At 29.4% G+C, this 205,306-nt stretch carries 170 protein-coding genes, 3 pseudogenes and 2 riboswitches; of the genes and pseudogenes, 54 read left to right on the top strand and 119 right to left on the bottom strand.

Translation table 11 applies throughout. The features are described from left to right. Positions 1–175: 175 nt before the first annotated feature. Complete coding sequence (locus tag EG57_RS0215600; RefSeq protein WP_032078099.1) at positions 176–1,888, top strand: methyl-accepting chemotaxis protein; 1,713 nt, start codon at positions 176–178, stop codon at positions 1,886–1,888. Positions 1,889–2,022: 134 nt separating this feature from the next. On the opposite strand, the gene EG57_RS0215595 is transcribed toward EG57_RS0215600, so the two are convergent. The 3 genes from EG57_RS0215595 to EG57_RS0215585 form a co-directional block, all read right to left on the bottom strand. After that, the gene (locus EG57_RS0215595; protein WP_032078098.1) at positions 2,023–2,355 is read right to left on the bottom strand and encodes a hypothetical protein; all 333 of its coding nucleotides are present in this window, start codon (positions 2,353–2,355) and stop codon (positions 2,023–2,025) included. A 341-nt stretch (positions 2,356–2,696) separates the two neighbouring features. Continuing rightward, positions 2,697–3,686: a serine hydrolase domain-containing protein gene (locus EG57_RS0215590; RefSeq protein ID WP_032078097.1), complete on the bottom strand. Its 990-nt coding sequence runs from the start codon at positions 3,684–3,686 to the stop codon at positions 2,697–2,699. A gap of 30 nt (positions 3,687–3,716) precedes the next feature. Next, positions 3,717–4,646, bottom strand: coding sequence for an AraC family transcriptional regulator (locus EG57_RS0215585; RefSeq protein ID WP_032078096.1), 930 nt, complete (start codon positions 4,644–4,646; stop codon positions 3,717–3,719). A gap of 230 nt (positions 4,647–4,876) precedes the next feature. Between EG57_RS0215585 and EG57_RS0215580 the strand changes: the two genes are divergently transcribed. Continuing rightward, entirely contained in the window at positions 4,877–5,662 is a 786-nt protein-coding gene (locus EG57_RS0215580) for a ribonuclease H family protein (RefSeq protein ID WP_032078095.1), read from the top strand. Positions 5,663–5,777: 115 nt separating this feature from the next. Here EG57_RS0215580 and EG57_RS0215575 read toward each other — a convergent pair whose 3' ends face one another. Continuing rightward, on the bottom strand, positions 5,778–7,328 hold the full coding sequence (locus tag EG57_RS0215575; protein WP_032078094.1) for a cell wall-binding repeat-containing protein: 1,551 nt from the start codon (positions 7,326–7,328) through the stop codon (positions 5,778–5,780). Between the two features lie 328 nt (positions 7,329–7,656). Here EG57_RS0215575 and EG57_RS0215570 point away from each other — a divergent pair, with 328 nt between their 5' ends. Further along, complete coding sequence (locus EG57_RS0215570; protein WP_084572253.1) at positions 7,657–8,727, top strand: AI-2E family transporter; 1,071 nt, start codon at positions 7,657–7,659, stop codon at positions 8,725–8,727. Positions 8,728–8,829: 102 nt separating this feature from the next. On the opposite strand, the gene EG57_RS0215565 is transcribed toward EG57_RS0215570, so the two are convergent. The 5 genes from EG57_RS0215565 to EG57_RS0215545 form a co-directional block, all read right to left on the bottom strand. Continuing rightward, positions 8,830–9,309 (bottom strand): cyanase, encoded by a 480-nt coding sequence (locus EG57_RS0215565; RefSeq protein ID WP_032078092.1) that lies wholly within the window; start codon positions 9,307–9,309, stop codon positions 8,830–8,832. 252 nt (positions 9,310–9,561) lie between these two features. Beyond that, positions 9,562–10,503 carry a thiamine pyrophosphate-dependent enzyme gene (locus EG57_RS0215560; RefSeq protein ID WP_032078091.1) on the bottom strand — a complete coding sequence of 314 codons (942 nt, stop codon included), beginning with the start codon at positions 10,501–10,503 and terminating at the stop codon, positions 9,562–9,564. 15 nt (positions 10,504–10,518) lie between these two features. Then, positions 10,519–11,700 (bottom strand): pyruvate ferredoxin oxidoreductase, encoded by a 1,182-nt coding sequence (gene porA, locus EG57_RS0215555; RefSeq protein WP_032078090.1) that lies wholly within the window; start codon positions 11,698–11,700, stop codon positions 10,519–10,521. Between the two features lie 12 nt (positions 11,701–11,712). Further along, positions 11,713–12,021 (bottom strand): 4Fe-4S dicluster domain-containing protein, encoded by a 309-nt coding sequence (locus tag EG57_RS0215550; RefSeq protein ID WP_032078089.1) that lies wholly within the window; start codon positions 12,019–12,021, stop codon positions 11,713–11,715. Beyond that, complete coding sequence (locus EG57_RS0215545) at positions 12,018–12,596, bottom strand: 2-oxoacid:acceptor oxidoreductase family protein (RefSeq protein WP_032078088.1); 579 nt, start codon at positions 12,594–12,596, stop codon at positions 12,018–12,020. Before EG57_RS0215545 ends, EG57_RS0215550 begins: the two co-directional genes overlap by 4 nt. 137 nt (positions 12,597–12,733) lie before the next feature. Between EG57_RS0215545 and EG57_RS0215540 the strand changes: the two genes are divergently transcribed. Then, the gene (locus tag EG57_RS0215540) at positions 12,734–14,182 is read left to right on the top strand and encodes a sigma 54-interacting transcriptional regulator (RefSeq protein ID WP_200880567.1); all 1,449 of its coding nucleotides are present in this window, start codon (positions 12,734–12,736) and stop codon (positions 14,180–14,182) included. 41 nt (positions 14,183–14,223) lie between these two features. Here EG57_RS0215540 and EG57_RS0215535 read toward each other — a convergent pair whose 3' ends face one another. The 4 genes from EG57_RS0215535 to EG57_RS0215520 form a co-directional block, all read right to left on the bottom strand. Next, positions 14,224–14,946: a polymer-forming cytoskeletal protein gene (locus EG57_RS0215535; protein ID WP_032078131.1), complete on the bottom strand. Its 723-nt coding sequence runs from the start codon at positions 14,944–14,946 to the stop codon at positions 14,224–14,226. A 17-nt stretch (positions 14,947–14,963) separates the two neighbouring features. After that, entirely contained in the window at positions 14,964–15,593 is a 630-nt protein-coding gene (locus tag EG57_RS0215530) for a transcriptional regulator Cap37 (RefSeq protein ID WP_032078086.1), read from the bottom strand. Positions 15,594–15,756: 163 nt separating this feature from the next. Beyond that, positions 15,757–16,743 (bottom strand): alpha/beta fold hydrolase, encoded by a 987-nt coding sequence (locus tag EG57_RS0215525; protein WP_032078085.1) that lies wholly within the window; start codon positions 16,741–16,743, stop codon positions 15,757–15,759. Further along, on the bottom strand, positions 16,733–17,305 hold the full coding sequence (locus EG57_RS0215520; RefSeq protein ID WP_032078084.1) for a MarR family winged helix-turn-helix transcriptional regulator: 573 nt from the start codon (positions 17,303–17,305) through the stop codon (positions 16,733–16,735). Before EG57_RS0215520 ends, EG57_RS0215525 begins: the two co-directional genes overlap by 11 nt. A gap of 161 nt (positions 17,306–17,466) precedes the next feature. Here EG57_RS0215520 and EG57_RS0215515 point away from each other — a divergent pair, with 161 nt between their 5' ends. Beyond that, positions 17,467–17,721 (top strand): cupin domain-containing protein, encoded by a 255-nt coding sequence (locus tag EG57_RS0215515; RefSeq protein WP_084572251.1) that lies wholly within the window; start codon positions 17,467–17,469, stop codon positions 17,719–17,721. A gap of 95 nt (positions 17,722–17,816) precedes the next feature. Here the strand turns inward: EG57_RS0215515 and EG57_RS0215510 are convergent, their stop codons facing one another. The 5 genes from EG57_RS0215510 to EG57_RS0215490 form a co-directional block, all read right to left on the bottom strand. Next, on the bottom strand, positions 17,817–18,557 hold the full coding sequence (locus EG57_RS0215510; RefSeq protein ID WP_032078083.1) for an NADPH-dependent oxidoreductase: 741 nt from the start codon (positions 18,555–18,557) through the stop codon (positions 17,817–17,819). A gap of 245 nt (positions 18,558–18,802) precedes the next feature. Further along, positions 18,803–21,775 carry a DEAD/DEAH box helicase gene (locus EG57_RS0215505; protein ID WP_242859862.1) on the bottom strand — a complete coding sequence of 991 codons (2,973 nt, stop codon included), beginning with the start codon at positions 21,773–21,775 and terminating at the stop codon, positions 18,803–18,805. A gap of 409 nt (positions 21,776–22,184) precedes the next feature. Continuing rightward, positions 22,185–23,291 carry an acyltransferase family protein gene (locus EG57_RS0215500; protein ID WP_032078082.1) on the bottom strand — a complete coding sequence of 369 codons (1,107 nt, stop codon included), beginning with the start codon at positions 23,289–23,291 and terminating at the stop codon, positions 22,185–22,187. A 227-nt stretch (positions 23,292–23,518) separates the two neighbouring features. Further along, positions 23,519–25,528 carry a molybdopterin-dependent oxidoreductase gene (locus EG57_RS0215495; RefSeq protein WP_032078081.1) on the bottom strand — a complete coding sequence of 670 codons (2,010 nt, stop codon included), beginning with the start codon at positions 25,526–25,528 and terminating at the stop codon, positions 23,519–23,521. A gap of 159 nt (positions 25,529–25,687) precedes the next feature. Continuing rightward, a complete protein-coding gene (locus EG57_RS0215490) occupies positions 25,688–26,377 on the bottom strand; it encodes a Crp/Fnr family transcriptional regulator (RefSeq protein ID WP_032078080.1) in 690 nt (229 codons plus the stop codon). A 272-nt stretch (positions 26,378–26,649) separates the two neighbouring features. On the opposite strand from EG57_RS0215490, the gene EG57_RS0215485 reads away from it, so the two are divergent. After that, positions 26,650–27,336, top strand: coding sequence for a YjjG family noncanonical pyrimidine nucleotidase (locus tag EG57_RS0215485; protein WP_032078079.1), 687 nt, complete (start codon positions 26,650–26,652; stop codon positions 27,334–27,336). A 59-nt stretch (positions 27,337–27,395) separates the two neighbouring features. Here EG57_RS0215485 and EG57_RS0215480 read toward each other — a convergent pair whose 3' ends face one another. From EG57_RS0215480 to EG57_RS0215455, 6 genes are all read right to left on the bottom strand, one after another. Beyond that, positions 27,396–27,626 (bottom strand): hypothetical protein, encoded by a 231-nt coding sequence (locus tag EG57_RS0215480; RefSeq protein ID WP_032078078.1) that lies wholly within the window; start codon positions 27,624–27,626, stop codon positions 27,396–27,398. 133 nt (positions 27,627–27,759) lie between these two features. Next, positions 27,760–28,515 carry a hypothetical protein gene (locus tag EG57_RS0215475; protein WP_032078077.1) on the bottom strand — a complete coding sequence of 252 codons (756 nt, stop codon included), beginning with the start codon at positions 28,513–28,515 and terminating at the stop codon, positions 27,760–27,762. 45 nt (positions 28,516–28,560) lie between these two features. Continuing rightward, a complete protein-coding gene (locus tag EG57_RS0215470; RefSeq protein ID WP_032078076.1) occupies positions 28,561–29,280 on the bottom strand; it encodes a hypothetical protein in 720 nt (239 codons plus the stop codon). 21 nt (positions 29,281–29,301) lie between these two features. Continuing rightward, a complete protein-coding gene (locus EG57_RS0215465) occupies positions 29,302–30,147 on the bottom strand; it encodes an ATP-binding cassette domain-containing protein (protein WP_161782717.1) in 846 nt (281 codons plus the stop codon). 337 nt (positions 30,148–30,484) lie between these two features. After that, entirely contained in the window at positions 30,485–31,669 is a 1,185-nt protein-coding gene (locus tag EG57_RS0215460) for an MFS transporter (protein ID WP_032078075.1), read from the bottom strand. 39 nt (positions 31,670–31,708) lie between these two features. Further along, positions 31,709–32,818 (bottom strand): uroporphyrinogen decarboxylase family protein, encoded by a 1,110-nt coding sequence (locus tag EG57_RS0215455; RefSeq protein ID WP_032078074.1) that lies wholly within the window; start codon positions 32,816–32,818, stop codon positions 31,709–31,711. Between the two features lie 329 nt (positions 32,819–33,147). Here EG57_RS0215455 and EG57_RS0215450 point away from each other — a divergent pair, with 329 nt between their 5' ends. After that, a complete protein-coding gene (locus EG57_RS0215450) occupies positions 33,148–34,704 on the top strand; it encodes a PucR family transcriptional regulator (RefSeq protein ID WP_032078073.1) in 1,557 nt (518 codons plus the stop codon). A 162-nt stretch (positions 34,705–34,866) separates the two neighbouring features. Next, entirely contained in the window at positions 34,867–35,988 is a 1,122-nt protein-coding gene (locus tag EG57_RS0215445) for an HD-GYP domain-containing protein (RefSeq protein ID WP_032078072.1), read from the top strand. Positions 35,989–36,076: 88 nt separating this feature from the next. Here EG57_RS0215445 and EG57_RS0215440 read toward each other — a convergent pair whose 3' ends face one another. Genes EG57_RS0215440 through EG57_RS0215425 form a run of 4 tightly spaced genes read right to left on the bottom strand, consistent with a single transcriptional unit; the run spans position 36,077 to position 39,653 of the window. After that, complete coding sequence (locus tag EG57_RS0215440; RefSeq protein ID WP_032078071.1) at positions 36,077–37,477, bottom strand: PTS fructose transporter subunit IIC; 1,401 nt, start codon at positions 37,475–37,477, stop codon at positions 36,077–36,079. Positions 37,478–37,497: 20 nt separating this feature from the next. Next, positions 37,498–37,941 carry a PTS sugar transporter subunit IIA gene (locus EG57_RS0215435; RefSeq protein ID WP_032078070.1) on the bottom strand — a complete coding sequence of 148 codons (444 nt, stop codon included), beginning with the start codon at positions 37,939–37,941 and terminating at the stop codon, positions 37,498–37,500. After that, positions 37,942–38,880, bottom strand: a complete 939-nt coding sequence (gene pfkB / locus EG57_RS0215430) for a 1-phosphofructokinase (RefSeq protein WP_032078069.1) — start codon at positions 38,878–38,880, stop codon at positions 37,942–37,944. Positions 38,881–38,882: 2 nt separating this feature from the next. Continuing rightward, complete coding sequence (locus tag EG57_RS0215425; protein ID WP_032078068.1) at positions 38,883–39,653, bottom strand: DeoR/GlpR family DNA-binding transcription regulator; 771 nt, start codon at positions 39,651–39,653, stop codon at positions 38,883–38,885. 732 nt (positions 39,654–40,385) lie between these two features. Here EG57_RS0215425 and EG57_RS27480 point away from each other — a divergent pair. Both EG57_RS27480 and EG57_RS0215415 read left to right on the top strand, forming a co-directional pair. Beyond that, positions 40,386–40,631 (top strand): annotated as a pseudogene (locus tag EG57_RS27480) (CatB-related O-acetyltransferase); the annotation flags it as partial. Positions 40,632–41,459: 828 nt separating this feature from the next. Then, positions 41,460–42,050: an SPOCS domain-containing protein gene (locus EG57_RS0215415; protein ID WP_032078067.1), complete on the top strand. Its 591-nt coding sequence runs from the start codon at positions 41,460–41,462 to the stop codon at positions 42,048–42,050. A 134-nt stretch (positions 42,051–42,184) separates the two neighbouring features. On the opposite strand, the gene EG57_RS0215410 is transcribed toward EG57_RS0215415, so the two are convergent. Then, positions 42,185–43,474, bottom strand: a complete 1,290-nt coding sequence (locus tag EG57_RS0215410; RefSeq protein ID WP_032078066.1) for an L-cysteine desulfidase family protein — start codon at positions 43,472–43,474, stop codon at positions 42,185–42,187. A gap of 678 nt (positions 43,475–44,152) precedes the next feature. Here EG57_RS0215410 and helD point away from each other — a divergent pair. Then, complete coding sequence (gene helD / locus EG57_RS0215405; protein WP_032078065.1) at positions 44,153–46,399, top strand: RNA polymerase recycling motor HelD; 2,247 nt, start codon at positions 44,153–44,155, stop codon at positions 46,397–46,399. A 206-nt stretch (positions 46,400–46,605) separates the two neighbouring features. Here the strand turns inward: helD and EG57_RS0215400 are convergent, their stop codons facing one another. The 7 genes from EG57_RS0215400 to EG57_RS0215365 form a co-directional block, all read right to left on the bottom strand. Continuing rightward, positions 46,606–47,196, bottom strand: a complete 591-nt coding sequence (locus EG57_RS0215400) for a 4Fe-4S single cluster domain-containing protein (RefSeq protein WP_032078064.1) — start codon at positions 47,194–47,196, stop codon at positions 46,606–46,608. Positions 47,197–47,211: 15 nt separating this feature from the next. Beyond that, positions 47,212–47,931 (bottom strand): hypothetical protein, encoded by a 720-nt coding sequence (locus EG57_RS0215395; protein WP_032078063.1) that lies wholly within the window; start codon positions 47,929–47,931, stop codon positions 47,212–47,214. A 38-nt stretch (positions 47,932–47,969) separates the two neighbouring features. Further along, positions 47,970–49,643, bottom strand: coding sequence for an AAA family ATPase (locus EG57_RS0215390; RefSeq protein WP_341350120.1), 1,674 nt, complete (start codon positions 49,641–49,643; stop codon positions 47,970–47,972). 99 nt (positions 49,644–49,742) lie between these two features. After that, a complete protein-coding gene (locus EG57_RS25530) occupies positions 49,743–50,501 on the bottom strand; it encodes a ComEA family DNA-binding protein (RefSeq protein ID WP_052037952.1) in 759 nt (252 codons plus the stop codon). A gap of 24 nt (positions 50,502–50,525) precedes the next feature. Beyond that, positions 50,526–51,266, bottom strand: coding sequence for a ComEA family DNA-binding protein (locus EG57_RS25525; protein ID WP_052037950.1), 741 nt, complete (start codon positions 51,264–51,266; stop codon positions 50,526–50,528). 50 nt (positions 51,267–51,316) lie between these two features. Further along, a complete protein-coding gene (locus tag EG57_RS0215370; RefSeq protein ID WP_032078061.1) occupies positions 51,317–51,820 on the bottom strand; it encodes a hypothetical protein in 504 nt (167 codons plus the stop codon). Position 51,821: 1 nt separating this feature from the next. Next, on the bottom strand, positions 51,822–52,037 hold the full coding sequence (locus EG57_RS0215365) for a DUF2997 domain-containing protein (RefSeq protein ID WP_032078060.1): 216 nt from the start codon (positions 52,035–52,037) through the stop codon (positions 51,822–51,824). Between the two features lie 208 nt (positions 52,038–52,245). Between EG57_RS0215365 and EG57_RS27390 the strand changes: the two are divergent. After that, positions 52,246–52,357, top strand: a pseudogene (locus tag EG57_RS27390) (ABC transporter ATP-binding protein); the annotation flags it as partial. A 43-nt stretch (positions 52,358–52,400) separates the two neighbouring features. Here EG57_RS27390 and EG57_RS0215360 read toward each other — a convergent pair. The 5 genes and pseudogenes from EG57_RS0215360 to EG57_RS0215340 all read right to left on the bottom strand — a co-directional run bounded on the left by EG57_RS0215360 (position 52,401) and on the right by EG57_RS0215340 (position 56,920). Next, positions 52,401–53,132: a DUF429 domain-containing protein gene (locus tag EG57_RS0215360; RefSeq protein ID WP_032078123.1), complete on the bottom strand. Its 732-nt coding sequence runs from the start codon at positions 53,130–53,132 to the stop codon at positions 52,401–52,403. A 91-nt stretch (positions 53,133–53,223) separates the two neighbouring features. Beyond that, positions 53,224–53,994, bottom strand: a complete 771-nt coding sequence (locus EG57_RS0215355; RefSeq protein WP_032078059.1) for an alpha/beta fold hydrolase — start codon at positions 53,992–53,994, stop codon at positions 53,224–53,226. A 248-nt stretch (positions 53,995–54,242) separates the two neighbouring features. After that, entirely contained in the window at positions 54,243–54,878 is a 636-nt protein-coding gene (locus tag EG57_RS0215350) for a hypothetical protein (RefSeq protein ID WP_032078058.1), read from the bottom strand. Positions 54,879–55,000: 122 nt separating this feature from the next. Next, a pseudogene (locus EG57_RS0215345) lies at positions 55,001–55,324 on the bottom strand (DUF1848 family protein); the annotation flags it as partial. Between the two features lie 735 nt (positions 55,325–56,059). Then, complete coding sequence (locus EG57_RS0215340; RefSeq protein ID WP_032078056.1) at positions 56,060–56,920, bottom strand: GNAT family N-acetyltransferase; 861 nt, start codon at positions 56,918–56,920, stop codon at positions 56,060–56,062. Between the two features lie 366 nt (positions 56,921–57,286). On the opposite strand from EG57_RS0215340, the gene EG57_RS0215335 reads away from it, so the two are divergent. From EG57_RS0215335 to EG57_RS0215325, 3 genes are all read left to right on the top strand, one after another. Further along, entirely contained in the window at positions 57,287–57,964 is a 678-nt protein-coding gene (locus EG57_RS0215335; protein WP_032078055.1) for a hypothetical protein, read from the top strand. A 337-nt stretch (positions 57,965–58,301) separates the two neighbouring features. Then, entirely contained in the window at positions 58,302–59,534 is a 1,233-nt protein-coding gene (locus tag EG57_RS0215330; protein ID WP_161782716.1) for a sensor histidine kinase, read from the top strand. Further along, complete coding sequence (locus EG57_RS0215325) at positions 59,531–60,262, top strand: LytR/AlgR family response regulator transcription factor (protein ID WP_032078053.1); 732 nt, start codon at positions 59,531–59,533, stop codon at positions 60,260–60,262. Before EG57_RS0215330 ends, EG57_RS0215325 begins: the two co-directional genes overlap by 4 nt. A gap of 68 nt (positions 60,263–60,330) precedes the next feature. Here the strand turns inward: EG57_RS0215325 and EG57_RS0215320 are convergent, their stop codons facing one another. The 5 genes from EG57_RS0215320 to EG57_RS0215300 all read right to left on the bottom strand — a co-directional run bounded on the left by EG57_RS0215320 (position 60,331) and on the right by EG57_RS0215300 (position 63,977). Further along, entirely contained in the window at positions 60,331–60,966 is a 636-nt protein-coding gene (locus EG57_RS0215320) for a Vat family streptogramin A O-acetyltransferase (protein ID WP_032078052.1), read from the bottom strand. 457 nt (positions 60,967–61,423) lie between these two features. After that, on the bottom strand, positions 61,424–61,627 hold the full coding sequence (locus tag EG57_RS27045; protein ID WP_052037948.1) for a substrate-binding domain-containing protein: 204 nt from the start codon (positions 61,625–61,627) through the stop codon (positions 61,424–61,426). A gap of 241 nt (positions 61,628–61,868) precedes the next feature. Then, the gene (locus EG57_RS0215310) at positions 61,869–62,696 is read right to left on the bottom strand and encodes an SDR family oxidoreductase (protein ID WP_032078051.1); all 828 of its coding nucleotides are present in this window, start codon (positions 62,694–62,696) and stop codon (positions 61,869–61,871) included. A gap of 2 nt (positions 62,697–62,698) precedes the next feature. Next, on the bottom strand, positions 62,699–63,322 hold the full coding sequence (locus EG57_RS0215305; RefSeq protein ID WP_032078050.1) for an L-2-amino-thiazoline-4-carboxylic acid hydrolase: 624 nt from the start codon (positions 63,320–63,322) through the stop codon (positions 62,699–62,701). Between the two features lie 214 nt (positions 63,323–63,536). Beyond that, positions 63,537–63,977: a MarR family transcriptional regulator gene (locus EG57_RS0215300; RefSeq protein ID WP_032078049.1), complete on the bottom strand. Its 441-nt coding sequence runs from the start codon at positions 63,975–63,977 to the stop codon at positions 63,537–63,539. A 218-nt stretch (positions 63,978–64,195) separates the two neighbouring features. On the opposite strand from EG57_RS0215300, the gene EG57_RS0215295 reads away from it, so the two are divergent. Beyond that, positions 64,196–64,735 (top strand): MORN repeat-containing protein, encoded by a 540-nt coding sequence (locus EG57_RS0215295; protein WP_032078048.1) that lies wholly within the window; start codon positions 64,196–64,198, stop codon positions 64,733–64,735. Positions 64,736–64,910: 175 nt separating this feature from the next. Here the strand turns inward: EG57_RS0215295 and EG57_RS0215290 are convergent, their stop codons facing one another. The 7 genes from EG57_RS0215290 to EG57_RS0215260 form a co-directional block, all read right to left on the bottom strand. Further along, positions 64,911–65,816, bottom strand: coding sequence for an EamA family transporter (locus tag EG57_RS0215290; protein ID WP_032078122.1), 906 nt, complete (start codon positions 65,814–65,816; stop codon positions 64,911–64,913). A gap of 178 nt (positions 65,817–65,994) precedes the next feature. Further along, positions 65,995–66,249, bottom strand: coding sequence for a DUF4351 domain-containing protein (locus tag EG57_RS0215285; RefSeq protein WP_032078047.1), 255 nt, complete (start codon positions 66,247–66,249; stop codon positions 65,995–65,997). 271 nt (positions 66,250–66,520) lie between these two features. Further along, on the bottom strand, positions 66,521–67,360 hold the full coding sequence (locus EG57_RS27310; protein WP_032078046.1) for a methyl-accepting chemotaxis protein: 840 nt from the start codon (positions 67,358–67,360) through the stop codon (positions 66,521–66,523). A 339-nt stretch (positions 67,361–67,699) separates the two neighbouring features. After that, complete coding sequence (locus tag EG57_RS0215275; RefSeq protein ID WP_032078045.1) at positions 67,700–68,062, bottom strand: VOC family protein; 363 nt, start codon at positions 68,060–68,062, stop codon at positions 67,700–67,702. Positions 68,063–68,413: 351 nt separating this feature from the next. Continuing rightward, positions 68,414–69,964 carry a DHA2 family efflux MFS transporter permease subunit gene (locus EG57_RS0215270; RefSeq protein ID WP_032078044.1) on the bottom strand — a complete coding sequence of 517 codons (1,551 nt, stop codon included), beginning with the start codon at positions 69,962–69,964 and terminating at the stop codon, positions 68,414–68,416. A 10-nt stretch (positions 69,965–69,974) separates the two neighbouring features. Next, positions 69,975–70,634 carry an HlyD family secretion protein gene (locus tag EG57_RS0215265; RefSeq protein WP_032078043.1) on the bottom strand — a complete coding sequence of 220 codons (660 nt, stop codon included), beginning with the start codon at positions 70,632–70,634 and terminating at the stop codon, positions 69,975–69,977. 14 nt (positions 70,635–70,648) lie between these two features. Next, the gene (locus EG57_RS0215260; RefSeq protein ID WP_032078042.1) at positions 70,649–71,638 is read right to left on the bottom strand and encodes an HlyD family secretion protein; all 990 of its coding nucleotides are present in this window, start codon (positions 71,636–71,638) and stop codon (positions 70,649–70,651) included. 184 nt (positions 71,639–71,822) lie between these two features. Between EG57_RS0215260 and EG57_RS0215255 the strand changes: the two genes are divergently transcribed. Next, positions 71,823–72,467, top strand: coding sequence for a TetR/AcrR family transcriptional regulator (locus tag EG57_RS0215255; protein ID WP_032078041.1), 645 nt, complete (start codon positions 71,823–71,825; stop codon positions 72,465–72,467). A 140-nt stretch (positions 72,468–72,607) separates the two neighbouring features. Here EG57_RS0215255 and EG57_RS0215250 read toward each other — a convergent pair whose 3' ends face one another. From EG57_RS0215250 to EG57_RS0215240, 3 genes are all read right to left on the bottom strand, one after another. After that, a complete protein-coding gene (locus EG57_RS0215250) occupies positions 72,608–74,134 on the bottom strand; it encodes an FGGY-family carbohydrate kinase (RefSeq protein WP_032078040.1) in 1,527 nt (508 codons plus the stop codon). Positions 74,135–74,514: 380 nt separating this feature from the next. After that, positions 74,515–74,628: riboswitch (FMN riboswitch) on the bottom strand. A gap of 754 nt (positions 74,629–75,382) precedes the next feature. Further along, on the bottom strand, positions 75,383–76,471 hold the full coding sequence (locus tag EG57_RS0215245; RefSeq protein ID WP_032078039.1) for an AAA family ATPase: 1,089 nt from the start codon (positions 76,469–76,471) through the stop codon (positions 75,383–75,385). Between the two features lie 2 nt (positions 76,472–76,473). Beyond that, positions 76,474–77,271: an RNA ligase family protein gene (locus EG57_RS0215240; protein ID WP_032078038.1), complete on the bottom strand. Its 798-nt coding sequence runs from the start codon at positions 77,269–77,271 to the stop codon at positions 76,474–76,476. A gap of 512 nt (positions 77,272–77,783) precedes the next feature. Here EG57_RS0215240 and EG57_RS0215235 point away from each other — a divergent pair. From EG57_RS0215235 to EG57_RS0215215, 6 genes are all read left to right on the top strand, one after another. Then, the gene (locus EG57_RS0215235; protein WP_032078037.1) at positions 77,784–78,251 is read left to right on the top strand and encodes a hypothetical protein; all 468 of its coding nucleotides are present in this window, start codon (positions 77,784–77,786) and stop codon (positions 78,249–78,251) included. A 126-nt stretch (positions 78,252–78,377) separates the two neighbouring features. Then, positions 78,378–78,839, top strand: coding sequence for a hypothetical protein (locus tag EG57_RS0215230; protein WP_032078036.1), 462 nt, complete (start codon positions 78,378–78,380; stop codon positions 78,837–78,839). 146 nt (positions 78,840–78,985) lie between these two features. After that, complete coding sequence (locus EG57_RS0215225; protein WP_032078035.1) at positions 78,986–79,453, top strand: hypothetical protein; 468 nt, start codon at positions 78,986–78,988, stop codon at positions 79,451–79,453. Next, complete coding sequence (locus EG57_RS0215220; protein WP_032078034.1) at positions 79,440–80,105, top strand: accessory gene regulator ArgB-like protein; 666 nt, start codon at positions 79,440–79,442, stop codon at positions 80,103–80,105. Before EG57_RS0215225 ends, EG57_RS0215220 begins: the two co-directional genes overlap by 14 nt. Continuing rightward, on the top strand, positions 80,102–80,236 hold the full coding sequence (locus tag EG57_RS25905) for a cyclic lactone autoinducer peptide (protein WP_084572248.1): 135 nt from the start codon (positions 80,102–80,104) through the stop codon (positions 80,234–80,236). Before EG57_RS0215220 ends, EG57_RS25905 begins: the two co-directional genes overlap by 4 nt. Positions 80,237–80,326: 90 nt before the next feature. Next, positions 80,327–82,189, top strand: a complete 1,863-nt coding sequence (locus EG57_RS0215215) for a sensor histidine kinase (protein WP_032078033.1) — start codon at positions 80,327–80,329, stop codon at positions 82,187–82,189. 68 nt (positions 82,190–82,257) lie between these two features. On the opposite strand, the gene EG57_RS0215210 is transcribed toward EG57_RS0215215, so the two are convergent. From EG57_RS0215210 to EG57_RS25515, 4 genes are all read right to left on the bottom strand, one after another. Then, positions 82,258–82,449 carry an RNA 2'-phosphotransferase gene (locus EG57_RS0215210; RefSeq protein WP_032078032.1) on the bottom strand — a complete coding sequence of 64 codons (192 nt, stop codon included), beginning with the start codon at positions 82,447–82,449 and terminating at the stop codon, positions 82,258–82,260. Positions 82,450–83,029: 580 nt separating this feature from the next. After that, positions 83,030–83,755 (bottom strand): hypothetical protein, encoded by a 726-nt coding sequence (locus tag EG57_RS0215205; protein ID WP_032078031.1) that lies wholly within the window; start codon positions 83,753–83,755, stop codon positions 83,030–83,032. Positions 83,756–83,868: 113 nt separating this feature from the next. Further along, positions 83,869–84,309 carry an SMI1/KNR4 family protein gene (locus tag EG57_RS0215200; RefSeq protein WP_032078030.1) on the bottom strand — a complete coding sequence of 147 codons (441 nt, stop codon included), beginning with the start codon at positions 84,307–84,309 and terminating at the stop codon, positions 83,869–83,871. 27 nt (positions 84,310–84,336) lie between these two features. Next, positions 84,337–85,986: an HNH/ENDO VII family nuclease gene (locus EG57_RS25515; protein WP_052037946.1), complete on the bottom strand. Its 1,650-nt coding sequence runs from the start codon at positions 85,984–85,986 to the stop codon at positions 84,337–84,339. Positions 85,987–86,240: 254 nt separating this feature from the next. On the opposite strand from EG57_RS25515, the gene EG57_RS0215190 reads away from it, so the two are divergent. The 7 genes from EG57_RS0215190 to EG57_RS0215165 all read left to right on the top strand — a co-directional run bounded on the left by EG57_RS0215190 (position 86,241) and on the right by EG57_RS0215165 (position 90,504). Continuing rightward, positions 86,241–86,465, top strand: a complete 225-nt coding sequence (locus EG57_RS0215190) for a DUF1659 domain-containing protein (protein WP_032078029.1) — start codon at positions 86,241–86,243, stop codon at positions 86,463–86,465. Positions 86,466–86,522: 57 nt separating this feature from the next. After that, positions 86,523–86,741: a DUF2922 domain-containing protein gene (locus EG57_RS0215185; RefSeq protein ID WP_032078028.1), complete on the top strand. Its 219-nt coding sequence runs from the start codon at positions 86,523–86,525 to the stop codon at positions 86,739–86,741. Between the two features lie 98 nt (positions 86,742–86,839). Continuing rightward, entirely contained in the window at positions 86,840–87,013 is a 174-nt protein-coding gene (locus EG57_RS25900) for a YvrJ family protein (protein ID WP_082085072.1), read from the top strand. Positions 87,014–87,424: 411 nt separating this feature from the next. Continuing rightward, entirely contained in the window at positions 87,425–88,069 is a 645-nt protein-coding gene (locus tag EG57_RS0215180) for a sigma-70 RNA polymerase sigma factor region 4 domain-containing protein (protein WP_032078027.1), read from the top strand. After that, on the top strand, positions 88,060–88,653 hold the full coding sequence (locus tag EG57_RS0215175) for a sigma-70 family RNA polymerase sigma factor (RefSeq protein WP_032078026.1): 594 nt from the start codon (positions 88,060–88,062) through the stop codon (positions 88,651–88,653). Before EG57_RS0215180 ends, EG57_RS0215175 begins: the two co-directional genes overlap by 10 nt. Before the next feature lie 53 nt (positions 88,654–88,706). After that, positions 88,707–89,813: a DnaD domain-containing protein gene (locus EG57_RS0215170; protein ID WP_032078025.1), complete on the top strand. Its 1,107-nt coding sequence runs from the start codon at positions 88,707–88,709 to the stop codon at positions 89,811–89,813. Continuing rightward, positions 89,755–90,504: an ATP-binding protein gene (locus EG57_RS0215165; protein ID WP_084572255.1), complete on the top strand. Its 750-nt coding sequence runs from the start codon at positions 89,755–89,757 to the stop codon at positions 90,502–90,504. The genes EG57_RS0215170 and EG57_RS0215165 overlap by 59 nt, the downstream gene beginning before the upstream one ends. Positions 90,505–90,858: 354 nt before the next feature. On the opposite strand, the gene EG57_RS0215160 is transcribed toward EG57_RS0215165, so the two are convergent. The 13 genes from EG57_RS0215160 to EG57_RS25510 all read right to left on the bottom strand — a co-directional run bounded on the left by EG57_RS0215160 (position 90,859) and on the right by EG57_RS25510 (position 114,624). After that, positions 90,859–92,343, bottom strand: a complete 1,485-nt coding sequence (locus EG57_RS0215160) for a phosphatidylinositol-specific phospholipase C domain-containing protein (RefSeq protein ID WP_032078024.1) — start codon at positions 92,341–92,343, stop codon at positions 90,859–90,861. A gap of 212 nt (positions 92,344–92,555) precedes the next feature. Then, positions 92,556–93,590, bottom strand: a complete 1,035-nt coding sequence (locus EG57_RS0215155; protein ID WP_032078023.1) for an RNA ligase RtcB family protein — start codon at positions 93,588–93,590, stop codon at positions 92,556–92,558. Between the two features lie 394 nt (positions 93,591–93,984). Next, complete coding sequence (locus EG57_RS0215150; RefSeq protein WP_032078022.1) at positions 93,985–95,007, bottom strand: Rpn family recombination-promoting nuclease/putative transposase; 1,023 nt, start codon at positions 95,005–95,007, stop codon at positions 93,985–93,987. A 225-nt stretch (positions 95,008–95,232) separates the two neighbouring features. Further along, a complete protein-coding gene (locus tag EG57_RS27305) occupies positions 95,233–95,364 on the bottom strand; it encodes a hypothetical protein (RefSeq protein WP_278246481.1) in 132 nt (43 codons plus the stop codon). A gap of 42 nt (positions 95,365–95,406) precedes the next feature. Beyond that, positions 95,407–96,756: a restriction endonuclease subunit S gene (locus EG57_RS0215145; protein WP_032078021.1), complete on the bottom strand. Its 1,350-nt coding sequence runs from the start codon at positions 96,754–96,756 to the stop codon at positions 95,407–95,409. A 72-nt stretch (positions 96,757–96,828) separates the two neighbouring features. Then, a complete protein-coding gene (locus tag EG57_RS0215140) occupies positions 96,829–98,253 on the bottom strand; it encodes a class I SAM-dependent DNA methyltransferase (RefSeq protein WP_032078020.1) in 1,425 nt (474 codons plus the stop codon). A gap of 2 nt (positions 98,254–98,255) precedes the next feature. Continuing rightward, positions 98,256–101,528 carry a type I restriction-modification system endonuclease gene (gene hsdR, locus EG57_RS0215135; protein ID WP_032078019.1) on the bottom strand — a complete coding sequence of 1,091 codons (3,273 nt, stop codon included), beginning with the start codon at positions 101,526–101,528 and terminating at the stop codon, positions 98,256–98,258. 1,081 nt (positions 101,529–102,609) lie between these two features. Continuing rightward, on the bottom strand, positions 102,610–103,521 hold the full coding sequence (locus EG57_RS0215130; protein WP_032078018.1) for a hypothetical protein: 912 nt from the start codon (positions 103,519–103,521) through the stop codon (positions 102,610–102,612). Positions 103,522–103,830: 309 nt separating this feature from the next. Then, complete coding sequence (locus EG57_RS0215125) at positions 103,831–104,937, bottom strand: DUF262 domain-containing protein (protein WP_032078017.1); 1,107 nt, start codon at positions 104,935–104,937, stop codon at positions 103,831–103,833. 11 nt (positions 104,938–104,948) lie between these two features. Beyond that, complete coding sequence (locus EG57_RS0215120; RefSeq protein ID WP_032078016.1) at positions 104,949–105,743, bottom strand: FRG domain-containing protein; 795 nt, start codon at positions 105,741–105,743, stop codon at positions 104,949–104,951. A gap of 170 nt (positions 105,744–105,913) precedes the next feature. Next, positions 105,914–110,011 carry an NACHT domain-containing protein gene (locus EG57_RS0215115; protein ID WP_032078015.1) on the bottom strand — a complete coding sequence of 1,366 codons (4,098 nt, stop codon included), beginning with the start codon at positions 110,009–110,011 and terminating at the stop codon, positions 105,914–105,916. A gap of 226 nt (positions 110,012–110,237) precedes the next feature. Continuing rightward, the gene (locus EG57_RS0215110; protein WP_052037945.1) at positions 110,238–111,932 is read right to left on the bottom strand and encodes a restriction endonuclease-like protein; all 1,695 of its coding nucleotides are present in this window, start codon (positions 111,930–111,932) and stop codon (positions 110,238–110,240) included. Further along, positions 111,910–114,624, bottom strand: a complete 2,715-nt coding sequence (locus tag EG57_RS25510; protein WP_052037943.1) for an AAA family ATPase — start codon at positions 114,622–114,624, stop codon at positions 111,910–111,912. The genes EG57_RS0215110 and EG57_RS25510 overlap by 23 nt, the downstream gene beginning before the upstream one ends. A gap of 190 nt (positions 114,625–114,814) precedes the next feature. Here EG57_RS25510 and EG57_RS0215100 point away from each other — a divergent pair, with 190 nt between their 5' ends. Beyond that, complete coding sequence (locus tag EG57_RS0215100; protein ID WP_032078014.1) at positions 114,815–115,213, top strand: (deoxy)nucleoside triphosphate pyrophosphohydrolase; 399 nt, start codon at positions 114,815–114,817, stop codon at positions 115,211–115,213. A 27-nt stretch (positions 115,214–115,240) separates the two neighbouring features. Here the strand turns inward: EG57_RS0215100 and EG57_RS27035 are convergent, their stop codons facing one another. Further along, positions 115,241–115,438: a hypothetical protein gene (locus EG57_RS27035; RefSeq protein ID WP_029163078.1), complete on the bottom strand. Its 198-nt coding sequence runs from the start codon at positions 115,436–115,438 to the stop codon at positions 115,241–115,243. Positions 115,439–115,704: 266 nt separating this feature from the next. Beyond that, the gene (locus EG57_RS0215090; RefSeq protein WP_032078013.1) at positions 115,705–117,381 is read right to left on the bottom strand and encodes an AAA family ATPase; all 1,677 of its coding nucleotides are present in this window, start codon (positions 117,379–117,381) and stop codon (positions 115,705–115,707) included. A gap of 228 nt (positions 117,382–117,609) precedes the next feature. Here EG57_RS0215090 and EG57_RS0215085 point away from each other — a divergent pair, with 228 nt between their 5' ends. Both EG57_RS0215085 and EG57_RS0215080 read left to right on the top strand, forming a co-directional pair. Next, on the top strand, positions 117,610–118,029 hold the full coding sequence (locus EG57_RS0215085; RefSeq protein ID WP_032078012.1) for a hypothetical protein: 420 nt from the start codon (positions 117,610–117,612) through the stop codon (positions 118,027–118,029). 451 nt (positions 118,030–118,480) lie between these two features. Beyond that, positions 118,481–119,380, top strand: a complete 900-nt coding sequence (locus EG57_RS0215080) for a TSUP family transporter (RefSeq protein ID WP_032078011.1) — start codon at positions 118,481–118,483, stop codon at positions 119,378–119,380. A 129-nt stretch (positions 119,381–119,509) separates the two neighbouring features. Here the strand turns inward: EG57_RS0215080 and EG57_RS0215075 are convergent, their stop codons facing one another. The 19 genes from EG57_RS0215075 to EG57_RS0214985 all read right to left on the bottom strand — a co-directional run bounded on the left by EG57_RS0215075 (position 119,510) and on the right by EG57_RS0214985 (position 138,378). Further along, entirely contained in the window at positions 119,510–121,408 is a 1,899-nt protein-coding gene (locus tag EG57_RS0215075; protein WP_032078010.1) for an FtsX-like permease family protein, read from the bottom strand. Continuing rightward, on the bottom strand, positions 121,395–122,159 hold the full coding sequence (locus EG57_RS0215070; protein ID WP_032078009.1) for an ABC transporter ATP-binding protein: 765 nt from the start codon (positions 122,157–122,159) through the stop codon (positions 121,395–121,397). The genes EG57_RS0215075 and EG57_RS0215070 overlap by 14 nt, the downstream gene beginning before the upstream one ends. Before the next feature lie 28 nt (positions 122,160–122,187). Continuing rightward, the gene (locus EG57_RS0215065; RefSeq protein WP_032078008.1) at positions 122,188–123,465 is read right to left on the bottom strand and encodes a S41 family peptidase; all 1,278 of its coding nucleotides are present in this window, start codon (positions 123,463–123,465) and stop codon (positions 122,188–122,190) included. 171 nt (positions 123,466–123,636) lie between these two features. Beyond that, the gene (locus EG57_RS0215060; RefSeq protein WP_032078007.1) at positions 123,637–124,665 is read right to left on the bottom strand and encodes a sensor histidine kinase; all 1,029 of its coding nucleotides are present in this window, start codon (positions 124,663–124,665) and stop codon (positions 123,637–123,639) included. Further along, the gene (locus EG57_RS0215055; protein WP_032078006.1) at positions 124,662–125,336 is read right to left on the bottom strand and encodes a response regulator transcription factor; all 675 of its coding nucleotides are present in this window, start codon (positions 125,334–125,336) and stop codon (positions 124,662–124,664) included. Before EG57_RS0215055 ends, EG57_RS0215060 begins: the two co-directional genes overlap by 4 nt. Positions 125,337–125,369: 33 nt before the next feature. Continuing rightward, a complete protein-coding gene (hepT, locus tag EG57_RS0215050; protein WP_032078005.1) occupies positions 125,370–125,783 on the bottom strand; it encodes a type VII toxin-antitoxin system HepT family RNase toxin in 414 nt (137 codons plus the stop codon). A 3-nt stretch (positions 125,784–125,786) separates the two neighbouring features. Then, positions 125,787–126,212, bottom strand: coding sequence for a type VII toxin-antitoxin system MntA family adenylyltransferase antitoxin (mntA, locus tag EG57_RS0215045; protein WP_032078004.1), 426 nt, complete (start codon positions 126,210–126,212; stop codon positions 125,787–125,789). Between the two features lie 82 nt (positions 126,213–126,294). After that, positions 126,295–126,672 carry an HIT family protein gene (locus EG57_RS0215040; protein ID WP_032078003.1) on the bottom strand — a complete coding sequence of 126 codons (378 nt, stop codon included), beginning with the start codon at positions 126,670–126,672 and terminating at the stop codon, positions 126,295–126,297. Positions 126,673–126,776: 104 nt separating this feature from the next. Continuing rightward, a complete protein-coding gene (locus tag EG57_RS0215035) occupies positions 126,777–128,318 on the bottom strand; it encodes an AAA-like domain-containing protein (protein ID WP_032078002.1) in 1,542 nt (513 codons plus the stop codon). Between the two features lie 819 nt (positions 128,319–129,137). Further along, positions 129,138–129,689: a Uma2 family endonuclease gene (locus EG57_RS0215030; RefSeq protein ID WP_032078001.1), complete on the bottom strand. Its 552-nt coding sequence runs from the start codon at positions 129,687–129,689 to the stop codon at positions 129,138–129,140. A gap of 154 nt (positions 129,690–129,843) precedes the next feature. Next, positions 129,844–130,290 carry a MarR family winged helix-turn-helix transcriptional regulator gene (locus tag EG57_RS0215025; protein WP_032078000.1) on the bottom strand — a complete coding sequence of 149 codons (447 nt, stop codon included), beginning with the start codon at positions 130,288–130,290 and terminating at the stop codon, positions 129,844–129,846. 56 nt (positions 130,291–130,346) lie between these two features. Then, on the bottom strand, positions 130,347–130,670 hold the full coding sequence (locus EG57_RS0215020; protein WP_029163093.1) for a DMT family transporter: 324 nt from the start codon (positions 130,668–130,670) through the stop codon (positions 130,347–130,349). A gap of 202 nt (positions 130,671–130,872) precedes the next feature. Then, positions 130,873–131,412, bottom strand: coding sequence for a methylated-DNA--[protein]-cysteine S-methyltransferase (locus EG57_RS0215015; RefSeq protein WP_032077999.1), 540 nt, complete (start codon positions 131,410–131,412; stop codon positions 130,873–130,875). 336 nt (positions 131,413–131,748) lie between these two features. Next, positions 131,749–131,946 (bottom strand): cold-shock protein, encoded by a 198-nt coding sequence (locus EG57_RS0215010; RefSeq protein ID WP_029163094.1) that lies wholly within the window; start codon positions 131,944–131,946, stop codon positions 131,749–131,751. A 219-nt stretch (positions 131,947–132,165) separates the two neighbouring features. Further along, positions 132,166–132,852 carry a response regulator transcription factor gene (locus EG57_RS0215005; protein WP_032077998.1) on the bottom strand — a complete coding sequence of 229 codons (687 nt, stop codon included), beginning with the start codon at positions 132,850–132,852 and terminating at the stop codon, positions 132,166–132,168. 30 nt (positions 132,853–132,882) lie between these two features. After that, entirely contained in the window at positions 132,883–134,052 is a 1,170-nt protein-coding gene (locus EG57_RS0215000) for a sensor histidine kinase (RefSeq protein WP_032077997.1), read from the bottom strand. 101 nt (positions 134,053–134,153) lie between these two features. Continuing rightward, positions 134,154–134,813, bottom strand: coding sequence for a hypothetical protein (locus tag EG57_RS0214995; protein WP_032077996.1), 660 nt, complete (start codon positions 134,811–134,813; stop codon positions 134,154–134,156). Positions 134,814–135,042: 229 nt separating this feature from the next. Further along, positions 135,043–137,712: a PEP/pyruvate-binding domain-containing protein gene (locus EG57_RS0214990; RefSeq protein ID WP_032077995.1), complete on the bottom strand. Its 2,670-nt coding sequence runs from the start codon at positions 137,710–137,712 to the stop codon at positions 135,043–135,045. 15 nt (positions 137,713–137,727) lie between these two features. Further along, positions 137,728–138,378, bottom strand: a complete 651-nt coding sequence (locus EG57_RS0214985; RefSeq protein ID WP_029163099.1) for a TetR/AcrR family transcriptional regulator — start codon at positions 138,376–138,378, stop codon at positions 137,728–137,730. Between the two features lie 304 nt (positions 138,379–138,682). On the opposite strand from EG57_RS0214985, the gene EG57_RS0214980 reads away from it, so the two are divergent. The 5 genes from EG57_RS0214980 (at position 138,683) to EG57_RS0214965 (ending at position 144,353) form a co-directional block, all read left to right on the top strand. Further along, positions 138,683–139,006 (top strand): PadR family transcriptional regulator, encoded by a 324-nt coding sequence (locus tag EG57_RS0214980; RefSeq protein ID WP_032077994.1) that lies wholly within the window; start codon positions 138,683–138,685, stop codon positions 139,004–139,006. A gap of 173 nt (positions 139,007–139,179) precedes the next feature. Then, positions 139,180–142,056: a GGDEF domain-containing phosphodiesterase gene (locus tag EG57_RS25505; RefSeq protein ID WP_052037941.1), complete on the top strand. Its 2,877-nt coding sequence runs from the start codon at positions 139,180–139,182 to the stop codon at positions 142,054–142,056. 152 nt (positions 142,057–142,208) lie between these two features. Next, positions 142,209–142,352, top strand: coding sequence for an AgrD family cyclic lactone autoinducer peptide (locus tag EG57_RS26300; protein ID WP_108849453.1), 144 nt, complete (start codon positions 142,209–142,211; stop codon positions 142,350–142,352). A 92-nt stretch (positions 142,353–142,444) separates the two neighbouring features. Then, entirely contained in the window at positions 142,445–143,776 is a 1,332-nt protein-coding gene (locus tag EG57_RS0214970; protein WP_032077993.1) for a sensor histidine kinase, read from the top strand. After that, a complete protein-coding gene (locus EG57_RS0214965) occupies positions 143,769–144,353 on the top strand; it encodes an accessory gene regulator B family protein (RefSeq protein WP_032077992.1) in 585 nt (194 codons plus the stop codon). The genes EG57_RS0214970 and EG57_RS0214965 overlap by 8 nt, the downstream gene beginning before the upstream one ends. 112 nt (positions 144,354–144,465) lie before the next feature. Here the strand turns inward: EG57_RS0214965 and EG57_RS0214960 are convergent, their stop codons facing one another. The 5 genes from EG57_RS0214960 to EG57_RS0214940 form a co-directional block, all read right to left on the bottom strand. Then, a complete protein-coding gene (locus EG57_RS0214960; protein WP_032077991.1) occupies positions 144,466–144,837 on the bottom strand; it encodes a DUF3783 domain-containing protein in 372 nt (123 codons plus the stop codon). Positions 144,838–144,906: 69 nt separating this feature from the next. Further along, positions 144,907–149,349, bottom strand: a complete 4,443-nt coding sequence (locus EG57_RS25500) for a coiled-coil domain-containing protein (protein ID WP_052037940.1) — start codon at positions 149,347–149,349, stop codon at positions 144,907–144,909. Beyond that, the gene (locus tag EG57_RS0214950; protein WP_032077990.1) at positions 149,349–150,086 is read right to left on the bottom strand and encodes a DUF6063 family protein; all 738 of its coding nucleotides are present in this window, start codon (positions 150,084–150,086) and stop codon (positions 149,349–149,351) included. The genes EG57_RS25500 and EG57_RS0214950 overlap by 1 nt, the downstream gene beginning before the upstream one ends. Beyond that, positions 150,073–151,584 (bottom strand): hypothetical protein, encoded by a 1,512-nt coding sequence (locus EG57_RS0214945; protein ID WP_032077989.1) that lies wholly within the window; start codon positions 151,582–151,584, stop codon positions 150,073–150,075. Before EG57_RS0214945 ends, EG57_RS0214950 begins: the two co-directional genes overlap by 14 nt. After that, the gene (locus EG57_RS0214940) at positions 151,575–152,588 is read right to left on the bottom strand and encodes a Wadjet anti-phage system protein JetD domain-containing protein (protein ID WP_032077988.1); all 1,014 of its coding nucleotides are present in this window, start codon (positions 152,586–152,588) and stop codon (positions 151,575–151,577) included. Before EG57_RS0214940 ends, EG57_RS0214945 begins: the two co-directional genes overlap by 10 nt. A gap of 171 nt (positions 152,589–152,759) precedes the next feature. Here EG57_RS0214940 and EG57_RS0214935 point away from each other — a divergent pair, with 171 nt between their 5' ends. Together EG57_RS0214935 and EG57_RS0214930 are read left to right on the top strand one after the other, a co-directional pair. Continuing rightward, positions 152,760–153,458: an ABC transporter ATP-binding protein gene (locus EG57_RS0214935; protein WP_032077987.1), complete on the top strand. Its 699-nt coding sequence runs from the start codon at positions 152,760–152,762 to the stop codon at positions 153,456–153,458. Continuing rightward, the gene (locus tag EG57_RS0214930; protein WP_032077986.1) at positions 153,458–155,701 is read left to right on the top strand and encodes an ABC transporter permease; all 2,244 of its coding nucleotides are present in this window, start codon (positions 153,458–153,460) and stop codon (positions 155,699–155,701) included. Before EG57_RS0214935 ends, EG57_RS0214930 begins: the two co-directional genes overlap by 1 nt. 135 nt (positions 155,702–155,836) lie before the next feature. Here the strand turns inward: EG57_RS0214930 and EG57_RS25495 are convergent, their stop codons facing one another. The 3 genes from EG57_RS25495 to EG57_RS25490 form a co-directional block, all read right to left on the bottom strand. Then, on the bottom strand, positions 155,837–157,438 hold the full coding sequence (locus EG57_RS25495) for a cell wall-binding repeat-containing protein (protein WP_052037938.1): 1,602 nt from the start codon (positions 157,436–157,438) through the stop codon (positions 155,837–155,839). A 26-nt stretch (positions 157,439–157,464) separates the two neighbouring features. Next, positions 157,465–160,350 (bottom strand): glycoside hydrolase family 127 protein, encoded by a 2,886-nt coding sequence (locus tag EG57_RS0214920; protein ID WP_032077985.1) that lies wholly within the window; start codon positions 160,348–160,350, stop codon positions 157,465–157,467. Positions 160,351–160,466: 116 nt separating this feature from the next. Continuing rightward, positions 160,467–164,114, bottom strand: coding sequence for a beta-L-arabinofuranosidase domain-containing protein (locus EG57_RS25490; protein ID WP_052037936.1), 3,648 nt, complete (start codon positions 164,112–164,114; stop codon positions 160,467–160,469). Between the two features lie 341 nt (positions 164,115–164,455). Here EG57_RS25490 and rd point away from each other — a divergent pair, with 341 nt between their 5' ends. Together rd and EG57_RS0214910 are read left to right on the top strand one after the other, a co-directional pair. Continuing rightward, a complete protein-coding gene (gene rd, locus EG57_RS25895) occupies positions 164,456–164,617 on the top strand; it encodes a rubredoxin (protein WP_084572246.1) in 162 nt (53 codons plus the stop codon). A 60-nt stretch (positions 164,618–164,677) separates the two neighbouring features. Next, positions 164,678–164,776, top strand: a riboswitch (glycine riboswitch). 324 nt (positions 164,777–165,100) lie between these two features. After that, positions 165,101–166,438 carry an APC family permease gene (locus EG57_RS0214910; protein WP_032077984.1) on the top strand — a complete coding sequence of 446 codons (1,338 nt, stop codon included), beginning with the start codon at positions 165,101–165,103 and terminating at the stop codon, positions 166,436–166,438. A gap of 71 nt (positions 166,439–166,509) precedes the next feature. On the opposite strand, the gene EG57_RS0214905 is transcribed toward EG57_RS0214910, so the two are convergent. After that, positions 166,510–169,098, bottom strand: coding sequence for a 3'-5' exonuclease (locus EG57_RS0214905; RefSeq protein WP_032077983.1), 2,589 nt, complete (start codon positions 169,096–169,098; stop codon positions 166,510–166,512). 212 nt (positions 169,099–169,310) lie between these two features. Between EG57_RS0214905 and EG57_RS0214900 the strand changes: the two genes are divergently transcribed. Beyond that, positions 169,311–170,822 carry a transglutaminase domain-containing protein gene (locus EG57_RS0214900; RefSeq protein ID WP_032077982.1) on the top strand — a complete coding sequence of 504 codons (1,512 nt, stop codon included), beginning with the start codon at positions 169,311–169,313 and terminating at the stop codon, positions 170,820–170,822. 84 nt (positions 170,823–170,906) lie between these two features. Here EG57_RS0214900 and EG57_RS25485 read toward each other — a convergent pair whose 3' ends face one another. Together EG57_RS25485 and EG57_RS0214890 are read right to left on the bottom strand one after the other, a co-directional pair. Further along, positions 170,907–171,950, bottom strand: a complete 1,044-nt coding sequence (locus EG57_RS25485; protein ID WP_052037935.1) for a leucine-rich repeat domain-containing protein — start codon at positions 171,948–171,950, stop codon at positions 170,907–170,909. Positions 171,951–172,269: 319 nt separating this feature from the next. Continuing rightward, positions 172,270–173,556, bottom strand: coding sequence for a PucR family transcriptional regulator (locus EG57_RS0214890; protein ID WP_032077981.1), 1,287 nt, complete (start codon positions 173,554–173,556; stop codon positions 172,270–172,272). A gap of 209 nt (positions 173,557–173,765) precedes the next feature. On the opposite strand from EG57_RS0214890, the gene EG57_RS0214885 reads away from it, so the two are divergent. The 3 genes from EG57_RS0214885 to EG57_RS0214875 all read left to right on the top strand — a co-directional run bounded on the left by EG57_RS0214885 (position 173,766) and on the right by EG57_RS0214875 (position 177,398). Next, complete coding sequence (locus EG57_RS0214885; protein WP_032077980.1) at positions 173,766–174,890, top strand: uroporphyrinogen decarboxylase family protein; 1,125 nt, start codon at positions 173,766–173,768, stop codon at positions 174,888–174,890. Positions 174,891–174,929: 39 nt separating this feature from the next. Beyond that, complete coding sequence (locus tag EG57_RS0214880) at positions 174,930–176,105, top strand: MFS transporter (protein ID WP_052037933.1); 1,176 nt, start codon at positions 174,930–174,932, stop codon at positions 176,103–176,105. 177 nt (positions 176,106–176,282) lie between these two features. After that, positions 176,283–177,398, top strand: coding sequence for a uroporphyrinogen decarboxylase family protein (locus EG57_RS0214875; RefSeq protein WP_032077979.1), 1,116 nt, complete (start codon positions 176,283–176,285; stop codon positions 177,396–177,398). A gap of 69 nt (positions 177,399–177,467) precedes the next feature. On the opposite strand, the gene EG57_RS0214870 is transcribed toward EG57_RS0214875, so the two are convergent. The 4 genes from EG57_RS0214870 to EG57_RS25195 all read right to left on the bottom strand — a co-directional run bounded on the left by EG57_RS0214870 (position 177,468) and on the right by EG57_RS25195 (position 182,015). Then, a complete protein-coding gene (locus EG57_RS0214870) occupies positions 177,468–177,893 on the bottom strand; it encodes an EamA family transporter (RefSeq protein ID WP_032077978.1) in 426 nt (141 codons plus the stop codon). 169 nt (positions 177,894–178,062) lie between these two features. Beyond that, positions 178,063–179,232, bottom strand: a complete 1,170-nt coding sequence (locus EG57_RS0214865; RefSeq protein ID WP_032077977.1) for a class I SAM-dependent methyltransferase — start codon at positions 179,230–179,232, stop codon at positions 178,063–178,065. 56 nt (positions 179,233–179,288) lie between these two features. Continuing rightward, a complete protein-coding gene (locus tag EG57_RS0214860) occupies positions 179,289–180,503 on the bottom strand; it encodes an LL-diaminopimelate aminotransferase (RefSeq protein ID WP_032077976.1) in 1,215 nt (404 codons plus the stop codon). A 246-nt stretch (positions 180,504–180,749) separates the two neighbouring features. Further along, entirely contained in the window at positions 180,750–182,015 is a 1,266-nt protein-coding gene (locus EG57_RS25195; RefSeq protein WP_052037931.1) for a leucine-rich repeat domain-containing protein, read from the bottom strand. A gap of 857 nt (positions 182,016–182,872) precedes the next feature. On the opposite strand from EG57_RS25195, the gene EG57_RS0214850 reads away from it, so the two are divergent. Further along, entirely contained in the window at positions 182,873–184,075 is a 1,203-nt protein-coding gene (locus EG57_RS0214850; protein WP_032077975.1) for an MFS transporter, read from the top strand. A gap of 242 nt (positions 184,076–184,317) precedes the next feature. Beyond that, positions 184,318–185,520: an MFS transporter gene (locus EG57_RS0214845; RefSeq protein WP_032077974.1), complete on the top strand. Its 1,203-nt coding sequence runs from the start codon at positions 184,318–184,320 to the stop codon at positions 185,518–185,520. Between the two features lie 141 nt (positions 185,521–185,661). Here the strand turns inward: EG57_RS0214845 and EG57_RS0214840 are convergent, their stop codons facing one another. Genes EG57_RS0214840 through EG57_RS0214830 form a run of 3 tightly spaced genes read right to left on the bottom strand, consistent with a single transcriptional unit; the run spans position 185,662 to position 188,184 of the window. Then, a complete protein-coding gene (locus tag EG57_RS0214840) occupies positions 185,662–186,765 on the bottom strand; it encodes a sensor histidine kinase (protein ID WP_032077973.1) in 1,104 nt (367 codons plus the stop codon). Continuing rightward, positions 186,755–187,447, bottom strand: coding sequence for a response regulator transcription factor (locus EG57_RS0214835; RefSeq protein ID WP_032077972.1), 693 nt, complete (start codon positions 187,445–187,447; stop codon positions 186,755–186,757). Before EG57_RS0214835 ends, EG57_RS0214840 begins: the two co-directional genes overlap by 11 nt. Before the next feature lie 20 nt (positions 187,448–187,467). Next, positions 187,468–188,184, bottom strand: a complete 717-nt coding sequence (locus tag EG57_RS0214830; RefSeq protein ID WP_032077971.1) for a M15 family metallopeptidase — start codon at positions 188,182–188,184, stop codon at positions 187,468–187,470. 861 nt (positions 188,185–189,045) lie between these two features. Between EG57_RS0214830 and EG57_RS0214825 the strand changes: the two genes are divergently transcribed. Beyond that, complete coding sequence (locus EG57_RS0214825) at positions 189,046–190,440, top strand: amino acid permease (RefSeq protein ID WP_032077970.1); 1,395 nt, start codon at positions 189,046–189,048, stop codon at positions 190,438–190,440. Between the two features lie 153 nt (positions 190,441–190,593). Here EG57_RS0214825 and EG57_RS0214820 read toward each other — a convergent pair whose 3' ends face one another. From EG57_RS0214820 to EG57_RS0214795, 6 genes are all read right to left on the bottom strand, one after another. Then, positions 190,594–192,537, bottom strand: coding sequence for an ABC transporter permease (locus tag EG57_RS0214820; protein ID WP_032077969.1), 1,944 nt, complete (start codon positions 192,535–192,537; stop codon positions 190,594–190,596). Beyond that, a complete protein-coding gene (locus EG57_RS0214815; RefSeq protein ID WP_032077968.1) occupies positions 192,530–193,297 on the bottom strand; it encodes an ABC transporter ATP-binding protein in 768 nt (255 codons plus the stop codon). Before EG57_RS0214815 ends, EG57_RS0214820 begins: the two co-directional genes overlap by 8 nt. 115 nt (positions 193,298–193,412) lie before the next feature. After that, positions 193,413–194,426 carry a sensor histidine kinase gene (locus tag EG57_RS0214810; protein WP_032077967.1) on the bottom strand — a complete coding sequence of 338 codons (1,014 nt, stop codon included), beginning with the start codon at positions 194,424–194,426 and terminating at the stop codon, positions 193,413–193,415. A 1-nt stretch (position 194,427) separates the two neighbouring features. Beyond that, positions 194,428–195,099: a response regulator transcription factor gene (locus EG57_RS0214805; protein WP_032077966.1), complete on the bottom strand. Its 672-nt coding sequence runs from the start codon at positions 195,097–195,099 to the stop codon at positions 194,428–194,430. A 71-nt stretch (positions 195,100–195,170) separates the two neighbouring features. After that, on the bottom strand, positions 195,171–196,127 hold the full coding sequence (locus EG57_RS0214800) for an NAD(P)-dependent oxidoreductase (protein ID WP_032077965.1): 957 nt from the start codon (positions 196,125–196,127) through the stop codon (positions 195,171–195,173). Positions 196,128–196,264: 137 nt separating this feature from the next. Then, a complete protein-coding gene (locus EG57_RS0214795) occupies positions 196,265–196,936 on the bottom strand; it encodes a DUF4097 family beta strand repeat-containing protein (protein ID WP_032077964.1) in 672 nt (223 codons plus the stop codon). Between the two features lie 427 nt (positions 196,937–197,363). Between EG57_RS0214795 and EG57_RS0214790 the strand changes: the two genes are divergently transcribed. From EG57_RS0214790 to EG57_RS0214770, 5 genes are all read left to right on the top strand, one after another. After that, a complete protein-coding gene (locus EG57_RS0214790) occupies positions 197,364–198,056 on the top strand; it encodes a response regulator transcription factor (RefSeq protein ID WP_032077963.1) in 693 nt (230 codons plus the stop codon). Positions 198,057–198,059: 3 nt separating this feature from the next. Next, a complete protein-coding gene (locus tag EG57_RS0214785) occupies positions 198,060–199,496 on the top strand; it encodes a HAMP domain-containing sensor histidine kinase (protein ID WP_032077962.1) in 1,437 nt (478 codons plus the stop codon). A 198-nt stretch (positions 199,497–199,694) separates the two neighbouring features. After that, positions 199,695–200,576, top strand: coding sequence for an ABC transporter ATP-binding protein (locus EG57_RS0214780; protein ID WP_032077961.1), 882 nt, complete (start codon positions 199,695–199,697; stop codon positions 200,574–200,576). Beyond that, positions 200,569–202,161 (top strand): hypothetical protein, encoded by a 1,593-nt coding sequence (locus EG57_RS0214775; protein ID WP_032077960.1) that lies wholly within the window; start codon positions 200,569–200,571, stop codon positions 202,159–202,161. The genes EG57_RS0214780 and EG57_RS0214775 overlap by 8 nt, the downstream gene beginning before the upstream one ends. A 137-nt stretch (positions 202,162–202,298) precedes the next feature. After that, positions 202,299–203,627 carry an FAD-dependent oxidoreductase gene (locus EG57_RS0214770; RefSeq protein WP_032077959.1) on the top strand — a complete coding sequence of 443 codons (1,329 nt, stop codon included), beginning with the start codon at positions 202,299–202,301 and terminating at the stop codon, positions 203,625–203,627. A 422-nt stretch (positions 203,628–204,049) separates the two neighbouring features. On the opposite strand, the gene EG57_RS0214765 is transcribed toward EG57_RS0214770, so the two are convergent. After that, positions 204,050–204,787 (bottom strand): TipAS antibiotic-recognition domain-containing protein, encoded by a 738-nt coding sequence (locus tag EG57_RS0214765; protein WP_108849452.1) that lies wholly within the window; start codon positions 204,785–204,787, stop codon positions 204,050–204,052. Positions 204,788–205,306: the final 519 nt, after the last annotated feature.

Here is a 205,306-nt window from a genome sequence, read left to right as displayed (position 1 = left end):
AATATTTATTTTGTTTAGTAATCCACATGAAAACAATATAAAAATTTAAATGTGTATAAAAATCTTTAAATATTATACATTCCCTGTGATATATTCTCAAATAGAAAGGAATGATGTTTAAAAAAATTATGAGAAATATTACAAATAATAAATTGTTAAAGAAAGAAGGTTAAAAATGAATTTATTTAAAAATCTAAAAGTAAAAACGAAGCTACTCGCGGCATTTTTAATTGTTGCATGCTTAATTGGCATTGTGGGAACCGTTGGAACCAGATCATTGAAAAAAGTAGGTGAAAATGCAGAAAAGATTTATAATCAAAATCTTAGAGTTGTCTATATATTAACAGATATGAAAGAAAATTTAGCTGAAATAAAAGGTGATATGCTTCAACTTGTGTATGTAAGGGACTCTTCTAAAAAAGCTGAACTAGAGAAAGATATTCAAGATCAAAAAAAAGAAAATACTGATTACATAAGTGAATTTGAAAAAATCACTATAGATGATAGTGAAAAGAAAGTATATGCTGAATTTAATAGTAATGTAAATCAATATACAACTTCAAGAGAAAATATTATAAATCTCGTCGATAAGGGAAATTTTGATGAAGCAGAAAAACAATATCAGCAAGCATCAAAAATTGGAAATGAAATGTTTAAAAGTTTGGATAAATTAATAGAAATTAATTTAAATCAAGCTAAAGCAGCAAATAATAATATTAATTTAATATATACAGCATCAAAAACAGCTATGATACTAATAAGCATTATTGGATTTATATTAGCAGCTTTAATAGGTTTACTTATAGCAAAAGATATAAATAAACAACTTCAATTGATAAAGTTAATTGGTGAAAAACTTGCAAACTATGATTTATCCTATGAATTTAATAGTTCAAGAAAAGATGAATTTGGACAAACAGCATCAGCCTTAATTAAATCACAAAATAATATTAAAGATCTTGTTAAAACAATTATTGAAAACTCTCAAAATATGAGTGCATCTTCAGAAGAACTATCAGCAACTGCAGAAGAATTATCATCAAAAGTTATCAGTATAAATGAGGCTGTAAATAGTATTACTGGCAATATGGAAGATTCAAGTTCTGGAACAGAGGAAATAAGCGCATCAATTCAAGAAGTAAATTCAAGTATAAATGAACTTTCACAAAAAGCTATGGATGGAAGCAATAGTTCAAGTTCGTCTAAAGAAAGAGCTACTGAAGTCAAGAGCAGTAGTCAGAAAGCTATCGAAGTAACTCATTCAGTATTTACAGAAAAACAAGAAAAAATGGTAAAGGTCATTGAAAATGGTAAAGTGGTAGATAATATAAAATTAATGGCAGATACAATAGCAGATATAGCAGAACAAACTAATTTACTTGCACTTAATGCAGCAATAGAAGCAGCAAGAGCAGGAGAACATGGAAAAGGTTTTGCAGTTGTATCTGAGGAAGTTAGAAAGCTTGCAGAACAATCAGCAGATGCAGTACAAAATATTAAGGAAACTATAGTAGATGTACAATCAGCATTTAAAAACAGTATTGATACAGGAAATGATATATTAGAGTTCATTAACAAAGATGTACATACACAATTTGTTAAATATGAACAAACAGGAAATCAATATTATGATGACGCTGATTTTGTAAGTAAGATATCAGAAGAAATTGCAGCTATGTCAGAGGAAGTTACAGCCACAGTAGGTCAGGTAAGTGAGGCAGTACAGAACTTGGCAGTAACATCACAAAAATCCAGTGAACATGCAGAAGTAATAAAAGAAAGTATAAATGAAACTACTCAAGCCGTAGAACAAGTAGCAGTAACAGCTCAAAGCCAAGCAGAACTTGCCCAAAAATTAAATGAAATAATTCAAAGATTTAAAATTTAAAGATACTTTCCATAATAGTTTTAATGGAAAGTAAAAAATTTCAAGGGTCTGTTGCATTAAGGAATTTACATACAATATTGTAGTATTTATCCTCAACATAACAGACCCTCTTTTTATCTACTAAAAATTTTATTTTATATACCACGGCCTTTTTCATTCTTTATAACACTAATATTTATTATTTCTGATTGAAATGCCTTTAGCAAAGCTTTTTCCAAAACTTTTTGTTGATCAAAATTTTCTATATCATTGCAAACTGCAAAAACTTTATTAGTAATTCCACTTGGGTTTTTATAAGTTAAAGTAACATTGGGCTTATCATAATGTACATCAAGTATTTTTAATCCCCAAGAAATTTGTGCAAAATCCTCTTTAACATTCAAGCTCGTTAATTGTCTTAAATTTTTTTCATCTTCTAATTGATTTTGTATTATTATTAATTCATCTCCAACTTTGTATTTACTCATTGTTACCCTCTCCTTTGTGCATTGTTAATTTTTTATCAATCTTATTTATGAGTTAATTATATACCTCTGAATTTCTCTAATCAAATATCATTTATGGTGTTTTCAATAGATTAGCCCATTAGTATGCTTAATATCTCTTATTTGTTATTTTTTTCACATTTTTCCTTATTATACTGAAATTATTTATATTAGTTTTTATATGCAATTTTTTCACAATTTATCATCTAAATTACATATTGTTTGATATCAATTAGTATTTTTCAAATGTTTCTTAAAGTTCCATAGTAAAACAATCAAAAACGTATTAGAAAACTCCAATACGTTTTTGATGTTTAAATACACTATTCTAATGTTACACATTTATCAAGCATTGGTTCAATATACTCTTTAATAAATTCTATTCTGTCCTTAGCACCTGGCATAAAAGTAGCAGCAATAGAAACTACTATTTTTTCCTTGGTGTTGACATATATAACATTTCCTCCATCTCCTAAAGCTGCATATATATGTTCTTTATCATCAATGATCCACCATAGATATCCATATGAAAGCTTATCCCATCTGCTATGTTCTTTTGTACTTTCATTTATCCACCATGCCGGTATAATTTGTTTGTTATCCCATATTCCTTTATTTAAATACAACTGACCTATTTTTGCCATATCCATAGTGTTCAAGGTAAGCCCCCATCCTGCTGTATTTATTCCCTGTGGATCAGCAACCCAGCCGCTAACATTCTTATCATTATACCATGCAAGTTGTTCCTCCTTATTATGAAAAACCACATTATGTTTAGCTTTAATACCAAGTGGTGAGAATAAATATTCTGTTGCAAAATCAAGCACGGATTGTCCAGTCGTTTTTACAAGAATACCAGAGAAAATATCTGGTCCTATAACAGGAGTATATCTAAATTCTCCTATCTTCCCATTTCCTCCTAATAAATCAAGTGCACTATTTACCCAGTTATTACTTGTAAAATATTCTATATAGGGTTCTGACTTATATTTATATGGAGCTGTCATAGTCAGCATATCCTTAAGTGTAACATTCTGTATCGTTTTTTCTCCTTTTTTAACTGCATAATCAGGAAAAAAATCCAATACTTTCTGATCTATACTTTTAATATAACCCTTATCTATTGCAATTCCAAGCAATATGGAAATAATACTTTTAGTTACTGAAAAAACATTAAGGGTGCTATCAGCTGTATATCCATTAAAATAGTTTTCATATAGTGTTTTACCATTTTTCAGTACAACTATGCCTGCAGTATTGCTATAGCTGCTGTTTATTATTTTTTCTAAGCACATATCTTTTCTTTGATTCATATAATCACCTCTAAATAAATTTGCAGCATTTTATAAAAGAATGGGCTCAATAGGAACGTATATGTCTACCTCATGGATATGACTCTCACTTGCATGCGGATCGTTGCAGTACACTTCAAATGGATAAGAGTTTCTTGGAACATAACCACTGCCTGTAAGCCACTCCTGATACATATAATTCCATGCATCACTATATTGTTCCCGCTGAATTTGAAAGTGTCCAACCACATACAAGCCACCTTCTAATTTCATCCTTCCAAGAATTCCGTCTTCCTGAACCTGGATATTCTCTGGCACCGTTAAACACAAACTAGTGCGAAACTGACTTTTCTCTCCAAATTCCGGATTATCATGATACATGGCAAGCAGTAAGTTTTGATCCTCCACAAGAAGCTGCTGCTTCTTTGCATAAGCAAATAACATCTGCAGAAGATTGACATATTCTTTTGCCAATGTCTCATAGGTACCTGTATGTCTCACATAAGCAACCTGTTTTTCTTCCAAATTTACTATAGTAATCTTACCTTTCACAGGAAATAGGTCATCTGTCCATTCTTTCTTTGCTGTGTTCTTATTATACTCAGACAATAAAAAAGATTCTTTGCAATTCTTGCTATATTCCTTTCGATACTCTCTTGGACTTACACCATAATAATTCTTAAATGCTCGCGAGAATACAGCTGAATCCGTATAACCCAGTTCATAGGCAATATCTGTCATATTTTTATCTGCCCTATGCGCCAGCAAAAAAAGTGCATTCTCCATACGAATACGATTTACATAATGGGCTAATGGTTCATGTAACATTCCCTGAAAGATCCTGCTGAAATGATATTTTGAAAAACCGGCAGTGCTAGCAAGCTCTTCAATGGACAAGGATCGTCCTAAATGATGCTGTATGTAATCTTGTACTTTATGAATTCTTCGTATATACTCTTCCTGACACTTTTGTTCTGACATATGATTTCCTCCTGCTTTTATTAACTCAAGTATAGCAGAAATGTTATTTATTGACGAATTGATCTTAAAAGACTAAATCAAAGAAATTATCAATATAATTTCACATTGATTTATTCTCAATAGGAAAGGATATTTTATATTAAGGTATTTTTCTGATAAAATAAAAGTATAACAATATAAGAAATCAACCAATTTAAAATAAAGCTTTGAAAGGTGTGAAATACATCCCTATGAAAATGCTGCTATTTAAAATGGAAATAATAGATGTTTACAATAATAGTTATAAAATTAAGATAAGTGACAATATAGAAGATGCTTTAATAGAATTTGACCCTTTAAAAAAAGAACTAAATTTTATTCTCAATAACAATTTAACTAATTGTCTTAAAGCTAACGAATATCAACTTAGAAAAATGCTTCACAATAAGCGTATAGATACTTATTATGTAGGCTTTAAAGTGAAGCTTGTTTTAAGATCAAATAAGGACGTAGCAGCTTTTAATGATAGAAGTAAAATAGTAGTTTTAGATAAGAGAACTACTAATAATTATAGCTACGTTATTGATGAAAACAAATGTGAAGAAAAAATTTATAAAATCTTCTCAGATGCCTGTTATTTTGAAAATAAAAAATATGGTGGTTTTGCTTTTATAATAGAAGACTTGGAAGGAAACTATAAATTACATACAGAAAAGGTTCAAGCAATAGGCAGCAGCCAAGCTGAACTTACAGCAGTTATAAAAGCTATTGAATTATTAAAAAATATAGAAAAAATAAGAATAGTGACTGACAGCCAGTATGTAAGAAAAGGTCTGACTGAGTGGATTCCCTGCTGGAAACTAAATGATTTTAAAACCATCAATGGAGAACCTGTAAAAAACATTGAGAATTGGATTCTCTTTGACAACATCTGCAATGGAAAATATATTGAATTTCAATGGGTAAAAGGCCATTCCAATCACTTTGAAAACTCTCTTTGTGACATGTATGCAAGAGATGCAGCCACAAATGTTTAAAATTAAATTACTTCGCTTATGTTTCAATATTTTTTAGAAATTTCAAGCCAATGCTTAGTTATTAAGCATTGGCTTTTTACTTGAGCTTTTATCTTATCATTTAAACTTAATAAAATTAAAAGTTCATAATACCTTTAATAGTAATTATCTTTTTACTTAACTTATTCATATTTGAAATTGCATCATGAGTATTGAATTTAGATAACTGGTTATTAGCTTCTTTTATTTGATCAACTATAGCGTACATTTTTTCATAGTCTCTTGCCTTTACAGCATTATTAAGAGAGCTAACTATACTTGAATAATTATTGATAAGTCCAGTAAACTTATCAACATCTCCAATTTGTGAATTAATGTTTTTAATCAAATCAGTTTTTAAAGAATTTAAACTTTCTGGAGCATTCATACTTGAAATTTCATCCTTCATACTAATTAAAGTATGTTTATAATTATTTAAACTTAAAGTCATATTATTAAAAATACCTAAAATTTGATTTAAGGAATTTTCTGTATCCTCTATACTGCTTGAATTTGAGTTAGTTGAAATTTTTTTAATATCTTCTGCATATTTACTACACTTAGTTCCAAAGCTTTGAGTAATGTCATAAAAATTACCACAATAGCTTAAAAGATTTACTGTAAAATCCTTTTCTTGTTGTGAAATATCACTTGCTCTTTTTAATCTATATTCTGCAACAACATCTATTGATCCAGTGCCACCAAGTAAAATTATATTTTTAAAATTTTTAGTACTCATATAAGATTTTTGTGATGATATATCTTGTCCATCAGTAAGTATTACAGGCGCCTTAGATTTTATTGCTAGTGCACTGCCGGATAAAGCATCTGGAAAATTTTCGCCACTAGCTAATACTGCAGTATCAGAATCCAAATTAAAATATTTACATATATTCATAGAAGTATCATATCTATTATTACCAGCTATTCTAAATACATTATCGCTGGATAATGATTTAGCTGTATCTTTAGCTTGTGTTACAACATCATCAGAAATAACACCATTACCACCTATTACATACAATTGGCTAGGTTGTATATCATTTATTAAATCTTTAGTTTCAGCAGACAAAATCTTCGAATCAGTCATCAATATTGGATATCCCTTAATTGCAGCTATACTTGATGCACTTAAAGCATCTGCAAAACCAAAGCCATTGGCAAGTATAACTGGAGTTCCCTTTTGAACTTTTATATCATTTAATATTACCTTGCTTGTGTCAAATCTATTTTTACCACCTAATCTTACTACATTATTATATCCCAGTTGCTTTATATAATTTATTGAATCATCACTTATTGAGGAAGCACCTCCTAAAACATACACAATTCCACTTTTGCTTAAATGATTTTTTATGTATTCTAAAGCGTCTGAACTTGTACTAGGAGTTGAGCCTGCTAATAAAATAGGTGCATTATATTTTTTTGATAGCAATCCACCAGACAATGTATCTGGAAAGTTTTCACCATTAGCTAATATTACCGTTTGTATATTTCCATTATTAAAGCTTTCTGAAATGTTAACAGAAGTTTTGTATCTGTCCCTTCCAGATAATCTGGAAACGTTGTAACCATTATCTGCATAAGCTGATGCAGAGCTACTTAACGCAATTAATGCTGTTAAACCTAAAATTAATGTTTTTTTCATATTTATAAAGTCCCCCTTAACACATAGTGATTAAATTATGGATTACTATACACAATAATGCAATAACTGTAACTAATGCTAATAATTTAGAATATGTAATTATCCTACGCATTATCCTTATTATTTCCTTTTTCTCTTTATTTTCAAATTGCTACACAACATTTTTTATAATTTATTCCCAATTTTTCTACTAATTTGTTTTTAAGTAAGAGTTTTATACAAAGAAAGTTGGGATATTCTCAATGGTAGCTATGGGATAAATATCATAAATTATACCCATAATATATTTACAGCAAACTATTATTTCATAATTTTAAGGGGATGATTTATTATATTAAACAATAAGTTAATCAAGATTTTAATAATTATAAATCTGCTTTTTTTATCCATAATACTTTTTAGCAAAATACATTTTATTTTTAAAATAATAAGAACCTTATATAAATGCATTTTAGTTCCTATAATTATTTCAGTATTCCTATACTATATATTAAAGCCCTTGAACAATATATTTAATAAAAAAGGTATTAATAAGAGTATTTCCTCTTTGCTAACTCTAATTATTAGTTTAATTGCTGCTTTATTAATTTTATATTTCTTTATTAGATATGCCATATTAGAATTTAATGAATTATCTAAAAATATACACAACCTTAGTCCTAATACTAACACTATTGCTAGCCAAAACCCTATAAATTCAATTGTTAATGAAATTTATAAGTCTATTAATATTAATGAATTGATTAAAATAACTAATAATATGATGATCAATTATACACAAAAGTTTCAAAGCAGCATATATAAAAATATAAATGATATTGTTGATGCATTTTCTAAAATATTATTGGTACTTTTAATTTTGTTTTTTCTTTTAAAGGATGGTTTTAAATTTAGAGACAAATTTATAGATTTGTTTCCTGAAAAATATAAAGATTTTTTATCCGAAACACTTTGTAATGTGGATAAAGCATTAAACGCCTATGTGACAGGTCAGCTAATGGTAGCCCTCTCTCTATCTATTATGATATATATAGGCTATAAAATAATAGGTATGCCAAATGCATTAATATGGTCTTTCTTTACTTTTATTTTAGGTTTTATACCTTTTATAGGATTTTTTATATCTATGATAATTCCTTCAATTATAGCTATAAGTAAAGGTATATATATGATAATAAAGCTTAGTATAGTATTCATTACTGTTCAGACCTTAAAAGGAAGAGTAGTAGTTCCCCTAATTATGTCGTCTACATTAAAAATACATCCTCTTACAGATATATTTTTAGTTGTAACAGCTGTTTCCTATGGAGGTCCTATGGCAGCTTTTATTATTGTTCCATTGTATGCTATGTTAAAAGTTATTGTCTTAAAATTATATAAATATAGAATAATCAAGTGATTCTTAGACCCAGGTGGAGTTTGCCTTTGAGGAATACCTCTTACCCGAGTCTTAGAAGAACTCATACAAGCATACAGCAGTACTTATGCCCTAGATAAGTAATTACCATGGATATTTGCCTTTTTTTGCATAAGGTAGTAATTTTCCATCAAACTTTATAATTACTCTGTGATTACCTTCTGCATCTTCAATAACATCAACATCAAGGCCAAAATCAATGGCACTCATAATAGCATTTCCACCTTGTTCATGTATAATATCTTTAATAGCAGGACCATAGGTATCAAGTACCTCATGAAGTCTATATAATATTGGATCAGTGTTCCCTTTGTATGGATGATTATTTAAAAAAATGGTTTTTTCAGAACTAATACCAAGGGTCTTTGCAATTTTTACGCAATATTCTTCAGGAACCCACTGCTGACCCTTAAATGTAGATGCAAGCCACACCTTGTTTACTCCAACTTTTTCAGCAAGTTGCTCAAAATTTAAACCAGATGCCTTTTTTGCAACTTCTAATTCTTTTAATTCATCAGAAAACTGTAATTTTAATAGATACTCTTTATTATTCATTGGCGTCATGTTTTTACCCCCTCATAATTATGTTGTTGAATATTTTGAATTTTTGTATTATTTTAACATTATATTCAATAATTATCAACAACTAAAATCATTTCAGATGTCTAACGTAACATGAAGCCTTCATCTCAAGTATTAAACAAATATTTTAACTGCTGATAAAAATTTTATCAGCAGTTTTTTATAAATAAAGGAAATTTTTTGAAGACTTAGGGGTTTAATAAAATATTTTTGTCAAATCTTTTTTAAATTAATTTATTCTACTTTTTCTCCACATCTAATCAATAATTCATTCCACTTTTTATCAACATTTGCTTGTATCTCAGCAATCATATGCTCATTGCCTGTTTTAAATAAATGTTTAAATCTTCCCTGTGGTTTTAAGAATTCTTCAATTGGAAGCTTCTTCTTTGGCTTATAAGAAAGCTTCCACTCTCCATTAATAACCTCAAATAAAGGCCAATAGCAAGTTTCAACAGCTAATTTACAGATTTCCATAATATCTTCTGTTTTATATCTCCATCCACGTGGACATGGAGCCATTACATTAAGAAATGCTGGACCTTTTGTATAAATAGCTTTCTCAGCTTTTTCATGAAGATCTTTTAAGTTACCTATAAAAGTTGTTTGAGCCACATAAGGAATCTCGTGGGCTGCCATAACTTGTGTTAAGTCTTTTCTAAACTGATTCTTTCCTGAGCTTTCTTTACCTAATGGTGTCGTTGTAGTATCAGCATATTTTGGTGTAGCAGAGGATCTCTGAATACCAGTATTCATATATGCTCCGTTGTCATAACAAACATAAACCATGTCATGACCTCTTTCCATAGCTCCAGAAAGAGATTGAAAACCTATATCATAAGTACCACCATCTCCACCAAAAGCGATAAATTTATGTTCTTCTTTAAGTTTTCCTTTTCTTTTTAATGCATTATATGCTGCCTCTACACCACCTATAGTTGCACCTGCATTTTCAAAGGCACTATGTATAAAGGAATCCTTCCATGCTGTATAAGGGTATAAATTAGTTGAAACCTCAAGGCAACCTGTTGCACTTCCAATAATTGCATGATCTTCTGGTTTAAGTGCTCTAAGTACTCCTCTTACAGCAATAGGAGCACCGCATCCAGCGCACATTCTATGACCACCAGTTAGTCTTTCTGGTTTATTCATTTCTTCTTTAAAATTATAACTCATTATCGTATGCACCTCCTATTCTCTAACTCCTAGATATTTATATACTTCATTAACTTGTCCATCTTTCAATATCTTGAATAAATCGTTATAAACAGTTGCAATATCACTTGTTCTTACATCTCTTCCACCAAGACCATAAACATAGTTTATCATCATAGGTCTTTCTTTAGCATCGTAAAGAGCAGATCTTACTTCTGCAAATAGTGGTCCACCTGCTGCTGAGAAACCTTCTGCTTTATCCATTACAGCAATTACTTTAACATGTTTTAGTGCATCTGCAATTTCTTCCATAGGGAATGGTCTGAAAACTCTTATTTTTAACATTCCTACTTTTTTGCCTTCAGCTCTCATTGCATCTATAGTAGCTCTCGCAGTTCCTGCTGTAGAGTTTACAACTACAATTGCATACTCTGCATCTTCTAATTGGTAAGTATCAAATAATCCATATTTTCTACCTGTTACCTTTTCAAATTCTTCTGCTACTTGAAGAATAACTTTTTTTGCATTCTTCATACCTTCTGCTTGATTTCTCTTATGTTCTATATAATAAGCAGCTGTATCATATGGTCCAATAGAAATTGGTCTTTTAGTATTCAACATATAATCTTCTGGCTCATATTTGCCTACAAAAGCTTTAACTTTTTCATCCTCAATAAGCTCTATGTTTTCAACTGCATGACTTGTTATAAAACCATCTTGACATACCATTACTGGTAATAAAACATCTTTATGCTCACCAATTCTAACAGCTTGTATAAAGTTATCATAAGCTTCTTGATTAGTTTCGCTGTAGATTTGAATCCAACCAGTATCTCTAGCTCCCATAGAATCACTATGGTCGTTGTTTATGTTTATTGGTCCTGTAAGAGCACGGTTAACACATGCCAAAGTAATTGGTAATCTAGATGATGCTGCCACATATAACATTTCCCACATTAATGCAAGACCACAAGAAGATGTTGCAGTCATAGTTCTTGCACCTGCAGCTTGTGAACCAATACAGGCAGACATTGCACTATGCTCTGATTCAACAGGTACAAATTCAGTTTCTACTTGTCCATTAGCAACATACTGTGAAAAATATTGTGGTACTTCTGTTGAAGGCGTTATAGGGAAAGCAGCCACAACATCTGGGTTAATTTGCTTCATAGCTATAGCAACGGCTTCATTACCGGATAATCTTTCTCGAATAGCCATTATATCACTCCTCTACTTTTCATCCTTAATAAAATCAATTGCATCAAAAGGACATGCTTTTACACATATTCCGCAGCCTTTACAATGCTGAAAATCAAACTCTGCGCGTTTACCGTCTTTAACTGGAATTGAGCTGTCTGGGCATACTGGTACACAAAGCAAGCATTGTTTGCAGTTTTCTGCTTTAAAAACAGGCTTCATCGTTCTCCAATCGCCAGTATTAAAGTTTTCTGCACTTCCTTTTTCATATATTACACCACCTGGAGTTATCTCTTTCCATGTTATATTTTCATCAATTATTTTTCCTTCCTTTGTTCTCATATCCCCTTCACCTCCTCCATAGATCTTTTTAAAGCTTCCATATTTCCTTTAAGCACTTCTGGCTTTGTTGCAAATTTATGAACAAAAGATGCCTCCATATCTTTAACAAAAGCTTCTTCATCCATAATTCCACTTACTTTTACAATTGCACCTAGCATTGGTGTATTAGGAAAGTTTTTTCCTAAAGCCTCTTCAGAAATCTTTCCAGCGGCTATTGTACAAACCTTTCCCTTATAATCTCTTAGGTGATTCTTTATCTCTTCTGGTGATTTTTCAGTGTTGATAACAATTGCACCTTCTTCTTTGAGTCCAGCTGTAACATCAATGGACTCTAGTAATGATTCATCAACTACAACTACATAATCTGGTTCATAGATATTAGAATGTACTGTTATTTTTTCAGTACTTATTCTGTTATAAGCAGTAATTGGTGCACCCATTCTTTCAGGACCATATTCAGGAAACCCCTGAACATAACAACCTGTATTAAAAGCAGCATCTGCCATCAACAATGATGCAGTTTTAGCTCCTTGACCACCACGGCCATGCCAACGAATTTCAATTAATTTAGACATTTTAAATCCTCCTTTGCTATTTTCTTAAGAATATTGTAGCAATTACCATGCCAAATAAATAATCTTTCATTTTTCTAATATTTCCTTTAATTTTTATATGAATTTGTTATAATAAATGTTATAATCAATGTTACAATATGAAGAAATGTTATAAAGGTGATACAATGAACTATAAAGATTTGGTAAATAATGATGTTATAAAAGATGTATTAGATAACTGCAATGATGGGATTAATATTGTAGATGTTGATGGAAAGCTTATTTTTGCTAATAATATATCTGCTTCTTATGTTAATACACAACCAGAGCATATGATTGGTAAAATGATAACTGATTTTTATCCTAAAGCTGTATTGCTTTCTGTTCTAAAAAATAAACATTCCATCCATGATAAGAAGATTCATCAAGTTGGTAATAAAAAATATATGGTTAACTCTTTTCCTATATTCATCAATAATAAATTTTCTGGTGCTTATTCGGTTTTTAAAAGTGTTAATGACATTGATGCTCTTAATAAAAAAATTAAATCACTGGAGTTACAGCTTGCATTAAGTTCTGTGGAATTTGATCCTATGTCTATTATTGGTAAAGACGATTCTCTAGAAAAAGTATTAAAATCTGCAAAAAGAACAGTTGGTTCTCTTGCAGGTCCAAGACATTCTATTATAATTGGCGAGTCTGGAACAGGAAAAACCATGCTAGCAAAGATGATTCACAGCTATGCTATTAAACTAGGCATTTTAGATAAAAATGCTCCATTTGTGGAAATTAACTGTGCTCAATACACCAATTCAGATATTGCAGCAGTTGAAATTTTCGGATCTGAACAAGGCGCTTATACTGGATCTAAGCAGAAAAAGGGACTTTTTGAACAAGCAAGTGGAGGCATATTATTTTTGGATGAAGCACATGCATTAGACCATTATCAAAACCTTTTATTAAAAGCAATAGAATCTGGTAAAATAAGACGAGTTGGTGGCTCTAAAGAAATCAGCGTTGATGTAATCATTATTGCTGCATCAACTAAAAACCTTAAAGATGAATTATTACCAGAGTTATACCAGAGACTTGCACAATATGAGTTAACTTTGCCTTCCCTGGCAGATCGCAGCTTAGATGAAAAACTAGACTTAATTAACCACTTTGTAAAAAAATATGAAGATGCTGTAATGCTTCATAACAACATTAAATATAAAGTTATTTTAAATCCATCATGCCAGAAGGTATTACTTAAAGCACATTATCCCAGAAATATAAGACAACTGAGAGATGTTATAAACTTAAGTATTGATGCAGCTTCTCCTCTTATTTCGGAAATTCACGATGGCGAAGAAATAATAACACAAGTAGAATTAGACCATTTACCATTTGAACTTTTTGATGAAAGTACCTTCAATAAACATAATTCTATAGAAGCTAATATAATTAATAATCATATTTCTAGCCTAATTGATGAACTTAATCGTCAAGGTTTAGGACCCAGAAAAATTTCAAAAAAGCTTAAAGAAAAAGGATATAACATTGAATACTATAAAGTTGCTTACTATTTAAAAAAAATAGGTTGTAGCACTAAAAAATTAGTGTAACAGCCCATTTTCATTGTGTACATTTCCAAATGTTCTATAATTTAATCTATTTTTTTACAAACTGTCTTAGAAGTACTATCAATATTTATTTCATTCCTATATTCTACAGTTTCAATATTACAGTTATCTCCTATTGTAACATTATTTCCTCTTACTATCTTTGCTGTAGTATTTTCAAGAAAAATATCATCACCTTCAATTGTACTTGCTTCAAGTCCTTTATTATTCATAAAAAGATTTAGCATTTTAACAAAAAAATGACCTCTTCCCAATCTTACTTTTATATTTTCTCCTCCTATATCTTTTACTTTACAGCTTCCATACATCTCTATATCAATATTTCCTGCATTTAGCAGTCCTCCTATCTTAAACCCGCCTCTTGCATGAAAGTTCTCTGCCTCACAATCACCATCTATAGAAACTGATCCTGATATTTGTATATCTTCTGTATGCAAACTGCCTCCTATATCTGTAGACCCGCTTATTTTCACTTTTCTTGCATCAACATTACCTAGTATACTAGAAGATCCACTTACACTTATTTCGTCGGTGTCAAGATCTCCCATTATTTTAGTACTACCGCTAATCCCCACTGTTTCAGCCTTTACATTTCCACTAGCAATGGAAGATCCTGAGCATTTATAATTGTAACATTCTATATCTCCTTCAACTTTAGCTGAACCACTAATTTTCACTTCATTATATCTTCCACCACTGATTTTTCCTGATCCAGAAATTTTCATATCTATTAATTTTTCTTCCATTTTAAAACTTCCCTTCATTATAAATTTATTTTTGATTTTAACTCTTCTACACATTCTCCAGCATTTACCTTTAATACAAGTACAGCTTCACTTTCAATATATATTTCATTAGGTATTAGCATCAAAAAACATAATCCTACTCCAAATTTTCTTATAAGCACTACATCACAATATCTACCGTCAAAATTTTTATAGTTTTTTTCTAAAGTATCCAACACCAATTTTCCTTCTTCTAAGCTTGCCTTACCAGACTTAATAAACCTATCCACAATACTCATAAATAATAATTCATTAAAATAAAATCCAGTACTTTCTTTATGGGCAGTCTTATATAGATTTATCACAGCTTGAGAAACAATGTTTTGTTTTAGTGTATCTTTTTCTTCTAAATATAATGTTGAAAGCTTTGGAGAAAATATACTTGCTAATTCATCTAAGGATATATCTTCTTTAAAATTTTTAATTTTTTCTACTCTATCTAATATTTCTTTTCTTGGAAAAAATGTTTCTTGACCTGTAAAGCTTGACTTTTTTATAAACCACTCTTCAGGTATAAGATTTTTCCTTTTCCATCTGTATAATTGCCCATAGGATATATCAGTTATTTTAAGCAATTCTTTTTTAGAAATTAGATTTTCTTCTTCCATATGTTCATTCCCCTCTTCAACTGTTTTATAAAAAAAGTATAACATAACATTGTTACGTTAGCAATAGTTAGTTGAAAATAAAAAAATTAGGAACTATACATGTAAGCTGCAAAGTTCCCATACTCAAATAAGTTTTCTATTTCGAATTCTCAATAGTTTAGCCTTATATAACCGATGCCTGCTGATCAAGTGATTCTTTTTTATTTATTGCTGACAATGCATCAAAGACAAGATCAGTCTGATCCATCATTAAAAAATGTCCTGCATCAGGAATGACGAATATCTCTTTATTTGGCGCCTTTATATGTTTAAAATAATCTTCAGCTATAACACATGGAGCTTGCCAATCCCTTTCTCCTAAAATATAATATATTGGCACCTTATATTCTTCGGATTCTGTACGAAGATTGAAATCTCCAAGAAAACTATGAACTTTTGAATTTGCCTTAAAGATTTTCATAAATGCTATAATATCAGAAAACTTAAAAATAGGGCTTTTAAACATAGCTATCCATATATCAATGCCTATTTCCATACCTAATTTATATTTACCAAGAAGCTTATGAACTATATTACATTTCTTCAAAAACTCTTTGTCAAAGACAATTTTGTTACCAGGATATTCACCTACACTCTCAAGCTTTTTCAATGATTTTTTATCACCTGCCTGCTCAATAGTTTCTTTAAGTTTGTTATAGGCTACCTGCTCATTTTCCACCATACTAACAACCTGTCCAGCACCAATATAATATTCTACTTCTTCTGGATGTTTTTTAATAAATATTGACCCTAAAACGCTTCCCCAAGAATGTCCAAATATAACTATCTTTTTCTTGTTATATTTTTTCTTAAGATACTGGATGACTTCAAACAAATCCTGAAGCATTAACTCTATTGTAGGAAGTTTATCTGGATTCCTAGTTAGAGTCTTTCCAGCACCTCTCTGATCCCAATGAACCACAGTATATATTTCTTCCCATCTATCTTGAAATATCCCCGTAAATAAGGATTCTGCTGAACCTGGCCCTCCATGCAAAAACAGCATTACAGGATTATCAAAGCTTCTTCCTAGATGAAATAGAAATTGATCTATTCCATTAATCCTTACATATTCAGAAGTACATATTGGTCTGCTATTTTTATTTTTCATAGCTTTCTCTCTCCATTTTCTGATTTTTTCTTATTCTTTCAAACTCCTTTAATATCCTTGTTACATCCTCCTTCTTACTTTCACCTACTTTTAAGTTACTATCTTCTTCAAAACCATCTTGTTCCTCACCATCAAATCGATAAAGCTTCTTGAGCATTCTCCAAATAGTTTCCAGCTCTTCAGTTGAAAAATCCTTAAAAAGTTCTGCCATAAAAAATATTCCCTTTTCGGAAACTTGATACACTACCTGCTTTCCAGCTTCCGTAATTATTACATTAACTGCACGCCTATCTTCAGGATTAGGTATAACATCAATATATCCTTTCTTTTCCATAGCGTTAACAATTTGTTTTACATTTTGTTTAGTTGTCCCAAGCTTTCTTGCAATATTATTAAAGGTAGCTTTGCCTTCAGGTAAATGAGCAATTGCAACCATAGTCATATATTGCCTTGAAGTCAAACTTCCCAAATATTCATCTCCCCTTACCTGAAGCTTATTTGCCAATGAAAATAGTGTTGCATAAGTTTGTTCCATTAAAAATATCTCTCTGTATATATCCATAAAATTTTCCCTCCATTAGTCAACATATTGTCTAATTGTAGTTTAATAGCATTCCATAAATTTGTCAATATATTGTCTATTATTTTATTACATGGCTATATTTTAAATTAGTATTGAAATTTAATACAGATAAAGAGATACTAAATAATGCTAAGAACTTTATGTTTCAAAGCAATGTAACACATTCAAAACAAGAAGAGTTCTATTTTATAATGAGTGGAAAAGGTATATTAAGAATAAACGGTGAAGAAATATTAATAAAAACAGGTGATGTTATTTCAGCACCTGCTGGTAAAGACAAGGGACATCAGTTTATCAATAATAGTTCAGAAATATTAAAAATACTTGATATAGGCACTCGTGAAAAAGGTGATATTATTACATACCCTGATGGAAATGTGCTTCTAATTAAATAAACATACTTCCCAATAAAGCATTAAAATGTTTTATTGGGAAGTACATCTACACTCTCAGGGATTATTTTAAATGCTTGCTTTAAAATAACCTGCCTTTATTTGCAATTTTCGAATCCTTGATCTTTTAAAACAGGATAAACCTTTGGATAATAAACATTCTGATAAACATTCATTGTCTGGCTACTCCAGTTTACCTCTTGAGTTCTTCCAATCTCCTCAAGGTAAGAGGCCATTTCTTTATCATATTCAAGTATACCCTCTTTAATATTTTCACTGTTATATTTTTCATCATGTCTGTATACAGTCTTTGGCATTCTAGGCTTTATTTTTGAATTACCTGAAGGATATCCAACACCAACACCCAAAATTGGAAATGTGTATTTAGGTAGTCCAAGAAGTTTTATAACTTCGTCTGGATTTTTCCTAACTCCACCAATTGGAACAATTCCAATTCCAAGTGATTCAGCTGCTGTCATAAGATTTTGTGCAGACAATCCTGCATCAACTGAAGCTACCATTATTGATTCAACGCTTTCAGTTATATTCATTGGCAGACCAGTTATTTCTGAAGCAATTTTTATTTTATAGAAATCAGCTATAAATATAAAAAATACAGGAGCTGCAGCAACCCATGATTGTCCTCCAGTAAGCTCTGCAAGTTTTTCTTTTGTAGCCTTATCTTTAATAACTATTAAACTTGTTTGCTGCCCATTAATTGAATTTGGTGCTGACTGAGCTGCATTAACAAGCTCATTTATTATTTCTTCAGATATCTCCTTGTCTGTATAATTCCTTATAGATCTATGTTCTTTCATTGTCTCAATTACTTTATTCATATATTATCACTCCATACAATATTATTTTTAATTACTAAAACTTTGCTGCAATTTTAATCAATAATAATTATTTATTGATTATTATTATTGTAACATAAAAGCAATCTAAATTCAACTCATTAAATCGATAACTTTTAATACTAATTTTAATATTAAGTATCCATTTTTTTTCTTTAAATTATACATTCATATGGTTTTAAATATAAATTTATATATATATATCAATAAAGTAATAATCATTTGATTTAACCGAAAAGTTCCTCTATATCTTTTTCTTCCATACTAGAAATCAAAATTTCCTCTCCAGCATTTTCTTCTATAACATTGTCTATTATTTCTTTCTTTTTTTCCTGTATTTTGTGTATTTTCTCTTCTATGGTTCCTTTAGCAATAAGTCTAATAACTTCTACAGTTTTCTTTTGTCCAATTCTATGAGCTCTGTCTGAAGCCTGATTTTCTACTGCTGGATTCCACCATGGGTCATAATGAATCACTATATCTGCAGAAGTTAGATTTAGTCCCGTTCCGCCAGCTTTAAGAGATATTAAAAATATAGGAATTTCCCCTTCATTAAAATCTCTAACTATTTTCCCTCTATCCTCTGCTTTTACACTTCCATCAAGATACATATACTTTATTTTTTCACTTTTGAACATCTCGCCAATATTTTTAAGCACAGAGGTAAATTGAGAAAATAATAATATTTTATGACCATCATTTACATTATCCTGTACTATATCCTTAAGAGCCTCCATTTTCCCATTATCACCTTCATAGTTTTCTATAAAGGTAGAAGGATCACAGCATATTTGCCTAAGTCTTGTTATTATAGAAAGTATCTTTATTTTGCTTTTATTAATGCCTCTATCTCTTATTTCATTATTTACTTCCTCCTTAGCTTGCTGAAGGTAAGCTGCATATACCTTCTTTTGATCCTCTGTCATATCCACCACCATATTATGTTCAATTTTAGGTGGAAGTTCTCTTATAACATCTTTCTTAAGCCTTCTAAGAATAAAAGGTTTAGTATGTTTATTTAATTCACCTAAAGCTTTTTTATCACCATTTTTTATAATAGGTGTTTCATATTTTTGACTAAACTTTCCATGGCTTAGCAAATATCCTGGCATGATAAAATCAAAAATTGACCATAATTCTGTAATAGAATTTTCAATAGGGGTTCCTGTTAGTGCAAAATAGCTGCCAGCTTTAATGGATTTTACACTTTGAGCATTTAAAGATTTAGGATTTTTTATATTTTGAGCTTCATCTAAAAAGCAGTATCTAAATTTTATAGTTTTATATTCTTCTATATCTCTTTTAATAAGTGCATAGGAGGTTATAACTATATCCGCATCCTCCATGTCCTTTAACTGACTTTCTCTTACATCTCTGCTGCCTGATACAATTAAACATTTTAAATCCGGCTGAAATTTATTTATTTCACTTTCCCAATTGTATACTAAGGATGTAGGGCACACCACCAAAGAAGGCTGCTTTTTCTCATTTTCATCTACCTCTGATTTTATAAATGCTATAGTCTGAAGGGTTTTTCCAAGTCCCATTTCATCTGCTAAAATACCTCCAAAGCCGCAACTTGAAAGAGTTTTAAACCACTTAAATCCAAACTTTTGATAACCTCTCATAATATTATCCAGTTTTTCTGGAATTGTATAATCAATGTCACCAATATCCTTTATATTATTTATCAGCTCTCTAAACTTCTTATTCCTTTGCACAAAAGTTATGTTATTTTCCTTAAGACTTGTATCTATATAAACAGAATTATATTTAGAAAGAACTATTTGATCCTTTGTAAGATCTGAAGTCCTTATATTTAAATACTCTATCATATCTGATATATTTTGAAGTTCACCAGTTTGCAGCGGAATAAAACCTCCATTTTTAAGTCTGTAATATTTTTTCTTTTGCTTTAATGCTTCAAATATATGCTTTAATTCTTCTCTACTTACCCCATCAATATTAAAAGTAAATTCCAAAAGATCCTCATCATTTAATCTTATGTTGGATTTATAGCTTTGAGAGGTATAAATTCTTATATCTTTAAAGGCTCCAGAATAATAAATTTCTGCAAATTCCTGAAGTTTTTCCAGACCTTCTCCAACAAAATCTAAAATTTTATCTTCATCCTCTAAAATAAAATTAAATTCTCTCTTTTCAAATTGAAAGGCAATCAAGGTATCTACTATACCTGCTTCTTCCTCAATATCTCTAACCAATACCTTCCCATCTTCTCTTGCCTCATTATCTCTTAAGGGATTTATATATATATTTCCATATTTAAATATTACATCACAAACTACAGCATCCCTATCCTTATCAAAATAAAGACAAGGCTTTAAAGGTTCTTCATAAAATTTATCTTTAATACTGTTATTTACTGTTACCTTTGTGCCTATCTTTTTTAAAGCTGGAATTATATAAGAAGCTATTTCTTCACTTTCATTTTGATGAAAAGTAATTTTGGAACTTCTTTGCTCAGTAAAAGTATTGTAAAGTGCCTTATAAACCCTTACCTGTTCATCCGTTGGTATATATATTTTGTTATCATAATAAAAATAATTTCCACTTTTCACTAAAGCTTTAGGTAGTTTTGAAGTTTGAGATAAAATTATATTATCTTCCTTACTATCTAATTTAAATTCTAAAGGAAAATTTCCTCTTACTACTTTAACTTCACTGTAATTATCATCATTTATGACTAAATCTATAGCTTTTTCTCTTATATTATCAAGAAATTTTTTCAAGTTATTTTCCGTAAGCCTTGCCTTTTTTCCACTTAAAAATCTTGGTGCTTTGCTGTAACGATAACCATACATTACCATTCCCTCTGCAGCCCTATCTATTTCATATAGATCTTTAAGCATACTCACAATAAATTTGTCTTCATCCTTAAATCTATGTAAATATGAGCTGTATGTGAAATTTTTACCAAATTCCAAATCATTTTGTTCTATAACTGCTTCTAAAAAACTCTTCATATTCTTTACTACATAAAGCTTTTCTTCTCCCACCTTTAATTCTAAAAAAGCTTCACTTACCCTGCGGGCAATATTAAATTGGAGCTTATATTGTAGATTTAAAGTCTTAGTCTCCATGCTTGCCTTAGAAGATATTAGACTTTCCTTTAACTGTTCAATTAATCTACTATTTTTCTTTATTACTGATCTTCTCTCTTCTTCATTTATTTCAAACAAATTTACTCACTCCTGTTTAGGCATCTGAAAGAAAATAATTAATCCAAATACGATTAGTATTTTTCATCAGGCAAGAAAGCAGTTTACACATATAGTGAATTCTACCGACACTGCATGACATAAAATAAACTATCAGGTGGACTTATTACTTTTTTAAGATAACTTGTATTCCTGTTAAACATTCTATCATATAATAATATTTTTAAACATATTGATAAATCATTTTCAAAGCAGTTAAAGGAACATATTAAAATTAATTATGCTAATATTTATATGTTTTTATAAATATATAGGAATAATGATATGATTTATTATATATCAACTACTTCACAGTTGTAATATTTTACGACTAAAAAGCCTGAGAACTAAACTCAGACTTTTTATTTATTATACGAATATAAGCTAATTTTTAAAGTTTTATAAATTTACCTTTTTCATAAAATTTGCTCATTATACACATCCAGAATATAACATATAGAATAGAGAAGTAAAATGAATCTAAAACTGTACCAGACCAAGGAGTTATAAATTTAAATGTAAACCACTTACAGAATATTAAGGGTTCTGTAAACTGTTTATCATAAATTGGTACTTTCCAAAGAGTTCTTATTAGTAGTTCAGAAATCATATAAACAAAAATTGGACTACTTCCTAATACTATAAAAGGTTTAAATAATCTGTCTTTATTAAATGTATCACAGATTATATATAATACTGCTATAATCAAAGCTGTTACTGACATAGTCATTAACACATAGGAGCTTGACCAAAGCATCTTATTATATGGCATATAATTATTAAACACTTTAGCGCCTATATATCCAACTGCAGATAAACCTGTTATACTTAATGCTCTATAATAGTTATTTGTTTTAAAGTTTAGTAATCCACCAATTACAACACCAAACATTCCAGTAGCTATTGAAGGGATTGTACTCATAATTCCCTCTGGGTCCCAAGTGCTATAAGCTAAGTGACCTGCTAAATATTTCATATCTACTATTCTTTCTAAATTTCTATCAATAATTAACCCATAAGGTTTCATTTTAAAGTAATAACCCAAAATTATTATAATACCAAGTGATAAAAATAGACTAAGGATATATTCGTCTTTCTTAAGAAATTTTTTAGCCAGTATGTAAGTTAGTGATACAACTAAATAAACAATTCCCATCCTTACTAAAGTTTGTGGTATTCTCATTGTATGAAAGTCAAACTTAGGAAATGCATTTAAAAATAATCCTAGTAAAACCAACATTATACTTCTTGTAATAGATTTTATAATCATTGGAATTGTTTTTTCTCCAGAATCTAACTTCCTCCCCATAACGATTGGAATCATCATTGTCATTGTTATTAGAAAGAATGGGAAACCATAATCAGAAAAATTAATTCCATCCCAAGGTTCATGTCTCATCTGAGGGTAAAATCTATCAGTATTTCCTGGACTATCACAAGCCAACATTGCAGCTACCGAAAATCCTCTAAGTATATCTATACATTTTATTCTTTTCATTTTTCCATCCTCCGAAAATTAAGTCACATTAATATATATAATTCAAAATCTACAGCTATATTTGATTTCATATTTTTCTTATATTTATAAAACAAAAGTTATTATTAAAACTACTAACAAGCTATCTTCAATAACTATAATTAAGGGATATATTACACATGCATAACATATCCCTTTACTTATTTTTCTGTATTTATATGAAATAGGTATTAATAACTATTGGTAAATCATAGATTTTGTTTTGAAGCTTTAATATTTACCTTAACATCATAAAAAGTACTTCCTTTTCCCTGATCAGTAAGCCTTTGGGAAGTAAGTGTATTAACTGAACGATTTCCTTGTGTATTTTTTAGCCACCAAACTCCCTCAGTAACAACAACTCCCTTTGGAACTTTAGTTGTGATACTTAACTTAAAGTCAACTTCTCCTCTTTCATTATAAGCAGTAACAAGTTCACCATTTTCTAATCCTATTTTAGAAGCATCTTCTGGATTTACCTGTAAGATCATTTTATTTGTCTTCACTAGCTCTTCTCTTTCATTAAAAGAAGAATTTAATAGTCGTGGATCTGGAGCATTTATTAACCAAAATTCTGCATCATCTTCATGAGGTTTAAAATATACTGGTAAAGGTTCATCCTCATTTTGATTTAAAATTTCAATTTTTCCTGAAGAAGTTTTAAATTGAGTCTTATATCCCTCAGGCAGTGGTAACTCTAATGGTTTTCCTTCAATTAATGTTTGAATTTTAGTACTTGCAAGCCATGAAGTTGGTTTTTTAAGTATAGTATTTATTAAATCATCAGCTGACTGCTTAAAGAAAGGTTTGTTTATTCCCATCGCATCTGCTAGTAAGCTAAACACTTCAAAATTGGATTTTGCTTCACCTACTGGGGATACTACTGGATAAGCCCTCTGTACAGCATAATAACCATAAGCACTATATAAATCGCTATGTTCAAGAGAAGTTGTTGCTGGCAAAATAATATCAGCATATTTTGCTGTATCAGTCATAAAACGCTCATGAACTACTGTAAATAAGTCTTCTCTAGCTAATCCTTGCAGTACCTTGTTTTGATCAGGAGCTACTGCTGCTGGATTTGAATGATATACATATAAACTCATTATAGGTGGATCATTCAATTCATTTAAAGCATTACCCAATTCAACCATATTTATAATTCTTGTTGTTTTTTGTTGAAATTCTTCATTAGTTACAAGTTTTTTATTAAAAGCATGAGATGCAGATACAGATGTTAGCAAACCACCTCCAGCTTTTCCCCATGCACCAACAAGCGCTGGCAAACAAGTAATTGTCCTTACAGTCATTGCTCCATTACCATAACGTGACAAACCACTACCTAGTCTAATAAATGGTGCTTTAGACTTACCATACTGTACTGCCATATCTTCAATTACTGAAGCATCAATTCCAGTTATTTTACTTACTTTATCCAGTGAGTAATCTGGTAAAACAATATCTTTAAGCTCCTCATATCCCTGTACATGCTTATTTACAAAATCTTTATCAATTAAATTTTTTTCTGCCATTACATGCATCATTCCAAGTGCTAAAGCACCATCAGTACCAGGCTTAACTACAATAACTCTATCAGCAATTTTAGCTGTACTAGTTTCATATGTATCAATTAGCCATACTTTTGCTCCCTTTTTCTTAGCTATGTTTATATCATGTATAATATGAATATCAGTTGCTATTGCATGGATTCCCCATAAAATAATTAAATCACTTTCCTGTATCTCACTCGTATGAGGTCCCATAGTTTCTCCCATAACTGCATTCCATCCATATTCTTTAGCTGGTGCACAAATAGTTCTATCAAGTCTTGAAGCACCTAAACTATAAAAAAATGGATGACCTGAATTACGTTGAACTAATCCCATAGTTCCTGCATATGAATATGGAAGTATTGCCTCTGCTCCATACTTATCAATAATTTCTTTCCAATTTGTTTTAATATGTTCAATAGCCTCATCCCAGGATATAGGCACAAAATCACCACTGCCCTTAGCACCCTTTCTCAAAAGTGGTGTTAAAATACGTCCTTCAGAATGAACTGTTTTTTCATAATGAGCCATCTTTGGACAAAGTGTTCCCCTTGTAAAAGGATGTTCAGGATCTCCCTGTACCTTTACAGCTTTTCCATCTTCAACATGAACAATAAGACCACAGGTATCAGGGCAGTCATAGGGACAAACTGATCTAAAAACTTCCACAACTATTCCTCCTTATATTTTCGCAAATTTTTCATATCTGTATTTTAAAAATGATGCTCAAAGAATTAGTGTATAAAAAACTTTAAATTTTATATTTAATAGATTATACCACATGAATAATTGTCATCTCAATATTGATTTTATATTTACCATAACTAATCATATAGATGTCATATACAAATTTTTAGAAAGTTCTCGAAGTCTGTCTTTATCTAAAATATGTATTGTTGTATTCTCACATTTTATAATTTTTTCATCCTCGAGTTCTTTAAAAGTTCTATTTAAATGTCTATAGGTTGTTCCTAGAAATTGGGCTATTTCTTTAAAGGATGAACTTAAAACTATAGTGCTTTTATCTGTTATATGCTCAACTAAATAGCTAGCCAATCTATTGGTAAGTGGATATATAAAGTTGTATGATGTATTATTAATAGTTGCCTCAAGCTTTTCACTTAAAGAATCTACTAAATGATGTAAAAAATTAACATTATTCATATACTTTTTTCTGAGTATATTTGAAGGTATAGCAATCAAATAGGTATCTTCTGTTGCTTCAACATTGCAGCGTATAGGCTTATCTTTTAGAAGTTCTAAGTCTCCTATTATGTTAAATTCTTTATAAAACTTTAAAAGCATTGACTTTCCATTTTCAAAAAGATAGGATATTTTAATTTTTCCCTTAACAAGCAAATAGTAATATTCAAGTTCATTTTCTACTTTTAATATAAGCTCATCCTTATGATAAAAATGAAGCTGTGCATAATTTATTATATTATCATCAAATATATTTTCTATATCATACTTAACAAAATAGTACTTCAAAAGTTCACTGTTCGAAATTCTATCCATAAACCCTCCTTAACAGGACATATGTCACATCATAAACAGGACATATGTCACATCATAATTTATATCAATATGGTATCTTATCCATAAAGTAATGTAAAGCAAAGTCATAATAATTTTCTTTAACAGAATGTTCCTTATATGAGTACTTTAATATATGTTACAATTATAAAGTAATTCTTAGACTCAGGTGAAGTTTACTTGTAAGGAGTATCTCTTATCTGAGCAATGGTAGTAATCATATAAAAACTAAGTAATTGGAGGATTAATAAATAATGAAATACGAAATAATAATATTTGATGCAGATGAAACTTTATTTGATTTTAAAAAATCTGAAAGAGATGCTTTTAAAAATGCCATACTGGAATTTAATATTGAATATGATGAAAATTATCATTTAAAAATATACAGTGATATAAATAAAGCTATTTGGAAGGAATTTGAGAAAAGATTAATTACTCAAGAAAAATTAAAGGTAGAAAGATTTAAGAGGTTATCTGATAAATTGAATCTTGAATTTGATGAAGTTAAATTTGCCAGATCATATATGAAGCATTTAGCTAATGCATCTTTTTTATATGATGACAGCATACCTCTTATAGAAAGTTTGCATAAAAGCTATAAGCTTAGTATAGTAACTAATGGTCTTACAGATGTGCAAAACAAAAGAATAAGAAAATCCATTATAGCAAAATATTTTCAGGATATAGTTATATCTGAAGAAGTAGGGGTGTCCAAGCCAGATTCTAAAATATTTGAACTTGCTTTAAATAACCTAAAGCATACTGACAAAAGCAAGGTATTAATGGTAGGTGATAGCTTAACTTCTGATATACAGGGTGGTATAAATTCAGGTATTGACACCTGCTGGCTTAACTCAAATAAAATTGCAAATACAACAAAATTTAAACCTACTTATGAAATTTATAATTTAATGGAACTTAAGGATATACTTAAATAATATCAATGTACAAAAAACAAATTAATTCATGCTAAATATAACATGAATTAATTTGTTTCCTACTTTTCTATAAGAGTTATTTTTAGCTTATATGGCTCTGTAAACATATCATATGTAGAATTTTCAACTATACAATGTTTAACAGTAAACAAAAATCCATTATTAACTGGATAATCTACTTCCTTACTATTTAATATTACAAGTATTTCATCATTAGTTAATTCCTTTTCCATTGAGTTATCTGTGAGTGTTTTTCCAGTTGTATCTTTAAATTCAAATATAACTTTCATAGCTTTTTCTCCTCATATAAAAATCATTATTTCATTATATCACATCGTTTATATCTCTTGAATTGAACTTTTCATTATTAAAATTTAGCAATACAGCATTACTATGAATCATTTGAGTTTAGTATTTATTTGTCTATTTTCCTGCTTCAATGTTGTTATAAGACTTGTAAAAATCACAGCCATTATTAACATCTTCTATTAATTTTGATAAGCCTTTTTGTCCTACAGCAGATAACCATCTATGTACCTCATGTTTTGCTAATGTATAATTTAACACTCTTATATTTAAATCACTTGCATAAAATTGTGCATATGAATCTAAATTTTTCATATTAGTTACCTTCGCACCATTTGAAGTTTTCTTTACCCATTGTTCTTCAGAATATTGAGTCCTATTGTCTACTTGCATTGCCATTCCTTCATCAAACCACACAGGAACTTTTGTGATTTTGCTTTTATTAATTCTGTATGCTAATTCACTATGAGTAAGTTCGTGAGAAATTACATTAGTATTTAAACCATTTGGTCCTAAAACTATATAACTACCAAATATAGTTTTTTGTGTGGCCCCTGTTTTATTTTCAACTCCATATTTTTTTAGCGTTGATTGATCTTTGCTAATTATAAAAACAGGTTTAGCATTAAAATTTCCATACAACTGAGCCACAGTATCTTTAGATTTAGAAATAGTATTCAATATATTGCTTGTTTCTCCATCAGAAGTATCAGGTTCTACATAAACATTTTTAGATATCTCTTTAAAATCTGAAAAACTTATTGTGTAGCAATTAAATGCGTAGACGATTGACCTATTGGATGATATAAAAAATAAAGATAAAGTAATTATAAATATTGTAAAACACCTAATAATAATCTTACTTTTTTTCATAATAAGTACCTCCATAAAAAAATTTTTTAATTGGTTAATGATAAACTAAAACAATTTTTTCTTCATGCATTTTATAAATAGTATTATCAAAATCATCGCATAAATTAACGCTATTGCAAGAGCAACTATTATATTAAATATATTTCCTATATTTATATAATCTATTGAACCAATTTTATCTATGATCAGATATGTAGGTGGCAATATCACACCTATCCATTTTAAGAATGGAAATGATTGAACAATAGGTTTTTCCATAGTTGAAACAATAATAAGTAGATTTAAAAATAATATTGCCATTTTTCTATCTTTAACTAACCTAGAACTAAATAAACTTCCAACAGTAACTCCAAGGAATCCAACAATTGCATGACTAATTAATGCAATTATAATATCTGATATAACAACTTTTCTAATAAAAGCACCATTTAAAATTGGATAATAAACTGCAAATACGTCTAAAATTATAATAAAGATCCACATGAATAATATTTTACATAAATAATAAATATTTTCACTTTTAACATGTAAAATAGTTAATTGCTGCTGTACAAGATATTCGTTATCAATAAATCCAAAGGATAGCCATGCAGAAATTGCATATATAAATATGCATGTAACTGCATACGAACTCATTACATAGGCAGGCTTATTAGAGTACATGGCTGAAATTACAACAACGTACACCAATAAAGGAGCAATATATTTGTAAGATCTTTTGTAATCTTTAAAAAAGTACACCATTAAATATTTAAAAGCATTCATAATTAACTTATCCCTTCTAACCTATAGATTATCTTCATTCACTGAAGCAATACTACAGCCCATTTGCAATAATTTAGATATAGCAATATCACTATAGTGCTTATTTATTAAAACACTGACTAATTGTCCATTTTCTACTATATTTAATAACCCATTAAACTTTTTTATCATACTGGCATCAAATCCTTCGCATACTTTAAAACGTATCAACATATTCCCATAATCATTATCTTTATTATGTATATTACTTATAATTTTACCATCTTCAATCGTTATAACTTCATCTGTGAGCTTATCAACCAAATTCATTTCATGGCATGCTAATACAATACAGCTTTCCTCTGTTTTAAATTTTTGTAATATATCAATAAACTTTTTTTGTGACTTATTGTCCTGTCCTGAAAGGGGCTCATCTAATAGTAATATGTCAGGTTTAGACATAAAGGCTTGTATAACAGCAACTTTTTGAATTGTACCTTTGGATAGGTATTTTATCCAAGTATCCTTCATTAAATTAATATTAAAGGTTTGAAACAATTCACTTGAGCATTTATCTATATAGGTTTGAGAAAATCCTTCTATCTTTGCCATATAGTAAATATATTCATATGGAGTAAAATTAAGTTTAGGAAAACGATCTGGAACATACCCAATTTTAAGTTTATCGCCATTAGTGCACAAAATTCTTTTACCACTAGATAAACTGCTTAAACCTGCTATTATTCTTAGTAATGTACTTTTTCCTGTACCATTATCCCCTATGATAGCTAAATTTTGACCTCTTACAATTTTTAAATTTATATTATCCAGTACACATTTATTCCCATAAGTTTTACTAACATTTTCAAGAGTAATTAAATTTTCCATAATTATGTACTTTCCTTTCTGTTTATTAAAATGTAATCCATCAAAAGATATTACAAATTTAGTAAAATAATAATTTGCAACCATAAAATTCCTATGTAGTTTTATTATATATTTTCTGTATAAAAAGTTCAAATTTTATAATGTACAACCAAATAAATATAAAACCTATACTAAAACTCTTGTTAAAGTATAGGTTTTTATTGCCAAAATCATAGCAAAAGATATCACTTTTAATTGACTTTGTACATCAAAATATATAGATGTTTCATGCTTAATTATTCCTTACAGAAATCAATACTCTGCTGTGCTTTGTTGCAAACTATGATGATCTTATTCATTATTTTGCTTCAGTAAATGGCGGTTTCTCTGATTTTCTAAAAGCCAATACTAAGCATAGAATTATAGCAGCACCTAAAACACATACTGCTGAAACATTCCATGCTGCCTTTATACTGCTAATTCTAAGCAATTTAGTAATAGCTGTTAAAACAAATGGTGATAAAAATTGTCCCAACCCTTGTAGTGCAAAAAGAATACCCGTTGAAATTGCTGCAGGTGCTGATGAGCTTTTAATTACCTTAATAACAATTTCTGGATTAAAAGTTCCAAACCCAAGCCCATAAATAATACCAGCTACACAAAACATTGAATATGTGTTTACACTTACTAGCAAAAGAAATGATAATCCATACAATCCAACTGCAAGAACAATAGTAAACTTTTTAAATATTTTTGATATAATTCTGCCATACATCATAGATGCAATAAAAGAACCAACAGTAAATAATGTAAGTACAAAACCAGCTTGAGCAGCATTTCCTACCTTACCTGATACCATTACTATAGATACATTGGTCATAAAGGAAAATGTCAGAACATTTAACAGCATATTTAATACAGCAATTATATAAGTATTCATAGATACTTTTTCTTTTGAGACTATTTTTTCAGCTGCATTTGATTTTTTTTCTGGTTCAGGTAGCATAAACATTATCATTAAACATGATGGTATTATAAGCAGAAATCCAAGAAAAGCATATCTCCAACTGTACATAGCCAAAATACCGCCAAGCATCTGGAATACTATACCAGAAACTGCTCCTACAGAAGTCTTATATCCCATTAATGCATTTCTTTCTTCGCCTTCAAATAAATAAGCTATCATAGATGCAGCATAAGGAAATAACATTCCATGACCAGCACCAAATAAAATTCTACTGACCAATATTAAAGTCATACCTCCAAAGAAAGCAGGTAAGATTCCCATAAATGATAGTATAAGTGCTAAATATATTACCGACTTCTTGGATATAAAACGTTCCAACTGTCCCGGCACCAAAGAAAATATAATCATCATTAAAGATGGTATAGTTGAAATCTGCTTAACCACAGTTGGACTTACATTAGGAAATGCTCTTGCTATTTCGCCAAGTGCTGGTGTAGTCATACTTGTTGTATATAACATAGCAGCTAAAGTTAATACAGCAATTTTTACTGTCAAGCCATATTTCTTTTCACCCATATTCTCTTCATCTCCTTTTATATAGATTCCCTTTCATTATTATTTGCCCATTGCAGCTGCAATCATGGCTTTAACATTTTCAGGTTTTGAATTAGGAGGAACACAACAGCCTGCAGCCATAAAGAATCCCTGTGGTGAGAATTCATCTACAAGTTTTTTACTGTAATCGTATACTTCTTCTGGTGTTCCCAATGATAGAAGCGATGGTGAAACATCTCCCATAAAAGCCATACGCCCACCAAGGACTTCCTTAGCTTTAAATATATCAGTTGAACTGTCAGGATGGAAAATTGCTCTTCCCTTAGGAACACAAAGGAAGTAATCCAAGAAACGACTCCAATCCAAATCCATATGAAAATAAATGTTTGATCCTTCCTCAAGAATTACATCTATATTCTGCTTCATGTACTTCCACATATAGCAATCAAAATCTTTCATAGATAAAAAGTCTCCTGCTCCACGGCCTCCACCTAAAAATACAGCAAGTGGTTTTTTCTCACGTATTTGTTTTCTTAAATCATTTAACTTATCCACCATAAATACATCAAATGCCGCTTTAACCTTGTCAGGCATTCTATGCATATCCCTCATCAATTTAGGTATAGTACGCGCTCCACTAAATACAGTAAATGGTCCTCCTGTCGCTGCAGTTGTCAGCATAACACAACCTGCCTCTGTATATTTTTTTGCAATTTTATCAGCAATAGTTCCATAATATTTCATATCATCATATGCACTTTTCAGATTTTTTTCACAAAAGTCTTTATAAAAGTAATTCCAGCCTTTATCAATGATGGTGTCATAATCTTCTTCAGTCATCTTACCAATTTCATCTATCTGCCACTGTACATCATCTTTAAGTTCACGCCCAGGCACTCTTGCAGCTGAAAGATAACCCAACCCACTTGTTGTTGGTAATCGAACTGGAGTAATTACACAATCTATATCACCTATAGATTTTAATGAATGCACTACTTTATCTTCTGCCGCCTCATTATCTGTTACAAATTCACATAGCTTTCCCCCAGCATACCTTAGTAAAAATGCCCCTGCATGAAGCATAATAGGAGTCCTGTCCGTTTTTTGCATTGCAATATTCTTTTTAATTCTTTCCAGATGCTCATTATACAATTTCTCATTACTTTTCATGATAATAACCCCCTTATAAATTAATCAAGTGATTCTTAGACTCAGGTGGAATTTACTGTGATGAATACCTTTCCACATCTAAGTCTTAGAATTACTTGATTATAAAATTTTAAGATACCCTATACCTTTTCATAAACTCCTTTGATAAAAAGTCTATGGTATTTTATTTTTCTTCAGTATTAATGCTATCAAAGTTTAAACATTTGTTCAATGTTACATTTTTAGAAAACATTAACAAGTTTTTGCAAAATTTCACAATCAATCTGTTGCTAGAAACATATCAATGAATTATAATTAAATTGAATTCTTTACAATGAGAGGGATAAATTATGTCAGTTCTAATGAGTGAAATTGCTAATGATTTGGTAAGGTATAACGCTGATTTTAGAATTAAACGTGATTCCTATGTAAGATGTTGTAAGTTTCTTAACAACAGTATTTTATCATTAAATTCAAAAGATATATATTTAGTAAACATTTCGAAAATATCTCCAAATATTTCTTTTAATAAAATTGTAAATTTTTTATTTTTTACTAATTCACATGTACCTAAGTATTTGAAGAATAATCCAATGGTAAATTATATTTCAATTAATCAAAGTATAAGCAAGACAAAAATCTTTAATGAACTTCAAGATTTATTTTTCCACAGCGAATATGAAACAAATTGTACTCAAAAACTGTTTCATGCTTTAAACAATGGGAAAAATGTGAAACAAATTCTAGACATTTGTGAAGAACTTCTTGGAAATCCACTGCTTCTAGCAGATTCATTTTTATATTTGATAAATTATTCAGGTTTTGACGATAGTATAGATGAGCCTGTATGGAAAGATTATATTACAACTGGACATATACCTTTAAAATACATAAATCAACGAAATTTAAACTTGACAGTACAAAACACCATAACTTCAGACATTATGTGGAATACCAGCACTTTAAAACACAAACAAATTATTTCAAGAATACGTTTAAATAACACTGTAATTGCTTATCTTAAAATATTAGAATATAACAAAAAAATCACTAAGAATGATATAATGCTCCTTCCTACAATTTGTAACACTCTAGCACTAGCAGTAGAAAAAAGCAAATACAGTTTTTTTATACCGGAATCTCCTATTGAAACGTTAATGATAAGTCTACTAAAAGGAGATATGATTTCACAAATTTCCATTGAAGAAATAGATATTCAATTTAAGTGTCACTTATATACTAATTATTACATTTTAAATTTTTATATAAAAAGTCATGTTCCCGATTTAACAATTAAACTGTACCACATGAAAGGATTAATTAACAGCATTTTTAATCATTACCATACAGTTTTATATGATGATCATATAGTTACACTAGTTAATAAAAAAAATACCAATGAACCAATAATCGATAGCGATTTACATAATTCTTTTATGCAATTGTTATCAGATAATCAACTTATTGTCGGGGTCAGCCGATGTTTTCACAATATAGTCGAAATTCCTAAATTTCATATGCAGTCAATTAAGGCTGCTAAACTAGGGTACAAGCTAAATAGAAAGGAAAGTCTTTATTTTTATAATGACTATGCTATCTATCATTTGTTTGAAGCCTGCTCTTTTAAAGAAAAAATAGAAGAATTCTGTGATCCTTCTATTTTGAAATTGATTGATGATGATAAGGAAAACGGAACCTTCTATGCCCTCAGCCTTTATACTTATATTCAAAATAATTATGATATACAAAAAACATCAGCTATTATGAATGTACACTATAATACCATAAAATACCGTCTTCAAAAGATCCAGGATACTCTACAAATTAACTTAAAAGACAGTAATGTTATATTTCATATTAATCTTTCTTTTCGTATTTTAAGCTTCTTGGGATATGTTAAATTTTAAATCATATTTTTTATAAAAAATTATAACAATGTCCTTCAGTATATTAGCAAAAATGACGAAAGTTAGTATAATAATAATTTTTATACTATACATTTTAGTAATCAATTTACTTATAAGAATAACATTTTAATATATTGTAATGTATAGAAGGAGATGAGAAAATTGGATTTGGATAAAATACCTGGTAAAATAGCTGTACCTATAGATAAATTAGAGCCTGGCATGGTGGTTGCAGAAGAGATTAAATTGAATGATAAGGTTTTCATAGCTTCAGATGTAAAGCTTACGGATAGGCTTATAGAAAAATTAAAGAAATTATTGGAGGATTTTTCTATAAAAGACGATGTAAAAATATTTAATCCAGAAAGATATAAAAACATTGATATTATGCTTCCTGTACATAATAAATCTAAAAATGTCAATATACGATCAAATCAAAATGTTTTAGGAGTTGAAATGTATTTTCAAGCATATACAAGAGTGCTTGGAGAATTATTTACAAATATAAATTATAAAGCTGATGACATTATAAAGGAAATAAAGAAACTTTCAATGGATATACAGATGGATCTTCATTATCCAGCACCAGTTGTGAAAAATATAGTTCTTTATGGCAGTGGAGGAGATTATTTATACAGGCATTCTGTTAATGTGTCCATACTATCTTTTATGCTTGGTAAGTGGTTAGGATTAAGTGGATCAGAACTAGAATTACTAACTTATTCAGCTTTATTACATGATTTTGGAAAAACCAAATTGGATTGCTCAACCTTAAATAAAAGTACAAAATTATCTCCATCAGAATTCAAACACATAATGCTGCATCCAATACTTGGATATGAATTTATGAAAAAAATACCTTCTGTTCCTGAAGATGTTCTTCAGGGGATACTAATGCATCATGAAAGATTGGATGGTTCAGGTTATCCACTAAAACTCAAGGAAGAAAGAATACATAATTTTGCCAAAATTATTGCAATTGCAGATATATTTGAAGCCATAAACTCCAACAGAATATATAAAAAAAGAAGATCTCCTTTTGAAGCTCTTGAAACAATAAAAAGTGAAAGTTTAGGAAAATTGGATTACAACTTTTGTAAAGTATTCATTGAAAATATTAGCAGTTTTTATGTTGGTGAGAAAGTTTTATTGAATACCAAAAAGGTAGGCACAATTTTAAAAATTGACTATAACAATTTAACATGTCCGTTAATTTCTGTTGGATCTGAGTTTATAAATTTAGCAGAAACAAAGGATGTACATGTGAAAAAACTTATATTATAACCAAGCTAAGTCAATTTAAACTCACAATAAGTAAATATAGCTGCCTTACTTTCTATTGTAAGGCAGCTCTTAAAACTAATATTTATATCTATTCAATGTTTTTCTTAATTACTGAAAGTATCACAGCTGTTACCACAGTACCTGCTATTAAAGCAATTAAGTATCCACCAAGATTTGTTACAACATTTGGAATTGCTAAAACCCATGCTCCACCATGAGGAACTGCAAGTTTACAACCCAGTATCATTGATATTGCACCTGCAACTGCAGAGCCTGCCATGTTTGCAGGTATTACTCTTAATGGATCTGCTGCTGCAAATGGTATAGCACCTTCTGTTATAAAGGATAATCCAAGTGCCCAAGCTGCTTTTCCTGCTTCTCTTTCTGCATCTGTAAATTTCTTTTTAGCTAGTACTGTTGAAGCTAAAGCTATTCCAAGTGGAGGAGTCATTCCAGCTACCATAACTGCTGCCATTATTGGAGAACCACCTGCTACTATTGTACCTGTACCAAAAACATAAGCTGCTTTATTAACTGGACCACCCATGTCAAATGCCATCATACATCCAAGAATTAAACCAAGAACTGCTGCATTTGCACCTGCCAAGCCTTTTAACCAAGCTAGTAAAGCCGTATTTATAGCTATAAGAGGACCGCCTAAAATAAATAAGTATATTAAACCAATTAGTGCTACTGAAAATAATGGTAATATTAAAACTGGCATTAAACCTTCTAATGTTTTTGGAAGTTTAATAATCTTCTTTAAGCCTAAAACTATATAACCTGCTAAGAAACCTGTGATTAAAGCACCTAAAAATCCACTGCTGCCAGCTGCTGGCGGATTAGCTAAGAATTGTCCACTATAAATTGCTCCACTTGCAAGAGAACCACCTACAAAACCAGCTGCAATACCTGGTCTATCAGCTATTGAATAAGCAATATATCCTGATAGAACTGGAAGCATAAGAGCAAATACTCCCTTACCTGTGTTAAATAACGCTTCTGCAAGAGTTCCTGGACAGTCAAAAACATAAATTCCACCAAGAGCAAAACCTAAAGCTATTAAAAGACCACCAGCTGCAACAAATGGTATCATGAAGGATACACCTGTCATTAAGTGCTTGTACACACCTGTTTTCTCTTTCTTTTCAACTACTGGCATTTTTGTATCAGCTTTTCTTTCTGCTGGTTTAGCAGCCAAAGCACTATTTATAAGACCTTTTGCATCTTTAATTGCATCTTTAACTGAAACTTTTACCATTGCTTTGCCTTCAAATCTTGACATATCAACATTCGTATCTGCTGCAATTATAACTGCATCTGCTTCTTTTAACTCCTGCCCTGTAATTACATTTTCAGCACCTACAGAACCTTGAGTTTCAACCTTTATTTCATGTCCCATTTCCTTTGCTGCCATTTGAAGAGCTTCCGCTGCCATATAAGTATGAGCTATACCAGTTGGACAAGATGTTACTGCTACTAACTTCATAATTTTTCCTCCTCTATTATTTATTCAAAAACTTTTATGAATTCTTCAAAACTCTCAGCTTTAAATAACTTTTCTCTTATTTCAGTGTGCATAAGCTTTCTGGAAATTTCGCTTAATGCTCTTAAGTGAATGTCACTTGATTCTTCTGGAACAGAAATAAGAAAATATAGGTAGGCTGGCTTATCATCCATAGATTCATAATCTATCCCCTTATTACTTCTTCCAAAAGTTATGGAAGCTTCCTTTACAGTATCACTTTTCCCATGTGGTATTGCAATTCCCATACCTATACCAGTTGAGAATTCTTCTTCTCTTTTTAGAACAGCTTGTCTAAATTTTTCCTTGTCAGTTATTTTTTCATCCTCATATAAAATTTCTATTAATTCCTTTATGACTTCACCTTTATTAGTTGCTTTTAAATCAAAACACATTCTATTTTTTGAAAACATATCCTTTGTTGCCATTTAAAATTCCTCCTTAATTTCACATTTAACATCTATTAATAATTCCTTTACCTGTTCTAAAGTACAAGCCTGAGTGCCATCAAGTGCTACAGAAGCTGCACCACAGGCTGTTGCAAATTTTAAAGTTTCTTCATCACTATAATTGTTTAATAAGCTGTAAACTATAGCTGCTACCATTGAATCTCCAGCACCTACAGTACTTTTTACTGGAACCTTAAGTCCATGGCATTTATATACCCCATTTTTTGTTACGAACAATCCGCCTTTTTCTCCAAGTGAAATCATAATTTTTAATATTCCCTGGCTGCTTAATTGTTTAGCTGCATTTATAATGCTTTCATCAGAGTCATCATTTAATTTTAATAATTTTTGTAGTTCATCATCATTAGGCTTAATAATATCAGGGCAAGCCTTTATACCTTGTTCCAAAAGATTTCCGCTTGCATCTAAAATCACTAGTGCTTCTTTTGCTTTTGCTATTTTTGTTAATTGTAGATAGATATCATCTGGCAAGGATGGACTTACTCCACCTGATAAAACTATAATATCTCCTTTATTACATATGGATTTAAATTTATTTATAAATGTTTCAAGTTCATATTCACTAACATTTGGACCTGGCTCATTTATATCTGTATTTGTATTACTTAAACTATCCACTATTTTAATATTTGTCCTTGTTTCATTTTTAATATGGATAAATTCATTACTTAATTCCCTTTTTTTTAAATCTTGGATAAACACACTCTCAAGGTTACCACCTAAAAAACCTGTGCATAAAGAATCTACATGAAAGTTTTTTAAAACTTTCGAAACATTTATACCTTTTCCGCCAATGTCTTGTCTTGTGTTAATTGCTCTATTTACATTTCCAACACTTAATCCATTTAATGTAATAGTTTTATCTAGAGCAGGATTCAAAGTTACTGTTATTATCACATTTATTCCTCCTGTTCAGTACAAATTATTTCAACTCCAGCATCTTCAAAATTTTTTAAAGTTTCTTTGTTTAAATTTCCACTTGTTATAATGGAAGATACAGCTCTTATAGGGCTTATAACGGAAAAACATACTTTATTAAATTTAGAACTATCAGCTAAAACAATAACTTTGTTTGATACATTCATCATAACTTTTTTAGTTTGAGCTTCTATAAAATTAGGAGTTGTGACACCTTCTTCTATTGATATACCATTAGTTCCAATGAAGGCTTTGTCAACTCTAAAATTTTTTAATACATTTTCAGTTATAGAGCCAACCATAGCTCTTGTAGTAAATCTCAAGCTTCCACCAGTAACAATAAGGTCTATATTTTCATTATTCGCCAGAACAGCTGATATATCTATGGAATTCGTTATAACCGTAACTCCATGCGCAGTTATGTGTTTTGCTACTTCTAAAGTTGTAGTTCCTGAATCCAGTAAAATTGTATCCCCATCTTTTATCATAGAAGCTGCAATTTTTCCTATAATAACTTTTTCATCGTGACCTTCTATTTCTTTTTCTTTAAAAGAAGGTTCAAAACTAGTACTTTGTAAGCTAACTGCTCCTCCATGAGTTCTAGTCAAAAGACCCTTTTCATCCATCTCTTGTAAATCTCTTCTTATAGTAGATTCAGAAACATTAAATATTTCTGTTAATGCATTTACTTTTAAACTACTTTGTTCTTTTAACAATTCTGATATTTTTTTTTGGCGTTCTTCTGCAAACATATAATCATCACTCTCATTCAATTATTTTTAATATATCTTTCAAAATCAATCATTTTGTAAACGTTTTTGATTGATTTATTTAATTTTAACCGATTTAATTCATAATGTCAATAAAATTTTGAATGTTTTTAATTGATTATAAACGAATATGAACAATATTAATAGATAACGCTTGTACTCGGTCATATCAAAAGAAATTTCCTTCGCAAAAGAGCAATTATTTGATAAAATATGCATGATCGAATTTGATACTGCAATCAAGTAATTCGTAAACTCAGGTGGAGTTTACCCGTGAAAAGAACATCCCTTACCTGAGTAGGCGTGTAATTATATGATGAACTTTATCATAATTAACAACATACATTATTACTATAGATGCAAAAATTAACTTTAAGGAGAATTAAGAGTATGATTGTTAAATTGGCAGTACCTGCTTGGACAAATAGAGAAACTAAGATGTTCTACTTTAACGTTGAAAATAAAGATAGTTTTCCACTGATATGTGTTGGGAGGGATTCCTATCTTGCTGACGGACTAATTACCACTGGAGCAAACTTTACCTTTTCTGAAGGATATGCAGTTCATAATTTACATGTAGGTCAATTCTCTTCAATTGGACATTGTTCAAATTTTACTGTAGGGTTGGGGCATAATTATTTCAATTTAACCACAGGGGTATCAGAGTTATTTAAAGAAAATATCGAACCTGACTATGAAGGTAATTATAAAGAAAAGGGACAAATATTGATTCAAAACGATGTATGGTTAGGACATAATGTAACTATAATGCCAGGGGTAATAATTCATAATGGAGCAGTTGTAGCTGCTAACTCCCATGTTGTTAAAGATGTACCCCCATATGCACTGGTAGGAGGAAATCCTGCAAAGATAATAAAATATAGATTCAGCAAAGAAATAATAGATAAGCTTCTTACTATTCAATGGTGGAATTGGAGTGACGATAAAATCAAAGAAAATAATGAATTCTTTAAAAGTCAGGATATTACTGCTTTTTGCAATAAATTTTATGATGAAGCGGTAGATAACAATAAAAAAATTAAAGATATTCAAATATCAAGATTAGATAACACATATCTATTCTTCATGGATTTTACAGATCCATATGGCATTTGGAAAAGAGTAATAAAAGAATTTGTAACAAAATTCAAATCAAAAGAAGATTGCCTATTAATTCTATATATTGATAAAGAATCTTCAAATAACAATGTTGAATTAACTAATTCACTCCATCAGTTTATACATGAATTATCAACATCCGAGAACTTTAAATGCAGTATTAATGCTTATATAAGCGCTAAAGAAAATGAAAGATCACTATTTAAAAATGTAGATTATTTTATAACTAATAGAAGCAAGTATACAATTCTTTATTCAGAATATGCATATGAAAATAATGTTAAAATAATCTCCGGTGTTGATATTCCTATATTTTAAATAAATACTATAATACTTTTTATATTAAATTCTTGATTTACTAAAGATACTACCTGCATAATAAATTTAACTAAAAGTTACAGATTAACAATGGAAATCACTAAGTTTTCAACAAGGCTGCTGCTGTATACCGCTTGTACCAGAACCCTTCATGTTTTACGCATATATTATTCAGGCATATGCACTCCATTATTGCATGATTAATGAATATAGAATATCGTTCATTATAAGTAGCAAAAAACATCCTACAGAATATAATGTATTGACAAACAAAAGAAAGATGGAAGATGATTTTTAGAATTATTTTCATACTATTAAAAATACAAGAATTATGAAGGAGTGATAGACATTATGGTATATAATAGATATCCAATCGTATCTAAAAATAACCCTTTTGTAGCAAAACCTGCACCTGATCCAAAAAGACTAATTCAAGTTCCAAGGATCCTTGGATTTGGAGAAAAACAAGAATTCGTAGTTCGAGAACTAACAATTTCTCCACCAAGCCCTGCACTTTTCCGTATTATAGCTACTGACAAAATGGTTGTAATTACAGATTTCAAACTAGTACCACTACACGGAAAAAAAGATTGTGATAAATTCTATGCAAAAGTAATTATTGATGGCTATATTGATAAAAATATAAACTATAAAACAATAACAGATTTTACAACAACTGACGTAAACGGACCAGTATATCAATTTACAACAAGAGTACCATTTGCTACCTATGTTGAAGTAACTGCAACAGAACCTGTAAGAGAAACTGATAATGTAGAAATATTAGATGCTTTTGTAGAAGGCGAAAAAGATGAACTTTTAAATCCAAATCCTGTAGCAGTAGGAGCTCCAAGTTGGGCAATAACCTATAATTCAGTTCTTGAAAAAATGCTTATATGCATTAAACTTAAAATTACAAGAAGTGATCATATTTTTTGCTAACAAGTATTCTAAATAAATAAAAAGCACTAACTTTCTAATACAAATTGTCATCAGACTGCAGACAAACACATTTTGTCTGCAGTTTTATTAAACAATATTTATTAATTTAATTTTACTTAAGGAGCAATTTATTACTAAACTTTCCTTTTATTTTGAAAAATCTCTACAATAGTTTTTTCGGTACCAATCATTCCTGGAGATGCAATTTGTCCCATATTTTTCATGGTTTCTTCAGGAGTTTTACCATTAATGCCGTGTACATCATCAATATATACGCCATTCATTGCAAAATCTACAGCTTTATAGGCAGCATCTACAGCAACAATTCCTTTCATGGTACAGCCTTGATTTCCACCATCACATATCATACCAGTAATACTACTAGCCATATTGTTAAGCACATGGGTCATCATATCTATAGTTCCACCACGTAAATATACCAATGCACATGCCATTCCAGAGCCTGCTGCTATTGCGCAGCCACAAAAGGCTGAAAGTTTTCCAGAATACTCCTTAATATACATGCAAACTAAATAGCTTAACGCAGTAGCACGAAGCAATTGCTCTTCAGTATAACCATTTACCTTATAAGCCGCATACAAAGGCATGGTAGCTATAATTCCATGAGCACCAGAGCCTGTAATACTCATTGCTGGCTTGTTTAAGCCAATTACACGAGCCTCAATTGCCGCATTGCACAGTAAAGATGCAGTAGACTGTTCATCTTTAGAGATTTCCTTTCCTCCATTGTTTTTCAGAAGATGTCTGGCAAATGTTGTTCTAGGATTTTTTAACCCTTCATTATATAATTCCAGATTGACCTTATAAGCTTCTTTTATAAAACTTATTTCTTCAATATCAACAGTTGTAATATAATCGTATAATTGCTGAAGAGTATATTTATGTATATCAAATACTTCATTCAACAACTCATCATCATCATTTCCTTTTTGACATTTTTGTTCCATTTTTACTTTTCCATTTACAGTAATCTTTGTGATATTTGTATGTGAATCCTCTATGGTAACAACAGCTGTATCAATTTCGGTAATAACTTCAGCTTCTATAAATATTTTGCTTGTAATTCCCTTAAGTTCAACTGTGACAACACCAGCCTTTACCAGTTTATCAGCTTCTATGTTATCCTTCTTTGTTACATTTTCCAATGCTTCAAGGCCTTTTTCAGCATTTCCTGCTACATACCCCAGCGCTGCAGCAAAGACATTGCCAACCTGGCTGCTATTTGGTATTCCGCAGGTAAAGGCATTCTTATACATGCCACTGTTCATTGCTACATTTATTTTTACCACATTTCCTTTTGTATAACTTCTTGCTTTTGCTACTGCAAAGGCAATTGCACCTGGTTCTGTCACTCCCAGTGCAGGCTTCATATCATCTTTAATTAATTGTGTTAATTCATGCATAGACAACTCCCCCTAAAATTTATATTACTATTTAAATTATATACCATTAATATTGTTGTTTTACAACAAAACACTTTGTTACCCCGGCAAAAAATCTTAAATAAAGTTGTTTTAAAATAAAAATGTGATGAACTTCACCACATTTTACTGAACTTTTTCATTTTCTATTCTCTTCATTAATTCTAAAATTTTATCCATTTTAGAATTATCAGCATCTAATTTTGTAAAGGTATTGTATATTTTCTCATCTTCATTAATATTTACCAACCTTTAGCAACAAAAAATTGTTCTAAGCTTTGTAGAATTCTGATGTTCTACAAAAACCGGAACAATTTTTGTTAATAACAATTTCTATACTAGTTTATTAAGCATTTTTAAAGAGCATATAAAACAAATGCCCAATAATTTACATTGTAGCTACTGTATTGGAAATATGGAATCTATGGCTAGAAGCTCACATTATAATGAGCAAGATTTTTTGATAATTAAAGTTAACGAAAAGAGGTGTATAATTATTGACATACCAAAACAAAAATGATATTATAATTCTACTGGCCTTGTATTTTTATATATAATATATCTTCTCAATTATATTATACTATTTGTTTAAAGCAATGTCAATGTTTTTTTATGGTAACCTTACTAAATCATTTGCTATTAAGGAAAGGATGGGATTAATTGAACAACTTTGAATGGAAACTGGAAAATGAATGGCTGCAAGAAGTGCTCAAGGAAGCTCAAAAACAATTTAATGAAAAACATGATTTTAAAGAAAAATTTAGAAAGGATTCTATTGAAACACAAAAGCAGCTTTGGCAGGATGTAGGCTCTTTATCCATAACTAATGGATTGGATCAGGTTGTAGAATTTATGGAATTCATCACAACTATGAAAATACAGAAAAAAAGGCATGAATTTGTGAGAAAACTTGAAGAAAAATATAAAAAAATACTTTTATCTCCCTATTTTGGGAGGATGGATTTTCTTGAAAGAGGAGATGAGAAAACTCAAAAGTGTTATATTGGAAGCTTCAATCTTATCAATGACAATTTTGATTTCCTAGTATATGATTGGAGAGCACCCATTTCCAGCATGTACTATGATTATGAAATTGGAAAAGCTAATTATACATGTCCTGAAGGAAAAATTCATGGTGAAATTACTTTAAAAAGACAGTATAAAATCAATAATGGTAAAATTGAATATATGTTTGACAGTAATCTAAATATTGATGATGAAATACTTCAAGGTATGTTGAGTAAAAGTACTGATAGTAAAATGAAGAACATAGTGACAACTATTCAAAGAGAGCAAAATAAAGTAATTCGTAATGAAGATTATAAAAATTTGATCGTTCAAGGACCTGCTGGAAGTGGGAAAACTTCCATTGCTCTTCATAGAATTGCATACATCTTATACAAGCATAGAGATAAAATAGCATCAAAAAATATAATAATATTTTCTCCAAATGAAATTTTTAATGAGTACATTTCCAATGTATTGCCTCAGCTTGGAGAAGACAATATGTGTCAAACTACATTTAAAGAATATATGCAAAAAGTCTTAGAATCTGCTTTTAAAAAGGAAGATTACAGTGAAATGATGGAAAATATTCTTGCAGCTAAGGAAGATCCAATGTATGAAAAAAGAATAATGAGTATAAAATATAAATCTTCCATGCAATTTATAGATATATTAAAAAAATATGTAGACTATACTGAAAAAGAAGATAGAAATTTTAAAGATATTATTATAAGAGGTAAGTTAATAATCTCCTCTAAGGATTTGCAAGAACTGTTTTTTAAAGATTATATACAGCTTCCACTAAAAAGGAGACTTCAAAAGATAAGAGAAAGAATATTATTTCTTATGGAGCCTTATGAAAAAGATTTGGTTGAAGAGGTAACCAGTAAACTTAAGGAATCAGATTCTTATATAGATAAAACAGAAGCTAGGAATCGTAGTATATCTATTGTAAAAAATGAAATGAAGGATATATATTCTGAAATCAATAAAATGACAGAGTTTGATTTAATGGATATTTATAAAAAGCTTTTTATGAAATTGGAATATCTTTCTGTAAGTTTTAATACTGGATACAGCGAAAAGGAAATTGGTGAAATAAAAAGCTATACTTTGGAGAATTTGAGGGCTGGAAAGCTTAATTATGAGGATCAACCTCCTCTTCTATATCTCAAAGGAGCACTAGAAGGAATTCCCAAAACCTCAGAAATCAAGTATGTTATTATTGACGAAGCACAAGATTATACACCATTGCAATATGAAATCTTTTATCAGCTTTTTAAGCATGCTAATATGACCATACTAGGTGACCTTAATCAATCCATCAATCCATTTATGAATGTAGGAGATTATAGCAATATATCTCATATATTTCCTAAAGCTAATACCTGCATAATAAATTTAAGTAAAAGTTACAGATCAACCATAGAAATTACTAAGTTCTCCAGAAAGCTGCTTGGCAAGGAGATTACTGATGGATGTGTAGAAAGAAGTGGAGCTGAACCTTTAATCCTTGGTTTTTCAGATGAAAAAGCCATAAAAGAAAAATTTATCGAAGATATAAAAGTGTATAAGGAGAAGGGTTATAAATCCATTGGTATTATAACAAGAACTGTAAAAGAAGCAAATGAAGTATATAATTTTTTAAAAGAAAGAATTCATGTTAAAGCCATATTGAAGGATGATGATGAATATGTAAGTGATACCTTGGTAATCCCAGCATATCTTGCTAAAGGATTAGAATTTGATGTAGTTCTTATATATAATGCAGGAGATGAAAATTATTGCTGTGAGGAAGAAAGGCTGCTGTTATATACTGCTTGTACCAGAGCTCTTCATATTTTGCACATATATTATTCAGGCAACTGTACTCCATTATTGAAAGAAAACCATGAAATTTAATCCTATAAAATATAATTGTTTAAGTAGGAATGCACCTATGATTCCTACTTAAACAAACCACTATAAAAAATCAAAGCTTATTATTAGCTATATATACTATTAAGTATTTTGTCAATAACTCTACCTTCCCCATTATTATCAACATAGTAATCTAAACACTCTATCTCTAACTGACCTAGCCTAAATAAAGCCTGAAGACACCATCTTTATACTTCAAATAACCCTTTAATAGCATTAAAGTCACCCATCCCATTTATTAATATTTTCCCCATAGAGTCCATTCGTATTTCAATTTGATTCTTTGTTTCACATATATTGTCTTTAATGTGCTTATACCTATCCGTTAAAAAATGATACCTCTGATTAGAAGAACCTACCCAAGGTCTACTTAGATCTTTTCTTTCTTGCAAATATGGGCCATCTATTAAAATATCTGTTAAACTAATTAAATCTTTAATACCATCATTTGTAGATTCTTGTAATTCCTCTAATGAATATCCTGTAAAGGTGACAATTGATAGATTCTTTCTCTTTAAAAGTAATGCAAGCTCACTTAGAGCTTCTGCTTGTTCAAAGGGTTCTCCACCTACAAATGTAATACCTTCAACTTCGGGACCATTTAGTATTTTTTGAGCAAGCTCCCTTACATCTATTTCAATTCCTTTATCCTTATTCCATGTAGGTTGTGCTGCACAGCCAGGACAATGTCTAGAACACCCCTGTACCCAAACACAAGCTCTTTTTCCTGGACCTTCCACATTAGTTACAGGTAAAAACCTGTGAATTCTAAGCTTCATACTAATAACCTTCTCCTAAATATTAATTGTTATAACAATAGAGTTATCTTCCATGATCTCTTCACTTTCAATTTTATACCCTTTTTCTTCCACCTTAGATTTTAAATTTTCGTAAGTGTTATTTTGTACATTACGTCTATAATCTTCATCTAAGTTATTCAAATTCATAAAAATATCTTTTAAATCATCTTTATTTTCTATTTGTATCATATAAAATGAATCTTTATTAGGTATAAGTTTAAAAGAGTGACTGCCAAGGCTGCAATTTATAATTCCATAATTTTGTTTTGAATAATTAACTCCATAATCATACAAAGTTTTCATTAATAAATTTTCATCTTTAAAGCTTGTTGGATATGATTTAAGTTCAAGTGAATCTGTATTTACATTGGAATTTGTAACCAATATCTTTCTACCTGCTGTTTTTTCTATTTTTTTAATTAACTCAGCTACACTCTCTTTTGAATTGTACTTTCCAAATGATGCAGTCCATTTTCCATCTATAAACTCCCAAAAGAAAAATTCTTTTTCATCATTAATATCAGTTTTTATAATATCTCCCCACTTAACTGCATCAAAACCAGCTTTTCTTAAAACACTAACCAATTCCTCCTCATCTTTAAAATTTGTTTTGACTTTAACCTGTGAAGCTTCAGCCATTTCCTCAAATCGCTCTTTTCCCATAATACCACGAACAGCTAATGCCAAAGGGATTAATGCTAATGATATTGACATTTAAAATTCCTCCTAATGCTATCATTTTAATAAAATTTTTAAAAATCTATGGCTCTTCCACCTCTACTAGATTTAATATCTTCTGGATTATTATAATTTCCTTCTGAGTTATTTTCTTTACTGGTTTCTTTTAATTCATAATTGAAAAGATCTTCCTTAGGTGTTGCTGCTACTGCACGTACATTGGCCCATTCACGTATAGCTCTGATTTGTTCTGCCTGTGTTACAACAAGAGGTACTATGTTTTTTATGGTTTTTTCAAAGTCCTCAAAAGTTATGCTTCTATCTTCAGAATAAGCTTCAAATAAAGCAGCTATTACTACTTGTTCAATTTCTGAACCAACAAAGCCTTCCGTTATTTTAGAAAGCTCACTTAGAACCTCATCAGTTAAAGAAAAATCTCCCTTTACAAAATCATCTTTTATTCTCTTCTTTATGTGAACTTTGAATATATCTTTTCTTTCATTAAACGTAGGCAGATCTACAAAAAATATTTCATCAAAACGTCCTTTACGCAGCAATTCAGCTGGTAACTTACTTATATTATTTGCAGTTGCTACTACAAATACTGGCTCTGTTTTTTCCTGCATCCAAGTTAAAAAAGTTCCAAATATTCTTGTTGATGTACCACTGTCCCCAGAATCCTGACCACTAAGTCCTTTTTCAATTTCATCAATCCAAAGTACAGAAGGTGAAACTGCTTCTGCAGTTTTTATAGCTTTTCTCATGTTTTCTTCACTACTTCCAACAATGCCACTAAAGATTCTGCCCATATCAAGGCGCAAAAGAGGAAGCTGCCACATAGCACTTATAGATTTTGCAATTAAACTTTTACCACAGCCAGGTACACCAGTTATCAAAACTCCTTTTGGTGCAGGTAATCCATACTTTTGTGCAGAATCGAGCCAGGATTTATTACGTTTCATAAGCCATCTCTTTAGATTTTCTAATCCTCCTACATCTTCAATTTTTAAATTACTTTTTATAAATTCTAAAATGCCTGTCTTCTTAATAACCTGACATTTTTCATCTAAAATTAATTCTATATCACTAGCATCTAATCTTCCATCCTGAGCCATTGCGCGAGCAAAAGAATTTTCTGCTTCTTGAAAAGTTAATCCTAATGCGGCTTTTGCTAATTTTTCTTTCTCATCTTCATTTAGATCTATACTAATTCTTCCTGTACTACTGTTTACCTGTATCATTTCATTTAGTAAAGTTTTTATCTCCTCAGCAGTAGGCAGATTAAACTCTAATATACTTATATCTTTTTGCAAATCTATAGGCAATACTAAACTTGGTGAAACAAATATTACGTTTTTAGGTTTATTGCTTTGCTTTATACTTGATGCTATGTCTCTTATCTTTCTAACTATTTCATTATCCTGCCCTCTTCCATTAACTCCAAAAAATACGTGAAAATCCTTTAATACAAATACTGATGCTTCTGAACATTTTTCTATAAACTCCAAAGCTTTAATTGGTGATTTTGTTTCCTGTGAAACGTTTTCTGATTGTCCTACTATTCCAGACGTTAAACTCCATGTAAATACCTGTCTAGGCGTTCTTATTGTGTCTTTATCACATGCTACACCCTTTATTACCGATAGAACTCTGTCTTCTTCCCAGGTAGGAATATATATATATGGAAATCTAGCCTTTAATAAACTAGTTAAATCCTTTTTAAATTTATATGTAGTATTTTTCTCCATTCTTATCGCTCCTCGTATGTTAAGTTATTAAAATCAGCCTAATGCCAAACTTATAAATGAGATATACGTAATCATAAAAACTATCTATACCTAAAATTATTAAAAATCAATTATCCTTCCACTTTTATTAGAAGATTTATCAGTTTTATTCTCAACTTTACTCACTACAATCAAAGGCTTAACCCTTTCTAATATATGAGGTTTTAAAGATAGTATTTCTGCAAATTCATCCACTGAATTAAAATATCCTTTAGCTTCCCTATGATTCACTGCTTTTTTCGCAAGTATTATACCTATCCCTGGTAATGTAGATAATTCATTTTCAGAAGCTGTATTAATATCTATAGGCTCACTTCTTAAATTTTCATTAGTAAATTGTTTTGCTTCTGTATGGCTCTCTCCTCTATCTTTAGACTTTGTATCTTCTTCAAAGCTAAAACTAAGTTTTACAGCAATATTTTCATTAGTGGATTGAAAAACATTATTATCTTCTAAGTTTACTTTTGATAGTTTATCCTTAACTATAATCTCCTTTACTTGTGAATCAGATAAAATTTTACCACCATATATGCTTTCAAGTCTTATAAGATATTCTGTTCTTATTGTAAAGGCATGAGCTATACCCACTATACCTAAAATAAGAGTTAAAACTGCAATAAAAGTTGTTGCTTTCCCAAATGTCATGACTGTAATAAAAGGTATTGAATAAATTAATCCACAAAATATCCATTTTTTACATTTTACTTTATATCCAATATAGAAAAAGCTTATCCAATTAAAAAAACCTAAAGTAAAAGTAGGGAGAATCCATAAAGAATTAATAATTTCCCATTTTTTTCTTTGAGATATACTACTCATTTTTGCACCACCTTTCTAATAATGTTAAAAATCAACTATTCTTCCGCTTTTATTAGAAGATTCATCTGTTTTATTCTCAATTTTACTCACTGTAATTAAAGGCTTAACTCTTTGTAATACATGAGGTTTTAAAGATAGTATTTCTGCAAATTCATCTACTGAATTAAAATATCCCTTAGTTTCTCTATGATTCACTGCTTTTTTAGCAAGTATTAGACCTATACCTGGTAAGGCAGCTAATTCGTTTTCAGAAGCTGTATTAATATCTATAGAGCTCATTGTCTCATTTTTATTTTCAGATTGTGGTTTATTTACATCATTATTAAAAACAACATTTTTATTTACTACAGCTTGTTCTTTATTTTCTGATGTATACTCAATTTTTGATGGATTTACTAATTTATTTTTTTTCATAATTATTTTTACTTCATCTTTAGTTAATCTTTTTCCTTCTCGAGTTGCTTCTAATCTAATTAAATATTCCTTTCTTATCAAAAACGCATGAACTATAGTCATGATTTGAATTAAATTACAATATCTATCTAAAAATAGAGAATTATTCAAAAAGTTTGACGAAAAAATAATAACATAAATTAGCATAATTAATGGAGTTGAATAAAATATACTCCAATAAATCCACCGTTTAGTGTTACTTGTTAAACCAACATACGAAAAAGCTATCCAGTTAATTAGAGGGATAAATGCAATTATTATATAACTTGATTCGCTTCTTTCCCATTTAGAACCTTTCGATGTAATTGCCATATTAATCATCTACCTTTACAATAATAATTATAATAATTTCAATAAAATAATTAAAAATCGATTATTCTTCCTTTATTTTCTTTTTCATCTTCTTTAATATGGTTTTCTTCATTGGAAATCATACTTTTAGATTGTTGTGTTAAAGTTGTATTTTCTTTTTCTGGATGAAGGTATTGCTTCTTATTAGAAACATTCTCAGAATTTGTTCTAGTTTCATTTATAAGCTTGTTTATATCAGCATTATCCAAGTATTTGCTTTTTAACAATCTATCATATCTAATAAGAACTTCTTCTCTGATTTTAAATATATGAACTATGCTTATTATCCCTGAAATTATTATTCCCCAAAAAGTAAGAGTTGTAAATTTACCAATTATTACAGTTATAATCAAAGGCAGTGCATAAAGCAGCGCATAATACGCCCACTTCTTACACTTTACTAATAAAGCACAATATAAAAAAGACGTCCAATTTGCAAATCCTAAAAAAAAGGTAAGCACTACAAAAATAGAATTAGTAATTTCCCAAGTCTTACCTCTATCTGTAACATTCAATTTATTCACCTACCTTTAATTCTTGATGATCAACTTCATCTAAAATCACTTTTTCTGTTTCATAATATTCCTTTGTATAATCTGAATCTACTGTTTCAGCTGCTAAAATATCTTCTAATATTTTAATATAATTAGTGCACTTTTTGCCTTTTACTCCTGCAACTTCTGCTTGGACAGTTCCATCTTCAAAAATCTGAACCTTAATCCGTTTTGTCAATTTTATTCCCCCTTTATTAAGTATAATTTTCACCTAATTGCAATATTATATTATCTTTACTGTTTACAGACTAATTATATAATTTAAATACATTATTTTCAACTTATGGTAACTGTACCTTTCCTGTGTAACTCTTTAATTTAATTTATTAATAAATGTAAAATGAAACTCCTTCCTATGCTTAAACTAGTAACAATAAAAATAATAAATTCAATTTACTAAACTAAATGATAATGAACTTACGGATTACAGAAAAAAATATAGGTTTTATATTTCAATTTTACAACTTGATACCTAATCTGACTGCAGGAGAAAATATTCTTTATTAGATCTATTTTTTTCATAAAACATAATACAATTATTCTAAAATATTTTCCCATAAGTCATTTGCATTTTTATGCCTCTTCTATCCTTCATAGGTTCTTTAGGCATTGTTTCAAATTTATTTTCTAGACCTATAACTCCAGAAACAGCCAGCACTAATGCATCTATCACATCATCTATTTTCTTTCTTGTTGGCACATCTTTTAAGTATTTATCTATTACCAAATCACTTTCATTATAATATCTCTTTAATATTTCTAATCTTCTTTGCTGTCCTTCTGGTTTTGTTTTATTTTCCAAAACTGCTTGTCCATTATTTAGTTTAGAAAAACATATTTCTGGATGTCCTTCTAATAACTTATTTTTCCACTTTGGTACCTTATTTAAAAATTCATCTACTTCCCTTATCTTTTTACATATTGCATAAGATAAGGGACTTAAACTTACTTTAAAATTTGCTTTATTTTCTTCAATTGCTTTTGTATAATTTTCTGAATAAACTGCTTGCCTACATGGAACATTAAATATACTTGACGCCTTCCCTTTTAAATACTTTCTCGCTTCAACTTCTGGACGTATATGATCGATATTTTCCGGAAGACCAATAGGAATATCTATAATTATACTATCTGCATTTTCATATTTATCGCATATTTCTTCAATGCTATTAAATTTATTAACTTCAAAACTTTTCTCCATTAAAGCTACTGCTACCCATTTACCTTTGCACACATCAATTCCAACACACTTATAGTTCTTACTTTTTATCATTCCTAATTCCCCCACACAAATAAATCCCTTTTAAAATCATTCTACATTATCATGAATAAAACTTTATTTATGTAATTTAACTAGTAGTTACCTAGTTTTCTACAAACAAACTTGTAGTATTTTCAAATAATTGTTGTAATAATTCAATGTATCTATCTGTATGAATTAAACTAATCTCTCCATGACCGCTTTTTTCAATGACTTTTAAAGAACTATATTTTATAGTATCATGAAGTAATTTTGCAGAATTTTTCATAACTTGCAATTCTTTCTCTCCAACCAATATTAATGTTTTTGCTTTCGTATTCCATAATGTTTGTGGCATTGAATATTCGCCATTACTTTTCGTAATATTGATTAAAGATTCTTTTGTCATCCGCGAACTGTCCTTATAGTAGTCTTCAAATAATTCTTCAGGTACATTTAATACTTTAGCCTGTAATTTTGCATACCACCTCTTTTTAATTAACCCATAACACAGATTGTACATTGGTATAGTTAATTTGGTTATCATCTTTATAGGATAAACTAAAGCACTTTCTATAACTGCATTCTCTGTAATATCACATTCTTTCGATATTATTTCTACAACAATTTGAGCACCAATGGAAAAACCACAAATTGCAAAAACTTTTCCATTACAATTATCTTCTATATAATCAATAACTAGTTCTGCTGATTTTCTTATGCTTATAAAAGTATTATTCCAATCATCACCATGTCCATCAATAATCGGTGTAACAACAAAATAATCCTTTTTTAGTACTTCAATTTGTGATTTTAACGACCACCATGATAGTCCGCCACCATGAAGAAAAATGATAACTGGCTTATTCTTATTTCCAAACTCTTTAAATATCATATATCCTCCGTATATGTAAAATTATATGAGTAATGCTATTTAACTTTATATATACTAATTATAACATTAATAGTATTTTAGTATATGATTGGAGAGCATCCATTTCCAGCATGTCCTATGATTATGAAATTACTTTAAAAATTCATAAAAAATAAGACAGCCTAATTGCTGTCTTAAATATCTTTATTAGAAGCAGGTTCACCATTAATGCCAGGTAAAGCTTTTGAAATTCCTCTTTTGCTTATATATTATTTATTTGCTACCTCTCCATAATGTTTTATATCAGATGCTGAAGTTTTTACATATCTTAAAACAGTTTCATGTTTTTTATTATCATATTCTTCAACATAATGATAGTAAACTATCTTACTTACTAAATGAGGGGCAGTGCTGAAACTTAAAAAAGTATTAAAATCACTGCTGGTTACAGATTTCTTAATTGTAGGATCTTTATAGGTAAAAGAATGAAATATGCCATTATGAGTATAAAGATTTTTAGCATCCTTTTCCTTTCCATAATAACAAAATACATGTTTATTATTTCTTATGCCAATATCAATGAAAGCATGTGCATGAGAATGATTAATAGTATGGGTACGAAAATACTTTTCATTATAAAAATAAAATTTATCATATTTAAAAGGACTTCCCTTACTTGCATCTGAGCAATGTCTTACTATATAACCTTCACTATCACAACCTATTATTCTTCCATTGTGTATCTTTACAGCACCTTGTTGCTGATACATTACGCCTACACCTTTTCCATTATCTGATGATTTGCATGCGCTATTATACGCTCCTGCTCCTACTGAAATATTTTCTGTTTTCAAAGAAGTATCTTCTGCTTCATCAATTCTAATATCATCTTTATGATGTGACATAACTTTTTCCTCCTATTCATTGTTTTTTAGCTTCTTACAGAGCTTTACAAAGAACTAAAATTTGTTTCCTTATAGTAAATAATATTTACATACTATTTAGTTTGTTACAAAACTCATAAAAATTATATAAGAAACAAGTCACTTAAATATTGTCTTGCATAGTGATACTCCAATCTAGAATTTTTGCAAAGGATCTGGTTCCCTATAAAAACTAGAACAATTTTTGTTACTACTATAAAAAACAAATTTGACCTCCCCCTATATGATTTCATCTTTCTATCTGTAATCTTTTCATCTCCATTTGATTCACCAAATAATAACGGTGATTTTTTATTATGTTTTAATAAATTTTTTTCTACAACATCTCTATTAAAATTAGCATAACAATACAAACAATTGAGATTACATGTATTATAAGCTCCTATATCAATACTTTTTACACATCCACATACTTCTCGGCAAAATCAAACATATCATCTTTACTTAGTGGAAAAACATTCAAGTTCTCCTCTTTCTATTATTTTAAAAAAATAAAGGCCAATAGTCAGTTTTTAAACTAATTATTGGCCGGTTGCACTATTAACTCATCTATAGATAATTGTATTTCTCCTTCAATATTTCCTTGAATAATCTGGATTTCACAACCTATTATTCCAGCTGCATATATATATAATTTACACTCATCATATTTAATATTACATCGATCATATAATTTTTTTATAACATCAAATGTTTTTTATTTTATATTGAACAAGTTTTCTATTATTTAATAAATCTATATATATATTAATTAAGTACTCTTCCGAAAAAATAATTTTATAATATAATCTATAATATGTGGGACCTATCATATTTAGATGTTCGTTTTCATTTAGTTTCTCAGAACAAAATTTAAAAACTTGATCAATAAAATCGCTATACATGAAAAATAATATATCTTCTTTCTTTTTATAATAATAATAAAGCAATCCTCGCTTCATATTTGAAACTTAATGAAATATGGTTTGTTTTTATTTAGAATAAAGTTATAAAGTTTATTCTAAAAATGGAGATTAATAAGGAAATATCAATTTTACAAATTCTAAAAGAGTCACTTAGAAGTCTCAAAAATAAAGAAATTTTAGTGCTTTAACTCTATATGCAACAATTATAATATAATAACTGAATATTAATAACCATATTTATAATTTTAAAACCATTTCATATTGGCTAACATTTTGTTCAAATCTTAAATTCAATAAAAAATCTTTCATAGAATCACAGTGATTATCTACATTTAAAACCTTAATATTATCTGATTCCGTATTCTTCAATAAATCTGTAAATATACTTCTCCCAATACCTTTACCTCTATGATTTTTATCTACTGCTATCTGTGGGATATCTCCTGTATATTTATCAATAATTCCATAACCAACTATAGTGTTATCTATCACTATAATAGAATATACAAATGTGTCTGACGCATCATTAACTGAATCAATAGAGTTTTGCCATGATGGTTTAAAATCCCAAAATTTTGAAAATTCTTTCCAATCATTTTTAGTAATACTATTTATATGTTGAACCTCATATTCTGCTGTAGGAGTATGTTTATATTTATTTTTATCTAAATTGAAGCATTCAAATTCTCTTAATGTTTCAAAGCCTTGTTTTTTATATAGACGAACTGCAGAAATATTTGATTGAATTACTTCAAGTAAATATTGTTCCACGCCCATTTCTTGGAGCAGCTGTTTTGTATTAAAAAACATATTACTTGTTATTCCATGTTTTCTATAAGTTTTTATAACACCTGTTCCTGTGTCATATGCAGTTAATTTTCCATCCCAATACCTAATTCCATTCAAAAGAAACCCAATTAATGCATTATTTTCAAATGCTCCTATTGAAGCTTTTGAAACATACCCTCGTCTTTGAAGCATTTGTTGAAACTTCAAAATAGGCAAATCAAATTTTACTTGATAATCAGAAAACGCTTCTATAAAAGTTTTATGTAATTTCTCCATACCTATACTTTCCAAAGTACTGTAATTAAACATTTTTTCTCCCCCTAGCTAAATTTTTTATTCCATGGATACCATGGCTAATATCTCCAACTTAACTTTTTTGATGCTCCATAATTAATCTCCTCTAAATTATACCAAATTTTACTTAACTATAATATGATTTTCAAAAATCTATAGCTGTTTGATTCTTGCTAGAATTATGGTTTAATTCATGGCATAACAAAATATCATATACAATTTTATACATTACATTTATTAATATTTGATCATCATAAATTTAACATTTCACTACAAATAATTCATATTTCATTACTTTTTTAATGAAATATATATTGTTTCTATTTAGAATAAAGTTATAAAATTTATTGAATATGTATTCTAAATATGGAGGATTACAAAATGGAGATTAATAAAGAAATATCAATTTTACAAATTCTAAAAGAGTCACTTAGAAGTCTCAAAAACAAAGAAATTTTAATTGTAACTATGACTGTTGTATTATTAGGCACAGTCATATCCAAACTTTATGATCCCTTTGATAATTTTACAATTAAAAAACTTATTTTTTATGTTCTTAGTCAGTTTGTACTTTTTATTGGAGAGATGATAATAATTAAAATAGTGGACAAAAAATATAAAAATGAAGAAGTTAATATAAAAAATATTATTAAAGAATTAATGCCAAGAAGTTTTAGTGCTTTAGTTCTATATTCAATAGTGAGTATTTTAACCATTCTTGGAACTCTAGCATTAGTTATACCAGGAATATTATTCTGTGTATATTCAGCATTTTACCTTCAAATCTTTACTCTTGAGAATAATGGAATACAAGATTCTATAAACAACAGTATAAGTTTTAGTAAGGGTTTTAGAAATTCTATTTTGGGCATGGTTATAATTTCCATAGCTATGACTTTAATTAATGATCAAGTATTATTAAGGCTATTAAAACCTTTCTTTAATTCATCCATATCATCAGGAGTGAATATAATTATAGAATCTGCTATTGGCTCATTTACCACAATAAGTTTTACTAAACTATATCTAAAGATAAAAAGAATTAAGACCATAGAATAAGTATCTAATAATACTAAAATTAAAGTTAACTAAATTTATTTATATAGAGAACCAAACACTTAACTTATATTTGAAAATATTTTGATGATATCTTAAAGTATAAGTAAGAGGTAAAAGAGAAAATGTAAGAGTTATGGATTACTTCTTAGTTCTTGACTAAAATTGCCAATAATCTTTTTTATAATTTAAAGTTATTTTATATGGAGTTGACGCTGGAATGATTTATATATTGAATATATTCACTTGCCTTGTGAGTATATATTTTATTTACTTCCTGGAATTATTCAAATTTGAAATAAAAAAATGTTTAACCATAGGCATAAGTGTTCTTAGTCTTATGATGTTATTTTTAATATTTGAGGATAAATTAAATTATACTAACTGTATTTTAGACACAAGGTTTATTTTAAGTATAGGTTTAATTACAGCTTTTTCTTTAGCCTATCATAAAGAAAAATTTAACTATCTAGAAAAAGCACTATTTTCAGTATTTATACTATTTATAGTTAACAGCTTTGCAGTAAATTTAGTTAGAATAATTTTTATCAGTGCTTTCAATTATGATAAGCTAATTTATGATATCTATTTTATGCCCATATCAACCCTTGTAAGTTATATATACACAATAGTTATGATATTCTTAATAAAAAAATATAGTAAACTCAATAATTATAATATTAAAGATATATTTAAAAATAGTTTTTTGTATTACAGCATAATCTCTTTATTTTCTTTTGGTTTAATCATTGATAGATTTACAGCATATGCTATTTCAATTATAGCTTTTAACAAAATTATCTTTAATGCATTATTGATTTTAAATGAAGTGACTATTGTTATCTTCTTTGGAATAACTTTAGCATTCATATATTTAAGCAAAAGACATGAGGAAATATTATTTAGACAATTAGAGCTGGAAAAACTTACAGAATACACAAATAATATAGAAGTCTTAAATGAAGATATTAGAAATTTCAAACATGACTTTGTAAATATACTATCTTGTATAAGAGGATATTTAGATACAGATAATTTTAGTGGATTAAAAAGTTTTTTTCTTAATAAAATATTACCGCTTAATGATAATTTAAACAAGCACTCTTTAAGACTAAACTTGCTTTCAAATATAAAAACCCCAGAGATAAAAGGACTTATTTCTTCAAAGATTTTAAAAGCAAAATCAGAAGGAGTAGATATATTTATAGATATTACGGACCCTATTGAAGATATAGAGATAGACACTGTTGATTTGTGCAGGATTTTAGGCATTTTACTAGATAATGCTATTGAAGCAGCGGTTTTATGCACTAATCCAATTTTAAAACTAGGAATTATTAAAAAGCAAAGATCCATTAGCTTTATAGTGATTAATTCATTTGAAGGACAAACGCCTAAAATACACGAAATATATATAAGAGGATTTTCAACTAAAGGAACTGGGCGAGGAATAGGACTTGCTAATTTAAAAAGCATACTTAGCAATTACTACAATACTATTCTTGATACCAGTATAGAAGATAATTTATTTATCCAAAACATTGAAATTATAAATAGGAGAATAAGTTTATGATAAAAATATATATTTGTGAAGATATTGAAGAGCAGCGAAATAGGATAAGAGGGATAGTTAAAGATATTATATTAGAAGAAGAATTAGATATGACAATTGAAATAGCATCTCCAAATCCTATGGAGGTATTAAACAAAGCAAAAGAAAATAATAAAGATACCTCTTTGTACTTTTTAGATGTAGGCTTAAATTCTAATATTAACGGTATAACCTTAGCCAGTAAAATTCGAGAATTTGACGAAAAGGGGTTCATAGTATTTGTAACTACTCATGGTGAAATGAGTTATTTGACTTTTACCTACAAGGTTGAGGCTATGGATTATATAATTAAAGATGATTATTCAAATATGGCTGAAAGAATAAAACAATGCATTTTAGAAACTAAAAAGAGATATTTAAAGAGTGATGAAGATGATTGTGAAATTTTCACAATAAGGAAAGAAGATAAAGTTATAAATATAAAGTATAAGGATATTCTTTTCTTCGAAACCTCTGATACAATTCATAAAATATTATTACACGCAGTTAATAGACAAGTTGAATTTTACGGTAAAATGAAAAATATAGAAGAAACTTTAGATGAGCGTTTTGTAAGATTTCATAGAGCCTATCTAGTTAATAAAGATAATATTTCAGAAATAGATAAGAAAAATCGTATAATTCATATGATAAATGGAGAGATATGTTACAGTTCAGCTAAAAACTTAGAGAATTTTTGCACTAAATAGCAATACGTCTTCGATAGTTCTTTAACTTCTCCTAAGGATTGTTAACAATTTCTTTGTTGAAGCAGCCCTTAAAGCTGCCTCAACAAATCCAGCCCAGTTTCCGATGTTAGTTTTTCAAGGTTATCAAATATCTTCTCTTCGTCCCAGCTCCACCATTGAAGCTTTAGAAGAAATTCTATCTTTTCCTCACTAAAACGTTTTTTAATAAATTGGGCTGGATTGCCACCGTAAATTGTATAAGGTTCAATATTTTTTACTACAGTGGAGTTAGCAGCAATAATTGCACCATCACCAACTTTAACCCCAGGCATAATAGTTACATTTTGTCCAATCCACACATCGTTACCGATTACTGTATCTCCCTTAAAAGGTAATTGCTCTACTGTTGGAGTGACCTTTTCCCAGCCACCTCCAAAGATATTAAATGGATAGGTTGTAGCCCCATCCATTCTGTGGTTTGCACCATTCATGATGAACTTAACACCTTCAGCTATTGCACAAAACTTACCTATTATGAGCTTATCCCCTAGAAATTCATAGTGGTGTTCTATGTTATCATAAAATTTCTCAGGAGATTTGTTGTTATCACTATAATATGTATATTCTCCTATCTCAACATTAGGTCTTTTAGGTAAATTACTTATATAGCAAACTGTTTTTATATTTTCATTTGGATAAAGTTTTTTCTTATCTGGTCCAATCATAGTATTTATCACCCTTTCATGAATATCTCGTATTCATCTATTCCCCATCAGCAATCAATTTATTTTCTTTATTAAATGACTTTGCAGTTAGAAGCATTCCTAAAAAGAACAGAGCGCCAGAAATCATTGAAACAGCAAAAGCATCATTGTGGGTTTTTTCCTCCTAATCTATTCTTTTCATAGTCATATTAATATTATTAATTACTATTGTCAATCAGCTTTTATTTAAATCGATACTAAAATAATCACTTTAAATTTATAAAATAAGGTTACATTAATCCTAGGATAAGAATTAATGTAACCTTCTTAAAAATGCATATGGATTTTTTATTACTTTTTTATAATGGGTATTCAAATTTCACTTTTAAAATCTGTTGAAGTTATATCCTTATTCTCATTCCGTAAAATTTCATTCATGTACCAAAATTTCATACATGTATAATTTTCTCAAACTTAATTAAAACCTATACTCTACGGGATAATTAATTTTCTTAAGTTCCTCCATTGCTGCTTTGATATTTCTATCTGGATTTAATTTTTTTATCATTTCTTCTGTAATTGGATGATGATCAAATATCTTTTCTACATCTTCAATGGATAATTCTTCTTCTCGTCCCCAATAATCTTTTGACCAATCTACATAATCCTCTGCCAAATACAAAATGTAACATCATCTTGTTCAATGGCTTCATCATCAAGCAAATTTAATAATACATCCATCCTTAGAAAATAGTATATGCATTGTATCCCCCCCACCGTTGTCAACTACAGCTAAAGAACTTTTTTCATCCAAATAATTTAAACTGTACTTTCCCTTATAATCCATATTTAGTCTTAATTATATTTGTAATCATTATCATAAGTTCCTTTCTTAAATATCTAGTGCATACTTGTACAACGATTTATTTTATCTTAAAAAGAGATTTAACAACATAATCTTTCACTCCATCTCCAAAATGAGTCATCATGCGGTTAAAAGCTGGGACGCCAGCCATATATCTTTTTTTGGGTCTTGATGCTTCTATAGCCTTTTGTACAACTAAAGAAACAACTTCTGGCCCTGGTTCATTAGTACGTGCATTATCGTTAAAAGTTTTATAATTTTTATATAGTTCATTATACGGAGAACTAGAGTCTGATATGATTGTATCTGAATTATTTTGAACTGTTTTCATAAAGTTTGTTCGAATATTTCCAGGCTCTACAACTACAACAGAAATGCCGAAAGCTGATAGCTCCAAGCGAAGTGCATCACTTAATGCTTCTGTGGCAAATTTTGAAGCACAATAAGCACCACTGACTGGAAGAACCATTTTACCCGCAATTGAACTAATATTTATTATCCTACCTGACCTTTTCTTTCTCATATAGGGAACAACTGCTCGAATCATTCGTATAATACCATAAACATTAACATTAAACATTTGTTCAATATTGTTATCTGATATTTCTTCTACAGTACTTCTGAAAGCATAACCAGCATTGTTAATCAAAACATCTATCTTTCCAAAATGTTGCATTACTTTATTAACTGCATCTGATATAGATTCATTGTTAGTAATATCTAAAGAAAGTTTTAAATTCACATTTAAATTCACATTTAAATTTTCCATGTCATCTAAATTTCTTGCCGTAGCAACTACTGTGTAACCATTTTTAGATAATCTCTCAGCCATTTCTCTACCTATTCCTGAAGAACAACCTGTAATAAGAATTACTTTTGACATCATATTTAATTTCTCTCCTTACATTTTTTACATTCCCAAACAAAATGACATTCATTACATCCATCTGCAATACGTTGATTTAGACCATTGCGATGAAATATAACCTCTTCAGGTAAGTAAGAATTGAATACTGCATTATCCACTTGGCAAATTAATTTTGTTGCTTCAGGAATTCCTAGAGAAGTTGTTAATTCATGATAAAGGCATTTAGTTATTTTTATCTCAAATTTATTTTTATCTTTAGAAATTATTTCTAGATTATTCCACTTAGTTGTTCCTGTTTTATTAATTTGCAATTCCTGTTCAATAAAATTTTCAAAAGTTCTTGGTTTATTAATGGAATCAAACAGAATACTTTGCATTGCTACTCCTCCTGTAAGCAATACTATTCTCATTATTTCAAATGCTTTTTCATTGCCTAATTTATTTTTTAAATTTATGTATACCCATAATGGCATTGAAATAAAATTTATCAAATCAGGCGGAAATTTTTTATCAATAGTACTCTGAAAACTTTGAAGAGATGATTTACACTCTTCCAAAAAACATTCTGGCGAAATAATTTCGTCCTTTAAAAGTGTCAATAACATTGGTGTAGTAATTTTTGTTAAATTAAATTCTTTTTTCAATTTTAATACCCCCATAAAAATATTTTTTAGTTGCTAAAACATTATATTTATATATAGCCCCATTTAATTATGAGGCCAAAAATTAATTAATCTATTTAAAAATCACAACATTATTTAGTAACCTTTTTAGATCAAATTCTTTTTCAATTTTAACATCTCCTTATAGCAAAATATTTTTTAGTTACTAAAACATTATGCCTGTATAAAGCCTTCTTTATTTAGAAGGCCAAGATTTAATTAATTCATCAAAAAACTTATTTATGATATTAATTTCCTCTGGAACAAGTTCATCTATATATTCTTCCATATGACTATATTGTTCTTTATGATAATTACTATGCTCAACATTAGCAATTTCTCCTTGAGGTGTCAATTGATAAAATACATCCTTTTTATTATCTTTCATTCGATATTGTTCAACTAGTCCTTTTTTAATAAGTTTATTCGCTACCTGATTAACAGCTCCATTTGTAATTCCCATAATAATAGAAAGTTCACTAGCATTAGCATTTTTATGGTTGCCTATAGCTTCTATCATATGAATTTCAGCTGGATAAAGCATGTGATTAGTTCCATAATTATTAGGTTTTTTATTATTTTGATTAACTTTATTAGAAAAACAAATTATTTTTTCTAGAATTTCATTTTGTTTCATTATTCATCACCAAATATATTTTATAGCAACTAAAGAATATTGTCAATATTTTTTAGTTACTATAAAATATTTAAAAAATTTAATAAATAATATACACTATAGGCTTTTATATGATATAATCAACTTAGATCTTTAATCGATAATGATTTTCATTTTCTTCCTATTAAAACTTATCTTAAGAAAAAATAATTATATATTATATACAAGGAGAATTACAAATGAAAAAGGTTCAAATATCTGAATTAGCTCTAAATAGCATAAAGCTAAATATCAAACAAAATAGTAATGTACATGTCCATGGTGGGCATTATGCAGGTGAACGTAAAGATGGTAAAATGCATGGTAAAGGCATATATTTCTATAATGATGGTAGTAAGTATACAGGCGACTGGGAAAATGATGAAATGAACGGTCAAGGTACTTTTACCTGGGCTTGTGGTGAAAAATACATAGGTCAATGGAAAAATGATATGCAGCATGGTTATGGTATTTATACTTGGCCAGATGGTGACAAATATGAAGGTCAATGGGAAATGGGTGAAAAAAGCGGCTTTGGTATATTCACATGGTCAGATGGTGAAATTTATATAGGTCAATGGAAAAATGATATGCGTCATGGCAAAGGTACTCATACCTGGTCAGATGGCGATAAGTATATAGGTGACTGGAAGAATGATATAAGGGATTGTAATGGTATATATCTTCACTCAAATTCTGAAGTTTCTATAGGGAATTTTGAAAACAATAGGTTTTTTTAATTTTTATCAATTACCATTTAGTTTTTTCAAATATAATAATATGTAATCTATTCTTTACTTTTAACCGTACACTCAAATTATATAGAAGTGTACGGTCATTTAGCATTCAATCATTTACCTATTAATGAATACACATTAATTTTTAACACTTTCTCAGTAGAATGTATTCATTGCATTAAGCAATTTTTTTAAGATTAACATAATCTATCTTACCTTTTTTTAGCTTTATATTACTACCTATAATTCCTACTAATATAAGTGACACTCCCATCCATTGAACCCAGTTAACATGTTCAGATAAAAATATTAAGGACATAGTAACGGCTACTGGAAGCTCCGAAGCAGATAGTATAGTCCCAAGTCCTGGTCCAATATGTGGCATTCCAATTGAAAATAAAAGTGGCGGAAGAACTACTCCAAATACACCAAGAATTAATCCATATGGAGTCAATCTCTTTAAGGTAGATAAATTCAATAAAAATGTTGGCGGAAACAATGCAAATACAACTATTAAAGCACCAATGGAAAAAAGAGCACTTTTTAACACTGGAGAAGTATCTTTCTCAACTGAACTACTGAGAAAAATAGAAGTTGTATACGTTAAAGCAGCAAGTAGTCCCCATATTGTTCCTTGTAAAGAAATAACGGCACTCTGTTGTGTAATAATATTTGCAGCCAAAACTGAACCAACTATTAGAACAAGTATAGAAATAATCTTTTCTTTTGTAGGCCTTTTCTTATTAAATATCCAGTCAAAAAGTGTACCAATCCAAACAAATTGAAATAAAAAGATTATTGCTAATGAGGCATTAAGAGTCTTCAGTGATTGATAATAAAATAAACCTGTTAAACCAAATGGAATTCCAGATAATATTAATTTAAAAATTTGATTAAAAGTTAACTTTTCCTTTTTTGTGAATATAACTACAGTACAAATGAGCACTGTTCCAAAAAAATATTCACCTCCTGTTACTTCTGGTGATGAAAAGCCTGCTGAATAAGCAAGTTTAACAAATGTTGATAATACTCCATAACAGCATCCACCTAAAAAAACAGCTAATGCATAATACCAATTTTTCAAAATCTTACCCCTTTCTTTTAACATAAAAAAGCCACACAATTATCATGTTAATAATTGTGTGGCGAAAATAGAATTTCTCTAAAAAAGTCCACGTCCTAAAAGGTTTTGTTATTTAATTTTCGTTTATAGTATAAAATTAATAATTTAAATTGTCAAGGATGATTCTTCTCTTATATTTTTAGAAATATTTTTCAAGCTCTTTAATATCTTTCATATCAAATATTTCTAGTCCTATTATTTCCAGTGTTTCATCTGATAATTCTTTTATCTTTTTTTTATATTCTTCTGGCATTTTTATAAATTTCTTAGTTAATAATTTAAGTAAAAGTTCAGCTTTACCTTCAAGTTTTCCTTGAACTCTCCCTTTTTCCATACCTTTTTCCATACCCTTTGCCATTCCATCTTCTAATATCATTTTCCCTATCTCAGTCATATTGAAAACCTCCTTAAACCTTTTTTTACTTTCTTCATCTCCAAACTTTTCTAAAAGTGCATACAACATTGTATTTTAGAAGAATTTTTTCGTTTTAGTTCGCTTATATAGTTACTTTCATCTATTTTCATCATATACCTCCTGAAGAGCTCTTCATAAACATAATACGATTGTTAATGCATATTTCTATCATACACAAATAAAAAAAGAAGAGGCTTCTGCTACCTCTCCCTTGATTCTATTTACTTTGTTCTAATACAAAAACTAAACTTTAGTTATAAATATCTTCAGATAGTTTTAAAAGTTTAGTAGATAATTCACTTAATTTTTGACTTCCAGCAGCTATCTGCTGAGCTTGTGCAGCCTGCGTTTCACTTGTAATAGAAAACCCATTCAAAACATTTATAATACTATTTATATCTTCCTTAATTTTAGATAAAGTTTCATTGATTTGTGTTGTTGAATCTTTGCTATTTGCAGCAAGTTTTCTTATTTCTCCCGCTACTACTGAAAAACCTTTTCCTTGCTCTCCAGCCCTTGCTGCTTCAATTGCTGCATTAAGTCCTAACAAGTTTGTAGTATCTGCAATACCTTTTATATATTTAATTATATCATCCATACTTGTAATACCTATTTGGGTCTCATTTACTAAATGATTAACATTTTGGCTATTACTAGATAACTCTTCCGTAGAACTTGCTAACTCTTGAGAAGATGCTGCTAATTCTTCTGAAAATTTCAGTAATTCATTTGCCATTTCAATTGTTAAATTTTCTTTTTCTAAAGAAATAGCATATGTTACAGTTCCCACTAAATTACCAGTATCAGGATTAATAACAGGTACTCCATAAGCTACTATTGGAAAACCAAATGTTTCTTTCTGATGACGCAGTGAATGGACTTGTTTAGTTTTTATTGCTTTATCTGAAACTCCTCCCTGCGGTATTGTCATTCCTTCATAAACACTTAATTGAAAAGTTTTTGCTTGTCTAAATAAAATGTACTCCTCTTTATTAGTAAGTGCCATGGATACATCAGAAGAGAATAATTGTGGTAATACCATAAATACTGTCTTTAATGAATTAAAAAATTCTTCATCTCCTATATTCATATTAAATTTCCTCCTTATGCTTTCTATTTTAATACGATTTAATTGGTAATAAAAATAATATACTTAAATATATAATTTCATTGTATATATTACATATATCGGCTATTTTTTCTATAAATTGATTATAAAATGATTTATTTAGTTATATGTGAGTAAAAAATAAATCTCTATATAACAACTTTTTTCAGCATAAAAATAACCCCTAGGTTTTCCTAGGAGTTTGTAAACACAATAAACATATTGTTAAATTTAACAATTTCACCCAATCCTGAAGGATACTTTATATAACTTTAGCATTAATATATAATTGTCGTTTTTTTATGTCAATAATAACCTATACTAAATATTCTCCACAAATTGAATTTTTAATCCATTTGGGTCTAACACAAAAAAGAATTTAACATGTGGATTAGGCTGAAATGGTCCGCTATGTACAGCTATCCCTTTTGACTTTACAAGCTCCATAATTTGATCTACTGAATTCACTTCAAAACCAAGAGAAATATCAGCACCGTAATTTACTTCTTTCACATTTGAGTTATATATAAGTTCTATCTTTGTCTCTCCTTCTCCTAAAAAAGCAATTTCCATTCCTGGTCCACCTTTAAATCTTTGCTGAACCTTAAGTCCAACAATATCTTCATAAAACTTTAAAGATTCCTCTAGATCTTTAACTGTTAATGTACTCCAACAGAATTTCATATTCTAATTCCTCCCTTAAATATCTCTACTTTAATTATATAAAATATTATTGCAATTTAAAATATTTATATGTGACTAAAACTCCATATTTACAAGTTATTATTATTTCTCCTGTCTACTTAAAAGCAAACATATCATATTTAGTGCTAAATCCCTTTTTTATGTGACAAAGCATATTATCTGGCCGCTTCTTATATGTATACTTAAGCAGACTTTCTATAAGATGAAGGAGATTGTACCATGTATTTCTTAAAAATTCGGCAGAAATAGATTTACATAGTCAGTAAAACTTTTTCTCTTACAGCAACAATGCCGATAGGTTTTGCTCTTGGTCCTTCAATAGGCGGTTTATTAATCAGCACCTTTGGTTAGCAATCTATCTTCTAATTGCTTACCTTCTTTTAATAAAAATGTGGGAATAACAATAATTGCTGTGATGACTGAAATGGCTAACATAGTATCATTCAGTGCTTGAAGTTGAGCTTGTTTTGCAACTATTCCAAAAAGCTGACTTAATGCTCCAGCTTGAGCATCGCTTGGAGATACTCCAGATTGTACCATAACTCCCTGCAGTATTTTAAACAGGTTCATGCTATTGGGATTAAAATAATTTACCTGCTGAGATAAATTTGAATAATTGATTGTGGTTCTACTCTGCATGATACTTGTAATCAAAGTAATTCCGATAGATGTACCTACTTGCTTTACTGTATTTAAAAGTGCTGAAGCATTTGACATTACAGACTTTGGCAATGCACTAAACCCCATTGTTTGAACTGGCGCTATAAGAAACCCTACTCCAAAACCTCTTATCATTAACAGAACAGTTATAACTGTATTAGAAGTTTCCAATGTAATTTTGGACATACTGTAGCTATTAAAACCAATTAATACCAAAGCAGATATAGCAAATATCCTTGTATCCAGTTTATTCCCTATTTTTCCGTAAACCGTCATAGAAATTGCAGTTGCTATTGCTTCAGGAAAGAGTATTAAGCCTGCTTGCATAGAATCTAATCCTTTAATCTGCTGAAGAAATATAGGCATAAGAAACACACCTCCATAGAGAGCTAATAAAGCAACGTTCATAATAATGTTACTCATGCAAAAAGTGTAATTCTTTAAAAGTCTCAAATTAAGCATAGGTTCAGGGATTAGCAGTTCATTAACAACAAACATGAACATACTATAACATCCTACTATCATTATAATTATATTTTTAATATCGCTCCAATCCACATTACTTTTTCCCAGCACATAAAGAATAGATGACATTCCAACAGCTGAAGTCACAAGACCTATGATATCAAAGTGTTTCGAAGCTTTGTGCTGTGATTCTCTAAGTATGATCATAGCTAATATTGTACTGAATATCCCTATTGGAATATTAATGAAGAAAATAAACCTCCAATCAAGATTCTGAATGATATACCCTCCAAGAGTGGGGCCTAAAGCAGGAGCAGCCATAATACAGATGCCCATAATACCCACAACCATACTCATTTCACTTTTATCAAAAGTAGTCATTAATATTGTCATACCAAGTGATATAATGAAGGCTCCTCCTACTCCTTGAGTAATTCGTGCTACTATAATAGACATTAAGTTCCATGAAATACCACACATTAATGAACCAGATGTAAATAAGATCAAAGCAATAACAAACACTTTTTTTAATCCAAATCTATCACTTAAATATCCTGTTGATGGTATAGTAACCCCCAGGGTCAATGTATAAACACTTATTACCCACTGTATTTGATCAAGGGATACACTAAAGGTTTGCATCATTTTTGAGGTAGAAAGATTGACAACGCTGGTATCTAAGTTTGCCATAAAAAGTGCTGATATAACTACACTCATTGTAAGCCATTTATATGAAATATTCTTTTTATTTTCCATTACTACCCACCTACTTTATATGGATTTTTATGACTGCATTGGTTCCTGGTAAAAGATTACCATCTGTTTTATCCAACTTAATTTTTACAGGTACTTTCTGAACTACTTTTGTAAAAGTGCCACTTGAAGAAGATGGAAGCATAGAAAATGCTGAATTTGATGCTTTACCTATAGAATCCACCTTTCCTTTAAAATCTTTTTCTTTAAACTCATCAAAATTTATATCTACCTGCTGTCCCAATTTTATATTTTCAACCTTACCCTCTTCGATATTTGCAGTTACATATAGCTGGCTTGGATCTACCACCATGGCAAGAGTAGGAGCTGAAGTACTTGATTCATACTCCCCAACATTTGCCTGCTTTTTAATAATTACTCCATTCATAGGTGCCCTCAAAAGGGATTCATCTATACTGGAATCATCTAATCCAACAGCATCAATACGACCAATGATTTGATTTTTCACTACCTTATCCCCCTCTTTAACATTGAATTCAAGAAGTTTTCCTGACACCTCAGGTACTATCTTCACAAAATCCCCAGACACCTTTGCATCTTCAGAAGAAATATAATATGTATTGTTATGCCAGTAGTAATATCCTACGCTTCCAAGGGTTATTAACATTGCAACAAATATACCTAAAATTATTAACTTTCGTTTTTCCTTCATTTTTTTCATCCTCCCTAATTTTTTACGCCAACTTCGGCAAACATACCTGGCTTCAATTCTACATCCTGATTTTTAAACTTCACCTTAACAAGAATATTTTTATTTTTTAAATTAACTACAGAATCAATTACATATATTTCACCGTTAAATTCCTTGTCTGGGACTTCTAATGCTTTAATAACCACTTCTTGTCCAACTTTTATTTTATTTATATATTCTGCAGGCAAATAAGCATCCACCATCATTGCATCAGAATTTACGATATTCATCAGATTAACTCCTGCTGTTGCTAATTCTCCAGTTCTAATATCCTTTGCTGTCACAACTCCAGATATAGGTGAAACAATAACGGAATTGTCCATTTGAATTTTTGAAACATCTAATGCTGCTTGAGCTTCTTTTACTTGTGACTCTGCAACATTAATAGTTTCCTGTGTTTCTCCTTTATTCAAAATATCCAAGTCTGCTTTTGATGATTCATAAGATGCCTCTGCTTCACCTAGTGCTGTCTGAAATTGCTCCAATTGGGACTTTGAAATGGCTCCAGTATCAAAAAGTTTCTGATTTCTTTCATAATTCTTCTTGGCATTTTCATAACTGACATTTGCACTATCCACTAAAGCCTGAGCTTTATATATTTGTTCTGGTCTGGACCCGATTTGGGTTTTGGCTAAATTTGCCTGAGCCGTTCCCACACTGGCCTCTTCCTTAGCTACCTGTGCTTCAAGGTCTTTTGAATCCAGCTTCATGAGTGGGTCGCCTTTTTTCACCGTTGAACCAATATCAACATATGTTTCAGCAACTTTAGCAGTAATTTTTGAGGATATGTTTACATTTTCATTGGTATTAATCTTACCTGCCATTAAATATACTGTTCCACGTTTATCACTATGTTCTAAATTTACAGTGCTTTTAGCATTACTTTTATCTGGACTACTGCACCCTGTTAATATGGAAATTCCTAAAAATGTGGATAATATGAACATTAAACCTAGTTTTTTCATTAATCATTACTCCCTTCAATATATTGGTTACTTTTTCAAAATTAATTCCTATTAACTTTTTAATTTTTATGTATTTTTTCTTTTCAAAATAAGAAACGTACAGTTCCTTATTTGTATGATATAATAAGTTTACGATAAATGCAATAGAAAAAATAAAACTTTTCAAAAGGATGGTGTTAGCAATATGGATGAGCAAAAAAATAACTTTTCTACCGAGCCTACTAAATCTTGCAGCGATGAAAACAAAAATACGGTAACTAGACGACGTGGAAAGATCCTTGAAGCTGCAATACTTCAAGCTGCTTGGGATGAACTCAATAATTTAGGTTATTCTCATCTAACTATGGAGGGAGTTGCTGCACGAGCAAAGACAAACAAGGCAGTTTTATATCGTCGTTGGCCAAATAAACCAACACTTGTAATTTCAACAATACAAAAACATATACGTAAACCTATTACTGATGCTCCTGATACAGGTAACCTTCGAAATGATGTAATTACTCTGCTTGAAGAAATATCAAAACCTCTTCAAGCCATTAGTGCCGAAACCATACATGGCCTCATGGTAGACTCTAGTAGTCATATAATATCTTCAATACCACTAATAGTAAGTAAAAATAACGAAGATACATTGTCAAAATTCATGATGACGATTTTAAAAAATGCTGAACTTAGAGGAGAGGTAAATCTTGAAAAGGTTAGTCCTAGAATTATTTCACTACCTATGGATTTATTGCGATATGAAATTCTCACAACTCATGAACCTATATCTAATAAAACAGTAAGTGAAATCGTTGACGATATTTTTATACCACTTATTCATTCATGAACTTTTGTTCCTTTAGAAATGCAAATTGTACCCTATAAAGACAAGTTACAACAAAGAGGTCATAGATTGTAACAGTTCTGACCTCTTTATTTTTTTATAGCTTACTTTGGGTCAGGCCCATATAATCCCGGCTGCTGCGCCTAAAATTTCATCCACTTATAATTCAAATTATTTAATACATTTTTTCTAAATTTGTAATGGTCTTTATAAATTTCCGAATTATTAATATCTGGAGTATATTTATTTATGATTTTTAAGTTACCTGCAAGTGCTTTCTTTAAATCCTGTGTATCACCCACTGCGTAGGAAGCAACAATGCAATTTGTAAGTACAGCACCACCCGAAACTTCTAATGTAATTGCCTCACTTTCCATAATATCTGCTTTAATTTGATTCCAAAGATGATCTCTACTTCCACCTTCAGTTATTGTAATTCTATTTATTTCAATTCCAGCATTTCTATAATCATTGGTAATTTCCATATAATCATATGCAATAGCCTCCAGAACAGATTTCCATAAGACAAATTGGTTAGAATCTAAGGTCATATTCAAAAAACAACCATTAACATTTGAAAATTCACCATATCCTCCAGTTAAATATGGTAAAAAAATCACACCATTGCATCCAGGCTTAACCTTTTCTGCTCCTTCACTAAGTATTTTATAATAACTATCATCATCAGATTTTTGGCAAATACTATCCTTAAACCACCTAAGTGCCAAACCTCCAGTTCTAACAAATCCCCAATAAAAATATGTATTCTCCAAAGTACCACTGTTAAAAATCAGTTCACTTCCCTTCTTACTTAGTTCTGGAATAATTCCATTTGTTGAAACGCAAAACATAGCACAAGTTCCAGCAACGTCCACAGCTTTATTTGCTTCAAGTATTCCACTTCCAAGCATAGACTGCATGGTGTCACCCGCTCCAGCACAAATTGGTATGCCATAAGGGCATCCAGTTTCCTCTGCAACACTCTCTGACAAAGTACCAATAACATCCCAAGGCTTTACAATCTTAGGCATATAGCTTTTGTCTATTCCCAATATGTTAAGCTGCTCATCAGACCATTCCTTTTCATATACACGGTATCCAAGTCCCCAACCTGACATGGTTCCCCAATCAATAAAGGCATCACTGCTCTTTAAACCTGCAAGATTCATTAAGATATAAGGAGCATTATGAACAAACTTCTTTCCTCTTTCCTGAAATTCTTTAATATTTTCTAAAATCCATCGTACATGTAATGCAGGAAACATACAGCTTGGATCAGCATTCCCCGTTTCCCTTCCCCAAATATCAAGATCTAATTTTTTAAGTTTTTCAACATCACCTTGCGTTCTTGAATCCAGATAATTTATATAAGGTGTAATTGCCTTTCCATTATCATCTATACCAACAACTCCACAGATAATTCCATCACCCATGATTGCTTTGATTTGTTTAGGATCAACTTTTTTATCTTTCAATTGTTTTATACACTGCTTAATTCCTAGTTTCGTAAGTAAAAAATATTCATCTGCATCCATTTCAACCCATCCTGGATGTGGATATTTTAAAGTTGTCTTATTTGATGATTTTACTATACATTTCATATTTTCATCATATACAGCTACTTTTACACTTTGAGTACCTGCATCAAAACCAATATAATAATGTCCCATTTTTAATTTTTAGCAGAAGATATTTAAACACATAAGTCTCCCACTAAAATTCACCTCTTTTCCTTATATAAAGTATTGTCTAGATTGATATAAAGCTATATAAAGTGATTCTTAGACTCAGATGGAGTTTGCCTGTGAGGAATGCTTCTCTTCATCTGAGTCTTAGAAGAACTTATCCAGGCGCGTAGCAGTGCTTATACTCCCTACTTTGAATAGGATGGGTGTGTTAGCAATGCTAGCGATCGGATAAAACATCTATAGAGTAAAAATAAATTTCTATATACCAACTTTTTTTAACATGAAAATAACCCCTAGGTTTTCCTAGGGGTTTGTAAACACAATAAACATATTGTTAAATTTAACAATATACAATATTATTCATTCACCTTCTTTCATCCAGACTATACTGTCGGCTTCGGAATTTAACCGAATCTGCCAAATGGCTTGCGGGCTGTACCGCCGATAGGGAATTTCACCCAACCCCGAAGGATACTTTATATAACTTTACCATTAATATATCATTGTTATTTTTTCATGTCAATTATAACTTATTCTCTACAAATGGAACTTTTATCTCTTTTCTTTCCCCATCAATCGGTTATATCTACTTTTATTGTCATCCCACAATAAAAAATAATTCATTAAAGCTACAATAAGAATAGCCATCAAATACGGAGATAGCATCAGTTGTACTTCACTTTTCAATTCACATAATATAGCGACCCTATTAATTATAACCTGTATTATAGCTATAATAATAACCTTATAACTAGCATCTTGAATACTATACTTTAATCTTCCTTTTTCTTGTGCTTTTTCCAGTAATTAACGAATTTTTCATCATCTTGATAAAAAATCCTGGAAATCTTACTTGGTTTTACTATATTTTCCCTAATAAGGTATTCAAATATTAAGGTTGCAAATATTAATGCAAAAAAAACAACAAATCCTATATTCCCCATTATTTCTATATTAATCCCTCCCCTTTATAATCCTTAAAGGACATACCTAAATCCATTTTAATCACTAATATGTAAACATAATCTTGACATTATGTATATTTATTCTACACTTTTCCATTATTTCCTTTTAATTTTTAACAAATTAAAGCATCAGCTAATGAAACCAATGCTTTAATTTAATATTAAAATATTTTTTTAACTATATATTTACCACTTCTTCTACTATTCTATTAGACATTTATTGCCGAAGCAGAGCTCGTAAACAATCTTGCAAAGGCTTACCTAACTAACAAATTTCTTCTGCTTCAAGCATATCCATATTTTTTATCATGTTATCTATTACTTTAATAGGTACATATCTTTCTCTTTTATTATTCCTTAAAATCAACTCTCTATAAGGTACCTCTAAATAAACAAACTTTACTTTTGCTCCGTAAGATGTACATAGTCTAATTAATTTTTGCCTATTCTCTCTTCTTAAATTCGTAGCATTCCAGACAAAGCTTTCTTTTTTTCTTAAATATTCCTTTGCTTTAGAAAACGCCACCGCTCCAACTTTTCCAAAATCCTTAGAAGGTGAAATATTAAGTTCTTCTCTAATATCATCTAAGGATATTACTTTTACCCCCTTAAGATTACACTTTATATAAGTATCCTTTCCAGCTAAAGGAAGTCCCATCATAATCACTACTTCAAAGCTTCTATTATCAAAAATCTCTGCTCCAGGATAAACCTTATTTCCTGTAAGATACAAAAACCTTGTATAGTCATTGTTAAATTTCTTAGGTCCATAAAAACAAGCTAATTCTTCTGCATAGGTTTTAAAATAAAAAACCCTTTCAAGCAAGGCTAACTTATCTTCACAGTACCTTCCAAGTAAATCACATTTTCCTAATAAATAAAGCAGTTTCATATTAGTGCTCTCAGCTGCCTTTATAAGCTGGTAATCTATATCTTCTTTTTCAATAAAGTACAGAGGCAGTCCATGGTATCTAATGAGTGCAGCTATTTCTTCTCTTATAGACTTATCAAATTCATACTCTCTATAGGCTAAATATCTAAACATCTTTGCACCTTTTACAGCATGCTTAGGTGAGATTATCTGCCCATCTTCTTCCCTTGTAGTAATAACCTTACCTATGTCATGAAATAATGCTGCTGTATACAAAATTACCTTTTCTCTATTTTCTAAGCCTTCCCATTCTTCAAGCTTTAAAACTTCGCTGCATACTAACCTAGTATGCTCATAAACATTTCCTTCACCATGAAATTTAGGATTTTGCTTAACTTCCTTAAACTTATCTATAACTTTAAATTCCTCCACTATATCTTTAAAGTTGTAGTTCTTTTCCCTCAAAAATTTTTCTATATTCACAACTACGCCTCCTCAGAAAAAATATCTATTCCTGATTTTAATTTGTTAGGAATAATAGGTCTATTAACCCAATGAGTTTCAGAATCCATAATTGTATTTAAAAATGAAGCTCTTACATATTTCATTCTGCTAAGTACATAGTTTTCATCTTCTATTTTTATATATATACCTTCCATTAAATCAGTTGTATCTGTTTGTTTTTTAGCAATTTCATAGGACAAATCTAACTCTCTGCAGCTTTTTTCTAAACTTCTCTGCCAGTTAGATGATTTAAAATTTGATTTACCCAAAAGTGTTGTAATTTCATCTTTAGACTTTAGCATTCCTTCTTTTAAAACCAGTACAGACTTTATAAAAGGATAGTTTTTAAGCATTTCTTTTCTTCTTCTGGTGCTTAAGAATTTTTCTTCCTGCTTATCAAATATATCAAACTCCATAAAATAGTGATTAAGTTCATCATAATACACAGTATGCTTTGCATAAAGCCATTCTCCATACATAATGTATCTATGTCCTAAAATTTCTCTAAGCTTATAAATAAAAGTATTTGCCCAGGTTTTAAACATGTCAAATTGTGCTTCTCCATATCCACCATTTAAAAAATGCCCTCTGCTTTGTAAATACATTCTTCCTTGCTTATCAAAGCTAATACCACAGTTAGCCCCATCTACCTTTTCTTCAAGTACACAAAAGCTATTTTTAATTTTTTCAAACTTTATACTATTCAAATCCTCGTCTCCCTGTTGAAATCTTGATCCTTCAATGTGAGGAGTTCTTGGATATTTATAAATTCTTTCCATACAATCATCTCCTTTAAATTTACGCAGCAAAAAAGCGCTGCGAAGTTTAACTTTTCACAACACCAATAAACCTAAAAGAGATATTCTTTTTAAGGCAATTATTATGGTTATAAAAAGTAAATTATCTTTAAAATAAATTAGAGTACATAAATAAACTCATTAAATTATTTTTTAATGAATACAAATACCCTTTTTAATTTTCCTTAGATAAATCTACTTAATTACATAATAATTTTCCTCTTTTTCTATATTTTTAACAATTCATATTATAACATTACAATTTATCCCTAGTCAACATTTAGTGGCAACTAATTAATGAAAATTAAATCACATTATATAGTTTATTTAGTAAAAAAATCAAAAAGAAGGAATTATACTTTTAATGACGAACAATACATTATATAGTAACAAAGTCAAAAGATATAATAATATGTATATATTTGTTAATATTATTTTTAAACTTTTAATCGTTAAATTTGTACACTAAATATTACAGAAAGGACATAAAAAGTATGTTGAAACTTACATGGATAGAATTCTTTCTTAGAACTATTCCAGAAATATTTATTTTGATATGGGGAATACATGTAATTTCTAGAAAGTCTTTTAATATACCAAAATATGTACTTTCCAGTATAATAATATCTATACTAACTTTTTTTGTAAGATGGCTTCCTATATATTTTGGAGTTCATATGATACTTAATATAATTTTAACTATAAGTATTATGATTATTATTGGTATACCATTAATAAAAGCCATATATAGCACTTTAATAATGTTTTTTGTGCTTTGTTTAAGTGAATGTTTAAATTTGATAATACTAAATCTACTAAATATTGATACAAATCTTCAACTTTTAGAACCTGTTGAAAAGTGTGTATTAGCACTTCCATCGTTAATTATTACCTCAGTTTTTATTATAATAATGCATCATTTATTTTCAAAAAAAGATCAGTTGGTAATAGTCAATAGTTGAGGAAAAAAACTTTAAAAAGAAGGATTTATATTTTTAATGTCGAACGATACACTATATGTAATTTAAGTAAATATATGTTATTTTAAAAATTTATACATTGAATACTATAGAAAGGACATAAAAAGTATGTTGAAACTTACATGGATAGAATTTTTTTTAAGGAATATTCCAGAAATATCTATTTTAATATGGGGAATATATGTAATTTCTAGAAAGTCTTTTAATATACTACAATATGTACTTTCTAGTATAATAATAGCTGCAATAAGCTTTTTTGTAAGATGGCTTCCTATATATTTTGGAGTACATATGATACTTAATATAATTTTAACTATAAGTATTATGATTATTATTGGTATACCAATAATAAAAGCCATATATAGCACTTTAATAATGTTTTTTGTACTCTGTTTAAGTGAATGTTTAAATTTGATAATACTAAATCTACTAAATATTGATCTTCAACTTTTAGAACCTGTTGAAAAGTGTGTATTAGAAATTCCATCACTAATTATTACCTCAGTTTTTATTATAATAATGCATCATTTATTTTCAAAAAAAGATCAGTTAGTCATAGTCGATAGTTGAAAAAAAAGTTAAAAAAGAAGGAATTATGCTTTTAATATCGAATAATACATTATATGTAATTTAGTTTAAAATATATACAAACATATTAATATATGTTATTTTTTCAAGATTCATATACTGAATATTATAGAAAGGACATAAAAAATATGTTGAAACTTACATGGATAGAATTTTTTTTAAGGATTATTCCAGAAATGTTTATTTTAATATGGGGAATACATGTAATCTCTAGAAAATCTTTTGATATTCCACAATATATACTTTCCAGTATATTAGTAGCTATCCTAAGTTTTTTTGTAAGGTGGCTTCCTATATATTTGGGAGTACATATGATAATTAATATAACTTTGATTATAAGTGCTATGGTTATTATTTCTATACCAATAATGAAAGCCATATACAGTACTTTGCTTATGATTTTTATACTTTCTTTAAGTGAATTTTTAAATATATTAATATTAAATTTACTAAAAATCGATACAAGTCTTCAACTTTTAGGACCTGTTAAAAAATGTGTATTAGAAATTCCATCATTAATTATTACATCAGTTTTTATTATAATAATACACTATTTATTAAAAACAAAAGAAGGAATGAAATATGTCTCTAATTGAAAGAATATCAGTTAAAATAGGAAAAAATGCTAAAGTATTTTTAAATGTTGATGAAGATAAAGAACAAATTATTGTATATGGTGCAATAAATTTACTTCAGACTATATTTGCTATTTCATGGGTAATCATCGCTGGTTTGTTTTTCGGTGTACTTTGTGAAGCATTATTATTTTCCATTACTGTTAGCATTCTAAGGAAATATTCAGGAGGGGCACACGCTTCTTCACCTAGTCACTGCATTATAATAGGTACAATTTTAGCAGTAGCATCAGGAATATTTATTGATAAGATACTTTTCAAAATTAATATGCTTACTGCAATATTAATAAGCACAGCTTGTATAGTATTTGCTTTTATAATAGTTGCAAAAAATGCACCAGTAGACAGTATCAAAAAACCTATTACCAATATTGAACTTAAAAAGCAATTTAAAAAAAAATCTATTATTGTACTATTTATTTTTTCATTGATAATTACAATTTTATCTGTGCTTAGTACAAAATATTTGAAATTGTATTACATAAAATTTATAGAAAGTATTATTCTTGGAGTTCTATGGCAAACTATTACACTTACTAAAAATGGAACAATTTTTCTAAGCAAAGTCGACTTTTTTTTAGAACATATATATCGAAAGGAGCAAATATTATGAAAAAGGAAATTAAGAAGTTCTTTGTTACAATTACATCATATTTTTGCACAAAAATGGCCTTTTCAGTTTCAGCATCAGCATGTTACTTTGCTACATTTCAGCCTGAAGAGCCTAAATGCTTGAGGAAATAGAAAATAAAAATAAAAGTTATTAATTTGCAATTAATAATTTTTATTTTTATTTTAAGCAACTTTATTTATAAAAGAAGGAGGTTTCTCTTTATGAATGCTGTTACACATAAAATTGAAAATAACTTATCTGTCATGCTATCTATTGTGAAAATTTCAATAATAGTATTTATTAGTATAATTATATATATTAACTTACCTAAATATTGGTTTGATTTAAATATAAAAAATAATGGTCAATTTAATTTATATACTGCAGCATTTTTTTTGATTATTACTGGAATATGTTACTTAACCTGCTTAATAACTAATCATAAAGTATCTCAATCATCAAATGTATTTAGGATTTCCTGGCTTTTAGAAAATATTTTTTTTATGCTTATTATTGCATTACCAATATATTTATCTACAGCTTATGAGAGTGAATATAAATATTTATTTCTACTATTAATAATAGCCTCAGTTATTGAATATGGTTCTCGTTATGGAATTATAACTTCACTTTTTTCTTCATGTTTTGTACTTGGAGCAGATTTGCTATATGCCCCATTAAAAAATGGAATTAATTTATATTTTCAAAAGGATTTAATAATGGTAGGAATATTTATTTTTGTTGCATGGATTCTTGGATACTATGTTGATATGGAAGGTGAGAATAATAAAAAAAAGGATGAAACACTTAACATACTAAATACTGAATTGGAAAATCAGAATAAACAGAGACAGAATATGGAATCATTATTATTAAAAAATAAAATTTGTTATGATATGTTATTTGAAAATTCAGTAAATGCTATTATTGTACATAGAAAAGGAATAATCATATATGCCAATGAGAGTGCAGCTAAATTACTGGGATATGACAATCCAATAGAACTAAGTGGTAAGAGCTTTTATAATCACTATTCAAGAAATACTAAATTAAATATTATAAAAAAGTATTCAAACATTATTATTAATAAATTTTCAAAGATTGCAGAAGAAGAAAACATATTGAACTGCAATGGCGACTTTATTCCAGTACGCAATACATCATCTTTTTTTACTTACAAGGATAACCCTACTGTATTAACATTTTTGCTTGATATAACTTCAGAGAAAAATGTGGAAACCTTAAAGCAAGATGCAGAAAAAAATTTAAAATTGCTTAATGAAACTAGAGAATTTAATGTCCTTATAACTGAATTTTTTACTAATATGTCCCATGAACTTAAAACACCTGTTAATGTTATTTACGCCGCTATTCAAACTATAAATATGTTTTTAGATAATTACAAAATAGATAATATAAACAAATTTAAATCCTACTTAAAAACAATGAAACAAAATTGCTTGAGAATGATTAGATTAATAAATAATCTTCTAGATATAACTAAGTTGGATTCTGGATTTATTAAACTTAATAAAAAAAATGGTAATATCATAAATGTTATAGAGGATATTGTTCAATCAGTAGCATCCTATGTAAAAAGTAGGGATATAGAGCTTATATTTGATACAAATGTTGAAGAAAAAACTATGGCTTTTGATTATGACAAGATAGAACGTATAATATTAAATTTAATATCCAATGCCTTTAAATATAGTCATTCTAAAGGACGAATATATGTTAATTTAATAGATGAAGGATCAAATCTTGTTATTAAAGTAAAAGATGAGGGAGACGGTATTCCGAAAGATAAACTTAATGTTATATTTGAACGTTTTGGACAAGCAAATCGTTCACTTTCCAGGCAATGCGAAGGAACTGGAATAGGTTTATATCTTGTAAAATCATTTACTGAAATGCATGGTGGTAAAATAAGTGTTACAAGTATTGAAGGAAAAGGGAGTGAATTTTCAATATTACTACCTGCTGTATTGGTTAAAGATCAACCTTTTATGGATGATAAATCTATTCTTCAATCTAATGTGGAGAGGATTAGCATAGAATTTTCAGATATATATTCACAGTAATTCTAAAATTAATTATAGTAAAACAGTTTGTTAATGATATCTAGGAGGAATCTTGTGAAGCCTCCTATTCATCTATCTTTTTGCTTAGGCAAATTAGAAATCTTATTATGAAGTGACTTTTTATTTTCCTTTAAAGCAATCAATAATTGTTCTACACTAACCCATCCTTCCTCATCTAGTTCCAATTCGTACTCCCAAGGAGCATGCCTAAGAGCATATGATATTTCCTTACTTAATTGCGTATAGTTAATAATACTCATCTCCTTTTTTATTCTCTATTGAATTCAATCATTTCTTTAACAGCATCTCTAAACAATCCTAGAAATTTTATCATTTAGCTTTTTAACAAAGTCATTCTAATTCCCCTTCTATACAAAATAGAATTTTCCCATATCCGATAACGCTATTATACAGGAAATCATTCCTAATATGAAGACTGTTTGTCAAATTATTCAATTTCTTTTGTATAATTTTCTGCATAAATTGCTTGCCTACATAAAACATTAAATATAGTTCATGCCTTGCCTTTTAAATATTTATATCCTAAATTACTGGGCATATTTGAAACATTAAAAATACCAGGATCAAACTCATCTGAAACTAAAAATGTGGCCAAATTAGCCACATTTTACTGAACTTTTTCATTTTCAATTTTCTTTATCAATTCTAAAATTTTATTTTTATTCTGACTTCCTTTATACTGCTGTAATCCGCAATCTTTACTGCTCTCTCAAAACCGTATCTAAACATTCTTATTGCCATACTATCTTCATAGATTGTTTGAAATTCTATTTCATATTCATGTAATTACATTATTTTGCTTTAAACAGTTAAAATAACTTAAACTATATTGTTATCATAACAGAAAGCACTCTCAAACTTTTTACATCTTATTTCTAGCAATGGACTTTCATTAGTTAGATAAAAACCTAATTCTCTGTTTTGCTCCATGTAACTATTTAAATAAATATCACCTTCTTTATACTTATGTGCTATTCTTATTAAACTTGTTCCTAAACCTAGAAAAGCACCCTTACTTAGTCTAAATATTACATCACATTTAGAGGTAAGTTCATTTTCGTCTTCGTATACTCTTACTCTTGCTACATTATTAAAACCAATATGATATATCTCATAGTTATCATCATTACATTCCATATCCACTAAAATATTCATTCTTTTTTTACTTATATTTTTATTATTATGTATATTGCTATTCGTAATATTTATTGAATTTTCTTTCAAAGTTCCATATTCTTTACCATAAACAAACAACTCTGAACTATCTGGAGTTAAAAAGAATCCCATAGGTTGATTTGCACAAGGTGAACCTAACGGTTCTGTTCTAATATCATAGTTTTCTGGTAGTCCTTCTTCTAATCTTATTGCAGATATCCCAAATCCAATCATTGCCTCTTTGCTCAATTCCAAAACAACTCTGTAGCATTTACTAATATCTCTTTTTATATTCAGTATTTGAATTTCTCCAATATTATCATTGTTTAATTCATATTCTTCAGTCTCTAATTGATTTAATGATATTGTTTTATATTCTTTTTCGATCACATTATCTATAGTACTACACCTCTACCTTACTTATTAATAGCAAAACAATTTATTAACAATGCTTGCCTGAGTTCGCTACATACATCTAATTTTCCCATTATTTTTAATAAGATTTAATCCCAATTCTCACAAGCATCTTTAAGTCTTTCATAAAAGAACTCATAAAAATTTTTATATTCTTGTGAGCCAACTCCTTCTCTTCTATCCCAATCTACTATTGTACATTCTCCATCTTTAATGTTAGATGTATCCAAACAATATATCCATTCATCACTACTCTCAATTACAACAAATCGCGGTGGTAATCCAAACTTTCTGTATCTTTCAGTAGCTTTTACACAAGATGGAATTTCACCTTTCGATACTCCATAAATTTCAATACCCATAATTAATATATGACCATAATTTTCAAGAAACCATTTGTAACTTTCTGGAAGATCAACCTTTAAAATGGTTTCAATTTGTAATACTCTACTATTGTCAACTCCACCTGTATAATTACAATATTGATTTTTTTCTCCAATAATTCTAGCTATTTCATTTTTCTTTTCCATGTTAAACCTCCATAATAATATTATGCATTACTTATCTAAAGTACTCTCTATCAGATTTGCTCTGCATTTCCAATAAGCTGACCTGAAATTATTGTATTGCTTATTTAAAACCTCATCACTTCTAAAACTTACTCTTTTTAAATTACTTCTTATTTTTCTTATTTTTTCAATTTCTTCTAAAGATTTATTTCTCAAAGGACTCAAATCTTTTAATTTTGTTAACTTTGGATACTTTGGATTTTCTAATAATCCATGTAGAATATCATAGTATTCTTCTTGATGCTTACTATATGATAATTCTACCATTGGCCCTGATTCAATTTGTGCTAAGTGGTGTAATTCAAATGGATTTCCATCCGCATCAATTGGTGAACCTCCTAATTTAGCACGTTCCAAATTAGTTAACCCATCATCTCCTTTAAGAGACCAATCAATTTCGTTGCCATGATATACTCTTCTACTTATATTTTTTACTTCTCCACCAACTTTTACTGTTCCTTTAAATTCAGTAAAAGTATAATTTTTACCTTTTTCTACAACTTGTCCTCCCCTCTCTGTAGGTGAAATAAAAACAATTCCTGTTGATATCTTTGGTTCATTAGTATAAACAAGTTTATAACCATATAATTTATTGCTAATTACTTGACCATCTTTTGTTATTATATCATCATTGGGAAGTTCTACTCCATTAAATGTAGGTGGAGAATTTTCTGTTAAAACATAAGTATAAATATATCCACCTTTTTCATAAGTTATTTGCTTAGGCAAATTAAATATCTCATTTGGCGAATATGTCTTAAGTCCCACATTAAGTCCTAAAATATCACACTTAATATATTTTTCTGCTTCTTTATATGTAAATACAGTTTCTTTTATTTTCTTATATTCATCTTCTCCCAAAACAATCTTTGCATATTCTAGCATTTCCTTTTCTTCTTTCGTTAAGTACGCTGGATTCTTTAGCATTAACTGTATTACTTTATTTTTATCTACTCGTCCATTTTCTGAAATAATGAACATATCTCTGATTTGTGATATTCCTGCAGTTATTCCTGATATTTTTGAAAATACTGAGCATATATTTTCTTCCATATCTCGTACACCATTACAATATGCATTAAATGAATTATCAAACTCTGTCAAACTTGTTGTTTGATTTCTTAGTGAACTTTGTAAATTGATAACATCACCTGTAATCGGAAATATTGTAAAACTTAAGCTATTTGCTAAATTTAATATTTCTATAAATTTAGAATTCATTTGTCTATAATAATTATCTGTACATTCACTAATGCTGTTATTTATTGGGAACCGCCCTCCATATTGAAGTGAAATAATTCCTGTATCATCATTTGTAAGCGCTACTCCACCTGCACTTCTTTTTATACAATTTTCAAAATCCTCACTTTGCTTTTTTAATCTAATTGCCCTTGGCTTTTCTTCATTTTCTAAAGCATTTTTGGTATATTTTATTTCTTCTATTAAATTTGTGTAAAATTCCTGCTTTTTAATATGATTTTCCATAAATTTATCTTTTGCTTCACCTGACCATCCTAAGTCAGTAAGTTCTTTAATTGTTTTGTTTATATTTTCTTTTTGTTCTTCTAAATCTTTTATTACATTTCCATATTCATTTATTGTATTAGTTAACTCTACAATATCTAATTCAAAGTCCATTTACTTCCCCCATGCGCTAACTCTTCATTGTACTTTTATATAAGCATGATTAGTAATATATATAGTTTTTGTATTAATATTACATACTTGTCTTATTTTAATGGTTTTACACATGTGTGTCAATATGTTATCATTTTCAACTTGAGCCTTGCAATAATTTACTTAAAATTATAAATTTTTTAATCATCATATAAAGAAGATTGTCTCCTTTTAAAAAACTACACCTATATATTAAGTGAAAGGAGATGATAAGCATGGCTGCAAAAGCAACAAAGCTTGAAACTGCAATGATTCTTAAGTACAAGGATGGAGTGGATAAAAACGGAAAGGATGTAATCAAAAAACAAAGTTTTTCAAAAGTGAAAACTTCAGCAGCAGATCAGGACATTTTTGATGTAGCAAAGCAATTTGAAACACTGCTTGGAAAAACTTTAAATGAACTTGTAAGAGAAGACCAAAGTGGAATAACTAACGCCTAAACTACAAAAATCAGACACTTAGCTATTTCCAAATAGTAAAAATAAGGAGGCATTAATATGGCAAAATCACTATCTATGACTTTTTTAAATGAGGAAGGCAAAAAATCTTCTATAACCTTAAAAAATATTAAAGAAGATGTTACTGAAGCTGAAGTTAAAGCAGCTATGGATGTAATATTAGCAAAAAACATATTTACATCAGGTGGTTTAGATCTAAAAGCAAAAGACTCTGCTCACATAGTAGAAAGAAACAGCTCCAGCTTAACAGTAAAATAATGAAACTTTCAAACCCATAACTTACAAATGGACAGTTAAATCAAGTTTAATTGTCCATTTATCACATTATTTTCAAAATTGACTTGGAGGTTTAGAACATGGAAACAAATCTTGTGAACTTAATAGGCAATCTAGGTTTTCCCATTGCAGTATCTGCTTATCTATTAGTAAGAATTGAAAGCAAAATGGAAAACTTAACTTGCAGCATAAATAATTTATCCAATGCTATAAACCAAATGATAAGAGATGAAAAGAAATCAAATGATCCCTGATACAATATAGTCAACTTTAAAAAGTTCTGATTGAAACTCTCCAATCAGAACTTTTTTATACTCTTTAATCATTGTAATAATTGATCAAATTTTCATAAAATGCTAAAAATAAGTTTCAAAAATAAAAAATCAAAATCAAAATTAAAAATTTTGATTAAAAAAAATTCTATCATGTGTTCTTTTGCATGATTTTTTTCATTATAAATCTACTATATTAGAGGATTTTCCTCACTAAAAATCTAAATTATTCTATAACAAATATAAAAACTCGTCACATATCACTAAATTAATTTAAATTACGTAAAAATTTTGTACAAATGAGTAAAATATCTTTTTTATAATTATGCAACATTTTCTTCAAAAAATGGAACTTTATTATTAAAGAGAAAAAAATAAGAAAGAAGTGATAATATGAATTTTTACAATAGTGATTTAAAAAATTTCATAGAAAAAATAAGAAACGAAGATGAACAAGCTTTAACACAGCTACATAAAAATTTTGAAGGCTTTATTGTAGAAACTTATAATTGCAAAATAGGAATTTTTTACGGGAACAAATATTATCAAGACTATTTAAGTGATTTAAACATATCAATGTTCAATACAGTTTTGAATTTTAATGGTACTACTAAAAGCAGCTTTAGAAATTACATGTTTCAAACCATATCAAATTGTTTAAAAAAAATTTTTAGAGATGACTGTAAACCTCAATTTAATTACAAATATCTAGATAATGAAGACGATTTAAAGTATATAGAAAAAACATTAGCTTCCAGTGAAATTTCCATTTTTAATCAGATTTTTTTCAAGGAAGATCTGATGCGCTATCTAAAGCATAAGTTAAAACCTTTAGAAATTGAGTTGTTTGAATGTTTTTTTTATAAAAAGGAAACACTAAAATATTTTGCTGAAACTCACAATCTAAATTATTCCTCTGTAAGATCCACCTTTAGCAGAATGTTAAAAAAAATAGAGTACAAAGAAATTAAATCCTTATTAGAATTGAAACACAGTTTGTTCTTATTTATCGCTTGTATAATTGGGGGGTGCTTATAATATTACAGCTTCTAGATTTAGTGAAAAAGGCTCAGGATAGAGATGAAGCATCTCTTCAAGCTATAATTAAAAACTTTGAAGGCTTTATGTACAAAACCGCTAGTTCCATTTACATAAATGGATATGAAGTTGAAGATCTACTACAAATAGAAGCTACAGCCTTAATTAATGCTATATTTAAATACAACTGTGAATACACGAATGCTTTTACAACCTATGCCACTACTGCCATTAAAAATGCCTTAAACAATGAACTTAGAAGTTATTTAAATAAGAGAAATGGAGAAAAATTTGAATTCAGCTTAAATAATACTATGGATGAAGACACTGAATTTATGGACATGCTTCTTAGTGATGATAATGTGGAAGAGGATATTTTGCTAAAAGAAGATATAAGAACTTTAAGAAAAGCTTTGAAAAGTCTGCCTGACAACTTTAGAGAAATTATCTGCTGGCACTATTTTAAGGAAAAATCTTTAAAGGAATATGCAGAGTTTAAAAATATAAAATATTCAACCGCAAAGAAAAGACATGCAAGAGCACTGAAAAAGCTGAAGGAAATAATTATAACAATAAGCAAATAAAACTTTTTTTAAAATACAAAATCATACAAATAAAAGATTGGTTGGTGTTAATTATGAATAATAAAGTACTTTTAGAAAATGAAATAACTATGGTTTTTCAGCCTAAGCTTGCAGAAATTTTTGGAATTACAGAAAGTATAATACTTCAGCAAATCCACTACTGGCTTTTAAAAAGCAATCACATAATAAATGGCACACCTTGGATTTATAACAGCTATGAAGCTTGGCACAATCAAATAAGTTTTTTATGCAAAAGGACCATAATAAGAGCTATAAAAAAGCTTGAAACTTCAGGAGTTGTCTTAAGCTCTAATTTCAATAAATCAAAAATGGACAAGACTAAATGGTACACCATAGATTATAAAAAACTTGAGAGCCTATGTGATTCTTTTGAAGATAGTACTAATTCAACAATTAACACTGAAGCAAAGCTAGATGACAATTCATCTCACATTTCTGAAGATGATAAAAAACTAGAAGCTCCTAATAACTTAGAAGCAAATGAAATTTCTATGGATCAAAATATTTATTACAACAATGATGAAACTTATGAAAATTTAGATGATGTAAATAAGTCCAGTAATAAGTATCTTTCTGTCTATTCCATTGAGTCAAAAAGTCAAATGGATAATGCCTATTTTAATAAAGCAATACCAGAGATTACTACAGAGACTTACTTAAAAAAAGAAGAAAAAGGGTTCACCGATGTTGTAACTTTTTACAGTGACAATATAAGCTGTGCCAGTCCTTATGAAATTGACCAGCTAAAAAATTTTATGGATGACTTTAATTCCAAGGACCTAATTATTCTTGGAATGAAGCAGGCACTAAAAAGCAATGCCAAGAATTTGAGATATATTGAAAAAGTGCTTTACAGCTGGAAAAATAAAGGTTTAAAGGACGAAAATGAGGTCATAAATTATTTAAATAATTATAAAAAACATAAGAGTTATTACGGTTTTCATAACTTTAAAACTAAAAGTGATTTTCTTGATGATTATAAAAAACTGCAAGGAGGGAAAAGCTTTGGAAGAACATGGGGAAACTATGAAAAGAGTTGGGGATATAATTCAGAGACTCAGGAAAAAGAATTTGGAAAATATGAAGGAAAGGAAGCAAAAACAGAGTGGTATCAAGGAGACATGGAAGGACTCATCTGAAGCTAACGCTTTAGAAAACTGCCCTATTTGTGGTGGAAAAGGATATATTATAAAACATTCTCCTGATGCTCAAGACACCATTGCCTTTTGCAAGTGCAGAGAAATGGATAAACTTAAGAGAATGTGGAGTTTTTCAGGCATAGAAACACAAAAAAATAAACTTATATTTAAAAACTACAAGGTTTATAATACAGCTACTGAAGAGGCAAAGAATACCGCCCTCAAATACTTTAAAAGCTTTAAACAAATAAGAAATACCAGAAAAAACAGTATAGCTTTTTTAGGACAAGTTGGTAGCGGCAAGTCCCATTTGAGCATTGCTATAGGTTTAAACCTTCTATCAAAGGGCATTCCCGTAATTTATATGTCCTATAGAGAACAAATAATAAAATTAAAACAAAACATTTTAGATGAAGAATATTATGAAGCCTGCACACGAAAGTTTAAAACAGCACAGGTTTTAATAATAGATGATCTCTATAAAGGCAAGCTTACTGATTCAGATATAAATATAACCTTTGAAATAATAAATTACAGATACATGAAGAATTTGCCTATAATAATATCTTCAGAATTTACTGTAGAAAAACTCTTGTACTTCGATGAAAGCATAGGCAGTAGAATTTTAGAAATGTGCAAAAATTTCATTGTAGAAATACACGGTAAGGAGAATAATTATAGGTTGAGGTAGAAGTAAATAAATTAAACTGATAATAAAATGAAATATTCATAGATTGGTATATCAAAGCAATGAAGCTCACGTGTTCTTTAGAATCTATTGAAATTAATGTACTTTCAAGAAATAATAATTCCGACATTAATTCATAGAATAAGAAGCTGTGGCATTAAGAATAAATACTACAATATATTGTATATAAATTTCTTAGTTCAACAGCTTCCTACAAACTTTTATTAGTATAATTTCTATTTGTACTTCTAAATATAGTTATTTAAGTAAGATCATCATTTCCACTAAATTACACTGTATTTTTATAATTTTAGGTAGTGTCTGATATTCTAGCGATGATGTGCTTATTGTCTTAACTTACTTCATTAATGCAAAACAGACGTCATTATGATATTTCTTACTTACTGATTTAATAAGACATTCTGATATTGCCTGCTGTACAATATTAGTTTTTTCAACAAAATCTACTGCAATAATATTAGCATTCTTTGCCCATTCTCCACCTGCTTGAAACCATTTGGTTAATTCTGGAATAGATTGAATTGGAGTTATATTTGAAATACTTGGTGTGATAATTGCACAAATTGACCACAAACCTTTATTATCATGACTATTTTTCATCTCGTCTTGTATAGCAGAATAAAGATCTCCTAAATTATCTTTATCAAACCATTTTTGGTCAATTACCGGGAAGAATTCAGTTGGTTTATTATTACTGCTCCAAGAAACAATAACACGTGATTGAGTACTCCATATTTCACTGAGAGTAGGAACATGTCCATTATAATGATAAATAAGATTTCCTAAGGAGGTAGTAACTAGATTATAAAGTTTATTTTCATCAAATTGACCATTAAGTGCTGTAAAACTATGAAAATCTAGAATAATAACTTCTTTTGGATTCCCTGCAATAAATCCCTGTACTTGTTTTAATGTATCTTCTAATGAAATTTCACTTCTCCATTTATCATGAACAAGTATAAAGTTTCCATTATCTTCTCCAACTCTTAAATCTAATACTCTCACACCTTTATTTAATTGATCACTGATACTTAAGTTTTGACATTTTGTCCAAAGCGATCCAAATGGAGAAACCATTTTGTATGTTCCTGAATTATGTGTACAAGCTAATGTAAGGTCATCAAGAGGCGTATTTTCAATTACTGGCCCATATGTTTCCATCCAATTTTTTAAATAAGCTGAATCACCATTAGAATAAGATTCCTCCAAAATCTGCTCTGGGTTTTCAATAGTCTGTTTTAATAAACCGACTAAATTGGATTCTAGCTTAGTTCCTCCCTTTTCTTCAGCCATGGCTAAAAGATTACTAAATGGTTGTCCTTTATCTTGTATGCTAACATATTTAACAAGTTCTTTTTCTATTTTCGTATTATCTACATTTTTAAAATCCTTTTTTACACTATATTCTATTATAGGCAAATGTGAAATATTAACTAAATTATTATCATTCACTGCACAAAAAGTTAATGTCACTATTCCATCATGTACCCATCCTAAATTTGCTATTTGTGTATTGGGTTGCACACAAAATTTGGGATCTTGAATTGTATTTTGCCAATCAACTTGTAAGTATCTCCATCTTGCTTGAATTTCAAAATGCCTATCTGTACCAACAATTGAATAACCAACATTACCAGAATCATCAGTAATAGTGTTAAAAATGTATTCATCCCACTCAATATATACATCTTTAATCTCACCTTGATTAATTACGCTAGGAAATTTTCCATCCCAAGAATTCATTTGATAGCTATGACAGTAACTGAGTTTTAATACATAATTAGAAGCATTAATAATTCTTAAAGTTCCACCTTGACCCATTATATCCACCTCATTTTTGCATTTTTATGCATAATTATAATTTAGTGGAATTAACACTGCAGACATTACCTATAAAAATATTTTGCACAAATAAATCAACTTTTATGTATAATAAATAATTTATCTTTAATATTATTCATAATCTAAAGATGTCTCCTTTGATGCTTATATAACACTTTTCTATGCTTTATTTATCCGATTAAAACATTTCATTAATCTTTATATGTTATAATAGGCTTTAATTTTGCTATTACTTTAATCAAATCAAATTCAATAAGATCCTGAATTACCCTATCAATGTTTTTATAAGCTTCTGGGGCTTCTTCATAAATTAAACTTTTATCTTTACATACAAGGTTATAACTAAAGTTGCCATTTTTAACATCTTTCTTAGAAAACTTACCTAAAAGTCTTTCCTTACAACCATTTCTCTGCCACTTACGTCCAGCTCCATGAGCAATTGAAAAACCTGTATACAAGCTTTCATTTATAGGCTTAACAATATATGAGTTAGTCCCCTTAGAGCCTGCTATAACAACATAGCCATTATCAGACGGTGCTGCACCTTTTCTATGAACATAATAATTATCTTTAAATTCAATACCATTATGCACAGCTTCAATTACAAGACTTTCTAAAGATCCATTAATAGCATCACATAACCTCTCAGCAATTAATTTTCTACTTTTCTTAGCAAAAAGTATTGCCTTTTCATAATCTTTTAAGTAGCTTTCAAAACCTTCACTACCCTCTACCAAACCATTCTGACAGCTGTACTTCTCAATATGCTTTCTTAAAATATGTTCGCCTAAACCTCTACTGCCACTATGAATTAGTAAATGTACTTTATTTTTATCTAGATTCAGATTATTAAATTCTTCTTTATCCAATATTTCATCAATAGCAGTGAATTCTGCAAAGTGGTTACCCTTACCTATAGTACCAATATTAAATTCATCTTTTTCAAACTCTAAGTTATTCAAACTTTTCATTGCCTTATCTACTTTAAATTTCTTTTCAAAGATAGAAGTTTGAAATAAACTTACAGAACATCCTATGTCATTTCCAATTAAATGAGGATAAATTATTCCTTCTGTTAAAAAAGCTGCTCCAACTGGTGTTTTTCCAGGATGCAAATCTGGGTAACCAACAGCTAAAATTACTCCTTTTAAATTTGACAGTTTTTTTACCTGCTCTACGCCTTCACTTTCCATCCATGATTTTTCTGTGTATATAATTTTATACATATTCAAATATTCTCCCCTTAATAAATAAAATAGTGTTATATTGAGAGAATAACTAATTTTAAGCCATCACTATAATTATGATTTAGTAAGCTCTTATTTAATCTTCTCTCACCATCATATTTTTTATCATATTCATCACAACCTTTACATATCTAACTCTATTTTTATCACTCCATCTGTAAATATAATCTTGACATTATGTATATTTTTTCTATTATTTCCTTTTAATTTTGAACAAATTAAAACACCAGCTAATAAAACCGATGCCTTAATTTCATATTAAAATATTTTTTTGTTGTCCTATCAACAAAGTTTGCTTCACTTTCAAGTTTTACATACCTAAAGTATTTGACAAAACTTGCCTAAGCTTGCTAAAATATCAATATAGAACACATTATATGATTTTAATAACTTCTTGTAAACTTTCTATATCTAAAATATTTTCAATAATGGAACTTAATTTATCACTATCTAATTTTTCTATTTTTTCCTTAAATACATCATCTAAACTTCCGAATTTTTTTGTAAGCAGCTTTAAGACTATTTCCGCATCTTTTTGCCTAGCTTTTTCTATTCCTTCTTCGATTCCTTTTTCCATTCCTTCTTCTCTAGTTTTTTGAAAAGTTTCCTTTATCGTTTTTGAAATATTAGAAGTCATACGATTAACCTCCTCTTTTTTTGCTATCAAAATATCTTCTATTTTTTCTCCTAATTTACCTTTCAGCTCATCACTTAAAGTTACTCTTAACCAATGTCTTAGCATCATTTTTTGTTCTTCTGTTAAGTTGTTGAAACCTATGGCTATATCCTTTACTCTACTTATAAACTCTTCAATATCAACCTTTTGATCTAATAAAAATACTGCTGATACTAAGTTTTTCAGTTCCATCAGCTCTTCTTTTTCATATTTATTTATGTCTATAAGTATATATTCAAAATCGATTATGTTATTTCCAAATAATTCGCTTTTATTCATAATGTTTTTAAATTTTTTCTCTACAGTCCACTTATACTCTCCATTATACAAAACCAATGGTACTATTGCTGGTAATCTAAAATCTTTACTTTTTACTTCTGCTTGTTTTGTATTTTTTAAAACTTCTCTCCATATTTCTGACATATACAAAAATAGTCTTATAGGCATACTATAATCAACATAGGACTGAAATTCCAGCAATATATAGAATATAACTTCTCTATCATCTATTGTTGCTTTATATACTATATCTGATTCTAACTCTTCATAATCTGAAAGTATATATGATTTGTTTACCAGTTCAATATTATCCTTTGTTATTTCTTTTATCCATGAACTTTCAACAAAGTTTTGTAGCATATCTATCAATAGCTCTTTATTTGAAAATAAGTCCTTATAACTCTTATCATGTATGTGATGTATTTCTTTCTTTATTCGCATTTTTATTCACCTATCATTTTTATAATGTAATAACTATTACTTATATTATAATCGAAATTCTCAAAGGCTGCACTAAGTTTCTCTTTTATTAATATCAAACCTTTTTTAATTTGTACTATGTCAAGAAAAGTACAAATTAAAATTAGAAAACTCCAAATATTTTCCATGCTTTAACTTGCAATTGACGAACTAAGTTTTTGAACAACAATAAAAATGTGGTAAATCTCACCACATTTTACTGAACTTTTTCATTATATTTTCTATTTTAGATGTCATTTCATCATAATCTTCTAATGTTATCTTATTATTGTACAATAAATCTATAGCTCTTAAAGTATCTTTTATAGCTATTTTCAACTCATTATATGCATGTTCAAATACGTTATATAAAAATATCTTCTATATATCTTTGCTTAATATTTCCTTCAACAACTCCAAAGCACTTTCATCCTCTTCTGAATTTGTTCCAAGCTCTCCTCTAAAAGCTTTTGCCAAAATTGATTTTTTTATTAATTCGATTTGATCTTCTAATTGAGTAAGTTCTTTGATTTTAGATTCTTCTTCTAAAAGCTTATCTAAAATTCTAACTATTTTTTTTTGTTCTTCTAATGTTGGAAGTGGAATCTCCAAGTTTCCAAGTATCTTTAGATTTATATTCTTTTGAGCTGTTGATGGAGCAAAATGTTCTAAATCTCTTTTAACTAAAGTTATAAAATAATATATGTATTTTGAATCAACATTTTCATTTGGCGTAAATCCAACTACACTATCAGGAAAACAGCAATCATAAGTTAATATTGCAACATCTCCTATGTTAGCTGCTATGGTAATACATAACGTATCTTTAGAAAATAACTTACTTTGATTTAGCCCGAATTCACTTAGTGTTTGCTTATGTTCAACAATATATCCATTTGAATTAGCTATATCACCTGTTTGAATAAATGGATATTTTCCATTAAATAAACGTTCATCATTTCTTGGTCTGTGCTTTGAACGCCCTCTTTCAAGTCTACCTAAATCATTAAACTTAATCCATTTCCAGTGAATTGGAATCATTACACTATTATGCGCTATCATCTTTTTTTTGTTTCCTGTTAAATCGCCAGATATGCCTTTATATATTATTGAGAATTTCCTCTTTTCAAATCCATCTCTAGCCTCTTCTATTAATTCCTTAGACTTATCTAATTTTTCAAAAATACTTTCTATTTTATCAACAATTCTTTGTTGTTCTTTTAATGGTGGAACTGGTATATTCAAGCTTTCAAATTCTTCTTTTCTTATAGATGGTGAATTGTCACCTTTCATCATTGATGTGAAATAGTTTATTGATTTTTCACTACATAACAAATAATACAAGTACTTACTGATTAACACTCCATTGCTTCTGCAAATATAAAATCCTGTTGATGCAATGCAATCTTTATATTCATCTGTTATTAATGCAATATTTCGTAAATATGGTCTTACTGTAGAGAATATAACATCGCCTTCTAATACTTCCCTACTCGCTCTACTTGGAGCTTCTTTTACTTTTATAATTTTAGGCTCTGCAACTCTTTGATTTTTATTATCAATTGCGTCAATATCTATATATTGAAAAAATTCATTTTTATTGCTTGGTTTTTTTGTAGTCATTGTTTTTAATAAACTCCCTAGTTTACTCCATATCCAATTCTCTGGCACTTCATAAGGCTCATCCTTAACAATAGCCTCTTCCAACGTTAATTGCTTCTTCTTAGCCATCCTCATGCCCTCCTTACTTTAAAATGAAACACCTCTTCTCTTCTTTCAGAGGTGTAAGTTCCCTTTACTAAATCAAAGATTTAGAGGATCACTTAAGCTTCTCAACTCTTTAATAACGCTCATAAGTAAGTCAGTTGCTTCTTCCAATTTTGCTACTGCTTCCTCCGCACTTTCTATTGGATCTGGCAGGTCTTCGTAATCTAAGATCGAATCATCTTTTATAAGTCCTAAATCTAAATTATTATTCTTTTCTATAATTTCTTCTCTAGTGAACTTATTCCATCTTTCATCTTTAACTTCTTCTCTATTTTCAGCTTTATATGCTTTTACAAAATCATCAAAATGTGATTTCTTTAAGGGGTTTGTCTTACCAAAGTTTTGCATGTTTGTCCTTAAGTCATAAAACCATACTTCTTTTGTATTATTCTTATCTGTAGTCCCTCTTGTAAAGAACAATACATTAGTTTTGACTCCTTGAGCATAGAAAATACCTGTTGGAAGTCTTAATATTGTGTGAAGATTACATTTATCCATTAAATCTTCTCTTATCTTTGTTCCATCACCTTCCTGGAATAAAACATTATCAGGTAATACTACTGCTGCTCTTGCTTTTCCATTTGGTTTTAAACTTCTATATATATGCTGCAGAAAATTTAATTGCTTATTTGAGGTCATGAAAGTCAAGTCATCTCTTGTAGCTCTTTCACCACCTTTTTTAGTTCCAAAGGGAGGGTTAGAAAGCACTACATCTAGACCTTTCATCTTCTTACCTTCATTAGTTAGTGTGTCTCCAAGTATGATATTTCCTTCAATATCATGAAGCATAGCATTCATAAGCGCCAATCTATGAGTTTCATGAACTAATTCACAGCCTGAAAATGCTTTAGTTCTTTGGAATTCCTGCAGGTCTGTATCTAAATCAAAATAATTATCATATTTTTGTTTTAAGTAGTGATCTGCTCCAATCATAAATCCAAAAGTTCCTGCTGCTGGGTCATTACATTTTTCACCTGGTTTTGGATCTATTAATTTAACCATTACATCTATTAATACTCTTGGCGTAAAATATTGTCCTGCACCTGATTTTTTTTCTGATGCATTTTTTTCTAAAAGTCCTTCATAAAGATTACCAAGTCCTTCTTCTTTAGCAGAATACCAGTCTAATCCATCTATAGTTGTAATTATTTTCTCTAAGTTCTTTGGTTCATCTATATTAGTAGCAGAACCTTGGTATATTTGCTGTACTGTACCTGTACTTTTTTCTCCTAAATGATTTAATAATTCTTTATAAAATTTCTTAAGTTCTATTCCACTCTTGGATTTTAAATCATCCCATCTATATTCGTCAGGAATTTTTCCTTCAGCTCCTGTTTCTTTTGCCATTTTTAAGAAAAGTATATAAGTTAATTCTGTTACATATTGGTGATAAGTTATTCCATCATCTCTTAGTACATTGCAAAGGTTCCAAAGTTTGCTTACTATCTCTTGTGTATTCATATCTAGCTAATCTCCTTATCTTCAAACATATATGTTTTTAATTTGTTTATTATATCTTCCAAGTTACCATTAAACATCTTTTCATTCAATCTGTCAAACCCACCGCTTTGAGCTTTAAAGCTTCCTGTATTTAATGTTTCTTTATCTATAACTACTTCCTTTAACATTACTTTTTCTATTCTAATTAGCCAATTTTCTTGAGGTTTTGTAAAATAATATTCTTTCTTTATTTTAGAAATTGCTCTTTTTACTCTTTCTTCATTGGATTCTAAAGGACTTCCCAGTGCCTGCTGCCTTATAAAAGCAATTATATCTGCTACTATTTCTTCATTATTTAAGTCTTTCCATGCAGTATTTAAGTATTCCTCATTAAAGCCTTTGTCATCTAATCTGGCTCTTAACTGTTTTAAAGATTGCTTTGTTAAATCTTGTGGTCTTGTGCAGACTACTTCTAAAGCTTGAATAGTGTTTTTATTTTCTTCAATATATTTTTTAAACTCACCTATATAATCTTCTGGCTTTTTACCTTTACCATATCCTCTTGTATGTGATATTACCCTATCTTTTTTATCAGAAACTATTATTATTTCTTCATTAGTATATTTTTCATCTAAATATTCTACCAAAGAATTATGGCTAATTATTTCTTTTGAAGCTTTTTCAGCATCAACACCTCTTAATTCCTTAATAAATTCTTCTGGTGTTTTATCATTACAAAGGCTTTTAAAAATCAATCTCTCATTTTCATCTATTAGTTTCTTTTTTCTTTGTAATTTTGCTATTACCTTATTAACTACAGCTTCTTTTTCTTCAATGCTTTCTGCTCTTTCTAAAGTTTCCTTTAATATTTTAAAGCTTGCTATTCCATTTGCAGCCACTGGCTTCATATTTGTCATATCTTTAAGAGCCTCATAAAGTCTAACACAGTCAAATATTTCAAAGTGTGTTTTTTGTATATCATCACATAATCTTGTAGCCCTGCCTAACATTTGTTCATAAAGTATTCTTGACTTTACTCTTCTTAAAAATACTATCTTATCAATTCTTGGAACATCAATTCCTGTAGATAATAAATCCACTGTAACTGCTACATTAGGATAATTTTCATTTTTGAATTTCTTAATAGCAAGATCTGGATCTTTTATGCTGCCTGTTATCTTTAAAATTGAATTATCATCAACTCCACCTATAGTTTCTTTGTAGATATCTTTTAATAATCTAACTATCATATCAGCATGAGCATCACTAGCTGCAAAAATTAAGGTTTTTCCTTTATCATTTTCAGGATCTATGTACTTTGCAACTTCTTCAAGAGCTGCCCTTGTATGAGCTTCTACAATTACTTTTTTATTAAACTGATCTATTTCAAAATCCATATTATCTTCCAGTTCTGCTCCATTAATAAGCTCGCCAGTAAATTTATTATATTTAGCAACTTTGTCACCCTTATTATAATGAACTCCATCTCTAGTAAGTTCAGTTTCTATAAGGTGAGGTGGTTCATGATCTACAAGATATCCATCAATAACTGCAGCTCTATAACTATAGTTATATACAGGATCTCCAAATATCATTGTTGTATGAAGGGCTGGTGTAGCTGTAAGTGCAACTTTAAAGGCATCAAAATACTCTATTACCTTTTTATATTTACTTAAGAAATCTCTATCATCTCTCCATTCAACTTCCACTTCCGTCATTTCTTTATCTAAGGTATATCCTCTGTGTGCTTCATCAATTATTATACAATCATAATCACCAACTGATGGAACATTTGTTTCATCTTCATTGTACATAATTCTTTTAACCATAGCTTGTACCGTTGCTACATGAATTTTAGTTTCTTTATCAATAAGCTTGTCGTCAAGACCATTAATATTGTAAATTTGATTTAAAGTCTTTAAATCTTCTATTTTTACTTCTGTAAATGTATCAAAAGCTTGATTTCCCAGTGACGTTCTGTCAACTAAAAATAGGATTCTTTTACATCTATTAGTTTTAATCAACCTATATATAAGACCTAATACTGTTCTCGTTTTTCCTGTGCCTGTAGCCATAGTTATTAAAGCTGATTTTTCCTTTCCTTCTGTAATAACCTTCTCTACAGCTTTTATTGCTTCAACTTGATAATCTCTAAGACCTATGCTGTTTTCTGATTTCAAAAATTCAAAGCTCAATTCATCTAAGCTCTTATTTGCTTCTTCAATATTCTCCTCAAGCATAGCTTCAAGCTTTTCTGGAGAATACCATCCTTGAAGAACTTTATCATTGTTTCTTGCATTTCTGCAATCTAAGAAATGAACACCACTTTTATCTTCAATTTCTTTTATATATTTTCTGCCATTAGCTGCAAATAAAAATGGTACTTTATAATCATTCCATTTAGAAATAACATAAGCCTCATGTTCTTCTTTTACTCCTACAGCATAATTTTTAGCTTCAATCATAGTTCCAGCTACATCTTTAGAATATTTTTTAGCTTCTATAAATCCAACTAATTTTTCTCCAATAAATAATGCATAATCAACTTTACCATTACCTTTTTCCTCTGAATAAGTAGGCCATTCAGCTATAGCTAAATTTTTACCTTTTTGAGGTCTTATCCCTTTTGAATATCTTATATTATTAGTATCAGCTTCCCATCCTGCTGATTTTAATTGATCATCAATAATTCTTCTCGTTTCAGCTTCACTAAGTTCAATTCTTCTACTAGCTCTTTTACCTTGTTCTCTGCGCTTTTCTAACTCTTCCTTATCTTTTTCCTGATCCTTTAAAGCATTGAGTTCATCTTCTAAAGCTTTATACTTTTCTTCATATTCTTTGGCTACGTCATTAACATTATCTTCATGCTCATTTTCATTTCCATCAGGCATAACAAATGCTTTAGGTTCAAAACTCCACTCTCCATAAGTCTGCATAAACCAAACAGCTAATTTAAATGTTAACTCCAATTGAACCTTTGCTTTTTCAACATTCTCAAATCCATTATGAGCTGCATCATTTCTTTTTATTCTAAGCATATGAAGTATATTATCAATATCTTCTGGAATCAAATCCTCCCTTTTTAATAGCTTTATTCTATTATTATGACTATTATCATGAGCTATTAAAGTAGTATCAATATCTTCCATTGAAAACATATATTGAACTACAATTTCACCAAACATACCACATTTTATAAATGTAGTATTTGAATCTATGTAAAGATTTCTTTCTGCTAATCTTCCTAGATTTTCTAGTATAGGCCATTTTTCTTTTAAGAATGTAAAGTTACTCATTTTACCACCCTTTTAAACCTTTTATATTTATTTATAATTTTTACTACTCTAATATCAACCCTAAATAGTAATATCTGATGCTTCTTTCAAGCATTCATTTTTCTTCACTTTAGTATGTCATACCCATTTCTAATAAATTTCTACATAATTTTCCATGATATTATTTTATTCCCTAATGGAAAAGAATTCAAGAGGATTTAGCAAATAGAAAAGGTTTTAATTAGTTCATTAATATTTCTACCTTAACTCTCCACTTTAAAATAGTAACATAATAAGTAGAAAGTGCATTCCCTTGTAATTAACTTTGCTCTATTCAATTAATACGAAACAAAAAAATTGATCCATTAGCAATCAAATTGTTAGCAACCACCAAGATCTCTTGCAAAATCTTATCTGAGCTTGCTAATCCATAATTAATCTCCTCTAAACTATAGCAAATTTTGCTTAACTACAATATTGGTATAATTTTGAGACTTTACACAAATATCTGTTCCTATTTTAAATTTTCCATCCCCTAAAAATATCTAAAAATATTAGTTTTTAAACATACTCTATTTACTTTTAAGTTAATTATTAAGATACAGCTTATTGGTGTACATGGTGACATGAAATTTGTAGTAAAGTTCCAACATCAAAATGTAGTTAAATTCCAATGTGACATATTCATGCATTTTGTTATCAAGCTTTTTAAAACTAAAGATTTATGCATTTTGAGATTGGAATTTACAATTGGTATTCGCATAGAAATTAATGATAAAGAAAAAAAGCAACTATCCCTCACAAGATTAATATGCTTTTCTTCTAATTAAATTTCTATTTAATTCATTGAGTAGCTCTAACTAAAACAAAATAAGTACTCTGTGAAAGTTACTGGTATCAAACATGAAATTTGAATTATCCACTTTTGTTCCAAAGATGATTAGTTTTGCCAATACTAATTTCTTATTTATATAATATCGAACTTTTCTCTATATATTTTTACTCAACTTTCCAAATTTACATTCCAGGCATATTTGTGAAAGCTTTCTGAAGTAGTTTCTTAAAAATTTTTGAGTTTGCTATACTAATGTCCATTCTTATATTAAACAAGAATGTCTTCTCTAATAAATTTTTCAATATAATCTATTTTATATTGAACTTTTTCCAAGTTTTGTGTGTACCTGTCATCAAAATTATAACTTTTATAATTTCCATTTTCTATCTCATACTTAACTCTTTCCCATTCTGTTTTTAGATACACTTCTGCATAAATTATAATAAGTTGTGATTTTAAATCAAAAAATTCATTAAATTTTAAAATCTCTTGCAAGTAAATTTCTTTAATTTCCAATCTACTATCTCCATGATTTTCAATTAACTGCTTCCACATATCATCATTAGCCCGAAACGCATGACCATCTGTTAAAATATAATAGTTTTCTAATTTTCTAAGTGACATTATCGTTTCTTGTATTTCTTCCTCAGTAACTGTTATTTTTGTGCTATATGGGCATATATTTTTAATCTCATCTTCCATATGCTTCAATTCTAAAATTCTATTAAGAGCAGAGATTTCATTTAAAATATTTTTATCTGCATTACCTAAATAATTTAGGTGAAGTTTAATCTGAGCTGTTTTTAATTTTATTTTTTGAAAACATTCATCGAACGATTCCTTTTCATTAGAATCGTATTTGTATACTTCATCAAGATATTCAGTAATATATTTTTTCATGGATTGCATCCACTCAACTCGATTATCTGAAATATATGTGTTAATCCTTGACTTTTGATTATCTAAACTTTCTAACTTTGAATTTGCCTCTTGAATATCATTACTTGCTTTGCTTATTTCTACTGATAACTCATGGTTCCTACTCTGCATTTCAATATTTTTATATGCAACTTTTCTGTTTGAAAAAAATAATATTATATTACCTATTGAACTAACAATTAATGTAGCTATAGCAACTATAGCAGCAATAATTGCGCTAATTTCTTGTGAATCAATCATTAAATTTCCTCCAAAATAGTATTTATATTTTTTCATTTTTAGCCAACATAATATATAAATACCTTAAAATCTTTATTTTAGGCATTATTTTATTACTAAAATAAATCATTATCATATAATAATGTCATATCCTATAGTATCAGAAAAATGATATTCCAGTTTATGTAACGCCCCCTAAGCGTGTTATTCATTTCACTTCTAAGCTTTGTAATGAGTCTGATTCCTTACAAAAAATAATTGAATATAATTACTTCTTTTTCAATCTATATTATTTTTTATTGCTTTTTCAAGTTATAATAATAATTTAAATCATACTTTTTCTTTAATCTCTAGAAAGTTTCTAACCATTTCATCAAGTGTTTCTTTTAATGCACTAGGTCGTGTATTCGAACCTTTAAAATCATTTTCTAAATATGAATTAGCTAAAGTATTTTTAATAGACTTAAAAATAAGTTCAAATTCACTATCTTTAATTATGTCAATTTCATTTTCAAGTAAATAATGTATAAAAGCTGATATAATCATTAATATGGGAATTTGTAGTTTGTAATTCTTACTTTCAACACCATATATTTCTTTTGAATAAGGATATTTTATGTTATATTTATCATATAGTCGCATTAAAAAGCCATTAATTTTATCGAATAATTTTTCAGTTTTTTCTATCAATTCTCCTTGATTTTCATACTTAGATGCAAAATCCATAAATGCATCTGCGTATTCAGGTGATGTTGAATAATTCTTGTTTAATCCAAAATATAGTATTGAAATCATAATGCATATTGATTCGTGGGCACTTTTATCTGCATACCTTTTCTTGCTAATATTATAGAATTCTCTATAATATTCATCATTAAAGAATAACTTTATTTTACTATTTAACCAAAGGTTAAATCTGCTAATATAAATAGTATGCCTTAATTCTTGTCTGCTTAATGGATGAGTACCTTTATTGTATCTTTTAAAAATTTCTATTTCCAAATCAGGATTATCTTGAACATGAATATTTTCAAACGTTAACTTAGATTGATATAATAATTTATTTTTCATTTCTATTGGAAGATCTTTAAATTTTTTATCATTTAATTCATTATATATTTCAAGTCCCTTAAGTGCAAATTGATTTTTTAAGAACCTATATACTGCTCTTAATCTATGTTGTCCATCGATAACATTTGCAACATATGGTATCTTCCTAGTATCAGACGAAAGATAAATAATAGGAATTGGAATATTCATAATAATAGATTCTATTAAAAGGCTTTCGTCCTGTTGAGTAAATTTATATTCTCTTTGATATTCAGGATCTAAATTTATCCCCCCCTCATCTTTTAAAGCACTATCTATCTCATCACATACTGTCTTCAATGCTTTAGTATCAGGTGTTGAATCAACTTTCCAATCTTTAAAATTCATATTAACCTCCATTAATTATTCTTGGCATATTCAAATTTTATATCTTTACATATGTAATCTAATTCTGGATATATATTTGAATACGTAATTCCTATTTCAAATAATTGTTTTTTTATTTCTCTTTTATTATTTTTATCTATGACTATTTTACATAAAATATTATCTGTACACTCCATTTCTTCTAATGGTTTAGCATTCAAGGGAAATAGAGTAAACGTTCCCTTTTGCGCATTTATTCTATCATTACTAGTTGGACAAATTAATGCAACTGGATATACAGGCTCTTCCAAATGTTTTCCTATTCCATACTTGTCTAACAACCCCATTTGAAAACTTTCATTTTGTTCTATTATATTTGGAATAACATTAAAGTCATCTATAAATCTAACTTTCTCATTTAATATAATTGGGTTAAGACACCAAACTACAGGATTATCTTCTTCTTCTTTATATCCAAATTCTTCATTTTCAACTGCAAAAAAAAGGGCTGATAAAGAACTTCGTGACCAATCTAATAATCTAGTTGGCAATCCATAATGTTGTGCTGTAGCCATCCATTCCCAATCATTTTGAGGTACAAAATTAAGACATGCTATTGCCCTAGATTTGAAAGTATTAATAAAAGATTTATCACATCTATTACTATAAATTCGATTCTTTGTATTGTAATCTTCTCTCAATAATGATGGTAGAAGTTTATGACGTATAAATGAATCCTGCCCTCTATAAAATATATATCCCTCATCTCTAATCTCTTTAATAAAATCTATGTACTCAGCTATTGAGCTTATATTTTCTATTCTCATAATTCCCCCTATAAAATATATTTACTAAGTAATTATTTTTACTTTTTTGTAAAAATAAAACCTATTATGTAATATAATACACCCTTATTTTATTTTCTTCAAATTTTTAAATCTAAGTTGTTGAATAATTATTTTCAAATAAAATATATTTTTGTTAACATTATTGATTTCTATTTTAGCGAAAAATCTAAAACAACTGTCTTAACCTGAACTTTATACTTTTTAGATAATTTCATAGCTTGTTCATTAAATTTTTTTTGTGCTTCTTCTAAAGAATACTTAGGTGCCCGTCTAGTATCTTTACCCAAGGACCATTGTGGGCAATTAAACCATCCAACAATATATAATCCGTAGTAACATTTTCTACCCAACATATATCTTTCAACTAACTGATTCTCCATTGAAGTATCTATTCCAGGATTCCAGCATCCTTTAACTTCAATATAAACTCTTAACGATTCATTATTTTTCACACCATTTTGTACGTCTACTTTTATATCTATTCTTTCACCTGGAATTCCTCCTTGATTATGAAAAACTTCCACTTCTCGATTAATAATTACTCCCCTATGTTGAAGATCATTACTTAAATATTTTTTTAATACATTACTTAAGGTTTCTTCATCTTTCGGTATTTTAATATCTTTATATATATTCCATAGTAATTCAACAAGTGGATTTTCTGATTGATTCATCTCTTTTTGAAATCTATTAAGTGAATCTTGTAAAGCAGATACTAACTGGTTTTCATTAGAAATAGGTTTAAAATTTACATTATCCATCATACTAAATATTACATCAGCACTTGGTGGCATCCATATTTCCCTAAAATAAGTCATACGTACTCTTTCCCATGAATCTTGGACATAGACACAATCCGGAATTTTTTTAATCAATCTAAATAAGTAAATACCACCTGATGTTCCTTTTTTATCCTCAAACACTCTCAGAATCATCCTTTTCCAATCATCTACAATAAATTTTCTGCATTTACCTAATTTCTTTTGATTCAAGTGAATAAAAACATACAATTGAAATAGTTCTTCAATATCCCACGTTTTTAAAAAATTAAATTCGTTACGATCTTGAGAATACCATCTTATGCAAACAATCATAAATTGTTTATCCACCCTATTTTTTGAAACTAAAATTGGAATAATCTTTTTTCTACCTCCATCTGATGATTTTTCTAAAACTGAGCAAACTACTATAACTGCTATTTTACATTTATAAATACTATCATATCTACAATCTATTAAGTTATTAAGATAGCCCTCAAATTTTATTTCATCGATTTCAACAAGTAATTTAAGCAAATCCATTCTTGATGTTGGAGTCATTTTTGTGCATTCTAATGTTTCAATTATAGAATTAAATAATAACTGATCTGCACATAACTTAATTCTTTCCTCTACTATAGCTCTACTTCCATACCATGCACCAAGCCTTCTATTTGAAACCATTTCTTTAAGCAATTGACTAATAACCTTCTTTGGTTCATATGCATATGCTAATTTAAAATAATCACTTCCATTTTTATAACTATCTGCATAAGAATCTATAATATAATTCATCATTTTTTTCCACATATTTTTATCCCAATTTTTTATAAAATCCTTATCATTTTCCCAAATTAATTGAATGGCATAAAATATTGGCTCCAAATTAGATTTTAGCGAATCAATTTTATAATCATTTGGATTAAATTCATATAAAAAATTTTTAGCTGAATTTATAGCTATTTTTCGGCCATCTTCATCTAATGATTTCCATCCAATACTATTGGATAAACTATACTCAAAAATTTCAATATAAACATTAATGTCCTGCAATAACTCATCTACAAAACTTAGCCAACATCTAGAAGCATTATCTTTCATATTAATAATAATTTCATCTAAATTCTCTTTAGATGACCTCTTATTGAACATGGATTCTTGAGATATCAACTTGTCATATTCTTTTTTTAATCTACATAGTTCAGGTATTAAAATTGGGATATCATTAATAGGATCTTTTATCAATAAAAGTTTTTCATATATAAATCTACAATACTGTGAATTAAACGATAATGTAGGATCAAATAAATAGACTACTAAATCTAATAACCACTTTCTGTAGACTTCATCTTCCTCGCACAGTATAAATGAAATTATGCTGTTTAAATCATTTTTGTTAACTAAACTTAATTTAGAATTTACTACATCCAATAAATTTACACTTTTTTTATAGTTCCATATACATTTAATTATTTTCATTCTTCTAATGAAAGCTAATTTAAAAGTACTTTCAAAATTATTATCAAAACTATTAGTAAATGAAGTTTTTTCTATTGGTGTACCGAATTTTTCAAATCTTTCGACAGCTAACTTTAACCATACCTTATTGATTTCTTCATAATCAATATGTTTCCAAGCATAAATCATAATAATATCCATAATGTTATTATGATTACTTTCCTTTTCACTCATAGTAAATTTGTGAAATTCATTCATTAGAACAATCAGATCATTTAAAGAAAGAATCTCTAATATTGAGGTTATCAAACCATACTCCTTTTCATCTGAGAAAGAACTTTTCTTAAAAAATTTTAATATACCATAAATATCAATATAATCATTATATAATTCTTTTAAAATGAAAATAGCCATTTCATCAGAGACATTATATAAAATTTTTAAACTTAGCTTTTTTTGGTTATCACTAGCTAACTTAAAAAATACATCTAAAGCCTCTCTCTCTAATCCATGAAAATCAAGTCCTCTTGCAAGATTTAAAATATCTTCTAACATTTCATAAAGTCTGCATTCATAAGCTATCCGTACAGCAATTTTTTTTGAAAAATCTGTTTTAAAATTATCTTTAATAAAATCAGTAAGCTGTTTAGCCAATCCCTCATAATTCAAATTTTTATAACATACCGAGTTACCATGCCTATAATAAGAACTACACGAATTATATTTATTTAATAATTTCTCAACCAAAAATTCTTTTCTTTCACTATCGACTTGTGAAATATCAGCCAAGCATAAGACATCTGGATCTCTTTCTGAAATTATATTAAATATATCTGGTAAAAAACTAGCTATCCAAGCAGTTGTATAATGCAATTGAGGAATTACCCTCTGGTTGTCATCTTCTGGTTGTAAAATTAAATTAATAATCTGTTCTGTTGAAAAATTATTCTCCTTTACAAACTTTGCCGCTAAATATTCAGCATATGATAAATGTGACCATGAATAAATATCTTGTTGTTTCTCTGTAAATAAAGCTGACCCTAAGACTTCTTCAATATCACTAATTGTATAAGCAAACCTATTAAAAGTCATACTAAGGAATTCATCAATTGATAACAATCCTTCTTCACTACAGTCTCCTCTTACAATAACGCTTTTATTACAAAACATTGTTATAGCTCCAAGCATCATAGCAATCTGCATGCGCTTATCAGTAGATACTTTTCCGCGTGTTACATCATTGCATTGTCGTTTAATATTTGTTTCGCTACATAGCTTTCTACAACCAACTTCATACAACTTAATCTTTGATGATGGCAAACTTTTTTTATTACTATCATACATTTTCAATAACATGTCTAAAGTAACAGGAGTGCTAGCTAATGCTTGAATTTGATTGTCAAAAACACTCTTTAAAAAATTTTCACCATCAAAGTTCCAACTTTTACACGCTATCACTATATCATTTGAACTTAATGGAGCTAGTTGAAAAACATCAAAATTTTCTTCACCAAACATTTCCTTCAATTCGGTTTCAAATACACTTGGAAATACACCTGTACGACATGCAATTCTAAGCTTTAACCGTGATAAATCAATTTTTTTAAAGTGTTCTATAAGAAGATCTACTAAAAGTCCCATATGAAGAAGTCCTTCATCTAAACTATCTAAAAATAGATATAATTGCTGTTCCCCATTAATCCAACTAATAAATTCAGAAGTTCGAAAAATTAACGAATTAAGCATACTATCATTTCCAGCAAGCCTAAGGTCAATATGTAAAATTTTATCATTACTTTCTAAAGTATTTTGAAATTCTTGAACAATTTCATTCATAACTGTTGATTTTCCTAGTCCAGCATCTCCTAATAGTACTACGCACTGCTTATCGCTAATTGAATTGTAGGTAACTACTCTATTTTTCTCAGAATTATATACTGTATTTATAACATTTAAGAATCCTTCTTTTAGAGGTACTTTTTCTCCTCTTTTATACCAATACCTTTTCCATTTATAATTATACTTTTTCATGGATTTATTAACCTCCATTTTCAATACTTTACTTAAATTTCAATAACATAGTAGTATAAAATTAATTATTTAACAGCCTTTGTAACTTACTCTATCTAAATTTTCTATTTAATATTTGAATAAATTAACAATGTCCTCTTAAATCACGTCTACTCTTATAGTTTTTCTTTATATTGTATGTAACATTAGAAACATATCCGATACTATTAACTTTTACTACATCTGCTTATCCAACAATCTCCCTCAAAAACTCTTCCATCAACTCCGTCCCCCTCGGCAAAAAAAGAATCCCCCCTATGCCCACAGTTTTTATACTCTTATATAATGGATGCTCTGAATACTCCACCTCATCCCCATAAGGAAACAGCACAAAAGCTCCAGCTACAACTTTTTCATATATTCCTGTTTCTTCATTTTTACGTACTATAGCATCTCTATACTTGTGCATGATATTAATATCTTCCTCTTTAGGTCCTGGAGTTTTATTGTGTTTTTCATAGCTGCTGCCTTTTACAGCTCTATCTAGCTTATATTTAGCATCAAATATGTAATTATATGTTGCTTTTTCACCTATTTTATCTATACATAAAACGTTATCAGGTTTTTGTCCTACAGTTTCTGCTGGCATTTTTGAATTATAAGAAAGGACAAATCTTTCACCATTTTCAGAATTTTCGTAAACCACCTTAGATTCCTTGCCTTTTTTCAGAGATACAAAAATTCCATTGTTATTTACTTTTACTGTTTCATTGGATATTAAATTATAGTGTTTTCTAAGTAATGCATTTATCTTTATAAAGCACCAGTACTCATAAAGCAGTGGAAGATCCTTTATATTAAGCTTAAATAATTGTCCCTTTAAGGTCAGCCCTTTTTGAAGCATCAAATAATATTTATAAACTTCCTTGTAACCTACCGCCATTTTAAAAACCATAGATGAATTTTCTCTAAATTCATATTCACCTACATTCTTTAAAAATGTGGAAGTCAAATAATTATTCATGATTCTTGTAAAGCCTTCCAGCTTTGAAATAAAGGAGTTATCTGGTGTTCTTCCAAGCTTCAAATAACTTTTTTTAAGTTCCTTAAGTTTAAATAAAATACTTTTAATTATAAACTTCAAAAATCTATTTTCATTAGTATCCAAAGTTATTTTCTTGCTTATCTGCAGAGCTTCTACAGGAAGAAACCTGTCCTTCTTTTTCACAAGTTTTTCTGGTCTCTTTTCCAGCCATTTTATGGTTTCACTAGTTACCTTCTTTAATTTATGATAAGGAACAATCTGTCCTTCATTAATCAGTGAATGATGTGGCATAGTTGTAATAACCTTTAATGCTTTTCTTAGCTTTTCAAAAATATAGTTTAAAATACTATAGTATTCACTTAAAGAATCTCCTTTGTGTTTAGTTAGTCCACTTAGAGAATAAGTTCTTTTAAGAAAATCAAAGGCTAAATTATAAATTTCTTCATTTACATCATTTCGAATAGCTGTGTAATCTTTTCTATAATCTATTTTTGTAGGAAATACTTCTACTGTTACAATAAGATAATCTCTTCCATTAATTCTTATTACTAAATCAGAATAACCTATTTCCCCTTTAAAAGTTATAATGCCGCTTAAGCTGCCACTTCTATTTTTAGTTATTTTGTTTCTTATATCTTTGTTTTCATGATGAAAGCTTAAATCTATATCTCTATCCTTCTTTTCTATTATCAATTCATAATTTTCATATTCAAAGAAATATGCTTTTTCCATACCAGTAATTTCTTCTTCTGAATAGCTTATTGAATATCCCCTGCTGTTTGTATCCTTTTCATCTATTTCATAGTTTCTATTTTTTCCTTTTATAGTGAAGTATATTTTATCAGTTTCAAAGCACAATAATTCTTCTTTTGATCTACCAGAAGGTTGTGAATCCATCTTTGTTAAACCTCCACAGCATCTTTAATATTTTCTCAGAAGATATAGGATATTTACATATACTCTTTTCTCTGCTACCATCTTTAAGCTCTTTTTTATCATCTCTTATATAATTCTTCATTTTCTTTAACGCTTCTTCATCTATATAATCAGTATTAAAGCTGCTTGTGTTCATATTGGAAAAACGTGTAAACAGTGTAAATAAGCATTGTTCTACTTCACTACTGCTGCCACTTATTCTAGGCAGTATCTTTTGCTTTATGGAGTAATCTAAAGCTTCATGGAAATCCATTATTCCTTCACTGACTGCATAAATTACATAAAAAACTATTTCATCCCTGACTCTATAGGCAAACTGCATTTCACATTGTTCTAAAATGCTATTTATTTCTATAAGTTCTCCTATAACCTTTTTAGCTGTATCCTTCTTTTCCCTACACTGTGATATCTTTATATATTCTGAAAGAATAAGCTTATTAGGATAAAGCTTAGATTGTATTTTAACTTTTTCTCTATCAAAATCATAATCTAAATTAACTTCATTAAATTCTATAGTATTTGCTCTATCCAGCACTTTTTTACTGAAAGGAAAGGTTGTTTCATCCATATTTACCGTACCAATTATATATAAATTTTCTGGTATATATAAATCTTCAAAGCTTTTTACTGCCTCTGTATCTCCAGCAAATAGCTCTCTTCTTATAAGCTTGTCTGTTTTTATTTCCCCATTTTCCTTATTTCTTGTTTCCATTATGGACAATATGTCACTGAAGTAATATTCAACTCTAGCTAAATTCATTTCATCCAAACATACAAAGTAAGCTATTTCCTTATGAGCTGCAGCTTTCTTGATTATATTTGTAAGTATTCCAGGCTGAAACTTTCCTTCTATATTTCTATACCCTATTAATTCCGATGCATCAGACCAATCTGGTCTTACTGGTATTAAATTATAAGTTTCATCCTCTCTTGAAGCTCCTAAAGCCTTAGCAAATAACTCCACCAATCTACTTTTGCCTGTTCCAGAAATTCCATATAAAATAACAAAAGGTTTAGTTTTTAATGACAGGTACAAATTTTTTATAATATCCTTGCTGTATTCATAACCTTCTGCTGTTATGTAATTATAAATGTATTCCACTACGTCCTTATTCTCAAAATTTGCTTTTTCCAAGCTGGAAAGTTTTTTTAATATTGCTTCTTCAATTTCATCAACTTCTTCAGCCTTTGTAGCTGCAGCTTCTTCCACATTATCTAAAAATTTTGAAGTACTGCTCCATAAAATATCGTTAATAAGCTTCTCCGCATTATTAAAACCACTTTCTGTTAACTCGCTAAATGCATTGCCACCTTTTGCATAACTGTTCTTTTCTTTTATATTTAAGTTAAATTGTTCTATATATAATGGATGGCTTAAAACACTAATCCATTTAACTCCTATTCTTTGCTTATATGTTCTTCTTTTTTCAGTTTTATCCATATCTGAACCATTATAAGCAAATTTACTTTCATCACCTTCTATGTAATATGTTTTTATTACTTCCCCCATTGCAATTATCTGCTGGGGTTTTGCATAAGCAATTATTTTATCACCAATGTCAATTTGTTTTAGTACATTTAATGCTCTACTTATGGAAGGAGTCCCATCCAGTTCTGGAATATAGCTAACAGCAGCACATTCATCTGAAAGACAATGCTGCCATACATTTGGATATTGATAAGAACTGTTATAGAGATAATATTTCTTTGAATTCATAGTTCCAAGACCTTTTTCCAAATAATATTTATTAAGCTTGTATTTTAATATATCAATAAGTTCTTCTTTATCCTCATCAGTAAGTTCATTCCACAACTCTTTATTAAAGCTTAAATACTCAACTTCATCTATATATTCCTTTAATATATAGCCTTTTTTGCTTATAACAGCATAAGGATTTTCATTCATTACATCTCTTACGGTCTTTATACTTAATTCTTCTATACTTTTTTGAATTCCAGAATCAGGGGTTTCTACAGCTAAACCTTGTTTATGCCTTTCAAAATAAATATCTTTAATATAAGAACAAATATCCTCATACACAGCTTTACCTTCAAAATCTGAAAGCTCTAATAATGCTATTAATAAAACCATTTTATAGGATTTTTGATAGTTCCCATTTGTATTTTCTTCTTTTGTTCCAATGTATTTAAAAAACTCTTCTTTCAATAATTTATTATTCTCTTCTAAATCTCCATTTTCCATGTTTTCTTCTTCATTAAATTGGTAGCCTTCATCAGCAATAAGCTTAACCTTAAAAGTATTCATTTTATCTGCTTTATAAAATTCTATGTATTCCTGTGGTTTTTCTATATCGGGATTTTCATTGTATTTAAATATGTACTTATAGCTTTTATTTAAAATTTCTTTTATGTAATTTTTAAGTTCTTTTCTAAAAAGGAATTGATATGTATCATCTCTTTTATCTGATTTTACATTTCTAAATAATGCTTTAAATTCCTTTTCATCAATTAAAAAAGTAACTACTTCACTTTCTCCTCTTTCCAAATGATCTCTATTTATAGCATCAAAATATTTATATACCTCATCTTTGGGTAATGTTGTACCGTGCCTAAAGATTGATTTATCTACTAGCTTTTTACCCAATATATCTTTCCCATTAACCTCTATCCATCCACCTGATCTGCCTTCCATGATTTCACCTGCCTACCAAATTTAATTATCACAGCCATATTAATTACTGTTTTTACATAAAATTTCAAATTATACTGTTATTTTATAACATATTGGGCACTTTTTAAAGAAGAAATTAGAGTTTTCTCTCTAAAATTGCATTCTATGGCTAATTTATGCTAAACTTACTTCTAAAAGAGGTGAAATCGAAATGAAAAAAACAATAAAAGTTGTAGGCGCTGTTATAGAAAATGAAGATAATGAAATACTATGTGCTCTTCGTTCCCCTATGATGTCATTACCAAACATGTGGGAATTTCCTGGTGGAAAAGTTGAAAAAGGTGAAAATTTAAAACAAGCTATAGAAAGAGAAATAAGAGAAGAATTAGATTGTAATATAAAAGCTTTTGATGTTTTTAATGAAAACACCCATGAATATGACAATTTTATAGTAAACTTGATTACTGTAAAATGTAAATTAATATCAAGTAAACCTACTGCCAATGAGCACTCTAAACTCATATGGTTAAAGAGAGAAAATTTACTTTCCTTAAAATGGGCTCCTGCAGATGTTCCTGCTGCTATGCAACTAACAACAGAAAAGGCATAGCAAAATGCTATACCTTTTCTGCAAAATCTAATTTTTATTTATTTCTTCCTTTAACTTTTCAACTTCTTCAATAGATAATCCAGTTTTCTTTGCTATCATTTCTTCTGAAAGTATATCCATCAGATTTTTAGCTATCTCTATTGCTTTATCCTTTTCAGCTTGGCTCCTAGTCTCTTGCATAGCTTCTTCTTTTTCTTTTTCAAATATTTTTTCTACCTTAGTCATTTTCAACCAACTCCTTACCATACTAGCATAGTCCTCATATAAACTTGTCTGTAGAAGTCAAAACTCTAGCTATAAAAAACTAAAGGTTTCTCTTTCATAATTTCTGTCTTCTTAACTGATAAATCCATAAGCTCCCCCATATTGTAATTCATTAAAAATTATATAATCTGAATACATATTCCTTGGGAATTTAATTCCATAAGAACTTCTTCTGTAAGCTCTTATAACTTCACTTGCTTTATATTCTTTACCTTATATAGTTTTTCCTATGCCTCAGAAATCATTACTTCCTTCCCCTTAAACACAATAGCAAGCTTTATTATGTCTTCTATCCCACAATTTATAAGCTCCTCATCATATTTCATCCTATCTATTTGCTTTAATGCTTCCTTTTTTCCCTTCTCTATTGTTTCCTTTGACAGCACGTTTATTTTCTTAAATTCAATAATAATCCCTGGCTTTGAAATATCCTTCGGAATTATCATTACATCGTACCTTCCAAAGCCGCTTTCCTTATTTGATTTCACCTTGTGAGTGTTTGAAATAGAAACAAGCATCCCAAGTACAAAGGCATGGTACACTTTTTCTGGTTCTTTTCCTGATACATCAAAATAGCTTAAATTATTTATTACAAATTCCTGAAAAGCATAGCCAAAGTTCTCTATATCGCCAGTGACTAGATTACTTAGCATTTCTTCATACTTCTGATTAGTCATAGCTTCCTGAAACCATTTTACTATTAAATTCTTATAAAAAATCAATACTTCTTTATTGGGGATTTTAAGTTCACAATTTAAAATTCCTTCTATATTCTCCGTCTTCACAGCCTTTAAATAGCCGCTCAAAAGTAAAAAACTCCATATGTTTTGGTTGGAATCTTCAACCTCTGCCATAACTATAGTATCATCAATTACCTTATTTATAGATTTTCCTTCAATAAGACACTCCAGATCTAATTTTATTTCTTTATCTCCTTTTAATAGAAGCCTTTTTATAAGATCATTGCTGCTGCTGTTAATCCAATATGGCATAAAACCATCTCTTATATTTTTTAAATAATTTAAAACTGACCATGGATTATACATTATTTCTCCAGAAAAAACATAGCCATTGTACCATTCCTTTATGTTTTTCATATCTTCCACTGCGTTATAATAATTAGCTAGTTCTTCTACTTCTTTTTCTGTAAAACCAAATTTATCATTAAAATTATATCTTAAAATAGTATTTACTTCTAAATTGTTTAGGCCTGAAAAAATACTTTCCTTTGCTACTCTAAGGATACCTGTTATTAAAGCTTTTTCAACATATGGATTATCCTTTAAGGCTGCTGTTAATAAATTTCTTATTAATACTATCATTTCGTCATAGTACCCTCTAAGGTATCCCTCCTGTATTGGTACATCGTATTCATCTATAAAAAGCATTACCTTTCTTCCATAATGCTTGTTCATATATCCCATAAGAGAACTTATTGCCTCTGATACATTTCCTATGGAAGCTTTTCTTGAAATTATTTCTTTAAAATCATTTTTATCAAATTCAGTTAAATTATCACTATACAGCAAATATTCATGCTCTTTATACAAATTTGATAACAGAACTTTTATTCCATCTTCAAAGTTTTCAAAGGATATATGCTTTTGATTTTTAAAAGTAATGAAAATAACAGGATATTCTCCCTGCAGCTTCATTATTTCCTTTTCCTTTTCTATTTTTAAGCCTTTAAATAAATCTTTAGTTTCTTCCTTAGTCCTTATATCAAAAAAGTATTTGAGCATACTTAAATTTAATGTCTTACCAAACCTTCTGGGTCTTGGTGTCAATATTATTTTCGCACCATTTTCTATAAATTCCTTTATCAATAAACTTTTGTCTATAAAGTAGTTATTGTCTTCTATTAATTCTTTAAAATCCGATATTCCTACTTGTATTTTCTTCATTAATGCACCTTCCTTCTTTATATGGACATTATGATTTTCTTAATTGTATTATAGCCTATAAATTAGTTATTTAAAATTATAAAAATATATTATATATTAAATCACATTGTTTTCTCTTGATTTAAACTGTAGAACTTTAAAATTTTGTATGATAAGTAGTTTTATGATATAATTATCTATTGTGGTTAAACAACGACTAAATAAAAAGTGTAAAGTGAGACTATTAAAATGAGAAATGAAAGATTAGAAAGAACAATAATCAAAATAGATAATGAAATTGCTGCTATGAACATAGCTAAAAAGTACTTATCAAATGTAGAAGAAATAAATGAAGTAAAAGAAACTTTAAATAACAAAAGACAATTATTAGCCAATGAAATATATGCCGAGGATCATAGTTCTTATTCAGAATGCCGAGAAGTCATAGAAGGAATGTTAGATAAAGAATTAGAAAAAGAAGAACAAGTTGAATTGCTTGAAACCATAAAAGACAAATTTGAAAGGAAATCGCCAAATGTAAGTAAAGTAAGTAATGGACTTAATGCTTGGTTGAAAGAACTTAATATTGAATATAGTTGGATTAATAATGAAGAAACTGGTTGGGATAAATTGATTATAACTGGATTTGGATTATATAAACAGAAATAAATTTGAGCACCTATGTATGCTAAACTTTTCTAGAAGAAAGGTGAAAAGGTATAGTTAAAAAACACTATACCTTTTTTATGATCTTTGCAAACTTAACTCTAACTGCTGCTGCACCTCAGAAATCATTACTTCCTTTTTTCCTGCTACATTATTTCCTTTGACAACACATTTATTTTCTTAAATTCAATAATGATTGCTGGCTTTGATATTTCTTTTTTATGAATAAAGCATTTATTTATTCATAAATTAATTTTATTGATTTAATTATTTCAATTAATCAACTTTATTTACAGATTAATTTTATATTTAATTGCATTTAATTATGTATTTGATTTTCAAATAGATAATTTTTTATCTATTTGAAAATCAAATAATTATTGAAATGTATGCCAAATAGCCTTAAAATTAGGTTGTTTGTAGTTTGTAGAAAGACATCAAAGGAGGAATTATTATGTTAAAAATTTTATTAGGGGTTATTGCTCTTGCAGGTATAGTATTTTTTGCAGTTCTTGTAAAGGATTGCATGAAACATTATAAGCAAAAAACTCTTGGAAATGAAAGTTTTATTACATCAGGAATTATAGGAGCAGTTGCAAACTTTTTTGATACTTTAGGTATAGGAAGCTTTGCTATAGAAACTTCTCTATTTAAAAACTTTAAACTTGTAGGTGATAAAAAGCTTCCAGGTACATTAAATGTTGGTGCTACACTACCTACAATAGTTGAAGCATTAATATTTTTAACTGTTGTTCAGGTTGAACCTGTAACTTTAGTAAGTATGCTTTTAGCTGCTGTAGCTGGCGCATTAGTAGGTGCTGGCATCATATCTAAACTTAACGAAAAAGCTGTACAAGCTGCCATGGGTATTGCACTTGTTTGTGTAGCACTTTTAATGATTGCAGGTCAATTAAATCTTTTCCCAGTTGGTGGTGATGCCATAGGATTAACAGGGGGAAAACTTATAATAGGAATCATAGGTAATTTTATATTTGGTGCACTTAATACTTTAGGAATAGGACTTTATGCTCCTTGTATGGCACTAGTATTTGCACTTGGAATGAGTCCTAAAGTAGCCTTTCCTATAATGATGGCTTCTTGTGCTATATTACTTCCTTTTGCATCTGTTAAATTTATAAAGGAACAAGCTCATGCTCCTAAAACTTCTTTGGCTATTAATATCATGGGCCCAATAGGAGTTTTAATAGCTGCTTATCTTGTTAAATCTCTTCCACTTTCTACTTTAAAGTGGGTAGTTGTAGCAGTTGTATTATATACATCATTTATAATGTTTAAATCCTTTAAATCAAATAAAAATGCAGAAACTGTAGATAGTTCAGAAGAATCTGCTTAATATAACCCATATTCGTAAAAATCTATAAACTAGTGAATTAAATACAAATAAGGCAAGGGGATTATCACATTACCCCTTGCCTTATTACTTTTAAATAAAATTCCTTCACCCCTTGCAATAAATCTTCTCTTAATTATAAGGATTCAAAACTTGTCTAAACTTACCCAATGTAAAGATATAAAACATACCATAAATTACACCGAAAGTCGCAACACTTATAACTGTGGGTAATATTAAATTGCATTCCATTAATCTACCCAATATAACTATACCAAAGGAACTGTGAATTACACCTACAAGCAAAGGCAGGATAAAATATACTGCAGCTTGCTTTGAAATAGTTCTTTTTAGTTCTTTTTCTGTCATTCCAATTTTTAATAAAATTTTATATTTTTCCTTGTCCATATAAGCTTCACTTAAAATTTTAAAATGAATAATACTTCCTGTAGCTACTACAAAAACCAGTGCTAAAAAACATCCCATAAAGAAAATAACACCATAACCTTCATAACCAGACCTATATTTTTGAGCATAGGAATATAAGTTATTATCTAAAACTCTTATGGTTCTTAATTTTGCAGACAAATCTAATGTGTTTTTTTGATCATTTACTATAATGCCGTAAAATTTGCTTTCCTTAAAATCATTTTTTATAATTTCATAATCTTTATCATTTACAATTAAACAAGGATTATTTTTTATTCCACCAAATAAAGGTGTTTTTAAATCCATCTTTACATTATACTTTAAATTGCTAATTTGAACTTTTTGTAGTTTATTCGCTTGTACAAGAGTTTTAGGTCTTTGTACATAAATTGCCTCACCACTTCTAAGTTCTGATTTTTTTAAAATATCTTCGGTATCTTTAACCTTTAAATCTCTTGTTATCTTTTTAAAATCAGAAGCTTTAACTACCATAAATTCATCATTTGAGAGGTTATCATCAATTTTTAATTTATTTACAAGAATAAAATTCACTTTTTCCTTTAATAAAATACTATGATTTGCTGAAGTAATATATTTATTAACTTTAGATTCAATTTCATCTTCAAAATTGCCATCCAATACATAAGTAAAAGAATATGGAAGATCTAGTTCTATTTTTGTATTATATTTAATTGAAGTTGCTGTTCCTAAGGCTGTGATTGCTGATGCAATTAAAATAGCAATAGTTGCAAGAGTTTTGTAATTTCCTTTAATCCTAAAAACAATATTGGATATACTTACAATGTTTGTACCGTTATATAAAATTTGTTTTTTATCTAAAAGATATCTCATTATCATTGAAAAGAAAGAACCAAAAAGTCCATAAGTTGCAAAAATAACCATTATAGTTATAACAGGAACACTTGCAATTACCATTAATTTGGATAAGCTTGTACACATACCATATGCTCCTAAAATTATTATAATTGAAGATACTGCTTTAAATTTGCTCAACTTTGGAAGCCCTTCTTGTTGTTTTGAGGCATTAAATAAATCTATTAATTTACTTCTCACTATATTGAAATAACCCAAAACTGAAATTATAAAAAATATAATTAAAAATGTAATAATTGTTTCAATCAACGCATGTACTGATATAAAAAAGTTTATTTTCACATCCAAAAATGCAACTTTACATAAAAGCATTATAAATAGTTTCGAAAATAATACTCCAACAAAACTACCAATAACTATAGATAGAAGTCCTTGTAAAAATCCTTCTAAGGCATAAATTAATCCTATTTTGTAATTATCTATGCCCATAAAGGCATAAATTCCTATTTCCTTTTTCTTTTGCTTTAAGAAAAAGGAATTTGAATACCAAATAAAAAATATTAGAAATACCAGAAGTAGTACTGCTGTTGAAGTTGATGCAGATCTAACAATATTCATAATTTGATTAAGCTGAACAATTTGTGGGTTATCACTTAAAGCTATAAAATTATAATAAACTGCCACAGAAAAAATCATTGCCATTAGGTTTAAAGCATAAGTTTTTATATTGTGTTTAAAATTATTGTAAGCTATACTAAAGAAGTTCATTAACTGCACCTCCTAAGGCGGCCAGCATTTCAATTATCCTTTGGAAAAATTCCTTTCTGGATTCATTTTTATCAATTCTAGCATGAATTTTCCCGTCTTTTATAAATAATATTCTCTTACAGTAACTTGCTGCAAAAGCGTCATGGGTTACCATTATTACTGTTTTATTGAATTTTTCATTCATACTGCTCAAGCATTGAAGTAATTCTGCAGAGGATTTTGAATCTAAAGCTCCTGTGGGCTCATCTGCAAATATTACAGAAGGCTCTGTTATCAAAGCCCTTGCTGCTGCTGTTCTCTGCTTTTGTCCTCCTGAAAGCTCATATGGATAATTTTTCAAGTGTGCATCAATTCCAAAAAACTCACTCAATTGCCTAACCTTATTTTGTATTTCTTTATGATTCACCTTGGATAATGCTAAAGGCAGAGCTATATTGTCTTCTACAGTCATAGTATCTAGCAAATTAAAATCTTGAAAAATAAAACCTATCTTATCCCTTCTAAATAGAGACAGCTCTTTATTTTTTAATTGGGTTATATCCTTACCATTAAATATAATATTTCCTGTGGTTGGCACATCTATAGTTGAAAGTAAATTTAGCAAAGTAGTCTTACCAGCTCCAGAAGGCCCCATAATCCCTAAGAATTCACCTTCCTCTACCTTAAGATTAATACCCTGAAGTGCTGTAAAAGCCACTGCTTTTGAACCATATATTTTTCCTAAATCCTTAGTTTCTATTACTGTACTCATTCTATCTACTCCTTTTAATCAAAACTAGCTATTTTTTAACTGCAAAATTTGAGCTTTTAATTATATACTCCATCACAGGATCAACATTATTTACATAATCTTTTATTGATACTGTTATTTCTTTATCTGGATTAAATGCAGAATCATCTTTATCATAATTATTAAAATGCTTTGTTGAATATTTTATAGTTAATCCCGAATTTGGAAGCTTAAATTTTTTAACTTCACCATAGTGATTAGGTTTTCCTGATGTAGGCTCACCAACAAAAATTGCTTTAGTGTTTTTCTTTAAATCTATAACATTTAATACTGCAGATGAAAAAGTCCTTCTACCTGTAATAACATAAAGTTTCCCTTTTTCATTTAGCTTGCTTTTTGATATTTCCTTAATGAAATCATTGAGTATTGTTGAAATTCCTCCTCCATTACTCCTCATATCTATAACAAGCTTTTTCACATCTTCTTTATTAATTACATCCATAAGTTCTTTAGAAAATTGCTTAAAACCTTTTTCTTGCATTTCGGAGCATTTATTATAACTAAAATAAACTGTCTTACTATCTTTTAAATATTCATACCAATAAGCTTTATCTTGATTTTTCATGTACAAAGGAACCTTCTCCCCTTCTTTTCCTTTACCAATTACTGCACTAAATACTGTATCACTACTTAATGGTTTTAAATTCACATCTGATATTTTCCCATTACTATCCTCAAAAGTAAATTTGCAGCTATCAATATTTTCTATGATATTAAGCCCATAAAGTACTGATGGCATTGCAATATAGTAACCTATCTGACTCTTTATGCCCTGTTCATTATCATGAGAAATTACTTGTGAAACACTTTTAATTACATCTTCTATAGGCTTATCATTAATTTTTGCCAGCTTATTGTACTTGATTTGACTGTACTCCTCTGTTGTATTAATAACATAAATACCATCACTAAACCAGTACAAATCTAATGGGAACGCTTTTTCTGAACTTATATTAGGACCTGTATGACCATCCCCAATAGAAGTCATTATTTTGTTTATACCCATTTGAATTTGATCATCATTCATTTTATTTAAAGACTGCTTTAAACCTTCAATTTCACTATTAAACTGATCCTTACTTAATTTAAAGAATAAGTTTTTATGTTTTTTAGGAAGTTCTTCCTTAAGGTAATCCAAATCTTTTTGCCAAGCTTCTACCCTATTTCCACTTTTACAAACATACTTGCTGCTGTTATCACATCCTGAAAAAGCAAACATTATACCTATCATTAATACAGCTGCTATTTTTCTTTTTATTTTAAGCATAAGCTTATTTTCCTCCTTGCAATATACTTTAAGGGGGCCCCTCAATTCTTATATATTAATTTTAATCTTTTTATTCTTTCTTCTCCATCACATTACATGACATTTTAAGGTGTTATGTGACATTCTCGTAACCTTAAATATTTTCAAACAAAAAAAGCATGAGCATTAAACTCATACCTTAAAATAATCAGATAATTTATAAAAAGTTATAATAAATTCTGTACAGTTTCCAGCCTGTGAAACAGCTTTTATATCATGATTCAGTTTTTTAGCCATTTTTTTAGAAAAGTATAATCCCATTCCTGTTGATTTTCCACTTTTTCTTCCATTACTTCCTGTAAAACCTTTGTCAAATACCCTAGATATGTCTTTAGGCAATATTCCTATTCCATTATCTCTTACACATAATCTTGTAGCTTTTTCATCTTCTTCACAATAAATTTCCACTATTCCATTTTCACCTACATATTTGCAAGCATTGTTTAAAACTTGCTCTAATATATAAGAAAGCCACTTTTTATCTGTTAAGACATTAAATTGTAATTTTTTTAATCTTAAATCTATCTTTTTGGAAATGAAAAAAAATGAATTCTTTTTAACAGCCTCATTTACTACTTGCTTTATATTTACTTCATTTATTAAAAGATCCTGTGAGTAGCTAGATGCTCTGCCTGCATAAAGCACCTGTTCAACTAAAAACTTTATTCTTGCAAGTTCGCCTCTTAAACTTTCAGGAATATCACTATTTGTATCAAAAATATCTTCTAATTTGTCTGATATTAATTCGCATACTGAAATAGGAATCTTTATTTCATGAACCCATTTTGTTATGTATTCATTTAACTCATCAATTTCCTCTTTTAACTTATTTTCATTTTCATAAAGTTCCTTGTTTTTTAATTTTATTGAAGCTTTAATAAGCTTTGCTTCAAATCCATCATCTTTAGGCATCAGTAAATCTATATTTTTTTCCTGCATTAATCCTTCATAAAAATCTTTATAGCTTTCTTTCCACTTTCTATATCTAAATATTAAAAAGAATATAGAAACAGAAAAAACTAAAATATTCATGTATATAATGTCATACTTAAGCTTTGAAAATTCTGTAGTTCCTATTAGTACTAAATTAACTATTGTTATTATAATGATAAAATGTATAATTGCCCATATAGACTTTTTCAAATATACTTTTAAACTCATAATATTACATATCCTTGTCCTTTTTTAGTTTCTATAAAATCCTTAATACCTATGTCTTCAAGCCTTTTTCTAAGCCTATTTACATTTACAGTTAATGTATTGTCATTAATAAAAGTATCGTCATCCCACAAGATCCTCATAATCCTATCTCGTGAGATTATCTTTCCTATATTTTTCATCAAAAGAAGCAGTATTTTTAATTCATTTTTTGTCAATTCTATTTTGTTTTCATTATAAGATAAAGTGCTGTCATTTATATTTAAAATAACTCCCCTGCACTCAAGTACATCTCCTAAGTTTTCTCCATAAGAGTATGTTCGTCTAAGCATGGCATGAAGCTTAGTCACCAATATATCCATAGAAAATGGTTTTGTGACGAAATCATCTCCACCCATTTGTACTGCCATTATTATATCCATATTTGTGTTTCTTGAAGATAAAAATATGATTGGTACCTTTGATATTTCTCTTATTTTTTGACACCAGTAAAATCCATCAAAACAAGGCAGATTTATATCCATAATAACCAGCTCAGGTTTATTTTGTACAAATTCATTAAGTATATCTTCAAAGTTTTTAACTTTAACAGGATTAAAGCCCCACTTTAAAAGAGCTTCTTGTATTTCTTCACAAAGTTTTAAATCATCTTCTACTGTCATTATTTTATACATGCTTTCACCTCAACGTTACAAAGATGTTTTATTTTATATATATTCTACTATTATTTTCACAAAAGCTTCTATATCCTTTAAGTTATTATTTATTATATCGTAAACTAATCCTCTATCAAGTTTCATATAGTCATGAACTAAAATATTTCTGAATCCAGCCATATTACATAAATTGTTTTTTAATTTTTCATTTATTATTTTATTTTCATGCAAAACTAAAAATATATCCTTATTATTTTCTGGTTTTCTATATCTCATATCTGATATAACATGATTTCCTATATCCAAAACACATTCTATACTTAAATGCAGAAATCTTTCCGATGAGCCATATATAAGTGGATCATCAATATATTTCTTCTTATCATATTTTTTTACAGATTTCAGTATATTTATATATTCATTTAATTTATCTATCCTTGAAATCACAATTTCTCTTTTTACCATAAGTTACCCTCCAAAAACTTCTCCTTGCTTAATTTTTTCAATTACTGCATTATCATATATATCAGAGTAATATTTAAAATCAAAATATTCCCTTAAGGCTAGGGATTCAAAATTTGCCCTTTCATCGTCATCTTTAATTATTATTCCATCATGAATTATTTCATATTTCATGAGCAGCGAAGCATTCTTTAATGAAACTACATCTATATCCTTCTTAAAAAACGCCATTCCTTCTTCTATTATATCTCCTCTTATAAAAGCCTCTTCTACAGCCTCATAACTTTTACCAAAGTATATTGCTATATCTACATCACTATTTTTTGAAGCTTCTCCTGTTGCTTGTGAACCAAAAATATATGCAAATTTTATACTATATTTATCGTTCATATTTGATATAAAAATCCTAGCCATATTTATAATATCACTCATATTTAATCACCACCAAATTTACAAATCATCATTATACTCATCTTGAATAACTCTAATATAAAGCATTTCTCACCATCCTAATTTACCCATCATACTCAACTAAAGCCTTCTTTAAATTTCTAACTCCCCCTCTAGGATTGTCTACATCGCCCTTATATCTAGGGATCATATGAACATGCAAATGCTTTATTGTCTGCCCAGCATAATAACCAATGTTAACTCCTACATTGTATCCTGCTGGTTCATACTGGATGTCTAACATTTCCTTAACCTCATGCATAAGGCTGTATATAGCTTTTATTTCTTCCTCTGAGGCTTCAAATAAAAATGGGAAATGTCTTTTTGGTATTATCAAGGTATGACCTTCATTTACAGGAAATTTATCCATTATAGCAAAAGCAAGCTTATTTTCTGCTATTATTTCTGATTTGTTGTAGTTACAAAATATACAATCTGTCATTTTAATTCTCTCCTCTTAATTTACAAACATTTATTTTAATACTTAAAGTAGCTATTGCACTTAGAACAATGGCTAATTTAGATTTTGAAGTATCTAATATTTAATTAAACCATTACCTCAAATATATTTTTTTCCTCTTCTTTAATCCACCCTGCGGTACATTTTTTATTCTTATTAAAGTTAAAGGTTAAAAGGTATCCTTCTTTTACCCCTTGTTCTGTCATATATTCTGCAAGCTGATGTACTCCTTTTTCTCTGTAAGCTTCACCATTCCATATTTTAAGTTCTACTATGTATTTTTTATTTCCATAAGTAATTACTACATCCATTCTTTTATTCTTTCTTGTTTGAGGTTCTACAAAACTGAAGCCTTTTCCATTTAAAATTGGTTTTAAGTATGCTAAAAATATAAGTCTACCGTTGGTTTCGTAAAAGTGTTCATCTTCTTCTCTATATTGTTCATACATAAATTCTTGAAATTTCAACAGAACTTTTTCCATATTTAATTCTTCAGCATCTAAAACCTCATCCTTATCTATTTGTGTAAGTTTTGATGCAGCTTTCTGAACATCCCTTTGTGCAATAAGATAATCATATATTAACATTTCAAAAATCTTATTGTTCATGATAAGCCTACCAGTATCCTCTGATAATATTCCGTACATCAATGCTTTTTCATAAGCAAAAGGATTATAAGGAATTTGCTTTCCTTCTACTAATATCTGATAAACTACAGTTTTTATTTCACTATAGTTTTCAATATTTTTAATAACATCATCAAAAAGAGTATTATGCTCATTTAATGCCATTTTTATGGATTTTTTAAGTCCTTTTAATGTCCATTCCCTTCCAAGGTATTCATCAATATTTTTACAAAGTCTACTTACAAGATAGGGATATCCACTAGTAAAATTTCTTATTTCACCAGATAAAAGCTCTACATCCATATCTAATTTAGTTTCATTTACATACTCATTAAGCATTGTTTTTATTTCCTCTTTTGAAAAAGACATATCTACTTTAAAATCTGCTGCTATATTCCAGGGAGAATTAAAAGCTCTATCCTTTTCTTCCCTAATCTTAAGCTTAATATTTTTGATGTCATTTACCCCACCTAGTATAACACTTTTAAAAGTTATATCTTCTTTTGAAGCCATAGCTAAATATTTATTTCTAAGCACTCCTAAGAACTGCATAAATACTCTATTGCCACTACTTTTATCCACCTCATCTATGATTAAAACCATATCATTATTATATTTATCAATCATATCAGTAATATTTTCAGATAAATCATTAAAATTTCTTGTTTTCTCCCCATAACTTTTTAATTTGTCATATAACTCCTTATTAGTAAATCTAACACTTCTAGCAAATATATTGAATATAATCTCGCAAAACTTCTCTTCAGTTTGAAAAATATCATCGCCAATACCTTCAAAACTTGTCTTAATTACAATATATTTTTTGCTTAATTCTTCTACTAATTGATTAAAGATAGTAGTTTTACCAAACTGTCTTGGCCTGTTGATTGTAAAATAGTCTCCTTTATCTATCATTTCAATAATCTTTTTTATTTTACCACTTATATCAACCATAAAATGTTTTTCAGGTATACATAAACCTGTGACATTAAATTCCTTCATCCAAATTGATCCTCCTTCATTGTTATAAGTTCTATTTAAATTCTTCCTGTTTAAATGCTATTTTAATATATTATTCTTCTTCCATAACACTTTAACCATGCTATATCATTATTTTATCATAGATAAGCTTTATTTAAACCAAAAATCATGATAGGTTTAAGAGTTTAATTATCTTTTTATACTTGGTATAATATTAAGTGGATAATTATAACTGTATTTAAAATGTTATACAGGGCTTATACTGTAAATCACTCCATGTAAGAAGCTTATCTAAAGAAAATTCAAGCACCTGTAAAAGGTTTTTATCTTTTTAAAGAATCTGCCCACAGCCGTTTGAAGAACTCGAAAAAGTTATGCAAATTATGCATGAGGATATAAAAAATAAAAGTTAGCATAGACTGATTTAAATTTTGTTACACAAGCAAAATAAACACCTAGTCTTACCTAAGTGTTTATTTTAAAATATACTTATATGTACTACTATAGATTTTATTTTCCTCTAAGGTTCTGCTTCCTTAGGACATTTAAAATTTATTAGTCATCATTAGGGGTATAACTTTTTCATGAACGTCTTCTATATTTTCATTATATTCTATATTTTAAAAATTTTCAATCTTTTTATTGCAAATATTTTTAACCGATCAAGTGATTCTTAGACTCAGGTGAAATTTGCTTGTGAGGAATACCTCTTACCTGAGCAAAAGCTCGTAAAATATCATTTAGACATTTTACCCATCTGAGTCTTAGAAGAACTTATCCAGGTTTTCTTGGCAAAGAATAAATATAAAACTCTAACAATTTTTTAGTAAAGATGCACTTCTAGAACTTAAATATATCTTCTAGGTTTATAGATATATCTGGAAAAACTGTACTTATATAAGTATCATTATTCTTAAAAACATTTGTTATTTTATATTGATTATCTATTAATGAATATTGTACTATATACCCTTCTTGCTCAACTATATTATATTCAAGAACACCAAATCTTTGATAAACATCTAACTTTGTTATATAGTCATGCGATGCAGTACTTTTTGAAATAACTTCAAATACAACCTTTGGAGCTGATGTAAAACTTTCACCTTCTCTAGTAGATTTTTCACACATTACAAATACATCTGGTTTATACTTATACACTTCTTCATTATTTTTAAAAATTATTTCAATAGATTCGGTATATACATCGCATTTACTTTTATCAAGAAATGTCATTAATTTAAAATTTAATCTTGATATTATTTTATTATGTTGAATGGAAGTATTAGATGATAATACAATATATCCGTTACTATATTCAGCCTTACCATTATAATTAGCCTGAATATTTTCAAAATCATTTTCTGTATAGTGTATATTCTTAGCATACATACTGCTTCACCTCTCTTTATCTTTAACATAATTATAACAAAATACATAAAATAAGATAAGTGGACTTTCTGAAGCTTCTTCCTCTATTTTTTCTTTTGCTGAAATTTAGCTTTTCCTGTTGCAACTTGATATACAGCATTATTAAATATTTTTATCATTTGGAAAAACTTTTAATTAACACACTACTTAACAAGGCAAAACTTTCTATTATAGTGCTTCGCTGCTTTTCCGATAGTTGACTGAAAGCTTCAATTTCTGCTACCTTCAGTTCTTCAAGAATACGTGTTGCAAAACGTTCTCCTTTTTCAGTAAATTTAATAATCTTGTTTCTACGGTCTTCAGCATTTGTTTCTTTAGATATATACCCATCTTTTTCAAGCCCAGATAGTATCTGAGATACTGTTTGCTTAGGCAAATATAACTTGTTACAAATTTGGCTTTGTGTACAATATGGTACTGCACTATTTATAACATACAAAGCAAACAAAACATTTTCCTGAATATTATGCCTTTTAGCCCAATCACTATATATGTCATTTGTCTTAAACCACAAATCATAATAATTGTCTATTTGATCATTAATTTTCTCTCTACTATCCAATTTTCATCCACTCTTTCTTTTATTATTAAATAGTGTCTCTTACAATCATTAATAAATTAATGGCTTACTCCACTTAAGTTTAGTCCAATAACCCCTAATACAATAAAGGCTAAAGATACTACTTTTAGAACACTAATGCTTTCTTTAAAAACAAATATTCCAATTGTTGATAGTATAACTAATCCAGCTGCAGACCATATAGCATATGCCACACTTATATCTATTTTTTTCAACGCCATAGATAAACAAATAAAGCATATTATATAACCTAAAAATGTTCCTATAGTTGGCAATATTTTAGTAAACCCATAAGACACTTTCATTAATGTTGTTCCTGCAATTTCAAATAAAATCGCAAGAATAAGGTAAATCCATTCCATAAAGAAAACTCCTTTATTACAAAATAGTCCGCTTACGGACTATTTTAGTGTAGTTTAATTTATTAAGCTTGTCAATATATAAGCTTTAGTTCATTAAATACTTTCTGATTGATTTGCGATAATATTTTAGTATAGCATTTGTGATTATCTTTGAAAACAGATAAAAACAACTTCACTATTTTTAGTACTCCAACACTTAAAATTAAAGTGCAGTACCTTTAACAGGCTTAAACAAATGCGTCATGTCTACACCTTCATGTTCAAGCAATTTTATTTTTTTATCTATACCGCCAGCATAACCGGTCAGACTGCCATTTGAGCCAACAACCCGATGGCAAGGGATAATAATAGAGATGGGGTTATGTCCCACAGCTCCGCCCACTGCCTGACTGGACATATGTTCCTTGTCCATTCGTGAAGCCATTTTTTTGGCAATATCCCCATAAGTAATGACTTTGCCATATGGAATTTCACAAAGGATATCCCATACAGCCTTGCGAAAAGTACCGCCATTAGGTGCTAGAGACAGATCAGAAATAGCTGGTTTTTCACCAGAGAAATACCTGTCCAGCCATTTTTTTGTGACGGCAAATATCGGCAACGCCGAATTTTCAGTCATAGATTCCATCACAGTATTACCGAAATATTTTTGTTCTTCCACCCACAGGCCAATGAGACTTTCACCATTACTTGCCAATGTATACAGTCCTACAGGTGATGAATAATGTGTCGAATAAATCATATTTTACCTCCACTAAATTGTATGGTTCCCAGAGAGTTCCACAAATTAATTGTCGCATAACTGCGCCAAGGCCGCCATGCTTCTGCCAAATTCAATATTTCTTTTGGGGTACGAGGAGCAAGTTCCGGTCGCACAAAAGGCATGGACGAAAACCTACTTCTTCTGCCGCTGTTATATAAAAGGTACAATTTTCGGACATGCTTATAAATATGCTATTCTTCAATTGGTTTGCGATTCTCTCACTATTTAATTTTTTTCAAATAGGAAGATATAAATTATAAACAAATAAAAACCCCTTAAATAGAGTAACTATTTAAGGGGTAAAATATTCACTAATTAAAGAATTGTAACATTTTCTGCTTGTAGTCCTTTTGGTCCTTTAACTGAATCAAAAGAAACTTCTTGACCTTCTTCAAGTGATTTATAACCATCTGATTTTATTTGAGAAAAATGTACAAAAACATCTTTACCATCTTCTCCTGTTATAAATCCAAATCCTTTTTCTCCATTAAACCATTTTACTGTACCATTCATATAATGCGTACCTCCGAAATTTTATTATTCCTAAATTCATTGTAATAATCCACTAATAAAATTTCGATATCATTATACTATATTACTAAGTACTAATTGAAATATATTTGTGTTAAATTATTTACTACTAATTTAAGTTCTCAATAATAGTAACACATTATGTTATATAATGCAAGTTTTTTTATAAAAAAGTTAAATGATCCTCATATTTACTTAATGCTAAGAATTAAACCTGTATCCTGTACCCCATATAGTTTCAATATACTCAGGATTTCCAGAGTCTTTTTCTATCTTCTTTCTAAGCTTTTGTATATGCACTGCTACAGTAGCTGTATCACCACAGTAATCTTCTCCCCAAATGCTGCTAAATATTTGATCCTTTGTGAAAACTATATTAGGGTTGGAAGCCAGGAATACCAATAATTCATATTCTTTAGTTGTTAGAAAAATTTCCTTGCCATTTACAAATACTTTATGGGAATCTGTTTGAATTTCCAAAGCCTTATGACTGATAATCTCTAAAGTAACCTTTTTACCTGATAGACGCTCATATCTCATAATGTGGGATCTTATTCTTGCAACTAATTCTGCTGGACTGAAAGGCTTAGTCAAATAATCATCTGCACCAAAACCTAAACCTCTTATTTTGTCTATATCTTCATTTTTAGCTGATACAATTATAATTGGAATTTCAAATTTATCTCTAATTGCTTTTACTATTTCATATCCATCTTTACCTGGAAGCATTAAATCTACTACAACTACATCATAAACACCAAGTAGAGCCTTTTTTAATCCTGATATTCCATCTTGTTCTATATCCACCTTATATCCATTCAATTGAAGATAATCTCTCTCTAAAGCTGCAATATTATTATCATCTTCAATTATTAAAACCTGTTTCACAAAAATCTCTCCTTCCTTGTACCATTATGATTAAATTACTATAGGAAGCTCTACTATAAAAGTGCTGCCTTCTGACAAAATACTCTGAACGGAAATTTCCCCTCCGTGAGCTTCTACCATTTCCTTAGCAATTGCCAGTCCAAGCCCTGTACTCATTAAATCTTTTGTTCTTTCTGTATCTATACGGTAAAATCTATCAAATACATAAGGAAGCTTATCTTGCGCTATGCCCGGGCCATTGTCACTTATGATAATCTTTATATGATCTTTTTCATCCTTTAATCCAATGGAAATAGCTAAAGTTTCTTTTTCACCATATTTAACAGCATTTCCTATAATATTTCTTATAGTTTGGTATATCCTTTTTCCATCTATGTTAACTTCTATTTCTCTTTCTATTTTATCATTAAAACTAAATTTAATATTTTTTTCACCTAAGACAAAGGCAAATTCCTCCATCAAATCCTGCATAAAAGGTTTTATCTTTACTTTTTCAAATTTAAAATCTACCTTTTGCATATCAAGCTTTGAAAACAAAAATAAATCATCAATAAGTCTATTTATATAATCTATATTACTATGAATTGTTTTAAGATAGCTATTTATTTTATCAGGTGAATGTGCAACACCATCTAGTATAGCTTCAACATATCCATTTATTGAGGTAATTGGAGTTTTTAAATCATGGGATATGTTTGCTATAAGAGTCTTTCTATTTTCTTCATATTCCTTTTTTAACTTTTCACCCTGCTCTAGTTTTTCTGCCATTTTATTAAACTCATCTATTAAAATACCAATTTCATTATAAACCTTTTTTTCAATTCTAACTTCATAGTTCCCTTTAGCAATTTGCTCTACTCCAGTCTTTAAACTTTCAATAGGTTTCATAATTCTTTTCTCTAATCGCCAATATATATATAAGTGCGCAAATTCCTTAGCAGTAAATATTGCTGCAAAGAAAATGGTTATAGCCTTAATTCCCACAACTTTAAAGATTAAGTAAATTATAAATATATTAACCAAAAATGCTATGGGACGAAGCCAAATTAAATATTTATGACATAAGCGAAACTCATCTTTATGCCTATGGCGAATCTCATGAATTCCATGTAAATGTTCGTGATCTCCATTATGCCATTTATGATGTTTTTCATGCCACTCTTTATGAAGTTCATTTTTACTTTTTTTAAAACTATACATATATACCACCTTGAAAATTTAGTTACAATTATATTACCACAGTATATTGTCACTTAAAATAAAAAAATGGGTGTAAAATTTAAGCTTACACCCACAGACCTTTACCAACTGAAGTTTACTAAAGCATTTAAGCTATTTTCACCTTTAGCAGTGACTTCTATCTTTTCAACCTCATTATTTTTATTGACATATACATTTAAATCAGCATTGCTATTTTCAGAGCAAAGTAATTCTTTCATAAAATCATGACACTTATGCTGTTCACCCATACCTTCAAAATGGAAGTTTTTATGAGCCTCTCCTAAATCTTTATGCTGATTTTTGATTTCACTAATTATATCCTTTAAGTTAAGGGACAATATTGATATTTCATCTTTTTCTTCTACCTTAAGATTATTTAGTGTATTAAGTATGAAAGTAATTTTTGAAAGTTTTCCCTTTATACCTTTATGATCACAACATTCCATACCATGATGGTTCATATGACCCATTTTGCCTATGTGATGATGGAATTTATGATGTCCACAATCCTTCATATTAAACTCTGTGTTGCTTTCATGCTTTGATTTTTTTCCATCACAATCAAATTCACTGTTTATTTTAGCTTTACACTCCCCAGTAGTTGTATTAGTACTAAGTTCCTTAGAAAGAGATAATACTTTTGTTTCCCCTTTTTCAGCATCTACTTTAATCTTTACATTAAATTCTTCCTTTTCCTGCATAGTTTTAAATACATCATATAAAAGTTTAATCTTGTTCATTAATATGACCTCCTAGTATTTTTACAAGGATGTTATTTTTAATTTCCTTGTTTGTTATGAGTTCATTATAAAGACAGAGATTAAAAATCTTTTAAAGCAATTTTAAAAATTTTATAAAGAATTATAAAATAATTATAAAATAATTACCAATGAAATTTTCTACTTGAAGTTTCTATTATTAATGTAGTATTTTTTCATACACTAATTTCTTGTAAACTTTCTCTCTATGCTATTTAATATTTTCATCTACAAGAAACACCTTACCATTATCTCCATCCACTAATACTTTCTGTCCATCTTTCAATATACTCATTACTCCTGATATATTCACCACTGCTGGAATTCCATATTCCCTAGCTACAATGGCTCCATGTGATAGAAAACCTCCTGTTTCCATAACAACAGCTCCTGCTTTTAAAAACAATGGTGTCCATGCTGGATCAGTAGATGGTGCTACCATAACCTCTCCTAGCTGAAGTTGTCCTCCCTCATTTGGATTACTTATCAACCTAACTAATCCAGAAACTTTTCCAACAGCAACTGATATTCCAGTTAGACAATTGCTAGAACATTCTATAACTGGTTCTGTAAATTTTGGAGTTTCACCATAAATCACATCTGGTGGAGCAATCAATTCCATTTTCTTCTTCCATTCTTTTCTTCCAGCAATTATAAATTGAAGTCCTTTTCCATCCCATTCACCACTCAATATTGAAAAAAGCTCTGTCCATGTACAAAAAAACACATCATCTGTTTCTTTAATTACAGCTCTTTCATAAAAATGATATCCTAATTCTTTGGCAATTGTTCTATATGCATCCATGATCAATGCTAATACAGATTTATTCTTCTCCCGCACTGCTGCTCCATCCTGACATTCCTTAACAAGCTTTCTTATTTCACAATGTTTAGAAGTAGGCACTTTTTCTTTAATTTCAATCCACGCCTGTTCTAATTTCTCTTTCTGCTCCTTCTTAAGTTTCCCAATGTCAGCAGTATTTATAGTACTATGTATAATCCCAAGCAAATAAGATGGATCTTCTATCCACCTAGGGTTTATAATATCTAACTCATAAACTGCACGATGACCATATTCTTGTATGAACTCATGAAAGGCCTTTTTAAATGGAGATCTTTCAGGCAACTTTACTTCCCAGTTCATAGGATCAAAGTTATCATCATTAAAATATTTAACAGCATCAGAGTCTTTACGAGCTAGTTCAGCCATTTCAACTAACTTATAGCCTTGATCAGCGCTGGTTATATCTGCTGCTCCTCCAACCATTAATGCATTTATCACCATTAATGCTTTATCTGAAAAATACTCAGAGAGAATGTTTAATAAATACATAACTGGCATACTGCCTGCTGCACTTAAAAACATGAATTCTTTAGCCATTCCTTTGACGATGGTGCCTAATTCATTATACTTACTGATAAAATCTTCATCTGCCCATTTACTAAAATCTTCACTGGTTATTGACTTTACTGAAGCTATGGTTTGACTCCAAGCTTCAGCAGAATTTTCTTTGCGCTGTTTAACCAAGTCCATGTTCTTAACTACACGTTCTTTTCTCTTTAACCCAATTACTCCACCATAGGGATCAGGGTCGTCTATTTCCATATCCTTCTGGTGACCACCCCAAAAAACGCCAAAACCTTGAGGCAAGGCTCCCATTGCATCATAATTCCCCCACTGTTGAACTGACATATTGCAGTAAAGCCTTCCATTAAAAAACTTGGAAAATTCCAAACCATGAGGAAAGTCATAACCCACTCCAGTAAAAAAGCCTTGATGCATAGTATCAATAATATTTTTCATTAAGCAGCGATTTAAAGGTGATTGAACCATAGGAACAGCGTCTCTATAATTACCATTAGACCAAATATCTACTTGATTCTGCAAAGCAGGAAATGTCTTTCGTGGCATAGTGGTTATTGGCCTAGCCTGAACCAATACAAACTCCTTTCCATCATAAACCCATTCTACATCCTGATGCTGATTACTATTACCTAATGCATCAAATACTCGCAATAAAAGCCTGCCAAGCTTTTCAATTTCCTTATCTTGCAGTACCTGCTGTAAAGACATTTCCTCTGACTTAATAAATTGAGTTCCACCATTTTCACTTTTGATAACCATCTCCTGTTTGTGTCCAATTTTTCTCGATATTAAATGAGGACTGGAATTTACAGCTTCAGCTTCTAGATAATATGTATCCGGCTCCACTGTGCCAGACACCACTGACTCACCTAACCCAAAATTAGCGTTAATCACTATAATATCCTGACGGCCTGATAAAAGATCACAAGTAAAACCTACTCCAGCAGCTTTAGCTTCCACCATCTCCATGATCACTACTGCTGCTTTTACATCCTTATCACTTATATTCATCTTTTTGCGGTATGCCACAGCTCTAGGAGACCACAAAGAAGCATAACATTCTTTCACTGCTGACAATATATCTTCTAAACTGCAAACATTCAAAAATGAATCATGTATGCCAGCAAAGGATGCCTTTTCAGAATCTTCCGCAACTGCAGAAGACCTCACAGCCCAGGATTTTTTTAATTTTCCACAGCTATTGATATATGTAGGTAACTCCTGAATAATAGATGTTGGTATTGAGCCACCTATAATTTTTTCCTTTAACTGATCCAATTTCTCTTTAACTTGAACTTCATCCAAATTTTCTATAGTAACCATTAAAACAACTTCATCAATTATTTTTTGTAATTTATTGTACTTGATATATTCATCATAAGCCTTTGCAGTCAGTACTAATCCTTGAGGAACGTTAAAACCATATTGATCTAACCTTCCTAGATTCCAACCTTTACCCCCAACTATTGACACACCTGACTCAAAAGCTTCCTTCCAATTCAAAAAATACTTCATCCTAAGTAACCTCCTTTATTCATCCATATGGGATTTTTTAGAACTATCTATTTTGCTGGCTGCTCCGTATATAAATAAATCTACCAGCTTGACTATTTCCTCATGTAGTTCAAACCTTGATGGATCATTCAACCATTCAAAGGTCATTGTACTCCTAAGAAGATCTATATGCCTCACCAACAAGTTAACTGAAATATCTGACCTGATTTCTCCTTCCTTTTGTCCTAAACTGATAATTTTGCTCAAAATGCTCTGAGTACCCGTTTCAGTGCTTTTATATCCTGGTTCCTTAACCATATTTCCTAAACGATAATTAATACATATTCCTGTAATTTCAGGGTTTTTTTCAACCCAATCATAAGAATGATTAAGGACAGCCATAAGACGAGACTTAGTATCTATAAGATTTTCTATAATTCTTAAATTTTCTTTGGCTAACCCCTGTGAAATTCCTCTTACATATTCATCAACTATAGCCTCTTTCATTGAAAAGTAGTTATATAAAGTTTTTCTTGCAATATCTGTTTTTTCTGCTATCTGTTCCATTGTTGTATCGTCAAACCCCTGACTATGAAATAAGTCCATAGCAACCTTAATGATTTTTTGCCTGGTCTCCCTTTTCTTTCTATCCATTCGGCTTTCAACTAACATTTCATTAGTATCCATTTTTTACCTCCAAGTACATTTTGTATTATACTCATTTTATATATTGTACAATATTACACACAAAGTAAATTTACACATTGTGTAAAACTTGTTCTAATTTTATCTCCTATTACTTTACTTGTCAAGATTCAAAATAATCTTTTTTCAATCTTCTCTAACTGGATACCAATCACAAAAAAACTTTTAGAACTGGATTTTTACATGTTTACTGAACTAATATAAATCCATTTACACCATTGCTATCTTGTAGTACAATATAGCTATATTAACTTGCACAAAAACATAGTCAGAGGGGGTATGTATTGTGGTTGATAAATCTCAATTCTATAGAGGCACTTTAGAAGGCTGTATTCTCAAAATTATCAATGATGATGAAGTTTATGGATATGAAATAGCTGAAAGGTTAAAAAACTATGGTCTTGATGGAATTAGCGAAGGCACCATATATCCTCTACTACTTAGGCTTGAAAGAAATGGTCTTATTGATTCTGTAAAAAAAGCTTCTCCCTTTGGTCCTAAAAGAAAATATTATAGTCTTTCAAGTTTAGGAAAACAAGAATTAAACGACTTTTATAATAGTTGGCTGAAGATTAGTGATAGTATAAATAAAATATTTGGAAATTATTAAAGAAGATTAAATTATGAATAATGTAGAAATAATTACCTAAAAAACATTTAAATATAAAATCACTCAAAAAAAGTCTCACAAATCAAAGGATTTTAAATGATTGTGTCGAATAAATTACAATAACTCAACTACTATCTTACGTCGCATTTTATAAGTTCAATAAGGAGAATATTATGAGTAATTCAAAATATCAATCAAAAAAAGCTATAATAAATAAATATAAATTAATTTATATACCATTGTTCATTGGATTACTTTCCATATTTTCAATAAGTTTGATTAGTTACCACACAAGTAAAGACTTGATATTAACCCAAATGAAACAAGATGGGGTAAATCTAGCTAAGCAAACTGTTTTGCAAGTAGAATTAAATGCTAATTCACTGGAAATAATTAATAAACTTATAGAAGATAGAATCAGAAAAGTTGGAAAAGTTGTAATTATGGATCAAAATAGTTTGAGCAATAACCTATTGAAAGAGCTCGGAAATGATCTTGATGTATCAGAAATAAACTGGTTTTCACCAGAAGGCACCATTATTTATAGCAATGTTGACCGTTATTTAGGCTGGAAACCAACTAAAAACCATCCTGTAGAAAACTTTAGATTAGGCAGCAAAACCGAATACATGGAAGGCATAAGAATGGATACGGAATCCTTTGACTATAAAAAGTATGGATACTTTAAAAACTCTGATGGAACCTTTATCCAAATAGGCATAACTGCTAATGAGGTGGAGACCCTAACCCAAAAATTTAATTATCAAACTTTAGTTGAAAAATTGACCTCTGGCGAAAATGTTCTTCATGTAATTTTTGTTGACAAAAATTTAAAAACTATTGCTGATTCTGATAAAAAACAAATTGGAACTATATATGATAAAAATAAAGAAACAGAAATGCAAGAGGCACTTAAAGGAAACATAGCTAAAAAAGATTCTTATTATAAAAAAGAAGATATAAAAGCTTTGACAATATATGTTCCTGTAGTTAGCAACGGAAATGTCAATAATGTTCTTATATTAAGTCTTTCCACTGAAAAGGTTTATAAATCTATTTATATGCTTGCCATAAAGTCATCTATTATAGCTATTATAATGATTTTATTACTTTTATGGGCAAAAAATAGAAATATTATTAAGCCTGTAAATAGATTAAATAAATCCATTAATGGAAATGATACTTTCTTTGTTTTAGCTTCTTCTATAAATAATATATTAAATAAAACCTCCAGTTATTTTTATGAATTAAAAGAAAATCAAGAAGAATTGAAAGCTTCAAATGAAGAAATATCTGCAACCTATCAACAATTGGCAGCATCAGAGGAAGAACTTAGAGCTCAATATGAAGAAATACAAAGTTACACAGAAAAGTTAGAAAGTTTAAGACAAAAATATGAAATTGCTATTGAAGGAACTAATAGTGCTGTATGGGAATTTGATATAGAAAATGAAAGTATTCATTTTTTAGAAGGATTTAAAAATATTATAGGAAAATACATTGAAGAAAAAGAAAATATTTATGAAACTTTAAAAAGATTTCTAAATGAAGAAGATCAAGAAAATTTAATAAAAGAAATAGCAAGCTATATAAAAAATCAAAAAGAAGAAATACATACTCAAGTACAAATTAAAGATGGCTTTGGTAATTTAAAATGGGTACTAATTCGTGGTAAAGGTATTTTTGATAGTAACAACAATATAAAGCTTATAAATGGTATTGTACTTGATATAAGCTCGATTAAAGAACAAGAAGAATATATAAGACATATTGCTTATCATGATTCTTTGACAAATTTGCCTAATCGAAGAAAGCTTATGGCAAAATTAGAAGAAGATATAAGTAAAAATAAATATGGCGCACTTATGCTTTTAGATCTTGATAATTTTAAAGGCATTAATGATACTTTAGGTCATTTATATGGAGACAAGGTTCTAAAAAGTGTTTCAGAAAAGCTTGAATCTATTAAAGACGAAAAAATATTTGTATCAAGATTTGGTGGAGATGAATTTCTTATTCTAATCGAAGATGAAAAGAATATTGATATAATTGAAAACTATGCAAAGAAGATAATAAATGTATTTAAAAATAAGCTAATAATTGAAGGACAGGAAATTTACCTAAGCTGCAGCATGGGAATTAGTCTATACCCTTTTGATAGTAATAAGGTTAGTCAATTGCTTATGAATGCTGATATGGCCATGTATAAAGTAAAAAATAAAGGAAAAGACAGTTATATGTTTTTCAATGAAGAAATGACAGAGAAACTACAGGAAAAGATAAAAGTAGAAAGTATTTTAAGGGATGCCATAAAAAAGGAAAAGTTAAAGTTATTATATCAACCTCAGGTGTGCACTTTTACAGGAAAAGTTGTAGGTTTTGAAGCTCTTTTAAGATTAAAAGATAAACATATATCTCCAGCACAATTTATACCTGTAGCTGAAGAAACAGGACTTATTATAGAAATCGGAAGATGGGTCACAAAAGAAGCCATAAACCAAATAAGAATTTGGAAAAAGAAGGGCATGGATATAAAGCCCATTTCCATTAATTTTTCTCCAAAGCAATTAAATGACTTAAATTACATTGAATTTCTAGAAAACACATTAAAAGAATGCAACGTAGAATCCAAATATATAGAAATAGAAATAACAGAAAGTATATTTTTAGAAGAAAAGGAAAAAAACATAGCTTTTGTTAATCGATTAAAGTCCTTAGGAATAAAAATTTCCTTAGATGACTTTGGTACAGGCTATTCCTCTCTTAATTATTTAACCTTTTTGCCAGTAGATAAAATTAAATTGGATAAATCTTTAAATGACAAATTTTTAGAATTTGAGAATATAAAGGTAATAGACAGTTTAATTTCCCTTACCAAAAGCTTAAATCTAGAAGTAATAGCAGAAGGTATAGAAAATGTAGCTCAATATAAACGTCTGAAATTAGCCGGCTGCCATTATATTCAAGGATACCTGTTTAGTAAACCATTAGAGGTTGAAGAAGCTGAAAAAATATATGATAATAATTTTTTAGATAGTATAGAATTCTAAAAACTTCTAAGTTTATATTAGTTAATTCAACAAATTTTTAAGATATTTAGGAGGATTTTTTAATATATTGTAGAATTATACAAAGTGTATTGTAAAATTTACAATCCAGCTTATTTTATTACAAAATAAGTTATTTGAGGAGGTAATGTTAAATGATGTTCTTTAAAAAAAATCTTTCAAAAAAAGTACTTAAAACTTTAGGTTCTGTATGCTTATTTTTAGGAACACTAGCCATTGTACCAACATCATATGCTAGTGGACAACAACCAAAATGCCCTGATGAGCTTCTAAAATAACCAGTTATTCTCTTATAAATATTATGGTTGAAAATACTAATTTTCAACCATGATATTTATAAAAACCTTAACAATATAAGGAGACAACATGCATGGATATTATAAAAGAAATATTACTAGATGGCGTAGAATCTTTAATTCTTTTAGGAATCTTTGAAATATTATGTACTAAAAAAAGATTTATATTACAAAATAAAGTCAAGACAGGCTTATTTTGTACATTTTATATTTTGGCAACCTGTTTGAGTACCTTTTATATTCCCAAGGTTTATCATACAATATTTCTCTCAATATTTTATATTCTATTATTAACCTGTATTACCAGAATAAAGCTTTTTAATTCTGTAGTTATATTTTTTCTATTTTCTATAGTAATCTTTACTACAGAAAATTTAGCTCAAATTACAGAAATATTTATATTTAGAGTAAACTTGAATGAAATTTTTTCCACCTCGTTATATTGGTGGATATTTATAATAATTTCCAAGACATTGCAAATTTTTACTATAATAATGTTTTTTAAATTCAGCTCACGTTTTTCCAAACTTAAGCTTTTTGAAAAAGAAGGAGTTCTTTTTTCTAACTTAATACTCCAAGTAGGAATTTTTAGCTTATTTATATTTAGTGCTAACTTTAGTGTTTTTGATTCTAATAACATTAAAATATATAATGCTCTTGTCCTTATTATATATTTTATCTTTTTAATACTATTATTTAAAGATTTAAAAGAAAAGGAAAGGCTTATAAATATAAGCAATAAATATAGAATTCAAGAACAACAAATTAAAAATATGGAAGAAATAATTGCTATAATTAGGCAAGAAAAACATGATTTTGCTAACCATATTAATGTTATACAAGGCTTGTGTCTATTAAATAAACCCAATACTGTTGAACGAATAAATGATTATGTATTAAGGGTTTCAGATACAATACATTCATCATTTAGATATCTAGACACAGGAAATGATTATTTGGATGGACTATTATCTATAAAAAACAATTATGCAATGAAAAACAATATAAACTTTAAGGTATCAATTAACGAACCATTTAGTTCAATAAAAATTAGAGAAGACGAATTAATGAGTATTATTAGTAACCTTATAGATAATGCATTTGAATCATTTGATTCTAAACCTGATATTGAATATAAAGAAATATCCATTACTACTTTTAGGGAATGTAATATATTTTGTATTGAAATAAGTGATAATGGATCTTATATTTCTGAAAATATATGCAAAAAAATTTTTTACAAGGGATTTTCTACTAAAACAAAAAAATCTAGTGATCATGGGTTTGGATTGTATATTACTAAAAAATTAGTTCAACAAAATAATGGAGTAATATCCGTAAGTAGTACTCCAGAAATCACCAAATTCTTGGTTGAATTTGAAATAGAGGATATAAAAAATGAATAAATTTATAACCTGTTTAGTAAAAAAAATTTCCGAGACAAACCCTGAATTTTCAGATTTAGAACTAAAGAAAATGGAATATGGATTAGTATGTATTTTTTCTGAAATTACTAAAATCATTCCATACTTTATTATATTCTATCTTTTTTCTCTTGAAAAATATTATATTATTATTATTATATTTTTTTGTCCTATTAGAATATTTTCGGGTGGTTATCATGCAAAAACTTACTGGGGATGTTTCTTTATTACTTTTGCCATATTTGCATTAATAATCACTATTACCAAGTATATTGCATTTAATGTTATCATATTAATATTGTTACTTGTTATTTCGTTTATATTTATTTGTATTTTCTCTCCTGTAGATAATATTAATAAGAGAATAAAAAGTGACGAACGAAGACTAAAACTTAAATATTGTTCCATAATAACTACTATTTTGTTAAGTGGATTATGTTACTTTATACCGCATAAATTTTTAAGTACTGCTGTAATCTCCATTGTTAGTGCTACAATATTAATGATGATTGGTAAGATAAATAACAAAATTGATGATAAAAAAGATTGTCAACAATAATAAAAAAAGTTTTTTACATTTCTTAAAAACTATGCTTCAGTGAATCTAATTTTAAGTTAATATTCTTATAATTCAGCATCACTGAAGCTGCATATTGATTTTTCCTATTAAATTATTTACTCAATGCTTCATGTTCTTTCTTTAATTCCTCATATAACTGTATGGTATTCCATTTTTCATTATTCTGAGTCAAAACAGCTTTAAGATTAATTCTGACTGCTGACTTTTTTAAAGAAAGTAATAATTGATTTAATTTAGTACCTGCAAGGTCTGAAAACAAAAGCATTTCATCACCAAGTTCAGGCCCATCATACTTTTCCAAAGCAGGCTCAATATCCTTCTTGCCAACTAAGTAACCAATTGGCTGTAAATATTCCTCTCTATTTATTTTCTTAATTTTAACTCTAAGTGGTAATGCAGCCTTTATAACACCATCATATCGAGCTTTATCTGTAATATTAAACAACAAAATTGTTGGTTTCATTTTCTCATCCCTTTCATCAAAGTCTTATGGTATATGTTTCATTATACACTAATTATTTCAAACTGATAATCAATATATATCTGTAAAAGCCACCTGCTCTAATTGCCCTAGCCTAAATAAAGCCTGAGGATCGCCATCTTTAAAGAAAGCCTTTTTTATTTCCCTTTCCTTAGTCATAATCTGGCTGCTGCTGTTATCCGCATTTCTCAATCTGCAGCTGTATACAATAGGAAAGTATGTCCTTACAAATTTCCCTTCTGCATGAGCTGTCAAGGCTATTATCTGAAAACCTAATTGCTCTGCAATAAAGAACACTGGATTTAGTACATGATCACTGGAAGCCTTTCCAAAAGGGTTGTCCACTATAACAGTTCTATATATCTTCTGGCTTGATACAATTTGAGTTCTTTTTTCTGCCAGATAATTTAGTATTCCTAGGAACAAAGTCATATTTTTACTCCATTTTTCTCCACCAGACCAAGAATTTGATACTTCCCAGGAAAAAGGCATACTGTTGATCTTTTGATCATTGGTTACTTTACGACATTTCACTTTAATATTATTTTGCTTCATAACAATTTGCAATAACTGCTTTGATTGAAGCCATTTTTCTATAGACTTCCTAACCTGATTATCAAGCTCAACACCATTTTCATCCTTAAACTGATCACCCTCTAACTGTTTTAACATCCAGTCAATATGTTTTGCCAGTTCTTCTTTTCCCTCTTTTTCATTCCAATCAGGTATGTTAAATGTAAATACTTCTTTCCAATCTTCATCAATTTTTATTCTTGTCTTTTTAGGAATTTGTTTAAGCTCTTGCACCATTGCTGTCAAATAAGAATGCAAATGGCTTATAAACTGCTGAATCTCTTTGTCATGTTCACGAATATCATTTTCTGCAATCTCTATAGTACGCATAATTCTATCCTTCATTTTGTTTTGCCATTCAATAATATCCTTATAGGACTTTTTATGCTGTACTCCTTTAGCAGCCATATCCTTAAGCTTTACATCTACAATTTCACCTTCACAAAAATTTATAAATTCCCTCTTTTTTTCTTCTGTATCTAGCTTTTTATCTTCCAATAGCTTTTCAGTTCTTTCTACATTTTTAATTACTTCATCTACAACCTCTGTTCTCTTATATGGAAACTCATTTTTTATATCATCAGATAGAAAAGCTTCTTCTATTTCCTCTGATAAATAAGAATACTTAAAATTATAATTCACTAATTTAGAAATACTACTATTTATACTCTTTCCTTCCTTTTCCATGGCATCCTGCTGCTTAAAAAAATATTCTTTCTTTTTATTTATAGCTTCTAATTCTTCCTTTAATATAAGTTCTACCTGCTCTAAAGCTTTAGAAAAAGATATTATATCTTCATATTTACTATGAAAACGATCTTCTTCCATTTCATAAATAGCCTTTTCTTTGTCATAGGCGGTCTTGGCTTCATCATAGTCTTTCTTTAGATTTTTCAAAGGCTTCCTTAGTTTTTGTATCTCTTCTATAAGTCTTTCAATCTCTTCTGCACCATAAAATGGGAAATCCATTTCATCATTTACTTCAAAATCTATCTGCTTTCTTAAGTTATCTAATTCTTTTTCTAGATTATTCTTCATCTCTAAAGCATTTTTCATGTTTTCTTCTAAAGTTTCTCTTCCCTTTTGTTTATTTTCCAGAGAATCCTTTAAATTTTTCCTTTGCTGCACTAGTATTTCTTTACTTGTAGAGCTATATCTTGGTGAAACACTGATAACTTCATTATATAAGCTATCTGCCCTTAATACAGAAAGCCCTGTCTTGACTTCATTAAGCTTTTCCTTTATTTCATCCTTTGAATCCTGGCTTAATTTTATTCCCCTCTCCACTTTAAAGCTCTCTTCTTTAGCAATTATGAGCTCTTTTTTTATCTTAATCTTTTCGGCCTCAGCTTTTTCCTTTTCTCTTTTCTTTCTTGAATAATCTTTAGCCTTAAGTATTTTTTGTTCTAAAATATGCTGTTCTCCCTGTGCTTCAGCAGCAGTTGTATTAAGCCTACCTATCTCTTTATCTATATATCTTATTCTTGCTTCTTTTTTATCAATATCTTCAGTAACTATAATTATGTTGTCCTTAAGCGCTCTCTGTTTCTTCTGCATTTCAATATAATCTTCGTGAGGATATTTATTATAAAAATCCATTACATCCTTAAGAAGTTCACTGCAAATTATTAGCTCTTCTTCTTTTTTCTTACGCAGCTTTGTAGCCTCATCAGCTTTAACTGAAATTTCCTCCTTCCAGCTTTCAAAATTTCTCTGAACAATGTTTTTATTCCACCTTGAAGGAAACAAAATATTTTCTTCATATATAGTAGTATCTCCTTGCGCTTTATCCCGTGCTTCCTTTTCATTCATCACAATAATAGGATGAGAAAGCTCTTCAAGCTGATTATTTATCTTATCTATAAGCTTTTCCATTTCTCCTTCTGATGTAACTATAGATATTGTCCAATAAGGATAGTTTTTGTTAAGTTCCTCTTCAGATTTACCAATACTTTTTGCTGCTCTTTGAATATATTCTGTTCCACTTTCTATATAATTAAACCCATTTCTCCAGTTTTTTATATATCTTTCTATGGAAGGATCTGCTGTATAAAATTCACTTTCACTGTAATTATCGAGCCATCTGTGAGCTAATCTTTCATCAAAAATTAAATTTTCCTTTTCTTCTCTAAGTCTTTCCATCTTGTTTTCTACCTGTTCTAATATGGTGCTCTGCTTTCTATACATGGAATCAAAGCTAAACCAACTACTTCTAAACTCTTTAACTCTGAAAAGTAGGCTATCATGAAGCTCATTAAGATTTTTTAGTTGTTCTGATATTTCCATTTCTTCCATCTTTAAATTATTTAGTTCTTCCCTTTGTTCTGGTATACTTTGGGATAATTTTTGCTTTTCTTCTTCCAGCATACGCATTTGCTTGTTATATTCAAAAACTGCATTTTCTAAATCGGATATTCTTCTTTGCCATTTGTCAAATTCTTCCTCTACCTTTTCCTTACTCTCGTTGTCTAGTATTTCTCTTTTTAAACTATCCATATCCTTTGTAAGCTGATGGATAGATCCTTCTAATTTAGCCTCTTCTCCTAATAGCTCATTTTCCTTATATTTATTTTTCTCAAGTTTCTTTTCTAATTCCTGGAGCTCTTTTTCAATATTTCTAAGTTGACCTTCAATTATTGATATCTCCTTGTGAAGTTTTTCTTCCTGATCCATATAATATCCTCTAATCTCACTGCTATTAAGTTCCAACTTTTCATTAATATCTGCAATATCTGCATCCTTATCAAGATCATTAATCTGTCCTTTTAAAAGTTGAATCTTCTCATGCTGTACTTTTATATTTTGTTTGTATTTTGCTATATTAAGATTTCCAAGTCTCTTTTCCTTTTCTTCCTTTGCACTTATAACCTCATTATATTTATCAGAAATCTCTATAAAACTTTTTTCTGCTTTAAGCATTCTACTATTTAATAGCTGAAGCTTATATGAAGCCTCCTTTTGCTTCCAATATTCCTCCTCTACTACAAGGGAATTTTGAGCCTCTTTGTTTTTCTCAAGCTTTTCTTTATTAATTTCATCTTCTTGTTGTGCAAATTTATACAAAGCCTTTGTATGTTCTTTAATTTTAGTAAAGTTTTGATTTATATCATCATAGGATTTATACACTTTTACATAAGAATTTATATGCTCTTCCACTAGCCTGCTTTCATCTATTCTGGCCTTTAGCTGTTTATATTTTTTAAAATGTTCTCTCTGCTTTTCAAAGGTTTCCGCAAATTCTTTAGTTCCATTTCCAGCAAGTGCTTCTTCTACTGTAGGAATCAAAAGATTATCTACCAACTGTCCTGTGGTTTTACAGGCATCAAAAAACGCTTCTACATCCCCTTCTGCACCATTTATCAAAGCTATTTTTCTCCACTCTGAAGGAATTATTTTAAAACTTTTCTCTATATATTCATGATAATCTTTAATTGTGCTAAAGGTTTTAGCACTAATTCTATTTTGACTCATCTCCGAATAATACTCTGAAACCTCTTCCTTTGTAGAGGGTCTCTTTTTACCATTAACATTTTCTTTTACAAATGGAAGTTTTTCTATGGAATTATCATCATCCTCTTCATATTCATAAACATATTTAAGAGAATCTACAGCACCTCTATTCATAAACAAGGTCACAGAAGTTAAAGCATATCTTCTTGGTCTTTCACTTAATATCCACTCTATTGCTATGTGAGCTGCACTATTTTCTAACATAAGAGTATTTTTAATTTTACGCTCTGCTAAATCACTATGAGGTAATATTGCCTGAATAGCTGTTTGTACAAAAACTGTCTTTCCCCCACCATTTTCAAGTAGGATTGCCCCATTATGACCATCAAACTGAAAAATATCATCATTATATCTTTTTTCTCCATTTTCATAGATTACATTGGTAAAACGTATTTTAGAAATAGCTGGCATTAGTTTTCTCCTTTCCTATGATCAAGGTTATACATAAAGTCTAGTATTCCTCTATTATAGTCATATTCCATATAATATCTTTGAATTATATTCTTAGCCTTTTCCGTAAGCTCCAGCTCTTCATTGCCAATATCTTTTATAAGCTCTTGAGCCTCCAAAAATTGCTTTACAGTATTTAAAAAACTCTTTCTGCTTATAGTTCTGGCATCCTGATTTTTTACTCTCTCTTTAATTTCATCCATGTCCATCCACTTTTCTACAATAGCTGACCAGTTATAATTAAACTGATTGTCCAATTCCTTCATCTTTTCTGCATCATGTTCATTTAAAGCCTCAATTCTCTCATTTACACTGGAGAGCCATTCATTTATATTAATAAAATCACGAGTTGGCTCTGTAGTTTGATAGCTATCATAGAACTCTCCAAAGAGCACAATTATAGCTGAATACATTAAATATAGATCTAAATTTACAGCCTTTGAAGGAAGATACTCCTTTTTAATAGAATCATTTGATACATGAAATATAGAATTTTTGGAAACTGGTATCATGTATATATAATCTCCTGAGGCAAAAATAGTACAATCTACCTGACGGGCAAATTGATCTACTAATCCCCTTATCATCTCATCGGATATATATAGTCGCAGTTCTTCTTTTTCTCCATAGCCTTTCATTGAAAGTATAGAATATAGCTTAAATGCATGCATTACCTGTTCATTATTATATTGAAGCATGGTTGTCCTCCAATCTTAGTCTCATATTTTTTATTGTAAATCTTTCTGTAACTTCAAGTACTTTACAAGTTTCCTCTACATATAATGTCTTTCCCTTATTAGCCAATAAATCAAAGGCCTCTCCAAATAAAAGCTCTTCATTTTTATGACCTGTATCTATAGCTACTGGTGATCTTTGATGCAGTATGATCCAAAAATCATAAAAAGTTCGGTAATCCAATATGCTTTCATAATTATTTTCTTTCATATATTCCACAACATCCTCAATGCTGGTTTCATATGAATCATCCATAACCTGTATTAGTATTTCTGATATAAACTTAAAGTTTTCTCTTTGAATCTTAATACCTTTTTTTATCTCTTCCGCTTCCTCCAAGGATAAAAATTCCTGAGTTTTCTCCTGTTTATTCCTATTTTCAATCCTCTGTTTATCAAATACCGTTAAAGGCGACCAGCTCTTATGCCTTTCCAAATACATAAAAGGTTCAATAAGTGTTCTAGCTGCATTTAATGGAAGAGGTGATGAAAATAACCTGCTCACAATTTCCTGATCAAAATTAAAAGAATCTATACCTACATAATAAAGCGACTCTTGAGCAGACTGAAGGGCTGAAGTCTTAAGAACTATACTTTCTTTAAAAAGCAGCCTGTGATCATAGTGAACCTGACCAAGTTCTTTGTCTATTTGTATTATAAGTTCATAGGCTTTTCTATCTTTATCATTAGTAAGTTCATTACCTACCTTCTCCTTAGTTTCCTTTACAAAAGATTGCAGCTCATCAAACTCCTCATCCTCACGATGCAATCTCATATTTATATCTTCAATTATACTTTTATATCTTTCATAGGTTTCAGTAGATACTATATTTCTATTTACCTCATGTTTAATTCTAACTATTCTGTCCTGAAGATTTTTTACATCAAGACTCATTTCATCAATTTGTCTTAGAGCTCCTACAAATTCACCTTTTTCCAGTTGTTTTCTTAAAACTAACTGATTTATAGATAGCTGAAACTCATTAAAATACTCCTTTGTAGCAAATATCAATTCCAAGCCCTGCTCATCAAGAGTATAGTATTGAGTATTTGTTTCTAAATCCGCCATGTCTGCCTTTAATATAGAATATTGAACACTCTCTTCCTTTCTTGTTTCCCAGTTATAAAATACTTTAAAATTTCTCTTTCCTGTAGGAGGTCTAAAAGTCTCTATAATTATTCTCGCAGCCTTTTCAAAGCCTTCATAACTTAAATCTATTTTTCCTTCATTTAACTCATATAAAAAAGAAGCTAGTTCCCTTACTCCTGTCTTTTTGTTTCTTACGAGCATATTTTCAAAGAAAAACAATAAGCTTAACAAACCTAAACTAAAATAGTCAATAACATTACCACTATTGTCCTTTGAATTTTTATTTTGCAGCTTGTATAATGGATCAAATAAGGCCAGTCTCTGAATTCTTTCTCCATAATTTTCTGTTACATTTTTTATACTTATACCCACTTTGTATTCCTCCATATATGCCCAAGTTCATCCTTATTTAAGGCTTCCTGAGGAAGGTATCCTCCATTTTTTAAAATCTCCTCTAACTTTGTTTTTTCTTCATTATAAAAAAAACTGGTAAAATTTTTTAAGGCTTTATCATTTTTTTGTTGAGTTTCCTTTCCTTGGCTGTAAGGCTTCTTAATAAGCTCTCTGTAAAATTCAACTGCTAAATTGGCACACACTTTTTCATTAAGAGAATTCCATATAGATATGCCCTCATTATCTAAATCTCCAAAATAAAATATCCTGCTAGTTCCCTTTATTCCTAGCTGCCTATTAAGCATATTGATATTTCCTACTATCTTCCATCCTGATCCAAAAATTAATGAAGTAAACTCTGTATCCTGTAGTACATCCAGTAGAGCCATAAAAGTGGCCTTATTCTCTACAACAAGATGACAGTATTTAGCCTTTGAAAACTGCCTTGGATTAACAGCCAGCATCAAGGGCTCTGTGCTATCTATTATATTAAGTTTTTCCCAAAGCTTTATTCTTTCTAAAAGCTTCTTTCCCCCTTTTTCAGCAATCCACTTTTCATCTTTAGCAATATTAAAGGATCTTTCTTGCGGAGTAACATAGTCTTTTGGCAGACCATTTTTTTCAATATATTCATTAATCTTATGGATATAAGGTAAGTCTTTATTCCAAACCTCTTCACTTAAATTAAAGTATTCCTGCAGGTCAATTTCCTCACTGATGTTTAATGCATATCTTTGAATATTATCTATGTGTTCTCTTCTAAGCTCATATTTGTTAATCCCGAATTTATAAGGCAGCGGAACTTCTTTACCATTAGTAATTTTGGGATTTTTTTTAATCAATATGTTATCATCAATTAGCTGCATAATACTTTCCGCAAATGTGTTATAGGAATAATTCCCTGGAACTAAATTTTCCAGTTCTCCTAAGGTTATAGTAGCCTTTTTATAGGATTTTAAATAATTTATTAAACGCTGATACATATCTTTTCACCTTTTGATTTTTTTACTTAAATTATAACATATTGTTGCTACGATATACTCTACAATAAATTTGTTTGTTTTACAACGATATATATGATCAATTAATGTAGAATAAAACTCCTTCCTATGTTTAAACTAATAACAATGAAAATAGTGAAAGGAATAAAATAGATGTTCTTAATAGTGAAAAATTTAAAGAAAAGCTATAAAACAACTGATATAACTACCAATGTTTTGAATGGCGTAGGAATGAATTTAGATAAAGGTGAAATTGGGGTTATACTTGGTCCTTCTGGCTCTGGCAAGTCAACTCTTCTTAATATTATAGGTGGAATTGATAAATGTGACTTTGGTACTGTTTTAGTAGATAACATTGAAATTACTAAACTAAATGATAATGAACTTACGGACTACAGAAGAAAAAATATAGGTTTTATATTTCAATTTTACAACTTAATACCTAACCTAACTGCAGGAGAAAATATAGAGGTTGTTTCAAATATAAGCAGTTCCCCACTTAATACTGATGAAGTTTTAAAAGCCGTAAGTATGCTTGATAAAAAATATAGATTTCCAAGAGAATTAAGCGGTGGTGAACAGCAAAGAATCTCTATTGCAAGGGCAATAGTTAAAAATCCAAAGCTTTTACTATGCGATGAACCAACTGGTGCCCTTGATTTTTCAACCTCCAGAGACATATTGAAACTTCTTCAGAGAATTAATAAGGATTTTGGTTCAACTATACTTATGATAACACATAATAATGCAATCAGTTCTATGGCAAATAGGGTCTATAGGGTAAGAAGTGGAGAAATCGTAGATAGTGTAGTCAACAAAGAGATTATTCCTGCAGAAAGGATTGAGTGGTAATGATTATAAATAAAAAAATTAAGAGAACCATGCTGGAAAGTAAATCTCAATACCTTGGTTCCTTGCTGCTTATTATTTTTAGCTGTCTACTTTTTACAATGTTTAATTTGGTTTCTATAAATTTATCAGGATTATTATCTTCTTTTGAAAAAGACTATAAGCAAGAAGATGCAACCTTTATGACAAGCAAAAAATTAGACACTCCAGAATCCTTAGAAGCAAGGTTTAATATGAGTCTGGAGGAAGGAAAATCCTTTGATTATTCCATATCAGAACATAAAACCTTAAGGATCTTTAGAGAAAATACCAAGGTCAACATACCTGCAATAATTGAAGGCAAAAATTTAAGTAATGGTGGTATCCTTATTGATCCCTCCTATGCAAAAGCTAATAAGTTGAATATTGGCCACAATATAAAGGTGTATAATGAGAATTTTACTATTTCTGGTTTTATGTCTATGCCAAATTATATATATCCACTAAAATCTGAGTCAGATATTATGAATGATCCAAATAGCTTTGGTATTGCAGTAATTGATAAAAATGATTTTAATAATATAAACAAAGGAAATAGCTTTTATGCTGTGAGATTTAATGACGATAGAAACAATTTAGGAAAAAAAACATCTGAACTTAAAGATTACCTAAGAAGCAAAAATATTATTATTTTAAGCTGGATGAACGTAACTGATAATCCAAGAGTGACTTATATGACTGCAAAGCTTTCTGGAATTGATAAGATGAGTTCCTCTATGCCTATGAGTATACTAATTCTTACATGTATTCTAACTGGTATAGTAATGCTAAGAATGTTAAAAAGAGAAGCTGCTATTATAGGAACTCTTTATGCACTAGGTTATAGAAAAAGAGAAATTTTGAAACACTATCTTATGTATCCTTTAGCTGTCTCATTGTTAGGCGGTACACTTGGAACTATACTCGGGATAATAACCTTAAAACCTATGATATCCTATTATATATCCTACTTTAACATACCTGTAGGTTCTTTAAGCTTTGATATAACTTATTTGATAATGAGTATTCTGCTTCCTGTAGTCTTTTTGATTATCTGCAGCTATTTTATAGTAAACAAATCACTTAAAGCTTCACCAGTTGAGCTTATGAGAGGTGGAAGAGAAAGAAATAAGGTTGGCTTTATAGAAAAAAATATAAAACTTGATAAATTAGGTTTTAATACTAAGTTTCAAGTAAGAGAATTACTTAGAAGCATACCAAGAAGTATATTTCTTATGCTTGGCATTATTATGGCAACTATGCTGCTTTTAATGGGTTTTACAGCAAAAAGTTCTTTGGATTACCTTATGAAAAATTCCTTTAGTGAAGCCTTTAAATATAACTATCAGTATGTGTTCAATTCTGTCCAAAATGGCAAACCAAGGAAAGGAGAAGCTTTCTCTGAAGTACCCTTTGCACTTAAATCAGATAATAATCTAACTTTTACAGTGTATGGAGTAAGTTCTAATTCCAAATACATTTACTTTAAAAACAAAGCAGGAAATGCACTAAACTCAGATAAGGTTATTATAACAAGACCTCTAGCTGATAAGCTCAACATAAATCCAAAGAATACCATTAAAGCTGTTAACAGGCTTGATTCAAAAGAATACAGTATAACTATTGATGATATTGCCGAAACCTATATAGGCAGCTATATTTATATACCTCTTGATAAGCTTAATGCCATGCTTAATTTTCCTCCTGGCAGCTATACTGGGCTTTGGAGTACAGAAAGATTGTCCATTCCAGAAAACAAACTGCTGGCCTTTGTAACAGTTGATGATATGAGAAATGCCTTTAACACAATGACAAAGCCACTTCAGGCTGTTGTAGGTGGTATAGCTTTTATGTCCTTTATAATTGGACTTATAGTAATATATGTTGTTACTGCTCTTACAATAGAAGAAAACAAAGAAAATATATCTCTTATGAAGGTTCTAGGCTACAAAAATAAGGAGGTTTATTCTCTAATTTTAAATAGTTCCTCCTTTATAGTTGTACTGGGCTATATTCTTGGAGTACCACTGCTTCTTGCTTCCATGCGTGCTCTCTTTAAGTCAATGACCAAAGATATGAATGTATCCTTTCCAGTAACTATAAATTACATTTATGTTATAGTTGGTTTTATTATTATCTATTTAACCTATGAGCTCTCAAAGTTATTAAGCAGGAAAAAAATAAATAAAATTTCCATGGCTGAAGCTCTAAAATCCCGAATAGAATAAGCTAAATTGGATTACATAGTACCATAAAAACGGAAGTATAATCAAAGCAACACCTCTTGTTAATTGAAAATACTTCCGTTATCCATATTATACTTATAATTTTGTCTAATTAATTTTTGGAACTTTCACCCACAACTATTTTTCTAATAATGAATTTACTGTACTGCTTTTTATTGAACCTTCTCCTCCTAATACAATTACATTAGTTATTTTTTGCTTATTCAATAACTGCTTTTGTCTGCTTACATCGTTATTATCTACAAGTAAAACACTGGAATTTTTTCTTGCAGCTAAAACTGATCCACTTAAAGCATCTGGAAAGTTCAATCCTGAAGCTATAGTTATAATATTTGTATTTAAATTAAACTTTTCCGCTATAAGTGTTGATGTTTCATACCTATCTTGTCCCCCTAATCTTACTATATTTATATTTCCATTCAAATTCTTAATTTGTGTTTCAATATTAGCACTTATTACTCCAGTTCCTCCCACAACATATATAGTTGATGGCTGTATGCTAGTTATATAGTTACCAACGTTAGCCATTAAATTATCTTTATCATTTATCAATATTGGATAACCATTTATGCTGGCTATACTTGATATACTAAGTGCATCTGCAAAGTTATTTCCACTACTAATAACAATAGGAGTATCTTTAGCTATATTAAGATTATCTACAATTTTTTGATTTGTTTCATATCTATCCTTTCCACCAATCCTAGTTATGTTATATCCTTGCGCAGTTATATAATTGAATATTTCCTGAGAAACAGAAGCAGTACCTCCTAATACATAAATCTTTTTATCCTTGCTTAAGTTATTAGCAATATAATCAAATACAGCTTTGCTGTCATTTACAGAATTTCCAACTAACAATATTGGTGCATTGTTTTTATAAGCTAATCCTGCACCACCTAATGCATCTGGAAAATCATTCCCAGATGCCAACACTACTGCATCTGGATGTTTGCTGCTAAATTGTTCTTTTGCAATAGCTATAGATGTGTCTATTCTATCAGCACCTGATATTCTTTGAAAACTTGCTGCTGGTGTACTTGTACTCTTATCTGACTCTGTTCCATTGGAATCTACTGCAGTTATTTCATAATAGTAAGTTGTTCCTGCTGTTAATCTAGTATCATTATATGAAGTTGTTGTAATTAACTGACTATTTATTTTTGAATACGTGCCATTAGCTGTTATTGATCTATATACATAATATCCTTTTGCATTTTGCACTGATGACCAGCTTACATTTGCACTAGTTCCTGATATTACTGCTGATACTGCTGTTGGTGAAGAAACTTTAGAACTGTATGATGAATCACTACCACCTGATGAACCTCCAGATGAACTTCCTGAAAACGAAAATGCTTGTTGATATGGAGCTGTTACTTCCTCTCCACCTATTTTGGCATTATAACTTCCACTTACTGCATTATTAGATTTAAATGTAAAAATAAATTTGCCATTTTCAGAGCTAACAGTTTGACCAATATAATCTATTGAACCATTTGGATCTAATACCTGTATAGTGACATTCTTCCCACTACCTAAAGTAATACTTCCTTGTATTGTTACTTGATTAGTAGATATATTTGTATTAATTGTTACATTATTTATAGGATTTGCTTCAGAAGCATATACCCTTACTAATGGTCTTGCCATTGTAAGACTAGAAAATATCATAGCGCTCATAATAGCAGCAAGTACTTTATTTTTTACTCTTTTCATTTTTTCCACCTCATTTTCTATATTAATTATGGTAACGTAACCATATTGGATATTGGCTGCATAGCTGAAGATGATAAATCAGTTCCATCCCACACAAATACTTTTACTTTATAATTAGTTGTATCAGATGGTAATTTAAATCCTGCATCTAAGCTCTCTGTAGCACCTGCTGATATGATTTTAGATATAAACGATACATTTACCATCTTATCATTTCCATCATAAAGTCCTACAATGGCTAACACTGATTTAGTAAAACCCTTGTTATTAGTAACAGTAGTTTTGGCATCTAAAATCTTCCCTGGTTGTAAACTAGTTAAATTAAAAGTAGAATTTACTACAAAATTATCTATTGAAACATCACTTGAATGTTCATTTACCTTCCATTGTATTATGCCGGATGATTGCTCCGTACCACCCTGATCTTTACCTGCCCATACATTTAATCTTAGCTTTGTTGTAGTAACTGCTTTAAACTCACAAGTATTATACTTGTCTGGTTCTACTCCATATTTTAACTGCTGATACTGGTTTACAGGTTCTACATCTTTCCAAGTAGAAGTAGCTGCATCAAAGTATTGAAGATTCCACTTGCTTGGAAGCTGAATTCCACCATCATCAGTAAACCAATATACATCTGAACTACTTATTGTATAGGCTTTGTCAAAATCATACTGTACCCACTGCTTACCATGCTTATCCCAATTACCATATACATTATTAGATCTATCATGAGAATCTTTTGGTTCACATTGGTTGTTAATAGCATCCAAATGTTCCCATGATGAACAATATGATGTGGAAGCTTTAGCTTTACTTGCTATGGTTGGTGCCACATAAGGTGGTTCAGTATCCATAACCCACACTACCATGGAAGTACCGCCATCTTTTACATTATTCCATGCATAATAAGGTATAGCTGTAAAATCAGTAGTTTTGTAATCATTAGGTTTTCCTGCTTGTGCTGTTCCCTTTATAACTGTTACTCCATTTAATAAGTCAGGTTTATATTCAGAAGTAAGCTTTACATCTTTTTTAATAACATAATTATTTACATCTATATTATTGTTCTCTGTACCTTCAAGGCAATAAACAAGTGGCCCCCTCTGAAAAGCTACTCTTCCCTCATCTACTGTTACTCTGGAATCTGCTTTAATTCTTTGAATATCCATAGGAAGATTTAATGTAACCTTATCTCCTGCTTTCCAGATTCTATTTATTGTTACATATCCTTTGTCCAAAGTTTTATCAACATCTTGTCCATTAACTTTTACAGTATAATTTCCTGCTGTTTCCCAGCCTGGTATTCTAAGCTTAACTGGAAAAGAAGCAGCTGCAGTAGGATCAATACTTAAAGTAATATTTCCATCCCATGGATAATTTGAAGTTTGTTTAATTTTAACCTTGCTCGCTTTAACATCTATAGTTGTTTCACTTCCAATATAAAGATTTACATAAACATTATCATCTTTTTGAGCATATATATTTCCTCCTATGGATGCTATAGTTCTCATAAGGTTAGGAGGACAACATGCACAACTAAACCAATCAGATCTTCTGGAACTAGCACTAGTTTGCAGAGGATTACTATAAGTGAATTCATCACCTTTTAAATTAACACCTACTAGAGTTCCGTTATATAGTGTTTTTTCTAAAATATCTACATACTTACCATCACCATATATAGAATTCATTTCTTTATTAAATTGCCCATTTGCCAAGCTAGCACAGGTTTCAAGATAGGAGGTCTGATTAGGGTGATCATAGTCCTTTCCTAAAGCTTCTCCACTACCAGTATTACCGATTCCCCCAGTAACGTACATTTTGGCATTTGTTAGGTTGTCCCAAAGCTTGTCAAGCACATTTAAATATGACTGGTCCTTATTAATCTTTGCCATATCTACCATACCTGTAAACAAGAATGCAGCTCTAACAGCGTGAGCACCATCTGGGGCTTTTGTCAAATCAGTAACAGGCTGAACATCTATTGAATATTCATCTCCATTATATCCACTTGTTCTCTTGTCTTTATCCTTACCACGTTCATCTATAAAGAATTTTGCTAGCTTCCAATACTTATCCCCAGTTCCTTTTCCGCTAATTTCATCTGTAAGCTGTGATAAGTAAACAAGTGCCTTTTCAACTTCTGGATGCCCCGGAACTTCAGTACGTTTAGGAGAAGGTCCAAAGGTATTATCAAGTAAATCTGCCAGCTTAATGGCTGCATTGTATAATCTTTTATCCCCCGTAGCACGATAATTGGCCACAGCACATTCCATAAAGTGTCCCATGCAATATAGTTCATGATTTGAAAAGTTTGTAAATCTATCTTTTTTAGTAAACTTGTTTCCTTGATTATCTGAATATCCAGCCGAATATAAAGTATCTAAATATCCAACCTTTTCCTGAGCTGCTTCTACTAATGGAATCCATTCATTTAATTTAGCCTTAAATTCTGCTTGTTTAGCAATTATCTCCTGATCCCCTTGAGAGTCCATAGCACTAGCATTTGACATTGCTTCCATCATTTTATAGAGGTCTGAATCCTGAAATACCATTCCATTACCCTTTCCAAAATCAGCAAGCCCAATAACCTCACCATGTGCTTCTCCTCTTACTGCTTTTCCTGCCTCCACAAAGTTTGGAATAGTTGTTTGAATTACTTTATCAATACCATGAGGAATTGAGACCACAATGTTAGTTTTTATTCTTGAGGACCAAAAATTGTCATTAATTTTTACATTTTGGAAAGGTACATAATTAATTAAACCATTACTATAAGTTTGGTTCACTCCAGCTGTTATAGCTATATTTTTTCCTCCATCTGTTCCTGCTGCACTTACATTAAAAGGAATTGATGAAAAAAGAAACATTCCAGAAACTATTATTGATATAATTTTCTTCTTATTCAAATTAAATATCCCCCTTAATTTTTATAGTTTAAAATTTGTATATAGCTTGTACATACATATTACTTAAAGTCAGGTACATTGATTGATTATCTTTTTAAGGATATCAACTAATCCTCCTACTTATTTACTATGAAATAAGCATGATAAGCACAATCAGAAGCTTTATACTCTGGCACTAAAGTTATACCATTAGTAGTAAAAGTTAAAGGATCATCAGTAGGTGCAATGGACTTGGAAATATCTGTAGAATCTAAATTAAGCTTTATCCAATCAGTACTATCGCTCTTACCTACCATTACCAATGGTCCATACATAATACTAGCTTTAGTAGGATCATCAGGAGTTCTCTCTAATCTAAAACTAAATGGCATTGAAATATCAATCTTATCACCTTTAGCCCAACCTCTACTTAAATTTATATAACTACCTGGAGCTGCAGCAATTTTTTGCTGGACACCATTTATTTTTACAGTGTATCCCTTTTGTACCCAGTAAGGCACACGAAGTTTAATGTCCAATTGTCCTTCACCATCAACAGTGATAGTTGTACCTTGATTAGTTAAATAATCTCCTGTTTGAGTAATCTTAAAGCCTTTTTCTTGAAAATCTAATGTTGAAGGTATATATAAATTAACATAAAGGGTAGATTTATCTTCTGATTTAAAATAAATAGAATCTCCATACTTAACATGATTTTCCATACCTGTTCCATGGCAGCAAGAAAATCCATCCATATCATATCCTCTTTGTTCACCAGGTCCTAATGGAGTAAAATAACAAGAACCACCAGTTCCAGGATTTGGGTCCTGGCTTCCTAAAATGTTGTTATAAAGAGCTCTTTCATAGTAATCCATATATTTTGCATCTGTATTATGCAAAAATAAATTTCTAGTTAGCTTAAGCATATTATAAGTAGCACAAGTTTCCGCATCTTTATCATCAATAAATTCAGCTATTTTATCTGCATCCTTAAACATTTCTCCTTCTCCAGTACCGCCAATACTATAAATATGATGTCCAGTAACCATATTCCAGAAATTGCTGGCTATATTATAGTAATTAGGATCTTTATTTTCATCAAATATCTGTAAAGCTCCTATAATTTGAGGAATGTGTTGATTAGCATGCATTCCACCTAAAGTATCCTTATTATTGGCCATAGGTATAAATAATTTTGGGTTATCAAAATATTTAGCTGTAGTCAAATATTTTTCATCGCCAGTTATGGCATATAACTTTGCCATTACCTCATTCATTCCACCAAATTCTCCTGCAATATACATGCCCCACATTTTTTGAAGCTGATCTTTAGGTAATTTACTCAATCTTCCATAAACCCAATCTCCCATTTTTTTAGCAATTTCTAAAGCTTGAGCATTTCCTCCAAATTGATAACAATCAACTAACCCTGTCATAATTTTGTGCAAAGTATAATAAGGTGCCCAGATTGTTGGATATGTTGTGTACTGTTCTAATTTTATAAATTGATCTTCAGAATATCCACTTAAAAATCCTGGACTGTACTTAACAGACATAGCATCTTGACATTTTTTAAGTTCATCAATCATATAATCAATTTTGTTTTTAAATTTAACGTCTCCAGAACTAGCATAGGCTAAAGCTAAAGCAGATAGATAATGACCTGTTGAATGACCACGTAAATTACAATCTGGTGCATCCCATCCTGTTAAGGGCTGTGCTCCTTTAAGGTCAAGCCCTGCTGCACTGCGGAAATTGTAGAGCATTTGATCATCATTAACTGATAGCAAATAGGTATAATCTTTATCTCTATGATCAGTAAATATACTTGATTGCAAAGTTACCTTACCTAGATCAAAATCTTTAGCTGCTAAGCTTGAAACAATGGTAGAATCTGTTGTAAGCTCACTTACTCTTGATAAAGGCTGCATATTGCTGTCATTCAAATTAGTTCCCCCCCATACAAACACTTTTGCTTTATAACCATTTACATCCTCTGGCAATTTAAACCCTACATCCAAATCTTCCGAGCCTCCAGGTTTTATCTCCTTTGAAATATAGGATATATTTTTCATAGTGTCGTCTTTATCAAATAGCCCCACAATTACTAACACTTGTGTACTATTAACATCAGCATTAGTAGCTTTTACACTTGCTGTTAACATTTTACCAGCCTGTAGCTTGTCCATATTAAATTTAGTTTTAACAGTAAATGGACTTACTCTTACATTTGCAACAGCTTTTATAGTTGTTCCTTCTACAGTTCCTTCTACTTTAAAGCTTCCTGCCGCAGCATATTTGGATGCGTCTACATTCTCCCAGGTAACATTTGCTAAACCTACAGATTTATCATCCTTTGTAACTGTAACCACAGTTGGAAGCTCTGGTGCTGTTCCTAAAGAAGTTTCCAAATCAATGTCAGGAATACTTATAATCTTTGATTCTTTTGTCTTCTGAACCACAGTAGCATCAAATTCTCTAGTATCCTTTACTGAACCTTTACTTATAGTGGCTATTAATACAACGTTTACATTACCGCTGCCAGCCTCTGGTCTTGTAACTTTTCCATCATTGGTTATAACACTTGTATTCTTTGATTCCCAAGTGATTGTTGAACCATTGGCACCTGCTATTGGTAATTTTAAATCTGAATCTATGGTAAATATATTTCCTATATAAATAGCTTCTTTATCTTTCTTTACACATTCTTCATCTGACAAACCTGCTTTAACAATAACATTAAATTCCCTAGTATCACTTTCACTTCCCCTAGTTATAGTTGCTGTAAGCTTTACTTTAACATCTGGCTGTCCTGATAATGGAGGTGTTACCTTACCTGTATTACTAATAACATTTTCATTGTCCGATTTCCATGAAATATTAGACCCTGAAGGACCAGTTGTTGGTAGCACCAAATCCGATACAGCAGTATCACCAATATTAATACTAGCTTTATCTCCTTCTACAATATCCTTATCTGATAATTGAAGCATTCCAGCAATTTCGGTACCACTAAGAGCCCTGTTATAAATACAAAAATCATCAACTTGTCCATGAAAATTTGGATCTCCATATTGACTTTTGCCAATATAATTTTTAGTTGTAACTCCTAACTTGGAAGGATTTAATGTCATGTTAGTATTTTCTCCAACCTTTTTACCATTTTCATACAAGGTACCTGTATTACCTGAAACTACAAGAGCTACATGTACCCATTTTCCACTTTCTAGCTCTGTACCCTTTTGGATTTTTTCTTCCTTGCTTGACCCTCCAGTTGTTATACAAAATGCAAGGCCCTTTGCTCCAGCATTTCCTCCTGAAGAAGTTAGAAACATATTTGTAGTTGTATCATTGCCAAAATCAAATATTCTTTGATATCCTTGAGAACTCTCCATATATACCCAAGCTGTTATAGTAAAATCCGTAAGTCCCTTTACTATTCCATCTGGTAACTGAACATACCCATCATTTCCATTTAATTCTACTGAATTTCCATTTTTCCCTGGAATTAATTTAGATCCACCTACTAAAGTTGCATCGTTGCCATTTCCAGAAGCATCTAAAATCTTGTTTTCATTTGCATTATCAAAGTTATATTTTGCCACAACACTTGCAGTATCTTCTTTTATTGATGTATTCAATGTTTTATCTTTGTTTTTTCCTACATCTTGTCCCAATGATATATTGGTATCATTTGCTGCTGATACTTTTTCTAAAGGAACTCCCTGTAATGTACTCATGCACATTGTAAAGCATATAAGTACCGAAATGCTTTTCTTATTCATAAAAATCCCCCTTATAATTTAAAATTTACTTTTTATCAAACATAAAAGTTGTTTCTTCTGAGAGTTAAGCCATATTATTTGTAAAAATAGATCACTTAATTTATCTGCAGATAGAAAACTTATAGCTCTTCTCATTTTACACTTTTTTCCAACCAAAGTATTTGTAATTTTAAGCAATTTTTTATATTTTCCAATTTTTTCTAAAACTTCTGCAGCATTAAATATTAATTAAGTCTCCACCTAAGTAAAATAGCTTTGCAATAAATTATGAAATTTATTGTATTATTTTGCCCAATTGTGAAACACTGTTAATATTACAAATCAAACAAGGAGGTATTTTTATGCAAAAATATGTATGTGTTGTATGTGGATATATTTATGATCCTGAACAAGGTGATCCTGATAATGGCGTAGTTCCAGGAACATCTTTTGAAGATATTCCTGAAGATTGGGTATGTCCATTATGTGGTGTAGGTAAAGATCAATTTGAAATTTCTGAATAAAAATATTGCAAGTCATTTCAATTGATGATATAATTACGATAATTTAATACGATTATACGGATGATTGTATCGTGAGATAACATTTGTTAACCGAAGAAGCAATGCTATAGTTACACAGCTATATCAGAAACTTTCAGGTACCAGGAGCGATATAGGACGAAACTCTGAAGATACTGTTTTAAACAGAACCCATGGTGTAAGATACTCACTTATCGAAGCTCTCAGGTAAAGATACAGAGGACATGTGTGGCAGGTGTAGTCTGCTCTCATGTCCTTTTTTATTGTTAAAAATCATTAATGCTGCATGAATACACATTGCAAAACTAGCGTAAACTAAGCAATGAAATGAAACAAGTTATCCAAATTATTTTACTTTGAATATTATTATAAGCTCCATCCTAAATTCAAGGTAAAAATAATGTTAATATTTTATGGTGATAAGAGATTATCACAATTCAAAAATTCTAAGGAGGAAATTTAAAGGTGAACAAAAGTGAATTAAAAAAAGAAATCGGTCTTGTTCCTGCTCTTGCAATCGTTATCGGTATGGTTATCGGTTCAGGTGTATTCTTTAAACCTACAGCTGTATTTACATCAACAAGAGCACCTGGATTGGGTATGATGGCCTGGATTTTAGGAGGAATCATATCTATAGCAGGTGGTCTTACAGCTGCAGAAATATCTGCAGCAATACCTAGAACAGGTGGAATGATAGCATATCTGGAGGAAACTTATGGAGATGTCTGGGGATACCTTTTAGGTTGGGCTCAAACAGTTATATATTTTCCAGCTAATATAGCTGCACTTGCAATAATATTTGCAACTCAAGTTGTATCATTATTAGGTTTAAATGATTCAATGTTAAAAACAATAGCAATTATAGTTATAATCTTTTTAGTATGCATGAATTCATTGGGATCAAAAACAGGAGGAGCTATTCAAACTGTAGCTACAGTTTGTAAGCTAATACCATTATTCGCAATTATAATAGTGGGACTTATGAGCAATAGTAATGGTGCAGTAAGGTTATTACCAATGACAGCTGCTAATCATCCAATAGCTACAAGTCTTGGTTCGGCATTGGTAGCTACAATGTTTGCTTATGAAGGCTGGATAAATGTTGGAGCTATATCAGGAGAAATGAAAAATCCTGGTAAAGATTTACCAAGAGCTATTGTAGGTGGATTATCATTAGTTATGGCAGTATATGTAATAATAAATGTAGCTTATTTATTCGTATTACCAGCATCTACTCTTGCTGCTACAAAAACGCCCGCTGCTGATGTTGCAAAAATAATTTTTGGTCAGTCAGGTGGAAAAATTATAACTATAGGTATATTAGTGTCCATATTTGGAGCATTAAATGGATACATATTAACAGGAGCCAGAATACCATATGCAATGGCAATAGAAAATAAATTGCCCGGAAGCAACTGGCTTGCAAAATTGCATCCAAAATATAAATCACCTATAAATAGTAGTATATTAGTAGCTATCATATCAATAATACTTGTATTTTCAGGAAAGTTTGACCAATTAACAGACTTATTGGTATTTGTAATATGGATATTCTATGTTATGACATTCTGTGCAGTAATTACTCTTAGAAAAAAGCAACCAGATTTACATAGACCATATAGAGTTCCACTATATCCTATAATTCCAGCTATAGCCATTTTAGGTGGAGCATATATAATATTAAACACTTTATTTACTCAACCTATGAATGCTGGAATAGGTATACTATTTACTATAATAGGTTACCCTATATATTTATCTAGAAAGAATAAGTTTAAGAAATCAGATGACAACATTGCATAATTCAATTTGAGCAATATAAAAATAACGCGAGGCTTTGCTTCGCATTATTTTTATTATATTAAATTAAAATTTTATACTATATTTATATAACTTGATGGTATAAAATCTATAAACTCACTTTTTCTTGTTCTTTTATACCTTCCATCAGTGTTGCAGGTAATGTAAAGATGTTTTTTAGCTCTTGTCATGGCCACATAAAAAGTTCTTTTTTCTTCTTCCAGATTATTTGATTTTATTGACATATATGATGGAAATGTATTCTGCTGTGCACCAGAAATAAATACAGTTTCATACTCTAATCCTTTTGCCTGATGAACTGTTATTATTGGTATTCTAGGCTTTTTGGTTCTATTAATAACGAGTGATTCCAACTCACCATTTGAAAGAGAAGTTATTCTAATAATATCTAATAAGGAATCCCTGCTGTTTTTATTCTTATTGTCAATTTCTCTTAAAAGCACATAAAAATCCCTAAGTCTTTCAATCTTTTCTCTACCTTCATCTCCAGTGTATAAAGTTTTTAAACTAAAGCCGTTTACAATTTTATTTACAATATCATGAGGTCTACTTCCTTCTGCTTCTTCAAAAAGATTATTTAATTTAGAAGCTACATTGTTAAACGCTTTTAAATGTTTTGACATATAAGATATTCTCTCCATTGAAGTAGGTATAATATCATCCTTAATGGCTCTTACAAGAATATCCTTTGTAGCTTGTATATCATCCATTGCATCATGACTTGGTTTATTTTCAGTTTCAAATATATTACTTAATGTTTCAAGCTTATGATTACGTAAATTTGGATGAAATCTTCTGTAAATATCTAATGTATCATAAAAAGCTTTAAATTTAGGCTTACCCAATCCAGCTCTTTGAAGTTCGCTAGTCAATATATTAATATCATATTGAACATTGTGTCCAACTATCACTGAGTCCTCTGAGAACCTTACAAATTCTTTTAAAACAGTATTTTTATCTTCTCCATTCTTCTTTAAAAATTCATCGCTAAAACCATGAACATGTTCTGAATTCTTAACTGATTTATTGTTCTTAAGAAATCTTTCAAATTTCTCTGTTACTTGTCCATTTTTATTTACCTTAATAGCTGCAATTTGAATAATCTCATCTTCAGTTACATCAACTCCTGTACTCTCCACATCAAATACTATAATATTATCCTTCTGAAATTCATCTATAAGTAATAAATATTTATCACCATATTTGAACACATTATCATCTATAAAATCTGATAAGGATATACCTAACTTTTTGTATTTTTCTGATTCAATGGCTTCAAAGGTTTTATCTCCTACCCCTGTTGGTAGTCGCTTCACTATTCTCTTTAAACTAATAGAATCATATCTGTTTGCAATGAGCTTTAAAAAAGCTATTACATCCTTTATTTCTTGTCTTCTAAAAAATTTAAATTGATCCACTAAAATAAATTCAAAATTTACAGCTTCAGGTTTCATAATACTCTTTAATTGTTCACTTAAATTTATATTATATCTATTATCTCTTGTGAGTACGCATATATTATCTGCATTTCCATTTTTCTTTTCTAAATTTATTACTTCATCATATATAAATCTTGCCTCTTCTCTTAAATTATCTGCTATCTTTAATGAAATTTTATCTCCATCATCCTTTGATTCACTCTCAATACCTTCTTTATATATATCCCTCATATCTATTGGAAAGGCATTCTCAAGATATTTTAACGAAGCTTCTGTTAAATTTTTTGTAGCTCTATAATTAGTATTAAATATAATTTCCTTTGGAGCATAATTTTCTTTAAAGCTTTTAAATATCCTATTAGGCTCAGAACCTCTCCAACCATAAATTGTCTGAAATTTATCTCCACATAATAGAACGTTGTTTTCCTTGAACAACTTTTCTATTATGGAATACTCCAGCATACTTGTATCTTGTACTTCATCTATATTTATGTACTTGTATCTATTTATATATGAATTAATTACCTCTGTATTATTAAACAATTCCTTAGCCTTAATTATTAAATCTGCAAAATCAAGACCATGATTATAATAAAGTAAAGAGTTATAAGAATTAACAAAAATACTTCCTTTATCCCTTAAAATTTCTTTTAATTCATAATTTAAATTACCTTTTTCATTACATATTTGATTTATTTTATCTTCATTTGTTTTAAAAATCATTCTAACAGCACTACTACAATCTTCTACAGTATCATTACTATAAATATTATTTTTAGCAATGGTCAATTTTACAGTATCAATAAACTTCTGTAATGTTGAAACTGAAAAATCAAAATAATTACAGTATTTTATAAGCTCCTTACAATCTTCTTCATCAAAAATTGTAAAATCAGTAAAAACATCCGTTCCCTTTTTAGCTTCCTGTTTAATTACATCAAAACAAAAGCTGTGGAATGTTTTTACTGTAATGTCCTTTGCTGAAGCGCCTACTATGCCTTCGATTCTTTCTCTCATTTCCTTACAAGCTTTATTAGTAAAAGTAATACACAATATTTCTGAAGGATCAGCCTTACCCTTGTCAATTATATTTGCAACTCTTTTGGACAAAGTCTCTGTTTTTCCAGTACCTGCTGATGCAAGTAATATGACGTTTCTTTCAAGCTCATTTATCAACATCTCCTGCTGCTCATTCATACTCATAGCTTTATCCCCTCCAATCTCTTTACAAATACTATGTTACTATTTATTTGCTGTTTTTTCTACATATCCTGTCTAATATTATAATTTACTTCACTTCCACCGAATTCTCGTATCACATAATTTTACATCTATATATAATTTATCAATTAAAGTAACTTATATGATATAATTAATTATATTTAATTTACTTGATATCAAAAGGAGTGTCATTATTGAAAATAAATACTAAATTACCATACAGTATCCTAGTTATATTTTTTATTATCTTTTTGCCTACTTTTGTACAAGCATCTGAGGCCAAAAACATAATTGAACATTATAGTTATAGTACTGAAGTGAATGACTTAAATAAAAAAACTTTTAAGATTCATAACAAACAACATATAAACAAAACTTTAATTTCATATGATAATAACAATTGTAATACTATAGAACAATTAGAAGAATTGGCTAAAGACAATATACTTAATAAAAATACAAATTTTTCAATACATTATACAGGAAATCTTTCAGATTTATCAGGTTCACAAAAATTACCAAATAAAATAATGGATTATGTTATTGCATATGATAATTATGCAGGATATTGTGTTACTAACTGTATTACAACTTATTCTGGCTATGACAAGAATATAGATATAAAATTTGATGTAACGTATTTATTAACACATGATGAAGAAATTTGGGTAGATAATAAGGTGGATTCTATAATTCAAAATATAATAAGAGATTCTATGACCCAGGATCAAAAAGAGAAAGCTATACATGATTACATAGTTGCAAATGTTGCTTATGATGAAACTGCTAAAAAAAATAGTCCTTATAATGCTTTACATGATGGAATAACAATGTGTGGGGGATATACGCTTCTAGCATGTAAAATGTTAAATAAAGTAAATATAAAAAATTTACTTGTTTTAGGTAAAGTAGATGGAAGCAGCATTAATAATCATATCTGGAATTTAGTAAATATAAATGAAAAATGGTATCATTTAGATTGTACATGGGATGACCCAGTACCAGATATTCCCAATCATGTATGTTACAATTATTACAACTTAACAGACGATGAATTAGCAAAAGATCATAATTGGGAAATGTCAAAGTATCCATTTGCTGAAACAAAATACAATTTAAACATTATCAATATTCCTGTTAAAGCTGTACAATTAGATAAACATCACATAACCTTAAAAATAGGAGAAACTACTTCACTAGCTGCTAACGTATTGCCAGTTGATGCCTCTAATAATTCTATAAAGTGGAAATTTAATGCAGAAGGAATAATTTATTTTGATGGAAAAACTATGAAAGGCGTAAAATCTGGTACAGTTTATATAAATGCAGTATCTGATGATGGAAGTTTTGAAGATACTTGTGTTGTAACAGTAACTAATGAAATTGCAGACCCAATAGATATTAATGATTCAACACAATTACAAGAAAAAACTGATGTAGATAACGATAAATCATGGAAAATAAGGTTTAATAAAAATATATCTACTACTGCATTAAACAAAGATAATGTATATATATTAGATGAATTTAATAATAAAGTAGATGTTAATTTAAGGTTTGATGTAAGTAAAGATACTTTAATAGTTGAACCTTTAAAAAATTATACTTCAGGAAAAACTTATTATCTTGTTATAAATAAAAAAATTTCTTCTGATTCAGGGAAAAAAATGAATAAAACTATTGTAATGAAATTTTCAATTAGATAATCCATAACAAGAACATCCTTAGATTTGTATAAGTTAAATCTAAGGATGTTCTTGTTATACTTATCTTTATATTTTTCCTATAAATTATTTACCAATTCCCCCCCATTCTACAACAGTAAATCCATTACGTTTAAACTCTTTTATTTCAGGCTTTTTAATTTCTAAATTCTGGTTATCTTTAATAGGTACAAAATAAAAGTAAGCTCTTAAAATAGAGTCCGGTTCTTTAGATAAATTTAACTTTATTGCCTCATTTATTTCCTTAGGATCAAGGTAATAAACTGCATATTTACTGGTTTTCCAGTTCAATTCTTTTGACCAGTACTCAATAAAATCTGATTTTTCCTTGTAATTTAAACCTATTGAAGTCAATATACTATTCATTTCTTCATTAAAGTTGCCTTTATTTACAATCCATCCCTTATCCAAAGTAAATTTGTAATTAATTGAAGCTTCATAAAATAAGAAATCATAAGCATTGTCAATCTTTCCATTTGGATCAACTGTTACCTTCCATCCTCCATTGTATTCTGGAATTGATTTAGTTATCCTACCCTGAGGAATAACTTGTACTGACAATTCTTCTGTTTTTTCTGGATACAAATATATATTAGGCTTTTTAACTCTAATCTCATTAATTTCGCACCTAGGTAAAGCATTTTTTAAAGCCTGTATATCATCATTACTTATTGGATTATCAAGCAAGATAAGCTCTCGTAAGTTAGTTAAATTTTTAAATACACTTACATTACTTATTTTATTGTTACCTAAGCCAAGCATTTGTAAATTAGTTAACTCCTTTAATGCACTTATATCACTAATCTTATTGTGACTTAAATCAAGTGTTTTTAAATTAGTTAATTTACTTAATTGATCTATATTACTGATTTGATTATTGTATAAATTAAGATTATTTAAATTAGTTAACTCTTTTAATGAATTTGCTGCACCACTTATATCACTTATCTGATTGATTCCTAAATCAAGTGTTTGTCTGTGCTTCTTCAGAATATTTATTTTGTTTTTTACAAAATGTTTTATGATCACATTTTCATTCATTGCCTTATGATAATACGTTGCAATATCATCAAGCTTTGGTTTTTGTTTAATGTAATTATGTACGTACACTTGGAAGCTACTAGTTTGAATTTTAACTTTTATGCAGTGATATATGATAAGTGGTTCATCACATAAGCTAAATTGTTTTAGTATTATTCTTAGCTCGAAGTTTTTGAAAGTCTTAGAACTTTAGTCCTGTCTGAGGGAACCGAGTTTGACAAAGTTCTTAGACTTTCAAAAACTTCGAGCTTTAGAATAATTAAAACATTTAGCCGTGATGAACCACTTATCATATATCACGGAATAAAAGTTAAAATTCAAACTTCCACTGCACCATTAAATCGCAACATTTTTATATTATTATATTTTTTAAGTAAATACCCTATTGCTATAGTTTGTTTATTTCCATCATAAACTCATCTTTATTCATAAGTTCAAAAATATGAAGAGATAAATACAAATGATGTATGATATTTGCATTATCAAGCTTTATTTTCATAATCTTTTCTATCTTATTAATTCGATAGCACATTGTTGCACGGTGAATATGCAAAATATTTGCAGATGCCGATTGATTTTCATTATTGTTTAAATAGACATACAGACTTTTAGTTAGACATGTATTATTTTTATGATCATATTTAATTAATGAATATAATTCAGGATGACAAAATTTTTCCAAGTTTTCATAAACATAATGACTATTCAGCAAATCATATATTACATAATCTTCATATAAATAAAATCCTTCATTAATATCAATTCTCATTCCAAGTTCAATTGCTTTTAATGATTGATTAAAGTAATATTGCAAGTTGGTAAAATCCTTTATACATTGACTTATACCAACATACAAATTATTTTTTTGAAGAAATTTTCTCATAGTGTCATACTGATTTTCAAAAATATCAACTTTTGTATGTGTATTAACAAGCAATACAATATAATTATTATATACTAGTGATTTATTTTCTGTAATAATTCCCGAAATTTTATGTCTCAAATATGTTAGTGGTAACTTTTTTTGAGAATATTGTTTTTCTTCAAAGGTAAGTATATAAATACCTGAATCAATATCCAAATTCAAAGCTCTTACTTTATCCATAATCAGTTCGTTATCTCTAATGGAGTTTTCCAAAAGATCCTTAAAAAAGCCTTCATAAACAGTGCCTTTAGTGTACTTATAAAATTTATCATTCCTCATTACGGTTTCAATTACCTGGCACAACAATGTCACAAGCTCAATATCTTCATTCTTAAAAGGTCTTTCTGCATCAGTTGCTACTATATATCCTATATCAATATTGTCAATTACAACTTTTGTCATAATCATATTGTTATCATCCATGCCTCTTAACATAATAGGAGAACTGCTTCTATCAATCTTTTCGGATATTTTTTTAAACTTTGTGGTAATCATTGCCTTATTAGAAAAATACCCCTTTTTAATATGATCATCCCAATAAATACCAACAGACTTGTCATAATTAGAATTAGCTATTATCTTACTGCTTGTATCATTAAATACAACAGGATTTCCAATAAGTTTAGATCCAATACTTATTATATGTTGTATGCCTTTATCATGTATTACTGCTTCCAATAATTCTTCCTTATATTTATACAATTGTAAATTTTCAGAATTAAAAGAAGGCTCTCCAATGCCCCTATTCACAAAGAATCACCTCACACACAAGTAAAGTATATTACAAATTGTAATGTTTTGTAAACTCATTTTTTAACATGTGCAAGATGTTTTGTAAACTCTAAAGGATTTATAATTATATTATAGAAGTAATTTCATATCAAATAATTCTTAGCTTTAAGTAAAATTTGCTTATTAGAATAAACAATATATATATAAGTTAAGGGGGTATTAATTATATGAAAACTGGTCAGGATCTATATAATGAACATTTTGAAAGACTAAAGAAGGCAATATCAATGAAGAAAACAGACAGAGTGCCTATAAACTTAAATGCAGATGCATTTTGTGTTAAGGCAGCTGGTGGAAAATTGTCCGACCTTGTGACAGATATGGAATATGGAAATGATCTTTTACTTCAAGGTATGAAATCCTTTGGCGATATTGATTGTACTCTAGGGTATGGATGTTTTCCTCAGACTAAAGGAGCTTTTTTTCTTTCAAATATAAAGCTGCCTGGGCGTGAACTATCTGATGATATGCTTTGGCAAATTGATGAAGTTGGATTCATGACAGAAAACGATTACGATACCATAATCAATAAAGGTTGGAATAATTTTTACATGGATTTCTGTAAAAACAGATTGGGAGATCCTTTAAGTATAATGAGTAGTATCATAGAACTAACTCCAAAGATAGCTCAAAAATATAAAGATGCTGGTATTGTAGCTATAATAGGCAATGCTATGGCTGGTGCACCTTATGAAACCTTGATTGCCGGCCGTTCAATAAGAAAATTCGTTAAAGATTTAAGAAAAATACCAGATAAGTTAAAGGCAGTTATGGATGTTATGGCTGAGGAAGGTTATGAAAGCTTAAGAAATGCAATACATGCAGACAGACCTCTAGCAGTATTTTCGGGTGGAGCACGTATGGCTGGTGACTTTATTTCAGAAAAGACTTTTGAAGAATTTGTATGGCCCTATTATAAAAAGAGTATAGAAATTGCAGTTGAAGAAGGTGCCTATGTTTATTTACATTCAGATTTATGCTGGGATAGATTTATAAATTACTTACTTGAGCTTCCAAAAGGAAAATGTATTTTTCACCCTGACAGCACAACAGATATTTTCAAAGCTGGAGAAATGCTTAAAGGACATATGTGTATAATGGGAGATGTTTCACCCTCACTTTTAACTTTAGCTACACCAGATGAAGTATATGATTACAGCAAGAAACTAATTGACAAATTTGCATCACAAGGCTTTATTATGGCTGCAGGATGCTGTATACCACCAAATGCAAAAGTAGAAAATGTAAAGGCAATGATTGCCGCAGCTTTAGAATCATCAAGTGATTCTTAGTTTCAGATTTAATAAATACTAAAATAAAGAGGTGAAATAATGGAAATTACAAAAAGCAAGAAAGCATTTTGGATACTATCAATATTATCTATTGCATTTTTAGTAATGGCAACTGGTGCTACCTCTCCTGCTCTTGCAAGTATAGCTGAAGCTTACCCCAATATACCTTTTAGTATAATCGTACTTATTGCCACCATACCAGTTTTGCTTCTAGTACCATTTTCATTAATATCAGGAAAACTAGCTGGTACAATTGTAAGCTTCAAAAATCTAACTATTATTGGAGTAACTCTATTTTTAATAGGTGGGGTTGGCCCTTATTTTTTTAACGACTTCATCTTAATTCTCATAATGAGGGGTATTTTTGGAGCTGGTCTTGGAATGATATCCCCTCTTGGAAACGCCCTTATATTAAATCTTTTTGAATCTAAGGAAGCAGAAAATCTTATGGGTATGGGAGTTGTTGTTGGAAATATTGGCGGAATAGCATTTCAGCTCCTTGGTGGTATATTTTGTGCAATTAACTGGCGATTTACTTTCCTAACATACCTTTTAGGTGCAGTACCACTAATTGTAGTTATATTATTTTTCCCTAAGCTTCCTTTAACTTCAAAGACTAATAATACGAGAGCTAAAATGCCAACCATTGCATATATTTGGTCAACTATATATGGAATTTTAATGCTTCTACTATATCCAATGCTTACAGGGATGTCATCCTTAGTACTTTCAAATCATTATGGAACCTCAGCTGGAGCTGGAGTTGCGCTTACTATGTTCACTATTGGTGGAATGATAGCAGGAACTGTCTTTGGTACTGCCTTCCGTAAGCTTGACAGATTTACAATTCCTGTTGGTGTTATATTAACAACTATAGGATTTATATTCTTTGCATATGGAACTAATTTAACCTTTTTTATAATAGGAGCAACTATAGTTGGTATAGGCTTTAATCTTGCTGGTACAACTATTATGATGCGTGTAGGAAGATCTGTTCCATCAGAACAAACTGCTTTTGCAATGTCCATAGTCATGGCATTTATGAGTCTAGGAGGCTTTATTTCAGGCTTTGTATTTGCATTTATTGAAAAAGCCTTTAACATCACATCTTTGAGATTTCCATTTATGCTATCACTTGTATGTTTTGCTGCTTATGTAGTTATTGACTTAATAATAAGTTTAAAATCTTCAAAATCACAAAATCTATCGTCTTAAAGACAATATCAAGTGATTCTTAGATTCAGATGGAGTTTGCTTATGAGGAATGCCTTTCTCCATCTGAGTCTTAGAAGAACTTATTCAGGGGCGTGTCAGCCGTTATCTCCCACCTTAAGAGGATGGGAGTGTTACGGATGGTAGCCATCGAATAAAAATATGGGGGGATATATTAATATGAAAACAGGAAAAGAATTATATGATGAGCATCTTAACAGACTTAAAACTGTAATAGACATGAAAAAAGCAGATAGAGTACCAATTATATTTAATGCAGATGCTTTTTGCACCAAAGTTGGTGGAGGAAAGCTATCTGATCTTGTTACTGATGTAGTATATGGCAATCTGGAACTATTAAAAGGTATGCAGGCAATTGGAGACATTGACTGTATAGAAATACCAGGGACCTATCCTCCATCAATGGGTGCATTTTTTCTTTCTAAAATTAAAGTACCTGGAAGAGAACTGCCTGATAACATGATCTGGCAAATTGATGAGAAATCCTATATGACTGTAGACGACTATGATATTATAATTAACAAAGGTTGGAATCACTTTTTCTTAGATTATGCCAAAAAACATATACCTGAAGGTCTTGAAGAAGTAGCCTATTTCGATAAATTTACTAAACAAATAGAACAAAATTTTGTTGACGCAGGAATTGTACCATTATGCAATGGCCGTGTAATGTCCGGCTCACCATTTGGTGCTTTGTGCCCTGCTCGTGGAATATCCAAATTTCTTATGGACTTGCATAGGATTCCTAATAAGGTTCAAGCAGCTATGGATGTTATGGCAGAAGAAAGTGAAAAAGCATTAAGGGAACAAATTCGCTCTGCAAAGCCCTTTGCTGTATTTATAGGAGGCGCAAGAGAAGCAGGTGATTTTCTATCCTTAAAAGCATTTGAAAGATTTTCATGGCAATACACAAAAAGACTTATAGACATAATTGTAGAAGAAGGTTCTATTGCTTATCTTCATTTAGACATGTGCTGGGACAGATTTATAGATTATCTTCTTGATTTGCCTAAAGGAAAATGTATATTCTCACCAGATAGTACAACTGATATTTTCGAAGCAGGTGAAGTATTAAAAGGACATATGTGCTTCATGGGCGATGTTTCTCCTTCTCTTTTGACTTTAGGTACTCCAGATGAAGTGTACGTATATTCTAGAAGATTGATTGACGAATTCGCACCCCAGGGACTTATTATGTCATCAGGCTGCAGTATACCAGCAAATGCTAAAGTCGAAAATGTGAAGGCAATGGTAGCAGCTGCTCTTGAAGGCTAATCTGTCTAAATTAAAAAATCCGACATTATTTTCATAGTGTCGGATTGGTATTTATTTATCATTTTTCAACTATTTAGTTACTAACAAAAGACCAATCATACATAAAACCATTCCAAAAATTTGATGCAATGAAATATTCTCTTTATATATAACAACACCAACAATCAATAAAACACAGGCTAAGCTGATATTTGCTACAAGTGAACCTGTACTAACATTCCAACCAACTCTGTAAATGTAAATATACCCAAATTCAAGTCCCACAATTGAAAAACCCAAAACCACAGCAGTCCAATTTGCTTTTTGAATTTCAGCAATTACATTTTTGTTCTCACTTGTAATAAAAAATAACATTATAGATAATAAAGCTGCAGTACAATATGTTATAGAAAGTGATGCTAAAGGATGTACCTGAACAGGTACCAATTTCGCACTGATGTTATATAGGGTATTTGCTATTACAACAATAATAATAGGCCAAAATAAATTAATCATATATACCTCCTTGTAAAAAAAATACCACAAACAAAAAACCTTTGTTTGCGGTAGGTGTCCACCCGAACTATTTAACATTTTAATTCAACATAGCATATTTTTTTTAACTTGTCAAATTTATCATATTATAATTGTACTGTGAATGATTCTATATATTTAAAATCAAATACTATATTTCAAGTAAGTTATCTTTCATCAATAATTTAAACAGTGTTGGATCAAAATTAAACTGTTTAATTAAATTTTTCACTTCATCCAAAGCCTTAGATCTCTTCTCCTCAGACACATTTCCTTTTACTGCTCTAATGAGTATATTTTTAGGTGAATGAGCTATGTCTATAAACTCCAAAAGCTGAGTTTTATATCCCACACATTCCAATAAATTAGCTCTAACAGCATCGGTCATAAGTGCTGCAACTCTTTCCTGTACTATGCCGTACCTTGTGAGTATAGATAATGTTTCTGCTTTCATTTGACTGTTGAGCTCATGCTGACAACAAGGAACAGAGAAAATCATTTTGGTATTCCACTTTATAGCATTATACAAAGCATAATCCGTTGCTGTATCACAAGCATGTAATGTGATTACCATATCAACCTTATTATTATACTTGAATCCATTTATATCTCCAATTTCAAAGTGTAAATTTTCATAGTTATATTTTTTAGCTATTTCATTACACTTTTTAATGACATCCTCTTTAAGATCCAATCCTATAATATTTACATTTATTTTTTTAATTTCAACAAAATAATAATATAGTATAAAGGTTAAATAGGATTTCCCACATCCAAAATCCAATATAGTAAGTTCTTTAAAATCACTTTTCTTAATTTCATCATCAATAATTTCTATAAATCTGTTTATTTGCTTATATTTATCATATTTTGAATTAACAATTTTACCTTCCTTTGTGAAGATTCCTAAATCAATAAAAGGTTCTATAAGCATACCCTCTTTTAAAATATAATTTTTCTCTTTGTTATGACTTTTATTTAATGCTTTTGTCTTTTCTTCTTTCTTTTTACCTAAAAATACTTTACCCTTCTTGGATATTTTCAAATCAAAGGTATGCATGCTGGACCAGGCAGAAAGCTGTCTATAATTATCTTGCACACACTCTGTCAATTTTTCTTCTAACATATCCATATCAATGTTTTCGTGAAAAACCTGCTTATCAGTAAACTTTTCTATTTGATAATATTGTTTTCCCTTGTTTTCTTTTAAGGCAAAAGTTATTTTATTATATTTAACATCTTTATTGATTTTATTACTTATAACTACCTTTATAAGCTCTTCTTCTGTTATTTCATTAATCACTTTTTTTAAATCATTCATATCTTTCACTCACTTTTTTATCTATTTTTGTTTCTCAACTTTAATCTTTAGTATTTCTAGAGTTTCTTAATTCTCTCAATTGATTCTAATGTATTTTCATAAGTTCCAAAGGCTGTAAGTCTAAAGTATCCTTCTCCCACTGGTCCAAAGCCGCTTCCTGGTGTACCTACAATATTTGCTTTTTCTAATAAGTAATAAAAGAACTCCCATGAAGTCATATTATTTGGTGTCTTTAACCATATATATGGTGCATTTACACCTCCATACACAGAATAACCTGCTTTTCTTAATCCTTCCAGCATTACTTTCGCATTGTTCTTATAATAATCAATCTGCTTTTTTATCTGTCGCCTTCCAGTTTCAGTATAAACAGCTTCTCCTGCCCTTTGAACTATATATGGTGTACCATTGTATTTAGTTCCATAATGTCTAGCCCAAAGCGGATTTAAAGAAACCTCTGAGCATTTAAGTTCCTTTGGGACAATTGTATATCCAAGCCTCAATCCTGTAAATCCAGAACTCTTTGAAAAACTCTTAAGCTCAATAGCACATTTTTTTGCACCTTCGCACTCATAAATTGTATGAGCTGCATTATCTTCTGAAATATATGCTTCATAGGCAGCATCATATATAATAACTGCTTTTACTTTATTTGCATAGTCAACCCAAACTTGAAGCTTATCCTTTGTAATTGTTGTTCCTGTTGGATTGTTAGGAAAACAAAGATATATTATATCTGGTATCTCCTTTGGAATATCTGGCACAAAATTATTGTCTGGAGTACATGGCATATATATGACATTGCTCCACATTTGAGTAGCCTTATCATATGTTCCTGCTCTTCCAGCCATTACATTCGAATCAACATATACAGGGTATACAGGATCACAAACAGCAACTTTATTATCTATACTAAATAGTTCTTGAATATTACCTGCATCACTGTTTATTCCATCATTTATAAATACCTCATCTATTGAAATATCAACCCCACGAGATTCATAGTCACCATTTATAATTACACTTCTCAAAAATTCATAACCTAAATCTGGTGCATATCCTTTAAAAGTATCTCTATGTCCCATTTCATCAACTGACTTATGCAACGTGTCTATAATAACTGGTGCTAGTGGTTGAGTTACATCACCAATTCCCAAAGAAATAACCTTTTTATCAGGGTTATTCTCCTTAAATTTAGCTACTTTTTTTCCTATAGATGAAAATAAATATCTTCCTTGCAGCTTCAAATAATTATCATTTACTTTACACATAATATTCCTCCTTATTGTCTTCTTCCTCTTTATATAAAGAAATGACTTAAAGGTATATTGTCTATAGGATTATTATACTCAGCCAACCTATACTTTGGCACTTCATTTCTATATGTGAAGCTGCTATTTTTTCCATATATTTAAATTATTATTATTCTATTTTCTATATAAAGTTTACCTAAAGCCATGAAAAATGGCAAGCCAGAAATTAACACTACTATAATTGGTCATATAAACAAAACTTTATTAATTAACTAACCTTATATCACATTTAGGTAAATACTTCCTTAACTTCTCTTTATATACTTCATTTGTAGGAGTATCCTTTAACCATAAAGTTGATAAATTAGTTAACCCTTCTAAAGGACTAATATCAGATATTGTATTACTACCTAAATTAAGGTCTTTTAAATTAGTTAATCCCTTTAATGGACTGATATCACTTATATTATTATCGTCTAAAACAAGAAAATTTAGATTAGTTAACCCCTTTAACGAACTGATATCAGTTATTTTATTGCTACCTAAACTAAGAGAATTTAGATTAGATAACTTTTCTAATGGACTAATATCACTTATATTATTATTATCTAAATTAAGAGAATTTAGATTAGTTAGCTCCTTTAATGAAGTTATATCAGTTATATTATTGTAAACTAAATTAAGTTCTTGTAAATTAGATAACTCTTTTAATAGAGTTATATCATGTATCTTGTTGTTTCCTAAGTCAATATATTTCAAGTTAGTCAATCCTTCTAAGGACGGTATATCAGCTATTTGATTACCATATAACTCAAGAAATTCTAAATTTGTTAGTCCTCTTAACGAGCTTATGTCGGTTATATTATCATCATATAACATAAGCTCTTTAAGATTAGTTAATCCTTTCAACGGAGATATATCTTCAATTTGACAATAGGTTAGAGTAAGAGACTTTAAATTGACTAAATCTTCTATCCCATTAATATACTTTATGGTACTATCACTCTTTATTCCGCAATTCTGCTCCATTAGTTCTGTTAAATTTTCCACATCACTTTTATTAAGAGTTTGCCAATCTGGTTTGTTCACTTTAATTTTATATCTTATAAGTCTCTCAAAAACACTATCTTTAAAAACTATAGGTTTTTCTGAAGTCTCTTTAATTTTAAAATTAAAAGTTTTCCCTTCTTTGATTTGTTTGTTTTTCTCTGAATATACTTGTTTAGTTATCACTAAAGTATATTCTTCTCCCAAATTATAACCTTTTTCAGGTGGAATAACTAAAACTAAATCCCCCCAAGACCCCTCTTGTAATCTAACATTTACTAAATTATTATTTTTATCTTTAACCTGAATACTTTCTTTAGTCAATTTATTAAAATTTATCGGTTGATTAAATCTAATTGCCCAAACTTTATAGGCATCTACTATGGGTTCATTATCATTTGATGCATATGCTTTAGAAGTGAAAAGTAAAAATAAACATGTACAAAAAACGCAAATTATATAGTTATACTTGTTTCTTGACAATATGAACTCCCCCTTCATTATAAGTTTTATGAATAATTAGTATCTAATTCAATATTATGGCATACCATACGTACTGTCAACATATGGTATTATTTGCATGCAACAATACTATATTATTTAATTTACAAAAGCACTCATATATTTGAATTTATTGATTTATTCACGTAGTAAGCACATTGCGACGCAAAAGTGCAGTGGAAGTTTGGATTTTAACTTCAAGTATACGCACATAATTAAATTGTCATAAGTAATTTTAGTAAGCCAAATTATATTTATAATCATAACTTACAACGCCTAAATATTAAGGCATAGCCTGCTGAAATATCTTAAAAGAAACTTATTATTTAGATTGTTAAAAAACATAACATAAAAAATATACAAGTATTTCAAATATAGTTAATAATCAACTAACTTGCTATTTTTGTAGGCTGCGCCATAGGATATTATTAAAATAGCTGAACTATACATAAACTAGTTACTAAGTATTATAAATGCACGTAATGCACTAAGAAGTAACTTTCAACTGTATGCAGACTGATATATGCTGTGAAGGAAGATGCGAACGAATTTTAGAAGTTCTTTGCTTGAGATATTGAAAAATGGCGTAATTTTTGCCAGGACGGCAAAAGCTCCGAAAGCGACAGGACGTCGCATTTGAAGAGGTAGTCATTTTTCAATATCTCAAGCATTAGAACTTCTTAATGAAGTGAGTTTTCCTTCACAGCATATATCAGCCGGAATACAGTTGAAAGTTACTTCGCTTACGTGGGATTATGCTTATTTTGTACTTTATACCTCATTCTAGAATTTATGGTATAATATTTATAAAAATTAAGTCATATCGGAGAGTGATTTTTATGGAACAATCAGAAGGAGAAGAAAAACTATGGAATTTTTCATTTATTCTAATGTTAATGATAAATTCTCTTATCTTTATTGGTTTCACTATGATGACGCCAATATTACCTAAGTACGCAATTAGTTTAGGTGCAGCAATGTCCATAGCAGGTTTAGTTGCTGGTATCTTTGCAATTACTTCTATTACTATTCGTCCATTTGCCGGATTTGCAACTGACAAATTTAACAAAAAACATTTATTAATTGTTTCAACTATTTTTTTGGCAATTTCCTCATTAGGTTTAAAAATTTCATATAGCATATCTACTCTTTTTTTCTTTAGAATTATTCAAGGTATATCATTTTCAATAAGTGTTACAGTAATTAATGCTCTATCTACGTCATATATGCCCAAAAAAAGAATTGGTGAAGGAATAGGTTTTATGGGACTCGGATATATTTTAGCAACTGCAATAAGTCCCAATCTTGGACTGGAAATTTCAACACGATTTGGATTTAAATATGTATTTTATCTATCTTGTATTATTGTTATGATTGCAGTAGCTCTTATAACCATGATTCCATATAATCCACCAAATAAAAAAAATTTAAATATAAACAACTTTCAAATCAAAATTAATGATTTTTTTGCCAAAGAACTGGTTATCTTTGCCATTATTGCTTGTCTATTCACTTTTATGAATGGAGTTATAGGAAGCTTTTTAGCTTTGCTTGGTGATGAGAGACATATTTCAAACATTGGTTATTATTTTACAGTAAATGCAATTGTAATTCTTATTATCAGACCACTTTCAGGTAAACTTCTTGATAATAAAGGTTTATCAATTATAGCATTTCCTGCTTTTACTATGGCTATGGCAGCAGCACTATTATTAGCAGTTTCCACATCTCTTTGGATGATACTCACAGTGGCAATTCTCTATGGAATTGGACAAAGTTCACTTTCACCAGCACTACAAGCAACTTGTGTTAAAAGACTAGGGCCTAGTAGAGTAGGAGTTGCCACAAGTACTTATTTTATTGGTTATGATGCTGGCCAAGGACTAGGACCAATCATAGGAGGAACCATAGCAGGTAAATTTGGTTTAACTTCTGTTTTTTATATTTGTGGTGCATTATTATTCGCTGGAATAGTTATATATTATTTGTATACATCAAAAACAAAATATAAAATTGTTAATGAGAAACTAAATAATAACTAACTAAACTTTCGCACATGAGAAGCGAAAGAACGTGAGCTTCTTTCATTACTTTGTAAAAAATTAAGAACTTGTCTATACTTACCTTCTTAATTGACATCAGCTTTGATAAGGTATAGTATAAATGTTAGGAGTCTAACAATTAGGCTTCTAACATATTTTTCAACGTAAAAATAAAAATTGAAATTACATATTTTATATTAAAAAATCAACAACATTTTAAGTAATATCAGAGGTGAATCAAAATGAAAGAAATAGGATCAGATTTAGAAGCAGAAAAAAATATGAAACTATGGAATTTTAATTTTATTACTTTATTAGGAATTAATACTCTTACCTTCATGGCATTTTATCTTGTTTTTCCACTTTTAGCAAAGTACACTTCAAGTTTAGGTGCCTCTCTAAGCATGGCAGGAGTAATTGTAGGTTTATTTTCAATTACAGCATTATTTATTGGTCCATTTGGTGGAATATTGACAGATAGAACCAGCAAAAAATATGTAATGATAATTGGTACTTTTATAAATGGAATTACAACATTAGGTTATGGTCTATCGCCTAACATTGCATTTATAATTTTTTTCAGAATAATACATGGTGCTAGTTTCAGCATTACTAATGCAGCTAGTGTTGCTTGGGCAACTGATTTCATACCAAAAAACAAAATGGGAGAAGGTATAGGTTATCTTGGAATCAGTCAAATTATTGCAACTGCCTTTGGTCCTGAAATAGGAATAGAAGCTGCTAATCGATTTGGAATGTCCAAAACCTTTATAGTATCAGCAGCATTGATTATAACAGCATCATTATGCATGAACTTTTTACCAAACAAAAATCAGATATCTATAAATAATACAGTAGATAAAAAACATGTCGTTCATTTAAAAGATATTATTGCATTTGAAATATTGCCACTATCTTTAATTGGCGGTTTATTTTTTATGGGAAATGGTCTTGCCACTTCATTTTTAGTTTTACTTGGTGAAGAACGTAAGATAAATACAATTGGAATGTATTTCACAGTAAATGCATTATTTCTTATTTTTACAAGGCCAATATCTGGAAAACTATATGATAAAAAGGGACTTTCAACTGTTATGTATCCAGCATTATTGTTCAGCATAACAGAAGCACTGTTAATAGCTCATGCTAGTGCTCTTTGGATGATAATTTTAGCCGCTATTTTTAAAGCATTTGGCCAAGGAACTGCTCAACCTGCACTACAGGCAGAATGCTTTCATAAATTGGGAAGTCAAAAAAAGGGATTAGCTTCAAGCACTTTTTTCATTGGTGCTAACCTTGGTCAAGGTTTAGGTCCTTTGATAGGAGGCACTATTGCTTCTTCTTTAGGCTATGAATGGTTGTTTAATTTTAGTGCTTTATCATTACTATGTGGAATTTTTGCTTATGCAATATACAATAAAAGGACTCACTATTCATATTTCTAAAAAATATAAAAAGCATAAATGTAAATTATTTATAATAATATAGGTAAAGGACTATTTTTGAAGAATATCATTTTTTTATTATTCATCTAAATCTTTATACTTTAATTCTTGTCTATATATCAATAACAGCATTTTGCACATTTATTTTACTGGTAATTTAAATTCAAATATAGTTCTCTCATTATCACTATAGGCTGATATTATTCCTTGATGTAGTTCTATAATATTTTTTGTTATAGCTAGCCCTAACCCAGATCCACCTATTTCACTATTTCTTGATTTTTCTACTCTATAAAATCTATCAAATACATGTGGTAACTCTATTGATGATATTGATTGACCATAATTTATAACTTGAACTACTGCCATATTCTCTTCAATTTTTGTTGTTATATCAACATAAAAACCCTCTTGTCCATACTTAATTGCGTTAGATAATAAATTTTCAATAGCTCTAACTAATTTTCTTGCATCTGCATTTACTATTAACTTATCATCTGAAAAATTGACTCTTGATTCCATGTTTGCATTCTTAAATTGATATTCAAAATAGGCAACTACTTGACCTAATAATTGTACTAAATTAATATCCACTTTATCCAAACTAATAGTATTATTTTGCATTTTAGTAAGTTCAAATAAATCATTTATAAGCAAATTTAAACCTTTAGCTTTTTCATATGCTATATTAACATAATATCTCAATTCCACTTCATCTTTATATTTATCATTGTCAATAATTTCTAAATAACCTATTATTGAGGTCAATGGAGTTCTTAAGTCATGAGAAACATTAGTTATTAAATCAGTTTTGGTCTGTTGAGCTCTTCTTTCCTCCACTGTTACATCTTTAAGCTGCTCTGCTATATCATTTATATTTTTCATTAAATTTTTGATATCACCTTTTGAATCAACTTTTATTATTCTATCTAAATCACCACTAGCCATTATTTCAGTTTCATCCATAATAGCTGCCAGGCTCTTAGTTTTTTTATATATTACAAGCATATAAAACAACATAAATAACGATATTTCAACGATTATATAGATATTGTATCCAAACATCTCATATTTAATAATATTCCAGAATTTAAAAAAATAATTAATAAGCTGAATCTTAGTATACCTATATAAATAAACTAGTATTTTATTACTTATAATCAAAGTTACATATGTCAATAATACTGCAATTACTACATCAACTAATGATGATAACCAATATCTATAGAATCTCTTATTTTTCAATTTTATAACCAACTCCCCACACAGTATGAATTATCTTATTTCCTTCCATATAGTGTTCTATCTTATCTCTGATTCTACTCATATGCACCATAACAGTATTATTAGATTGATAATATCTTTCCTTCCACACCTTTCCAAAAATTTCCTCTGCACTAAAAACTCTTCCTCTATTTGTAGCTAATAAATATAAAATTTCAAACTCTCTTGCTGTTAAATCTACTTCATTATCACTTACTGTTACCTTATGTTTGCTCTTATCTATAATCATTGACTCAATCCTTATTAAGTCATCTGAAACTTGAATTTTAGTATTTAAAAAATATGCTCTTCTAAGCAGTGCTCTTACTCTAACTGTAAGTTCTAAACTATTAAAAGGTTTACATACATAATCATCCGCACCAGTCATAATACCTTGTATCTTGTCCATATCCTCCACTTTTGCACTTAACATAAGAATTGGCATGCTATACTTTTCTCTTACTCTTCTACAAACCTCTAAACCATCCATACCTGGCATCATTATATCTAAAACTATTAAGTGAATTTCTTCTCTATCTAGTACTCCTAAAGCTTCTTCCCCTGAGCTTGCCTTAAATACACTATATCCTTCATTTCTAAGGTTTATTTCTAACAAATTTCTTATTTCTTTTTCATCATCCACCACAAGAATATTGTTGTTCATTTGCTCCTCCAATTATATAATTATTTTTCTAAGTATTCCTCTAATGTAATTTTATTATCATAAATGTACTTAGCAGCCTCTTTTCCAACATATCTAATATGCCAAGGTTCATATTCTATACCTGTTATATTTTTCTTTCCATAAGGATATCTTATAATAAAACCAAATCTATAGCAATTTTTTGCAAGCCAATCTGCTTCTTTGGTTCCTTTTACAAAATATCTATCTTTATTAGTAATATCAATGCATAATCCCGTTTGATGTTCACTAAATCCTGGTTTAGCTACATATGCATCTGCAAGTTTCTCTCCTTCTGATTTTACTCTACTACTATAAGTATTCTTTTGTGACTTATATGATCTATAACCTGAATTACCAATTAATATTATTCCTTCAGCTTTAGCTGTATTTACTAATTCTTCTAGTGGCTTTATAATAATTCCTGCTGCATGCCTTTCTTCCTCATTCACTCCACTAGCAAATGATATACTTGGTATAGTTAAATCTTTTGGTTCATAATTTTTATCTAAACCATATTCACTATTTACTAATATTAGTCCTGTACTTGCATTAATATTATTTTTATTTACTAACTTATCTTTTTGATTTAACTCAAATTTATTTCCTTTAAGATTAAAGTCTATACCCTTTAATCTTAAACCTTCATACTGTATTATGTACCAAAATCCACAAGCTATTATAATAAGCACTAAAATATTCTTAAATCTATTTTTCATATTCTCTACTCTCCTTCTAAATATCATAACTTCATTGTAGAGAATAGACTTTACAAGACTTATAAAAATTTCTTAAGAAATCTTAAGTTTATAAAGTAATTCTTAGATTCAGGTTGAGTTTATCTTTGAGCAAAACCCATCTATATCTGATTTTCACATATTACAATTTAGTAATGTCACTTTAAATCCTCTTCAAGTTGATCATGGATCATATTTAATTTTTATGACTAATGGTTTTTAAAATCAAATTTTAATATCTATATATAAAAATAAACAGATAAATGTATAATGAAAAAAACTGTGTGTAAGATAAAGAGTATAAATACATTTGCTTATTTAATTAATTTAATTTTATTTTTTATATTTTGATATTAATTATAATGTAAAAATCATTTTTCCATAATTGTCTGTAATATATTAAAAATAATTCTTAGCTATTTGCAATGAAATTTTAAATTAAATTTTATTAAGCAAAGTAAAAAAAGCTTATATTATCAAAAAATATATTTATATCAATAAAATCAAATGTATTTCGATATAGTTGTATATAAAACGATATTTTATTTATTATTTATATAATTATTGACAATATTGAAATGATTATATAAAATAAAGAAAGAATATTATATAAATTGAATAATTGTATTTTAATAAAACAAAAGGCAAATAATTAATTTCAATTTGAATATTCTGAAAAATCAATTCTATTCATTAAGGATACTTCACAATATACTCATGCTAATTAATATCCAGTAATAGGTGAAAGAAATCCTTTTTGATACAACTAAAAAGCTCTATAAACCTAATGTGATTTAAAATCTCACAAGTATCTAATTTTTTCATAAGAAAGGGGTAAGTAAAATGAGTAACAAAGTTGAAACTCAAACAGGTGAAAGCCTAGAGCGTGGTCTTGAAGAAAGACACATTAAAATGATGGCAATTGGTGGAGCCATCGGAGTTGGTTTGTTCCTAGGATCAGCAACAGCCATTAAGGCTGCAGGCCCAGCTATACTGGCTACTTATGCCGTTGCAGGAATAATTATATTTTTTATCATGCGTGCTCTTGGTGAAATGGCTGTTGAGCATCCAGTTGCAGGTTCATTCAGTGCATACGCAAATGATTACGTAAGTCCTCTTGCAGGATATCTAACAGGTTGGACATACTGGATAATGTGGGTTGTAACATGTATGGCAGAAGTTACTGCAGTCGGTATTTACATAAACTTCTGGTTTCCAAATGTGCCACAGTGGGTATCCGCACTTGTCGCTGTTTGTGTACTTACTGCTGTAAACTTAACTGCAGCAAAAGCTTTTGGAGAAATCGAATTCTGGTTTGCACTTATAAAAGTTGTTACAATAATTATTATGATTGCAGTAGGTTTAGCTATGATAGCATTTGGACTTGGAAATAAAGGAGTACCTATTGGTATTTCAAACTTGACTGCTCATGGTGGATTCTTCCCTAAAGGAATTATGGGACCTATATCTACCTTGACTATGGTTTCCTTTGCTTTCGTAGGAGTTGAACTTATAGGTGTTACAGCTGGAGAAGCAAAAAATCCTGAAAAAGTAATACCAACAGCTATAAATAGTGTTTTCTGGCGAATAATGGTATTCTATATTGGTGCATTGTTTGTTATAATGTCACTTTATCCTTGGGATAGTATAGGAACAACAGGAAGTCCATTCGTTCTTACATTTGCTAAACTTGGTATAGCTGCAGCAGCTGGTATAATAAACTTTGTTGTACTTACAGCAGCAGCATCATCATGTAACTCAGGTATATTCACAACTGGACGTATGTTGTATAATCTAGCACTACAAGGTCAGGCACCTAAATCTCTTGGAAAGCTTAGCTCAACTAATGTTCCTAAAAATGGAATACTTATTTCAGTAGCCTTTATGTTAGTTGGAGTTATCCTAAACTATGTTGCTCCTGGTAAAGCATTTACTTATGTTACAAGTGTAGGAACATTTGCAGGTATATTTGCTTGGTTTATGATTGTTTATACTCAGATTAAATTCAGAAGAAGTCTTACACCTGAACAGGTTAAAAATTTGAAATTCAAAACAGTACTTTATCCAGCTTCAGGTATCATAACTATGATATTCTTAGTTGGGGTATTTATTTCAATGTGCATGGGAGCAGATACAAGAATTCCAGCTATAGTTGGAGTTGTATGGATACTACTTTTAATTGTAGCTTGGTATGCAAGTGGATTAAATAAAAAGGAACCTACTAAACTTCTTAGATAAATCCTTTAATTATCATTCAACCATATTGATTAATAATTAGTAAAATGGTGCTGTTGCACTAAGAAATTTACATACAATATATTGTAGTATTTATTCTTAATGCAACAGCCCCATTTTTAATTTACAAGTTCTACAGATTTTATTTAAAAAAGTTTATTCAACGATTTTGTAATATGCTCTAGCTGTCAATGAAAATACAAGTGTATAAATTGCTGCAAAAACAATTATTGTCATTGAAGTTGAAAGTATAAATAAATTTACATTTTTTAGTCCTAAAAGAGCAAGCATCTTTGTAATCATTGGAAATGCAAAGGCAATATGGATTATTGTAAAAACAAGAGGAAGAAAAAATACCATTAGTACCTGACTTCTTATAGTCTTCCTTATTTCACTTTTATCCATTCCAACTTTTTGCATAATCTCAAAACGTTCTTTATCTTCATATCCTTCTGATATCTGCTTATAATAAATGATAAGTACCGTTGCCATTAAAAATAGTGTGCCTAAAAATATACCCAAAAAGAACAACCCACCATATACTGAAAGAAATTCTTCTTTGCCAGATACAGCACTTTCAACACCAGCTTTCATTTTATTTTGCACAAATTTTTTATTTAACTTGTCAGAAGTTGATATTATATCCTTATTTGCACCACTAATATTAAAGCTAATTGTATATTCCTTGAATCCTTTATTTCCTACAGCATCTACATTATTTACAAATATTACATAGGTATCTACTACATCCATCATAGAATTATTTAAACCCTCTACAGGTTTATCCAATCTCTGCCTAACTTTAAAGACTTTGCTATCAATATTAATTGTATTATCATCATAACCTTTTACTTTTGAGAAGAGAATTACTTCATCATCACGAAGAGTAACATTTTTTCCTTGTAATCTATTATAATCTGAAACAGGAATAACCTCTATAACAGAAACTTTTGATTTATCAGTGTTTTTACTTACAGTTAAAAATTTTCCATTTTTTTCCACGACTTCTAAACTATTATTCATATATTGAATTTTATCTTTTATATCTATTTTACTACTTTTTAATTCAGAGTCTAAAGTTTCATTCAACTTTTGTATTTGATTTTCATTAGTTTCTCTAGCTGTTATAACTATATCCCTTGGATAGCGAAACTTTAAGAAATCCTCCATACCAGCATATAAAGAAATTGTAGTTGAGAGCATAACTAGTACAGCAGTGCTTAAAATACAAATATTTGCAAGTCCCACTGCATTTTGCTTCATTCTGTACATCATGCCAGAAACAGATATAAAATTGCCTGTTTTATAGTAAAAATTCTTTTGCTTTCTAAGAAACTTTAATACTGCAATACTTCCTGCTGTAAAGATTGCATAAGTTCCTATCATAACCAAAATAACTGCCCCAAAGAACAAAAGCAATGCAGAAATAGGTGATTTTACATTTAATGCTATTCCATATCCAGTGCAAAGAGCTGTTACTCCTATAATGGTCATAATCCATTTTGTTTTTGGCTCTTTTTCCCCTTGTTCAGACCCTTTTAAAAGTTCAATAGGCTTTAATATCTTTATTTGAAATAAATTTGATAACAAATTTAGAAAAAAGATACTAATAAAAACAATTAAAGTTTTTACCACAGATGGCATTGAAACAGAAAATCCAAAGTATACTTTAAAATTAAGCATTTTTATTAGCAAAAGGAACATAAGCTTATTCAAAATAATTCCACCAATAAGTCCAATTATTAAACTGATAGCAGAAGTAAAAATGCATTCATAACACAGTATTTTTGCAATATGTTTTTTCTCAAGTCCAAGAACATTATAAAGTCCAATTTCTTTTTTACGTCTTTTAATTAGAAAACTATTTGTATAAAATAGAAATATAGCTGAAAATATTCCTATTACTATTGTTCCTAAAGAAAGAATTGTTTTTAAACTTTGAGCTCCACTGGTTCCATCCAATCCTTTATTTATTGAAATTGCATGCATTATATAAAACATCATTATTGTACATATACAAGTGAGTATAAATGGGAAATAAGTCTTACTATTTTTTTTGATGTTTATTACTGCTAATTTAGGATAAAATAGCTTATTCATTTGCTGCACCCCCAGTAGCAATTACTGTAAGTGTATTTGAAATTCTTTCAAACATCTCCTCCTTTGTCATTGAACCTCTATAAAGCTGATGAAACACTTCTCCATCTTTTATAAAAAGTACCCTTCCTGCATGACTTGCTGCCTTGGTACTATGAGTAACCATAACAATTGTCTGTCCCTCATTATTAATATCTGAAAATAATTTTAAAAGTTGATCTGTTGATTTTGAATCAAGAGCTCCTGTTGGCTCATCTGCTAAAATGAGCTGTGGATCTGTAATTAAAGCTCTAGCAACAGCTGCTCTTTGCTTTTGTCCTCCTGATACCTCATAAGGAAATTTTTCTAGTATTTGATCTATTCCTAATTTTCCTGCAATAGGCTTCAATCTTTTTTCCATTTCACTGTAAGCTTTTCTTGATAAAACAAGTGGCAAAAAGATATTATCCTTTAAAGAAAAGGTATCAAGCAAATTAAAATCTTGAAATACAAAGCCTAAATTTTCTCTACGAAATGCAGTAATTTCACTCTCTTTAATTGCAACAATATTCTTGCCTTCAAGTAAAATCTCACCACTAGTTGGCTTATCTAAAGATGCTAGTATATTAAGCAATGTGGTTTTTCCCGAGCCTGATTCTCCCATAATTGCTAAATATTCGCCCTTTTCCACTGAAAAAGTTACATTACTTAAAGCTTGAACTTGATTTCCTCCAAATCTTGATGAATATATTTTCTTTAAATTATTTACTTCTAATAACTTCATTTTCTTCCTCCTCTGTTCACTTTGACTATACTATAATTATAAAAAAAATAGAAATGCTCAGCCATAACTTTAGCTTACATTTCTTATTTTAACCTTACATCTTTGTAACATTGTATTACTCTATTATAGTTTTTATAGAAGAAAGATTAATTTTTACTTTAGTTCCTACATTAACCTTAGAAGTAATGCTTATTGTATGTGAAAGCTTATCTAATATCTTTTTACAAAGATAAAGACCAATTCCTGTTGCCTTTTTATCCATACGTCCATTATATCCAGTAAAACCTCTTTCAAATATTCTTGGTAAATCTTCTTCTGCAATACCTGATCCTGTATCCTCGATTACAAGCACCTTTTGGGAAATATCCTCCATATATATTGATATTTTTCCGCTGCTTGTATATTTTAATGCATTCCATAATATTTGTTCAATTACAAAGACCAGCCACTTTTCATCTGTGAGCACAGTGCAATCCATTTCTTTTAAATCAAGTGCTATATTTTTTCTAATGAATACATGTGCATACTTTCTAATAACTTGTTTTATAATTTCAAGCAAATTATATTTTTTAAGCACCAAATCTGATGAGTTATTATCAATTTTTAAATAACCTAACACCATTTCAACATACTGCTCAATTTTAAAAACTTGCTCCAACAATTCCTTGTTTTGTTCAGTATACTCACTTTGCAGTATCAATCTCATTGCCGCAATTGGAGTTTTAATTTGATGCGCCCAAAGGGTATAATAATCTACCATTTCTGTCTGCTTAATGTCTATATTTGAAATTAGATCTGTACTCTGTTCATAAAGTGTCTGCAGAATATTTTGATAGTCAGCTTCAATTAAATTATTAGCTACTGGCAATTTATCTAATCCTATGTTTATCTTTTTTTCAAGAATACATAGATCATTATGCTTTTTATAGTATTTAATAAGATCATAAGCAATAAATATAAAAGCTATAATGGCTGATAAAAAAGAAGCATATAAAACTGGCTCAAGCTCTAAAGAATATAATGAAAATACCATAGCAAAAATTCCAATAAAAATACTTCCCATTATTATTGTTTTTTTATGACCTCTAATATACCATAACAAAATTTGAAAAAAAGATTTTTCTCTCATATTATTCCACCACATACCCAATGCCTTTTTTTGTCTTAACAAAGTCGCAAATACCAGCATCTGAAAGTTTTTTTCTAAGGCGAGTTACATTAACAGTTAAAGTATTATCATCTATGTAACTGTCACTTTCCCAAAGCCTTGTCATAATAACATCCCTTGGAATTGCCTTGCCAACATTCTCAAGTAAAATTTGAATTATCTTAAATTCGTTTTTTGTAAGCTCAATCTTATTATTTTCATATTCAATAGTAGCGTTGTTTAAGTTTAACACTATGCCATTATGTTCAATTATATCCATGGTTCCACCAAAGGAATATGTCCTTCTTATTAATGCCTGTACCTTTGCTACAAGAATATTTAAATCAAAGGGTTTAGAAATAAAGTCATCTCCCCCCATATTTACAGCCATAATGATATTCATACTATCAGACATGGAAGAAATAAAAATAATAGGAACCTTTGATATTTTACGAATTTCAGTGCACCAGTAATAACCATTGAAAAATGGCAAGGATATATCCAAAAGTACAAGCTGTGGATCAAACTTAATAAATTCTGCAGTAACATCCTTAAAATCTGTTAAAAATTCAGTTTCATAATTCCAGCCACTGAGACAATTTTTCATCGATTTTGCAATAACCATATCATCTTCAACAATTAAAATTTTATACATATTTTACCTCTAACCAACATTTTTTCCTATTTACTTTTTTATTATACAATAAGTTTGATTTAAATATTATATTATGAAACAATGTTAATTGGCTGCTCATTAATAAATGCTTCAATATTTCTACTCAAAAGCTCTATAAGTCTTTGTCTTGATTCAATACATTTCCACCCTATATGAGGAGTGAGTATAACATTTTTCATATCAAAAAGTGGATTATTTACTTCTGGAGGCTCTGGATCTTGAACATCAAGTGCTGCTCCTGCAATTTTTTTACTTTTCAATGCTTCAATCAAATCTGTTTCTTTTATAATAGCTCCTCTAGAAGTATTTATAATAAATGCTGATGGCTTCATAAGTTCTATTTTAGATCTATCAATAAGATATCTTGTTTCAGGTGTAAGTGGACAATGCAGCGTAATAAAATCACTTTCTTTAAGAAGTTCTTCAAGCTTTACAAAACTTATTTTTGAATCTCCTAAATTTTTATTGGTTCTGCTATATACAAGTACTTTCATTCCTAAAGCCCTTGCTATTTTCATAACCTGCTGCCCAATAGCCCCTGCTCCAATGACTCCGAGTGTTTTATTTTGCACTTCAAAATGAGGAACTTGAAGGTATTTAGTAAAATTATCATAATTTTTATCTTCAATCATTCTCTGCTGATTTGATAGTGAAGAGCTTAAACTCAACATAAATGTAATAACTAACTGCGCAACTGCCTCTGTACTATAGCCTGGTAAATTACATACAAGTATATTTTTTTCCTTTGCCGCTTTTATATCAATATTGTTGTAACCAGTACCAGCTTCACAAATTAACTTCACACAAGGTGGAAATTTCTCAATTAACTCCCTATCAATTATCATTTCTTTTGTAATTACGATATTTTGATCCTTTACTCTTTCTAAAATTTCTTCATTACTGCTACCTTCATATTTGCTAACCTTACCCAACCTATTTAAATATGATAAATCAAGCTTGTCATCAAAATCTATTCTCTTTATATTAAGAAATACAATATTATTCATTTGTTCCTCCTTTTATTTCAGTTGTATTTAATTATTAGTATACTACTTTATAAACATCTAAAACAAATAAATCTGCATATTAAATTTGTATTCATGTTTTCATTTTGCTTCTATATCGTTCACAAAAAACTTTTTCACTAATTCTCACTTATATTTATATCACCATCTGAAGATAAAAGATTAATATTCTTTTCTTTTAAAGAATGATCTACATTTGAATCAAGATCATTAGTTACCTTTCCCATATGTGATTTAGCAGATAAATTAAATTTTTCATCTTTAGGAAGCTTTAAATTTATATTTCCTAAGTTTGAATTTACAGTAATATTACCACATATATTATTTAATGAAATTTTAATATCGCTGTCATGTACGTCACATTGTATATTCTTTGAACTTGAATTCGTTATTTTTATTTTACTCAATTTAGACCTTATAGATATCTTATTTTTATAACTTTTAGGTATATCAATATTCAAACTTAATCCTTCATAGCCACCAAAACAAACTGTACCTATTTTACTGCTTGAAGTAACATTTAAAACATCATTTTCTATGCCAGATTCAAAGTTATAAGCTCCTAATATAAATCCTTTTTGAACCTTAGAAAAGCTGCATTTTATATCCTTTGAATCAGAAGCTGTAATATTAACATCAAAATCTCCATCTAATGATATTTCTTTTAAATTCTCTATTTCTTTTGAAGTAAAGATTCTTTGTGAATTCTCAGCTTTGGTTGGCGAGAAAAGTAATATACCTCCTGCCACAACCAAAATCAGTACAAAAATTAGTAACACTTTTTTTATCATGATTAGTACCTCCGTATAATATGTTTTGAAGCTTTTAGTTTTGTTCCGCATGCTAATTTTTCAAGCTTAATATGAGTATATACTGCTGGGTTTAATGTATTATTAATGTAAAATTAATAGGAGCTTAATTTTATGATAATTTTTATTTTTACGGGAATATATATTGAAGGGCTATTCTACTCATAAGCACATTCTTACAAGCCTGGGCAGCATTTTAATACCTCATATTCCAAAACTTGACGTAAATTAATATGGATATTAAACTACTTAATATAGAAGGTCATCAAATGTTTGCCATTTTTAAGTAGAATTTTTATAAGAAATGCCTTTCCAACTAAACTTAAAAGCATTTCTCCAGAATAGTGCAAAAATAAATGAACTAAACCAATATTAGGGAAATTTAAAGATTATATAAGGAGTTAAAAATATGAATTCAATTTTAATTGTAGATGACGACAAAGAAATTGTAGAGTTGATAGATTTTTATATGAAGAATAATGGATACAATACCTATAAAGCATTTAATGGCAAAGAGGCCTTAGAAATTTTTCAAAAGGAGCAAATAGATATTGTAGTACTAGATATAATGATGCCTGGTCTTGATGGAAAAGAAGTTTTAAGAAAAATTAGAGAAAAAAGCAGCACTCCTATAATATTCTTATCTGCTAAAGGCGAAGATATTGATAAAATTGATGGTCTATTCCTTGGTGCAGATGATTATCTTGCCAAGCCCTTTAATACTCTAGAACTTATTGCAAGAGTTAAAGCACTTTTAAGAAGAAGTACCATATTTAACAACAATAAGGAAGAAAATAATCTCACAATTATTAATAAGCATCTAAAGTTGGATGAAGGAAGCTGTAAAGTATATAAGGATGATATGGAAGTTCAGCTGACCTCCTTTGAGTATAAACTTATGTGCTTTTTTATGAAAAATAAAAATAAGGTTTTTACTAAAGGTCAATTATATGAAGAGGTATGGGGACAATGTTATCTTGGAGATGAAAAAATTATAATGGTTTATATAAGTAAGTTAAGAGAAAAAATAGAGGACAATCCTAAAGAACCTAAGTTTATCAAGACTATAAGAGGTCTTGGTTATATATTTGAAGGTAATTAAATCATGAAGTTTGACTTTAATATTATTAAGAAAAAATTAGGTGTAAAAAACTTTCTTATAATAAATTGTTTAATAACCTTTCTAGTATTGTATGTAATTATACAATTATCCTATAAATCCTCAGCCTTTATAGTAAAAAAGCTTGTTTTTAATAATGAACAAATCAATAATATACCAATGTCTTCTTATTATAATGAAGACTTTGATAAAATAAATTTAGGTTTTCTTTCTAAAATAGGTGCCTGGGAAGAAGTTCTCAATGAAGATAGGAAAGTAATCTATGTAAAAGGTGAAAAAAAAGATAGTATAATGCAATACAATGATGAACAACTATTTAGATTATCTTCTGTTGGAAATTATTCATCTGAAAGTCCTTATTATGGGGAAGTATTTTCAGTAAAAGGAAAACATGGCGAACCCTATCTTTTTCTTTATAAAATTGATAGAAGGAAACTCACACTTTCCTTTATCTATAAACCTAATTTATATACTAAAGCCGACAGCCTTCTTTCTTTTAAGGTTTATGGAATACTATATTTAACTCAATTTCTTTATTTGTTAATAGGTTTATATATTTGCAGTCTTATAAGCTCTAAATTTATAACAAACCCTCTTAAAAACTTTATTTACAGCATAAAAAACTTAAAAAAGCTGGATTATGGCACTAGAGCTAATGTAAAAGGTTTAAGAGAGCTTCAAGATGTTGAAACTGAATTTAATGAAATGGTAATAGAACTTGAAAAAGTCAAAGAAGAAAATAAAAGAATAGATGAGAGTAAAAAAAGACTTTTAGTTGATATATCTCATGATTTGAAAACACCTATAACCTCTATTCAGGGATTCTCCAAGCTTTTGCTAGAGGAAAATGTAACCTTAGAGGAGAAAGAAAAATTCTTAAAGATAATACATAATAAAGCAATATACTCTACAGTACTCATTGAAGATCTATTTGCACTTTCAAAACTGGAAGATTCAGAATATAGCCCTTCTTTAGTAAAGCTTAACTTTACTGAATGGCTTAGACGTCTTATTGTAGAATACTATGAAGAATTTCAAAATAAGCACTTTAACCTAGAACTCAACATCAGTGATTATCCTATTACATTTAAATTTGATGAAAAGCTTATGAAAAGAGCAATCTCCAACATTTTTAATAATGCTTTAAATCATAATGAAGATTACACAAAATTAAGGATTTCTTGTTACTTAGAAGATAACAATGTAATTTTACAAATTGGCAATAATGGACATTATATTGACAAATCAATTAGAGATACAATATTTGAACCCTTCGTAAAATCAGAAATTAGTGCTGGTGGAAGTGGTTTAGGCCTAGCTATAACGAAAAAAATTATAAAAAAACATGGTGGAGATATTAAACTTACTCCTAGTGAATCCCTAAATAATTTATTTATTATATCTATTCCTCTTAAATTTTAGAATTTATTAATGTTAGATTAGCTTTATATTAAGGCTAATCTATTATTATTTTAAGTGAGTTTATCTAAGGTGTAAGTCCGATCTTTACTTCTATTTAAAATAAATAGATATTACATAGTTACTTTTATAGAGTGACTTGAAGTATTAAGGTGGATAATCATTAGATAATTTTACAACTTAAATTTAGGAGGAAATATTATGCTTTCAATTAAAAATGTTTCAAAAAAATACTCAAATAATTTTACAGCTCTTTCAAATTTTAATCTGGAATTAGAAAGAGGAATCATAGGTCTTTTAGGTGCAAATGGTGCTGGCAAGTCAACACTAATGAAGATGATAGCTACAGTTTCAAAGCCAACAGAAGGTGTTATTACCTGGAATGGATGTGACATTCATAAAAATGGTGATGAACTTAGACATGCTTTAGGATATTTACCCCAAAGCTTTGGGGTATTTCCCAATTTAACTGCTGTTGAATTTTTAAAATACATGGCAGCTTTAAAAGGACTTAACATGAAAAAAGCAGTAAATAGAATAAATGAACTTATTGATTTACTAAATCTTAGAGATGCTGCAAATAAAAGTATTGGAAATTATTCTGGCGGTATGAAGCAGAGAATAGGCATTGCACAAGCTCTTTTAAACGATCCTAAAATTCTTATAGTAGATGAACCAACCGTAGGATTAGATCCCAATGAAAGAATGAACTTTAGAAATCTAATTAATAGTTTATCAAAAGATAAAATAATAATCTTGTCTACCCATATAGTGTCTGATGTAGAAGCTTCAGCTGAAAAAATAGTTCTTATTGATAAGGGTAAGCTCATGTGTTTTTGTAAAAACGAAGAACTTTTAAATTCATTAGAGGGAATAGTATGGGAATGTTTAACTGAAGAAAGTCACCTTAAAAAAATAAAGGACAATTATATAACAGGAAATATAGTAAGAAGAAATGAAGGAATGGTTATAAGAGTAATATCAGAATCAAAACCCTTACTAAATGCCTCAAGTGTGTCCCCTACTCTTGAAGATGCTTATATTTATTATACCTCAAGAAAAAGAGGTGGAAACATTGAATAGTCTACATGAAATTTACTACATAGGAATATCTGATTTTTTAGATAGAATAAGAAGCAAAACCACACTTATTATAAGTCTTTTAATGATGTATATATGCTATTTATTCTTCCCAGAAAACAACAGCAGTTTTTATTATACCTTAACCTATTCTTTTGAAGGATATTTTTATAGAGGAGTTTATAATTCTGTATGGCTTGGCTGGGTTTCTACTATGGCCTTTATTAGTGTTGTGACTTTGATTGGATTTTACTTTGTTAGAAATTCTATAAAGAGAGAAAAAGAACTTTTAATAGGCGAAATGACAGCTTCTATAGGAACAAAATCCTGGGTATTTATATTTGGAAAAGCCTTTGGCAATTTACTGTTTCTTCTCACTCAAATGCTTGTAGTTGTTGCAATTACTGTTTTAATGCAATTTGCTAGAGGTGAAAGCTATTATTTGCAGCCAATTAAGCTTTTAACACCATTTTTAATATTAGCAGTACCAGCTTGCTTTCTTACAGCAGTTATAGCAATAATTTTTGAAATCATTCCTTTTCTAAGGAACTCTTTTGGAAATGTAGTATACTTCTTTACCTGGTCTGGAATAATCATATATTCCATTCAAAACAGAACTTCTACTTTAGCAGATGTTTTTGGGATGAATACTGCTGCCAAAATAATATCAGAACAATTAAAGCATGCTTTTAAAGAGTTTTCTAATATAGATTCTTTCAGTCTTGGCACAAGTGGACCCCTTCATGGAAATATTAAAACTTTTATAATGAATAATGCAAACCTTGGTTTTAACATATTGTTCCAAAGATTATTTTGGATTTTTATAGGAATCCTTTTACTCTTTTTAGCCTCCATGTTTTTCAAAAGTAATTCTCTTATTAGAACAAAACCATCTACAATAGCTAATAAGCTTACAAAAGAAGCAAAATATATTCCTTGTAAAAAAACAGTTTTGACTAAGATTTTTGAAAACAAAACTTATATGAATAACCTTAGCATACTAAAAAGCAATCTTAAAATTGTAGTCGTTTCTCCTAGTTTATACTGGTATGCAGCCATCATCTTCTGCTCTATAGGAATATTTTTTGCAAATGGTGATAACTTAAATAAATTTTTAATTCCAACCATATGGATTCTACCTGTTTTCATATGGTCTAAATTATCTACTGTTCAAAGAGCTTTTAATATGGAAGATTATCTTTTGACTTATAAAAACTATAGAAATATAGAGCCTTTAAATTCAGCTGCTGCTGGAATTTTATTCACTGTATTTATAAATACAGCTGTTATAATAAAGTTTTTGCTGCTGCATAACTTTTTAGGAATTCTTTATATTTTAATTGGTTCTTTCTTTGTAAATACCTTAGGAATTTTTATTGGAAACATTGCTGGAAGTTCTACTGCCTTTGAAATAACTTATATTATTTTATGGTACCTGGGTATATTAAATAGCTTACCAAGTTTAGATTTTCTTGGACTTACCACAAAGTCTGCAATGTTCCATATTCCAGTTATATTTTTAGTTATTGGAGCTTGTTTGACGGTGGCTTCAATAGTGATTAAAAATATCAGACTTAAAAGTTATTAGATATCCTACATTTTTTATAGTTAATTCTTAAAAACAATAAATATTGATTATTATACAGTATAAACATAAGTATTATGAGTAGGACATAAAATGCTAGGGCATCATAAAGACATATGAAGTTTTAAGGAGGAAATATAATGAAAATAGTTGTCATAGGTTGTACCCATGCTGGAACTTCTGCTGTGGTAAACTGCTCTAAATTATATCCAGATGCAAAAATAACTGTATATGAGAGAAATGATACAATTTCATTTTTATCTTGTGGAATAGCATTATATGTAGCAGGAATAGTAAAAGATCCTAAGGGATTGTTTTATAGTTCACCAGAAAAATTGGCGGAATTAGGAGTATCCACTAAAATGTCTCATGACGTAGTATCCGTTGACATAGATGAAAAAAAACTTAAGGTTCGTAATTTAAAATCAAAAGAAGAGTTTGAAGATACCTTTGATAAATTAATAGTAACAACTGGTTCATGGCCAATACTTCCTAAGGTTGATGGAAGCAATTTAGAAAATATATTGATATCCAAAAATTATTACCACTCAAACACTATAATTGAAAAATCTCAAAAAGCCAACAATATAGTGGTTATAGGCGCAGGGTATATAGGTGTTGAACTAGTAGAATCCTTTGAAATGAATAATAAAAAGGTAACGCTAATTGATAGTCAGGATCGCATTTTAAGCAAATATTTAGATAAAGAATTTACAGATAAAGCAGAAAAAGCTTTATCAGACCATGCTATTAAATTGGCTTTAGGTGAGACAGTTATAAGATTTGAGGGTGTAGATGGAAAAGTTTCAAAAGTAATTACAAATAAGGGCCAATATGAAGCAGATTTAATTATACTTTCTATTGGTTTCAAACCAAGCACAGAACTATTTAAAGGACAGCTTGAAATGTTAGGCAATGGTGCTATTGTGGTAGACGAATATATGCATACTAGTAAAAAAGATATATATGCAGCTGGAGATAGCTGTGCTGTTAAATATAATCCAATAGAAAAGCAAGAATATATTCCACTAGCTACAAACGCAGTTCGTATGGGTACATTAGTTGCTAGAAACTTAGTTAAGCCAACTACAAAATATATGGGTACTCAAGGAACTTCTGGAATTAAAATCTATGATTATAACATAGCCTCTACAGGTTTAACTGAAAATTCTGCCAAAGCATATGGAATAAATATCAAAACAGTAATGGTTGAAGATAACTACCGTCCAGAATTTATGCCTACTTATGATTTAGCACAACTAAAAGTAGTTTATGAAAAAGACTCTAAAAGGATTTTAGGTGCTCAAATTGTTTCAAAGGCCGATTTAACTCAATCCATAAATACAATGTCAGTGTGTATTCAAAATAAAATGACTATAGATGAACTGGCTTTTGTTGATTTCTTTTTCCAGCCACATTACAATAAACCTTGGAATTTGTTAAATTTAGCAGGATTAAGTGCTGAATAATATAAAAACTAGTATAAGAGTACTTCATTTAATTATGTTTTTCAAACTAAATTAATTCACTTTGAAACCCCCAAAAATAGCATTAAATTTCACAGTAATAACCAATTATGTTCTCTTCATGGTCGCTTCTTATTGTGAAATTTAATACTTTCAGTGCTTTATGGTGCTTGTTGATTTTTTTCTTAATATTTTTCTCATTGAAAAATATTAAAAATATAGTCTTTATTTTCAGCTAGTGCACATTCAAATATGAAAAATAACTTTGTATCCGACCGCTACCATTGCTAATCCCCCCATCTTCTTCAAATGGGAGATAAGCACTGCTACGCATCTGGATAAGTTCTTCTAAGACTCAAATGGAAAGAGGTATTCCTCACAAGCAAACTCCACCTGAGTCTAAGAATCACTTGATATCCTTTCATTTACTTTGTGCAGTAAATTGCAATTGCTTGTGATATAAATTCTGCTGTTCCCTTGCCATAACCATCAATATTTTCTTTAAAACGTTCATCCTGTAAATACATAAGTCCAAGGCCTTTTAAAATTTCATTAGTACATTTGTAAAATCTTTTTGTAATGTAATCCTGCCATTCTTTAACAAGTGCTTGAACTTCTTTACTATCAGCACTTTTTTCTCTATTCTCAGCAAAAGCCTTTAAAATATCTCCACCTTCTTCATTTACCTGCTTCCACTGTTCTTTACCATACTTTTTAGTCTTTGTTTCACTCTCAACATAAGCATCAGTTTTTCCCCAGCGTTCTTTAACTTCCTTTGCATATTTCTTTCTTGCATTTTCAAAATCAATATTATCAAATTCCTTAAAACTCATATTACATTCTCCTTCTATTGTTTTTTCTACAAGCTTTATTAGCTTATCAATTCTTTTACGTTTTTTACTAAGAAGCTCTTTATGCTTTTTTAGTGCTTCCGTTCTATCAAATGATGCACTTTTAACAATTTCTTTAATTTCATTAAGTGGAAAATCCAACTCTTTGAAAAATAATATTTGTTGAAGCAACTCAATAGCATCGTCATCATATAAACGATAACTCGCCTCAGAAACCTTGCTTGGCTTAAGCAAACCTATTTCATCATAATAATGAAGAGTTCTCACTGTAACTCCTGTTAATTTTGCAACTTCGTTAATTTTCAGTTCCAAAAATCCTGTACCTCCTTTCCTTCAGCATAACTATACTATATACTATCACGTTACGTTAGAGTCAATATAAAAATAATGCGACACAGCTTTTTAGGTGGAGTCCGCATTGAATATATGGTGTATAAAAGCCAACCGTTTATTAAGGGGCTCTAATGTCTAAAATTTTAAAAATCTCTACCCGCTCAAATGTCCCGTCCTGGGACTTTCGCGGCTTGAATCGTCCTGATTCAAATTACGAGATTTTTTAAATTTTAGACATAAGACCTCCTAAATTCTCTCAAAAGCTTTTATACACCATATATTCAAAGCTCCCTCCACCTAAAAAGCTGTGTAGTAACTATTGTAATTCTAATATGAAAAATTGCTTATAATACATTATGATATGGCTCTTAATAAAAAACGTAGCTTTCATAATACTTATTGCCTAGTTTATATATTTAAACTATTTTAATAATATCCTCTGGCACATCCTAAAAAATATCAGAAGCTTATTAAAAAATTTTTAGGACGGTAGTCCTT

It is taken from the genome of Clostridium drakei, assembly GCF_000633595.2.
GTDB lineage: Bacteria > Bacillota > Clostridia > Clostridiales > Clostridiaceae > Clostridium_AM > Clostridium_AM drakei.
Note: the sequence above shows the minus strand (reverse complement) of the source record. Positions and strands in the feature narration are given on the sequence as shown.

Excerpts from the sequence above, each read along its gene's own strand:
- EG57_RS0214770 (WP_032077959.1), top strand. The coding sequence starts at position 202,299 with ATGAAAATAGTTGTCATAGGTTGTACCCATGCTGGAACTTCTGCTGTG.
- EG57_RS0215055 (WP_032078006.1), bottom strand. The coding sequence starts at position 125,336 with ATGTATAAAATAATGACAGTAGAAGATGATTTAAAACTTTGTGAAGAA.
- EG57_RS0215560 (WP_032078091.1), bottom strand. The coding sequence starts at position 10,503 with ATGAGTTATAATTTTAAAGAAGAAATGAATAAACCAGAAAGACTAACT.
- EG57_RS0214870 (WP_032077978.1), bottom strand. The coding sequence starts at position 177,893 with ATGATTAATTTATTTTGGCCTATTATTATTGTTGTAATAGCAAATACC.
- EG57_RS0215215 (WP_032078033.1), top strand. The coding sequence starts at position 80,327 with ATGAATGCTGTTACACATAAAATTGAAAATAACTTATCTGTCATGCTA.
- EG57_RS0215350 (WP_032078058.1), bottom strand. The coding sequence starts at position 54,878 with ATGTCACATCATAAAGATGATATTAGAATTGATGAAGCAGAAGATACT.
- EG57_RS0214930 (WP_032077986.1), top strand. The coding sequence starts at position 153,458 with ATGATTATAAATAAAAAAATTAAGAGAACCATGCTGGAAAGTAAATCT.
- EG57_RS0214905 (WP_032077983.1), bottom strand. The coding sequence starts at position 169,098 with ATGAGTATGAATGAGCAGCAGGAGATGTTGATAAATGAGCTTGAAAGA.
- EG57_RS0215565 (WP_032078092.1), bottom strand. The coding sequence starts at position 9,309 with ATGACGCCAATGAATAATAAAGAGTATCTATTAAAATTACAGTTTTCT.
- porA (WP_032078090.1), bottom strand. The coding sequence starts at position 11,700 with ATGGCTATTCGAGAAAGATTATCCGGTAATGAAGCCGTTGCTATAGCT.
- rd (WP_084572246.1), top strand. The coding sequence starts at position 164,456 with ATGCAAAAATATGTATGTGTTGTATGTGGATATATTTATGATCCTGAA.
- EG57_RS0215450 (WP_032078073.1), top strand. The coding sequence starts at position 33,148 with ATGTCAGTTCTAATGAGTGAAATTGCTAATGATTTGGTAAGGTATAAC.
- EG57_RS0215165 (WP_084572255.1), top strand. The coding sequence starts at position 89,755 with ATGAAGGAAAGGAAGCAAAAACAGAGTGGTATCAAGGAGACATGGAAG.
- EG57_RS0215425 (WP_032078068.1), bottom strand. The coding sequence starts at position 39,653 with ATGTTTGCAGAAGAACGCCAAAAAAAAATATCAGAATTGTTAAAAGAA.
- EG57_RS0215545 (WP_032078088.1), bottom strand. The coding sequence starts at position 12,596 with ATGTCTAAATTAATTGAAATTCGTTGGCATGGCCGTGGTGGTCAAGGA.
- EG57_RS25905 (WP_084572248.1), top strand. The coding sequence starts at position 80,102 with ATGAAAAAGGAAATTAAGAAGTTCTTTGTTACAATTACATCATATTTT.
- EG57_RS0214795 (WP_032077964.1), bottom strand. The coding sequence starts at position 196,936 with ATGATAAAAAAAGTGTTACTAATTTTTGTACTGATTTTGGTTGTGGCA.
- EG57_RS0214800 (WP_032077965.1), bottom strand. The coding sequence starts at position 196,127 with ATGAATAATATTGTATTTCTTAATATAAAGAGAATAGATTTTGATGAC.
- EG57_RS0215140 (WP_032078020.1), bottom strand. The coding sequence starts at position 98,253 with ATGAATACACAAGAGATAGTAAGCAAACTTTGGAACCTTTGCAATGTA.
- EG57_RS0215340 (WP_032078056.1), bottom strand. The coding sequence starts at position 56,920 with ATGTTTAATTACAGTACTTTGGAAAGTATAGGTATGGAGAAATTACAT.
- EG57_RS0215185 (WP_032078028.1), top strand. The coding sequence starts at position 86,523 with ATGGCAAAATCACTATCTATGACTTTTTTAAATGAGGAAGGCAAAAAA.
- EG57_RS0215040 (WP_032078003.1), bottom strand. The coding sequence starts at position 126,672 with ATGACAGATTGTATATTTTGTAACTACAACAAATCAGAAATAATAGCA.
- EG57_RS0215525 (WP_032078085.1), bottom strand. The coding sequence starts at position 16,743 with ATGAAAAATAAAAATAGCAGACCAATATGTACTTCTGAATATGTAAGG.
- EG57_RS0215575 (WP_032078094.1), bottom strand. The coding sequence starts at position 7,328 with ATGAAAAAAACATTAATTTTAGGTTTAACAGCATTAATTGCGTTAAGT.
- EG57_RS0215145 (WP_032078021.1), bottom strand. The coding sequence starts at position 96,756 with ATGGCTAAGAAGAAGCAATTAACGTTGGAAGAGGCTATTGTTAAGGAT.
- EG57_RS0215540 (WP_200880567.1), top strand. The coding sequence starts at position 12,734 with ATGAAGAAATGTTATAAAGGTGATACAATGAACTATAAAGATTTGGTA.
- EG57_RS0215150 (WP_032078022.1), bottom strand. The coding sequence starts at position 95,007 with ATGCGAATAAAGAAAGAAATACATCACATACATGATAAGAGTTATAAG.
- EG57_RS0214950 (WP_032077990.1), bottom strand. The coding sequence starts at position 150,086 with ATGCTTCAATATAATAATGAACAGGTAATGCATGCATTTAAGCTATAT.
- EG57_RS0214845 (WP_032077974.1), top strand. The coding sequence starts at position 184,318 with ATGAAAGAAATAGGATCAGATTTAGAAGCAGAAAAAAATATGAAACTA.
- EG57_RS0214865 (WP_032077977.1), bottom strand. The coding sequence starts at position 179,232 with ATGAATGATTTAAAAAAAGTGATTAATGAAATAACAGAAGAAGAGCTT.
- EG57_RS25500 (WP_052037940.1), bottom strand. The coding sequence starts at position 149,349 with ATGCCAGCTATTTCTAAAATACGTTTTACCAATGTAATCTATGAAAAT.
- EG57_RS0215070 (WP_032078009.1), bottom strand. The coding sequence starts at position 122,159 with ATGAGTACAGTAATAGAAACTAAGGATTTAGGAAAAATATATGGTTCA.
- EG57_RS0215030 (WP_032078001.1), bottom strand. The coding sequence starts at position 129,689 with ATGTATGCTAAGAATATACACTATACAGAAAATGATTTTGAAAATATT.
- EG57_RS0214810 (WP_032077967.1), bottom strand. The coding sequence starts at position 194,426 with ATGAGAGAAAAATCTTTTTTTCAAATTTTGTTATGGTATATTAGAGGT.
- EG57_RS0215035 (WP_032078002.1), bottom strand. The coding sequence starts at position 128,318 with ATGAAGGAATTTAATGTCACAGGTTTATGTATACCTGAAAAACATTTT.
- EG57_RS0214815 (WP_032077968.1), bottom strand. The coding sequence starts at position 193,297 with ATGAAGTTATTAGAAGTAAATAATTTAAAGAAAATATATTCATCAAGA.
- EG57_RS0215500 (WP_032078082.1), bottom strand. The coding sequence starts at position 23,291 with ATGAAAAGAATAAAATGTATAGATATACTTAGAGGATTTTCGGTAGCT.
- EG57_RS0215460 (WP_032078075.1), bottom strand. The coding sequence starts at position 31,669 with ATGGGTGAAAAGAAATATGGCTTGACAGTAAAAATTGCTGTATTAACT.
- EG57_RS0215285 (WP_032078047.1), bottom strand. The coding sequence starts at position 66,249 with ATGACTGAGATAGGGAAAATGATATTAGAAGATGGAATGGCAAAGGGT.
- EG57_RS0215220 (WP_032078034.1), top strand. The coding sequence starts at position 79,440 with ATGTCTCTAATTGAAAGAATATCAGTTAAAATAGGAAAAAATGCTAAA.
- EG57_RS0215110 (WP_052037945.1), bottom strand. The coding sequence starts at position 111,932 with ATGGATTCACAACCTTCTGGTAGATCAAAAGAAGAATTATTGTGCTTT.
- EG57_RS0215435 (WP_032078070.1), bottom strand. The coding sequence starts at position 37,941 with ATGGCAACAAAGGATATGTTTTCAAAAAATAGAATGTGTTTTGATTTA.
- EG57_RS0215000 (WP_032077997.1), bottom strand. The coding sequence starts at position 134,052 with ATGTATAGTTTTAAAAAAAGTAAAAATGAACTTCATAAAGAGTGGCAT.
- EG57_RS0214825 (WP_032077970.1), top strand. The coding sequence starts at position 189,046 with ATGAGTAACAAAGTTGAAACTCAAACAGGTGAAAGCCTAGAGCGTGGT.
- EG57_RS0215225 (WP_032078035.1), top strand. The coding sequence starts at position 78,986 with ATGTTGAAACTTACATGGATAGAATTTTTTTTAAGGATTATTCCAGAA.
- EG57_RS0215170 (WP_032078025.1), top strand. The coding sequence starts at position 88,707 with ATGAATAATAAAGTACTTTTAGAAAATGAAATAACTATGGTTTTTCAG.
- EG57_RS0214860 (WP_032077976.1), bottom strand. The coding sequence starts at position 180,503 with ATGTGTAAAGTAAATGATAATTATTTGAAGCTGCAAGGAAGATATTTA.
- EG57_RS0214985 (WP_029163099.1), bottom strand. The coding sequence starts at position 138,378 with ATGGATACTAATGAAATGTTAGTTGAAAGCCGAATGGATAGAAAGAAA.
- EG57_RS0215400 (WP_032078064.1), bottom strand. The coding sequence starts at position 47,196 with ATGAAGCTTAGAATTCACAGGTTTTTACCTGTAACTAATGTGGAAGGT.
- EG57_RS0215535 (WP_032078131.1), bottom strand. The coding sequence starts at position 14,946 with ATGGAAGAAAAATTAATAGATATGAAAATTTCTGGATCAGGAAAAATC.
- EG57_RS0214805 (WP_032077966.1), bottom strand. The coding sequence starts at position 195,099 with ATGTATAAAATTTTAATTGTTGAAGATGATATGGTTATTGCAAAATCG.
- EG57_RS0215390 (WP_341350120.1), bottom strand. The coding sequence starts at position 49,643 with ATGGAGAAAAATACTACATATAAATTTAAAAAGGATTTAACTAGTTTA.
- EG57_RS27310 (WP_032078046.1), bottom strand. The coding sequence starts at position 67,360 with ATGAATATAGGAGATGAAGAATTTTTTAATTCATTAAAGACAGTATTT.
- EG57_RS0215300 (WP_032078049.1), bottom strand. The coding sequence starts at position 63,977 with ATGAAACAAAATGAAATTCTAGAAAAAATAATTTGTTTTTCTAATAAA.
- EG57_RS0215080 (WP_032078011.1), top strand. The coding sequence starts at position 118,481 with ATGTTAAAAATTTTATTAGGGGTTATTGCTCTTGCAGGTATAGTATTT.
- EG57_RS0215085 (WP_032078012.1), top strand. The coding sequence starts at position 117,610 with ATGAGAAATGAAAGATTAGAAAGAACAATAATCAAAATAGATAATGAA.
- EG57_RS25530 (WP_052037952.1), bottom strand. The coding sequence starts at position 50,501 with ATGAGTAGTATATCTCAAAGAAAAAAATGGGAAATTATTAATTCTTTA.
- EG57_RS0215455 (WP_032078074.1), bottom strand. The coding sequence starts at position 32,818 with ATGAAAAGTAATGAGAAATTGTATAATGAGCATCTGGAAAGAATTAAA.
- EG57_RS25505 (WP_052037941.1), top strand. The coding sequence starts at position 139,180 with ATGAGTAATTCAAAATATCAATCAAAAAAAGCTATAATAAATAAATAT.
- hepT (WP_032078005.1), bottom strand. The coding sequence starts at position 125,783 with ATGGTAAAAAGAGAAATTGTGATTTCAAGGATAGATAAATTAAATGAA.
- EG57_RS0215600 (WP_032078099.1), top strand. The coding sequence starts at position 176 with ATGAATTTATTTAAAAATCTAAAAGTAAAAACGAAGCTACTCGCGGCA.
- EG57_RS0215230 (WP_032078036.1), top strand. The coding sequence starts at position 78,378 with ATGTTGAAACTTACATGGATAGAATTTTTTTTAAGGAATATTCCAGAA.
- EG57_RS0214820 (WP_032077969.1), bottom strand. The coding sequence starts at position 192,537 with ATGAATAAGCTATTTTATCCTAAATTAGCAGTAATAAACATCAAAAAA.
- EG57_RS0215325 (WP_032078053.1), top strand. The coding sequence starts at position 59,531 with ATGATAAAAATATATATTTGTGAAGATATTGAAGAGCAGCGAAATAGG.
- EG57_RS0215090 (WP_032078013.1), bottom strand. The coding sequence starts at position 117,381 with ATGAAGAAAATACAAGTAGGAATATCGGATTTTAAAGAATTAATAGAA.
- EG57_RS25490 (WP_052037936.1), bottom strand. The coding sequence starts at position 164,114 with ATGAATAAGAAAAGCATTTCGGTACTTATATGCTTTACAATGTGCATG.
- EG57_RS0214780 (WP_032077961.1), top strand. The coding sequence starts at position 199,695 with ATGCTTTCAATTAAAAATGTTTCAAAAAAATACTCAAATAATTTTACA.
- EG57_RS0215250 (WP_032078040.1), bottom strand. The coding sequence starts at position 74,134 with ATGGGACATTATTATATTGGTTTTGATGCAGGTACTCAAAGTGTAAAA.
- EG57_RS0214995 (WP_032077996.1), bottom strand. The coding sequence starts at position 134,813 with ATGAACAAGATTAAACTTTTATATGATGTATTTAAAACTATGCAGGAA.
- mntA (WP_032078004.1), bottom strand. The coding sequence starts at position 126,212 with ATGAGTGATATTATAAATATGGCTAGGATTTTTATATCAAATATGAAC.
- EG57_RS0214875 (WP_032077979.1), top strand. The coding sequence starts at position 176,283 with ATGAAAACAGGAAAAGAATTATATGATGAGCATCTTAACAGACTTAAA.
- EG57_RS0215065 (WP_032078008.1), bottom strand. The coding sequence starts at position 123,465 with ATGCTTAAAATAAAAAGAAAAATAGCAGCTGTATTAATGATAGGTATA.
- EG57_RS0214940 (WP_032077988.1), bottom strand. The coding sequence starts at position 152,588 with ATGTATCAGCGTTTAATAAATTATTTAAAATCCTATAAAAAGGCTACT.
- EG57_RS0214790 (WP_032077963.1), top strand. The coding sequence starts at position 197,364 with ATGAATTCAATTTTAATTGTAGATGACGACAAAGAAATTGTAGAGTTG.
- EG57_RS0215595 (WP_032078098.1), bottom strand. The coding sequence starts at position 2,355 with ATGAGTAAATACAAAGTTGGAGATGAATTAATAATAATACAAAATCAA.
- EG57_RS0214970 (WP_032077993.1), top strand. The coding sequence starts at position 142,445 with ATGGATATTATAAAAGAAATATTACTAGATGGCGTAGAATCTTTAATT.
- EG57_RS0215155 (WP_032078023.1), bottom strand. The coding sequence starts at position 93,590 with ATGTATAAAATTATATACACAGAAAAATCATGGATGGAAAGTGAAGGC.
- EG57_RS0215120 (WP_032078016.1), bottom strand. The coding sequence starts at position 105,743 with ATGAGAATAGAAAATATAAGCTCAATAGCTGAGTACATAGATTTTATT.
- EG57_RS0215180 (WP_032078027.1), top strand. The coding sequence starts at position 87,425 with ATGAATTTTTACAATAGTGATTTAAAAAATTTCATAGAAAAAATAAGA.
- EG57_RS0215115 (WP_032078015.1), bottom strand. The coding sequence starts at position 110,011 with ATGAAAAAGTATAATTATAAATGGAAAAGGTATTGGTATAAAAGAGGA.
- EG57_RS0214935 (WP_032077987.1), top strand. The coding sequence starts at position 152,760 with ATGTTCTTAATAGTGAAAAATTTAAAGAAAAGCTATAAAACAACTGAT.
- EG57_RS0214785 (WP_032077962.1), top strand. The coding sequence starts at position 198,060 with ATGAAGTTTGACTTTAATATTATTAAGAAAAAATTAGGTGTAAAAAAC.
- EG57_RS0215235 (WP_032078037.1), top strand. The coding sequence starts at position 77,784 with ATGTTGAAACTTACATGGATAGAATTCTTTCTTAGAACTATTCCAGAA.
- EG57_RS25510 (WP_052037943.1), bottom strand. The coding sequence starts at position 114,624 with ATGGAAGGCAGATCAGGTGGATGGATAGAGGTTAATGGGAAAGATATA.
- EG57_RS0215210 (WP_032078032.1), bottom strand. The coding sequence starts at position 82,449 with ATGAGTATTATTAACTATACGCAATTAAGTAAGGAAATATCATATGCT.
- EG57_RS0215160 (WP_032078024.1), bottom strand. The coding sequence starts at position 92,343 with ATGGGTCAAGGTGGAACTTTAAGAATTATTAATGCTTCTAATTATGTA.
- EG57_RS0215480 (WP_032078078.1), bottom strand. The coding sequence starts at position 27,626 with ATGAAAGTTATATTTGAATTTAAAGATACAACTGGAAAAACACTCACA.
- EG57_RS0215520 (WP_032078084.1), bottom strand. The coding sequence starts at position 17,305 with ATGGATATATACAGAGAGATATTTTTAATGGAACAAACTTATGCAACA.
- EG57_RS0215415 (WP_032078067.1), top strand. The coding sequence starts at position 41,460 with ATGGTATATAATAGATATCCAATCGTATCTAAAAATAACCCTTTTGTA.
- EG57_RS0214835 (WP_032077972.1), bottom strand. The coding sequence starts at position 187,447 with ATGAACAACAATATTCTTGTGGTGGATGATGAAAAAGAAATAAGAAAT.
- EG57_RS0215515 (WP_084572251.1), top strand. The coding sequence starts at position 17,467 with ATGTTTCAAAGCAATGTAACACATTCAAAACAAGAAGAGTTCTATTTT.
- EG57_RS0215015 (WP_032077999.1), bottom strand. The coding sequence starts at position 131,412 with ATGATTTATTCGACACATTATTCATCACCTGTAGGACTGTATACATTG.
- EG57_RS25515 (WP_052037946.1), bottom strand. The coding sequence starts at position 85,986 with ATGGACTTTGAATTAGATATTGTAGAGTTAACTAATACAATAAATGAA.
- EG57_RS0215530 (WP_032078086.1), bottom strand. The coding sequence starts at position 15,593 with ATGGAAGAAGAAAATCTAATTTCTAAAAAAGAATTGCTTAAAATAACT.
- EG57_RS0215075 (WP_032078010.1), bottom strand. The coding sequence starts at position 121,408 with ATGAACTTCTTTAGTATAGCTTACAATAATTTTAAACACAATATAAAA.
- EG57_RS0214990 (WP_032077995.1), bottom strand. The coding sequence starts at position 137,712 with ATGAAGTATTTTTTGAATTGGAAGGAAGCTTTTGAGTCAGGTGTGTCA.
- EG57_RS0215440 (WP_032078071.1), bottom strand. The coding sequence starts at position 37,477 with ATGAAGTTAGTAGCAGTAACATCTTGTCCAACTGGTATAGCTCATACT.
- EG57_RS0215200 (WP_032078030.1), bottom strand. The coding sequence starts at position 84,309 with ATGGAAAAGAAAAATGAAATAGCTAGAATTATTGGAGAAAAAAATCAA.
- EG57_RS0215395 (WP_032078063.1), bottom strand. The coding sequence starts at position 47,931 with ATGTCAATATCATTAGCATTAATCCCTTTGGCATTAGCTGTTCGTGGT.
- EG57_RS0215295 (WP_032078048.1), top strand. The coding sequence starts at position 64,196 with ATGAAAAAGGTTCAAATATCTGAATTAGCTCTAAATAGCATAAAGCTA.
- EG57_RS0215330 (WP_161782716.1), top strand. The coding sequence starts at position 58,302 with ATGATGTTATTTTTAATATTTGAGGATAAATTAAATTATACTAACTGT.
- EG57_RS25525 (WP_052037950.1), bottom strand. The coding sequence starts at position 51,266 with ATGGCAATTACATCGAAAGGTTCTAAATGGGAAAGAAGCGAATCAAGT.
- EG57_RS0215585 (WP_032078096.1), bottom strand. The coding sequence starts at position 4,646 with ATGTCAGAACAAAAGTGTCAGGAAGAGTATATACGAAGAATTCATAAA.
- EG57_RS0215550 (WP_032078089.1), bottom strand. The coding sequence starts at position 12,021 with ATGAGAACAAAGGAAGGAAAAATAATTGATGAAAATATAACATGGAAA.
- EG57_RS26300 (WP_108849453.1), top strand. The coding sequence starts at position 142,209 with ATGATGTTCTTTAAAAAAAATCTTTCAAAAAAAGTACTTAAAACTTTA.
- EG57_RS0215020 (WP_029163093.1), bottom strand. The coding sequence starts at position 130,670 with ATGGAATGGATTTACCTTATTCTTGCGATTTTATTTGAAATTGCAGGA.
- EG57_RS0215335 (WP_032078055.1), top strand. The coding sequence starts at position 57,287 with ATGGAGATTAATAAAGAAATATCAATTTTACAAATTCTAAAAGAGTCA.
- EG57_RS0214880 (WP_052037933.1), top strand. The coding sequence starts at position 174,930 with ATGGAAATTACAAAAAGCAAGAAAGCATTTTGGATACTATCAATATTA.
- EG57_RS0215465 (WP_161782717.1), bottom strand. The coding sequence starts at position 30,147 with ATGGAAAATTTAATTACTCTTGAAAATGTTAGTAAAACTTATGGGAAT.
- hsdR (WP_032078019.1), bottom strand. The coding sequence starts at position 101,528 with ATGAGTAACTTTACATTCTTAAAAGAAAAATGGCCTATACTAGAAAAT.
- EG57_RS0215590 (WP_032078097.1), bottom strand. The coding sequence starts at position 3,686 with ATGAATCAAAGAAAAGATATGTGCTTAGAAAAAATAATAAACAGCAGC.
- EG57_RS25495 (WP_052037938.1), bottom strand. The coding sequence starts at position 157,438 with ATGAAAAGAGTAAAAAATAAAGTACTTGCTGCTATTATGAGCGCTATG.
- EG57_RS0215475 (WP_032078077.1), bottom strand. The coding sequence starts at position 28,515 with ATGAAAAAAAGTAAGATTATTATTAGGTGTTTTACAATATTTATAATT.
- EG57_RS0214850 (WP_032077975.1), top strand. The coding sequence starts at position 182,873 with ATGGAACAATCAGAAGGAGAAGAAAAACTATGGAATTTTTCATTTATT.
- EG57_RS0215490 (WP_032078080.1), bottom strand. The coding sequence starts at position 26,377 with ATGGATAGAATTTCGAACAGTGAACTTTTGAAGTACTATTTTGTTAAG.
- EG57_RS0215310 (WP_032078051.1), bottom strand. The coding sequence starts at position 62,696 with ATGATGTCAAAAGTAATTCTTATTACAGGTTGTTCTTCAGGAATAGGT.
- EG57_RS25900 (WP_082085072.1), top strand. The coding sequence starts at position 86,840 with ATGGAAACAAATCTTGTGAACTTAATAGGCAATCTAGGTTTTCCCATT.
- EG57_RS0215355 (WP_032078059.1), bottom strand. The coding sequence starts at position 53,994 with ATGATATTTAAAGAGTTTGGAAATAAGAATAAGCCAGTTATCATTTTT.
- EG57_RS27035 (WP_029163078.1), bottom strand. The coding sequence starts at position 115,438 with ATGACTAAGGTAGAAAAAATATTTGAAAAAGAAAAAGAAGAAGCTATG.
- EG57_RS0215190 (WP_032078029.1), top strand. The coding sequence starts at position 86,241 with ATGGCTGCAAAAGCAACAAAGCTTGAAACTGCAATGATTCTTAAGTAC.
- EG57_RS0215275 (WP_032078045.1), bottom strand. The coding sequence starts at position 68,062 with ATGAAATTCTGTTGGAGTACATTAACAGTTAAAGATCTAGAGGAATCT.
- EG57_RS0215270 (WP_032078044.1), bottom strand. The coding sequence starts at position 69,964 with ATGGAAAATAAAAAGAATATTTCATATAAATGGCTTACAATGAGTGTA.
- EG57_RS0215320 (WP_032078052.1), bottom strand. The coding sequence starts at position 60,966 with ATGATTGGACCAGATAAGAAAAAACTTTATCCAAATGAAAATATAAAA.
- EG57_RS0215485 (WP_032078079.1), top strand. The coding sequence starts at position 26,650 with ATGAAATACGAAATAATAATATTTGATGCAGATGAAACTTTATTTGAT.
- EG57_RS0214965 (WP_032077992.1), top strand. The coding sequence starts at position 143,769 with ATGAATAAATTTATAACCTGTTTAGTAAAAAAAATTTCCGAGACAAAC.
- EG57_RS0215255 (WP_032078041.1), top strand. The coding sequence starts at position 71,823 with ATGGATGAGCAAAAAAATAACTTTTCTACCGAGCCTACTAAATCTTGC.
- EG57_RS0215410 (WP_032078066.1), bottom strand. The coding sequence starts at position 43,474 with ATGCATGAATTAACACAATTAATTAAAGATGATATGAAGCCTGCACTG.
- EG57_RS0215130 (WP_032078018.1), bottom strand. The coding sequence starts at position 103,521 with ATGATTGATTCACAAGAAATTAGCGCAATTATTGCTGCTATAGTTGCT.
- EG57_RS0215360 (WP_032078123.1), bottom strand. The coding sequence starts at position 53,132 with ATGATAAAAAGTAAGAACTATAAGTGTGTTGGAATTGATGTGTGCAAA.
- EG57_RS0215010 (WP_029163094.1), bottom strand. The coding sequence starts at position 131,946 with ATGAATGGTACAGTAAAATGGTTTAATGGAGAAAAAGGATTTGGATTT.
- EG57_RS0215260 (WP_032078042.1), bottom strand. The coding sequence starts at position 71,638 with ATGAAAAAACTAGGTTTAATGTTCATATTATCCACATTTTTAGGAATT.
- EG57_RS0214885 (WP_032077980.1), top strand. The coding sequence starts at position 173,766 with ATGAAAACTGGTCAGGATCTATATAATGAACATTTTGAAAGACTAAAG.
- EG57_RS0215580 (WP_032078095.1), top strand. The coding sequence starts at position 4,877 with ATGAAAATGCTGCTATTTAAAATGGAAATAATAGATGTTTACAATAAT.
- EG57_RS0215510 (WP_032078083.1), bottom strand. The coding sequence starts at position 18,557 with ATGAATAAAGTAATTGAGACAATGAAAGAACATAGATCTATAAGGAAT.
- EG57_RS0215240 (WP_032078038.1), bottom strand. The coding sequence starts at position 77,271 with ATGGAAAGAATTTATAAATATCCAAGAACTCCTCACATTGAAGGATCA.
- EG57_RS0215100 (WP_032078014.1), top strand. The coding sequence starts at position 114,815 with ATGAAAAAAACAATAAAAGTTGTAGGCGCTGTTATAGAAAATGAAGAT.
- EG57_RS0214830 (WP_032077971.1), bottom strand. The coding sequence starts at position 188,184 with ATGAAAAATAGATTTAAGAATATTTTAGTGCTTATTATAATAGCTTGT.
- EG57_RS0215060 (WP_032078007.1), bottom strand. The coding sequence starts at position 124,665 with ATGAGTTTAAAAGTATATTTGAAAAAGTCTATATGGGCAATTATACAT.
- EG57_RS0214960 (WP_032077991.1), bottom strand. The coding sequence starts at position 144,837 with ATGAAACCAACAATTTTGTTGTTTAATATTACAGATAAAGCTCGATAT.
- EG57_RS0215470 (WP_032078076.1), bottom strand. The coding sequence starts at position 29,280 with ATGAATGCTTTTAAATATTTAATGGTGTACTTTTTTAAAGATTACAAA.
- EG57_RS0215125 (WP_032078017.1), bottom strand. The coding sequence starts at position 104,937 with ATGAATTTTAAAGATTGGAAAGTTGATTCAACACCTGATACTAAAGCA.
- EG57_RS0215265 (WP_032078043.1), bottom strand. The coding sequence starts at position 70,634 with ATGAAGGAAAAACGAAAGTTAATAATTTTAGGTATATTTGTTGCAATG.